General features: G+C 53.8%; 204 protein-coding genes, 5 tRNA genes, 3 rRNA genes, 1 pseudogene and 1 other annotated feature (2 of these 214 running past the window's edge). Of the genes and pseudogenes, 91 read left to right on the top strand and 122 right to left on the bottom strand.

The window, feature by feature from the left end; all coding sequences use genetic code 11:
• From O9K67_RS07305 to betC, 4 genes are all read right to left on the bottom strand, one after another.
• Positions 1-1,650, bottom strand: partial view of a TonB-dependent siderophore receptor gene (locus tag O9K67_RS07305; RefSeq protein WP_082794145.1) — the 5' portion only. The gene continues 561 nt to the left of window position 1, outside the view; 1,650 of the gene's 2,211 nt are visible here — the first part of the coding sequence; it begins with the start codon at positions 1,648-1,650; its stop codon lies off the left edge, out of view.
• A gap of 50 nt (positions 1,651-1,700) precedes the next feature.
• Positions 1,701-2,786 (bottom strand): YncE family protein, encoded by a 1,086-nt coding sequence (locus O9K67_RS07300; RefSeq protein WP_061493834.1) that lies wholly within the window; start codon positions 2,784-2,786, stop codon positions 1,701-1,703.
• Positions 2,787-3,103: 317 nt separating this feature from the next.
• Positions 3,104-4,048: a choline ABC transporter substrate-binding protein gene (choX, locus tag O9K67_RS07295; RefSeq protein WP_061493833.1), complete on the bottom strand. Its 945-nt coding sequence runs from the start codon at positions 4,046-4,048 to the stop codon at positions 3,104-3,106.
• A 2-nt stretch (positions 4,049-4,050) separates the two neighbouring features.
• The gene (betC, locus tag O9K67_RS07290; RefSeq protein ID WP_061493832.1) at positions 4,051-5,592 is read right to left on the bottom strand and encodes a choline-sulfatase; all 1,542 of its coding nucleotides are present in this window, start codon (positions 5,590-5,592) and stop codon (positions 4,051-4,053) included.
• Positions 5,593-5,697: 105 nt separating this feature from the next.
• Here betC and O9K67_RS07285 point away from each other — a divergent pair, with 105 nt between their 5' ends.
• From O9K67_RS07285 to O9K67_RS07275, 3 genes are all read left to right on the top strand, one after another.
• Complete coding sequence (locus O9K67_RS07285) at positions 5,698-6,627, top strand: LysR substrate-binding domain-containing protein (protein WP_061493831.1); 930 nt, start codon at positions 5,698-5,700, stop codon at positions 6,625-6,627.
• A gap of 103 nt (positions 6,628-6,730) precedes the next feature.
• Positions 6,731-7,567, top strand: a complete 837-nt coding sequence (locus tag O9K67_RS07280; RefSeq protein WP_061493830.1) for an ATP-binding cassette domain-containing protein — start codon at positions 6,731-6,733, stop codon at positions 7,565-7,567.
• A gap of 8 nt (positions 7,568-7,575) precedes the next feature.
• Positions 7,576-8,409, top strand: coding sequence for an ABC transporter permease (locus O9K67_RS07275; protein WP_061493829.1), 834 nt, complete (start codon positions 7,576-7,578; stop codon positions 8,407-8,409).
• On the opposite strand, the gene O9K67_RS07270 is transcribed toward O9K67_RS07275, so the two are convergent.
• The 4 genes from O9K67_RS07270 to O9K67_RS07255 all read right to left on the bottom strand — a co-directional run bounded on the left by O9K67_RS07270 (position 8,403) and on the right by O9K67_RS07255 (position 11,674).
• Positions 8,403-8,789 (bottom strand): hypothetical protein, encoded by a 387-nt coding sequence (locus O9K67_RS07270; protein WP_061493828.1) that lies wholly within the window; start codon positions 8,787-8,789, stop codon positions 8,403-8,405. The genes O9K67_RS07275 and O9K67_RS07270 overlap by 7 nt on opposite strands.
• A 175-nt stretch (positions 8,790-8,964) precedes the next feature.
• On the bottom strand, positions 8,965-9,831 hold the full coding sequence (locus O9K67_RS07265; protein ID WP_061493827.1) for an ABC transporter permease: 867 nt from the start codon (positions 9,829-9,831) through the stop codon (positions 8,965-8,967).
• On the bottom strand, positions 9,803-10,645 hold the full coding sequence (locus O9K67_RS07260) for an ABC transporter ATP-binding protein (protein ID WP_061493826.1): 843 nt from the start codon (positions 10,643-10,645) through the stop codon (positions 9,803-9,805). The genes O9K67_RS07265 and O9K67_RS07260 overlap by 29 nt, the downstream gene beginning before the upstream one ends.
• A 21-nt stretch (positions 10,646-10,666) precedes the next feature.
• Entirely contained in the window at positions 10,667-11,674 is a 1,008-nt protein-coding gene (locus tag O9K67_RS07255; protein ID WP_061493825.1) for an ABC transporter substrate-binding protein, read from the bottom strand.
• 131 nt (positions 11,675-11,805) lie between these two features.
• Between O9K67_RS07255 and O9K67_RS07250 the strand changes: the two are divergent.
• The 6 genes and pseudogenes from O9K67_RS07250 (at position 11,806) to O9K67_RS07225 (ending at position 17,760) form a co-directional block, all read left to right on the top strand.
• Positions 11,806-12,923: pseudogene (locus O9K67_RS07250) on the top strand (malate/lactate/ureidoglycolate dehydrogenase).
• Positions 12,924-13,223: 300 nt separating this feature from the next.
• Positions 13,224-14,432: a SpoIIE family protein phosphatase gene (locus O9K67_RS07245; RefSeq protein ID WP_061493824.1), complete on the top strand. Its 1,209-nt coding sequence runs from the start codon at positions 13,224-13,226 to the stop codon at positions 14,430-14,432.
• A gap of 9 nt (positions 14,433-14,441) precedes the next feature.
• Positions 14,442-15,023 (top strand): SiaB family protein kinase, encoded by a 582-nt coding sequence (locus O9K67_RS07240; protein WP_061493823.1) that lies wholly within the window; start codon positions 14,442-14,444, stop codon positions 15,021-15,023.
• Positions 15,016-15,432 (top strand): DUF1987 domain-containing protein, encoded by a 417-nt coding sequence (locus tag O9K67_RS07235; RefSeq protein WP_061493822.1) that lies wholly within the window; start codon positions 15,016-15,018, stop codon positions 15,430-15,432. Before O9K67_RS07240 ends, O9K67_RS07235 begins: the two co-directional genes overlap by 8 nt.
• Positions 15,426-16,169 carry a GGDEF domain-containing protein gene (locus tag O9K67_RS07230; protein ID WP_061493821.1) on the top strand — a complete coding sequence of 248 codons (744 nt, stop codon included), beginning with the start codon at positions 15,426-15,428 and terminating at the stop codon, positions 16,167-16,169. The genes O9K67_RS07235 and O9K67_RS07230 overlap by 7 nt, the downstream gene beginning before the upstream one ends.
• Before the next feature lie 289 nt (positions 16,170-16,458).
• Positions 16,459-17,760, top strand: coding sequence for an ADP-ribosyltransferase domain-containing protein (locus O9K67_RS07225; protein ID WP_061493820.1), 1,302 nt, complete (start codon positions 16,459-16,461; stop codon positions 17,758-17,760).
• A 69-nt stretch (positions 17,761-17,829) separates the two neighbouring features.
• Here O9K67_RS07225 and ushA read toward each other — a convergent pair whose 3' ends face one another.
• Genes ushA through O9K67_RS07190 form a run of 7 tightly spaced genes read right to left on the bottom strand, consistent with a single transcriptional unit; the run spans position 17,830 to position 24,392 of the window.
• Positions 17,830-19,209 (bottom strand): bifunctional UDP-sugar hydrolase/5'-nucleotidase UshA, encoded by a 1,380-nt coding sequence (ushA, locus tag O9K67_RS07220; protein WP_271044648.1) that lies wholly within the window; start codon positions 19,207-19,209, stop codon positions 17,830-17,832.
• Complete coding sequence (locus tag O9K67_RS07215) at positions 19,206-19,391, bottom strand: hypothetical protein (RefSeq protein WP_148654695.1); 186 nt, start codon at positions 19,389-19,391, stop codon at positions 19,206-19,208. Before O9K67_RS07215 ends, ushA begins: the two co-directional genes overlap by 4 nt.
• Before the next feature lie 26 nt (positions 19,392-19,417).
• The gene (locus tag O9K67_RS07210) at positions 19,418-20,551 is read right to left on the bottom strand and encodes an esterase-like activity of phytase family protein (protein WP_071889912.1); all 1,134 of its coding nucleotides are present in this window, start codon (positions 20,549-20,551) and stop codon (positions 19,418-19,420) included.
• Between the two features lie 15 nt (positions 20,552-20,566).
• Positions 20,567-21,481 (bottom strand): carbohydrate kinase family protein, encoded by a 915-nt coding sequence (locus O9K67_RS07205; protein ID WP_061493819.1) that lies wholly within the window; start codon positions 21,479-21,481, stop codon positions 20,567-20,569.
• A 5-nt stretch (positions 21,482-21,486) separates the two neighbouring features.
• Entirely contained in the window at positions 21,487-22,542 is a 1,056-nt protein-coding gene (locus O9K67_RS07200) for an SIS domain-containing protein (protein ID WP_061493818.1), read from the bottom strand.
• An 18-nt stretch (positions 22,543-22,560) separates the two neighbouring features.
• Positions 22,561-23,616 carry an ADP-ribosylglycohydrolase family protein gene (locus O9K67_RS07195; protein WP_061493817.1) on the bottom strand — a complete coding sequence of 352 codons (1,056 nt, stop codon included), beginning with the start codon at positions 23,614-23,616 and terminating at the stop codon, positions 22,561-22,563.
• Positions 23,617-23,627: 11 nt separating this feature from the next.
• On the bottom strand, positions 23,628-24,392 hold the full coding sequence (locus O9K67_RS07190; protein WP_061493816.1) for a GntR family transcriptional regulator: 765 nt from the start codon (positions 24,390-24,392) through the stop codon (positions 23,628-23,630).
• A 454-nt stretch (positions 24,393-24,846) separates the two neighbouring features.
• On the opposite strand from O9K67_RS07190, the gene O9K67_RS07185 reads away from it, so the two are divergent.
• The 4 genes from O9K67_RS07185 to add all read left to right on the top strand — a co-directional run bounded on the left by O9K67_RS07185 (position 24,847) and on the right by add (position 28,213).
• The gene (locus tag O9K67_RS07185; protein WP_061493815.1) at positions 24,847-25,569 is read left to right on the top strand and encodes an oligogalacturonate-specific porin KdgM family protein; all 723 of its coding nucleotides are present in this window, start codon (positions 24,847-24,849) and stop codon (positions 25,567-25,569) included.
• A 59-nt stretch (positions 25,570-25,628) separates the two neighbouring features.
• Positions 25,629-26,957, top strand: a complete 1,329-nt coding sequence (locus O9K67_RS07180; RefSeq protein ID WP_061493814.1) for an MFS transporter — start codon at positions 25,629-25,631, stop codon at positions 26,955-26,957.
• A 2-nt stretch (positions 26,958-26,959) separates the two neighbouring features.
• Positions 26,960-27,124, top strand: coding sequence for a XapX domain-containing protein (locus O9K67_RS07175; protein ID WP_271044647.1), 165 nt, complete (start codon positions 26,960-26,962; stop codon positions 27,122-27,124).
• A 69-nt stretch (positions 27,125-27,193) separates the two neighbouring features.
• Positions 27,194-28,213 (top strand): adenosine deaminase, encoded by a 1,020-nt coding sequence (add, locus tag O9K67_RS07170; RefSeq protein ID WP_061493812.1) that lies wholly within the window; start codon positions 27,194-27,196, stop codon positions 28,211-28,213.
• 71 nt (positions 28,214-28,284) lie between these two features.
• Here the strand turns inward: add and O9K67_RS07165 are convergent, their stop codons facing one another.
• The 4 genes from O9K67_RS07165 to O9K67_RS07150 are packed head-to-tail and all read right to left on the bottom strand — an operon-like array spanning position 28,285 to position 31,255.
• Complete coding sequence (locus tag O9K67_RS07165; RefSeq protein ID WP_061493811.1) at positions 28,285-29,046, bottom strand: amino acid ABC transporter ATP-binding protein; 762 nt, start codon at positions 29,044-29,046, stop codon at positions 28,285-28,287.
• Entirely contained in the window at positions 29,039-29,704 is a 666-nt protein-coding gene (locus tag O9K67_RS07160) for an amino acid ABC transporter permease (RefSeq protein ID WP_061493810.1), read from the bottom strand. Before O9K67_RS07160 ends, O9K67_RS07165 begins: the two co-directional genes overlap by 8 nt.
• Positions 29,705-29,718: 14 nt before the next feature.
• Entirely contained in the window at positions 29,719-30,360 is a 642-nt protein-coding gene (locus O9K67_RS07155) for an amino acid ABC transporter permease (protein WP_061493809.1), read from the bottom strand.
• Positions 30,361-30,406: 46 nt separating this feature from the next.
• Entirely contained in the window at positions 30,407-31,255 is an 849-nt protein-coding gene (locus O9K67_RS07150; protein ID WP_061493808.1) for a transporter substrate-binding domain-containing protein, read from the bottom strand.
• A gap of 232 nt (positions 31,256-31,487) precedes the next feature.
• On the opposite strand from O9K67_RS07150, the gene pdxR reads away from it, so the two are divergent.
• From pdxR to O9K67_RS07120, 6 genes are all read left to right on the top strand, one after another.
• On the top strand, positions 31,488-32,951 hold the full coding sequence (pdxR, locus tag O9K67_RS07145; protein ID WP_061493807.1) for a MocR-like pyridoxine biosynthesis transcription factor PdxR: 1,464 nt from the start codon (positions 31,488-31,490) through the stop codon (positions 32,949-32,951).
• Between the two features lie 269 nt (positions 32,952-33,220).
• Positions 33,221-34,339 (top strand): YbdK family carboxylate-amine ligase, encoded by a 1,119-nt coding sequence (locus O9K67_RS07140; protein ID WP_061493806.1) that lies wholly within the window; start codon positions 33,221-33,223, stop codon positions 34,337-34,339.
• A 223-nt stretch (positions 34,340-34,562) separates the two neighbouring features.
• Positions 34,563-36,470 carry a methyl-accepting chemotaxis protein gene (locus tag O9K67_RS07135; protein WP_061493805.1) on the top strand — a complete coding sequence of 636 codons (1,908 nt, stop codon included), beginning with the start codon at positions 34,563-34,565 and terminating at the stop codon, positions 36,468-36,470.
• Between the two features lie 73 nt (positions 36,471-36,543).
• Positions 36,544-36,786 (top strand): DUF1158 domain-containing protein, encoded by a 243-nt coding sequence (locus tag O9K67_RS07130; RefSeq protein ID WP_061493804.1) that lies wholly within the window; start codon positions 36,544-36,546, stop codon positions 36,784-36,786.
• A 200-nt stretch (positions 36,787-36,986) separates the two neighbouring features.
• Entirely contained in the window at positions 36,987-37,196 is a 210-nt protein-coding gene (locus O9K67_RS07125; protein WP_061493803.1) for a YdgH/BhsA/McbA-like domain containing protein, read from the top strand.
• 131 nt (positions 37,197-37,327) lie between these two features.
• On the top strand, positions 37,328-37,927 hold the full coding sequence (locus O9K67_RS07120) for a nitroreductase family protein (RefSeq protein ID WP_061499831.1): 600 nt from the start codon (positions 37,328-37,330) through the stop codon (positions 37,925-37,927).
• A 144-nt stretch (positions 37,928-38,071) separates the two neighbouring features.
• On the opposite strand, the gene gltX is transcribed toward O9K67_RS07120, so the two are convergent.
• A complete protein-coding gene (gene gltX / locus O9K67_RS07115; RefSeq protein WP_061493802.1) occupies positions 38,072-39,487 on the bottom strand; it encodes a glutamate--tRNA ligase in 1,416 nt (471 codons plus the stop codon).
• Positions 39,488-39,743: 256 nt separating this feature from the next.
• On the opposite strand from gltX, the gene O9K67_RS07110 reads away from it, so the two are divergent.
• The 5 genes from O9K67_RS07110 (at position 39,744) to O9K67_RS07090 (ending at position 40,902) form a co-directional block, all read left to right on the top strand.
• Positions 39,744-39,819 (top strand) — tRNA-Val (locus O9K67_RS07110).
• Positions 39,820-39,860: 41 nt separating this feature from the next.
• Positions 39,861-39,936, top strand: a tRNA-Val gene (locus O9K67_RS07105).
• Between the two features lie 40 nt (positions 39,937-39,976).
• Positions 39,977-40,052: transfer RNA gene (locus O9K67_RS07100), tRNA-Val, on the top strand.
• Between the two features lie 4 nt (positions 40,053-40,056).
• Positions 40,057-40,132: transfer RNA gene (locus O9K67_RS07095), tRNA-Lys, on the top strand.
• Positions 40,133-40,548: 416 nt separating this feature from the next.
• Entirely contained in the window at positions 40,549-40,902 is a 354-nt protein-coding gene (locus O9K67_RS07090) for a FlxA-like family protein (RefSeq protein WP_061493801.1), read from the top strand.
• On the opposite strand, the gene O9K67_RS07085 is transcribed toward O9K67_RS07090, so the two are convergent.
• Entirely contained in the window at positions 40,893-41,822 is a 930-nt protein-coding gene (locus tag O9K67_RS07085) for a LysR family transcriptional regulator (protein ID WP_061493800.1), read from the bottom strand. The two genes, O9K67_RS07090 and O9K67_RS07085, sit on opposite strands and share 10 nt — an antisense overlap.
• Positions 41,823-41,911: 89 nt before the next feature.
• Between O9K67_RS07085 and O9K67_RS07080 the strand changes: the two genes are divergently transcribed.
• The gene (locus O9K67_RS07080; protein ID WP_061493799.1) at positions 41,912-42,901 is read left to right on the top strand and encodes a bile acid:sodium symporter family protein; all 990 of its coding nucleotides are present in this window, start codon (positions 41,912-41,914) and stop codon (positions 42,899-42,901) included.
• Here the strand turns inward: O9K67_RS07080 and O9K67_RS07075 are convergent.
• The 3 genes from O9K67_RS07075 to zipA form a co-directional block, all read right to left on the bottom strand.
• Positions 42,898-43,113 (bottom strand): DUF3820 family protein, encoded by a 216-nt coding sequence (locus O9K67_RS07075; RefSeq protein ID WP_061493798.1) that lies wholly within the window; start codon positions 43,111-43,113, stop codon positions 42,898-42,900. The two genes, O9K67_RS07080 and O9K67_RS07075, sit on opposite strands and share 4 nt — an antisense overlap.
• Positions 43,114-45,132, bottom strand: a complete 2,019-nt coding sequence (gene ligA / locus O9K67_RS07070) for an NAD-dependent DNA ligase LigA (RefSeq protein WP_061493797.1) — start codon at positions 45,130-45,132, stop codon at positions 43,114-43,116.
• 70 nt (positions 45,133-45,202) lie between these two features.
• Positions 45,203-46,216, bottom strand: coding sequence for a cell division protein ZipA (gene zipA / locus O9K67_RS07065; protein WP_061493796.1), 1,014 nt, complete (start codon positions 46,214-46,216; stop codon positions 45,203-45,205).
• A gap of 228 nt (positions 46,217-46,444) precedes the next feature.
• Between zipA and cysZ the strand changes: the two genes are divergently transcribed.
• The 5 genes from cysZ to crr all read left to right on the top strand — a co-directional run bounded on the left by cysZ (position 46,445) and on the right by crr (position 51,286).
• Entirely contained in the window at positions 46,445-47,206 is a 762-nt protein-coding gene (gene cysZ / locus O9K67_RS07060; protein WP_061493795.1) for a sulfate transporter CysZ, read from the top strand.
• A 144-nt stretch (positions 47,207-47,350) separates the two neighbouring features.
• Positions 47,351-48,322, top strand: coding sequence for a cysteine synthase A (gene cysK, locus O9K67_RS07055; RefSeq protein WP_061493794.1), 972 nt, complete (start codon positions 47,351-47,353; stop codon positions 48,320-48,322).
• Between the two features lie 382 nt (positions 48,323-48,704).
• Entirely contained in the window at positions 48,705-48,962 is a 258-nt protein-coding gene (ptsH, locus tag O9K67_RS07050; RefSeq protein ID WP_007370907.1) for a phosphocarrier protein Hpr, read from the top strand.
• Positions 48,963-49,008: 46 nt separating this feature from the next.
• Entirely contained in the window at positions 49,009-50,736 is a 1,728-nt protein-coding gene (gene ptsI / locus O9K67_RS07045; RefSeq protein ID WP_061493793.1) for a phosphoenolpyruvate-protein phosphotransferase PtsI, read from the top strand.
• A gap of 40 nt (positions 50,737-50,776) precedes the next feature.
• A complete protein-coding gene (gene crr / locus O9K67_RS07040; RefSeq protein ID WP_000522253.1) occupies positions 50,777-51,286 on the top strand; it encodes a PTS glucose transporter subunit IIA in 510 nt (169 codons plus the stop codon).
• A gap of 44 nt (positions 51,287-51,330) precedes the next feature.
• Here crr and pdxK read toward each other — a convergent pair whose 3' ends face one another.
• The 10 genes from pdxK to O9K67_RS06990 all read right to left on the bottom strand — a co-directional run bounded on the left by pdxK (position 51,331) and on the right by O9K67_RS06990 (position 59,677).
• Entirely contained in the window at positions 51,331-52,170 is an 840-nt protein-coding gene (gene pdxK, locus O9K67_RS07035; RefSeq protein WP_061493792.1) for a pyridoxine/pyridoxal/pyridoxamine kinase, read from the bottom strand.
• Between the two features lie 17 nt (positions 52,171-52,187).
• Positions 52,188-53,099 carry a cysteine synthase CysM gene (gene cysM / locus O9K67_RS07030; protein WP_061493791.1) on the bottom strand — a complete coding sequence of 304 codons (912 nt, stop codon included), beginning with the start codon at positions 53,097-53,099 and terminating at the stop codon, positions 52,188-52,190.
• Positions 53,100-53,218: 119 nt separating this feature from the next.
• Positions 53,219-54,313 (bottom strand): sulfate/thiosulfate ABC transporter ATP-binding protein CysA, encoded by a 1,095-nt coding sequence (gene cysA / locus O9K67_RS07025; protein ID WP_061493790.1) that lies wholly within the window; start codon positions 54,311-54,313, stop codon positions 53,219-53,221.
• Positions 54,303-55,178: a sulfate/thiosulfate ABC transporter permease CysW gene (gene cysW / locus O9K67_RS07020; protein ID WP_061493789.1), complete on the bottom strand. Its 876-nt coding sequence runs from the start codon at positions 55,176-55,178 to the stop codon at positions 54,303-54,305. Before cysW ends, cysA begins: the two co-directional genes overlap by 11 nt.
• Positions 55,178-56,011, bottom strand: coding sequence for a sulfate/thiosulfate ABC transporter permease CysT (gene cysT, locus O9K67_RS07015; RefSeq protein ID WP_061493788.1), 834 nt, complete (start codon positions 56,009-56,011; stop codon positions 55,178-55,180). Before cysT ends, cysW begins: the two co-directional genes overlap by 1 nt.
• The gene (locus tag O9K67_RS07010) at positions 56,011-57,027 is read right to left on the bottom strand and encodes a sulfate ABC transporter substrate-binding protein (protein ID WP_061493787.1); all 1,017 of its coding nucleotides are present in this window, start codon (positions 57,025-57,027) and stop codon (positions 56,011-56,013) included. The genes cysT and O9K67_RS07010 overlap by 1 nt, the downstream gene beginning before the upstream one ends.
• 159 nt (positions 57,028-57,186) lie before the next feature.
• Positions 57,187-58,086, bottom strand: coding sequence for a Dyp-type peroxidase (locus O9K67_RS07005; RefSeq protein WP_061493786.1), 900 nt, complete (start codon positions 58,084-58,086; stop codon positions 57,187-57,189).
• Positions 58,087-58,178: 92 nt separating this feature from the next.
• Positions 58,179-58,754 (bottom strand): RpoE-regulated lipoprotein, encoded by a 576-nt coding sequence (locus O9K67_RS07000; protein WP_061493785.1) that lies wholly within the window; start codon positions 58,752-58,754, stop codon positions 58,179-58,181.
• Between the two features lie 61 nt (positions 58,755-58,815).
• Positions 58,816-59,265, bottom strand: a complete 450-nt coding sequence (locus O9K67_RS06995; RefSeq protein WP_061493784.1) for a DUF2919 domain-containing protein — start codon at positions 59,263-59,265, stop codon at positions 58,816-58,818.
• A complete protein-coding gene (locus O9K67_RS06990; RefSeq protein WP_061493783.1) occupies positions 59,252-59,677 on the bottom strand; it encodes a GNAT family acetyltransferase in 426 nt (141 codons plus the stop codon). The genes O9K67_RS06995 and O9K67_RS06990 overlap by 14 nt, the downstream gene beginning before the upstream one ends.
• A 213-nt stretch (positions 59,678-59,890) precedes the next feature.
• On the opposite strand from O9K67_RS06990, the gene amiA reads away from it, so the two are divergent.
• Together amiA and hemF are read left to right on the top strand one after the other, a co-directional pair.
• On the top strand, positions 59,891-60,763 hold the full coding sequence (gene amiA / locus O9K67_RS06985; RefSeq protein ID WP_061493782.1) for an N-acetylmuramoyl-L-alanine amidase AmiA: 873 nt from the start codon (positions 59,891-59,893) through the stop codon (positions 60,761-60,763).
• Positions 60,763-61,665, top strand: a complete 903-nt coding sequence (hemF, locus tag O9K67_RS06980) for an oxygen-dependent coproporphyrinogen oxidase (RefSeq protein ID WP_061493781.1) — start codon at positions 60,763-60,765, stop codon at positions 61,663-61,665. Before amiA ends, hemF begins: the two co-directional genes overlap by 1 nt.
• 61 nt (positions 61,666-61,726) lie before the next feature.
• On the opposite strand, the gene maeB is transcribed toward hemF, so the two are convergent.
• Positions 61,727-64,006 carry an NADP-dependent oxaloacetate-decarboxylating malate dehydrogenase gene (gene maeB / locus O9K67_RS06975; RefSeq protein ID WP_061493780.1) on the bottom strand — a complete coding sequence of 760 codons (2,280 nt, stop codon included), beginning with the start codon at positions 64,004-64,006 and terminating at the stop codon, positions 61,727-61,729.
• 280 nt (positions 64,007-64,286) lie between these two features.
• Between maeB and tal the strand changes: the two genes are divergently transcribed.
• Positions 64,287-65,237 carry a transaldolase gene (gene tal, locus O9K67_RS06970; RefSeq protein ID WP_061493779.1) on the top strand — a complete coding sequence of 317 codons (951 nt, stop codon included), beginning with the start codon at positions 64,287-64,289 and terminating at the stop codon, positions 65,235-65,237.
• A gap of 21 nt (positions 65,238-65,258) precedes the next feature.
• On the top strand, positions 65,259-67,253 hold the full coding sequence (gene tkt / locus O9K67_RS06965; RefSeq protein WP_061493778.1) for a transketolase: 1,995 nt from the start codon (positions 65,259-65,261) through the stop codon (positions 67,251-67,253).
• Between the two features lie 43 nt (positions 67,254-67,296).
• Here the strand turns inward: tkt and O9K67_RS06960 are convergent, their stop codons facing one another.
• The 4 genes from O9K67_RS06960 to aegA all read right to left on the bottom strand — a co-directional run bounded on the left by O9K67_RS06960 (position 67,297) and on the right by aegA (position 72,073).
• Positions 67,297-68,235, bottom strand: a complete 939-nt coding sequence (locus O9K67_RS06960; protein ID WP_061493777.1) for a hypothetical protein — start codon at positions 68,233-68,235, stop codon at positions 67,297-67,299.
• Between the two features lie 49 nt (positions 68,236-68,284).
• Positions 68,285-69,328 carry a DUF1176 domain-containing protein gene (locus O9K67_RS06955; RefSeq protein ID WP_061493776.1) on the bottom strand — a complete coding sequence of 348 codons (1,044 nt, stop codon included), beginning with the start codon at positions 69,326-69,328 and terminating at the stop codon, positions 68,285-68,287.
• Positions 69,329-69,449: 121 nt separating this feature from the next.
• Positions 69,450-70,025, bottom strand: a complete 576-nt coding sequence (gene nudK, locus O9K67_RS06950) for a GDP-mannose pyrophosphatase NudK (RefSeq protein ID WP_061493775.1) — start codon at positions 70,023-70,025, stop codon at positions 69,450-69,452.
• Positions 70,026-70,093: 68 nt separating this feature from the next.
• Positions 70,094-72,073: a formate-dependent uric acid utilization protein AegA gene (gene aegA / locus O9K67_RS06945; RefSeq protein WP_061493774.1), complete on the bottom strand. Its 1,980-nt coding sequence runs from the start codon at positions 72,071-72,073 to the stop codon at positions 70,094-70,096.
• Positions 72,074-72,297: 224 nt separating this feature from the next.
• Between aegA and narQ the strand changes: the two genes are divergently transcribed.
• Positions 72,298-73,998: a nitrate/nitrite two-component system sensor histidine kinase NarQ gene (gene narQ / locus O9K67_RS06940; RefSeq protein WP_061493773.1), complete on the top strand. Its 1,701-nt coding sequence runs from the start codon at positions 72,298-72,300 to the stop codon at positions 73,996-73,998.
• Between the two features lie 192 nt (positions 73,999-74,190).
• On the top strand, positions 74,191-77,304 hold the full coding sequence (gene acrD / locus O9K67_RS06935) for a multidrug efflux RND transporter permease AcrD (RefSeq protein ID WP_061493772.1): 3,114 nt from the start codon (positions 74,191-74,193) through the stop codon (positions 77,302-77,304).
• Between the two features lie 136 nt (positions 77,305-77,440).
• Here acrD and ypfM read toward each other — a convergent pair whose 3' ends face one another.
• The gene (gene ypfM, locus O9K67_RS06930; protein ID WP_087867655.1) at positions 77,441-77,500 is read right to left on the bottom strand and encodes a protein YpfM; all 60 of its coding nucleotides are present in this window, start codon (positions 77,498-77,500) and stop codon (positions 77,441-77,443) included.
• A 184-nt stretch (positions 77,501-77,684) separates the two neighbouring features.
• Between ypfM and O9K67_RS06925 the strand changes: the two genes are divergently transcribed.
• From O9K67_RS06925 to O9K67_RS06910, 4 genes are all read left to right on the top strand, one after another.
• Positions 77,685-78,122: a GNAT family N-acetyltransferase gene (locus O9K67_RS06925; RefSeq protein ID WP_061493771.1), complete on the top strand. Its 438-nt coding sequence runs from the start codon at positions 77,685-77,687 to the stop codon at positions 78,120-78,122.
• A gap of 91 nt (positions 78,123-78,213) precedes the next feature.
• Positions 78,214-78,570: an ArsC family reductase gene (locus O9K67_RS06920; RefSeq protein ID WP_061493770.1), complete on the top strand. Its 357-nt coding sequence runs from the start codon at positions 78,214-78,216 to the stop codon at positions 78,568-78,570.
• A gap of 3 nt (positions 78,571-78,573) precedes the next feature.
• On the top strand, positions 78,574-79,701 hold the full coding sequence (gene dapE / locus O9K67_RS06915; protein WP_061493769.1) for a succinyl-diaminopimelate desuccinylase: 1,128 nt from the start codon (positions 78,574-78,576) through the stop codon (positions 79,699-79,701).
• A gap of 17 nt (positions 79,702-79,718) precedes the next feature.
• Complete coding sequence (locus tag O9K67_RS06910; protein ID WP_061493768.1) at positions 79,719-79,919, top strand: YpfN family protein; 201 nt, start codon at positions 79,719-79,721, stop codon at positions 79,917-79,919.
• Positions 79,920-79,954: 35 nt separating this feature from the next.
• Here the strand turns inward: O9K67_RS06910 and ypfH are convergent, their stop codons facing one another.
• The 6 genes from ypfH to dapA all read right to left on the bottom strand — a co-directional run bounded on the left by ypfH (position 79,955) and on the right by dapA (position 86,505).
• The gene (gene ypfH / locus O9K67_RS06905; protein WP_061493767.1) at positions 79,955-80,653 is read right to left on the bottom strand and encodes an esterase; all 699 of its coding nucleotides are present in this window, start codon (positions 80,651-80,653) and stop codon (positions 79,955-79,957) included.
• 77 nt (positions 80,654-80,730) lie between these two features.
• Positions 80,731-82,746 (bottom strand): tRNA(Met) cytidine acetyltransferase TmcA, encoded by a 2,016-nt coding sequence (locus O9K67_RS06900; RefSeq protein ID WP_061493766.1) that lies wholly within the window; start codon positions 82,744-82,746, stop codon positions 80,731-80,733.
• Between the two features lie 9 nt (positions 82,747-82,755).
• Positions 82,756-83,619 carry a KPN_02809 family neutral zinc metallopeptidase gene (gene ypfJ / locus O9K67_RS06895; RefSeq protein ID WP_061493765.1) on the bottom strand — a complete coding sequence of 288 codons (864 nt, stop codon included), beginning with the start codon at positions 83,617-83,619 and terminating at the stop codon, positions 82,756-82,758.
• Positions 83,620-83,752: 133 nt separating this feature from the next.
• Positions 83,753-84,466: a phosphoribosylaminoimidazolesuccinocarboxamide synthase gene (gene purC / locus O9K67_RS06890; protein ID WP_061493764.1), complete on the bottom strand. Its 714-nt coding sequence runs from the start codon at positions 84,464-84,466 to the stop codon at positions 83,753-83,755.
• 109 nt (positions 84,467-84,575) lie between these two features.
• Positions 84,576-85,610, bottom strand: coding sequence for an outer membrane protein assembly factor BamC (bamC, locus tag O9K67_RS06885; protein WP_061493763.1), 1,035 nt, complete (start codon positions 85,608-85,610; stop codon positions 84,576-84,578).
• A 16-nt stretch (positions 85,611-85,626) separates the two neighbouring features.
• Positions 85,627-86,505 carry a 4-hydroxy-tetrahydrodipicolinate synthase gene (dapA, locus tag O9K67_RS06880; RefSeq protein WP_061493762.1) on the bottom strand — a complete coding sequence of 293 codons (879 nt, stop codon included), beginning with the start codon at positions 86,503-86,505 and terminating at the stop codon, positions 85,627-85,629.
• 145 nt (positions 86,506-86,650) lie between these two features.
• Between dapA and O9K67_RS06875 the strand changes: the two genes are divergently transcribed.
• The 14 genes from O9K67_RS06875 to focA all read left to right on the top strand — a co-directional run bounded on the left by O9K67_RS06875 (position 86,651) and on the right by focA (position 101,763).
• Positions 86,651-87,223, top strand: coding sequence for a glycine cleavage system transcriptional repressor (locus O9K67_RS06875; protein WP_061493761.1), 573 nt, complete (start codon positions 86,651-86,653; stop codon positions 87,221-87,223).
• Positions 87,223-87,693 carry a thioredoxin-dependent thiol peroxidase gene (gene bcp / locus O9K67_RS06870; protein ID WP_061493760.1) on the top strand — a complete coding sequence of 157 codons (471 nt, stop codon included), beginning with the start codon at positions 87,223-87,225 and terminating at the stop codon, positions 87,691-87,693. The genes O9K67_RS06875 and bcp overlap by 1 nt, the downstream gene beginning before the upstream one ends.
• Before the next feature lie 257 nt (positions 87,694-87,950).
• Complete coding sequence (locus O9K67_RS06865) at positions 87,951-88,571, top strand: 4Fe-4S dicluster domain-containing protein (protein WP_061493759.1); 621 nt, start codon at positions 87,951-87,953, stop codon at positions 88,569-88,571.
• On the top strand, positions 88,571-90,592 hold the full coding sequence (gene hyfB, locus O9K67_RS06860) for a hydrogenase 4 subunit B (protein WP_061493758.1): 2,022 nt from the start codon (positions 88,571-88,573) through the stop codon (positions 90,590-90,592). Before O9K67_RS06865 ends, hyfB begins: the two co-directional genes overlap by 1 nt.
• 12 nt (positions 90,593-90,604) lie before the next feature.
• A complete protein-coding gene (locus tag O9K67_RS06855; RefSeq protein ID WP_061493757.1) occupies positions 90,605-91,552 on the top strand; it encodes a respiratory chain complex I subunit 1 family protein in 948 nt (315 codons plus the stop codon).
• A gap of 16 nt (positions 91,553-91,568) precedes the next feature.
• Positions 91,569-93,008 carry a hydrogenase 4 subunit D gene (locus tag O9K67_RS06850; protein ID WP_061493756.1) on the top strand — a complete coding sequence of 480 codons (1,440 nt, stop codon included), beginning with the start codon at positions 91,569-91,571 and terminating at the stop codon, positions 93,006-93,008.
• Positions 93,009-93,019: 11 nt separating this feature from the next.
• The gene (hyfE, locus tag O9K67_RS06845; protein ID WP_061493755.1) at positions 93,020-93,670 is read left to right on the top strand and encodes a hydrogenase 4 membrane subunit; all 651 of its coding nucleotides are present in this window, start codon (positions 93,020-93,022) and stop codon (positions 93,668-93,670) included.
• Positions 93,671-93,674: 4 nt separating this feature from the next.
• Positions 93,675-95,258 (top strand): hydrogenase 4 subunit F, encoded by a 1,584-nt coding sequence (hyfF, locus tag O9K67_RS06840; RefSeq protein WP_061493754.1) that lies wholly within the window; start codon positions 93,675-93,677, stop codon positions 95,256-95,258.
• A gap of 20 nt (positions 95,259-95,278) precedes the next feature.
• The gene (locus O9K67_RS06835; RefSeq protein ID WP_088238245.1) at positions 95,279-96,988 is read left to right on the top strand and encodes a hydrogenase large subunit; all 1,710 of its coding nucleotides are present in this window, start codon (positions 95,279-95,281) and stop codon (positions 96,986-96,988) included.
• Positions 96,989-96,999: 11 nt separating this feature from the next.
• Complete coding sequence (gene hyfH, locus O9K67_RS06830; RefSeq protein ID WP_061493752.1) at positions 97,000-97,548, top strand: hydrogenase 4 subunit H; 549 nt, start codon at positions 97,000-97,002, stop codon at positions 97,546-97,548.
• On the top strand, positions 97,545-98,321 hold the full coding sequence (locus O9K67_RS06825; RefSeq protein ID WP_061493751.1) for an NADH-quinone oxidoreductase subunit B family protein: 777 nt from the start codon (positions 97,545-97,547) through the stop codon (positions 98,319-98,321). Before hyfH ends, O9K67_RS06825 begins: the two co-directional genes overlap by 4 nt.
• A complete protein-coding gene (locus O9K67_RS06820) occupies positions 98,314-98,727 on the top strand; it encodes a formate hydrogenlyase maturation HycH family protein (RefSeq protein WP_061493750.1) in 414 nt (137 codons plus the stop codon). Before O9K67_RS06825 ends, O9K67_RS06820 begins: the two co-directional genes overlap by 8 nt.
• A 131-nt stretch (positions 98,728-98,858) precedes the next feature.
• Positions 98,859-100,796: a sigma 54-interacting transcriptional regulator gene (locus O9K67_RS06815; protein ID WP_082794143.1), complete on the top strand. Its 1,938-nt coding sequence runs from the start codon at positions 98,859-98,861 to the stop codon at positions 100,794-100,796.
• A 109-nt stretch (positions 100,797-100,905) separates the two neighbouring features.
• Entirely contained in the window at positions 100,906-101,763 is an 858-nt protein-coding gene (focA, locus tag O9K67_RS06810; RefSeq protein WP_061493748.1) for a formate transporter FocA, read from the top strand.
• Between the two features lie 40 nt (positions 101,764-101,803).
• On the opposite strand, the gene O9K67_RS06805 is transcribed toward focA, so the two are convergent.
• Positions 101,804-102,865 (bottom strand): AI-2E family transporter, encoded by a 1,062-nt coding sequence (locus O9K67_RS06805; RefSeq protein ID WP_061493747.1) that lies wholly within the window; start codon positions 102,863-102,865, stop codon positions 101,804-101,806.
• 222 nt (positions 102,866-103,087) lie between these two features.
• Here O9K67_RS06805 and bepA point away from each other — a divergent pair, with 222 nt between their 5' ends.
• Positions 103,088-104,551 (top strand): beta-barrel assembly-enhancing protease, encoded by a 1,464-nt coding sequence (gene bepA / locus O9K67_RS06800; RefSeq protein ID WP_061493746.1) that lies wholly within the window; start codon positions 103,088-103,090, stop codon positions 104,549-104,551.
• Between the two features lie 12 nt (positions 104,552-104,563).
• Entirely contained in the window at positions 104,564-104,920 is a 357-nt protein-coding gene (gene arsC / locus O9K67_RS06795; RefSeq protein ID WP_061493745.1) for an arsenate reductase (glutaredoxin), read from the top strand.
• Positions 104,921-104,961: 41 nt separating this feature from the next.
• Here arsC and O9K67_RS06790 read toward each other — a convergent pair whose 3' ends face one another.
• The 3 genes from O9K67_RS06790 to upp all read right to left on the bottom strand — a co-directional run bounded on the left by O9K67_RS06790 (position 104,962) and on the right by upp (position 107,786).
• Positions 104,962-105,663, bottom strand: coding sequence for a DnaA inactivator Hda (locus tag O9K67_RS06790; protein WP_071889908.1), 702 nt, complete (start codon positions 105,661-105,663; stop codon positions 104,962-104,964).
• A 99-nt stretch (positions 105,664-105,762) separates the two neighbouring features.
• Entirely contained in the window at positions 105,763-107,049 is a 1,287-nt protein-coding gene (gene uraA / locus O9K67_RS06785; RefSeq protein WP_061493743.1) for a uracil permease, read from the bottom strand.
• Between the two features lie 110 nt (positions 107,050-107,159).
• Positions 107,160-107,786 carry a uracil phosphoribosyltransferase gene (gene upp / locus O9K67_RS06780; protein WP_061493742.1) on the bottom strand — a complete coding sequence of 209 codons (627 nt, stop codon included), beginning with the start codon at positions 107,784-107,786 and terminating at the stop codon, positions 107,160-107,162.
• Positions 107,787-108,020: 234 nt separating this feature from the next.
• Here upp and purM point away from each other — a divergent pair, with 234 nt between their 5' ends.
• The 4 genes from purM to ppx all read left to right on the top strand — a co-directional run bounded on the left by purM (position 108,021) and on the right by ppx (position 113,563).
• Entirely contained in the window at positions 108,021-109,058 is a 1,038-nt protein-coding gene (gene purM, locus O9K67_RS06775) for a phosphoribosylformylglycinamidine cyclo-ligase (RefSeq protein ID WP_061499829.1), read from the top strand.
• Positions 109,055-109,696, top strand: coding sequence for a phosphoribosylglycinamide formyltransferase (purN, locus tag O9K67_RS06770; RefSeq protein ID WP_061493741.1), 642 nt, complete (start codon positions 109,055-109,057; stop codon positions 109,694-109,696). The genes purM and purN overlap by 4 nt, the downstream gene beginning before the upstream one ends.
• A 264-nt stretch (positions 109,697-109,960) precedes the next feature.
• On the top strand, positions 109,961-112,021 hold the full coding sequence (gene ppk1, locus O9K67_RS06765; protein ID WP_061493740.1) for a polyphosphate kinase 1: 2,061 nt from the start codon (positions 109,961-109,963) through the stop codon (positions 112,019-112,021).
• Positions 112,022-112,024: 3 nt separating this feature from the next.
• The gene (gene ppx / locus O9K67_RS06760) at positions 112,025-113,563 is read left to right on the top strand and encodes an exopolyphosphatase (RefSeq protein ID WP_061493739.1); all 1,539 of its coding nucleotides are present in this window, start codon (positions 112,025-112,027) and stop codon (positions 113,561-113,563) included.
• Between the two features lie 17 nt (positions 113,564-113,580).
• Here ppx and O9K67_RS06755 read toward each other — a convergent pair whose 3' ends face one another.
• Positions 113,581-115,809, bottom strand: coding sequence for an EAL domain-containing protein (locus O9K67_RS06755; protein WP_061493738.1), 2,229 nt, complete (start codon positions 115,807-115,809; stop codon positions 113,581-113,583).
• A 346-nt stretch (positions 115,810-116,155) separates the two neighbouring features.
• Between O9K67_RS06755 and O9K67_RS06750 the strand changes: the two genes are divergently transcribed.
• Positions 116,156-116,347 (top strand): YfgG family protein, encoded by a 192-nt coding sequence (locus O9K67_RS06750; RefSeq protein ID WP_071889906.1) that lies wholly within the window; start codon positions 116,156-116,158, stop codon positions 116,345-116,347.
• Between the two features lie 64 nt (positions 116,348-116,411).
• On the opposite strand, the gene O9K67_RS06745 is transcribed toward O9K67_RS06750, so the two are convergent.
• Complete coding sequence (locus O9K67_RS06745) at positions 116,412-118,385, bottom strand: tetratricopeptide repeat protein (RefSeq protein WP_061493737.1); 1,974 nt, start codon at positions 118,383-118,385, stop codon at positions 116,412-116,414.
• A 153-nt stretch (positions 118,386-118,538) separates the two neighbouring features.
• Positions 118,539-118,922: a hypothetical protein gene (locus O9K67_RS06740; protein WP_061493736.1), complete on the bottom strand. Its 384-nt coding sequence runs from the start codon at positions 118,920-118,922 to the stop codon at positions 118,539-118,541.
• A gap of 148 nt (positions 118,923-119,070) precedes the next feature.
• On the opposite strand from O9K67_RS06740, the gene O9K67_RS06735 reads away from it, so the two are divergent.
• Positions 119,071-119,640 carry a hypothetical protein gene (locus O9K67_RS06735; protein WP_061493735.1) on the top strand — a complete coding sequence of 190 codons (570 nt, stop codon included), beginning with the start codon at positions 119,071-119,073 and terminating at the stop codon, positions 119,638-119,640.
• A 13-nt stretch (positions 119,641-119,653) separates the two neighbouring features.
• A complete protein-coding gene (locus tag O9K67_RS06730; protein ID WP_061493734.1) occupies positions 119,654-120,262 on the top strand; it encodes an SMI1/KNR4 family protein in 609 nt (202 codons plus the stop codon).
• A gap of 52 nt (positions 120,263-120,314) precedes the next feature.
• On the opposite strand, the gene O9K67_RS06725 is transcribed toward O9K67_RS06730, so the two are convergent.
• From O9K67_RS06725 to guaB, 5 genes are all read right to left on the bottom strand, one after another.
• The gene (locus O9K67_RS06725; RefSeq protein WP_061493733.1) at positions 120,315-120,563 is read right to left on the bottom strand and encodes a helix-turn-helix domain-containing protein; all 249 of its coding nucleotides are present in this window, start codon (positions 120,561-120,563) and stop codon (positions 120,315-120,317) included.
• A gap of 1,430 nt (positions 120,564-121,993) precedes the next feature.
• Positions 121,994-122,314, bottom strand: coding sequence for a hypothetical protein (locus O9K67_RS06720; protein ID WP_061493731.1), 321 nt, complete (start codon positions 122,312-122,314; stop codon positions 121,994-121,996).
• A 198-nt stretch (positions 122,315-122,512) separates the two neighbouring features.
• Positions 122,513-124,669 carry an ATP-binding protein gene (locus tag O9K67_RS06715; RefSeq protein ID WP_061493730.1) on the bottom strand — a complete coding sequence of 719 codons (2,157 nt, stop codon included), beginning with the start codon at positions 124,667-124,669 and terminating at the stop codon, positions 122,513-122,515.
• Between the two features lie 693 nt (positions 124,670-125,362).
• A complete protein-coding gene (gene guaA / locus O9K67_RS06710) occupies positions 125,363-126,940 on the bottom strand; it encodes a glutamine-hydrolyzing GMP synthase (protein WP_061493729.1) in 1,578 nt (525 codons plus the stop codon).
• 58 nt (positions 126,941-126,998) lie between these two features.
• Positions 126,999-128,465, bottom strand: coding sequence for an IMP dehydrogenase (gene guaB, locus O9K67_RS06705; RefSeq protein ID WP_061493728.1), 1,467 nt, complete (start codon positions 128,463-128,465; stop codon positions 126,999-127,001).
• A gap of 159 nt (positions 128,466-128,624) precedes the next feature.
• On the opposite strand from guaB, the gene xseA reads away from it, so the two are divergent.
• The 3 genes from xseA (at position 128,625) to O9K67_RS06690 (ending at position 131,436) form a co-directional block, all read left to right on the top strand.
• Positions 128,625-129,998 carry an exodeoxyribonuclease VII large subunit gene (xseA, locus tag O9K67_RS06700; protein WP_061493727.1) on the top strand — a complete coding sequence of 458 codons (1,374 nt, stop codon included), beginning with the start codon at positions 128,625-128,627 and terminating at the stop codon, positions 129,996-129,998.
• A gap of 71 nt (positions 129,999-130,069) precedes the next feature.
• On the top strand, positions 130,070-131,095 hold the full coding sequence (locus O9K67_RS06695) for a M4 family metallopeptidase (RefSeq protein ID WP_061493726.1): 1,026 nt from the start codon (positions 130,070-130,072) through the stop codon (positions 131,093-131,095).
• Complete coding sequence (locus tag O9K67_RS06690) at positions 131,095-131,436, top strand: protealysin inhibitor emfourin (RefSeq protein WP_061499826.1); 342 nt, start codon at positions 131,095-131,097, stop codon at positions 131,434-131,436. The genes O9K67_RS06695 and O9K67_RS06690 overlap by 1 nt, the downstream gene beginning before the upstream one ends.
• Here the strand turns inward: O9K67_RS06690 and O9K67_RS06685 are convergent.
• The gene (locus O9K67_RS06685; protein ID WP_061493725.1) at positions 131,433-131,648 is read right to left on the bottom strand and encodes a zinc ribbon domain-containing protein; all 216 of its coding nucleotides are present in this window, start codon (positions 131,646-131,648) and stop codon (positions 131,433-131,435) included. The two genes, O9K67_RS06690 and O9K67_RS06685, sit on opposite strands and share 4 nt — an antisense overlap.
• Positions 131,649-131,827: 179 nt before the next feature.
• Between O9K67_RS06685 and O9K67_RS06680 the strand changes: the two genes are divergently transcribed.
• A complete protein-coding gene (locus O9K67_RS06680) occupies positions 131,828-132,232 on the top strand; it encodes a hypothetical protein (RefSeq protein WP_061493724.1) in 405 nt (134 codons plus the stop codon).
• A gap of 43 nt (positions 132,233-132,275) precedes the next feature.
• Here the strand turns inward: O9K67_RS06680 and der are convergent, their stop codons facing one another.
• The 10 genes from der to O9K67_RS06630 all read right to left on the bottom strand — a co-directional run bounded on the left by der (position 132,276) and on the right by O9K67_RS06630 (position 148,740).
• Positions 132,276-133,751, bottom strand: a complete 1,476-nt coding sequence (der, locus tag O9K67_RS06675) for a ribosome biogenesis GTPase Der (RefSeq protein ID WP_061493723.1) — start codon at positions 133,749-133,751, stop codon at positions 132,276-132,278.
• 120 nt (positions 133,752-133,871) lie between these two features.
• Entirely contained in the window at positions 133,872-135,050 is a 1,179-nt protein-coding gene (gene bamB / locus O9K67_RS06670) for an outer membrane protein assembly factor BamB (protein ID WP_061493722.1), read from the bottom strand.
• A 10-nt stretch (positions 135,051-135,060) separates the two neighbouring features.
• On the bottom strand, positions 135,061-135,681 hold the full coding sequence (locus O9K67_RS06665; protein WP_061493721.1) for a YfgM family protein: 621 nt from the start codon (positions 135,679-135,681) through the stop codon (positions 135,061-135,063).
• Positions 135,682-135,717: 36 nt separating this feature from the next.
• Complete coding sequence (gene hisS / locus O9K67_RS06660) at positions 135,718-136,992, bottom strand: histidine--tRNA ligase (RefSeq protein ID WP_061493720.1); 1,275 nt, start codon at positions 136,990-136,992, stop codon at positions 135,718-135,720.
• Positions 136,993-137,087: 95 nt separating this feature from the next.
• Complete coding sequence (ispG, locus tag O9K67_RS06655; protein WP_061493719.1) at positions 137,088-138,206, bottom strand: flavodoxin-dependent (E)-4-hydroxy-3-methylbut-2-enyl-diphosphate synthase; 1,119 nt, start codon at positions 138,204-138,206, stop codon at positions 137,088-137,090.
• Between the two features lie 26 nt (positions 138,207-138,232).
• On the bottom strand, positions 138,233-139,225 hold the full coding sequence (rodZ, locus tag O9K67_RS06650; protein WP_061493718.1) for a cytoskeleton protein RodZ: 993 nt from the start codon (positions 139,223-139,225) through the stop codon (positions 138,233-138,235).
• A 291-nt stretch (positions 139,226-139,516) separates the two neighbouring features.
• Positions 139,517-140,683, bottom strand: a complete 1,167-nt coding sequence (locus O9K67_RS06645; protein WP_061493717.1) for a bifunctional tRNA (adenosine(37)-C2)-methyltransferase TrmG/ribosomal RNA large subunit methyltransferase RlmN — start codon at positions 140,681-140,683, stop codon at positions 139,517-139,519.
• Positions 140,684-140,865: 182 nt separating this feature from the next.
• Positions 140,866-141,297 carry a nucleoside-diphosphate kinase gene (gene ndk, locus O9K67_RS06640; protein ID WP_061493716.1) on the bottom strand — a complete coding sequence of 144 codons (432 nt, stop codon included), beginning with the start codon at positions 141,295-141,297 and terminating at the stop codon, positions 140,866-140,868.
• Positions 141,298-141,458: 161 nt separating this feature from the next.
• Positions 141,459-143,765, bottom strand: coding sequence for a peptidoglycan glycosyltransferase PbpC (gene pbpC, locus O9K67_RS06635; RefSeq protein ID WP_408612867.1), 2,307 nt, complete (start codon positions 143,763-143,765; stop codon positions 141,459-141,461).
• Between the two features lie 19 nt (positions 143,766-143,784).
• Positions 143,785-148,740, bottom strand: a complete 4,956-nt coding sequence (locus O9K67_RS06630) for an alpha-2-macroglobulin family protein (RefSeq protein WP_061493714.1) — start codon at positions 148,738-148,740, stop codon at positions 143,785-143,787.
• 282 nt (positions 148,741-149,022) lie between these two features.
• Here O9K67_RS06630 and O9K67_RS06625 point away from each other — a divergent pair, with 282 nt between their 5' ends.
• From O9K67_RS06625 to O9K67_RS06610, 4 genes are all read left to right on the top strand, one after another.
• Positions 149,023-150,567 carry a PTS transporter subunit EIIC gene (locus tag O9K67_RS06625; RefSeq protein WP_061493713.1) on the top strand — a complete coding sequence of 515 codons (1,545 nt, stop codon included), beginning with the start codon at positions 149,023-149,025 and terminating at the stop codon, positions 150,565-150,567.
• A 12-nt stretch (positions 150,568-150,579) separates the two neighbouring features.
• Positions 150,580-151,947 (top strand): 6-phospho-alpha-glucosidase, encoded by a 1,368-nt coding sequence (locus O9K67_RS06620; RefSeq protein ID WP_061493712.1) that lies wholly within the window; start codon positions 150,580-150,582, stop codon positions 151,945-151,947.
• A gap of 91 nt (positions 151,948-152,038) precedes the next feature.
• Complete coding sequence (sseA, locus tag O9K67_RS06615) at positions 152,039-152,881, top strand: 3-mercaptopyruvate sulfurtransferase (protein WP_061493711.1); 843 nt, start codon at positions 152,039-152,041, stop codon at positions 152,879-152,881.
• Positions 152,882-153,652, top strand: coding sequence for a MurR/RpiR family transcriptional regulator (locus O9K67_RS06610; protein WP_061493710.1), 771 nt, complete (start codon positions 152,882-152,884; stop codon positions 153,650-153,652).
• Positions 153,653-153,681: 29 nt separating this feature from the next.
• On the opposite strand, the gene O9K67_RS06605 is transcribed toward O9K67_RS06610, so the two are convergent.
• The 12 genes from O9K67_RS06605 to trmJ all read right to left on the bottom strand — a co-directional run bounded on the left by O9K67_RS06605 (position 153,682) and on the right by trmJ (position 164,588).
• Entirely contained in the window at positions 153,682-155,670 is a 1,989-nt protein-coding gene (locus O9K67_RS06605) for a M48 family metallopeptidase (RefSeq protein WP_061499823.1), read from the bottom strand.
• Positions 155,671-155,828: 158 nt separating this feature from the next.
• Positions 155,829-156,605, bottom strand: coding sequence for an enhanced serine sensitivity protein SseB (sseB, locus tag O9K67_RS06600; RefSeq protein ID WP_061493709.1), 777 nt, complete (start codon positions 156,603-156,605; stop codon positions 155,829-155,831).
• A 106-nt stretch (positions 156,606-156,711) separates the two neighbouring features.
• On the bottom strand, positions 156,712-157,998 hold the full coding sequence (gene pepB, locus O9K67_RS06595) for an aminopeptidase PepB (protein ID WP_061493708.1): 1,287 nt from the start codon (positions 157,996-157,998) through the stop codon (positions 156,712-156,714).
• A 62-nt stretch (positions 157,999-158,060) separates the two neighbouring features.
• The gene (iscX, locus tag O9K67_RS06590) at positions 158,061-158,261 is read right to left on the bottom strand and encodes a Fe-S cluster assembly protein IscX (RefSeq protein WP_061493707.1); all 201 of its coding nucleotides are present in this window, start codon (positions 158,259-158,261) and stop codon (positions 158,061-158,063) included.
• A 1-nt stretch (position 158,262) separates the two neighbouring features.
• Positions 158,263-158,598 carry an ISC system 2Fe-2S type ferredoxin gene (gene fdx, locus O9K67_RS06585; protein WP_039079657.1) on the bottom strand — a complete coding sequence of 112 codons (336 nt, stop codon included), beginning with the start codon at positions 158,596-158,598 and terminating at the stop codon, positions 158,263-158,265.
• A gap of 1 nt (position 158,599) precedes the next feature.
• Positions 158,600-160,450, bottom strand: a complete 1,851-nt coding sequence (gene hscA / locus O9K67_RS06580; protein WP_061493706.1) for a Fe-S protein assembly chaperone HscA — start codon at positions 160,448-160,450, stop codon at positions 158,600-158,602.
• A gap of 17 nt (positions 160,451-160,467) precedes the next feature.
• Positions 160,468-160,983 carry a co-chaperone HscB gene (gene hscB, locus O9K67_RS06575; protein WP_061493705.1) on the bottom strand — a complete coding sequence of 172 codons (516 nt, stop codon included), beginning with the start codon at positions 160,981-160,983 and terminating at the stop codon, positions 160,468-160,470.
• A gap of 72 nt (positions 160,984-161,055) precedes the next feature.
• On the bottom strand, positions 161,056-161,379 hold the full coding sequence (gene iscA / locus O9K67_RS06570) for an iron-sulfur cluster assembly protein IscA (RefSeq protein WP_017459009.1): 324 nt from the start codon (positions 161,377-161,379) through the stop codon (positions 161,056-161,058).
• A gap of 17 nt (positions 161,380-161,396) precedes the next feature.
• Positions 161,397-161,783 (bottom strand): Fe-S cluster assembly scaffold IscU, encoded by a 387-nt coding sequence (gene iscU, locus O9K67_RS06565; RefSeq protein ID WP_007370804.1) that lies wholly within the window; start codon positions 161,781-161,783, stop codon positions 161,397-161,399.
• 29 nt (positions 161,784-161,812) lie between these two features.
• Positions 161,813-163,027, bottom strand: coding sequence for a cysteine desulfurase (gene iscS / locus O9K67_RS06560; RefSeq protein ID WP_061493704.1), 1,215 nt, complete (start codon positions 163,025-163,027; stop codon positions 161,813-161,815).
• A 119-nt stretch (positions 163,028-163,146) separates the two neighbouring features.
• A complete protein-coding gene (iscR, locus tag O9K67_RS06555) occupies positions 163,147-163,638 on the bottom strand; it encodes a Fe-S cluster assembly transcriptional regulator IscR (protein ID WP_061493703.1) in 492 nt (163 codons plus the stop codon).
• Between the two features lie 218 nt (positions 163,639-163,856).
• The gene (trmJ, locus tag O9K67_RS06550) at positions 163,857-164,588 is read right to left on the bottom strand and encodes a tRNA (cytosine(32)/uridine(32)-2'-O)-methyltransferase TrmJ (RefSeq protein WP_061493702.1); all 732 of its coding nucleotides are present in this window, start codon (positions 164,586-164,588) and stop codon (positions 163,857-163,859) included.
• Between the two features lie 117 nt (positions 164,589-164,705).
• Here trmJ and suhB point away from each other — a divergent pair, with 117 nt between their 5' ends.
• On the top strand, positions 164,706-165,509 hold the full coding sequence (suhB, locus tag O9K67_RS06545) for an inositol-1-monophosphatase (RefSeq protein WP_061493701.1): 804 nt from the start codon (positions 164,706-164,708) through the stop codon (positions 165,507-165,509).
• Between the two features lie 48 nt (positions 165,510-165,557).
• Here the strand turns inward: suhB and O9K67_RS06540 are convergent, their stop codons facing one another.
• Together O9K67_RS06540 and O9K67_RS06535 are read right to left on the bottom strand one after the other, a co-directional pair.
• A complete protein-coding gene (locus tag O9K67_RS06540) occupies positions 165,558-166,538 on the bottom strand; it encodes a nickel/cobalt transporter (protein ID WP_061493699.1) in 981 nt (326 codons plus the stop codon).
• Entirely contained in the window at positions 166,529-167,167 is a 639-nt protein-coding gene (locus O9K67_RS06535; RefSeq protein WP_061493697.1) for a DUF1007 family protein, read from the bottom strand. The genes O9K67_RS06540 and O9K67_RS06535 overlap by 10 nt, the downstream gene beginning before the upstream one ends.
• A gap of 125 nt (positions 167,168-167,292) precedes the next feature.
• Here O9K67_RS06535 and csiE point away from each other — a divergent pair, with 125 nt between their 5' ends.
• Entirely contained in the window at positions 167,293-168,570 is a 1,278-nt protein-coding gene (gene csiE, locus O9K67_RS06530; RefSeq protein WP_061493695.1) for a stationary phase inducible protein CsiE, read from the top strand.
• Here csiE and O9K67_RS06525 read toward each other — a convergent pair.
• The gene (locus O9K67_RS06525; protein ID WP_061493693.1) at positions 168,567-169,718 is read right to left on the bottom strand and encodes a 3-phenylpropionate MFS transporter; all 1,152 of its coding nucleotides are present in this window, start codon (positions 169,716-169,718) and stop codon (positions 168,567-168,569) included. The genes csiE and O9K67_RS06525 overlap by 4 nt on opposite strands.
• Positions 169,719-169,800: 82 nt before the next feature.
• Positions 169,801-170,073, bottom strand: a complete 273-nt coding sequence (gene rcnR, locus O9K67_RS06520) for a Ni(II)/Co(II)-binding transcriptional repressor RcnR (RefSeq protein WP_061493691.1) — start codon at positions 170,071-170,073, stop codon at positions 169,801-169,803.
• A gap of 183 nt (positions 170,074-170,256) precedes the next feature.
• Between rcnR and O9K67_RS06515 the strand changes: the two genes are divergently transcribed.
• Entirely contained in the window at positions 170,257-171,144 is an 888-nt protein-coding gene (locus O9K67_RS06515) for a nickel/cobalt efflux protein RcnA (RefSeq protein ID WP_061493689.1), read from the top strand.
• A 45-nt stretch (positions 171,145-171,189) separates the two neighbouring features.
• Here the strand turns inward: O9K67_RS06515 and glyA are convergent, their stop codons facing one another.
• Positions 171,190-172,443, bottom strand: a complete 1,254-nt coding sequence (gene glyA / locus O9K67_RS06510; RefSeq protein ID WP_061493687.1) for a serine hydroxymethyltransferase — start codon at positions 172,441-172,443, stop codon at positions 171,190-171,192.
• Positions 172,444-172,758: 315 nt separating this feature from the next.
• Between glyA and hmpA the strand changes: the two genes are divergently transcribed.
• A complete protein-coding gene (gene hmpA, locus O9K67_RS06505; protein ID WP_061493685.1) occupies positions 172,759-173,949 on the top strand; it encodes an NO-inducible flavohemoprotein in 1,191 nt (396 codons plus the stop codon).
• A 38-nt stretch (positions 173,950-173,987) separates the two neighbouring features.
• On the opposite strand, the gene glnB is transcribed toward hmpA, so the two are convergent.
• From glnB to purL, 5 genes are all read right to left on the bottom strand, one after another.
• On the bottom strand, positions 173,988-174,326 hold the full coding sequence (glnB, locus tag O9K67_RS06500; protein ID WP_002438074.1) for a nitrogen regulatory protein P-II: 339 nt from the start codon (positions 174,324-174,326) through the stop codon (positions 173,988-173,990).
• Between the two features lie 74 nt (positions 174,327-174,400).
• Positions 174,401-175,738: a two-component system response regulator GlrR gene (gene glrR, locus O9K67_RS06495; RefSeq protein ID WP_061493682.1), complete on the bottom strand. Its 1,338-nt coding sequence runs from the start codon at positions 175,736-175,738 to the stop codon at positions 174,401-174,403.
• Positions 175,735-176,469, bottom strand: coding sequence for a two-component system QseEF-associated lipoprotein QseG (gene qseG, locus O9K67_RS06490; protein ID WP_061493677.1), 735 nt, complete (start codon positions 176,467-176,469; stop codon positions 175,735-175,737). The genes glrR and qseG overlap by 4 nt, the downstream gene beginning before the upstream one ends.
• The gene (gene qseE / locus O9K67_RS06485; protein ID WP_082794141.1) at positions 176,466-177,902 is read right to left on the bottom strand and encodes a two component system sensor histidine kinase QseE/GlrK; all 1,437 of its coding nucleotides are present in this window, start codon (positions 177,900-177,902) and stop codon (positions 176,466-176,468) included. Before qseE ends, qseG begins: the two co-directional genes overlap by 4 nt.
• Positions 177,903-178,451: 549 nt before the next feature.
• A complete protein-coding gene (gene purL, locus O9K67_RS06480; protein WP_061493673.1) occupies positions 178,452-182,339 on the bottom strand; it encodes a phosphoribosylformylglycinamidine synthase in 3,888 nt (1,295 codons plus the stop codon).
• A 272-nt stretch (positions 182,340-182,611) separates the two neighbouring features.
• Here purL and mltF point away from each other — a divergent pair, with 272 nt between their 5' ends.
• Complete coding sequence (mltF, locus tag O9K67_RS06475; protein WP_061493672.1) at positions 182,612-184,171, top strand: membrane-bound lytic murein transglycosylase MltF; 1,560 nt, start codon at positions 182,612-182,614, stop codon at positions 184,169-184,171.
• Positions 184,172-184,177: 6 nt separating this feature from the next.
• Here the strand turns inward: mltF and tadA are convergent, their stop codons facing one another.
• The gene (tadA, locus tag O9K67_RS06470) at positions 184,178-184,729 is read right to left on the bottom strand and encodes a tRNA adenosine(34) deaminase TadA (protein WP_148654694.1); all 552 of its coding nucleotides are present in this window, start codon (positions 184,727-184,729) and stop codon (positions 184,178-184,180) included.
• 18 nt (positions 184,730-184,747) lie between these two features.
• Positions 184,748-185,383, bottom strand: a complete 636-nt coding sequence (gene yfhb, locus O9K67_RS06465; protein WP_061493670.1) for a phosphatidylglycerophosphatase C — start codon at positions 185,381-185,383, stop codon at positions 184,748-184,750.
• A gap of 185 nt (positions 185,384-185,568) precedes the next feature.
• On the opposite strand from yfhb, the gene O9K67_RS06460 reads away from it, so the two are divergent.
• The 3 genes from O9K67_RS06460 to O9K67_RS06450 all read left to right on the top strand — a co-directional run bounded on the left by O9K67_RS06460 (position 185,569) and on the right by O9K67_RS06450 (position 188,108).
• Positions 185,569-186,819 (top strand): MFS transporter, encoded by a 1,251-nt coding sequence (locus tag O9K67_RS06460; protein WP_061493668.1) that lies wholly within the window; start codon positions 185,569-185,571, stop codon positions 186,817-186,819.
• Positions 186,820-186,942: 123 nt separating this feature from the next.
• Positions 186,943-187,791, top strand: a complete 849-nt coding sequence (locus O9K67_RS06455; RefSeq protein ID WP_061493666.1) for a MurR/RpiR family transcriptional regulator — start codon at positions 186,943-186,945, stop codon at positions 187,789-187,791.
• 56 nt (positions 187,792-187,847) lie between these two features.
• Positions 187,848-188,108 carry a YfhL family 4Fe-4S dicluster ferredoxin gene (locus O9K67_RS06450; RefSeq protein WP_061493664.1) on the top strand — a complete coding sequence of 87 codons (261 nt, stop codon included), beginning with the start codon at positions 187,848-187,850 and terminating at the stop codon, positions 188,106-188,108.
• Here O9K67_RS06450 and acpS read toward each other — a convergent pair.
• The 11 genes from acpS to rpoE form a co-directional block, all read right to left on the bottom strand.
• Positions 188,105-188,485, bottom strand: a complete 381-nt coding sequence (gene acpS / locus O9K67_RS06445; RefSeq protein WP_061493663.1) for a holo-ACP synthase — start codon at positions 188,483-188,485, stop codon at positions 188,105-188,107. The genes O9K67_RS06450 and acpS overlap by 4 nt on opposite strands.
• Positions 188,485-189,216: a pyridoxine 5'-phosphate synthase gene (pdxJ, locus tag O9K67_RS06440; protein ID WP_061493661.1), complete on the bottom strand. Its 732-nt coding sequence runs from the start codon at positions 189,214-189,216 to the stop codon at positions 188,485-188,487. The genes acpS and pdxJ overlap by 1 nt, the downstream gene beginning before the upstream one ends.
• Positions 189,217-189,281: 65 nt before the next feature.
• A complete protein-coding gene (gene recO / locus O9K67_RS06435) occupies positions 189,282-189,989 on the bottom strand; it encodes a DNA repair protein RecO (RefSeq protein ID WP_061493659.1) in 708 nt (235 codons plus the stop codon).
• A 32-nt stretch (positions 189,990-190,021) separates the two neighbouring features.
• Positions 190,022-190,933: a GTPase Era gene (gene era / locus O9K67_RS06430; protein WP_061493657.1), complete on the bottom strand. Its 912-nt coding sequence runs from the start codon at positions 190,931-190,933 to the stop codon at positions 190,022-190,024.
• Positions 190,930-191,610: a ribonuclease III gene (rnc, locus tag O9K67_RS06425; RefSeq protein WP_061499814.1), complete on the bottom strand. Its 681-nt coding sequence runs from the start codon at positions 191,608-191,610 to the stop codon at positions 190,930-190,932. Before rnc ends, era begins: the two co-directional genes overlap by 4 nt.
• A 211-nt stretch (positions 191,611-191,821) precedes the next feature.
• Positions 191,822-192,796: a signal peptidase I gene (gene lepB / locus O9K67_RS06420; RefSeq protein WP_061493655.1), complete on the bottom strand. Its 975-nt coding sequence runs from the start codon at positions 192,794-192,796 to the stop codon at positions 191,822-191,824.
• Positions 192,797-192,811: 15 nt separating this feature from the next.
• On the bottom strand, positions 192,812-194,611 hold the full coding sequence (gene lepA / locus O9K67_RS06415) for a translation elongation factor 4 (protein ID WP_061493654.1): 1,800 nt from the start codon (positions 194,609-194,611) through the stop codon (positions 192,812-192,814).
• 156 nt (positions 194,612-194,767) lie between these two features.
• A complete protein-coding gene (gene rseC, locus O9K67_RS06410) occupies positions 194,768-195,247 on the bottom strand; it encodes a SoxR-reducing system protein RseC (protein ID WP_061493652.1) in 480 nt (159 codons plus the stop codon).
• Positions 195,244-196,197: a sigma-E factor regulatory protein RseB gene (rseB, locus tag O9K67_RS06405; RefSeq protein ID WP_061493651.1), complete on the bottom strand. Its 954-nt coding sequence runs from the start codon at positions 196,195-196,197 to the stop codon at positions 195,244-195,246. Before rseB ends, rseC begins: the two co-directional genes overlap by 4 nt.
• On the bottom strand, positions 196,197-196,847 hold the full coding sequence (rseA, locus tag O9K67_RS06400) for an anti-sigma-E factor RseA (RefSeq protein WP_061493649.1): 651 nt from the start codon (positions 196,845-196,847) through the stop codon (positions 196,197-196,199). Before rseA ends, rseB begins: the two co-directional genes overlap by 1 nt.
• A gap of 31 nt (positions 196,848-196,878) precedes the next feature.
• Complete coding sequence (gene rpoE / locus O9K67_RS06395; RefSeq protein ID WP_061493647.1) at positions 196,879-197,454, bottom strand: RNA polymerase sigma factor RpoE; 576 nt, start codon at positions 197,452-197,454, stop codon at positions 196,879-196,881.
• A 424-nt stretch (positions 197,455-197,878) separates the two neighbouring features.
• Here rpoE and nadB point away from each other — a divergent pair, with 424 nt between their 5' ends.
• The gene (gene nadB, locus O9K67_RS06390) at positions 197,879-199,498 is read left to right on the top strand and encodes an L-aspartate oxidase (RefSeq protein WP_061493644.1); all 1,620 of its coding nucleotides are present in this window, start codon (positions 197,879-197,881) and stop codon (positions 199,496-199,498) included.
• Here the strand turns inward: nadB and trmN are convergent.
• On the bottom strand, positions 199,483-200,220 hold the full coding sequence (gene trmN, locus O9K67_RS06385; RefSeq protein ID WP_061493643.1) for a tRNA(1)(Val) (adenine(37)-N(6))-methyltransferase TrmN: 738 nt from the start codon (positions 200,218-200,220) through the stop codon (positions 199,483-199,485). The genes nadB and trmN overlap by 16 nt on opposite strands.
• Positions 200,221-200,350: 130 nt before the next feature.
• On the opposite strand from trmN, the gene srmB reads away from it, so the two are divergent.
• Positions 200,351-201,685: an ATP-dependent RNA helicase SrmB gene (srmB, locus tag O9K67_RS06380; protein WP_061493641.1), complete on the top strand. Its 1,335-nt coding sequence runs from the start codon at positions 200,351-200,353 to the stop codon at positions 201,683-201,685.
• A 42-nt stretch (positions 201,686-201,727) separates the two neighbouring features.
• Here srmB and grcA read toward each other — a convergent pair whose 3' ends face one another.
• Positions 201,728-202,111 carry an autonomous glycyl radical cofactor GrcA gene (gene grcA / locus O9K67_RS06375; RefSeq protein WP_061493639.1) on the bottom strand — a complete coding sequence of 128 codons (384 nt, stop codon included), beginning with the start codon at positions 202,109-202,111 and terminating at the stop codon, positions 201,728-201,730.
• Between the two features lie 315 nt (positions 202,112-202,426).
• On the opposite strand from grcA, the gene ung reads away from it, so the two are divergent.
• Positions 202,427-203,116 (top strand): uracil-DNA glycosylase, encoded by a 690-nt coding sequence (ung, locus tag O9K67_RS06370; RefSeq protein WP_061493637.1) that lies wholly within the window; start codon positions 202,427-202,429, stop codon positions 203,114-203,116.
• Positions 203,117-203,206: 90 nt separating this feature from the next.
• On the opposite strand, the gene O9K67_RS06365 is transcribed toward ung, so the two are convergent.
• Positions 203,207-204,301, bottom strand: coding sequence for a tRNA/rRNA methyltransferase (locus O9K67_RS06365; RefSeq protein ID WP_061493635.1), 1,095 nt, complete (start codon positions 204,299-204,301; stop codon positions 203,207-203,209).
• Positions 204,302-204,504: 203 nt separating this feature from the next.
• On the opposite strand from O9K67_RS06365, the gene trxC reads away from it, so the two are divergent.
• The 5 genes from trxC to O9K67_RS06340 all read left to right on the top strand — a co-directional run bounded on the left by trxC (position 204,505) and on the right by O9K67_RS06340 (position 210,223).
• On the top strand, positions 204,505-204,924 hold the full coding sequence (trxC, locus tag O9K67_RS06360; protein WP_061493632.1) for a thioredoxin TrxC: 420 nt from the start codon (positions 204,505-204,507) through the stop codon (positions 204,922-204,924).
• 69 nt (positions 204,925-204,993) lie between these two features.
• Positions 204,994-205,692, top strand: coding sequence for a tRNA-uridine aminocarboxypropyltransferase (locus O9K67_RS06355; RefSeq protein WP_061493631.1), 699 nt, complete (start codon positions 204,994-204,996; stop codon positions 205,690-205,692).
• 32 nt (positions 205,693-205,724) lie between these two features.
• Positions 205,725-208,385, top strand: coding sequence for a bifunctional acetate--CoA ligase family protein/GNAT family N-acetyltransferase (locus O9K67_RS06350; RefSeq protein WP_061493630.1), 2,661 nt, complete (start codon positions 205,725-205,727; stop codon positions 208,383-208,385).
• A 113-nt stretch (positions 208,386-208,498) separates the two neighbouring features.
• Positions 208,499-209,854, top strand: coding sequence for a CDP-diacylglycerol--serine O-phosphatidyltransferase (gene pssA / locus O9K67_RS06345; RefSeq protein WP_061493629.1), 1,356 nt, complete (start codon positions 208,499-208,501; stop codon positions 209,852-209,854).
• Between the two features lie 45 nt (positions 209,855-209,899).
• A complete protein-coding gene (locus tag O9K67_RS06340) occupies positions 209,900-210,223 on the top strand; it encodes a YfiM family lipoprotein (protein WP_061493628.1) in 324 nt (107 codons plus the stop codon).
• On the opposite strand, the gene O9K67_RS06335 is transcribed toward O9K67_RS06340, so the two are convergent.
• The 9 genes from O9K67_RS06335 to rluD form a co-directional block, all read right to left on the bottom strand.
• Positions 210,220-211,518 carry an MFS transporter gene (locus O9K67_RS06335; protein WP_061493627.1) on the bottom strand — a complete coding sequence of 433 codons (1,299 nt, stop codon included), beginning with the start codon at positions 211,516-211,518 and terminating at the stop codon, positions 210,220-210,222. The two genes, O9K67_RS06340 and O9K67_RS06335, sit on opposite strands and share 4 nt — an antisense overlap.
• 234 nt (positions 211,519-211,752) lie before the next feature.
• Positions 211,753-211,868, bottom strand: a 5S ribosomal RNA gene (gene rrf / locus O9K67_RS06330).
• 94 nt (positions 211,869-211,962) lie between these two features.
• Positions 211,963-214,870: ribosomal RNA gene (locus tag O9K67_RS06325) — 23S ribosomal RNA — on the bottom strand.
• A gap of 191 nt (positions 214,871-215,061) precedes the next feature.
• Positions 215,062-215,137, bottom strand: a tRNA-Glu gene (locus tag O9K67_RS06320).
• An 85-nt stretch (positions 215,138-215,222) separates the two neighbouring features.
• A 16S ribosomal RNA gene (locus tag O9K67_RS06315) occupies positions 215,223-216,762 on the bottom strand.
• Together the 16S, 23S and 5S rRNA genes with 1 tRNA gene alongside form the textbook arrangement of a ribosomal RNA operon.
• Before the next feature lie 463 nt (positions 216,763-217,225).
• The gene (tnpA, locus tag O9K67_RS06310) at positions 217,226-217,660 is read right to left on the bottom strand and encodes an IS200/IS605 family transposase (RefSeq protein WP_061493626.1); all 435 of its coding nucleotides are present in this window, start codon (positions 217,658-217,660) and stop codon (positions 217,226-217,228) included.
• 163 nt (positions 217,661-217,823) lie between these two features.
• A complete protein-coding gene (gene clpB, locus O9K67_RS06305) occupies positions 217,824-220,397 on the bottom strand; it encodes an ATP-dependent chaperone ClpB (protein ID WP_061493625.1) in 2,574 nt (857 codons plus the stop codon).
• 129 nt (positions 220,398-220,526) lie between these two features.
• Positions 220,527-221,258 carry a purine nucleoside phosphorylase YfiH gene (gene yfiH, locus O9K67_RS06300; protein WP_061493624.1) on the bottom strand — a complete coding sequence of 244 codons (732 nt, stop codon included), beginning with the start codon at positions 221,256-221,258 and terminating at the stop codon, positions 220,527-220,529.
• Positions 221,255-222,235 carry a 23S rRNA pseudouridine(1911/1915/1917) synthase RluD gene (gene rluD, locus O9K67_RS06295; RefSeq protein ID WP_061493623.1) on the bottom strand — a complete coding sequence of 327 codons (981 nt, stop codon included), beginning with the start codon at positions 222,233-222,235 and terminating at the stop codon, positions 221,255-221,257. The genes yfiH and rluD overlap by 4 nt, the downstream gene beginning before the upstream one ends.
• Before the next feature lie 131 nt (positions 222,236-222,366).
• Between rluD and bamD the strand changes: the two genes are divergently transcribed.
• From bamD to pheA, 4 genes are all read left to right on the top strand, one after another.
• Positions 222,367-223,104 carry an outer membrane protein assembly factor BamD gene (gene bamD / locus O9K67_RS06290; protein WP_061493622.1) on the top strand — a complete coding sequence of 246 codons (738 nt, stop codon included), beginning with the start codon at positions 222,367-222,369 and terminating at the stop codon, positions 223,102-223,104.
• Between the two features lie 273 nt (positions 223,105-223,377).
• Complete coding sequence (gene raiA / locus O9K67_RS06285) at positions 223,378-223,713, top strand: ribosome-associated translation inhibitor RaiA (RefSeq protein WP_061493621.1); 336 nt, start codon at positions 223,378-223,380, stop codon at positions 223,711-223,713.
• Between the two features lie 102 nt (positions 223,714-223,815).
• Positions 223,816-223,942: a sequence feature (Phe leader region), on the top strand.
• Positions 223,817-223,864: a pheA operon leader peptide PheL gene (gene pheL / locus O9K67_RS06280; protein ID WP_100250063.1), complete on the top strand. Its 48-nt coding sequence runs from the start codon at positions 223,817-223,819 to the stop codon at positions 223,862-223,864. Its footprint overlaps the feature before it by 48 nt.
• Before the next feature lie 23 nt (positions 223,943-223,965).
• Positions 223,966-225,126, top strand: a complete 1,161-nt coding sequence (pheA, locus tag O9K67_RS06275; protein WP_061493620.1) for a bifunctional chorismate mutase/prephenate dehydratase — start codon at positions 223,966-223,968, stop codon at positions 225,124-225,126.
• Here the strand turns inward: pheA and O9K67_RS06270 are convergent.
• From O9K67_RS06270 to O9K67_RS06245, 6 genes are all read right to left on the bottom strand, one after another.
• Positions 225,123-225,995 (bottom strand): SMP-30/gluconolactonase/LRE family protein, encoded by an 873-nt coding sequence (locus O9K67_RS06270; RefSeq protein ID WP_061493619.1) that lies wholly within the window; start codon positions 225,993-225,995, stop codon positions 225,123-225,125. The genes pheA and O9K67_RS06270 overlap by 4 nt on opposite strands.
• A 67-nt stretch (positions 225,996-226,062) precedes the next feature.
• Positions 226,063-227,184 (bottom strand): bifunctional chorismate mutase/prephenate dehydrogenase, encoded by a 1,122-nt coding sequence (tyrA, locus tag O9K67_RS06265; RefSeq protein ID WP_061493618.1) that lies wholly within the window; start codon positions 227,182-227,184, stop codon positions 226,063-226,065.
• Between the two features lie 9 nt (positions 227,185-227,193).
• On the bottom strand, positions 227,194-228,264 hold the full coding sequence (gene aroF / locus O9K67_RS06260; RefSeq protein WP_061493617.1) for a 3-deoxy-7-phosphoheptulonate synthase AroF: 1,071 nt from the start codon (positions 228,262-228,264) through the stop codon (positions 227,194-227,196).
• Between the two features lie 209 nt (positions 228,265-228,473).
• Positions 228,474-229,838, bottom strand: coding sequence for a PepSY-associated TM helix domain-containing protein (locus O9K67_RS06255; protein WP_061493616.1), 1,365 nt, complete (start codon positions 229,836-229,838; stop codon positions 228,474-228,476).
• Positions 229,839-229,901: 63 nt separating this feature from the next.
• Positions 229,902-230,327 carry a DUF2946 domain-containing protein gene (locus O9K67_RS06250; protein ID WP_408612848.1) on the bottom strand — a complete coding sequence of 142 codons (426 nt, stop codon included), beginning with the start codon at positions 230,325-230,327 and terminating at the stop codon, positions 229,902-229,904.
• Between the two features lie 209 nt (positions 230,328-230,536).
• Positions 230,537-230,686 carry the final stretch of a site-specific integrase gene (locus O9K67_RS06245; protein WP_061493614.1) on the bottom strand. It continues 900 nt past the right edge of the window, so only the last 150 of its 1,050 coding nucleotides appear in the window; the start codon falls outside the window, past its right edge; the stop codon is at positions 230,537-230,539.

The raw sequence follows: 230,686 nt of genomic DNA, 5'->3' as shown, positions 1-230,686 counted from the left end.
TTTTACCCCCACTTCGTTCTGTTTCGAGTGCGCAATGCCAACACTTTCATACTTGTTGGCAGCGGTTTTCGGTGCCACGCCGCCCGGTTGTAGTGCTTCGGTATGGTTGGCGTAGAACGACACCGTTTCCCAGGGTTTATAGACAATCCCGTAAGTTGGCATCCAGCGTTGCTGGGTGTAACGCGCGGTGGTGGTCTCCGCCCCGGTGGCATTGCTGTAGTTACGCACCCACAATTTCTGGTAACGCGTACCCGCCGTAAACAACAGGGTGTCGTCCAGCACGCCCAGCGTATCGCTCAGGGTATAGCCCTGCGAACGGTAGCGTGCGGTGGTGAGTGGATCAAAATAGTTACCGCCAAACGAGGCATTATCCGGCTTTGTCACCGCCGCGCTGTTGTAAAGGTTGACCGTCGGGTTGGTCGCCGAATCAGACATCCGCCAGGCGATGTTTTCGCGTTTAATATTGGCAGAGTAGCCCAGGTTCACTTTATGGGAGATAAAACCGGTGTCAAAGTTACCCCGTACACCGCCCATGCCACTCCAGGAGTCACTGATACGGTTAGTATCGAGACGGCTAAAGGTTGCATCGCCTTGATCGTTATATAACTTTGGTGCGCCATAGGTGCCCATTTCATGGGCATGTTGACCACCGAACGCCGCATACGCGGTCCAGTCATCGGTCAGATCGTATTCCGCGCGAGCCAGGCCATATTCGTTTTCGATATCGCTATAGGCCCACTGCTGACTGTAATTTTTACGCGTGTCAGGAACAGAGGGAATAAAGTCCACCGCGCTGATGTTGACGCCCATTTCGCCACCGTGGAAGGTCTTCTTCTGGTAACCGAGATCCAGCGAACTGCGAAAACGATCGCCACGGTAATCAAGACCGAGCGAGGCGGCGGTGGTACGACGGTGATCATCTTTTACCGTTGCATCGCCTTCGCGGTGCAACAGATTCATGCGCACGCCAAACTGGTTGTTATCACCATAGCGACGACCGAGATCCAGCGATCCCCCCAACTGTGAACGTGTGGAATAATCCACACCAACACGGGTGATCGGTGCGTCTTCCGCATGCTTCGGTTCAAGGTTAATCATCCCGCCCACACCAGATGACGCCGAGCCGTTCATCAGCGCATTCGAGCCTTTAAAGATTTCGACACGTTCCAGCATCTGGGTATCAACCACCTGGCGTGGCACAATCCCTGCCAGACCGCCCATCATCATGTCGTCGCCATCCAGCTCGAACCCACGAATGCGGTAGGTTTCGGCAAAGTTGCCGTATCCCTGTCCGACCTGAACGCCCGCATCGTTGCTCACCACATCGGCAACGGTTTTCGCTTGCTGATCCTGAACCAGCTTCGAGGTATAGCCGATCACGTTAAACGGCACATCCATCGCCTTTTGTTCACCCAGCACGCCAAGACGCCCGCCGTGTGCAACCTGGCCGTCCAGATAGGCCGGAACCAGTTCGCTGCCGCCAGGTTTAAAATCGCTGTTCGCCGACTGAACAACGATGGTCTCTTCCTTCGTTTGGGTGGTGTTGGCCTCGGTGGTTGCGGCCTGCACGGTGTGCGCGGCAGTACCAATGGCCAGCGCAAGCAATGTCTTGCGCAAAGGAGTGTATGTCTTGTTGCTGTTATTCATCATCGACTCATCGTGAAACGTGTGAAAAACGGCCCGTTGCCGGGCCGGGTTAATTACGGATTCAGGGAAATACGGGCAACGCTGTCCGGCCCGTTAGTAGAGTGATCTTTATTGAATGCCTGTTTGACGGTGACATACAGCGACTGTCCGTCGGCAGAGAGCAGCAGGCTGTTCGGGTGCGGCGGCAAATCCCAGCTCTGTTTTACCGCGTAGCTGGTCGCGTCAAGGCTCAGCACTTTGCCGGATTCACGCTGGCTGATGTAAATCTCATGGCGTTTCGGGTTGAACTTCACCGCCAGCGCATCACCATCAATCTGTTTCAGCACCTTGCCGCTGTGGATATCCAGTACCAGCGTGGTTTTCGCTTTGGCATTGTCGGTCACAAACAGGCGCCCCGTTTCGCTATCTTCGGCAATATTCAGCAGCAGAGCCGGTTTCTCACCGAGCGGTTTCCAGCGCTGCTCGATACGGTTATTGCGCAGGTTCACCACGAGGATTTCGCCGCCGCCATTTGCTACATACAGACGCTGGGTTTGATCAGAGAAATGCAGCCCGGTCACCCATTTACCCGCGCTTTTGATGCGCGCCTTGAGCTTCAGGGTTTTCGCGTCAACGACCCACACCAGCGCCGGATCGGCAACAGCGCCAATATACAAGCTGCCGTTATGCAGCAAAATTTCGCGCGCGCCGTACGGCAAACCTTTTTCGTTGCGTTCCGGGAACAGCGTACGAGACAGCACCTTGCCATTGCGGGTATCAATAGCGCTCACACCGCCGTCCAGTGAGTTGGTGACATAGACAGTGTTGCCGTCCGCAGAGATAGCCATACCAAAGTTTTTCAGATCGGTATGGGTCGCGCCGAGGGTTTTCAACGTGGTCGGATCCAGTTTGTAGACCACACCGCCCTGCACATCTTTAAATCCTTCCGCGCTGGATACATACAGCGCATCACCTTGCGGGCTGAGCGCCATTTCGTACAGACCACTCGCCAGGTCGCGTTGTTGCACGTTGACCGCTGACGCAGCAACAGGGGGTTTTGGCGCATCTACCGCTGGTTGTGCAGACGTGGTGCTATGGGCGCTGCAACCGGCAAGTGCCAGCGCCGCCAGCAGTGGCAGCGCAGAAGTTTTTATTTTCATCGGGTGGATCCTTTACCGTTAATGTCATTAAGGCAGGCGAGTCGCGGCGTCGCGCCTGAAGAGCGCGATCGTTATTCATAAAGGCAGGTTTTAGCCCGGCGCAGCTCGCCACTGCTTTTCAGTGTCCCTGTAAGCGCTAACGCCTACTGTTATTGCGGAAAACGCCCTTGCTGTGCCCACAAACACTAAAGAGAATGAGAACTATACGCATTCTTTTATATCAGGCAAGCACTATTGTCTTCTTCGGATGTTGCGGCGGAGTGGGCTCGATGTGAAAGCGCCGGGCAAGATTATTCCCGGCGCGGAATAACGGGGAATTACAGACCCAGCGCTTTTTCAACAGCAGCTTGCCCCGGCTGACCGTCGCGGGTGGTCACGCCATTAAGCCAGCTTTTTAACAGCTCAGGACGCTTAGCCAGCTCCGCTTTCGCTGCCGCCTGCGCCGTTTCCTGCTTGTCCAGCACGCGGCCAATCACCGCATTCTCTATAGCCACATCAAATTTCAGCTGACTGAAGAAGCGGCCGGCATTCGGGCAATCACGGGCAAAATCGTTGCGTGTGACGGTATTCACCGTTGCACTGCCGTAGTTCGCGCCAAAGTACGCATCACCGCCGCTAAGATAGGCCAGTTTGAAGTGCGTGTTCATGGCATGCGGCTCCCAGCCCAAAAAGACGATCCACGCTTTACGCTCGACCGCGCGCGTTACCTGCGCCAGCATGCCGCTCTCGCTGGACTCCACCAGTTGCCAGTTTTGCAGGCCAAAATCCTGTTTCTCGATCATCTTCTTCAGGTTCTGGTTGGCGGGTGCACCAGGGGCGATGCCGTAGATCGTGTGGTTAAATTTCGCCGCGTACTTTTGCAGGTCGGCGAAATCCTTCACCCCCGCAGCAGCAACATAATCCGGTACCGCCAGCGTAAAACGCGCAGCAGGCAGGTTCGCCCCCACCACCTTAATCGCGCCGTCGGCCGTAAATTTGCTGATAACCGGCTCCTGCGCCGGCATCCAGTTGCCGAGGAACACATCCACCTGGCCGGTTTTCAGCCCCTGAAAGGCCAGCGCCACAGAGAGGTTCTGGACTTTTTGCTGGTAACCCAGCGCGTTCAGCACCACGCCGGAAAGCGCGTTGGTGGCGGCGATATCGGTCCAGCCGGGATCGGCCTGGGTAATGGTCGCACAGCGGGCGTCATCTGCGGCGATACTGCTCAGTGAAAATCCGCCAGCCAAAGCCAGCAGTACGAGTTTGCTCACGGTGTTGTTCATTGTTATTTTCCTGCCGGTTGTTTTAAAGGACGCGGATAACGGGCAAAAGCTTCCTGTTCATCCAGCGTTTGATGATTGCGAATGTAGCGTTGCGATGCGGCCTGATGCGGTTGAAAGTCCCATTCCGGAATCGCATGCTGCCCGGCTATACGCGTTAAAAAGAGCCGCCGCTGCTGGCTCGCCAGCACTTGTTCACGCAACCCGGAGACGTCCCAATGAGCATCGGCTTCGGCGGCAAACGCCGCGGCAACCTGCTGGTAAGCCTTCTCCGCCACCAGATTGACGCGTTCATGGGGATCGTTATGCAGATGAAAAAGTTGCGGCGCGTCGCTAAAGGAATAGACATATTTCCACGGCCCACGACGGATCATCAGCATCGGCCCCAGCGCACCTTCAGCCAGGTACTCGCTGTAAACGACATCCGGCCCCGGTTCACCACGCAAATGCGGCATCAGGCTGTGGCCATCCAGCGGGGCAATCGCCCGCACATTACCCTCTTCGCCACTCGCCAGTTCGATAAGCGTCGGCAGTAAGTCCACCAGAGAAACGCTCTGCGCAATACGCCGGGGGGCAAAGCGTGCCGGGTTATGCACAATAAAAGGGATATGTACGGCGTTTTCAAAAAAGGTCATCTTGTACCAGAGATCGCGCTCGCCCAGCATTTCGCCATGATCGGCCACCACCAGCACCACGGTGTTTTCCGCCAGGCCGGTCTCCTGCAACGTCGATATGATCTCGCCAAAGCAATCATCCACATAGGCCAGTGCCCCATAGTAAGCGTGCCGCGCACGGCGGATATGCTCATCGCTGAGCAGCCCCTCTTCCAGTTGATACATGGCCCGCAAGCGCGCGGAATGTGCATCGTCTTCGACATCTTCCCGGCGCGTTTGCGGCAGATCGATATCGGCATCGTTAAAGCGCTCAAGGTAGCGACGAGGAATGGCAAACGGATCGTGCGGATGGGTCAGCGACAGCAGCAACATAAAAGGCTGCTCCTCCGGGCGACGGGCTGCGTCATACAATCGCTGGCGCGCCAGAAACAGCGCTTCATCATCAAAATCGAGCTGATTGGTGCGCACACACTCCCCGGCGTCCAGCACCGAACTCATGTTGTGATACCAGTCAAGGCGGCGCTCCGGACGCTGCCAGTCCGGCGTCCAGCCAAAATCCGCCGGGTAGATATCGGTGGTCAGGCGCTCGTCAAAACCATGCAATTGATCCGGGCCGCAGAAGTGCATCTTGCCGGAGAGCCAGGTGCGATAGCCCTGCTCACGTAGGTAGTGACACAGTGTGGGCGAATCGGCATGAAATTCGGCGGCATTATCATAGACGGCGTTGCGGGAAATAAATTGACCGGTCATCAGCGACGCACGCGACGGTGCGCAAAGCGGGCTATTGCAATACGCAGATTCAAATACCACGCCTTCATCCGCCAATTTATCTATATTCGGTGTCAGACTGACCTTATTACCATACGTTTTTAAGGCGCTGGCGGTTAACTGATCGGCCATCAGAATAACGATATTCGGTTTATTTATAAGCATGCGACGTCCAAAAATAAGATATTCACAAAAAACGTGTTACGTTTATCTCACGCATATTTAGCCCTGTGAAGGGGTTATTTATTTATCATGAAATAAGGTGGATTTATGGCAGACAAATTACAACTTCCGCCTTTACAGGCATTAGTGGTATTTGAAGCGGCGGCGCGCTTAGGCAATTTTACCGCTGCCGGAAATGAGCTTGGACTTTCCCAGCCTGCAGTCAGTCAGCGTATTCAGGCGCTGGAAAACCGGCTCAATGCGCCATTATTTGAGAGGCGGCACCGCGGCGTACAGTTAACCGAAGCAGGCCACAGTCTGTACCTGATTGTCCGCAGCAGTTTGAACGATATCAGCGAGCAACTGGAGCGTACCCGCCGCAAGCGCAATGTGCTGCGTATCGACACCGATATGGGTTTTGCCAGTTACTGGTTGCTGCCACGGATGGAGCGTCTGCAGGCACTGATCCCCGGCGTGGAGGTACAGGTCACCACCTCGCCGAATGACTACAACTTTCGCGACAGCAATGCGGATCTGGCCATCTATTTTGGTCAGGGAAACTGGCCAGCAACCCAGACACAGCGCCTGTTCCCGGAGGTGGTTTTTCCGGTGTGCAATCAGGAGATTAAACAGGCACTGGGTCAGCACAACCGGGCGGAAGCCTTGCTGTCGCACCCGTTATTAAAACTGCCGGAGACCCATCCACAACGCTGGATAACCTGGGAGGACTGGTTTCACCAGCAGCAGATTTATGGCCAGAGCCACAGCGCATCGCGCACCTTTAATGCCTATTCGCTGGTGATCCAGGCGGCACTCGAAGGCCAGGGCATCGCGCTGGGCTGGCAACCGCTGATTACGCCATTTATCCAGAACCAGCAACTGGTCCAGTGTGGCCCGCAGGTGCGTACTGAGCGCGGTTATTATCTTATTTCCGCCAGCAATAAACCGGCATCGGTTCAGCAGGAAAAAATAAAAGCGTGGTTATTAGATGAGGCCTGGGGTTTTCATGAGCAGGCAACGCCCATTAGCGTAATATAAATAAGCTAATGCGTAAAAAGCATATCGGGAAAGTGAAAATTAATTCTCCCCCAGATTCTTTTACGCTAGTGTGTATTAGCACTCCTGAAATAAAGTAAACATTATGCCACAGCCGCTATTTGAATTACGCTCAATTACCAAGCAGTATTATTCCTCAGGCGGAAAGAGCTTTTTCCCCCGCCGGGAAAAAAGCGCCACCGTAACCGCATTGCAAGATATTAATCTGCACATATTTGCCGGTGAAATCTTTGTCATTGTGGGATTATCCGGTTCGGGAAAATCCACGCTGCTGCGCACGTTAAACCACCTAATTCCGGCCAGTTCCGGCGACGTGATCTTTCAAGGTCGCACACTCGCCAGTTTGTCAGATAAGGCGTTAATTGCTCTGCGTCGCGAGCACATGGGGATGGTGTTCCAGTCTTTCGCCTTGTTCGACGAACGCACGGTGCTGGATAACGTTGCCTTCGGTCTGGAAGTGGCCGGTGTGCCCCGCGAAGCACGGGAAAGCCGGGCGCAGGCGATGCTGGAAAAAGTCGGGCTCGGCAACGTGGCAGACCACTACCCACACCAGCTTTCCGGCGGTATGCAACAACGCGTGGGACTGGCGCGTGCGCTGGTGGTGAACCCTTCGGTCTTGCTGATGGATGAGGCTTTTTCCGCGCTGGATCCCATTATCCGCCGTGAGATGCAGTCGCTGCTGCTGATGTTGCAGGCCGAATCGCAGCGCACCATCGTGTTTGTGACCCATGACATGGAAGAGGCACTGCGTCTGGGTTCGCGCATCGCGATAATGGAAAAAGGCAAGCTGGTGCAGGTGGGTAAACCGGAAATGTTGATCAATGCCCCTGCCACACCGTATGTGCGCCGTTTCTTCTCCGGTGTGGATGTCTCCCGCTGGCAAATGGCGGAAAACTACGCCGATATCTGGACGACGCGTTAAGGAATATCATGGCTTACCCACTCGATTTCAGTCGGCAGATCGACAGTGCTATTCACGCCTTGCTGGCAAATGCTGGGGGGTTGTTTGACGGCATTGCCGCCGGTATCGATCTGTTTGCCAGCAGCCTTGAGCTACTGATTAACAGCCTCTCCCCTTGGGGATTGGTGATACTTGCGGTGGTGATTGGCGGCTGGCGCATCGGTAAGGGGTTCGCGCTGTTTGCCCTGCTTGCCACGCTGTACATCATTTACAGCGGTTACAGCGAACATGCTGCCATCACGCTGGCGCTCACTCTCTCTTCAACCTTCTTCAGCCTGTTGTTGGGTATTCCGCTGGGGATCTGGAGCGCACGTCGCGCCGCCGTGGGTAGCGTGGTGCGGACACTACTCGATTTTATGCAGACCATGCCCGCATTTGTCTATCTGATCCCGGCGACGATCCTGTTTGGCCTCGGGCGGCCACCGGGGATCTTCGCCACCATTCTGTTCTCTATGCCGCCGGTAGTGCGCTTGACGGATTTGGGGATTCGTCAGGTGAATCCGGCGCGTATGGAAGCCGGTATCGCGTTTGGTTGCACACCGTGGCAATTGCTGTGGAAGGTACAACTTCCTGCGGCGCAGCCCGCCATTATGGCAGGGGTGAACCAGACCATTATGATGGCCATGTCGATGGTGATTATTGCCTCCATGGTCGGTGCAGGAGGACTGGGTAACGACATTCTCAGCAGTATTCAACAACTGGAGATGGGGCTGGGGCTGCAGAGTGGTTTGGTGGTGGTGCTGATGGCGATTCTGTTAGATCGTTTATCCGCCAGTTTCGCCCGGCGACCTGCCGGTCAATAACTCCGTGATTGTGAACGTTGCCAGGCGCCGTCGACCAGTTCGGCGGCAGCCTGTATTTGATCGCGAAACGGCGCGCCAAAGCTCTCCATCAGCGCAGCATGGCGGGTAAGAAAGTGCATCCCCTCTTCATTACCGGCAATGCTTTCCAGAAACCAGTCCGGTACCCCTTTTTTAAGACTGAGTTCGCACAGCCCGGCGGTGAATTCGGCACGTCGGGAAACGTCCGTGATCCAGGAGGGTTGCTGCTCATCCATTTCCCTGGCAACAGTGGCCTGCAACGCCCGTTGGGAACGGCTGTAATATTCGCGGATCTTCGATGAGCTCCACGCCTTCCCAAAAAACAGCAGTAATATCGGAACCACACACCAGATAATCGTCATTATGCGCTCATTGTCTGTTTTCACCGCACTCCGGATAGTACTGGCTAAAGCGGGCAAAAGCATCATCGCAAAAGTCTGTTTTTTGCCAAATGGCGGCTAAGACGTTACGCATAGCTGGCCCGGTAAGCATAGCGCCACCGGGCAATCAGCAATAGATGTGAGTATAAGGCGGGTACTAGCGATGCATTCCCCAGCGTTTGATGGTCACTTTTTCCAGGCTGGCAAACACCACGCCTTCCACCAGTAAACCGATGGCAATTACCGTGACCAGTCCGGCGAACACGCGATCGGTAAACAGCTCATTGCGATTCTGGAAAATATACCAGCCCAGACCACCTTCCCCACTGGATGCGCCGAACACCAGTTCTGCTGCAATCAGCGTACGCCAGGCAAATGCCCAGCCAATTTTCAGCCCGGCGAGAATGGCGGGCAACGACGCCGGGATAAGAATAGTGACCACATAACGCGGCCCGCTCAGTCCATAATTGCGCCCGGCCATACGCAGTGTTTCCGGCACGCCGCTAAAACCGGACCAGGTATTCAGCGCAATCGGCCACATCACCGAATGCACCAGCACAAAAATCAGGCTCACATTGCCTAACCCGAACCACAACAGCGCCAGCGGCAGCAGAGCAATGGCTGGCAGCGGGTTAAGCATCGCAGTGAGTGTACTGAGCAGGTCACGACCAAATTGCGTGGTGACCGCCAGCGCGCTGGCAAGCAGCGCCAGCAGGCTACCAATCAGATAACCTTTCAATAAAGTACTCAACGAATTGATGATTTTGGCGGGCAATTCACCATTGCGCATATCGTCACTGAACGCATGCCAGGTTTGCAGTACGCCGGGCAGCATCAGGTCATTTTGCTGCACCCGCGCCGCCACCTCCCACAACGCCAGCACCAGCAACACGATCAGTGATTTACGTAACCATGCCTGATTCCACACGCGCTGACTCAGCGGTAACGGCGTCTCGACCGGCACATTACGCAGTGGCGGTAATTCGCGTTCGAATTCAGGACGGATGTACGGTGGCTGCGACATACGCGGTTTCCTCACCAGATGAAGGGGATGGGCTGGCCCCGTTTGTCGGGAACAACAGATCGTGGATATGACGCGCGGCGTGCTGGAACGCCTCGCTGCCGAAATCATTCAGGCCAAACTGATGGCAATTGATCTCCGCTCTGACCCTGCCTGGGTGCGGGGAAAGCACCAGGATGCGGCTTCCGACCACCAGCGCCTCTTCAATTGAGTGGGTGACAAACAGCAGCGTAAAACGCTCCTCTTCCCACAGCGCCAGCAGCTCTTCCTGCATGGTGCGTCGGGTGAGCGCATCCAGCGCCGCGAAAGGCTCATCCATTAACAGCATGCGCGGTTTCATCGCCAGCGCGCGGGCAATGGCGACACGCTGTTTCATACCGCCGGAAAGCATGTGCGGCATTACATCAGCAAACTCCGCCAGCCCCACTTTATGCAGAAAATGCAACGCGGTCTCTTTGGCTTCCGCCCGGCTGGCTTTGCGACTTGCCAGCAGCGGAAACATCACATTTTCCAGTACCGTCTTCCACGGCGGCAGCTGATCGAACTCCTGAAACACCATCATCCGTTCCGGGCCAGGGGACGTGATGACCGAACCGGCCAGCGAAAGTTGCCCACTGCGTGGCGTGAGGAAACCGCCAGCGGCCTTCAGCAGACTCGACTTCCCGCAACCTGACGGCCCAAGCAAGATAAAGCGATCGCCCGGCCAGACATCAAAACTGACATCGTGGGTGGCGCGCACCTGGCGCTCGCGCGTGCGGTATTCAATGTTCACGTTGCTGACCTGCAACAAGGGGCCGTCACTCGGATGCATTGTCATCGGTGTCTCCTGGGTTGCCGCTTAACTGCCTGGTTTTTCCCACGCCTCGTTAAAGAAATAGTCTTTCCATGAACTGGCTCTGTTTTTCAGTACGCCCAATTCATGGAGTTTTTCGGCATACACGCCGGTACGTTCCGGGGAGACGGTGAAGCTTATCTCGGGATCGTTAACAATTTTCTGCACCAGCGGTAACGGCAGACGGGATTTTTCGACGCGAATATAGGTTTCCGCTGCTGCGTTTTTGTCGGCATTAATGATTTTCGCCGCTTCACTCAGTGCGCGATAAAAAGCCTGATAGGTTTTTGGATTCTCGTCGTGGAATTTCTCGGTGGTATAAAGCACATTAAATGTCGCTTGCCCGCCTAAGACATCATAGGAGCTGAGAATTTTATGCACATTATCATGTTCCAGTGCCTGATACTGAAACGGCGGGCTGGAGAAATGGGTGGTAATTTCCGACCCGCCGGCAATTAATGCCGCACTGGCATCCGGATGCGGAAGGCTAACGCTAATGTTATCAAAACGCTTAAAATCATCGTTGCCATATAATTTAGCGGTTTCAATCTGTAAGGTTCGCGACTGAAAACCGACGCCAGCAGCCGGTACCGCAATTCGGTCCTTATCGGTCAAATCTTTAATGCTTTTTACCGCCGGATTATTACTCAATAAATAGTTGGGCATTGAGCCCAACGAGGCGATGGCTTTGATATTTTGCTTCCCTTTCGTGCGGTCCCAGAGCGTAAGCAGCGGCGGCACGCCAGCTGACGCAACATCTAACGCACCAGAGAGCAAGGCTTCATTCATGCCGGTGGCACCGGATATTGTGCGCCAGTCGACGGTGATATCCAGCCCCGCTTTTTTCCCCTCTTTTTCGATCAGGTGCTGGTCGCGCACTACATCAAGAATTAAATAGCCAATACCAAACTGCTGCGCAATGCTGATTTTCCCTTCGGCAAATACCGAATGGCTCACGCCGCATAATGTAAAAAGTGCCAGCGCCCCGGCAAGCGTCCTGTTTAATGTGTTCATGCCTGTCCCCAGAATATCGTTGTTATCAGCAGAAAATGATTGGCTGGTGGGAAAGCAAAAGGAAATGATTTAATCAGCAATGCTTAGTTGAAAATTAAAAATAGCTTTTCCCTCGCGGCATTATTCAATAAATGGCAAAGGATAGTTATTTTTCATGGTTATGTAACAAATATATCGTCGTTATAGTCGAAAACACCTCTTTATTATCCTCTATGAGTACAGGGATTATGCCTCTATTTTCACATCAACATTTACGCGTATTGTTGAAACAGCATCTGGTGCGGGTGAATACCGCACCCGAGATTGCGCAAAAAGTTGCGGATAACCTGGTGGAAGCCTCGTTAAAAGGCCACGATTCCCATGGTGTGACGTTGCTGCCCCGCTATATCCGCGCGATTCTGGCAGGCGATCTTAACGCCAATGCTGAACTGAAAATCGTGCGTGACGCCGGACCAATCCTCTCCTTTGAAGGCGGGCACGGGTTTGGTCAGTTGCTGGGTGAACAGGCGATGACCGCCGGCATCGAGCGCGTCCGGCAATTTGGCGTGGCGATTGTCGGTCTGGCGAACTCACACCATCTTGGGCGAATTGGCGCATGGGCGGAGCAGGTCGCCGACGCCGGGCTGGTATCGATCCACTTTGCCAACGTCGCCGCCCCTGCGGCGGTATTGCCGTTCGAGGGGCTGCGCCCCGGCTTGGCACCAATCCCTTCTGCGTCGGCATACCGTTACACAACCGCCCGCCGGTGGTGCTGGATTTCGCCACCAGCGCCATCGCCGGGAATAAAGCCCGTGTGGCCTGGAATGAAGGTCGGCAAATTCCTGAAGGCTGCGCGGTAGACGCTAACGGACAGCCCACCACCGATCCCGGTGTATTAATGACCGAACCCCGTGGCGCACTGTTGCCCTTTGGCGGTCATAAAGGTGCAGGACTGTCGCTGGTTTGCAGCCTGCTCGGCGCCGCGTTGACCGGCGGTGAAACCGAAAGCCATCACATTCCGCCCCGCGAGGGCATTATCAACAACATGTTGTCGATTCTGTTTGACCCACAACGTTTGGGCGCAGGCGAGCACTATCAACAGGAACTTCTGGCGCAGGTGGACTGGGTGCGTAACGACCAGCAAGGCCGCGATGTGCAGATTCCGGGAGAGCCGGAACGGCGCGCTTATGCCCGTCGTCAGCAAGAAGGCATTCACATTGACGGGGTGAGCTGGCGTGAGTTTATGGCGCTGGAGACATTACGTGCGTGATCCCGTACTTAATGCGGGGTTGATTGTTAAGATGATAAAGATTATCTTTCTCATTACCGAATAGTTGAGTCAAACGCTCAGGTATTCGGTACGACATTGCTCACATTGCTTCCAGTATTTTTGCCCGCCTGACAAGTGCGGGCTTTTTTTTGCCTTTCCCGCTCTGTTACCGCGCATCCGACTGAGATTTGGCTTAAGGAGCCATAATCTCCCGTTATTCATCGGCTTACTTACCTGAAATCAAACCGTCACAAAACCGACTTAACCTAAGAATATTCTCATTACAGGTTCTGTCAGAACATGGATATTCCGCTTTCATCCCGACAGCTTAACGCCGGTATTTTGCGCCTCACCGTACCGCACGTAACACCAGACAACAACAATGCGCAGGTGATGTCGCTGTTTAACGAACATACTGCGTTGATTGGCCTGCCGGTGCTGGAGAACAATCGCCCTATTGGCATGATTAACCGCCATATTTTTTTGTCACAGATGAGCCGCCCCTTTTTCCATGAACTTTACGATCAGAAAAGCTGCATCGCCTTTATGGATAAAAGCCCGCTGATCGTTGATGCCGATGCGGGTCTGGAATACCTGTCGGAACGGGTCATCGAAACCGGTGATAAAGCGGTGACGGAGGGCTTTATTCTCACCCAGCAGGGGCAGTACATCGGTATTGGTCTGGGCATCGACCTGATTCGCACCGTATCGGATTTGCAAGCCAAACAGCATTTGCAAATTATGCAAAGCCTTGATTATGCGCGCATTATTCAGGAATCGATGCTGAGCCGTTCACGCAACACCATTGAACAAACACTGGAAGAGTGGTGTTTATACTGGCACCCGCGCGACTGTGTTGGCGGGGACATTTACGCGTTTCAGCGCAGTGAAAATGGCTGGCTAATGGTGCTGGCGGACTGTACCGGCCACGGTGTTCCCGGTGCCTTTATGACGTTCATTTTCTCTTCGGCGCTGGAAAAAGCGCTGACCATCGCCCGGCCCGATGCGCCAGAACACCTGCTCAGCCTGATCAATCAGCACATTAAACAGACATTAAGCCAGGTACACCCTTCGTCCGATCGCAGCCAGTCCAATGACGGTTGCGACGCTATTGCTCTGTATGTCGATACCCATCACGCCCAGGTAAGCTGGGCCAGCGCCCGTATGCACGCCTTTATGCTCGGCGCACATGCCGACAATGCCATTGTGCTGGACAGCTGTCGCAAAGGCATCGGTTATACCGATACGCCAGTGGGCTACCAGTGGCAGCGTTATCAGGCACCGTTGCAACGGGGCGATACTTTTTTGATTGTTTCTGATGGCGCGACGGACCAGCCCGGCGGCCCGCGCGACATTATGTTTGGTAAGAAACGTATTCAGTCACTGTTAGTACAGAACCGCTCACTGCCCATGTCTGCCCTTTCCGATGCCCTGCTTCAGGCGTTGAAAAGCTGGCAAGGGCAACAGGCATCCCGTGACGACATGACATGGTTTGGTTTTCGCTGGTAGACAAAAAGTATGCAAATAAATGACCTGCAGGGCAAAGAAGCCGTCCTGTTACCCCTTTTTACTCTGCAACGGCAAAATGCCGTTGAGCTGTTTTATACGGGTTATTTTTCTCAGCAGCATATCGTTTCGCTGGGCAACGTCATTCGCACATGGCTGGATAAGCACGAATCTTCCGCCGTTACGCGCCGTAAACTGTTCTCGGTGTTTATCGAAATGGGGCAAAACATTGTGCGTTACTCCTCAGATGAGCGGTTTTTGTGCACCGGTCAGGATGAGCTGCGTTTTGGTTCTGTCTGTTTCCATATGGACACCTCCCATTATTACCTCGAAACCGCAAACCTCGTGGGGCCAGAAGCCTCTTCCCTGTTGCAAACCAACCTTGAAGTCCTGCGTACGATGACGCAGGCGGAAATTCGCGATGCCTGGAAGCAAGGGCTGCGTGCAGAAGCGCCGACGACCAGCAAAGGCGCGAACATCGGTTTGCTGACCATGGCGCGGGATACCAGCGCACCGCTGGAATATCGCATTCATCCACTGGCGGCAGGCAACCTCTCCGCCTTTCACTTAAAGGCAACCTTTTGCCATGACTGATACGACACTGACGCCCCCGATTGAACTGACCGCCACCGCTGCCACGCCAGAGGTGAAGTTCGATTTTGCCGCGCAGCGACTGCTGCTTAAAGGTGAAGCCTACCCGGAAAACGCGGCTGCGTTCTTCCGCCCGCTACTGGACGCAACGGAAAGCTGGCTGCAAACCCGGCCGCAAACATCAACGCCGGTGCAGTTGCACGTCGCATTGCGCTATTTCAACAGTTCCAGTACCAAGCTGCTGTTCACCCTGTTTGAAAGCCTGAACGATCACGCAAAACAGGACGTCCCCTGCGAACTGCACTGGTACTACGACGCCGAAGACGATATCTCCGAAGAGTTTGGTCAGGAGTTGCGTGTCGACTTCCCTTCGCTGGCGGTGTTTCTTATTCCGGACATCAACGCATGCTAGATATCAATGAGCTGTTCCGGGAGGAGTATTCCGTTCTCGAAGATGCCAGGCTGGCCGCCGCCGATCGTCAGCTCTCTGCCGATGCCTGCCGTGAGAAGCTGTGGGGCGTCGCGAAACACTATCAGCGTCTGATCCGCGAATCGTATCGTCTGATTTCCCGCAGCGACCGCGCGGAGCGTGAGCTAAACCGCATGAACGAGCAACTTCAGCAACTGGCGGCGCGTCTGGAGTATGAAGCGACGCACGATCCGCTGACGGCGGTGTTCAACCGTAGCGCGATCATCAACCAGATCAATCAGGGGCTGACTACCGGCAGCGTTGCGCTGATCCTGCTGGATATTGACCATTTCAAACGCATTAACGACGAGTACGGTCACCCGATGGGCGACCGGGTGATCTGCTCACTGGTGTCGCGCGTGCGCCGCGCCGTGCCGCAAAGCGCAGCGATTGGTCGCGTGGGCGGCGAAGAGTTCACCATTGTGCTGCCTGAAGCGCGCATTGAAGAGGCGATGATTATCGCCAGCTATATTCATGCCTCGCTCAATGCCTCACCGCTGGAGGTGCTGCCCCAGCAGTGGGTGACGGCCAGTTTTGGCGTCAGTCTCGGCGCGAAAGAGAGCGACTTCGAAACGCTCTACAGCGCAGCAGACACAGCGCTGTACACGGCTAAAAAACGCGGGCGCAATCAGGTAGCGCTGCATGAGGATTTTTTCCGCCAGCCGGCGAAAGCCTGCTAACCGCCGCGCGGCGGTTAGCAGTGATGCAATACTGAAATATCAATCGTGTCAGGATGATAAAGCGCCTGAGCAATGCGGCAGATATCACACACCCTCACCTCTCCAGAATGAATACTGCCGTACGCGCTACGGACGGCCGTTACGAGATTGCTATAGCGTCACAGGGATAGACGACAGGGAACGTAAGGCGTGTAAATAGTCGTGAGAATTCTGATTTTTTACCCCAGCCTCTGGCACAGATTAAGGGAGAAACCATGCTGCTTATATAGCCATTAAAAGGGGCAGAATCATGTTCAATATCGAAACCATTCTGGCGAAAATTAACCGTGCACTTACGCCTCATGGCGATATCACGCTGACATCTTCATTACTGACGGAATCCCTTCCCGACCTGCACAAACGTTTTAAAAATATCCTTTCACGCGGTGAAATTCTCTATCTGTACCTGGAGTCTTTACGGGCGCAGGAAGATACAACAACACGGGAAAAAATAAAGAAAGCACCTTCAACCTCAAGAATTGAACCTTCCGATCTGGCCCTCGCCATTCGACAAGCGGTAGGGCCTTTGACATTGCAGCGTTATGTGAATGCCACGGATGTCGGCGCGAAAAAATTGCTCCGCTATATCAAGGAGCATCCGGATGCCTTCGTCGATGATGTTGGTATTGAGCCATGGCCGATATCGTCGATGTTGAGGTCACAAATTGAAAAGAATCGCCTCCATCAACACAATCTCCGCTCTGGCAGCGATCCGGTGTATAACAAGGCTTTTAAAAAACGGCAATTCTGGAGTAACGATCAAAAAAGCGAAGGCAATAAAATCTTAAGCGATCAACGTGTTAATCCGTTCGCAAACTCCGTTAGCGAGTTAGCCCGGAAATACCATGAAAGATTGCATTCCTCCTCCGTTGCCAGCGGTGCAGTCAGAAAATTGACCCAGGCTGAGCGCGATATCATCAACCTTTACAGTAAAGAGTCACTCCCTTTCCATACGATAACATTAGGGTTCAGGGATCTGAATGCACAAGAGAAAGCACAGGGTTATCACATGGGCCAGGGGGTTGAACTGATTAACGCCTTATCCCGACTGCCCTCTCACAAAGGGAAAACCTACCGCGGTGCGTTTATCGAAAAGGGATTTACCTATGAAACGTCCGGCGTTCCGGTCACCCGAAGTATGACCGTGACAACCGGGAAAGATGGCAAACGCAGAGCATGGAAGCCAGGCGATTACGTCACAACAAGAACCTTTTTTTCCACCAGCGCAGCCAAAGGCGTTGCTGCCGAATTCATTATGCGTCAGCGTTTTGGATCAGGTTTTCACTCCGACACGGCGATTTTAAATGTGGTGGGAACCAGCGGTCGAAATATCACCCAACTGACCCACATAAAACAGGCAGAAGTCCTTTACCCTGCCTATACCGTTTTTCAGGTTAAACACGTGCAAAAAGGTGAATTTGGTCTTGAGATTGACCTGGAAGAAGTGGATGAAGAGATCTGGAACGATCCTGACGCGGTCATCAGGGATTATCGTTTTGGTAACGTTGTATTAGAAAGGCCAAAACATATGATCCCGCAACGGACCAAATAATACAGAACCGATAAAACGGCCACCGCAACTTCCGGTGGCCGTTGGCTTTATTCCGTTATGCGTCAGGACTTATAACGGGTATTTCCTTGCGATATAAGATTTCAGCACTTCGGCATCAATGTATCCCGTATTAACGTAACCGCTGTGTTGATTGAGTTCCGGGTAGCCATCCCCTCCTGTGGCATTATAACTGGGAAGGCTCATACGGTAAGTTTTATCCATTTCCAGTGGCTTACCGCTTATCGTGACGTGAGCCACTTTGCCATTATCCCGGTCAAACGCGATGTTGTGGAATTGAGCATAAGCCCCCGAGCCCGCAGTCTTAAATGCGACAACATTGAGATAGTCGATAATTTCCTTACCGGTCAGTGCAACATAAGTTACCGAGTTGCCAAACGGCTGGACTTTCAACACATCGCGGTAAGTGACGGGCCCCGCACTGATAGAACTACGAATACTCCCGCTGCTGATAACGCCGAAGTCCGCCTGGGTTTTATCCATCTGCGCGGCAATAATCAGTTGCCCCATATTGGTTTGCTGTGAGCGAACCACATCGCGATCGCCTTCAAATGTTTGCCTGAACATGCCAATCGGCACGCTTAACTGGGTATCGATATGTTTTTTATATCCCTGCAACAGCGTATATAGCGCTTGCACCGCTGGCGTCTCCGCTTCTGTCGAGGCGACGACAGGCAGCAACTGATAACGTTTTAACGTAAGCTGACCTTTTTGCCAGATAAAATCGGCCCGCCCAAGGTAACGTCCGCTGTCGAGCGCCTGCATTATCCAGATCCCATTCTGGCGATCGGGCTTGCAGTCAGCATGTTTACGCCAATCAGCATCCAGTGCTTTGTCGCCAACGCAGACGGCGGTATGGGTATGCCCGCCAATGATCATGTCCACGCTGCCGGGGGGCAGTTCGCGCGCCAGTTCTACATCACCCGGCGCGCTGGAGCCGTGCTTGCCATCGTAATAATACCCAAGATGTGTGAGCGCAATAACCACATCGGGTTTCTCTTTTGCCATTTCCGCTAAGACTTTACGCGCTTCACTGACATGGGGTCGGAAATCGAGATTTGCCAGAATCGCCTTACTGCCAACGATCCTGGTATCCACGCTGGTCAAACCCAGCACACCGATTTTCAGCCCTTTCTTCTCAAAAAATGCATAAGGTGTAAAAGCACGATGCGACGTCTTGTTGTTATAAATATTGGCAGAAAGAAAAGAAAACCCTGCCCAGCCTTGCTGACGCTGAAGAATATCATGTGTGTTATCAAATTCATGATTGCCCACCGTCATCGCATCGTACCCCATCTTCGCCATGGCCTTAAAATCAGGCTCGGCAAGGAGAAGATCCGATTCCGGCGTACCGGTATTGACATCACCGGCATCCAGCAACAACACCGCACCTCCCTGCGCAGCGACTTCATTGCGAATACGCTCAATCATTGCAAACCGGTTAACCAGTCCGTTATTTCCCTCCTTGTCTTGCCAATAGGCCCATGATGATCGTTGGTATGCAACACCGTGAGGAATACTGTCTCATCCCTGGATTGCTGGCTGGCGTACCCTGTCTGAATCAGCAAAAAAGGGAGAGCAAATAAAATGAACAGATAGCGAAAAAATAACATGTTGCCTCCTGCTGTCTGCTGCACTATTAGTTCAGCACACCTTTATCATCGACAAACATAAAAAACTTTGTGGCTTGATAAGGTTGGAAATTGTTATCCGAGACAAAAATTAAAGACTTTTTCCCGTTGATCTGCGGGCCGAACGTTACCGCCTCAATGCAGTCCGGTGCTTTGGTGTAATCGTCGAAATCAATCAATAACTTTTTACTGACGGGTTGAAGCAAATTTTTCTTCTCAACATCTGCAAGACTTTTTTTACCGATAATATTTGTAGCCTGGGAAAGATCGGAAATATAAGTTCGGATATTGAAATCAAAATCATTAAACCCTTCACTGGCATTACGCCCTGCTCGCTCTGTGATCAGTAATTTATCGTTACCAAGAGCAAGAATTTCAGACAGGCCATTATCACTGACACCATATTTCGTTATGCGCGGGATAGGATCGACATTATAAATATATTCTCCTACCAGTTCCCCGACATTGCCATCAGGTTGCAGCGCAAATTTAAGAATACGTACCGGTGAAGAGCTCACGGTGGTGCTGATGCCACCATCCTGCTTCAATGCACTTTCCGCTGCCACGAAGAGGAATTTACCATCAGGCGTGACGCTGGCCCCTTCAAAGGTCGCGCCGTTGCGTAGCCCTTCCGGTGCTTTTTTCAGATCACCACCGGCGTTATAGGAAACGGGGATTTTATCTGCGAAATCCTTCTTCAACTTGCCATCCAGGGAAGAGAGCCTGAGTGGGCTACCCAGTTCAGATGTCCAGAGCACGCTTTTTTTATCAGGTGTCAGCGCAAAACCTTCACCATCAACTTCCTGTTCCTTGAATGATTTCCCATCAGCATCGGTAAGCTGTTGCATATTCTGGATATCAACACGTTGGATGCCTTTGCTGTTGGTTTTAATGTTAAGGGTATAAAAACGCGCCATTCCTTCGGCAGGCGTATTTCGGGCATCAGTAATGGCATAATAGACGCCTTTGGCCGGATCGTAAGCCATTGCGGACAGTCCGCCAAATTTCACATTCTGAAAACTTGTTGCAGTCGGAATAGAATATTCATTTAAAAAAGTCAGTTCAGCTCCGGTAGCTGAAACAGACAGCGCAGACATGCCGACGGTCAACGCGATATATTTAGCTAATAATACTTTTTTCATAATTGCCCCCAAAAGTTATTGATATTGCTCTTTGAATTTATTGACATCATCTACCGTGGACAATTTCCCACGGGCACCAACATGCGAAATATTGATTGCTGCCGCAGCGCTGGCAAAACTTAATGCGTCATTAAGTTCCCGATTGTTGAGGTAACAATAAATAAAGGCACCATTGAAGGTATCTCCCGCACCGGTGGTATCGATAACGGATACGTTATATCCCGGATGGGTGGCGACACCTTTGCGATCGCAGGCGATAACCCCTTCTCCGCCACAGGTTACAACAAGGGCATCCAGATCGTGTTCTTCCACAAGGCGGCGCAAAACTTCGGCATCCGGTTCCTGTTGCAGGCTGGTACGAAATCCTTCTTTGTTAAAAATAGCGACATCACTTAGCGACAGCATCTCCTTAATATTCTGCTGACTGTTTTTAATATGTGATTCAACATCTATAACAACTTTTGTGTTCTTCTCCCTGGCATACCTTGCCAGCGTACGGAATTTATCGAGCTGCCCTGGCATCATATAAACCAGTCGACTACAGTCGATTGCCTGCGGAGCCTGAACCATACACGTTTCCGTTTCATCATTCGGCGCATACACCAGAGCCTTTTCACCTGAATCATCGAGAAAAATAATGGCCATATTTGCAGCCACACCAGGCTTACGTAAAATAAAGCGTGTATCCACACCATTTCTATGAAAATCATCAATAATCGCTTGTGCATAGTAATCATCACCCGCGGTAGATAATGACGTAACACGCAATCCCAGTTTTCCCATTACACATGCGGAGTTTGCGACCGTACCACCGATAAGTTCCGCAACTTTTTTTCCAATGACTTTATCGTCATTTCCGGGCAAACGAGGTACACGAAAGATAAGATCTACGGTTCCACTTCCCACCGCAACAACATCAAACGTTTTCATTTAATTTACTCCTGCGAAATCCTTTCACCTCCGCATGACAGATACTTCTCTGTTGCAGAGATAATAAAACTGAATATGGCAAGCATTGCGTAAAAATGGCAATCCTCGTGGCTGGAAAAAGCGGTGTAATGACCACTAAATATATAACTGAGTAATTGATTATCCACATGTAACACTGTGGCATTCTTTTTTATTAACTGCTGCTTTATATGCCAGGCAAGCACACCAGGGCTACCGGTACAGTTAAATATAATGACCAGATCTTGTGCCCCGGCCTGGTTCAGACGTAAAGCATGTTCATACTCTTCAAGCGCCAGTGCCTGGCTGGCCACTTGCGGGCCACACCACAACAGGTTAGACAGCATCGTTGCCAGGCCGAGGTTCCCTCCACTACCTAAGAGAGTGACCCGTTTCGTAAACAGATGCGATAACATCTGGTCACTTCCTGAAAGTCGCGCAATATCAGGAAGGTATTTCGCATAAAAGCAGAACTTACGAAATTGCGGCCAGTATTGTTTATCATATTCCGGTTGTAATATGCAGATAATCGCCTCAAGAAAAATCGCCATTGCCAGCGTGCTTTGCGTGGGCATGCCTTTCTTTGTTGCCTGCGTTACCAACAATTTTTTCACCTGAGTCGCAAACAGGCTGTCACTATTATTAGTGATACCAACAACCTGTGCATTTGTATGTTGTGCTTTTATCAAGGCATCGACAACAGGCGATGCCCGACCACTGGCACTTAATACAACCACCAACCACGAATCATCAAGATATTCGGTGTGTTCGCTGACAAATTCATATGACTGAAGAGCACGAGCAGGCAGCGATGTTATTCTGTTAATAAGTGCAGCATACAGCAATGCCAGAGCATAGGAGTCACCGGAACCGATTAACAATACCTGACGGATTTTTCCCGCATTAATACACGCAACAGCACCTTCTTCAATAATCTTAATATCGCAATGTTTAATATAGCGTGCAATTGCTGATACTTCTTCTCGTGTGGCAGTCAGCGGCATAATTGCAGATGCCGCGTCCTGCGTTTCGCTGGTTTTCATTCCGATGACTCCTCTTAATTAACAGAGGGTGCTTAATTCTCTGGCAATACGTTCCACATCAAAATCTTTTTTATTTACCTGATAGAAAAATTGATATTTATCGGGCGGAAGAGCAGAAAAGCCTTTATAGGCTCCGGCCATCGCGCCTGCCATTGTTGCAATACTGTCCGTATCATTTCCTGCGTTTGCTGCCGCGTGGATCGTCTGCCACGGATCCCCCTGACAGAACGCAAAGATGGCAATCGCAGAAGGAACGGACTCATGAGCATTGACCGAGTTACCGACAAAACCTTCCAGTTCGCGCAAGAAAGGTTCCAACTGACTGTTGCTTTGCGCGATGTCCAATGCAAGCTGTAGACGTTTTCCAATTTTTGGCCCGGCAACCACTCTGGCGCGTTCTGCTGCCAGCTGTTCGCCATACTCAGCACCATGGAGTGCACTGGCAAGAATGCTATCCACTGTCGCATTTGCCATCATTGCGCTGGATACACCTGACGCAATTGCGCAAGCGCTGGCAATAGCAATATTGGTATCGTGAGAAGGCAGGCAGGTAGCAAACGCCAGCTCACACGCTTTCTCTGGCTGACCCGGCCAAACCAATCCCGCCGGGGCAACGCGCATTGCTGCACCGTTCGTTGTCCCTACGTTAGGTGCCTGCCGCGATGATGTGCCAATCCTTCCGATGGTGTTAGTGGGTTTTCCTTCTTTTAACGCCTTAACAACCTGTTCAGTTGTGGGACCTTTATAGTTTGCATAGGGCTCCATAGAAGCCCAACGCAACAGACATTCGGTCCAGGCCTGAGTGTCAAAGTTTGCTTTTCCTGTTTTAATTAACCCTTCAGCAAAAACGTACATTTGGCTGGCGTCATCGGTAATCAATCCCGACACACCGCCCAGAGAACCGGCAAAAGTGTCCTCCGGCGGTGTCTGAAAATCAGAAATAAACCCCTGATAGTGTTGGATTATCTCATCGATGCTGTACAGTTCTGTCGCCGCGCCAAGCGCATCTCCCATACCCGCACAAGCCAGTGCTCCTAAGACCTTTTGCTCATAATTTTGCCCGTTCTGACGCATTAAATGCTCCTTTAATATTCAAATGTGTCCTTACTCACCTTCAACTGGTAAACGTAACGACTGGTCGGATAAATCATTTCTACATATTCAATGGGCTTTCTGTCACTGGCGTAGGTAATGCGTGAAGAGGTGAGCACCACTTCGTTGCTCCCTATCTCCAGATGCTGCCGTTCGGCTACTGACGGTAATCGGGCGCCGATCGACTCATACGCCTCTACCATTTCGATACCGTATTTCTCTTCCAGTAAATGATAGAGAGACCCCCTTTCTTCCAGCTCTTTCTGCTCAATTTCCTGACCGGGTTTGAGCTTGAGATAAGACGTCTGTATCCCCATTGGGGTGGTATCCGAAAAACGTATTCTTTTAATTTTCAACACGGTTTGTGTTGAAAGCGGCATTTGCAGGTTTGTCCTTATGACTTCGCTGACAGGAACATGGCCAAACTCAAGTACTGCCTGCCCAGGACATCCACCGTTACGCTTAATATCGTCGCTAAAGCTATAAAGCAGATGCGAATCATGACTGCGTGGAGGCAAAACATAGTTCCCTTGTTTCGCCGCGCTGTGCAAATAACCACGCTGCTTCAAATGCGCGATGGCTTTACGAACGGTAATCCTGTTTACGCCAAACACTTCTGCCAATTCGCGTTCGGAGGGGATGACATACTCAGCCGCCCACTGCCCCGAAACAATCTTTTCTATCATTATGTCTATGATTTTCTTGTATTTACTTTGTCCATCTGCGCTGAGATTTTCGGTCTGCTTTTCGTTTTTCATTTTTTTTACCTTTCTGGTCTACACCAATGAATACTACCTGAATGAAATAGTAACAATCTATGGAGTTAAAAAGTGTAATCAATATCACACTTAATTCCTTACATTCCTTTAAATTCAAATGGATATACAAATATCACTAGCATGTCAAGTTGATAACATGATCGTGTTCACAAATTCATCAATTGCCTCTTTGGTCTACACCAGATGTTTGTTAGCTTGGAATCAGAAATAAAGTCAGTCGTCACCCAGTAAGTATTTTTAGATAACCGACAATAAAATCAGTGGCCAAGGAGAAAATACAGAAAAGTATATTGAGAATGTCTATCACTCGTCTCCAAAGTAAAGACAAAAAATGATGACAACATTTTTTGAAGGATTTGTTTTGTCTGAAATAAGCACTGCATTGCGCAATATTTTTCTTTCAGACATCACAGCATAAAACAGGATATTTATTATGAACATGAAAAACATCTATTTATTATCATCTATCGTACTGATGGCTCCTCTGGTGCATGCGGAAGCTCCACATGGCTATATCAACTGGCAGAATGAATATTATGGCAAGTCCCATAACTATAATGACCGCGTGCAGATGGGGATGTTTTTCAAAAATGGCTTCGGCATGATTGGCGAGCTGCGTTATAACTCAAAAGAAGGTGCTAAAAATACCTGGGATCCATCACAATTTAATAACAACGGTCACGGTTTTTCTGTGATGTATCGATTTAACCCATTAGAAGATAAAAAATTCTGGCTCGAACCTATGTTCTGGCTGGATTCCAGCGAATACTGGAGCACCTACGAGTATGGCGTAACAGCGGGTTATAACTTTAGCAAAGTATGGCGTACATCATTCCGTTTCCGCTATGACATGGATAAAGCGACGGCTAAATCCCGCTCTTACGGTAACACCGATCGCAATAATATCCGTTATGACTGGTGGCTGGATTATCGTCCGGAAGGCACTAATTTCCAGTACCAATTGAATGTTACCTACAACGATAACGAGTATCTGACCTGGAATAACGGCAACAAAAACTACCGTGTAACCGCCCGTATTGGTTATCAGTGGGGTTCCTGGTTCCCTTACTTCAGTATTGCTGATGAAAAAGGTCCGGACAAAACCTCCAGTAACCGTCAGGCGCTCTACCGTACCGGCGTAACTTACTCATTCTGAAGCAAACCAACCTGAAACGTGGGTACTGATGTACCCACTGCATTACCACCGAGGTTTTCATGAAACTAACCATTCAAGAAAAAATTGGGTTTGGTGCCGGTGATATGGCAATTTCAATTGTCATGATGTCCATGCAATTGATTGTTGCCTATTTCTATACGGATATTTTTCAGCTAAAAGCAGCAGACGTTGGGCTGCTGTTACTGGCAGTGAGAATTCTGGACGCGATTATCGACCCGATGATTGGCATCATTACCGATAAAACGCAAAGCCGGTGGGGTCGTTACCGACCTTATCTCCTGATTTTCGCCATTCCGTTCGGCATAACGATCCTGTTAATGTTTATTACTCCGGATTTCAGCTATCTCGGAAAATTGATCTGGGCCTATGCCACCTACATTCTGCTCACGCTTGCTTATACGTTTATTGCGATTCCGTACATCTCGGTCATTGGCGTCATTACCGATGACAGTCGGGAACGTCTGAGCGCCAATACGTACCGATTTGTGATGACCAAAATCGGGATGTTCCTCGTCTCAATTATTGTGCCAGTGGCGGCGGTAAAACTGGGACAGGGGAACCTGGCAAACGGATACCAAATCGCAATGGGAGCAATGGGAGCACTTGGCGCATTGTTATGTCTTTACTGTTTCTTCACCATCAAAGAAAGAATCATTCATACGCCAAGTCGCATCCCTTTTTTCCAACAACTTCGCTCACTGCTGAAAAATGATCAGTGGATGATTCTTGGCGTTGTTATTCTGGTGATTATGCTAGGAGGCTCCGTGCGCAGTGCGGTTGCCGCCTATTACGCCAAGTATTACCTGAATGGTGGTGATGCGCTAATTCCCTGGTTCCTGACCACCGGTGTCATTGCTTCTGTGCTTTCTATGTTCGGCGCGAATTTCGCAGCAAAACGAATGAACAAGCTCACCATGTTCAGGCTTTCACAAATTGCGACGTTCGTCTTTAGCGTTATCATGTTTATGGCCGTCGGCAGAGACGCCGTTATCCTGGCGTTCATCTTCTACTTTATTATTACCTTCCTGGCCGATATGCAACTACCGGTATATTGGGCTTCGATTGCTGAAGCTGTAGATTACGGTGAGGTTAAAAATAAAGAACGTGTATCAGGGCTGGCATTTGGCGGGATCTTATTCTTCCAAAAACTGGGAATGGGTGTGGCTGGTGGTCTGGTGGGTTATATTCTGAGTTACGCAAGCTACACACCAGGTGAAACACAACCGGACTCTTCCCTGGCCGCTATTTCTTTAATGATGACAATTATCCCAGGGGTATTTCATTTAGTGGTCGCATTACTTATGCGGAAATTCATTATTGATGATGACTATTACCAAACAATTCGTGAACAGTTAGTTAAGGAGTAATCATGGATGCTTTACTGGCCACCATTGCCGGTATCATTGTGGGGGCTATTTTTACGCTGATTAAATTACCGATCCCGGCACCACCGTATTTACCCGGCGTCATGGGTGTCGTTGGTGTCTATCTTGGTGGTCATATGGGCAATTATGTCATGACATTTTTACGTTAGTTTTCCCGGAGGTGGCAGTGTTAAATCTGCCACTTTTGTTGCATACGATAATTCTAAAAAGGCGTTCAGATGTTGCTAAAAAAATTCCCCTTAGTGGATCTGCACCGGCATCTTGATGGCAATATCGACATCAATACGATCATTATGCTGGCTCAAAAATATGGTGTGGATTTACCCACCTTCGATCCTGAAGAACTTCGCCCTTATGTACAGGTGACGGATAATCAACCCGACCTGCTCTCCTTTTTGGCGAAACTCGATATTGGCGTCAGTGTGTTAGGGTCGCTGGAAGCCTGCCATTTTATCGCCAGGCAAAATGTTTATAGCGCTTTTGCTGAAGGTCTTGACTACGCGGAACTGCGTTTTTCCCCCTACTATATGGCAAAAGCGTTTAATTTACCGCTGGAAGGCGTGGTGCAATCCGTCATTGATGGCGTACGTGAGGGCATGGCCGAATTTTCCGTGGGTATCAACCTTATCGGTATCTTAAGCCGCACCTGGGGAGTGGATAGCTGTATGGCGGAACTGAACGCCCTGCTGACTTACAGAGACGACATTAGCGGTGTGGATTTGGCAGGAGATGAACGTAACTTTCCCTGTCGCTTATTCACCGAACATTTTACCAAAGCCCGGGATAAAGGCTTCCGGGTGACGGTACATGCCGGAGAAGCAGCCGGTCCCGAAAGCATACGGGATGCCATCAAACTGCTGGGAGCCGAACGGATCGGCCATGGCGTGCAGGCAGTTAACGATCCCTGGTTGCTGGAGTATATGGCGAATTGGGGCATTGCTGTTGAATGTTGCCTGACATCAAATCTGCAAACCAATGCCGTTAACGATCTCGCTAACCACCCGGTGAAAACGTTCCTTGATTACGGCATTATTGCCACACTTAATACAGATGATCCTTTTGTCGAAGGTGTCACCCTCCGTTCAGAATATGAACGCGCGGTCAACGATGTGGGTCTGACAAAAGAACATATCTCTCAATTACAGCGTAATGGGTTAAATGCCGCCTTTATAAGCGAAGGGGAGCGGATAAAATTCATTATGCGTAAATTGCAAAACGGAGAACGCTCGCTTCACTGAGCTTGCTGACGACAGCAGCCCGTTACGACTCTCATTGGAGGTCAACGGGCTGCGCCATCCTGAACATTACCTTAGCGGCTGGACTGTAAAAACTTGCGTACCCTATCTGAGTCCGGAGCAGTGAAAAATTTTTCCGGCGGGGCTTTTTCAATCAACAGGCCTTTCTCCAGAAATACCACCTCATCAGAGACCTGGCGGGCAAAATCCATTTCATGCGTGACCACCACCATGGTGTAGCCTTCCGCGGCCAGATCCTTCATCACGCCCAGCACTTCATTAACCAGCTCCGGATCGAGCGCTGAAGTGGGTTCATCAAACAGGATCACCTCTGGCGACATGGCCAGCGAGCGGGCAATCGCCACGCGCTGCTTCTGACCGCCGGAAAGCGTTATCGGGTAGACCGCTTCTTTATGACTCATGCCAACCTTTTCCAGTTGCCGGTGCGCAATTTCGTTCGCCATCGCGCGCTTCATTCCCTTGACGTGCACCAGCGCTTCGGTGACATTTTGCAACACCGTTAAATGCGGCCACAGGTTAAAGCTCTGGAACACCATCCCCACCCGTTCACGAATGTGGGAGAGATCTTTGTGCGACATCGCTTTGCCGGTTTTTTCGTCCACCCCGATGCGCTGACCGCTGATGCGCACTTCCCCGCGATCCGGTTGTTCCAGCCAGTTCATGCAGCGCAACAGCGTCGATTTACCGGAACCGGACGACCCGAGGATGCTGACCACCGTGCCTTTTTCCACCGTCAGGTTGATATCCCGCAGCACTTCGATGTTATCAAACTGCTTGGACAGGTTTTTAATGCTAACCGCGCTTGCTTCAGGCATGGGTCATTCCTCTTTTCGCTCCGTAATGACTTAACCGCTTAATCAGCAACTCCAGCAGAATGCTGATCCCCCAGTACAGCGCAATGGCGACAATAAAGGCGTTAAACGGAATAAAGTAAGTCGACTGCACACTATTCGCGGCGGCGGTGATCTCCTGCACGGTAATAATGCACAGAAATGCTGTGTCTTTCAGGCAAATAATCAGCTGGTTTCCCATCAGCGGCAGCGCAGAGGAAAAAATATTTGGCAATACAATGCGTCGGAATATTTTATAACGCGAGAACCCCTGCGATACCGCGGCTTCAATATAGCCTGCGGAGAAGATCCGCCGCTGGCTACGCAATATTTCGAAGAAATAAGCGCCATGATAAATCACCAGTGATAAGAGTCCCGCCGTCCAGGCCTCCATACTGATCCCCAGTTGCGGCAAACCGTAATAAAGCAAATAGGCCAGAATCAAAAAAGGCACGGCGCGCATCAGGCTGACAAAAGCGATAATCAGGCGATTAATAAAGCGGTTTTGATATTCCATGACGTAACACAGTAATACGCCAATCAATAACCCCACAACGGCGGCAATAATAAACAGTTCAAGTGTTGATAGCAGGCCATTAAAAAAGCTTTCCCGCGCTGCCCAGATAATTCCCCACTGATTCATAACTCCTCCGTCTCTTATCGCGCCAGGCGCTTCGCTTTACGTTCCGCCATCCCCTGCAACTTCAGCAGCAGGCCGATAATAATGACGTACAACAGACCCGCAGCGAGGATCGGCGACAACGGTTCGTACGTCACCGATGAGATACGGTTAGTGACGCGCGTCAGATCCACCACGCCGATAACGGCAATCGCCGGGCTGCCTTTGATCAGAAACGACATCTCGTTTACCAGCGCAGGCAGACTCTCTATCCACATCTGTGGCAGCATAATTTGCCGGAAATAGGTCCAGCGGCGCATACCGACGGATTCAGCGGCTTCCCGCTGTTCGCGGGGAAAATTGCGGAAGGCGTTACGCCAGATTTCGGCGTTAAACGCAGAAGTGTTGAGTGTCAGGGCGACAATCGCCGCCAGCGTTTTATCCAGGTTAATGCCGAGCGTCGGCAGGGATAAAAACAGAAACAGTACCAGCGTAACCAGTGGCGTTGCCCGCGCCAGACTGATGTAAACCACCAGCAACTGGTCAACGAACGGGATTTTCATCATACGGATAAAGGCGATAACCAGACCGATAACCACCCCGAACGCAATCGCCACGCCAGAGATCCAGAGGGTCGTCCATGCGCCTTCAATCAACAGTTGCCATGAAATTAAGTCCATGTTCCCTCCTGTTTAAAACGAGCGGCGGTCGCCCGCCGCGTGACACTTACAGACCGGCTAACTTGTGGAACTGATCGGCGCTGGTGATCGGCTCTTTCGGCAGTTCATAAGTCTCGCCGAACCATTTTTTCTGCAACTCGGCCAGTTTGCCGGTTTCGGTCATATGGTTCATAAACCCGGTCATAAATTTCAGCAGTTCCGGGGCGTTTTTCGGGATGGGCCATGCCATATAACCGGGGCCGGATACCGCCAGACCTTTGGCAAAGACCTTCGGCTTGGCTTTCACCAGATCGTTAACCGAGATAACCACGTTGATCACATAGTCGACGCGTTTATTCGCCAGATCGGCGTAGGCTTCCGGGTAGGATTGATACTCCACCACCGGACCCAATTTACCGCCGACTTTTTCCAGCATCGCTTTCAGTTCCGGTAAACGCGCCAGCAATGCACTGCCCGCCTGCACGCCCACTTTTTTACCGCTCAAATCGGCAATGGTATTTAATGTTTTATCATCAGCGCGCTTAACAAAATAATGCTGCGCAGAGGCCCAGGGCGGCGTGAAATTAAACACATTGAGGCGTTCATCGGTAATGACCGCACCGGTTAAGGCCATATCATACTGGCCGGTTGAAACCGCGGCGAGTAAGCCGGTCCACGGTAAAATACTTTGGTTGATGTTGAATTTCGCGTATTTGCGTAATTCTTCAAGCATGTCTTTGTTAAAACCGTCCGTCTGGCCGTTATTCATAAAGTTAAACGGTGCATAATCATCTTCAGTCGCGACTTTCATGGTGCCGGACTTTTCGATTTCGGGTAAATCTGCTGCCACTGCGTGTAAAGAAAATGCCAGGGCCATCATGGCTGCAAGACAATATTTGCCGAATACTTTTTTCATCTTTCCACCCTTATTTAATGTGCCAGACCGGTATATCCCGGGTGTGCTGGAAGCGTTGCAAGATATATGCCGAAACAGTGAGTCGTCCGGTTTTTGTGACTGCGTTTTTACAATAGGGAGGCTTGCGCTTTTCTGAATAGAGCCAGTTTTTGTGAATGGTTGTGTCAGATGCACCGAAGCTGGTATGGAATTTGCTCGACCCTGTATAGCGATATATCCGGAGGAGCACAGCATGATTCGTCATCTACTGAACGTAAATTTTGACGGCCAACGTGGGTTGCAAGAGCAGGTTCGCGAATCGCTGATTAATGCGATTCTGAGCGGTATTTTCCCGGCAGATACCCCGCTGCCTTCATGCCGACAGCTCGCCAGCCAGCTCAATGTATCGCGTAATACCACTGCGCTGGTGTTCGAAAGCCTGGTGAACGAAGGCTACCTCGTCAGCCGCCCACGCAGCGGATACTACCTGCACCCGGATTACTACAGCTGTGGGCAAAATACTGCACAGCCTGCACCCGAATGCGAAAGCAGTGCACCACACTGGGGCAGCCGCCTGAAAATTACCCCCAGTCAGCAGGAATCAATCCTTAAACCCGCTGGCTGGATGCACTACCGTTACCCGTTTATTTATGGTCAGCCCTATACCCAGCAGTTTCCGCTTGCCACCTGGCGCGCAGCGGCAAACTGGCTACACGGTGGTGTGCGCGATCCGGCATGGGTGATTGATCATATTGATCAGGATGTGCCGATGTTGATTGAGCAGATCCGCACTCGCGTACTGCCCAAACGCGGCATTGTCGCTGCACCCGATGAGATCCTGATTACGCTGGGCTCGCAAAATGCGCTCTATCTGTTGACGCGCCTGTTAATGTCGCGCACCACCCGCGTTGCGGTGGAGAACCCCAGCTTCCGCGAAGCGATTAATACCTTCTTATTAAGCGATACGCAGATTGTGCCGCACCCCGTCGACAGCGAAGGACTGGTGCTCAATGAGACGCCGTGTGATTACTACTACGTCACACCTGGGCACCAGGTGCCGACCGGCGTCACCATGAGTAAAGCCCGTCGCACTGAATTGCTCGATTACGCCACCCGCCACGATGCAGTGGTAATTGAAGATGATTACGACTCAGAAAGTAACTTTATGCAAAACCCGCTGCCCGCGTTAAAAGCCAGCGATCGCAGTGGGCGAGTGATTTATGTCAGCAGCCTGTCAAAAGCACTGTCGCCGGGTTTGCGGCTGGGGTATATGGTTGCCGCCCCGGAAATCATTGATGAGGCGCGCGCCCTGCGCCGGCTGGTCTATCGCCATCCGCCAACCAATATTCAATATCAGATGGCCCATTTTCTGGCGCAAGGCCATTACGAAACCCATCTGCGACGCTACCACGAAGACTCCGCCCGTCGCTGGGATTGCCTGCATAATGCGTTACGCACTTTCCTGCCTGCCTGCGAGATGATGCCAGGCAGTGAACATGCCAACGCCTTCTGGCTACGCACACCGGAGCAGATAAGCACGCAGCAGTTAACCTGGCGCGCGGCCCATGCCGGTGTATTGATTGAGCCTGGCGCGCGCCATTTTCTGCAAGATGCACCACCGGATAACTTCTTCCGTATGGGGTTTCACGCCATCAACCCGGATGCCATCGCCCCTGGCGTGGAAGTCCTTCGCGGGCAACTGGAGCAATTTTGCTGATAAGAAAATCCGGTTACTCCAGAAAAGATGATGCGATGCACGGCTTCGCCGTTATTTCACAGTAACGCGGCATTTTTATAGTGAGTCACGAGTTGATAGCCGACGATATATTTTACCGCCGCGTTTTTATTATCGCTTTTCGTGGTGAGACAAAACGACGTCGCTATTCATCCGATCCCGAACATGTCGAAAAATCACTGACAATCGCAGGAGGAAGGAATGGACATTCACTTCCATAATAAAGAAAACACATTGCGTAAGGGAGTGTTATGCCATTACCCGATTTTCATGTTTCTGATGCATTTACGCTGGGTATTGAACTGGAATTACAGGTGGTTAACCCGCCTGGCTACGATTTAAGCCAGGACTCTTCCCGGCTTATCGCGGCGGTACAAAATCAGATCACTGCAGGCGAAGTGAAACACGATATTACCGAAAGCATGCTGGAAATCGCCACTGGCGTATGCCGGGATATCAGCCAGGCGACGCACCAGTTCTCCGCCATGCAGTCGGTGATTTTGCAGGCAGCGGCGGATCACCATCTGCAAATTTGCGGCGGCGGGACGCACCCTTTCCAGAAATGGCAGCGCCAGGAGGTATGCAACGACGAGCGTTATCACCATACGCTGGAGATGTTCGGTTATCTGGTGCAACAGGCCACGGTCTTTGGTCAACATGTGCATATTGGCTGCCAGAGTGGCGATGACGCCATCTATTTATTGCATGGCCTTTCCCGCTTCGTGCCGCACTTTATTGCGCTTGGTGCCGCCTCGCCTTATATGCAGGGCACGGATACCCGCTTTGCGTCATCACGGCTGAATATCTTTTCCGCCTTCCCGGATAATGGCCATGCGCCGTGGGTCAGCAACTGGCAGGAGTTTGAAGGATTGTTTCGCCGCTTAAGCTACACGTCAATGATTGAAAGCATTAAAGACCTGCATTGGGACATTCGCCCCAGCCCACATTTTGGTACGGTCGAAGTGCGGGTGATGGATACCCCGCTCACGCTTTCACATGCGATCAATGTCGCCGGGTTTATTCAGGCGCTGGCGCACTGGTTGCTGGCCGAGCGACCGTTTAAACATCAGGAGCGGGATTACTTATTGTATAAATTCAATCGCTTTCAGGCTTGCCGCTTTGGTCTGGACGGCATCCTAACCGATGTGCATAGCGGCGAGCAGTGCACCATTGCTGACTCACTGGCACAGTTGCTGGATAAGCTTGTACCCTGGGCCGATAAGCTCCATGCCGGTAGCGCACTGGATGAACTGGCTAATGTGATAAAGCGTGGCAAAAGCGAAGCACAGCAAATGCGCGAGTTTGTCGCTAACGGAGGATCGTTAATGGGTTTAGTGCAAAAACATACGGAAATCTGGGCAGCGGGATAATAATGCTTTAATTTCTCACTGCCAGATTATTCTCTGTGATTAATCAGAGATATAAAGAAAAGCTTATTTTTAATAAGCTTTTCTTTCGCCATAAATAATACCCACAAAGGAGTAAGAACTCATCAGCAGAATTGATAAATATCAACAAGCCTTACGTTAAAATAAAGGCGTCAGCCTCTATTCCGATAACAAATATGAGCAACAGCAAACATGAGGCATATTTATGAATTGGATTTACCGTTTTTCCATGAAAGCAAAATTATTACTGGCGCTACTGCCGCTATTGTTTGCGTTGATCTGGCTGGCAACCAGCGGCATCCTGTCCCGTGTGGAAACGGGTCAACAAATGCGCACCATCATCTCTTTGACGGAGCTGGCGAAAAACGCCGGTAATGTGATTCAGGAATTACAAAAAGAGCGTGGCATGAGTGCCGGTTATTTAGGCAGTAAGGGCCAGCAATTTTCCACTGAATTATCAGCACAGTATCCCTTGTCAGCACAGGCGATTAGCCAGTTTGCGGACGCGCTTAAACAGTCGCAGGTACGCGATGCCAATCGCGATATCCGACACGCGCTGGACCAATTCCAGCAACACCAACAAGGGCTGGAGGCGTTCCGCCAGCAGGTCCGTAGTCAGAGTGTAAGCGGCAGCGAGTCACTGGTGTGGTACAGCACAATCATCAACGATTTACTCAATGTGGTGGGAGGCATCAGCCAGCTCACCGACAATGGCGATATCGTCAACCAGCTGGCGGCGTACTACAGCGTGCTGAACGCCAAAGAACAAACCGGCGTTGAACGTGCACTGATGTCGAACGTCTTTTCTGCCGATCGTTTTAACGATGGGCAGTTCCGCCAGCTTAATGAAGTGGTGGGTAAACAGCAGGCATGGCTGGCTGCTACGCGCGCTTTTAGCACGGCGGAAGTCAATGCTACGCTTGCGACACAACTGCAAACGCCACAGGCAACACATGCGCTGGAACTTCGCCAGCATGCGATTGATCGTGCGACAGAGGGCGGCTTTGGCATTGCGCCAGCCGACTGGTTCAAAGCGCAGACGGAGCGCATTACGGTGCTGAAATCCGTTGAAGATGCCTCTGCCAATACACTGCTGCAAACAGCACAAACGCTGGCGAATAAAGCCTGGCGCGAGGTGACAATCTTTGCCGTTATCAGCGTTGCGGCACTGGTTGTGGCGCTGTTTTTCGCCTTGCTGGTCGCCAGCAGCATTCATCGCCAATTACATACGTCGCTCTCCACCATTAAAGGGATGAATGGTGACCTGACCCAGCGGCTGGAAGTTCCCGGCACCGATGAACTCTCTCTGCTTAACCGCGCTTACAACCAGGCCATTGAGAATATTCAGCATATTGTGAGCGAAATTAAGCACGGGGCGAATGTGCTGCGCGGTGCCAGTTCTGAGATTGCCGGCGGTAATCAGGATTTAGCATCCCGCACAGATGAACAGGCTGCGTCGCTGGTGGAAACGGCGGCCAGCATGGAGCAAATCGCCACCGCGGTGAACCAGACGGCGGATAACGCCAACGAAGCGAAAAAACTGACCGAAGAGATGGAGAAACAGGTGCAGGAAGCAAGTCGCGTAGCGGGTGAAGCGAACCTGAGCATGAGCGCCATCCGCGCCTCCAGCGAGCAGATCTCCAGTATTGTCAGTTCGATTGACGAAATCTCCTTCCAGACCAACCTGCTGGCGTTGAACGCCGCAGTAGAAGCCGCGCGTGCCGGAGAGATGGGCAAAGGTTTTGCAGTGGTGGCAAGCGAAGTGCGTAATCTGTCCCAACGCTGTGCCAACGACGCGCACCAGATCCGCGAACTGGTCACGAAAAATATGGAGCAGATCCAGCAGGGGGTAACGCTGGTGCAGTCCTCCGATCGCGCATTGCAAGCGGCGAAGGCCAATACTGGCCAGATGCTGGCATTTATCAGCGATATTGCCCGTGCGGCCAGTGAACAATCGTTGGGCGTTTCACAAGTGCATCAGGCGCTGAACCAGTTGGAGCAGGTCACGCAGCAAAACGCCGGTCTGGTGGCAAGTGCCGCCAGCGCCAGCCAGATGCTGGATCATCAGTCCGAAACCATGGCGACACTGGTTGACCGCTTCGTGGTGGCCTGATTACCCGTCGGGGAACGTTGCGCTCAGGCCAGCTTTCCCCGACAATGCGGCTTTTCACCACCAACAGACGCTTATGAAACACCCCTTAGAATCGCTGTTCACCCTTGCCGGCATCTTGCTGATGGCTTTTATCTCTGTGTTGCTGCTTCCCGCGCCCACACCGGGGTTGCAACTGGCGCAAAGTCTGGTGCAGCGCTTCCACCTGCTGGATCTCAATCAGCTTTATACCCTGATCTACTGCCTGTGGTTTTTGCTGCTCGGTTGCGTTGAGTTCTTTGTGTTGCGTTTTATCTGGCGGCGCTGGCTCGCTGTCTGAGGACATGTCTCCCTGCCCTCTCCGGTTGGCGGCAGGGTGCTTCCCCGCTTTTTAAGTACATTCCCCTCACCACTCTTGTTCTATTTTTTTGAACTTTATCCGCAAATTGTTCCGCTTTTTATCAGCAATTTGCAGGCTTATGATTTATCACATCAGGGCAACACCGCCCTTCTCAAACAAAACTGAACAGGATTACGACCATGAAATTCGTCAAAACTTTCGTTGCAGTTGCTGCACTTTCTACTCTCTCTTTTGGTTCTTTTGCACAAAGCATCAGCGCCAGCGCTTCCACCCTTAGCGCGGCTGAAGCAAAAATCGCCGCTCAGGCAGAACAGGCGAATGCCTCTTACAAAATCACCAGCGCCCGTAGCGACAACGGCGTGTATATGACCGCAGTACTGAGCAAATAAAAACATCGCCCCGTAAGGGGCGATATCACAACCAGGATCAGGCGAACATGAACCCGTTGCAGAAAATTTTTAGCGCTTTGTTTCCGCAGGCCACCCCGGCCGCGGTTGAACAGTCAACTTCAGGAGCAGCCATGTCAGATAACTTTATCGCGTTGGCGAAACAACGCAGAACCATTTACGCCCTCGGTAAAAACTTGCCGGTTGCAGAAGACGTTGTGATTGAAACCATCAAAGAAGCGATTCGCCAGGCGCCATCTGCATTTAACTCGCAAAGTTCACGCGCGCTGATCCTGCTGGGCAACGAACACGTACAGTTCTGGGAACTGACTCGCGAACAGCTGAGAAAGATCGTGCCGGCAGAGAATTTCCACGCGACCTCTGAAAAAATCGACGGCTTTGCCGCAGCGGCCGGTTCGGTGCTGTTTTTCGAAGATCAGAACGTGGTGAAAGGGTTGCAAGAGCAGTTTGCCGCCTATGCCGATAATTTCCCGGTATGGTCTGAACACAGCACCGGTATTGCCCAGTATGCGGTCTGGCTGGCGCTGACCGAAAAAGGGATTGGCGCGAACTTACAGCATTACAATCCGCTGGTGGACGCCGATGTACAGCGTACCTGGAATATCCCGGAAAACTGGAAACTGCGTGGTCATATGAACTTCGGTTCGATTGTCGCACCGGCAGGCGAAAAAGCCTTTATGGACGACGACAAACGTTTCGTGGTTGCGCGTTAAACCTTCGCAACCTGCACAAGCCCGGTAAGCATTAGCGCTGCCGGGTTTTTTGTTTGCCTGATCGGCCCGTTACTTGTCAGCTATAGCGGGTAATAAAAAAGCCGCCTTCAGGGAGGGCGGCTTTTATTCATTCACACGGCGCGATTACTGCTGGTTTTCGCGCTCAGTAATAAACGCCAGCGCTTTGTTGATTCGCGCCACGCTGCGGGACTGACCAATCGCGTGAACAGTCACGTCCAGTGCAGGAGACTGACCCGCGCCGGTCACAGCAACACGCAGCGGCATACCGACTTTCCCCATGCCTACTTCCAGCTCGTCGGCTGTGCTCTGAATAGCGTGATGAACATTTTCAGCCGTCCATTCGGTAATCGCCGCGAGTTTGTCACGCACCACTTCCAGCGGCTGACGGGCTACCGGACGCAGGTGTTTTTTCGCCGCATCGGCATCAAACTCGTCAAACTCTTCATAGAAGTAGCGACAGCTTGCCGCCATCTCTTTCAGCGTTTTGCAACGTTCGCCCAGCAGTTTCACCAGTTCAAACAGCTGCGGGCCGGTGTGGGTGTCGATGTTTTCCTGCTCAATGTGCCATTGCAGGTGTGTCGCCACATATTCCGGATCGAGCGTGTTGATGTAGTGGTGGTTCAGCCACAGCAATTTGTCGGTGTTAAACGCACTCGCCGATTTGCTGACCGCGCCCAGCGAGAAGAGTTTGATCATCTCTTCACGGGTGAAGATTTCCTGATCGCCGCTCGACCAGCCCAGGCGCACCAGGTAGTTCAGCAGCGCTTCCGGCAGATAGCCATCGTCACGGTACTGCATCACGCTGACCGCGCCGTGGCGTTTAGAGAGTTTTTTACCGTCGTCGCCGTTGATCATCGACACGTGCGCGTACACCGGAACCGGTGCATTCAGCGCTTTCAGGATGTTGATCTGGCGCGGCGTGTTGTTGATATGGTCTTCGCCACGGATCACATGGGTGATCTCCATGTCCCAATCATCCACCACGACACAGAAGTTGTAGGTTGGGGATCCATCGGTACGACGGATAATCAGATCGTCAAGTTCCAGGTTGCTGAACTCAATCGGGCCACGGATCTGATCATCGAACACCACGGAACCGTCCTGCGGGTTGGCAAAACGCACAACGCAAGGCTCATCGTCCGCGTGATGGGAGTGATCGTGGCGGCAGCGGCCGTCGTAACGCGGTTTTTCATTGTTTGCCATCTGCGTTTCGCGCAGTTGCTCAAGACGCTCTTTGGAGCAGTAGCATTTGTATGCGGTGCCAGCTTCCAGCATCTCGTCAATCACGGCGTTATAGCGATCAAAACGTTTGGTCTGGAAGTACGGGCCTTCGTCCCACTCCAGGTTCAGCCAGTTCATACCATCCATGATGGCTTCAATTGCTTCCGGAGTGGAGCGTTCAAGATCGGTGTCTTCGATACGCAGCACAAACTCACCGCCGTGATGACGAGCAAATAGCCAGGAATAGAGAGCTGTACGCGCGCCGCCAACGTGCAGATAGCCGGTGGGGCTTGGCGCGAAGCGAGTTTTGATTTTCATGAATTGGCCTTACGTTGATAAAGATGCCGACCGTCGGCACTACCTAAAATGAAAGTGGGCAATATTCTATCACTGTGGGCTGATTCCTCAATGTTGTTGCCGCAATCGGCAGTGTATCGGACTATTTTGTTTAGAAATCATGCTCTCGCGACGGATTACGCAGCGGTTTGACTAATTTTACGACGAACGAACAATTTCTTTTGAAAATGCGTTGACTCATTTTCAACTCTCCCTATAATGCGACTCCACACAGCGGGGGTGATTAGCTCAGCTGGGAGAGCACCTCCCTTACAAGGAGGGGGTCGGCGGTTCGATCCCGTCATCACCCACCACGATTTTTGTGGTTCCCGCAGTGTAGATAAGAATGAGAAGTGGGTGATTAGCTCAGCTGGGAGAGCACCTCCCTTACAAGGAGGGGGTCGGCGGTTCGATCCCGTCATCACCCACCACTTTCTCACCAGCGAATTCTTATCAGTGAAGTACCGAAGTGGGTGATTAGCTCAGCTGGGAGAGCACCTCCCTTACAAGGAGGGGGTCGGCGGTTCGATCCCGTCATCACCCACCAATTCGGGTCGTTAGCTCAGTTGGTAGAGCAGTTGACTTTTAATCAATTGGTCGCAGGTTCGAATCCTGCACGACCCACCAATGTAAAAAAGCGCCCTAAAGGCGCTTTTTTGCTTTCCGGCATTTGCCAACGTCCCGCCGCATCGTAACGCCACCGCCAGCTTCTGCCTGCAACATCAACAGACGTCTTACGTTCCTGCAATCAACGTTTCATTTCCAAAATAGTTACCGGCATTTTTGCAAGCGTAAAACCGCCTTTCCACCAGATATAAATTCACAGATTTCATTTAAAGAATTTCTTTTAAATGCCTTATCAACAATGACAACAAGAATAAAAATATATATTTTTCAAGAGGTAAGCACGGTAACATCTACCCATAATTTATCCTTAATATCCGGATAAGATGCTCACAGTTCGGCCTTTCCGTGGCCGCGACTCAAGAACTGTTTGATTACGCCGATAATGATGTTTTATGGCAAAAAAGAAGGGGAGCTCAATGACAACTATCTCAGTAACAACTCCGTCAGTACAAGGCAGTAGCAGCAACACCGGTAAGTCATCGCCTGCCAGCAGCGACACCGCTGCGCAGATCACCCGCATCACTCAACAGATCACCAAGTTGACTCAGCAGCTGAAAGATGTGGCCAACGGCAGCGGTAGCGCCAAAGAGAAAAAGAAACAACAAGAGCTGATTCAGGCTCAAATCGAGCAACTGCAGGCACAGCTGGCGCAATTGCAGCGTAAGCAGGCAGAAGAAGCCGAGCAGAAACAAGCTAAACAGCAGCCACAGGCAAAAGTGGAAGGCGTCAACGCCCCTTCCGACGATCATCAGATTGATATCTACGTCTGAGTAAATAACGGATCGTCCTCACGGGCCTGGTTTAAACACCGGGCCTGTTCTTTTACCACTTCCCACAACGCCTGCGCGGCGCCAGATAACGAACGATTTTTACGACGAACCAGCATAATTTTCCGTTGCACATCCGGCACCAGACGTTTTACCACCAGTTGGCTCCCCTGGGGCAGGGGTAGCGCTAATGCAGGCAGCACACTGATGCCAATACCCGCCTCCACCATCGGAAAAAGCGTCGCCGGATGACCAATCTCCTGCACAATCATTGCCTTTACCCCAAAATGCAGCAGTGCGGAATCAATCAGCGGACGGCTTCCCGACGCATAATCCTGTACCACCAGCCGCGCCCCCTCTAACGCTGACCACGGCACAGCAGCACGTTGCGCCCATGGATGATCGTGACGGCACAGCAGAAAAAATGGCTCCTCAAGGATCTCTTCACATTGCAGATCGCTGACCGGCCCCGGATCGATAACAATGCCAAAATCCACCTCGCCCTGGCGAATACTCTCCAGTACCCACTGTTGTGGTCGATCGTGCAACACAAAATCGATTTCCGGATAACGATGATTGCTGCTGGCAATACATTGCGGGATCAGATGTGCAGAAATGGTCTGGCTGGCGGCAACACGCACCGTACCGGTTAATTGCTGCCCTACTCGCCCGGCTTCGCGTAGCGTACTGCTAAGCTCATCTAACAACCGTTCAAGACGTATCGCCAGTTGCTGGCCGGCTTCTGTTAACACCACTTCACGGGTAGTGCGATCCAACAAGCGAACACCGGTCTGACGCTCCAGCTCTTTAACACTGTGACTGACGGCGGACTGACTGAGCCCAATGATGTCCCCTGCCCGGCTAAAACTTCTGGCCTGGGCAACGGTCACGAAGACACGCAACTGACGGAGTGAATAATTCATCTGTTAAATTCATGAATGGATGCAATAAATCAATTTTATTTCTCAAAGCAGAAAAAGCACAATAGCAACACCGTTTTTCAGGAGTGCCTATGAAACTGTTTCGTGTTCTTGATCCTTTCACCCTCACGCTGGTCTGTACGGTTCTGCTGGCCTCGTTTTTCCCCGCACGCGGTAGCTTTGTGCCCTTTTTTGAATGGCTGACGACCGCCGCCATTGCGCTGCTGTTTTTTATGCATGGCGCCAAACTCTCCCGCGAGGCGATTATCGCAGGCGGCAGCCACTGGCGCTTGCACCTGTGGGTCATGTGCAGCACCTTTGTCCTCTTCCCGGCGCTCGGCGTACTGTTTGTCTGGTGGTCACCGGTGAATGTCAGCCAGGAGCTATATACCGGGTTCCTCTATCTGTGCATTCTGCCCGCCACCGTACAGTCGGCGATCGCGTTTACGTCACTGGCGGGCGGCAACGTTGCCGCTGCGGTCTGTTCTGCATCGGCATCCAGTCTGCTTGGCATTTTCCTCTCACCGTTACTGGTCGGCCTGCTAATGAACCTGCACGGCGCGGAAGGCAGTCTCGAACAGGTTGGCAAAATCATGCTGCAACTGTTGCTGCCTTTTGTGTTGGGGCACCTCTCTCGCCCGTGGACTGGTGCATGGGTGGCGAAACATAAAAAGTGGATTTCCAAAACTGACCAGACGTCGATTCTGTTAGTGGTTTATTCAGCATTCAGTGAAGCGGTGGTAAACGGCATCTGGCATAAAGTCGGCGTCGGTTCACTGCTGTTTATCGTCGTGGCGAGTCTGCTATTGCTGGCTATCGTGATCGTGGTAAATATGGTGGTCGCGCGCAAAGGCGGCTTTAACAAAGCGGATGAGATTACCATTGTCTTCTGCGGCTCGAAGAAGAGCCTTGCCAATGGTATTCCGATGGCCAACATCCTGTTCCCGACATCGGCGATCGGTATGATGGTACTGCCGTTGATGATTTTCCATCAGATCCAGTTGATGGTCTGCGCCGTGCTGGCGCGCCGCTACAAACGCCAGGCAGAAAAAAGCCTGGCGCAGGAAGCGGCAAAAGCCTAGCGGCGTTTCAGGGGCTGAACCAGATGGCTCAGCCCTTCCGTTTTGATCAGCAACGTAATTTGCAGCAATTCTCCCAAACGCCCGGCGGGAAACGCCTCTTTGCGGGCGAACCACAACAGGTACTCTTCCGGCAGATCAATTAACCGTCGCCCCTGATATTTCCCGAAAGGCATCACGGTATTGGCGATCTCAACGAGCTGCTCTTTTTCCATTTACTCTCCCAGTAAGCGGATCATCTCCGCCTCGTCAATCACCGGGATACCCAGCTCTTGCGCCTTCGCTAACTTTGAACCCGCCGCTTCGCCCGCAATCACCAGATCGGTTTTCTTCGACACGCTCCCCGCCACTTTCGCGCCCAGCGCCGTTAATCGTGCTTTGGCCTCATCACGGGAGAGCTGACTCAAACTACCGGTCAGCACCACCGTTTTCCCGGCGAACGGGCTGTCGATCTCTTCGGCATTGACCACCACGGGTGCAGGCCAGTGGATCCCCACCTCGCCGACAAGCTGGCGGATAACCTCACGGTTACTCTCTTCGTTGAAGAAGTTATCAACGTGCTTCGCCACGACCACCCCCACATCCGGGACTTTTTGCAGTTCGTCGACGGAGGCGGCCATCAGCGCCTCCAGCGTGCCGAAATAGGCCGCCAGACCGGCTGCCGTGGCTTCACCGACTTCACGAATCCCCAGCGCATAGAGGAAACGGGCAAACGTCGTCTCTTTGGCTTTTTCCAGCGCGTTGACCACATTTTGTGCCGATTTTGGCCCCATGCGATCCAGACCGGTCAGTTTCCCGGCTGTCAGCCGAAATAAGTCAGCGGGCGTGTGTACATACTCTTTTTCCACCAACTGGTCGATAATCTTATCGCCCATGCCGTCTACATCCATCGCACGGCGGGAGACAAAATGCTTCAGGGCTTCTTTACGCTGTGCGCCGCAAATCAGCCCGCCCGTACACCGGGCAACCGCCTCGCCTTCCACACGCTCGACATCAGAGCCACACACCGGGCAGTGCGCCGGGAATACCACTTCACGCGTCTCTGCCGGTCGTTCGGAGAGCACCACATTCACCACCTGCGGGATAACATCCCCGGCGCGGCGGATCACCACTTTATCGCCAATGCGTAACCCCAGACGATCAATCTCATCGGCATTGTGCAGTGTGGCGTTACTCACCAGCACGCCGGCAACATGCACTGGCTCAAGGCGCGCGACCGGCGTGATCGCCCCCGTACGCCCAACCTGAAACTCCACGTCGCGCACAAAGGTCATTTGCTCCTGCGCCGGGAATTTGAATGCCACCGCCCAGCGCGGTGCACGGGCAACAAAGCCAAGTTGCTCCTGCAAATCGAGGGAATCAACCTTGATCACTACGCCATCAATATCAAAACCCAGCGTCGGGCGATCCTCTTCAACCTGATGGTAGAAAGCCAGCACCGCTTCCGGGCTGTCGCACAGACGTATGCGTTCACTCACCGGCAGCCCCCAGGCTTTAAACTGTTGCAAACGCGCCAGATGACTGCGCGGCAGTTCTCCACCTTCAAGAATGCCGACGCCATAACAGAAGAAGGTGAGCGGACGTTTTGCGGTGATACGCGGATCGAGCTGGCGTAAGGACCCCGCCGCTGCGTTACGCGGGTTAGCAAATACTTTTGCCCCGGTGCGACGCGCATCGTCATTGATTTTTTCAAAGCCGGTCTGCGGCAGGAACACCTCACCGCGCACTTCAAGGCGCGCAGGAATATTGTCGCCATGCAGCTTTAATGGGATCGCGCGGATGGTGCGGACGTTCGTTGTGATATCTTCCCCGGTCGTGCCATCGCCACGCGTTGCAGCACGTACCAGTACACCATTTTCGTATAAAATGCTGACCGCCAGGCCATCGAGTTTCAGTTCGCAGCAGTAAATCAGCGCATCAGTGCTTTTCAACCGGTCCTGCACGCGCTTGTTAAACGCCAGAAAGCTCTCTTCATCAAACACGTTGTCGAGCGACAACATCGGGACTTCGTGACGTACCTGGCTGAACGCTGTCAACGGCGCGGCACCAACCCGCTGTGTGGGCGAGTCCGGTGTAATCAGATCAGGATGTTGCGCTTCCAGCTCACGCAGCTCACGCATCAGGCGATCGTATTCCGCATCCGGGATCTCCGGTGCATCCATAACATGGTACAGATATTCATGATGGCGAAGGGAGGTTCGCAGTTCAGTCAGTTGTTGTTCAATTGATTCCATATCGCACCATCAATGATAAAAAACCCCCGACTGGCGGGGGTTCTGGAAGGAAAGTATCTGAGTGGACCCGTTACGCGTTGGCGTCTTTGACCTCGCGAATACGGTCCTGATATTCACGCAGTTTTTGCGGCGTCATCATCCGGCGCTGATCGTCCAGTACCACACCGCCGACTTCATCGGCGATATGCTGTGCAGATTGCAGCATCAGTTTAAAGTTTTGCAGTTCGTCGCCGTAAGAAGGCACCTGCATAAAGATAGTGACACCCGGCGTGGTCATTTCACCCATCATTTCGACGTCAAACGTCCCCGGATTGACCATGTTCGCCAGGCTGAAAAGCGCCGGGCCGCTGCCGTCCGGGCTAAGATGACGATGGAAAATGCTCATATCGCCAAATTTAAAGCCTGCCTGCAGGATGCTGTTTAACAGCACATCACCGTTCAGAGTGCTGCCGTGATGTGCGGCAACGTTCATAATGATGACCGTTTCTTTACGCTGCGGTTTTTCCACCGGCGCTTCCACAACCGGCTCGGGCTCAGGCTGCGGCGCAGGGGTGTGAACCTGCTGCTGCGGCTGATGTTGAGGCTGATGTTGCGGTGCAGCAGGTTGTTGATATTGCGCAGCGGCAGGCTGCGGAGCGTGCTGATGCTGAACCGGTTGGGGTTCAAACACAGGAGCCTGAACAGGACGGCGTTCCGGTTGCGGCGGCTGAACAGAGGGCTGCGGTGCGTGATGTGCGGGTTCTTCCGGCGGTTGCTGCACAGGCGCAGACGGGCGCGGTTGGGCCGACGCGTAAGGCGGCTGATATTGATGCTGCGGATGCTGACGCGGTGCATCCTGCTCGCTTGCAGCTTTTGGCGCTGTGTTCACTTTATGAACCCGAACTTCACCCACGCCTTCGTCGTCGTCTTCGACATCCTCGTCATACAACTCGTCGTCGTCACGTCGCGACTTCATGCGTTTTATTGGGCGATCGCGGAACATTGATGAACGTTCTTTGCGGCTGGTCCAGAACCCGTGAACCAGTAAAGCAATTATGGCGATCGCGCCAACAATGATTAATATCAGACGCAAATCCTGCATCATTATATTCTCTGTTGTTCTAACACCTTGCCACCACGGCAAACCTTTACTCACTAAGAGTATTTGCCCCGTAACTCAAGTGCAAGTGTGTGGGGGGCTTTCGCCGCAGAAAGATACGCTAAATTGTGCTTTTTGCTGTTTTTTCGAACATTTCTGAACGGGTTTCCCCCGTCAGGTGAATATTATAAGCTTCAATTTTTCCTGCTGTCATAAAAGGAGTACAGACAGATTATGATTTCCTCGTCCCCAGGTGCGGTACGCAGTGGTGTCTTTTACTTTTCCCAGGGCTGGAAACTGGTCACGCTGCCGGGCATTCGTCGTTTCGTGATTTTGCCTTTGCTGGTGAACATTATCTTGCTGGGCGGCGCATTCTGGTGGCTGTTTACCCGCCTTGATAGCTGGATCCCGTCGTTGATGAGCCATGTGCCGGACTGGTTACAGTGGCTGAGCTATCTGTTATGGCCAATTGTGGTGATCTCGGTTCTGCTGGTGTTTGGGTATTTCTTTTCGACTATCGCCAACTGGATTGCGGCGCCATTTAATGGCCTGCTGGCTGAGCAACTGGAAGCGCGACTGACCGGCGCCACACCACCCGATGCCGGTATCATGGGCGTGATGAAAGATATCCCGCGTATTATGAAGCGTGAATGGCAGAAACTGGCCTGGTACCTCCCTCGCGCCGCGCTTTTGCTGATCCTCTATTTTATTCCTGGAATTGGGCAAACCGTCGCACCCGTACTGTGGTTTCTGTTCAGCGCGTGGATGCTGGCGATTCAGTATTGTGATTACCCCTTCGACAACCATAAAGTCCCGTTCAAAGAGATGCGTCTCGCGCTGCGTTCGCGTAAGTCCATGAATATGCAGTTCGGCGCGCTGACGAGCTTGTTTACGCTGATTCCGGTGCTGAATCTGGTGGTAATGCCGGTGGCAGTGTGCGGCGCTACGGCGATGTGGGTCGATTGTTACCGCGACAAACATGCAGCCTGGCGTTAAGGAAGGAATTATTCCGTTTCTTATTCCATACTGCTTAGCATTATTTCGGTGCAGCATATAGATATGCGAATTCCTTACTTCCGCATCAACAGTAAGTGCGTATGCTGATGTGGTTCCCAAATTTCATACAGTTAAGGACGGGCTATGAGTAAGATTTTTGAAGACAACTCGTTGACTATTGGTCATACGCCGCTGGTTCGACTGAACCGCATCGGTAACGGACGTATCCTGGCGAAGGTCGAGTCCCGCAACCCAAGCTTCAGCGTGAAATGCCGTATCGGTGCCAATATGATTTGGGATGCCGAAAAACGCGGTGTACTGAAGCCGGGTGTCGAGTTGGTCGAACCAACCAGCGGTAACACCGGTATTGCTCTGGCTTATGTGGCGGCAGCGCGTGGTTACAAACTGACGCTGACAATGCCGGAAACCATGAGCATTGAACGCCGTAAGTTACTGAAAGCCCTGGGTGCCAACCTGGTGTTGACCGAAGGTGCGAAAGGCATGAAAGGCGCGATTCAGAAAGCAGAAGAGATTGTCGCCAGCGATCCGGCTAAATATCTGCTGCTACAGCAATTCAGCAACCCGGCGAACCCGGAAATCCACGAAAAAACCACCGGCCCGGAGATCTGGGAAGATACCGATGGCCAGGTGGATGTGTTTATCTCAGGCGTGGGTACCGGCGGTACGCTGACCGGCGTGACGCGCTATATCAAAAACACCAAAGGCAAAACCGATCTGATCACTGTGGCAGTAGAGCCGACCGATTCGCCGGTCATTTCCCAGGCGCTGGCGGGCGAAGAACTGAAACCAGGTCCGCATAAAATACAGGGCATTGGCGCAGGGTTTATTCCGGGTAACCTGGATTTGAAACTGATCGACAAAGTTGTCAAAATCACGAATGAAGAAGCCATCAGTACCGCACGCCGCCTGATGGAAGAAGAAGGTATCCTGGCGGGTATTTCTTCCGGTGCGGCAGTGGCTGCCGCACTGAAGTTGCAGGAAGATGAAACCTTTACCAACAAGAATATTGTGGTTATCCTTCCCTCTTCCGGCGAGCGTTATTTGAGCACCGCTTTGTTTGCGGATCTGTTCACTGAGAAAGAGCTGCAACAGTGATGCCAGATTGTTAAATTAGCGCAAAAAAGCACCCATCGAGGTGCTTTTTTGTGGCGTACGTCAAATTTTTACCCCTCCTGGCATTGCCTGGATCCTCCGGGTCTGGTATTTAACCATCACATTTATTTTGAAGCGCGAAATTAATCGAAGTCAGATTTCATCTTGCTGAATCGATTTTATGATTTGGTTCAATTCTGGCTTTCGCGGCATAATGTTTAATGACGGACGAAACGTCAGCGATCGGATGCGTCTGTAGCGGATTTTCTCGGCACGACCTCTGTCTCTTGTTCCGTTACGCCGGCGCTAACTATACAGGCTAAAGTCAAACCGCCAGGCTAGACTTTAGTTCCACAACACTAAACCTATAAGTTGGGGAAATACAATGTTCCAGCAAGAAGTTACCATTACCGCTCCGAACGGTCTGCACACCCGCCCTGCTGCTCAGTTTGTTAAAGAAGCGAAAGGCTTCTCTTCTGAGATCACTGTGACTTCCAACGGCAAAAGCGCCAGCGCGAAAAGCCTGTTCAAACTGCAAACTCTGGGCCTGACTCAGGGTACTGTTGTGACTCTGACCGCGGAAGGCGAAGACGAGCAAAAAGCAGTTGAACATCTGGTTAAACTGATGGCTGAACTCGAGTAAGTTTTTCGGGTTCTTTTCAAGATCAGTCACAAGTAAAGGTAGGGTTATGATTTCAGGCATTTTAGCATCCCCGGGTATCGCTTTCGGCAAAGCACTGCTGCTGAAAGAAGACGAGATCGTCATCGACCGGAAGAAAATTTCTGCCGACAAGGTTGACCAGGAAGTTGAGCGTTTCCTGAGCGGTCGTGCCAAAGCATCGGCACAGCTGGAAGCGATCAAAACGAAAGCGGGTGAAACTTTCGGTGAAGAAAAAGAAGCCATCTTCGAAGGGCACATTATGCTGCTGGAAGATGAGGAGCTGGAGCAGGAAATCATAGCCCTGATTAAAGATAAGAGCATGACTGCCGATGCTGCGGCACATGAAGTTATCGAAGGCCAGGCTACGGCCCTGGAAGAGCTGGACGACGAATACCTGAAAGAGCGTGCGGCTGACGTGCGTGACATCGGTAAACGCCTGCTGCGCAACATTCTGGGTATGCCGATTATCGACCTGAGCGCAATCCAGGAAGAAGTTATCCTGGTTGCGGCAGATCTGACCCCGTCAGAAACCGCACAGTTGAACCTGAAAAAAGTGCTCGGTTTTATCACTGATATCGGTGGCCGCACATCTCACACGTCCATCATGGCCCGTTCTCTGGAACTGCCAGCGATTGTGGGTACCGGCAGCGTCACGACGCAAGTGAAAAACGGCGACTACCTGATCCTCGACGCGGTGAACAACAAAGTTTACGTTAACCCAAGCGACGACGAGATCGAAACCCTGCGTGCTGCGCAGGCTCAGGTTGCGGAAGAGAAAGCAGAACTGGCGAAACTGAAAGACCTGCCGGCGATCACCCTTGATGGTCACCAAGTAGAAGTCTGCGCTAACATCGGCACCGTTCGCGACATCGCAGGTGCAGAGCGCAATGGCGCTGAAGGTGTGGGCCTGTACCGTACCGAATTCCTGTTTATGGATCGCGACGCGCTGCCGACCGAAGAAGAGCAGTTCGAGGCGTACAAAGCGGTTGCTGAAGCCTGTGGCTCTCAGGCTGTTATCGTTCGCACCATGGACATTGGCGGTGACAAAGAACTGCCGTACATGAATTTCCCGAAAGAAGAGAACCCGTTCCTTGGCTGGCGCGCTGTGCGTATTGCTATGGATCGCAAAGAGATCCTTCGCGATCAGGTTCGCGCTATCCTGCGCGCCTCTGCTTTCGGCAAACTGCGCATTATGTTCCCGATGATCATCTCTGTTGAAGAAGTGCGTGCGCTGAAAAAAGAGATTGAAATCTACAAACAGGAACTGCGTAGTGAAGGTAAAGCCTTCGACGAGAGCATTGAAATCGGCGTTATGGTGGAAACCCCTGCCGCAGCGACTATCGCTCGTCACCTGGCCAAAGAAGTTGATTTCTTTAGTATCGGTACCAATGATTTAACGCAGTACACCCTGGCAGTTGACCGTGGTAATGATATGATTTCACATCTTTACCAGCCGATGTCACCGTCCGTACTCACTTTGATCAAGCAAGTTATTGATGCTTCTCATGCTGAAGGCAAATGGACTGGCATGTGTGGTGAGCTTGCTGGCGACGAACGTGCTACACTTCTGTTGCTGGGGATGGGTCTGGATGAATTCAGTATGAGTGCCATTTCTATCCCGCGCATTAAGAAGATTATTCGTAACACGAACTTCGAAGATGCGAAGGTGTTAGCAGAGCAGGCTCTTGCTCAACCGACAACGGACGAGTTAATGACGCTGGTTAACAAGTTCATTGAAGAAAAAACAATCTGCTAATCCACGAGATGCGGCCCAAATTACTGCTTAGGAGAAGATCATGGGTTTGTTCGATAAACTGAAATCTCTGGTTTCTGATGATAAAAAAGACACCGGAACCATTGAGATTGTTGCCCCGCTTTCTGGCGAAATCGTCAACATTGAAGATGTACCTGATGTCGTTTTCGCTGAGAAAATCGTTGGTGATGGCATTGCTATTAAACCGACCGGCAACAAAATGGTAGCTCCGGTTGACGGTACTATCGGCAAAATCTTTGAAACCAACCATGCCTTCTCTATCGAATCCGATAGCGGCATTGAGCTGTTCGTTCACTTCGGTATCGACACCGTTGAACTGAAAGGCGAAGGTTTCAAACGCATCGCGGAAGAAGGCCAGCGCGTGAAAGTTGGCGACCCGGTAATCGAATTTGATCTGCCGCTGCTGGAAGAGAAAGCCAAGTCAACCCTGACGCCGGTGGTTATCTCCAACATGGACGAAATCAAAGAGCTGATCAAACTGTCTGGTAGCGTGACCGTGGGTGAAACCCCGGTTATCCGTATCAAAAAGTAAGCTCATCGCATGTAAAAATGGCGCCGTAAGGCGCCATTTTTGTTTTAACACGGCGGTAAAATCAGCTCGTCATACCCTTTGTCCAGCGTATACCCCATTACGTCCACCACCCTGTCACCTGCGGCGCGTACCGCCATATCCAGTGTTTTCCCCTGAATAATGCCGCTCACCAGTTCTGAACAGAACAGATCGCCGGTCCCTTTCAAATCCGTTGCTACACGTGGATAGCCACTCACTGTAACCCCATCGGGCGTGACCAGCACCACGTGGATTTGCCCGTCATCCACCTCCACAGGTGCACTGGTGATGGCAACCCAGTGTAACGAATCAGAGAGCAGCTCCTGCGCCGCGCCAATGACACTTTGCAGATCCCGGCACGGTTTACCACTTAATACTTCCAGCTCAAATACATTCGGCGTGATCCCCTGCGCCAGCGGTAACAGATGCTCACAATACGCCTGGGGTATTTCTGGTTTTACATAGATACCGCTGTCTGTATCACCTATTACCGGATCAACGAGAATCAGCAGTTGCGGATGTTTTTTCCGTAGCGCCTTCAGCCACTGTGCCAACAGCGTTATCTGGCTGGCACTGCCCATATACCCGGTGGTCACCGCTTTCACTTCACGCAGGACATCACGCTCTTCCAGCGCCTGCAAGTAGCCGTTAAACCACTCATCAGGGATTACTCCACCGTAAAAAGTGTCATAGTGCGGCGTATTACTGAACAGCACCGTTGGCACCGCCAGCACATTCAACTGGTGCTGGCGAATATTGGGTACGGCAATACTGTTGCCCACGCTGCCATACACCACCTGTGACTGAACTGCGACAATATCAGCCTGCTGCGCCCGGGTTTTATCCCTGAACAGGATCATCTCCATTATGTCTCCTTAAGGGGTTAAATCCCCGCACCCTGCGAATAACTCTCTTCACCAAACACCCCGGTGGACAGGTAGCGATCGCCGCGATCGCAAATAATGGCCACCACGATCGCGCCAGGGTTTGCTTTTGCTACGCGTAATGCCCCGGCTACCGCGCCGCCGGAACTGACACCGCAGAAGATCCCCTCCTGCACGGCCAGCGCCCGCATGGTATTTTCCGCCTCACGCTGGTGGATATCCAGCACCTCATCAACCAGATCGGCGTTAAAAATGCCCGGCATATACTCAGCAGGCCAGCGGCGGATACCGGGAATACTGCTGCCCTCTTCCGGTTGCAGACCAACAATGGTGACTTTTTTCGGTTGTTCACGTAAAAAGCGCGAGACACCGGTGATGGTGCCAGTAGTGCCCATACTGGAGACAAAATGGGTAAGATGCCCGGCCGTTTGCTGCCAGATTTCCGGGCCTGTAGTGGTGTAATGCGCGTACGGATTATCAGGATTATTGAACTGATCGAGCAACGTGCCCTCACCGCGTGCCGCCATTTCAAGGGCCAGATCGCGTGCACCTTCCATCCCCTGTTCTTTACTGACCAGAATAAGTTCAGCACCGTAAGCGCGCATCGCGGCGCGGCGTTCCTGGCTCATGTTGTCCGGCATCAGCAATTTCATGCGGTACCCCTTTAACGCCGCAATCATCGCCAACGCAATTCCGGTATTTCCGCTGGTCGCTTCAATCAGCACATCACCGGGTTGGATTTCACCGCGTTTTTCCGCCTGCACAATCATTGACAGCGCCGCGCGATCTTTGACTGAGCCTGCCGGGTTGTTACCTTCAAGTTTGACCCAGATTTCACTGCCGTTGTCCGGCGTCAGACGTTGCAATTTGACCAGCGGCGTATTGCCGATGGTGTGTTCTAATGTGTTCACGATTTTCGCTCAATAAAAAAGCCGGGTGGCGCTACGCTGACCCGGCCTACAAAGCTGTGCAGAGATTGTAGGCCCGGTAAGCAAAGCGCCACCGGGCGATAGACATGCTCACTAACCTATCAGGCGGACTCCGCCAGAGCAAGCGCCTGCGGGGCTTCAATCCGTTCATTACCGTTATACAGGCGGGCGTTTTGTAACCCCACGAACAGGCGTTCACCGCGGTGCGGCGCTGGCTCATCACGCATCACAACCGTTAGCGGTTCCGGGCTCCAGCCTAATGGCTGCACAACCAATTGCGTATAGTGCCCTTTCGGGCTGGCTTCCAGCACCTGTACCGGCAACGGAGAATCAAGGCTGGTGCGACGGCTGACGTCCACTTCCCACGGGCGCAGGAACAGATCGACCTCCCCCTGATACGCAGGCGTATAACCCAACGGCCAGCGATGCGCACCCACATGGAACTGCCCACCGCGGACCATTCCTCGCAGGCGGTTCACTTCCCCCATAAACTCCAGCACAAAGCGGGTCGCCGGTTCGCGCCACACCTGATCCGGTGCATCCGCCTGCTCAATATTTCCCTGGCTCATCACCACCACACGATCGGCCACTTCCGTTGCCTCTTCCTGATCATGGGTAACAAACACGCTGGTGAATTTCAGCTCTTCATGTAACTGACGCAGCCAGCGGCGCAACTCTTTACGCACCTGGGCGTCGAGCGCGCCGAAAGGTTCATCCAGCAGCAGGATTTGCGGCTCTACCGCCAGTGCGCGGGCCAGCGCGACGCGCTGTTTCTGACCGCCGGAGAGTTGCGCCGGGTAACGATCCGCCAGATGTGCCAGTTGCACCATTTCCAGCAATTGCGTCACTTTGACTTTGATCGCCGCTGCATTTGGACGCTCGCGCTTAGGCAACACCGTCAGGCCAAACGCGATATTGTCGAAGACCGTCATATGGCGGAACAGCGCATAGTGTTGAAACACAAACCCCACGCGACGCTCGCGGGCGTGCAGACGGCTGACGTCTGTCCCGTGGAAGCGAATGCGGCCGCTGGTCTGGTGCTCCAGCCCGGCGATAATGCGCAGCAAGGTGGTTTTACCGGAACCGGATGGCCCCAACAGTGCAACCATTTGCCCGGAAGGGATATCCAGAGAGATATCATTCAGCACCTGGGTGCGACCAAAAGATTTCTTAATATTGGCAATCTCAATGCTCATGATTTCCCTCCTGTTGCTGGCGTTTTTCCTGGTTGTTCAAACGCCACTGCAACGCACTCTTCAAAAACAACGTCAAAATAGCCATCAGTGTCAGCAGGGCAGCAGCGGTAAAAGACCCCACTGTGTTGTAATCCTGCTCCAGTAATTCAATTTGCAGCGGCAGTGACAGCGTTTCCCCACGAATGGAGCCGGACACCACCGACACCGCGCCAAACTCGCCAATCGCACGAGCATTGGTCAGCACGACACCGTACAGCAGCGCCCAGCGAATATTCGGCAACGTCACGCGCTTAAACATCTGCCAGCCGGAGGCGCCAAGCAGAATGGCCGCCTCATCTTCCTGGCTGCCCTGACTGAGCATCACCGGCACCAGTTCACGCACCACAAACGGACAGGTGACAAACACGCTGACCAGCACCATGCCCGGCCAGGCAAACATAATTTGCAGATTATGCGCATCCAGCCAGCCACCAAGCGGGCCGTTGGAGCCATAAAACAGCAGATACATCAGCCCCGCTACCACCGGCGAAACCGCAAAGGGAATATCCAGCAACGTCAGTAACAACTGACGGCCAGGGAAGTTAAAACGGGTGACCAGCCAGGCCAGCAGTGTACCGAACACCAGATTCACCGGCACGGTGATTAAGGCAATCAGCACTGTCAGCCAGATCGCGTGCAGCATGTCAGCGTTTGCCAGGTTTTCGAGCACCGGAACCAGACCCTGGCTGAACGCCTTCACAAAGATGTAGAGCATCGGCACGACGAGAATGAACGCCGAGAGCAGAACGCCCGCGCCAATCAACAACCATTTCCCCCAGTTCACCTGAGGTTTGTCATAGCGTTTCAATTCGGTTATTTCCGCCATTAGTGACCTACCACACGCTGGCCAAAGCGACTTTGCAGGGTATTGATGGAAAACAGCAACAGCAGTGAAGCCGCGAGGATCACGGAAGCAATCGCGCTGGCAGCGGGGTAATCAAACTCCTGCAAACGGACAAAAATCATCAGCGAGGTCACTTCCGTCTTCCAGGCGATATTCCCGGCGATAAAAATCACCGCACCGAACTCGCCCAGACTGCGGGTAAAAGAGAGAGCCACACCCGCCATCAGCGCCGGAGACAGCTCCGGCAGCACCACTTTGCGGAAGCTCTGCCAGGGCGTTGCGCCGAGGGTTTCCGCCGCTTCTTCATACTCCGGACCAAGCTCTTCCAGTACCGGCTGGATGGTACGCACCACAAACGGAATGCTGGTAAACGCCATTGCCACCGCGATACCCAGCCAGGTATAGGTCACTTTGATATCGAACGTCGCCAGCCATTCACCGTAAAAACCGTTTACCGAAAACAGCGACGCCAGCGTCAGGCCGGCAACCGCCGTCGGCAATGCAAAGGGCAGGTCGATGAGCGCATCCAGCAGCGTGCGCCCGGGGAAACGGTAACGGGTAAGGATCCATGCCATCAGCAGCCCAAACACGCCGTTAAACGCCGAGGCGACAAACGCTGCAAGCAACGTCACTTTGTACGCGGCCACGACTTGCGGGTTGGTGACCACTTCCCAATATTGTGACCAGCTCATTTGCGCCAGTTGCATAACCAGTGCGCTCAACGGCAGCAGTAATACCAGACAAACAAAAAACAGGCTGCTGCCAAGGCTCAAACCAAAGCCCGGCAACACACGCTTAGCCGATCCTGCAAACATCACTTACGCCCCGCCGCCAATAACGTATCCAGCTCGCCACCGCTGGCAAAATGGGTTTTCATGACTTCCGGCCAGCTACCGAACTTGTCTTCGACGCGGAACAACGTAGTCTGCGGGAATTTGTCACTCAGTTTTGCCATCACTTCCGGGTTGTTCACGCGGTAGTAGTAATCGGTGATGATAGTTTGTGCCTGCGGGCTATAGAGCCAGTTCAGATAGGCTTTCGCCGCTTTTTCAGTGCCATTGGCTTGTACGTTTTTATCTACCCAGGCCACCGGAAATTCGGCGAGGATATTCACTTTCGGCACCACCACTTCAAAACCTTGCGCCGCGTACTGCTTGCTGATGTTATTGACTTCCGACTCAAACGAGATCAGTACATCGCCAAGACCGCGTTCAACAAAAGTGGTTGTCGCGCCGCGACCGCCCGTATCAAACACTTCGACGTTTTTCAAAAAACGGGTCATAAACTGCTGCGTTTTGGCTTTATCGCCGCCGTCAGCCTGATCCGCTGCACCCCAGGCCGCCAGATAGGTATAACGCGCATTACCGGAAGTTTTCGGATTCGGGAAAATCAGTTTCACATCATCACGCACCAGATCGTTCCAGTCGTGAATATTCTTCGGGTTGCCTTTACGCACCAGGAAGGCCATGGTGGAGTAGAACGGTGAGCTATTATTCGGCAAACGGCTCTGCCAGTTCGCGGGGATCAGATTGCCTTTGTCATGGAGGATTTGCACATCGGTGACCTGGTTGTAGGTCACAACATCGGCTTTCAGGCCTTGCAGAATAGCCAGCGCCTGCTTGGACGACCCCGCATGCGACTGCTTGATCGTCAGCTTGTCGCCGGCATTATCTTTCGCCCACTGTTGTTCAAATGGCGTATTAAGGGCCGCAAAAAGCTCACGCGATACGTCGTATGAGCTGTTAAGCAATTCCGTCGCCTGCGCCTGCGCAGCAAACAGCGTCAACGCTGTCAGCGTCAGATATCCTTTTTTGAGTAAGTTAACGACCATTGCGCACCCTTATAAGCTGATGACTCTCTGACCTTCAGTTTATTTATAACGAGTGTGAAAACAGTAACGGTTTTATATACCAATTGGTGATTTGGAATCAGAAAAGAATATAAGCAGAAGGGAGTACGCCGGGCGAAATGTCCCCGCCCGGCCTTGCGCTTACAGCGCCAGTAATCTATCCAGAGACGGCGCGAAGTAATACCCCCCGGTTACCGGGCGGGTAAAGCGCAGCATCGCGTCGCGCTTGCCATCAGCATCGCCGAACATGCTCAGCAGTTGCTGTTCGATGTTATAAAGACGGGCGCAGTAGCTGCAGAAATAAAGACCGTGCGTGCCGCTGGCCGTACCGTACGGCAGGCTCTGGCGAACAATTTTCAACCCCTTGCCATTTTCTTTCAGATCGACACGGGTCAAATGAGACGTCACCGGACGCGCATCGCCGTCGATCTCCTCATTGGCCTCTTTGGTACGGCCGATCATCATTTCCTGATCGCCCACGCTCATGCGGTTGAGCTGCTTGAGGTTATGCTCCCAGCGCTGCACCATCACATAGCTGCCACCAGCGTCTACGCCATCCTGAATAATCGCCACTTCACGGCGTTTCTCAACCCCTGACGGGTTTTCCGTACCGTCGACAAAACCGCTCAAGTCGCGATCTTCCACCCAGCGGAAACCGTGCGTCTCTTCTTTCACTTCCAGCGCATCGCCAAACGCGTCCAGCGCAGCCTGTGCCACCGAGAAGTTCACGTCATGACGCAGGGAAAGAATATGAATCAGCACATCGTGCTGCGTTGCTGGCGCCAGACCTTTACCATATGAGGGGTAGTCTTTCAGCTCTGCCGCCCCTTCCCCACCACTCAGTGCACGCCACACCGTGTTGCCGAAGGCAACTACCGCACCAAGGTTAGCGTCCGGGAATGTCATCTGAAATGTCGCCAGCTTATCGGCGAACGCTTTACTGCCCGCGCGCAGGGCATCTGTGTCCCCTTTCACGCTGGCTTCAATCCATATTGCCGCACGGCAATGCTCTGGCAAAATGCCACTCTGAACCTGAGACATCACTCCTCCTGAAAAAATAATGCCACGCATCCGTGGCATTGATAGCGGCATTGTACCTGTTTTTTAGCGCTGACCGACGCGATTCGATCAAATTAACGACGCCAGATAAGCTTACTGACTTTCCAGTTTTTCAGGACATCATCCGCGGGCATCAACCCTTCCGGGCCGCTCCACTCACCGGTGAACACATAGCTAATATGCTGGCTACCCGGTGCCTTGCACTCCACACCAGCACTGTCGTCGCCTGTTGCTTTCACGCAGTTGCCGAAAGCTTTGTCATAGAGATCAGTGAAAGGCGTACCGACTTTCACGCCTTTGTCGCTGGCAATATCGTGGTCCAGCACGTCAATGCGGCTGACTGCGCCATTTTCACCGTTGACCACCAGCGCCAGTTGGTTATCTCTCAGCGCTTCGAAATAACGCACGACCACCCCATTCTCCGTTTTCATGCCGCTGCGCAGACGGTAATCACCCTTTAATGCGTCGCTGATAGCCTGTTCAGTCAGCGGTGTAGCCGCCGTGATGTTACCCACGCCGTTATCGCTCACCTCAACGGAAGAACCAAACCAGTTCCATGGATACGCTGCTGACCAGTTTACGGAGGAGAGGGTCGAACAGCCCGCCAACGCCAGCGGCAGGACGCAAACAACCATACGCAGGGATTTCATACACATTCCTTTCTTGTTCATTTAACGCCTGTTGGAGTCCGGGAACGGCAAAAAGTGCCATTCAATGTGGATCGGCATAAAAACAGGCACGCAGGCGACGGTTTGTCACCAACCATAACAGGGAGACAGCGTCGGCAATCATCAGCGCTATTGCCGGGCCGGATAATGCCTCGCCGGTTAACCAACGCCAGGGTTGCCATAACAACAACGCCAGTTGCGCCAGCAATAATAAGGGATAGATTGTGCGCCAGAGATGGGGAACCTGTTCGCGGCGACCGCTCAGTACAAACGCCAACGCCGCAGGCACGCCGGGGATCAATCCCAGCCAGAAATCATCGTGATCGGGGTAGAAGAGTGTTAACAGCGCATCTCCCTGACCGCGTGACGCGCCAGCCATGACAAACAGCACCCAGGTGCGGGCCTGTAAAAACAGCACGCACCAGAACAGGAAAGGCAGCTTAAGACGACCATGACTGTCGTAATCGGCGGGATGGATTTCAGTACTCTTCATCTTCAATCAAACGCTTACCCAGGCTCACAGAGTCCATGTGTTCATAGCCCAACCGCTCATACATGCCGATCACCATCTCGTTCTCTTCACGCACCATCAGGTTAATTTTCGGGCAACCACGGGCAATCAATTTTTTCTCCAGCCGGTTGAGCAGCGCGTTCGCAATCCCACGCCCGCGAAACTCAGGATGCACGCCCAGGTAATACGCAGAACCGCGATGACCGTCATAGCCGCCCATTACCGTCCCGACGACTTCGCCGCCCACTTCTGCTACCAGAAACAGACTGACGTCGTGATTCACTTTGCGCTCAATATCCATTTCCGGATCGTTCCAGGGCCGCAGCAGACCACAGCGCTCCCACAAGGTGATCACTTCTTCGAAATCTTCCTGGCGAAAAACGCGTATCTCCATGGTATGCCCCATCTTTTCAACTGTGAAAATAGCGATTATGGCCCTAAGCGCCGCCGTAGCCAATATCCAGCGAGATCGCTATTGAAAAATGGCATAATGTCACTCTGTCACGTATTGAAATGAAAAGTAAAACAATAGTTCTTACGGACTGTCGTAACGGCAAACACGATACGATATAACACCAGGGACCACGGATAATACAACTCAGGCTGTATGAGCACTTTTAAACCTTTAAAAACACTCACCTCGCGCCGCCAGCTGCTGAAAGCAGGTCTGGCAGCTCTGACATTGTCGGGTATGTCCCGCGCCATCGCAAAGGATGAGACGCCGCTAAAAACCACCACCGGCCACAGCAAGCCAAAAGCAAAGAAAGCGGGAGCCAGGCGCATCGTTATGCTCGACCCGGGTCACGGTGGGATTGATACCGGTGCCATTGGTCATAATGGCTCCAAAGAGAAACATGTCGTGCTGGCGATCGCCAAAAATGTCCGTGCCCAGCTTCGCGCCCAGGGCATTGACGCAAGGCTGACGCGCACCGGCGATACGTTTATCCCGTTATACGACCGCGTTGAGATCGCCCATCAGCATGGCGCAGACCTGTTTATGTCAATCCACGCCGACGGCTTTACCAACCCCAGCGCAGCGGGCGCATCCGTTTTTGCCCTCTCTAATCGCGGTGCCAGTAGCGCGATGGCGAAATACCTGTCGGACAAAGAGAACGCCGCCGATGAAGTCGCCGGGAAAAAAGCGACGGATAAAGATCATCTGCTGCAACAGGTGCTGTTCGATTTGGTGCAGACCGACACCATTAAAAACAGCCTGACGCTGGGTTCGCATATCCTTAAACAGATTAAACCCGTGCACCGCTTGCACAGCCGCAATACAGAGCAGGCGGCATTTGTGGTGCTAAAATCACCGTCGATCCCTTCCGTACTGGTGGAAACGTCGTTTATCACCAACCCGGCGGAAGAGAAACTGCTGGGTACTGCCGCGTTTCGTCAGAAGATCGCCAACGCGATTGCCGACGGCGTACTCAGTTACTTTAACTGGTTTGATAATCATAAAACTCATACGAAGAAACGCTGATGACCACACCCGACGTACATCCGGTAAAAACCGCCCTGCTGAACTTGCAGGATGAGATCTGCCGCCAGCTCTCGGCGATTGATGGCGCAGCGTTTGTCGAAGACGTCTGGCAGCGCGCGGAAGGCGGCGGTGGGCGCAGCCGCGTATTGCGCGACGGCGGCGTATTTGAACAAGCCGGGGTTAACTTCTCTCATGTGCACGGCGATGCCATGCCCGCTTCTGCCACCGCACACCGCCCTGAACTGGCCGGGCGCAGTTTTGAAGCGATGGGCGTCTCACTGGTGGTGCACCCGCGTAACCCGTACGTTCCCACCAGCCATGCCAATGTGCGCTTTTTTATTGCCGAGAAACCCGGCGCGGAGCCAGTATGGTGGTTTGGTGGCGGTTTCGATCTCACCCCTTATTACGGTTTTGAGGAAGATGCGCAGCACTGGCATCGCACCGCGCGCGACCTCTGCCTGCCGTTTGGTGAAGAAGTCTACCCGCGTTACAAAAAATGGTGTGATGACTATTTCCACCTCAAACATCGCAATGAGCAGCGCGGTATTGGCGGGCTGTTTTTTGACGATCTGAACACGCCGGATTTTGATCGCTGCTTCGCCTTTATGCAGGCCGTGGGCAAAGGCTACACCGACGCCTATTTGCCGATTGTTGAACGCCGCCAGGCCATCCCTTATGGCGAGCGCGAGCGGGATTTCCAGCTCTACCGACGCGGGCGGTATGTGGAGTTTAATCTGGTGTGGGATCGCGGAACGTTGTTCGGTTTGCAAACCGGCGGGCGTACCGAGTCGATCCTGATGTCAATGCCGCCGCTGGTGCGCTGGGAATACAACTATCACCCCGCAGAAGGCAGCCCGGAGGCCGCCCTCAGTGAGTTTATTAAAGTCAGAGAGTGGGTTTAATTTTACCGCCCGGATAAGACGGAATCGCCATCAGGCACGGATTACCTGATGGCGTAACGCATCACAGCGGCTGCGTTTGTGCTTCAACGACCGCCAGCGCGACCATATTGACGATACGGCGAACGGAAGCAATGGGCGTCAGCACATGCACCGGTTTCGCCACCCCCATCAGCACCGGCCCGACGGTGACCCCTTCCGAACTGGAGACGCGCAACAGGTTATAGCTGATACGCGCCGCCTCAACGTTCGGCATAATCAGGATATTCGCCGCCCCTTTCAACGGGCTATCCGGCATACGTTCATGGCGGATAGCCTCATCCAGCGCGGCATCACCGTGCATTTCTCCGTCAATCATCAGCTCCGGCGCACGTTTACGCACCAGCGCAAGCGTATCGCGCATTTTCACCGCCGCCGGGGCATTGGAGGAACCAAACTGTGAGTGAGAGAGCAGCGCCACACGCGGTTCAATCCCGAATCGACGTACCGTTTCCGCCGCCAACAAGGTGATCTCTGCCAGCTGTTCCGCGCTCGGATCTTCGTTGACGTAGGTATCCGTAATAAAGGTGTTGCCACTCGGCAGCAGCAACGCATTCATCGCACCGGCGGTGTGCACGTTATCGCGATAACCGAAGATCTCCTGCACCACGCTAAAGTGCTCGTGGTAATCACCAATGGTGCCGCAAATCAGCGCATCCGCCTCTCCGCGATGAACCATGATGGCGCCAATCACAGTGGTATTGCTGATCACCGCACGTTGCGCCTGCTCCTGGGTGATCCCCCGTCGTTTCATGATCGTGAAGTACTCCATCCAGTACTCTTTAAAACGCGGGTCGGATTCGTTGTTCACAATTTCAAAATCAACACCCGGGCGGATTTGCAAACCCAGCTTCTGGATACGCATCTCGATCACGCCCGGTCGCCCGACAAGGATCGGTTTTGCCAGCCCCAGCGTCACCAGTTCCTGAGTGGCATGCAGTACGCGCGGCTCTTCCCCTTCCGCCAGTACCACACGTTTAGGCGCGTTGCGGGCCTGGGCGAAGATCGGTTTCATAAACAGATTGGTTTTGTAGACAAACTCGGTGAGTTTATCGACATAGGCATCGAAATCAGCAATCGGTCTTGTCGCCACGCCGGACACCATCGCAGCTTTCGCCACTGCCGGTGCGATTTTCACAATCAGGCGCGGATCGAACGGTTTCGGGATCAGGTAATCCGGGCCAAAGCTCAGATCCTGATCGCCATAGGCAGACGCCACCACTTCGCTTTGCTCGGCATGGGCCAGCTCCGCAATCGCGTTGACTGCCGCCAGTTTCATCTCCTCGTTAATCGCCGTAGCGCCCACATCCAGCGCACCGCGGAAGATAAACGGGAAGCACAGCACGTTGTTCACCTGGTTGGGATAGTCAGAACGCCCGGTACAGATAATGGCGTCCGGGCGTACCGCTTTCGCCAGGTCCGGCAAAATTTCCGGTTCCGGATTAGCCAGCGCGAGGATCAACGGCTGGCGCGCCATCTCTTTCACCATTTCCGGTGTCAGCACTTTCGGCCCGGAACAGCCAAGGAAGATGTCCGCACCGGCCACCACATCCGCCAGCGTGCGTTTGCCGTCATCCTCCACCGCGTAGGCGGCTTTGGTTTCCGCCATATTCGGCTCACGCCCTTTGTAAATCACCCCTTTCGAGTCGCAGACCACAATGTTGTGTTTCTGCATGCCAAGCGCCACCAGCAGGTTCATGCAAGCAATAGCGGCTGCGCCTGCGCCGGAAACGACCATGCGGACATCAGAGAGGTTTTTCTCTACCACGCGCAGGCCATTCAGAATAGCGGCGGTGCTGATAATCGCTGTGCCGTGCTGATCGTCATGAAACACGGGGATATTCATGCGTTCGCGTAATTTGGCTTCAATATAGAAGCACTCCGGCGCTTTAATGTCTTCCAGGTTGATGCCGCCGAACGTCGGTTCCAGCGCGGCAACCACATCGATAAGTTTGTCCGGATCCTGCTCGTCGACTTCGATATCAAACACGTCAATACCGGCGAATTTCTTGAACAGCACCCCTTTTCCTTCCATTACCGGTTTACCGGCCAGCGCGCCAATGTTGCCAAGCCCCAGCACGGCGGTACCGTTGGACACGACCGCCACCAGATTACCGCGCGCGGTGTATTTGTAGGCTGCCAGCGGATCTTTTTCGATCTCAAGGCACGGCGCCGCAACACCCGGCGAATACGCCAGCGCCAGGTCGCGCTGGGTGGCCAGAGGCTTGGTCGGGGACACCTGAATTTTCCCCGGACGAGGAAATTCGTGGAAATCGAGGGCACTTTGTTTTAACTGGTCATCCATTTGAGGTTCCTTTCACGTTGCTTTCAGTGTGATAAAGCGTGATTACGATCCCGATGCGCCGCCTAGTATGGCCCCTGAAGCAGCGGCAAACTTTGAACATAGCCAAAATCTCGTCATTCCATAAACAAAGTTGCTATCAATTCATCACATTTTTGTTACCGGTCACTAACGGCAGGTCAGGTGCCCGTCTGCTATGCTTTTTTGTTATGCACCTCTCATCCTCACAAAAGTGCGAACGAAAGCACTCCAGTAACACTTTGCTTTTAAAGGAGTTATTTTCATGAATCATTTAGACGGCCTGAAACAATTCACCACCGTGGTGGCAGACAGTGGCGACATCGAATCTATTCGCCACTATCAGCCGGAAGACGCCACCACCAATCCCTCCCTGCTTTTGAAAGCAGCCGGGCTGGCACACTTCTCCCACCTGATTGACGACGCCATTGCCTACGGTAAAGCGCGCGGTAAAACCCAGGAGCAGCAAGTGGCAGAAGCCAGCGACAAACTGGCGGTTAACTTTGGTGCGGAAATTCTGAAAAGCATACCGGGACGCGTATCGACTGAAGTCGATGCCCGTCTCTCCTACGATAAAGAAAAAAGCATCGCCAAAGCGCGCCGCCTGGTGGAGCTCTATCACGATCAGGGGATCGATAAGTCACGCATCCTGATCAAACTGGCATCCACATGGGAAGGGATCCGCGCAGCAGAAGCGCTGGAAAAAGAGGGTATCAACTGCAACCTGACGCTGCTGTTTTCGTTTGCGCAGGCGCGCGCCTGCGCCGAGGCGGGCGTGTTTCTTATCTCGCCTTTCGTGGGGCGTATTTATGACTGGTATAACGACCGCAAACCGCTTGACCCGTATGTGGTGGACGAAGACCCCGGCGTGAAGTCGGTGCGCAACATCTACGACTACTTCAAACAACATCGCTATACCACCATCGTGATGGGCGCCAGTTTCCGCCGCACCGAGCAGATCCTTGCGCTGGCAGGCTGCGACCGCCTGACCATCTCCCCGGCGCTGCTGAAAGAGTTGCAGGCGCAGGAAGGCACGGTTGAACGCAAGCTGGTGCCGTCGCGGCAAACCTTCCATCGCCCGGAACCGCTTACGGAAGCGGAGTTCCGCTGGGAGCACAACCAGGATCCGATGGCGGTGGAAAAACTGGCGGATGGCATCCGCCAGTTCGCCGTAGACCAACGCAAACTGGAAGATCTGATCGCCGCAAAACTTTAACCCTTTGCCACGGAGTGAACTATGTCCCGTAGAGAGCTAGCTAACGCCATTCGCGCCCTGAGTATGGACGCAGTGCAAAAAGCCAATTCCGGCCACCCTGGTGCGCCAATGGGGATGGCGGATATCGCTGAAGTGCTGTGGAACGACTTTCTGCACCATAACCCGGCGGACCCGACTTGGTACGATCGCGACCGTTTTATTCTCTCCAACGGCCACGCCTCGATGCTGTTGTATAGCCTGCTGCATCTGAGTGGTTACGATTTATCGCTTGATGAGCTGAAAAACTTCCGCCAGTTGCACTCTAAGACGCCGGGACACCCGGAAATTGGTTATACACCGGGCGTAGAAACCACCACCGGCCCACTGGGTCAGGGGCTGGCAAATGCGGTCGGGCTGGCGATTGCCGAACGTACGCTGGCGGCGCAGTTTAACCGTCCCGGCTACGACATTGTCGACCACTACACCTATGTGTTTATGGGGGATGGTTGCCTGATGGAAGGGATCTCTCATGAAGTCAGCTCGCTGGCGGGCACCCTGGGCCTCGGAAAACTGATTGGTTTTTACGATCACAATGGCATCTCTATTGATGGCGAAACCGAAGGCTGGTTTACCGATGACACCGCCAAACGCTTTGAAGCCTATAACTGGCATGTGATTGGCGATATCGACGGCCATTCGCCGGAAGCAGTGAAAAAAGCCATTCTGGAAGCGCAAAGCGTGAAAGATAAACCGTCGCTGATTATCTGCCGTACGGTTATCGGCTTTGGTTCGCCGAATAAAGCAGGGAAAGAGGAGTCGCACGGTGCGGCGCTTGGAGAAGAAGAAGTCGCGTTGACCCGGCAGAAACTGGGCTGGCACTACCCGCCGTTTGAGATCCCGAAAGAGATTTATCAGGCATGGGATGCCCGTGAGCGTGGTGCGAAAACCCAGCAGGTCTGGAATGAAAAACGCGAGGCCTGGGCGAAAGCATACCCGGAGCTGGCCGCTGAGTTTACGCGTCGGATGCGCGGCGAATTGCCGGAAGCCTGGGAAAAAACCACCCAGCAGTGGATTCACGAATTGCAGGCCAATCCGGCAAAAATCGCCACCCGTAAAGCCTCGCAAAATGCCCTCAACACGTATGGCCCATTGTTGCCGGAGCTGCTCGGCGGTTCGGCGGATCTCGCGCCCAGTAATCTTACCATCTGGTCGGGTTCCACCTCCTTGAAAGAGGATCCCGCCGGTAACTATATCCATTACGGCGTACGTGAGTTTGGTATGACGGCGATTGCTAACGGCATTGCCCATCACGGTGGTTTTGTGCCTTACACCGCCACATTCCTGATGTTTGTGGAATATGCCCGTAACGCAGCGCGTATGGCAGCACTGATGAAAGCGCGGCAAATCATGGTCTATACCCATGACTCCATTGGGCTCGGGGAAGATGGTCCGACTCACCAGGCGGTGGAGCAACTGGCCAGCCTGCGCCTGACGCCAAACTTCAGCACCTGGCGTCCCTGCGACCAGGTCGAAGCCGCCGTCGGCTGGAAACTGGCGATCGAGCGGCATACCGGCCCGACCGCGTTGATCCTGTCTCGCCAGAACCTGGCGCAAATGGAGAGAACGCCGGAGCAAGTGGAGGCAATCAGCCGTGGCGGTTATATCCTGAAAGCGTGCCAGGGCACACCGGATCTTATCCTGATCGCCACCGGGTCCGAGGTGGAGATCACCATGAAAGCGGCCGAACAGCTCAGTGCGGAAGGCCATCAGGTGCAGGTGGTGTCCCTGCCTTCAACCGATATTTTCGATGCGCAGGATGACGCCTGGCGCGAATCGGTATTGCCATCAAACGTCAGTGCACGTGTGGCAGTGGAAGCGGGGATAGCCGATTACTGGTACAAATATGTCGGCCTGAAAGGTGCCATCGTCGGCATGACCGGTTACGGTGAATCCGCCCCGGCGGATAAGCTGTTCCCGTACTTCGGCTTTACCGTGGAAAACGTGGTGGCGAAAGCCAAATCGGTTCTGAAAAAATAAGCACAAAGGCGCGCCAGCGTTTACTGTTCGCTGGCGCGTGATCTTATTTCAGCACCTGCAATGCCTCGCTGTTTTGCGGGGTGATGATATCTTCCTGCTTCTCATCCCAGAGCGCTTTTTTCACCAGCACATTGCCGCTGTGCTGCGGGTCGCGCTTCACCAGCGTGGCGGCATCATCCTCTTCCTGCATATTGGTGTTCATCGGAAACGACGGAATGGCTTTAATCCACTGCCCTTGCTGAATGTCGTAGACATACACCACCCGCCAGGCGCTGGTCCACCACTCCGGGAAGATGACCACCCTGTCGCGCCCGCTGTCATCCAGTTGCGAAAGCACCTGCACCCCGCCGCCAATACACTGCGGCAGAATAGCCGGTTGAATAGCGGGGTTGCTGCTCCAGACAGAACACTGGCAGTCGCCATCCATATCGCAACTGCCGCCGTTTTGCGGATCGCGGGCGCTAAGCCAGACGATATCTTTATTGACGCCGTCAAACTTGCCCTTGGCAACACGGCCTTCCACGGCGGTGTCTTTTTGATTCAGCCGGGTGAGTAAATCCGTTTCCCCACTGACGCGCCAGCCACCGGCCTCTTTTTTGAACATTAACTGCGCGGGATAGTTTTTGACCTGTTTGCCATCAACGCCTGCCTGTTTGACAAACTCCACCAGCACCTGTCCTGCCTCATTGTCGACGATATCGAGGGTGCTGATAATGCGCTGGGAAAATTGCGGCGTACGGGTTTGAAAATCGTGCTGTTTGTTCAGTACCGCGTCACTGGCAAGCGGCTGGCCAAACCACTGCACCTGCGCGGCGTAGAGATCGCTACCGGTGGCATTCTGTTCGCCATTAAGATAGTGATTCCACCGTTCAACCTGCCGGGTGATCTCCTGCCGGTCGGCAGCACTGAGCTCCGCCTGCGCAGGCAGGGCAGCGATGAATAGCAGACAGGCGGCAATCCAGTGGGCGTATATGTGCTTCATTCTCTCTTTCCCGGATAAAATATTCGGGAGGATTATAAATAACTTACGCTTATCGCGTCACCCACAGCGTCGGCCAGGCATCGGGGCCGTGCCAGTTATCGCAGGTGGGCTCCTGGGCGTAACGTACCAGGCGAAAACGCTGCCCATCAAAACGCCAGCGGCTCGCTACGCCGCAGTCCGCCAGACCACGCCCTTTTGACAAGGTGGTCAGTTCCCGGGTTTTCTCATCAAACATGGCGTTCATCAGCTCCATTTCGTCATTACCGTTATCCGGTGTGAATGGCAGATGCAAACGTACGGGGCGTGAGGCGAAGGGTTTTTCCCGCGAAACCAGCCATGCCAGCTCGACGGTGTTATACGCACCCGCTTCGCAATCAATCATCAGCAAAGCTTTATCGTCCGTCAGCGCGGTGACACGCACCTCGCGGCGCATAGGATCCAGCGAACACTGGGTGTTATTCATACGCCAGTTGGCATAATCCAGCAGATCATTCAGCTCCTGGTGGGTGAGCGGTACGGGCGTCGTCGTCACCAGCGCCACCTCTTTTAACGCAGGCGCGGGCGGTACACTCAACGGTGGCTCATCGCCTTTCTTGATCCATGCGGTTTCGCTCCCCACACGCTTTTGCTGTGTGTCGATAAACAGCAGTGCGGCTTTAAGACCCAACAACGAAATCTTGCCTTTACTGCCCGCAAGCGTGATGGTCTGCCCTTCCTGAATCGTTTTCAGGAAGTCAGTAATGCCAATGGCGTTATCGGTCATCAAATGCCAGGGGGAGATTTGCCAGTGTGTCGCCGTCAGTTTCAGGGGCTGCTCATCCAGCAATAAGCGATCGGCAATCGGCGGCTCTTTTACCGGCGGCGCTTCTTTACCGCCAAGATCGATACGCAGTGCGGCATCGGTGCGCGCCCCGGCACTGCGGTCAAGCGTCATCACCAGACCGCCATGCATTCCGGTGTTACGGGCAACGCAAAAGTTTTGGTTATTGCAGGTGACCTGCCAGTCGGAGAATGTCTGCTGTGCGGGCGCAGCCTGGAGTAAAGGCGCGGTAAACAGACCGCAGAGCAAGGTGAATAAGCTGCGATAACGCATGAATGGTACAACCCCGGAAGAAGAGAAGCGCGACGTGCGTATCTTCGGTTTCCGGGGGCGCTGGCTCAATCGGATTTGTCGGATAGCTTCATCCGAAAGATGGAACAAAAAACCTTAAAATTCAGTCCATTATTCCTGATGATTGTAAGTATTGCAGTAAAATCACCGCCTTGCCGTCGCGTATCTCACCGTTTGCCATCATGGATAACGCCTGATGGAACGGCAACTCCAGCACTTCAATGTCTTCATCTTCTACGCCACCGCCGTAATTAGCGCGTTGTGCATCGCTGTATTCCGCAATAAAAAAGTGCACAATTTCCGTTACGCCGCCCGGCGACATATAGAGTTCGAAGACTTTACGCACCTCACCAACCTGGTAACCGGTCTCTTCAATGGCCTCTTTGCGAATACAAACTTCCGGCTCATCGTCATCCAGTAAACCAGCGCAAGACTCAATTAAGCGCCCATCTTCATTGCCGTTCACCCATGTGGCAATACGGAACTGACGAATCAGCACCACGCTCTGTTTTTCGCGGTTATACAACAGGATCGTGGCGCCATTACCCCGATCGTAGACTTCGCGCTTATGACGCACGACTTCGCCGTTCTGACGGGTCAGATCGTAGGTAATATTGCGCAGGATAAAGTAATTTTCAGAGAGGAGTTTATCTTTGATAACTTCAATTTTCAGCGACATACAGGCTCCAAAGCGCTAACAATCTGGCGTCATACTACGCCGTGGAGCCTGTTTTGTCGCGAAGAGCGTTAATGTTTACCCGGTGCTTTTACACCCAGCCAGTCCATCATGCCCTGCGCTGCATGGCGACCTTCTGCCATCGCAGTTACCACCAGATCGGCACCGCGTACCGCATCGCCACCGGCGAAAATTTTCGGGTTGCTGGTCTGATAACGGTAGGTGCTGTCGACACTGGCGGAAATCCGCCCCCAGTCGTCCACGCGAACCCCATGGCGTTCCAGCCACGGCATGGCATGCGGGTTAAAGCCAAACGCCATGATCACCGCATCGGCAGGCATCACAAATTCACTGTCAGCAATGGGCACCGGACGGCGACGGCCTTTGGCGTCCGGTTCACCGAGTTGCGTACGCAGTAAACGGATGCCACACACCTTACCTTCGCTATCCAGTTCCAGGTTCACTGGCTGCACATTGAATTCAAACTCTGCCCCTTCCTCGCGGGCGTTTTTCACCTCTTTCTTTGAACCCGGCATGTTGGCTTCGTCGCGGCGATAGGCGCAAGTGACTTTGCTGGCACCATGACGTAGCGAGGTACGCACACAATCCATCGCTGTATCGCCGCCGCCCAGCACCACGACATTCAGTCCTTCAGTGTTGATAAAGGGCTCTTCAACGCTATCCGGCAACCCCATTAAGTGCCTGGTGTTGGCAACCAGGAAGGGCAGCGCATCGTAAACTCCTGGCGCATCTTCATTCGGCAAACCGGCCTTCATTGAACGGTAGGTTCCTACCCCCACAAACACGGCGTCATACTCATCCAGCAGCGTATCGAGGGAGATGTTTTTGCCAATTTCACAGTTCAGTTCAAAACGGATGCCCATTGCGCTGAAGATTTCCCGGCGACGCGCCAGCAGCGATTTATCCAGCTTAAAGGCGGGAATACCGAAGGTCAGCAACCCACCGATTTCCGGGTGGCGATCGAAAACCGTTGCGCTCACGCCATGACGCGCCAGCACATCGGCGCAGGCCAGTCCCGCCGGTCCGGCCCCGATGATCGCCACACGTTTGTTCACCGCCTGCACCTGTTGTAAATCCGGCCGCCAGCCCTGTGCCAATGCCTGATCGGAAATATAGCGTTCGATATTGCCAATGGTGACCGCGCCGTATTCGTCGCGCACTGTGCAAGCCCCTTCGCACAGGCGATCCTGCGGGCAGACGCGGCCGGTGATTTCCGGCAGACAGTTGGTCTGATGGGAAAGCTCGACCGCTGCGGCAATATCGCCCGCTTTTACCCGTTCAATCCACTGCGGAATATGGTTGTGCAGTGGGCAGGTCCATTCGCATATGCTGTGTTCACCGCACGTCAGGCACCGTTCCGCTTCGCGGTGCGCCTGATCTGCATGAAACGGCAGATAGATTTCGTCGAAACCGGTTTTACGCGCCGCCACTGGCAGTTTGTCCGGCTCACCGCGCGGCGGTGTTTTACGCATTTGCCGCACCTTGCGATCGTCGAATGCTGGCACCAGCGCTGCAACGCTGTGCCACGGCTGCGCTTCATGGCTGGCCGCACGCAAACGACGCGCTTTTGATATCTCCGACAATGCATCGCCGTTTACGAGCTGCAATGCATTGGCCGGGCAGTTTTGCGCACAGGCCGGCCCCTCTGCCCGATCGCGGCACAGATCGCATTTATGGGCGGTGGCTTTCACCCTCCCCTCGCCAATGGGCGTTACCAGGACCTGCAGGGTGCCGAACGGGCACGCGACAACGCAGGACTTACAGCCGATGCACTTCTGCTGGTCGACCTGCACGGCATCATCGACACGACCGATCGCACCGTTCGGGCAACTGCGGGCACAGGGTGCAGCTTCACAGTGGCGGCAGGTCACCGCGCTGCGCTGCTGCTGATGTTTAATTACCGTAATGCGCGGATGAAAATGCGCCGGACTGACGACATGCTGCTCTTCATTGTGAGCCATTACGCACGCCACTTCGCAGGCACGACATCCTATACATTGCTGGCTATTCGCCATAATAAAGCGATTCATGGCACCCTTCTTTTCTGGTTTAATAAACCCTGTTTTTTATATGAGCATTGTATTTACCGGGGCAGTTTCACGCTGGCAATGTACAATTGCCCAGATAGGTTATCTATTTGTCACGAACTTGTAGCAGATCAATTTATTTCAGGATTTCTGAACACTAATTTCATTCGATGGGCGTTCGTGCTGCCGTTTGCCGCACGTAACATCAGGAATCGGGAACAGCGACTGTGTCAGTGAAAAGACCTGTGTCATCCAGTCTCGCCAAAGCCTTTTTCTATATTGTCCTGTTGTCGTTACTCTCAACAGGTATCGCATTGATTACCCTTGCCAGCAGCCTGCGCGATGCGGAAGCCATTAACATTGCCGGATCATTGCGTATGCAAAGCTATCGTCTCGGCTACGATCTGCGCGCCGATCCCGACAAGCTGGTCGGGCACCGACAGCGCTATCTACAGACGCTGAATTCGCCGGTGCTGCAACATCTTCATCACTGGTATATCCCGCAGGATGTTCAACAGCGTTATGGGCAATTGCACGATAGCTGGCAACAGATGGATGCGCGGCTGGCGCAGCATGATACGCAGTGGTATCAGCAGAATATTCAGGGTTACGTCGGCAACATCGATCTGTTTGTGCTGGCACTTCAGCACTATGCCGAACGCAAAATGATACTGGTGGTGATCATTTCACTGCTGGGCGCAACGGGGATTTTCCTCCTCGTATTTTTCACTCTGCACCGCATCCGCCAGCACGTGGTGAAACCGCTCCGCCAGTTGATGACCGCCAGCCAGCAAATCCAGAAGGGGCACTTTTCTTACCCGCCACTCAATATTCACCTTGATAACGAACTGGGCCTGCTGGCCTCGACATTCGACCGGATGTCCGGCGAGCTGTTAAAGCTGTATCGCTCGCTGGAAGCCTCCGTCGAGGAAAAAACCCGCGACCTGCATGACGCGCATCGTCGTCTGGAAGTGATGTACCAGTGCTCGCAGGCGCTCAACACCAGCCAGCTTGATGTGCACTCACTGCGCCATGTCCTGCGTATTGTCTATGAACATGAGGCGGCCAGTTATCTGGAGCTGGTGACGGATGATAACTGGTGTCTGCAACAGGGAAAACAGGATCCGCAGCGTCCGCTGGGCAGTTTGCCAGTGAATATGCAGGATAACGTTCTGGGTGAGTTGCGCTGGCAGAGTGCACAGCAGCATGCCTCTATACCGTTAATGCGCAGTATCGCCACCATTCTCGGGCGCGGGCTGTATATCAATCAGGCGCAAAAACAGTATCAGCAATTGATACTGATGGAGGAACGCGCCACGATTGCTCGTGAGCTACACGATTCGCTGGCACAGATGCTCTCGTATTTACGCATCCAGTTAACGTTACTGAAACGCGCCGTGCCGGACGAAAACGCACCGGCACATGTCATCATTGATGATTTTTCTCGCGGGCTGAATAACGCATACCGTCAGTTGCGCGAGCTGTTGACCACCTTCCGTCTGTCACTACAACAGAGTGATTTGACCGCAGCGTTGCGCGAAGCACTGGATCTGCTGCAAAGCCAGACTCAGGCGAAGCTAAGCCTGGATTGCCGCCTGCCAACCCAGGCGCTGGACGCTCAACAGCAGATCAATGTGCTGCAGATTATCCGCGAAGCAGTTATCAACGCCATCAAGCATTCCGGTGCCAGCGACATTAACGTCACTTGCGTCACCGATCCCGATGGGGCGCACTCCATCTATATTCGCGATAATGGCATAGGTATGAGCACCACGGCGGAGCCAGACGGACATTATGGGTTGAGCATCATGCACGAGCGGGCAGAAAGACTGAATGGCACGCTGGATATTGTTTCACCGTCGGGCGGCGGAACGGAAGTGCAGCTTCGCTTTCCGCATGCCGGCCAACCAAAACGTCAACCAATGTAAAGAAAAGCATAGAATTACATGATCTGGCGGAAGGAGTTTTGCTTAAATCGCGTTTTGCATAGTTATGCCTTAACCCGGCATGATAATTTACATTTTATCCTTATTTTCTCCACGATTGATTTCTGCATTGCCGCTACATTGATGCAAGCAATGTCACTATAACGATACGCAGCAATAGAGGTCTGGCTTCTGATGGCGAATTTTTTTATTGATCGCCCCATTTTTGCGTGGGTGCTGGCGATCCTGATCTGTCTCACGGGAACACTTGCCATTATTTCTTTACCGGTCGAACAATATCCTGATTTAGCCCCACCGAACGTCCGTATCACCGCTAATTATCCCGGTGCATCTGCACAAACGCTGGAAAACACCGTGACGCAGGTTATCGAGCAAAACATGACCGGGCTCGATAACCTGATGTACATGTCATCACAAAGCAGCGCAACGGGCCAGGCGACGATCACGCTTAACTTTAAAGCCGGTACCGACCCTGACGAAGCCGTCCAGCAAGTACAGAACCAGTTACAATCGGCACTGCGTAAGTTGCCGCAAAAAGTGCAAAATCAGGGCGTCACCGTGCGTAAAACCGGTGACACCAACATCCTGACTCTCGCCTTTGTCTCAACCGACGGCTCAATGGATAAACAGGATATCGCCGATTATGTCGCCAGTAACATTCAGGATCCTATCAGCCGTGTGAATGGTGTGGGGGATATTGATGCCTACGGCACGCAATACTCGATGCGTATCTGGCTCGATCCGGCGAAGCTCAACAGCTATCAGATGACCGCGTCTGACGTGACAAGTGCTATCTCTTCGCAGAATGCGCAGATTGCCGTTGGTCAGCTTGGCGGAACGCCGTCGGTTGATCGCCAGGCGCTGAACGCCACCATTAATGCCCAATCGTTATTACAAACCCCGGAGCAGTTCCGCAATATTACGTTGCGCGTCAATCAGGACGGCTCGGAAGTCAAACTGGGCGACGTCGCAACGGTGGAACTGGGTGCGGAAAAGTACGACAACCTCAGCCGTTTTAACGGTAAAGCTGCGTCGGGTCTTGGGGTAAAACTGGCTTCCGGGGCTAACGAAATGGCGACGGCGGAACTGGTGCTAAAACGCCTCGATGAGCTGGCGCCCTATTTCCCGCATGGTCTGGAGTATAAAGTCGCTTACGAAACCACGTCGTTCGTTAAAGCCTCCATTATCGACGTGGTGAAAACCCTGCTTGAAGCTATCGCGCTGGTGTTCCTTGTGATGTATCTGTTCTTGCAAAATTTCCGCGCCACGCTTATCCCCACCATTGCCGTGCCAGTGGTGTTACTCGGGACATTTGCTGTGCTCTACGCCTTTGGCTACAGCATTAACACGCTGACCATGTTCGCGGTGGTGCTGGCGATCGGTTTACTGGTCGACGATGCCATCGTCGTTGTGGAAAACGTTGAGCGCATTATGACCGAAGAGGGGTTGTCGCCACGGGAAGCAACGCGTAAATCAATGGGGCAGATCCAGGGGGCGTTGGTGGGGATCGCCATGGTACTGTCGGCAGTCTTTGTCCCGATGGCCTTTTTCGGCGGCACCACCGGTGCCATTTACCGCCAGTTCTCCATCACCATTGTGTCGGCGATGGTGCTGTCAGTGCTGGTGGCAATGATCCTCACGCCAGCTCTGTGCGCCACGCTGCTGAAGCCGCTGCACAAGGGAGAGTTGCACGGGCAAAAAGGGTTCTTCGGGGCCTTTAACCGCATCTTCAACCGTAACGCCGACCGTTATGAAACGGCGGTAGGCCGGGTTCTGCACCGCAGTCTGCGCTGGATTTTGCTCTATGTGTTGCTGATTGGTGCCATGGTGCTGCTGTTTCTGCGTCTGCCTACGTCATTTTTGCCACAGGAAGATCGCGGGATGTTCACCACTTCCGTGCAATTACCCAGTGGCGCAACGCAGCAGCAGACCCTGAAAGTGGTGCAGAAGGTAGAAGACTATTTCTTCACCCATGAAAAAGAGAATGTCTCGTCAGTGTTTGCCACCGTCGGCTCCGGCCCTGGCGGTAACGGGCAAAACGTCGCGCGTTTGTTTATTCGTCTGAAAGACTGGGACGAGCGCGATCCGAACAGCGGCAGCGCCTTCGCCATTATTGAACGCGCCACCAAAGCCTTTAACCGGATTAAAGAGGCCCGCGTTTTCGCCAGTAGCCCTCCGGCTATCAGCGGGTTGGGGAGCTCAGCCGGTTTCGACATGGAGCTACAGGATCACGCCGGAGCAGGCCACGATGCGCTGATGAATGCCCGCGATCGCTTGCTTGAGCTTGCGGCCAAAGAGCCGACATTAACCCGCGTCCGCCATAATGGCCTCGATGACAGCGCGCAGTTGCAGATCGATATCGATCAGCGCAAAGCGCAAGCGCTGGGGGTCTCCATTAATGATATTAACGACACGCTGCAAACCGCATGGGGTTCCAGCTACGTGAACGACTTTATGGATCGCGGTCGCGTGAAGAAGGTCTACGTACAGGCAGCGGCAAAATACCGCATGCTGCCGGATGATATTAATCTGTGGTATGTGCGTAACAGCAGCGGCGGCATGGTACCGTTCTCCGCTTTCGCCACGTCGCACTGGGAAACCGGATCGCCCCGTCTGGAGCGTTACAACGGCTATGCCGCGGTGGAAATTGTGGGTGAGTCTGCCCCTGGCGTCAGTACCGGTACAGCCATGGATGTGATGGAAAAACTGGTCAGCCAGTTACCGGGTGGTTTTGGTCTGGAATGGACAGCCATGTCCTATCAGGAACGCCTCTCCGGTGCACAAGCACCCGCGTTGTATGCGGTATCCCTGCTGGTGGTATTTTTGTGTCTGGCCGCGCTGTATGAGAGCTGGTCAGTGCCCTTCTCGGTGATGCTGGTCGTACCGCTTGGGGTGATCGGCGCACTGTTAGCGACATGGATGCGCGGGCTGGAAAACGATGTCTATTTCCAGGTCGGCTTGTTGACGGTAATCGGGTTATCGGCGAAGAACGCCATTTTGATCGTCGAGTTCGCCAATGATATGAATGCGAAAGGTGAAGATCTGCTGGTATCGACCCTGCATGCTTGCCGCCAGCGTTTACGTCCGATCCTGATGACCTCGCTGGCATTTGTCTTCGGGGTACTGCCGATGGCCACCAGCACCGGCGCGGGCTCCGGTAGTCAGCACGCAGTAGGCACCGGCGTGATGGGCGGTATGATTTCCGCAACATTACTTGCCATCTTCTTTGTGCCTCTGTTCTTTGTGCTGGTGCGCCGCCGCTTCCCGCTCAAAGAACGTGCGCAGTAAGATACTCCCCCTCTCCCCGAAAGGGGAGAATTAAGCGATGAAAACAAAAAAGGCGACCTGCGGGTCGCCTTTTTTCATGTGGATACTTTCACACATTTAGCTATAAGCCGTCACTGCTTAATAATTCTTCTGGATGTTATTTACGAAGCATGTCTTCGATAAAATCTTTCCAGTTCCCCAGTTCATGTTCAATCATAACTACCTCTCTTATTATTGCGATCATTCTACTTAAAACAGCAGCCACTGTGAAGATACTTCAACCAATTGCTTTAATCGTTGTTTGCAGGGTATGTTTAATAACTGGTTTCACTATGCGCCGTTCACCTGTCATTTAATGTGAGTAACGGCAATATTCCGTAAAAACTTTAGGGCCAAATGAAATGACATTCACATTGTGTGATAAACATTCCATTAATGAGGTTGACTGGTTGGAATTAAGTGCCTTGCTCGCCGCAGGCGGGCTCAATCAGCGCCCGCCTGACCTCGTAGAGCAGGCGTGGTGTAACAGCACCTTTTGCTGGTTCGGTTACCATGACGGCGAACTGGTCGCTACAGCCCGCGCCATCAGCGATTTAACATGGGCAAGCTATGTGGCTGATATTGTTGTCGCTCCGCAAATGCAGGGTCGCGGTTATGGTAAACAATTAATGATGGACATCGTTAAAACATTATTACCTCACGGTAAAATCTTTATTTATTCAGTGCCGGAAAAAACGGGATTTTATCAACAATATGGTTTTCGCTTTTTAACAACCGGAATGGTATGCGCAACATCTGAGAGTTTATTCAAGCTGGAGCAGAGTGGCTATATTCGCTGAATTATCATTAACAGGCGAATGATATTCTTTTTAAAATCCGTTATTCTAAATTCTTGTTCAAATAACCAAAAATGAGACAAAAGGATTCACCATGTTCACAATGTACGGTATCAAAAACTGCGACACCATCAAAAAAGCCCGTCGCTGGCTGGAGGAAAACCAGGTGGATTATCGCTTTCACGATTACCGGGCAGACGGCATTGATGCACAACTGCTGCATACTTTTATTGCAGAACTGGGCTGGGAAGCTCTGCTGAACACACGGGGCACTACCTGGCGTAAATTGGATGCCTCCCTGCGCGACACGATCACCCACGCCGATGCTGCCGTTGCACTGATGGTGGAAATGCCAGCAATTATCAAACGACCATTGCTCTGCGCGCCCGGTAAGCCTATGCTGCTGGGTTTCAATGAATCCAGTTATGAGAAGTTTATCAACGAGGTGTAGTTTATGTCGTGCCCGGTTATTGAGCTGACACAGCAGCTTATTCGTCGCCCTTCTCTCAGTCCCGATGACGCGGGATGTCAGGCGTTAATGATTGCGCGCCTGCGTGCTATCGGTTTCACCGTTGAGCCGATGGATTTTGGCGACACGCAAAACTTCTGGGCATGGCGTGGTCAGGGGGAAACGCTGGCCTTCGCCGGTCATACCGACGTGGTTCCGGCCGGTGATGCGGATCGCTGGATCAATCCCCCGTTTGAACCCACCATCCGCGATGGCATGCTGTTTGGCCGTGGCGCGGCGGACATGAAAGGATCACTGGCGGCCATGGTCGTTGCCGCCGAGCGATTCGTCGCTCAGCACCCGCAGCATAAAGGCCGCCTCGCATTTCTGATCACCTCCGATGAAGAAGCCAGCGCCGCGAACGGCACGGTCAAAGTGGTGGAAACGCTGATGGCGCGCAACGAACGCCTGGATTACTGCCTGGTAGGTGAACCGTCGAGCACGGAAGTGGTGGGCGACGTGGTAAAAAATGGCCGCCGCGGTTCCATGACCTGTAACCTGACTATCCATGGCGTACAGGGCCACGTGGCGTATCCGCATCTCGCCGATAACCCGGTGCACCGCGCCGCCCCCATGATCAGCGAACTGGTGGGCATCGAATGGGATAAAGGCAACGACTATTTCCCACCGACCAGTATGCAAATTGCCAATATCAAAGCCGGTACGGGCAGCAACAACGTGATTCCTGGCGATCTGTTTGTGCAGTTTAACTTCCGCTTCAGTACTGAACTGACGGATGAGATGATCAAAGCAAAAGTTATTGCGCTGCTGGAAAAACATCAGCTGCGTTATACCGTGGAGTGGTGGATCTCCGGGCAACCGTTTTTGACCGGGCGCGGCAAACTGGTGGATGCGGTCGTGAACGCCATTGAGCACTATAATGAGATTAAACCGCAGTTGTTAACCACTGGTGGCACCTCGGATGGCCGTTTTATCGCGCAAATGGGTGCGCAAGTGGTTGAACTTGGGCCGGTCAACGCGACCATTCACAAGATTAACGAATGCGTGAACGCTGCGGATTTGCAGATGCTTGCCCGTATGTATCAACGCATTATGGAACAACTCATCGCCTGACGGGTCTGGAGGATTGCATGGACTGGCTTGCTAAATACTGGTGGATCCTGGTGCTGGTGTTTTTACTCGGCGTGATACTGAATGTGATTAAAGATCTGAATCGCGTCGACCATAAAAAATTCCTCGCCAACAAACCGGAGCTTCCTCCCCATCGTGATTTTAACGACAAGTGGGATGATGAAGATGACTGGCCAAAAAAAGACCAGCCGAAAAAGTAACACACCGTACGCCACTCCCGCCGGGAGTGGCTGTTTTATATCAGTTCAATGATATCGTCGTTATCAGGTTTGCCACCGCTTAACGCCTCATCAAAATAGTGCTTCGGCACGGTATAGCGCAGATGGTTCAGCGCCAGCGCCATGCTGCGGTCATCAATGGCATGCTCCAAATCCTCCACGATATCCAGCGTCACATCGCCCCCCAGGCTCTGCAAGGCTTCCTCTGCGGCAACGGCCCAGGCCAGATCGATAACGCGGTCTTCCCCACCGTGGATCAAGTGAATGGTATGTGCAGCAGAAACCGCCTGCGGCAGCGTGGCATAGCGACCATTAAACGCGATCACCCGTGAGGCCAGATCGGGCTGGGCTTTTACCCCTTCCAACGCCATGATTGCGCCCTGGGAAAAACCGATCAGTGCCGTCGCCCGGGCATCAAGCCCGCTCTGTTTCTGCCAGTAACGCACGGTATCGATAAACACCGGCATAATGGCATCCACACGCTGTTGCCGGTTCTCTTCCGTTACGCCATCCACGGAAAACCATTGACGCCCTGGCGCAGGACCGCTGGCTTCGGCGCCGCCGATACTGACCACCAGTGCATCCGGAAATTGCGCGGCGAACCGGCTACCGATTTCGCCCATCCCGACAGGGTTATCGCCGACGCCATGAAACAGCAGCAGCAATTGTTTCGCCGGAGTTTGGGGACTTTGCACGACAAAATGGTCATGTTTCATGGTTCTCTCCTTCATTTGATAGATGCAGTTTACGCCGGGGAGCAATAATGACCATGCCATTTAACTGAAGGAGTTAGTTAAAAAAACTGCAGTTTCTTCACCTGTTCTTTCAGCATTTCTGTGCGTTGCGTATCAAGCGCGCACAAAGCCTGTGCCGCCTCCACGCGCTGCCGTGCCAGCAAGGCTTTACGGCCAGAAAGAGATAAGCACTCGCACAGCGTTTGCTCGCGCTCGCCAGCGGTAAGCTGGCCTCGCAACGCCAGCAGCGGTAACGCGCTACGGTTCAACAAACGGTGTAATGCGCCCATCGCTGCGGATAATGGGCGATGGGCAAAAGCAAACCCCGCCAGCTCACACCAGTCATCATCATTAAAGGTAGCCGTTTGTGCCGACGGAAGGGGTAACGTTTCCTGCCGCCAGTGGGAAAGCCAGGGCAGATCGCGTGCCAGCCGCACTTGCTCACGCGCCGCTAATTCGTGCCCGGCTGTGGTTAATGGCAACAGCGCCATGGCGTTGTAACAGCCGCTGCTGGCTTCCCGGTGACTTCCCAGGCGCACCAGCAAAAAACCGCAGCGCTGCCAGAAACGCCACAGCATGGGCGTGTAACCAAAACTGACAGAGAGATAATCGACACCATAACTGTTCGCCTGCGCCCGGGTGATTAACGCCGAACCGATGCCTTCACGCTGGCTGTAGGGATGAACCGCAATGCGACTAATCCGCAACCCGCGCAGGGTTGCCGCCAGCGGACTGCCACCATGCGCCGCCAGCGATTGCGCCACCAGATTGCCACGCGGGCGACGAAAACCGGCCCACACAGCCTGGCTTAACGCCTCGCTGAGTCCCCCCTCTTCCACCAGCCACAACGCTGCCACGATCGTCTGCGCTTTTTCCGCCAGCCAGAAATGCTGTCCGGGGGCATCCATCATGCGCCGCAAATCGAGTGGAGAAGTACGGTAATGCGCACTCGCCAACAGGCGATAGAGCGCAGCAGGTTGCGCGGGAATGTGCTGCCATGCACGCTGTGCCAGCGGCTGCATCACACATTCGCCTTTCGGAACATCAGCGAGGTGGGCATCGTCAAACAGCAGCAGCGTACTGATAAAGCGCTCCAGCGGGCAGCCTTTCGCCCAGCGCAGTGGCGTGCTCAGTGTGGAATGACGCAAGCGTGGAAAACTCGCACAGAACTTGAGCAGAAATCCCTGACCGGTACCTTCATATCCCTGAACCGTGGTGGTCAGTAACACATGGCTGAATGCGGCCGTCAGGGCATGCAGCAACGGGCCTGGGATCGCCGCGGCTTCATCCACCACCAGCCAGCCGGGCTGCGCACCGGTGCGCTCAATCTGCTGCAATAATGCATCCGGCGCGATAAAGGTAAAGCGTTCTCCGGCATAATGCGCCAGCACATCGGTTGCGGCACGCGCCGGAGCCGTGATCACCACTGGATCGGATAACTGCGCGATATGCATACCCGCCAGCGCCGATTTGCCACGACCGCGCGGGGCCGTCACCACCATCACGCCAGGCGGCATGGTACGTAGTGCGGTAAGGATCTGCGCTTGCTCATGTTCAGGCTCCCCCGTTGCCGGATGCCAGGCCGGGCGGGCAGCAAAGCGGGGAAGCATGAGAGGCTGATTTTCATGCCACTGTACCGTCTCGCCGTCTGCTGCGGCGGTCTGGCAGAAATGTCGAACAAATGTGGGGACGGGGATGGGATCGACAGTGTCGCTCCAGCGGCAACTGTCGGCGTCTGGCAAGTGCGGCCACTGCGCCTGCGGCGGCGTTAACAACACCAGCCAGCTTCCGGCCTTTAACGTTCCGCCCAGTGCAGCAAAAGCAGCAACATCAAAGCCCTGGCGTGCATCAAAAATCGCATGGCGGAATTCTCGCCCGAGCAGGGTTGCGAGCGCGCGCGGCGAACAGTGCGGTGACCAGCCTGCTGGCTCACCGACCCACAGCCAGTCTCCCGGCACGGTTACACGTAACGTCTCAGCGTGCTGTTCGCACCACGCTGCCTGACCGCTTACCACCAGTAACCGACGGATGCCTTCCTGCGCCATCCGCGCGGTCTCTTCAATAAATGCCTGCATCACAAAGAATTACAACTGCCCGCTAAACGTGTCGCACTGCGCCGGATCGCCGCTGTCCATACCGCGCTTGAACCAGCTATAGCGCTGTTCCGACGTACCGTGGGTGAAGCTGTCCGGGAAGACCTGCCCCTGGCTGCGCTGTTGTAAACGGTCGTCACCAATGGCCCGCGCGGCATTCAGCGCCTCTTCCAGATCGCCCGGCTCCAGCACCCCCTGCTGCTGCATGCTGTGCCCCCAGACGCCCGCATAGCAATCCGCCTGTAGCTCCAGCCGTACGGAAAGCGCATTAACCTGCGTCGGCGAGGCATTCTGCTGCAGGCGGCGAACTTTCTCTTCAGTACCCAGCAATTTCTGTACGTGATGCCCGACTTCATGGGCAATGACATAACCCTGCGCAAAATCGCCATCCGCGCCCAGTTTGGTTTTCATTTCGTCGTAAAAAGAGAGGTCGATATAGATCTTGCTGTCCGCCGGACAGTAGAACGGCCCCATAATGGCTTGCCCGATACCGCACCCCGTATTGAAACGATTACGGTACAGCACCAGTTTAGGCTGCTGGTAGTGACGCCCCATTTTTTCAAACAGTTGTCCCCAGGTCTCTTCGGTGGTGGCAAATATCACGCTGGTAAAACGCGCGGATTCATCCTCCTGCGGGTTAATGTGTTGTTGCTGTGAGGGGGGATTGACAGGTTGGCCGGTTAACAGGCCGGTTAAGTCGACACCGTAATAACTGGCTACTATCACCAGAAACAGCAGAATGATCCCGCCTTTACCGCCAGGCAGGCGAAAACCCGGCCCCCGGATGAACGGACCGCCCGACTCATCGCGTCGGTCTTCTACATTGTTGCTTTCTCGACGCCCTTGCCAGCGCATAACAACCTCACTATTCCAATAATGGACTCAGTGTATATATGATCGTAGGCGCTTAGGGAAGGATTACCACAGGAAAAACGGTGCAGAAAACCAGAGGATACCATGACCCTCTGGTTATGACGCAGACAGGCAATCAGTCGAGTTTCACACCCAGGCGGTGCGCAACGGCTTCATATGCTTCGATCAGGCCACCGAGGCTCTGGCGGAAGCGATCTTTGTCCATTTTATCCAGCGTCTCTTTGTCCCACAGGCGGCTACCGTCCGGAGAGAACTCGTCGCCCAGCACCACTTCGCCTTTAAACAGACCGAATTCCAGTTTGAAGTCGACAAGGATCAGACCCGCGCCATCAAACAGTTTTTTCAGTACGTCGTTGGCTTTGTAAGTCAGCTCTTTCATGCGCGCCAGGTTTTCTTTATTCACCCAACCGAAAGTTTCGCAGTATGACTCGTTAATCATGGGATCATGCATGGCGTCATTTTTCAGGAACATATCGAACAATGGCGGATTCAGCTCGATGCCTTCCTCAATACCCAGACGTTTCACCAGCGAACCGGCGGCACGGTTACGGACAACACACTCAACCGGCACCATCTCCAGTTTTTTCACCAGGCATTCGGTATCGGAGAGCAGCGCTTCCATCTGGGTCGGGATACCCGCTTCTTGCAGTTTGCTCATAATGAAATGGTTGAACTTGTTGTTCACCATGCCCTTACGATCGAACTGTTCGATGCGCGCGCCATCCCCTGCTGACGTATCATTGCGGAATTCGAGCACCAACAGATCCGGGTTTTCCGTACTGTAAACGGTCTTCGCTTTGCCACGATACAACTCAGCTTGCTTTTGCATCTTTGTTACTCCAGGTGTGATGATATAAATCGAATTTGGCTATTTTACGCCGACGCACACGTTTGCGTCACCATAATAAAAAAGGCCGGATACGATCCGGCCTTCGGGATTAGTGGTTAAAGGCAGACTGGAATGCGGCTACCAGCGCATCATTCTGCGATTGCGTCAGGGTATGACCTTTCGGATCAATAAACTGGAGGCTGCTGCGGTTGTCTAAATCACCGACCTGCAGTTTATAATCACCGGAAACGAGGCCCGGATCGCGCGCACCAAGATCGCGCCAGCCGCTGTCAGACAGTGGCTTGTAGGTCACCGCCATGCTACCGGTAGAGCGCGTGCTGTCGGTCACTTTCATGCCCACTTTTTCCAGTACGCCAGGCAGACGCTGCCACACGACGTTAAACGGACCACGCACCACCAGCATTGGCAGACCGGTGTCGTCCGCCGCGCTCTGAACATCCAGCGAGGTTACGCTGCGTTTTTCTGCGGCGTTTTGCGCATCGGTCGCGGTTTGATCCAGCCCGGCGGAAATCACGTTCAGCATTTCAGCGCTGTAGCGCTGCAGCGATGCGGCATCCGCTACCGGTTTGCCTGCTTGTTCCAGGTTCACCAGTTTCACCACCACCGCTTGCTGATACCCCTGCGGTTTTACCGAGATTTGATAACGACCACGGTACTGCTGATCTTCATCCAGACGGTTCCAGTCAACCCAGTCGGTTGTCAGGGTCTGCGACGCATCGTCACGTTTGGCAATGGCGTAGTTTTTCGCCTGAAGCACGCTTACCACCTGCGGCCACAGCGTGCTGTTACGGCCCTTTTCAACCATCAGCGTTGCAGTGTCGCCAGTAAACTGGGTGCGCGCACCGCTTACCAGCGCCAGCGGCTGAGCCGGCGGGCGAATATCTAACTGTTTGCCAACAGCGCCGCTGCCATTGGTTACAGGGACGTTGTAATCCCCGTTCTGCACCGGAAGGATCATCCCGGCCGGCGCATGAAGTTCAGCGAGCGGAGCAGCATCCAGATAGGACTCGTCACCGCTAACCTGACGCTTGTAACGTGAATCGGAACTACAGGCGGCGAGCAACATCACAAGTGAAACACCCGCTACCTTCGCCAGGCGCGACTTCTGTACTGAGTAAGCCATCAAATCTCCCTAAACTTTACAGCAAACCGGCATGCTTAAGCGCTGCGCGGACAACCTCACGACCGTGGTCGGTGATAGGCGTCATCGGCAGACGCAGCGTATCGGTTGCTACAAGTCCCAACTCCTTACATGCCCATTTGACCGGGATCGGATTGGGTTCGACAAATAGTTTGTTGTGTAACGGCATCAGACGCTGGTTGATCACGCGCGCTTCGGCATAATGCCCTTGAGCCGCCAGTTTGCACATATCGGCCATATCGCGCGCCGCTACGTTGCTGGTAACGGAAATCACACCGTGACCGCCAAGCTGCATAAAGTCCATCGCAGTGGCATCGTCGCCGCTCAGCAGGATAAAGTCATCTGAAACCAGCTCTTTGATCTGGTGAACGCGACTTAAGTTCCCTGTTGCTTCTTTAATACCGATAATATTTTTAATTTTCGCCAGACGACCCACGGTTTCCGGCAGCATATCGCAGCCGGTGCGCGACGGCACATTATACAGAATTTGCGGCAGGTCAGTATGTTCAGCGATGGCTTTAAAATGCTGGAACAGGCCTTCCTGGGTCGGGCGATTGTAATAAGGGGTAACGGTCAGGCAGCCCACTACGCCGCTGTCGTTAAAACGTTGCGTCAGGCTGATGGCCTCTGCGGTTGCATTTGCACCTGTTCCGGCAATAATCGGGATGCGCCCGTCAGCCAGCTCCAGGGTCAGCATAACCACATCGCCGTGTTCATCGTGGCTCAGCGTGGCGGATTCACCGGTAGTCCCTACCGAAACAATCGCCGAGGTTCCATTGGCGACATGATAATCAATCAGTTTTTTCAGGCTTGACCGGCAGACTTTACCTTGCGAATCCATCGGCGTGACAAGCGCGACAATACTTCCCGTGAACATGGGCCATCCTCTGTGCAAACAAGATTCTCAATGGTACGTGCGGTGCTGTAAGAAAAGCAAGAGACCTGAGGCTCTGTGGCGGTTGTATGCCGGTTTTTTTTATGCTTTCCTTATGATTACCTCATGTTTGACAGGAAGCACAGGTTTGACAGCCTCATCACAACATTTTTTGGTTATCACTGCGCTGGGGGCCGACAGGCCTGGCATTGTGAACACAATCACACGCCACGTCAGTAGCTGCGGCTGTAATATTGAAGACAGCCGTCTGGCCATGCTGGGGGAAGAGTTCACGTTCATTATGCTGCTTTCCGGGTCATGGAACGCCATTACGCTCATTGAATCGACGTTGCCGCTGAAAGGTGCTGAACTGGATTTGCTGATCGTCATGAAACGCACCGAAGCCCGCCCGCGCCCTGAAATGCCAGCCACCGTTTGGGTGCAGGTTGAAGTCCCTGATTCGCCGCATCTGATTGAGCGTTTTACCGCGCTTTTTGATGCACACGCGATGAATATCGCGGAGCTGGTTTCCCGCACACAGCCTGGCAATGACGCGGGCGCACCACAGCTGTTTATTCAGATAACAGCGCATAGTCCGGCGTCGCAAGACGCATCAAATATTGACCAGGCGTTCAAAGCCCTATGTACAGAACTGAACGCACAAGGCAGTATAAACATCGTCAACTATTCACAGCATGATGAACAGGATGGAGTTAAGTAATGAATCCACTGAAAGCCGGTGATATTGCACCGAAATTTAGCTTGCCGGATCAAGACGGAGAACAAGTAAATTTGGCCGACTTCCAGGGACAGCGTGTTCTGGTCTATTTCTACCCGAAAGCCATGACACCAGGCTGTACTGTCCAGGCTTGCGGCCTGCGCGATAACATGGATGAGTTAAAGAAAGCGGGTGTGGAAGTGCTGGGTATCAGCACCGACAAGCCAGAAAAACTCTCCCGTTTCGCCGAAAAAGAGCTGCTCAACTTTACGCTGCTTTCTGATGAAGACCATCAGGTCTGCGAAGCATTTGGCGTCTGGGGTGAAAAGTCGTTTATGGGCAAAACCTATGACGGCATCCACCGTATCAGCTTCCTTATTGATGCTGACGGTAAAGTCGAGCATGTGTTTGATGATTTCAAAACCAGCAATCACCACGATATTGTGCTCGCCTGGCTGAAAGAAAACGCCTGATCGCCACACCTTCCTCTTAGGGCTGCCCGACCGGGTCGCCCTCCACCTTCACTGCAATATTTGAACTCCATCACATTTTGTTTTCCCCGCTCGTCACTCGTGTCGACAGGTTATTTTTCGTTCTGACCTGACCATCACTTTTGTTCGCCCTCACGCCGCAATTAAATACAACTAATTGAAATTTAATCAATTTTAATCCTGGCACATCTTATGCTTAAGCAGGCTCAACGTTTTAGCTTTTCTTTCAAGGAGCCGACATGAACCGCTTTGTGATTGCCAATCCCGAGTGGTGTATAGGATGCAATACCTGCCTTGCTGCGTGTTCGGATGTGCATAAAATTCAGGGGTTGCAGCAGCATCCCCGGTTGACGCTGGTGCGAACGGAAACCCAAACCGCACCGGTTCTCTGCCGCCACTGCGACGATGCCCCCTGCAAACAGGTGTGCCCGGTCAACGCCATTTCGTTTCAGGATGACGCTGTGTATCTCAATGAAACGCTGTGTATTGGCTGCAAATTGTGTGGGTTGGTGTGCCCCTTCGGCGCCATCACTCCGTCCGGCAGTCGTCCACTGAATATTCCCGCCCGCTACGAGCACCACATTCCTGAGGAGCAATTACGGGATGTCCCCGGCAGTGCGCAAACGGATCACCCCTTTTTACGCTGGAACGCAGGTGTGCAAACCATCGCTGTGAAATGCGATCTGTGCCACTTCCTGCCTGAGGGACCTTCCTGCGTGCGCGCCTGCCCAACAAACGCGCTGCATCTGGTGACCGACGTCTCCCTGCATAAACAGCTCAAAACACGCAGAGAGCTGGCCGCCCTCAGTTCGACAGATCTGACTTTTGCTTCCCTTCCCTCATCGTCGGAGCAACGCTAATGGATGCCCTGCAATTACTGATGTGGTCAATTGTGCTATACGTTGCCGGCGGGGTCGCCTCACTGTTGCTTGCCCGCCAACAAGCGCTGGCGATCAAGGTCGCGGGGATTTCCGCGATGATCGGCGGCGCGCTTGGCGTACTCAGCGCGCTGGCAGCGCTCAGCGTTGGAGAACCCTTAAGCTGGCAGGCCGCAGGTCCGTTCAGCTTTGCGCATTTCGTTGTCCGCATGGACAGCCTCAGCGCCTTTATGGTGCTGGTGATCTCCCTGCTGGTCACGTTCTGCGGACTCTACTCCCTCTCTTATGTGCGTGAGTATCTCGGCAAAGGACCTGGGGCGATGGGATTCTTTATGAACCTGTTTATCGCCTCAATGGTCGGGCTGGTGGTGATGGATAACGCCTTCTGGTTCATCGTGCTGTTTGAAATGATGTCCCTCGCGTCGTGGTTCCTGGTGATCACCGACCAGGATGAAGAGTCGATTCACGCCGGGCTGCTTTACTTCTTTATTGCCCATGCCGGTTCCGTGCTGATCATGATCGCCTTCTTCCTGATGTGGCGGCAGAGCGCCAGCCTGGATTTTGCCAGCTTCCGCACCTTATCGCTGACGCCCGGCACGGCATCGGCGGTCTTCCTGCTGGCCTTCTTTGGCTTCGGCGCAAAAGCGGGGATGTTGCCGTTACACAGTTGGTTACCGCGTGCACACCCGGCAGCGCCTTCGCATGCCTCGGCACTGATGTCCGGTGTGATGGTTAAAATCGGTATTTTCGGCATCATCAAAGTCGGCATCGATCTGCTTGGTCATAGCGGCATTCCGTTGTGGTGGGGCGTACTGGTGCTGGCGTTTGGCGCGGTCTCTTCGGTGCTGGGCGTGCTGTACGCCCTGGCGGAACACGATATCAAACGCCTGCTGGCGTGGCACACCGTTGAGAACATCGGCATTATCCTGATGGGCGTGGGTGTCGGTATGGCGGGCATTGCGCTGCACCAGCCGGTGATCGCCGCCGTCGGCTTATTGGGCGCTCTGTTTCACCTGCTTAACCACGCGCTGTTCAAAGGACTGCTGTTTCTCGGTTCCGGGGCCATTATCTATCGTCTGCATACGCGCGATATGGAGAAAATGGGCGCGCTGGCCAAACGCATGCCGTGGACAGCAGGCGCATTTCTGGTGGGGTGTCTCGCCATTTCCGCCATGCCGCCGCTCAACGGGTTTATCAGCGAGTGGTACACCTATCAGTCTCTGTTTTCACTGACCCGCATTGACGCCATCATTCCACGCCTTGCCGGCCCGATTGCCATCGTGATGCTGGCGATCACCGGGGCGCTGGCAGCAATGTGCTTTGTCAAAGTGTACGGTGTCAGTTTTTGCGGCAATCCCCGCAGCGAAAAAGCCGATCAGGCGCGGGAAGTGCCCTGGCCGATGGTCGTCGCTATGTGTGCGCTGGCGCTGCTGTGCGTATTGACCGGCGTCGGCGCAAGCGTTGTTGCGCCGCATCTGATGCAGATTGTCCTTACGTTAACCCCTCCCGCCACGCTGGCGGTGGCCCAGGGCGCAACGCTGATTCCCGGCGATGTGCAGCAAGCCATGCTCACACCATCGACGGTGTTCCTGTTGTTGTTAGTACTGCCACTGCTGCCCGCCGTATTGTGGTATGTCAATCGCCAGACGCGCGGGGCATATCGCCGCAGTGGTGATGCCTGGGCTTGCGGTTACGCGTGGGAAAAAGGCATGGCCCCGTCGGCAGGCAGTTTCACCCAACCATTACGGGTGATGTTCGGCCCGCTCTATCGCCTGCGCCAACAGCTCGATCCGGCGCAACCGCTCCAGCGAAGCCTTGGCGGCATTACCCAGGCGGCAACCCGCACGGAACCGTTCTGGGACGAGAAAATTATCCGCCCGTTGGTGCGTATCACCCGGCGTATTGCACAGGTTGTACAGCATCTGCAAAGCGGAGATTTCCGGCTCTACTGCCTGTATATGATCGCCGCGCTGGTGGCCCTGTTGCTGACGATTGCGCTGTAAGGAGAGAAGACAATGTTAGAACAGACGTCTGCATGGTCAATGGGGGTCTTCGCCCTTTGTCAGGCAATTCTGCTGCTGGCGCTGACCCCGCTATTTACCGGTATTTCCCGCCAGATCCGCGCACGCATGCACTCCCGCCGCGGGCCGGGCATCTTGCAGGATTACCGCGACTTACAAAAACTGCTGAAGCGCCAGGCGGTCGCACCAGCCTCATCCGGGCTGATGTTTCGCGCCATGCCGTGGGTGCTGCTCAGCAGCATGTTGCTGGTGGCGATGACACTGCCGCTGTTTATTCGCACCTCGCCTTTCGCCGGGGCGGGCGATTTGATCACCTTAATTTACCTCTTCGCCCTGTTCCGTTTCTTCTTTGCGCTCTCCGGGCTGGATACCGGCAGCCCCTTCTCCGGGCTTGGCGCCAGCCGCGAACTGACGTTGGGCATTCTGGTTGAACCGATGTTGATCCTCTCGTTACTGGTGCTGGCCCTGCTGGCCGGTTCCACCAACATCAGCACTATCAGCACGACGCTGGCGGCGGGCTGGATCTCCCCGGTAGCGACGTTGCTGGCATTGCTGGCTTGTGGGTTCGCCTGTTTTATCGAGATGGGCAAGATCCCCTTCGATGTGGCGGAAGCCGAACAAGAGTTGCAGGAAGGGCCGCTCACCGAATACTCCGGTGCGGGCCTGGCGCTGGTGAAATGGGGCGTGGGCCTGAAACAAGTGGTGATGGCCTCCCTGTTCCTCGCGCTGTTTTTCCCTTTTGGTAATGCCGTCACCCTGAGCATCGGCGCAATGGTGCTGTCGCTGGTCATCACGCTGCTCAAACTGCTGGTGGTGTTCACGCTGGCGTCGCTGGTGGAAAACGCGCTGGCGCGCGGTCGCTTTTTGCTGACGCATCACCTGACCTGGCTCGGCTTCAGTCTGGCTGCGCTGTCATACGTTCTCTGGCTAACCGGTTTGTAAGGAGCACTGGAACATTATGGAAACTCTCGCTCTGACGACGCTGCTGTTGCCCTTTGTTGGCGCGCTGGTCGTCTCTCTGGCGCCCCGGCAAACCGCTCCGCGACTGGCGACCCTGTTTGCGCTGCTGGCGACCGTTGCAACGCTTTCGCTGGCGCTGAATTTCTACACTGCGGGCAGCGAAACCGTCGACATCCCGCTATTGGCGGCAGGACGGGTGGCGCTGTTCGGTTTGCTGGTTGACCGCATCAGCACGTTGATTCTGTTTGTAGTGGTATTTCTCGGCCTGCTGGTAGCGCTCTACTCCACCGGTTACCTGACCCGCGGCAACCGCGAGCATCCGCATGACGGCAGCAACCGTTACTACGCGTTTTTACTGATTTTTATCGGTGCGATGTCCGGTCTGGTGCTCTCCTCCACGCTGCTGGGGCAATTGCTGTTTTTCGAAATCACCGGCGGATGTTCCTGGGCGCTGATCAGCTACTACCAGAGTGAAAAAGCCCAGCGCTCAGCGATGAAAGCGCTGCTTATCACCCACGTCGGGTCACTGGGTTTGTATCTGGCGGCCGCCACGCTGTTTCTCAATACCGGCACCTTTGCACTGAGCGCCATCAGCCAGTTACAGGGCCCAGCTGCGTATCTGGTGTATGGCGGCATCCTCTTTGCCGCATGGGGTAAATCAGCCCAGTTGCCGTTGCAGGCCTGGCTGCCGGACGCCATGGAAGCGCCAACCCCGGTCAGTGCGTACTTACATGCCGCGTCAATGGTGAAGGTCGGCGTCTATATTTTTGCCCGCGCCATCGCTGAGGGCGGTGAAATTCCTCATGTTATAAGTTGGGTTGGCGTGGGAATGGCGACCCTGACGCTGGTGTACGGCTTTTTAATGTACCTGCCGCAAAAAGACATGAAGCGCTTACTGGCATGGTCGACCATCTCGCAGCTGGCGTGGATGTTCCTTGCCTTGTCGCTTTCTACCTTCGGTTCGAAGATGGCGTTCAACGCGGGGATTGTTTACATCTTCAACCATGCGTTCGCTAAAAGCCTGTTCTTCCTCGTTGCCGGCGCGCTCAGCTACAGCTGTGGCACCCGTCTGCTGCCACGTTTGCGCGGCGTGATGCACACACTGCCGCTGGCGGGCATCGGCTTTTGCGTGGCCGCCCTGGCGATCACCGGCGTTCCGCCTTTCAACGGTTTCTTCAGTAAGTTTCCGCTCTTTGCCGCCGGGTTCTCCCTTTCCAGCCAGTACCCGATTCTGCTGCCGGTGATGATACTGGCGCTGGTGGAATCGGTCGCCAGCTTCGGCTGGTTTATTTACTGGTTCGGGCGTGTGGTACCGGGTGAACCCAGCGAAGAGGTGGCGCAGGCCGCGCCACTGCCCTACGCCATGCAGCTGGTGCTGGTGGTTCTGATTGTGATGTCGCTGTGCTCAAGCGTGATTGCTTCGGCGTGGCTTGGATAAGGGAGTCGATGATGACCGGAACATTGATAGTCAACAATCTGGCGGGGTTGATGATGTTTACCTCGCTGCTGGTCACCAGCGCCAGACGCTATTCCGTCTCCTGCTGGTTGTATGCCCTGCAATCGCTGGTGCTGGTGTCCCTCTTTTTTACCCTCTCGCAGTTACTCCATGCAGAGCAGTTGCTGATGTGGTCGTTTAGCGCCTTTTTCACCAAGGTGCTGCTGGTGCCGCTGATCATGGGTTATGCGTTTCGCAAAATGGCGCCTGATGGCGAAGGCGGCAGACTGTTCGGCCCGGCCGCGTTGGTGCTGATGGCCGCTGCCATCGTACTGCTGTGCTGGTTTGTGGTGCGCCCGGTGCAGTTGCCGATAGTCGCGCAACTGAAACCGGCGCTGGCGGTTGCCCTTGGTCATTTTCTACTGGGGTTACTGTGCATCATTAGCCAGCGCAACATCCTGCGTCAGGTGTTTGGCTACTGCCTGATGGAAAACGGCTCGCATCTGGTGCTGGCACTGCTGGCCTGGCGTGCACCGGAGCTGGTAGAGATTGGCATCGCCACAGATGCCATTTTTGCCGTGATCGTGATGGCGTTGCTGGCGCGCAAAATCTGGCGTACCCACGGCACGCTGGATGTTAACAATCTCACCGCGCTGAAGGGGTAACGCCATGAGTCATGCCTTGATGTTCACGCTGTTGCTGCTGACGCCGCTGGTGGTCTCCGTGCTCTGTTTCACCTGTCGCCTGAGCGGCGCAGCAGCCCGTAATCTGGTGACCACTGTCCACACGTTTGGGATCACTATCCTATTGTTTATTGCCCTGTGGACGGTGGCGGAGGCGGTAGGCGAAGGTGAAATTTTCGCGGCACATCGCTGGCTGCACATTGACAGCCTCAGCGGGTTATTCCTGTCATTGCTGGGCATTATCGGTTTTCTTACCGGTCTCTACTCCATAGGTTATATGCGCCATGAGGTGGATCACGGCGAAATCACCGTTCCCACGCTGTGCAACTATTACGGCTTCTTTCACCTGTTTTTGTTCACCATGTTGCTGGTGGTCACCAGCAATAACCTGATTGTGATGTGGGCGGCCATTGAAGCCACTACCCTCAGTTCGGCGTTTCTGGTGGGAATTTACGGTCAGCGTTCGTCGCTGGAAGCCGCATGGAAATACATCATTATCTGTACCGTTGGCGTTGCGTTTGGCCTGTTCGGCACGGTGCTGGTTTATGCCAACGCTGCCAGTTTTATGGCACAGCCAGATCATGCGATTTTCTGGACCGAAGTGCTGAAAGAGAGCAGCAAACTGGATCCGACGTTAATGGTGCTGGCTTTCGTCTTTGTGCTGATAGGCTTCGGCACCAAAACCGGCCTGTTCCCGATGCATGCCTGGCTGCCGGATGCGCACAGTGAAGCCCCCAGTCCGGTCAGCGCCCTGCTATCGGCGGTGTTGCTGAACTGCGCGCTGCTGGTATTGATCCGTTATTACATCATCATCTGCCATGCGATTGGCGATACCTTCCCGAACAGGCTGCTGCTGATATTTGGCATGCTGTCGGTGGCGGTGGCGGCGTTCTTTATCCTCGTGCAACAGGATATGAAACGCCTGCTGGCCTACTCCAGCGTCGAGAACATGGGGCTGGTGGCGGTGGCGCTGGGTATTGGCGGACCGCTCGGTATTCTGGCGGCGTTGCTGCATACGCTGAACCACAGTCTGGCCAAAACATTGCTGTTCTGCGGTTCAGGCAACGTGCTGTTGAAATACGGCACCCGCAACCTGGATGTGGTGTGCGGCATGCTAAAAGTGATGCCGTTTACGGCGGTACTGCTTGGCGGCGGCGCACTGGCGCTGGGCGGCATGCCCCCCTTTAACATCTTTCTTAGCGAGTTTATGACCGTCACCGCAGGCCTGGCGGCGGAGCACCTGGTCGTCACTATCGTGCTGTTGCTGTTGCTTACGCTGGTGCTCGGTGGGCTGGTGCGCATGGTCGCCAAAGCGCTGTTCGCGACGCCGCCGCAGCAAGTCGCCACCGGTGAACTCGGCTGGCTGACTACCCTGCCAATGGTGATTTTACTGGTGATGATGCTGGTGATGGGAACGCATATTCCGCAGCCAGTCAGCCGCTTACTGGCCAACGCGTCCAGCCTTGTTCTGTCCGGCAACGATCAACCATCCACCCCATTTAGCTGGCTGTGGGCCTCGTTTGAGACCACCGCCGCGCCCGTAACGTCACCGCGTGTTCAGGGAGAGTGAAAGTGAGTTATTTAGCCAGTGTGAATCTGCAACAACCCCGCGGCACAGCCTGTCTTGCTGCATTAAAACAACAGTTCCCCGGCGCGGTGCTGGATGAAGAGCGTCAGACCTTTGAACAGGTCACCATTACGGTGAAACTCAATCTGTTGCCGGATATTGTGCACTATCTTTACTACCAGCATGACGGCTGGCTTCCGGTGCTGTTTGGTAATGATGAACGGACCCTGAACGGCCACTACGCGGTCTATTACGCCCTGTCGATGGAAGGGGCGGAAAAGTGCTGGATCGTCGTCAAAGCGCTGGTGGACGCGCAAACCCGTGAGTTCCCGTCGGTGACGCCACGCGTACCGGCGGCGGTATGGGGCGAGCGCGAAATCCGCGATATGTATGGCCTGATCCCGGTGGGTCTGCCGGATCAACGCAGGTTGGTGCTGCCAGATGACTGGCCGGATGATTTGCATCCGCTGCGCAAAGACACCATGGATTATCGCCTGCGTCCGGAACCCACCAGCGAGACGGAAAACTACTCGTTTGTTAACGATGGCGGCAGCTCGGCGCGCATTGTCCCCATTGGGCCGCTGCACATTACCTCTGATGAACCCGGTCACTTTCGTCTGTTCGTTGACGGGGAACGGATTGTCGATGCCGACTACCGCCTGTTCTATGTGCACCGCGGTATGGAAAAACTGGCGGAAACCCGGATGGGCTATAACGAGGTCACGTTCCTCTCGGACAGGGTGTGCGGGATTTGCGGGTTTGCCCACAGCGTGGCCTATACCACCTCGGTGGAAAATGCCCTCGGCATCGTTGTGCCACAACGTGCGCACACCATCCGCTCAGTGCTACTGGAAGTGGAGCGCCTGCACAGCCATCTGCTGAATATCGGCCTTTCCAGCCACTTTGTCGGCTTCGATACTGGGTTTATGCAGTTTTTCCGCATCCGTGAAAAATCAATGACCATGGCGGAGTTGCTGACCGGCTCGCGTAAAACCTACGGTCTTAACCTGATTGGCGGCATCCGTCGTGACATCCTGAAAGAGCAGCGCGTGAAGACCATTCAATTGGTGAAAGAGATGCGCGCGGAAGTCTCACAACTGGTGGATATGCTGCTCTCCACGCCCAACATGGCGCAGCGCACCCAGGGCGTTGGTGTGCTTGATCGTCAGGTCGCGCGGGATTACAGCCCGGTCGGCCCGCTGATCCGCGGCAGCGGTTTCGCCCGCGATTTACGCTTCGATCATCCCTATGCCGATTACGGTAGCCTGCCCAAAACCCTGTTCACCTGGCCGGATGGCGACGTGTTCTCCCGCGTGATGGTGCGGGTAAAAGAGGTGTTCGACTCGCTTTCGATGATCGAGTTTGCCCTCGATAACCTGCCTGATACCCCGTTGCTCACAGAAGGCTTCAGCTATCAGCCGCATAAGTTCGCCCTCGGCTATGTTGAAGCGCCGCGTGGCGAAGATGTGCACTGGAGCATGCTGGGTGATAACCAGAAGCTGTATCGCTGGCGTTGCCGTGCGGCGACCTACGCTAACTGGCCGGTGCTGCGCTATATGCTGCGCGGCAATACCGTTTCCGATGCGCCATTGATTATCGGCAGTCTCGATCCCTGTTACTCCTGTACCGACCGGGTCACGCTGGTCGACGTGCGCAAACGTAAATCGACCACGGTGCCCTATAAAGAGATCGAACGTTACGGCATTGAACGTCGCCATTCGCCGCTGAAGTAAGGAAAGAAACGATGCTGAAATTGTTGAAAACCATCCTCAGGGCGGGCGAAGTCACGGTGAAATACCCGTTCGCGCCGCTGGAGGTTTGCCCGGGATTTCGCGGTAAACCGGAGCTGGATCCCCAGCAGTGCATCGCCTGTGGGGCCTGCACGACCGCCTGCCCGGCGAATGCGCTAACTATGGAAACCCTCGCCGACGAGAACAGTCGCACCTGGCAACTGTTTATTGGCCGCTGTATTTATTGCGGACGCTGCGAAGAGGTGTGCCCGACACGCGCTATCCACCTCTCTGAAGAGTTTGAACTGGCAGTGACCAACAAAGCGGATTTGTATGTGCGGGCCACTTTTCGCTTGCAGCACTGTAGCAGGTGCGGTGTGCCTTTCGCACCGGAGAAATCCGTTGCGCTGGCGGTGGAGTTGCTGACCCTCAATCAGAATGCCCCTGAACTTGCCGACACACTCCGCGCTCAGGCCTCTATTTGCCCGGCGTGCCGACGTCGCGACGCACTGGAGCACCGCGGCAGTGTCAATGTTCATTACTATCTTGAGGAGCAAGCATGAGTTCCGATCTCAAGGTGCTGACCCAGCATGTCAGCCAGCCGGTTCAGCTTGATGAATCGGCACAGAAAATCAAACAATTGCTACTGCGCGACATCCAGCGCTCCGCCTATGTTTACCGCGTTGACTGCGGTGGCTGTAACGGCTGTGAAATCGAAATCTTCGCCGCTATCACCCCGCTGTTTGATGCGGAGCGTTTTGGTATCAAGGTGGTAGCGTCACCGCGCCATGCCGACATTTTGCTGTTTACCGGCGCAGTCACGCGCGCCATGCGTATGCCAGCCCTGCGCGCCTGGGAGGCGGCTCCAGATCATAAAATCGCCATCTCTTATGGCGCATGCGGCGTGGGCGGCGGGATTTTTCACGATCTTTACTGCGTGTGGGGCGGCAGCGACACCATCGTGCCGATTGACGTGTGGATCCCTGGCTGTCCACCCACCCCGGCGGCGACCATTCATGGTTTTGCGGTTGCATTGGGTTTACTGGAGCAAAAACTGCACGCGGTTGACCACCAGCAAGCAGTCAACGAAGTCGCCAGCGTACGCTGGCCCTCCCTGCCACTGGCGCTACGCGTGACTATGGAGAGAGAAGCGCGGCAACTGGCGGGATACCGTCAGGGGCGTGAAATCGCCGATCGCCTGTTTACACTGTTGAGCAATGGCGATCCGAACCAGAGCACAGCACGCGTTAACGCCTGGCTTCAGCAGGCTGACGATCCGCGACTGACGGCGATTGTGCAGCAACTGATGCAGGTACTGGAGCGCAGCCATGTCTGACAATCCGGCAAAAGTGATGTTCTGGGCACTGCGGCAAAAGTTTGTCGATGACAGCGTGGAGCTGGAAGAGAAGAGTCGCCAGGTCATGTATTACTCGCTGGCGATTGGCCATCACGTCGGGGTGATTGATTGCCTGAATGTTGTGCTGGAGTGTCCGCTCACCGACTACCAGCAGTGGCTGACGCTGCTGGAAGAAGGAACCGCGCGGCGCAAAATGCAGGGACTGCTGACCTTTGGCGAAATCATCATAGATGCCAGCCACATTGACACACTGGCGCCCGCGTTTGCTGCACTGTCGAAAACCGCCCCCGAGCCGTGGCGGGGATGGAGCCTGCAAATAGTGCAACATTTGCAGGATATGGCCCATGAACCGGCACTCTATCTGATGGTGCGGGTGCTCAATTAGGGGTATTCAGGCAATTAATGCCAGGACGATGACTTATACGTGAAGCTTGTAACACTACGAAAATAGGGGATATTGTACTATCCATACTCACTTTGAGGGATAGCGGGTAAATCTGGAAGGGCGACGTATCCATGATCTTACAAGATAATTTGCAGGCTTCACTACTTCGGGCATTTATCCCGCTGCCGCCCCCCTTCAGCCCCATCCAGTACATCGAATTATGTCTCAATAACACGCACTTCTGGCGCTGCTTCGATGATGGCAGCGTCGAGTGCAGCGATCATGCCTACAACGGAAAAATCAGCGACAGTTCAGTGCATATCGCCCTGCTTAATGAGGGCGAGGTTGTGGAGCTGCGTTTTGTGCGCACCGACAATGGCGTATTTAATGACGCCGACAACGCCATGTTCGCATGGCTGGCGCGGCTGGCGACTCAGGCGCTGGAAGAGCAGTGCTCGCGAGCGCAACTGAGCCAGTCGGTGGCACAGCTCCAGGAAGAGCGCGATCACGACCGGGTGTTGGTGGATATCACCAACTCGGTGTTGTCGCACCTTGATCTTGATGAACTGGTTGCTGATGTTTCCCGGGAGATCCATCGTTTTTTCGGTATTGATAATGTCCGTATCGTCCTGCGCGACACCCTGCACGCACGCCAGTTGATTTGCCATGCCACCCACTTTCCCACCTGCCCGCCGGGTACCGAACAGTACCCGCTGCGTAATGAAAGCCCGTTGCTACTGGCGGCGCTAAACGACCATCGCAGCGCTTTACTGCGCCGGGAGCAGGATGAAGCGCTCTGGCAAAACGATCCGGTATTACAGCAACTGGCGGTTCAGGAACTGGACGCTGCGCTGATTTTACCGCTGGCGTTCAGCCATAAATCCACTGGCGTCCTGCTGCTGTCGCATCGGGATAACAGCGTTTTTAATGAGCAAAACTGTCGATTGCTGCAACAGATCGCCGACAGAATTGGCATCGCCGTCGATAATGCCGACGCGTATCGCCAGGTCACGCATCTGAAAGAGAACCTGAACAGTGAAAACCGTAAGCTGAACGAGCAAATTTTCTCCAGCCAGAGCTTCGGCGACATCATTTACCAGAGCGATGCAATGCGCGACGTGCTCCAGCAGGTCAACATTGTGGCGCTGAGCGACAGCACCGTATTGATCCTCGGCGAGACAGGAACAGGCAAAGAGATCATCGCCCGCGCCCTGCATCAGATGAGCCCACGTAAAGACAAACCGCTGGTGAAAATAAACTGCGCCGCCATTCCCGCCAGCCTGCTGGAAAGCGAGCTGTTTGGTCACGACAAAGGGGCGTTTACCGGCGCGATAAATGCCCACCGCGGGCGTTTTGAAATGGCCGATGAAGGGACGCTATTTCTGGATGAAATTGGCGATATGCCCCTCGAACTGCAACCGAAGCTGCTGCGTGTATTACAGGAGCGGGAGATCGAACGCATTGGCGGCACCCGCACCATCCCGGTCAACGTACGGGTGATAGCCGCCACCAACCGCGACCTGCGCCAGATGGTAATTGACCGGGAATTTCGCAACGATCTCTTCTACCGCCTGAATGTGTTCCCGCTGGTGCTGCCCCCCTTGCGTGAGCGACCGGACGACATTCCTCTACTGGCACGCTACTTCACACAAAAACTGGCGCGCCGCTTAAACCGCACTATCGACACCATTCCTCCGGACACGATGCGCCAGTTGATGCGCTATGAGTGGCCCGGCAACGTGCGCGAACTGGAAAATGTGATTGAACGCGCCGTACTGCTGGCGCGCGACAATACCCTGAGTCTGCATTTGCATGCTCAACCGGTAAGCATGGTGCAGCCCGTGGCACACGATCCCTTCCCGTTTACCCTGCCAAAAGTGGCGGAGATGATGCATCCGGAGCCGCCGGAAAATGACGAAGAAGAACGCCAGCGGATCATCCAGGTGCTGCGAGAAACCAACGGTATTGTCGCCGGGCCGCGCGGTGCCGCCTCGAAACTCGGAATGAAACGCACTACCCTGTTATCCCGCATGCAGCGCCTCGGTATTGCCGTGCGCGAAGTGCTGTAACCCTTCCTCCGTTATGTGAAGTCGTTAACGATCTCCCGATTACCGCTGGTATGCGCTATGCATATGACCGCGGGTATCTCACTTATGTGCATTGAATCAGGAGAATCAAATGGATACCGGCAACGCGTTTGACCTGCGACTTCCTGCGGAAATGGCAAAAGTCGCCGAACAATCTGGTCTGTATAAAGTCACTAAAAAGAAAGAGCTGTCGTTTTTTCTCGCGGTCACGGCAGGGGTATTTATCTCGATTGCGTTTGTGTTCTATATCACCGTCACCAGCGGGCCGGCCCCCGCCAGCGCGCTGGCAAAACTGGCGGGCGGACTCTGTTTTTCCCTTGGGTTAATACTGGTGGTGGTCTGTGGCGCCGACCTGTTTACTTCCACTGTGCTGACGGTAATGGCAAAAGCCAGTGGGCTGGTGAGCTGGCGGCAACTGATCGTCAACTGGATCATCGTCTATTTTGGCAACCTGACAGGCGCGCTGTTTTTTGTTGCGCTGATTTGGTTTGCCGGTCAGACCATGAACGGCAACGGGCTATGGGGATTGAATGTGCTGCAAACTGCCGATCATAAAATGCACCACACGTTTATTGAGGCGGTCTGTCTGGGGACGCTGTGCAATTTGATGGTCTGCCTGGCAGTATGGATGAGTTACTCCGGCCATACGCTCACGGATAAAGTGATGGCGATGCTGTTGCCGATCGGCATGTTTGTCGCCAGCGGCTTTGAACACAGTATCGCCAATATGTTTCTGATCCCACTGGCGATCATCATTCGCGATTTTGCGCCAGAGGGCTTCTGGAGCGCCGTACATACCTCGCCGGATAATTTCCCGGCGCTGACCGTCGGCAACTTTATTACCGCCAATCTAATTCCGGTGACGATTGGGAATATTATCGGTGGAGGGCTGCTGGTGGGCATCACCTACTGGATTATCTATCTGCGCAACCAGAACGCTGCACATTAATTCGACTTCCGGGCGGCGCTGCGTGCACCGTCCGGCATCTTTACTCTTCGATAGCCGGTGAGTCCGGCCAGGCGTGGATCACCGCTTTGATCAGCGTGGCGAGAGGAATGGCGAAGAAAACGCCCCAGAATCCCCACAGCCCGCCGAAAATGATCACCGACAGGATGATCACCAACGGGTGCAGGTTGACCGCTTCAGAAAACAGCACCGGCACCAGCAGGTTGCCATCCAGTGCCTGGATAATTAAATAGACCGCGAAACAGCTCCAGAACTCGGTACCCAGGCCAAACTGGAACAGCGCCACGCCAATGACCGGAATGGTCACCACAAACGCACCGATGTAAGGGATCAGTACCGAGAACCCCACCAGCACCGCCAGCAACAAGGAGTAGTTGAGACCAAACAGAATAAAGCCAATCCACGTGGCGACACCGACCACCACCATCTCCAGCGCTTTACCGCGGATATAGTTGGTGATCTGCTGGTTCATCTCCTTCCATACCTGCCCCGCCAACCCGCGATTGCGCGGCAGTATACGGCGCACAGCATTAAGAAGCTGCTCTTTATCCTTAACAAGGAAGAAGACCATCAACGGCACCAGTACCAGGTAAACCGCCAGCGTTAACAGTCCGACCAGCGAGGCAAGGGAGTATTTGACCACGGAGTCGCCCATCGTCAACATACGTGAACGCATATTCTCCGCCATCGCATCGATAATGCCGGCATCCATCAACGCCGGGTAACGACGCGGCAGAGTCGCGGCAAAATCAGAGAGTTTGTTCAACATGCCGGGCATATCACGGATCAGATTGATGCCCTGCTGCCAGGCTACGGGCATGACCACAAACGCCATCACCAGCAGAATGCCGACAAACATCATCAATACCAGCGTGGCAGCAAAGCTGCGCGAACAGCCGATGCGTTGCAGACGCGCGGTGGGCCACTCCAGCAGATAGGCGATGACCAGCGCCACCAACAGGGGCGCAAGCAGGCCGCTAAAAAAGAAGAGGATACAGAAACCCGCAAGGAGAATGACCAGCAGTGCAATTGCCTCCGGATCGCTAAAACGGCGGCGATACCACTGCATCAACATTTCGAGCATAACGTTTTTTCTTGAGCCTCGTTGGCGGGAGTTAAGGAGTGGAATTGTATCGAAATGTCACAAAAAAGACTTCGCTTTTCGTATCCTTTCGGGGAAACATAACATTCTGCTGAATGGGATTTTCTTCACCTGCCAACGCGGCTACACTCGCAAAGCGGGAAAACCGGAACGAAGACCCCGAATACCGGTCATAATACTACCCCCCAAACACAGGAAGAGGTTATGTTCAGGCAGTTGAAACGCACGCTGGTCGCCACCCTTATTGCTGCACTTGCCACAGGCCCGATAACCATGGCGTTTGCAGATTCGGCAGACAGCCTGCCGGATATGGGAACATCCGCCGGAAGCACGCTCTCCATCGGACAGGAGATGCAAATGGGCGACTACTATGTTCGCCAGTTGCGAGGCAGCGCGCCGCTGATTAACGACCCGCTACTGGTTCAGTACATCAACGGGCTGGGGATGCGTCTGGTAGCCCATGCGGACTCGGTAAAAACGCCCTTCCATTTTTATCTCGTCAATAACGACGAAATTAACGCCTTCGCCTTTTTTGGCGGCAATGTCGTGCTGCACTCCGCCCTGTTCCGCTACGCGGACAACGAGAGCCAGCTCGCATCGGTTATGGCACACGAAATTTCTCACGTTACGCAACGCCACCTGGCGCGCGCGATGGAAGACCAAAAACGCAGCGCGCCGTTGACCTGGGCCGGAGCGCTCGGCTCAATTCTGCTGGCAATGGCCAGCCCGCAAGCCGGGATGGCGGCGTTAACCGGTACGCTGGCGGGTACGCAGCAAGGGATGATCAGCTTTACTCAGCAGAACGAACAGGAAGCAGACCGTATTGGGATTCAGGTACTGCAACGCGCCGGTTTCGATCCACAGGCGATGCCTACCTTTCTGGAAAAACTCCTCGACCAGTCGCGTTACTCCACCCGTCCGCCGGAAATTCTGCTGACGCACCCCTTACCGGAAAGCCGTCTCTCGGATGCCCGCAACCGCGCCAACCAGATGCGTCCGGTGGTGGTGCAATCCTCCGAGGCGTTTTATATGGCGAAAGCCAGGGCGTTAGGAATGTACAATTCCGGGCGCAATCAGTTGACCAGCGACCAGCTTGACGCCTGGGCGAAAGGCAATGTGCGTGAGCAGCGCGCCGCACAATATGGCCGGGCGTTGCAGGCGATGGATGCGAAAAACTACGCTGATGCCGCCAAAAACCTGCAACCGCTGCTCAGCGCCGATCCTGACAATGCCTGGTTCCTCGACCTGGCAACCGACATCGATTTAGGCCAGCACAAAAGCGCCGATGCCATTAAGCGTCTGAATGCCGCCCGTGAGGTAAAAACCAACCCGGTATTGCAGCTCAACCTGGCGAATGCCTTGCTCGAAGGCGGTCAGCCCGCAGAAGCGGAGCGCATCCTGAACCGTTATACCTTCAGTAATAAAGAGGATGTGAACGGCTGGGATTTGCTGGCGCAGACCGAAGCCGCGCTGAATCACCGCGATCAGGAACTTGCTGCGCGGGCGGAAGGTCTGGCGCTGGTGGGTAAACTGGATCAGGCGATAAGCTTACTGAGTAACGCCAGCGCGCAGGTGAAACTCGGCAGCCTGCAACAGGCGCGTTACGATGCGCGAATTGATCAGCTACGGCAGATGCAGCAGCGTTTCAAACCGTATCAGAAGATGTAATAAGGAGAAAAGATGTCAGACGGCGTACAAATTTACCATAACCCGCGTTGCTCAAAGAGCCGTGAGACGCTGAACCTGCTGAAAGAAAACGGCGTAGAGCCGGATGTGGTGCTCTATCTGGAAACGCCGCCGGATGCGGCAACCGTGCGTAGGTTATTGCAGATGCTGGGGATGTCCAGCGCACGGGAACTGATGCGAACAAAAGAAGATCTTTATAAAGAATTGAAACTTGGCGACAGTACGCTGTCTGAGGAAGCACTGGTTCAGACGCTGGTGGAGAATCCGAAGCTGATTGAACGCCCGATTGTGATTGCCAACGGTAAAGCGCGGATTGGTCGCCCGCCGGAGCAGGTACTGGCAATTTTATAACGCGCCCAGGCCGGAGGAAGTGGCACGAGTCCGGCCGGGTATTACAGCTTGAGGATCTCTTTCACGAACGGAATGGTCAGCTTGCGCTGCGCGGTAATGGACGCGCGATCCAGCTCGTTCAGCGTATCAAACAGGGTACGCATCTCCCTATCCAGCCGCTTGAGCAGAAAACGGCCCACGTCTTCCGGCAGTTCAAAACCCCGTAAGCGAGCACGCAACTGCAATGCCTGCAATTTATCTTCATCAGAGAGCGGTTGCAGCTTGTAGATTTGCCCCCAATCCAGCCGCGAAGCCAGATCCGGCAACCCAAGGTTAAGCTGGCGCGGAGGACGATCGCCGGTGATCAGCAACCGGGTTTTTCCCGACTCCAGAATGCGGTTATAGAGGTTGAAGATCGCCATCTCCCACAGCTCATCGCCAGCGACGCATTCGATATTGTCGATGCAGACCAACGAAAGTTGCTCCATCCCTTCCAGCACATCCGGCACAAACCAGGTGCGCTTATCCAACGGCACGTAACCCACGGCATCGCCGCGCTGGGAGAGTTCAGCACAAGCAGCATGCAGCAAATGGCTGCGCCCCGCGCCTTCACGCGACCAGATATAGATGTATCCGCTGTGTGCCTGGCGCAGAACATTTTGCAACGCCGCCAGTAAAGAGGGGTTATCACCCGGCCAGAAACTCGCGAAGGTTTCGTCATCGGGTAAATATAATGGCAGGGAGAGCTGTGCCGGTGTGTTCAGAGGGACCTCAACAGGGCTTACAAAAAACGCAGTGAGTTTATCATAAAATCCCGTTCGGTTTGAACCGGGCGTGAAACCCGGCTCAACCCCACGTAAAAATTACTTCGTTACGTCACTGTCTGGCGCATCCAGCACCACTTCTTCCGGGCGCAGCACGCTAATCAGTTTGAAGATCAGGCTCAGGCAGATCCCCACAATGGTCGCCAGCGCCATGCCTTTCAGCTCTGCCGCACCAATGTGCACTTTCGCCCCGCTCACACCGATAATCAGGATAACGGACGTCAGGATCAGGTTTTGCGCTTTGCTGTAATCCACTTTGGATTCGATCAGCACGCGGATACCGGACGCGCCGATAACCCCGTACAGCAGCAGCGAAACGCCGCCCATCACCGGTACCGGAATGATCTGGATAGCCGCCGCCAGTTTACCTACGCATGAGAGCAGAATGGCGATGATCGCCGCACCGCCAATCACCCAGGTGCTGTAGACGCGGGTGATTGCCATCACACCGATGTTCTCACCGTAGGTGGTATTTGGCGTAGAACCGAAGAAGCCGGAAATCACCGTCGACAGGCCGTTAGCAAACATCGAGCGATGCAGGCCCGGATCGCGAATCAGATCTTTTTTGATGATATTCGCTGTGACCACCAGGTGACCAACGTGCTCGGCAATCACCACCAGCGCCGCAGGCAGAATGGTAAAAATTGCAAACCACTCAAAACGCGGGGTGTAGAAGGTCGGCAAAGCGAACCAGTGCGCTTGCGCAATCGGCGTGGTGTCGACAACGCCCATCGCGAACGAGAGCGCATAGCCCGCCAGCACACCGATCAGGATCGGAATAATGGCCATAAAACCGCGGAACAGCACGGAACCAAACACCGTCACGCCCAGTGTTACCAGCGAGATGATCACGGTTTTGGAATCCGCAGACTGCCCTTCTGCAGGCAGCAGACCGGCCATGTTTGCCGCCACGCCCGCCAGCTCCAGACCGATGACCGCAACGATTGCGCCCATCGCAGCAGGCGGGAACATCACGTCCAGCCAGCCGGTACCTGCTTTTTTCACAATAAAGGAGACCAGACAGAACAGCACGCCGCACATGATAAAACCGCCCAGTGCCACTTCGTAACCCAGCGGCAACAGCAGCAACACCGGCGAGATAAAGGCGAAGCTGGAGCCTAAATATGCCGGGATTTTCCCTTTGCAAATAAAGATGTACAGCAGTGTCCCGATACCGTTAAACAGCAGCACGGTGGCCGGGTTAATGTGAAACAGGATTGGCACCAGCACGGTTGCGCCAAACATGGCGAACAAGTGCTGTAGACTAAGCGGGATGGTTTGCAAAAGCGGTGGTCTTTCACTTACCCCGATAGCACGGCGCGTCATAGTGTTTTCCTCTGAGTGTTGTTGTGTATCTCCCCGTCCTTAACGGCGGGCAGTGTTTTGAATCCCAAAAAAAAGCCGACTATCAAAGTCGGCTTTCGATTTTTAAGCAATTACTTCGTACCAAAGATTTTATCGCCGGCATCGCCGAGGCCCGGAATAATGTATCCGTGCTCGTTGAGGCCCTTATCGATCGACGCGGTGTACAGTTCCACGTCCGGGTGCGCTTTTTCCAGCGCCGCCAGACCTTCCGGTGCAGCAACCAGCACCAGCACTTTGATGCTGTGGCAGCCCGCTTTTTTCAGCAGGTCAATCGTGGCGATCATCGAACCGCCGGTTGCCAGCATCGGGTCAACCACCAGCGCCATACGCTCGTCGATATTGGACACCAGTTTCTGGAAATACGGCACCGGCTCCAGCGTCTCTTCGTTACGGTAGATGCCGACCACGCTAATGCGCGCGCTCGGTACATGCTCCAGCACACCTTCCATCATACCCAGACCTGCGCGCAGGATTGGCACAACGGTGATTTTCTTCCCTTTAATTTGCTCAACCTGGACCGGCCCGTTCCAGCCTTCGATGGTCACTTTTTCCGTTTCGAGGTCCGCAGTCGCTTCATACGTCAGCAGGCTGCCCACTTCCGAGGCGAGTTCACGAAAGCGTTTGGTGCTGATGTCGTTCTCTCGCATCAGACCCAGCTTGTGTTTGACGAGTGGGTGTTTTACTTCCACGATCTTCATACTCTTCTCCTTTCCCCAGACAGGTGGCAGCCACAAAAAAAATCGCCGGATTATACCGCTTTTTTTCCGTTGCGCTACAGGCAGGCGCTTGATCACGATCAATCAGACTGGAAAAGAGTATATCGTAAGAATCCTCAGCGCCCTGAAATAATGGACTCGCAAACGTTTGCCTTGGCTGTTAGAATTGCGCCGAATTTTATTTCTACCGCAAGTAAACGCGTGGGGACTGAAGCAGTGACCGATAAAACCTCTCTCAGCTACAAAGATGCCGGTGTTGATATCGACGCGGGCAATGCTCTGGTTGACCGAATCAAAGGCGTGGTGAAGAAAACCCGCCGACCTGAAGTGATGGGCGGTCTGGGTGGCTTCGGCGCGCTGTGCGCTCTGCCGCAAAAATATCGTGAGCCAGTACTGGTTTCCGGCACTGACGGCGTAGGCACCAAGCTGCGTCTGGCGATGGATCTGAAACGTCACGACACCATTGGCGTCGACCTGGTGGCGATGTGCGTGAACGACCTGGTGGTACAGGGTGCAGAGCCGTTGTTCTTCCTGGATTATTACGCAACCGGCAAGCTGGATGTCGATACAGCGGCCAGCGTGATCAACGGCATCGCCGAAGGGTGTCTGCAATCCGGTTGTGCGCTGGTCGGCGGTGAAACAGCAGAAATGCCGGGCATGTATCACGGTGAAGATTACGACGTAGCCGGTTTCTGTGTCGGCGTGGTGGAAAAGTCAGAAATCATCGACGGTTCAAAAGTGATCGACGGTGATGTGCTGGTAGCGCTGGCCTCCAGCGGTCCGCACTCCAACGGTTACTCCCTGGTACGCAAAGTGATCGAAGTGAGCGGTTGCGATCCGCAAACGACACAGCTTGAAGGCAAACCGCTGGCCGATCACCTGCTGGAACCAACGCGCATTTATGTGAAATCCGTGTTGGAGCTGATTGCAAGCGTAGATGTACACGCCATTGCGCACCTGACCGGCGGCGGCTTCTGGGAAAACATCCCGCGCGTACTGCCAGACAACACCCAGGCGGTCATCGACGAGTCATCCTGGCAGTGGCCGGCTGTGTTTAACTGGTTGCAAAGCGCGGGCAACGTCAGCCGCCATGAAATGTATCGTACCTTTAACTGCGGCGTCGGGATGGTGATTGCACTGCCAGCGGCTGAAGCAGATAAAGCCATCGCACTACTGAACGCTAAAGGTGAAAACGCGTGGAAAATCGGTATCATCAAAGCATCCGATTCCAGTGAGCGCGTGGTCATTGAATGAAAAATATCGTGGTGCTGATTTCCGGTAACGGAAGCAATTTGCAGGCAATTATCGACGCCTGCGAACAGAAGAAAATCAACGGCACCCTGCGGGCGGTATTCAGTAATAAGGCCGATGCGTTCGGCCTTGAACGTGCGCGGGAAGCAACAATTCCCGCACATGCCCTCACAGCAGACCAGTTCGCCAGTCGCGATGCTTTCGATCGCGAACTGATGCTGGAAATCGACGCTTATGCGCCGGATCTGGTGGTGCTGGCGGGTTATATGCGTATCCTCAGTCCGGCATTTGTCTCCCACTACGCCGGGCGTCTGTTGAATATCCACCCTTCCCTGCTGCCGAAATATCCCGGTCTGCACACGCACCGTCAGGTACTGGAAAATGGCGATGAAGAGCATGGCACCACCGTGCACTTTGTCACCGATGAGCTGGACGGCGGCCCGGTGATTTTGCAGGCAAAAGTGCCGGTGTTCGATGGCGATACAGAAGAGGAAATCACCGCACGCGTTCAGGCGCAGGAACATGCCATTTACCCGTTGGTGGTGAGCTGGTTTGTCGAGGGTCGCCTGAAGATGGAAAACAACGCCGCCTGGCTGGATGGCGTCTGCTTACCGCCGCAGGGCTATGCGGCTGACGAATAACGTCTCTGCTACATCACTTATGCCGGATAGCGTCTCCGTCTTATCCGGCTTGTTTATCCCTTCCCCGCTGTATTTTCATCACCTTAAGTCAGAAAAAAGAATACTGTCATACTTTTTTGGCACAGTTGGACATCTGGTGGCAAAGCTCGCCATAATAAGTTGTGTCATACGAAGGAACGCCAGCAACGTTCACCTGTAAGCCGGGCGCCGCGAGAGCGAGATGGACTTGCTGTGTCCCGAGATTGAACCGGAGTGTAAACAGGAATGGGTCAGGAAAAGTTATATCTCGAAAAAGAACTAAGCTGGTTGTGTTTCAATGAACGCGTTCTTCAGGAAGCCGCCGACAAGAGTAACCCGCTGATCGAGCGCATGCGTTTTTTGGGGATCTATTCCAACAACCTCGATGAATTCTATAAGGTCCGTTTTGCGGAGTTGAAACGCCGGCTGATCATCAGTGAAGAGCAAGGCCTTCCGACCAATTCACGCCATCTGCTGGGCAAAATTCAGTCCCGCGTACTGAAAGCCGACCAGGAGTTCGACAGCCTGTACAACGATCTGCTGCTGGAAATGGCGCGTAATCAGATCTTCCTGATCAACGAACGCCAGCTTTCGCAAAACCAGCAGAGCTGGCTGCGTAACTACTTTAAACAGTACCTGCGCCAGCACATCACCCCGACGCTTATCAACCGCGAAACCAATCTGGTGCGCTTCCTGAAGGATGATTACACCTATCTGGCAGTGGAAATTATTCGTGGCGACAATATTCGCTATGCATTGCTTGAGATCCCATCGGACAAGGTTCCGCGCTTTGTTAACCTGCCGCCGGAAACCCCGCGCCGCCGTAAGCCGATGATCCTGCTTGATAACATCCTGCGCTACTGCCTGGATGATATTTTCAAAGGCTTCTTTGATTACGACACACTCAACGCCTACTCGATGAAGATGACCCGTGACGCCGAATACGATCTGGTGCACGAAATGGAATCGAGCCTGATGGAGCTGATGTCCTCCAGCCTGAAGCAGCGACTGACCGCCGAACCGGTGCGTTTCGTTTATCAGCGCGACATGCCGGATGCGATGGTGGAAATGCTGCGCGAGAAACTGACCATCTCCCGCTATGACTCAATTATTCCCGGCGGCCGTTACCACAACTTTAAAGACTTTATTGGTTTCCCGAACGTCGGCAAATCCAACCTGGTCAATAAACCGCTGCCGCGCCTGCGTCATCTCTGGTTTGACAAATTCCGCAACGGCTTTGATGCCATTCGCGAACGCGATGTGCTGCTCTATTACCCATATCATACGTTTGAGCACGTGCTGGAGCTGCTGCGTCAAGCGTCGTTCGACCCGAGCGTGCTGGCAATAAAAATCAATATTTACCGTGTGGCAAAAGACTCGCGCATTATTGACTCCATGATCCACGCGGCCCATAACGGCAAGAAAGTAACGGTAGTGGTGGAACTGCAAGCGCGTTTTGATGAAGAGGCGAATATCCACTGGGCAAAACGCCTGACCGAAGCGGGTGTGCAGGTTATCTTCTCGGCGCCGGGCTTAAAAATTCACGCCAAACTGTTCCTGATCTCCCGTATGGAAGGAGAAGAGGTGGTGCGTTATGCCCACATCGGCACCGGCAACTTTAACGAAAAAACCGCGCGACTTTATACCGACTATTCGCTGATCACCGCCGATGCACGTATTACCAATGAAGTACGTCGGGTGTTCAACTTTATTGAAAACCCTTACCGCCCGGTAAGCTTTGATTATTTGCTGGTTTCACCACAGAACTCACGTCGCCTGCTGTATGACATGATCGATACCGAAATTGCCAACGCGCAAGAGGGCAAACCGTCGGGAATCACGTTGAAACTGAATAACCTGGTGGACAAAGGTCTGGTAGACAGACTGTACGCCGCCTCCAGTTCCGGGGTGCCGGTTAACCTGCTGGTGCGCGGGATGTGTTCGCTGATCCCGGATCTCGAAGGCATCAGTGAAAATATTCGCGTAACCAGCATCGTTGACCGTTATCTTGAGCACGATCGCATCTATATTTTTGAGAACGGCGGCGATAAGCAAGTCTATCTTTCTTCCGCTGACTGGATGACGCGTAACATCGATTACCGTATTGAAGTGGCGGCACCGCTGCTCGATCCGCGCCTTAAACAGCGCGTTCTGGATATCATCGATTTGCTTTTAAGTGATACCGTGAAAGCCAGGTATATCGATAAAGAACTGAGTAATCGCTATGTGCCGCGCGGCAATCGACGTAAAGTACGCGCACAACTGGCGATTTACGACTACATCAAATCACTCGAACAGCCCGACTAATCTATGCCGATACAAGAGAAGACACCACGACCAGAAGAGTTTGCTGCGGTCGATTTGGGTTCCAACAGTTTCCACATGGTGATAGCGCGTGTGGTGGACGGCGCCATGCAGATCATTGGCCGCCTCAAGCAACGCGTTCATCTGGCGGATGGACTGGACAGCAATAACATGCTGAGCGAAGAGGCCATAGAGCGCGGGCTGGCCTGCCTGTCGCTTTTTGCCGAGCGCTTGCAGGGTTTCGATCCCTCAAGCGTTTGCATCGTCGGCACGCATACTCTGCGCCAGGCGCTGAATGCCACGGACTTTCTCAAACGCGCCGAGAAAGTGATCCCCTACCCGATTGAGATCATTTCGGGCAATGAAGAAGCCCGTTTGATTTTTATGGGCGTAGAGCACACGCAGCCAGAAAAAGGCCGCAAGCTGGTCATCGATATCGGCGGCGGCTCGACGGAACTGGTGATCGGAGAAGATTTCGAACCGAAACTGGTTGAAAGCCGCCGGATGGGCTGTGTCAGTTTCGCACAACTCTATTTCCCCGGTGGCACCATTAACGGCGAAAACTTCCGTCGTGCGCGCATGGCTGCGACGCAAAAGCTGGAGTCGCTGGCGTGGCAGTTCCGCATTCAGGGTTGGAATGTGGCGCTTGGTGCCTCCGGCAGCATTAAAGCCGCCCATGAAGTGCTGCTGGCCTCCGGTGAGAAAGATGGCATCATCACCCCGGAACGTCTGGAAAAGCTGGTCGCTGAGGTGCTGAAGTATAAAAACTTCGCTGAACTCAGCCTGCCAGGGCTTTCCGAAGAGCGCAAAGTGGTGTTTGTGCCGGGCCTGGCAATCCTGTGCGGCGTATTCGATGCGCTGGCTATCCGCGAGCTGCGCCTGTCCGATGGTGCACTGCGTGAAGGCGTTCTGTATGAGATGGAAGGCCGTTTCCGTCACCAGGACATTCGTAGCCGCACGGCACAGAGCCTTGCCAGCCAGTACAATATTGACCGCGAACAGGCGCGTCGTGTGCTGGATACCACCACCCAGATGTACGATCAGTGGCAAGCGCAAAACCCGAAGCTCGCCAACCCGCAACTGGCGGCATTGTTGAAGTGGGCGGCGATGCTGCATGAGGTGGGGCTGAACATTAACCACAGCGGTATGCATCGTCATTCCGCGTATATTCTGCAAAACAGCGATTTGCCGGGCTTTAACCAGGAGCAACAACTGATGATGGCGACGCTGGTTCGCTGCCATCGTAAAGGGATCAAGCTCGACGATCTGCCGCGGTTTACGCTATTCAAGAAGAAGCAGTATTTGCCGCTGGTGCAAATTTTACGTCTGGGCGTGTTGCTGAATAACCAGCGCCAGGCGACCACCACGCCGCCGACGCTGCGCCTGAAAACGGATGACAATCACTGGACGCTCAGTTTCCCGTATGACTGGTTCAGCCAGAATGCGCTGGTGCTGCTCGATCTGGAAAAAGAGCAGGAATACTGGGAAGCCGTAACCGGCTGGCGGTTGAAAATCGAAGAAGAGCAATCTGACGTGGCGGCCTGATCCGCCACGCAGCCTCATCAAACCTGCGCTGGCGGCGCAATAAGCTGTTCGAGCGGCGCAGGTTTACCAATCACATACCCCTGCAGATAATCGATCCCCAGCGCAACGGCCGCGCTGCGTATCTCTTCCGTTTCGACATATTCCGCCACGACATGCATTTTCTTCATCCGCGCCAGGGTACAAATGGATGACACAATCTGGTAGTCCAGGCTGTTAGAGACAATATTGCGGATAAAACTACCGTCGATTTTCAGGATATCGGCATTCACCGTTTTTAGCCGCGCATAGCTGCCATAACCGGTGCCAAAATCATCAATCGCCACCCGACAGCCCATCAACTGTAATTGCATCAGCGTCTGGTTCGCCTGCATGATGCTACTCAGCGTATTGCTTTCGGTGACTTCAAAAATCAGTTGCCAGGCTTCAATGCCGTATTTGCGCAATAAACGGCGGACTTCCTGGCTGAACTGTTTGCGACATACGGACGCCGGGGAAAGGTTGATGGAAAAACGCTGTGCAGGCAGACGCTCGCGGTTTTGCGCCATAAAGCGCAATACATGCTCAATAACCCACAGATCAATGCGCGACGATAAACCAAACTCATACGCCACCGGCAAAAACACATCCGGGCTGATGCTCTCGCCCCCCTCCTCGGCGAGCCGCAGCAGAATCTCGTAGTAATCGTCACCGCGCACGCCATGGATCCGCTGCGCCATCAGCACAAACCGATCCTGTTCCAGCGCCAGTTGCAGGCGATTCATCATGTCCACTTTCAACCGGAGGCCACGCTGCAGGTTCGTTGCACCGCGGTTTTGCAGATTTTCCGGATGGTTGGTCGCCAGCGACAAATCCGCAATGGTGCTCATCTCACCCAGCAACAGCGATAAGTGCTTCACCGGTGAACGCACATAGCAGTAGCTCAGCCCGACCTGCGGTTGCAGCGGCATATCATCCCAGACAAAGCGGAACTGTTTGATACGCGCATCCAGCTCCTCAATGCGCGTTTGATGCGACTGGGTATTCAGGCGGATCACCAGATCGTGTCCGGAGAGCTGGTACACGCACTCATCCGCCTGCAATAAAGGCTGTAGCCAGTTCGCGATTCGTTGTTTGTACTGAATGCGTAACATCACGCCATAGTTACGCCCTAATAGCTCAAGCTCCGGTATGCGTAAAAAGCAAAGCACCGACCAGGGCGTTTCCGCCAGCGCACGGTTAAGCGCCCGCAGGTTAGGCATATTCGTTACCGGATCGATAAACGCCAGGCGGCGGGCACGGCTGTTCACGGTACGTTGCCGGGTCGCCATCACAGCCATGGCGATAATGATGAACGAGAACACAAGGTAGCTTGAGGAGACGATTGCCAGTTGCACATCGTATGAGGGAAATTTGGGCAGATAGCGGTCAAGGTAGTGAATTGAGACGATCAGTAATGGCGTCCAGACAAACGAGATAAAACGATAGCCGTAACGCATCGCGCCCCACAGCATGACCGGCAACAGTAACGATAATGTGTAGTTGGTGCTAAAAATTGAGCTGTGGATGTTAAGCGGCATCAGCAGTAAAAAGACGATTCCTGCAACAATAACCGACCATATCAGCACCTCCACGCGCGTGACTTTTGGGTCGAACTCATGGCGTAACTGCGAGAACCAGGTGATGACATAACGCGGATGGCGAATAACGCGGATCACCAGATAACTGAAGGGAACGCCAGTGAGTAACCCAACCAGCAACCCCTGATAATTAATCAGCATGGGTACATTGAGCGCCATCGCATTCGCCTCGCTGAGCGGTATATCGTACAGGTTCAGCCAGACGCCCACTTCAAGGATGATCAGATAAAGGGTGGCCGGGCACAGCGCTTGCCAGAAGATGCGCTGGGATACCAGCAACGATGTACCGTACGACACGCGGTGTCGTCGGCTAACAAAAACGCGATAACCGCCCCAGCTCAGTATCACCGGAACCAGTAAACGCATGCTTTGCAGAAACAAAACGAGCGGTTCGAGAGTGCCGTAACGTAAAACGAGCGCCACTATAATACCAGGCAACGCCGCCCAGCCGTAAAACATCATCAGGCTTATCAGCAGCGCCATCGGCAGATAGTAAAGAATGACATGCTGCCCGGAGACTAAAACAAATGCATTAGCCAGACTAAATAATGGAAACAATATCGAGGGGACGATGAGAGGCAGTGCCCACCACTGATCTTTCAGATGATTATATTTTTTTATCAATGTCATAGATGCTCAACGCAAAAACCTGATCCTGGTGGGCATTTCAGGCAGGCATTCAACCTGGCCATGCCGGGCAAGGGGTACAAATGCCCGAAGAAACCGAAAGTTTAGTGCTGAACAATAACTTATAATTGATATATATCAAGAAAATCTCGGCAAGCTATTTTATTCCACAGCTTTTTTACGTTTGGGCAGAAATAATATTCCGCATATAAATATTTAATTTATCTTATATAATTTCTGTTTATTTTTTATCCATGGCATTTTTGCGCCAGGCTGAATTGACCTTCCCCGGAGTCTGTGCCTTAATGTCATTGTCGCCCGTTTATCGGGCTTTCCTAAAGGAACCATTGTGAGTCAGGCACCCAGTATGCGAAAACGACATCGATTTGACAGTCGCATGACCCGTATCGTACTTCTTATCAGCTTTCTCTTTTTCTTCGGCCGCTTCGTCTATTCCACTATTGGCGCCTGGTATCACCATCAGGGTAAAGTCCAGTCGCAACAAGTCAGCCAGACTATCGATTCCACTGCCCAACGTTAAAATCTAACGCCCCTTTACGACACGCTTCACCGCGTGGGTTTACGCATATCTGAACACCAGATGTTCACTTTTCTGCCACCCGCTGTAACCAGTCGCGGTAGGCGGGAGTGGTATCAGCCGGTAAATTCTGCCTGTGCGCGTTGAATTCATCGTCCATGCCGAAGATCTTCCACACCAGCGGCGCAAGCGAGGCTGCCGGGCTGTTGCTCCCCTGAGCATCGCGCAGCATTTCCAGACTGCGTTGTCGGTACTCAGCCAGGATGTCGGAGTGATAATCGAACGCTTTACCCAGTCCGGAGAGATACATTAACTTTGGCACCGCCACCTGCGGCCATTGGAGCGCCATCTGCAGCGGCCAGTCGAGCATCGCCCGTTCTCCCCACATCGCCTCGCGCGGGGTAGTGTTATTCGCCACCAGCGTCAGGGTGAATGCCTGCGCTAATTCCCCCAGGTAAATCGCCATCGCCTCAGCAGACGGGCGCAGATAAAACGCATCCAGCGGCTGCTGGCGAGGCGTGCCTATTTGCGTAAGTAGCCGTTGCTCAAGACTGAGCACCAGTGCGCCCAGATCCGCCTCCACACAACGTTCTGTGATGCTGGCTTTTTTAGCCCGAGTGGTACAGTCCCACAGGCTCAACGAGAGTTGCCACTCACGCTGTTCGCCTTCACCGGTGCAGCCCATCTCCCCGGTGACAAAGAACTTCATCGTCGGCGGGACAATATCGAACAGCACATGGCCATCGATTTCGCCCCCCATCAGCACGGGCCCGCCCCCTTCCACTACCTGCACATAGAAACGGCTGGCGAAGTCGCTCCAGTAGTGTGCGGCTTCGGCAAAATAGAGCGATATCGCCCGCGTCATGCGACCAATATCATCTTCGCGCTGCGACTCCGTGCGTTCAGGACCGCTCTGCATTTTGGACAAGGCAAAAAAGCCGACAGACGGTGCATCTTCCGTTTTGTGCGCAAACAGCCAGTCGGCTTTACACAGGCCGTATTGCCAGATCGGCTGGGTGATCGCCAGCGTGTTGACCTTCAGCTCAGCAGCATCGGCAGGGGTTGAGGTCGCATCGTGCAGGTTCATCTCCTGGAATGCGCGAGCAAACTCATCAAGGTGAGGCTTCAGAGGCGCATAACCCAGCGCATACATCCGCGCCAGCAGTTTTTCGCCCTCTTGCGCATTGCCCAGCGCCTGCCAGGCACGTAGCAAATTGAGACCCGCCATCGGATCATGACGATGCTCGTCATACACGGGGGCCACCAATTCGACAATCAGCGGGATCTGCCCGTTATTCCCCAAATCGCCGGAAATCATCATCAACGCGCCACTGTCGTACCGCCCCCCGGCCAGCACCTCAGCATATAATGCGCGGGCGGCGGCAATATTCTGCTGTTGCAGATAATGGCGCGCCAGCCACAGCTGCGCACGCCAGCTCCCCGACAGCGCCGCAGCGGTTTTCAGCGCTGCGAGCCAGGCCTCATCGCCGCCACGCTCCTGCTGGATAGAGGCCCACCACATCAGGCCATTTTCCTGATTCGGATCGGCCTGCACAGCCTGCCATAGTGTTTCGTCTGCGCGCGCTTCTTCACCGCGCGAAGAAAAGACTTTCGCCAGATTGGTGAGCAGCGTACCGGTCGCCCCTGCTTTCGCGATACCCGCCTGCAACGTGTTCTCTGCCGCTGTAAGCTGGCCGTTATCCATCAGTACAATGCCATGAATGGTATGGCTGCGTTCAGGAAGCGGATCGATCTCCAGCAGGCGCTCGGCTGCCTGCACCAGGTCCGCAGCAAATCCACCGTTCAACCCATCGACGATGGCCTGATAGAGTTCGTCAGCGTTATCACGCTTCTGTTCCAGCGAGGGTAAAAACACCTTCTCGCGCCATTCACTGCGCGGGATCTGCATCTCGCGTCCATAGGCGTCATACGCCACGATTGGCTGCTCGTCTTGTGAAGGTTCCGTGGTGTGCGTATTGGTGGCCGGTGTCGGCTCAGAGGCGTTTTTGCCGCTGATGGCGGAGAGCAGGCGTTTAAACATGGCGGTTGCCTTGTGGGTTGCTGACGTTTTGGACAGTATCAGACTAGACCTTAACTGCCCACTCGTCCAAAAAAAAGCTACTAATTACGAGGGGTTAGTACCCTGCCATAAGGTGAATATGGCGTGATACATACCAGCCAGAATGACAGGCCGCTACCCCTTCGCCCCGCTACGCCGCGCCATGATCTGCTGCGCATACTGCGCAATCCCAATGTGATGATCCCGACTGACACGGGCAATGAGTGTTTGTAGTGCTTCTGGCGAGGCATGGAGTGTCTCTGCGATCAGTTTATCGAAGTCGCTCTGGGTAAAGTTGATACGCACACTCGCGCGCTGGAGCAGCGTATGGGCGACGATCTCCAGCACCGCGCGGCGGTAGTCATCGGCAAGAAGCACATCCAGATCCGGCGGCTGAATTTCAAATGTGAAGTCGAAGCTGACAAACCCGGACTCCACAGGCAGCGAGTAGGTCAGCCGCTCGCCTTCCTGCCATACCTGAGGCTCATATCCCTCACCCATCAAGCGTAATCGTTGCATTGCGCGCTCCGTTCAGCACGTTGACGTATTTTCGATTACATTAACGTTCAGGAAAACACTCAGTAAAGCCATAAGTTATGGTGGCAACCACCGCTGAACGGTTGAAGGATGGCCTCAACTGGCAGCAAAACTGACGCCGGAGTGGATAATGCGCTATGAATTCGTTGAGGTGCTCAACGATCTGATTGATTACTTTTTGCTGGGCGACATCCGCCTGTTGCAGACCTGGAAGGAAGAGCATGCACTTGATGACGATGTGGCATCCGAGTTTATCAGCAATGACAGCGGCGACCAGGCTGTGCAGGAGGGCATTGTCATCCCTCTGGCGGGCATTGAAAATTACCCCTACACCGTGATTTTCACCCTTGCGGATGAGACACCGGAACTGCTCAAGCCGGAAAGCCATTTGCAGCACCAACGTGGCGGCTATGTACTGCGCATCGAAAACCGGCAATTAATGCTGTTCACGTGGCGGATCCTGCAAAACTTCACCGATGCGCAAATCCGCGTGCTTGAGGCGCGTTATCGCCAGCCAGGGCGACCGCAAATAGACCTTGATAACGGCATGTATGAGGTTGAGATCCTCGCCGGAGAAGTGCTGCGCGGCGCGTATTACGAGCCTGCTATTGAGTTCGTGCTGAAGAGAACCGAACGCGAGCACGCAACCGCCGATATGGATATGAACTACCGCTTCACTGTCGACAGCCAGACTTATTAATCGGGACACGATAATGACTTCAGATAACCAGGCTCTGCCACCACTTGCGTGGCCAGCATTTACCGACGAAGCAGAGCGGCTGGCGTGGTGGCGCGCCTGTGCGCAGGCTTACCTCGACTTGTGGAATAACCCGCCGCCCATCACGCCTGTGCCCCTCAAAGAGATCGATGCCCTGGAGCAGCGCCTGAACTGTGCCCTGCCCTCCTTGCTGCGTCGTTATCATGAACAGATTGGTGCGTTGGAACTGGCGGAAAGGCTGTGCAGCGTAACGCCCGAAAAATACGCCAGCATCGAACCGCTGCTGAATGCTTATCCCGGCATTAGCGACATCCTGGAAGATGCACCCGACGCAGAACAACTGTCGGCGCTGGTTGATCAGTTGGTTGCTTTTGGCGACTACCTTGGCAATGGCAATTTGTGGTGCTTCCATCGGGAAACGGGCGAAGTGTGGTATTTCGATCACGACAGTTCGCCGATGCTGACGCAGATCTTCAGCGACGCGGGTCAGTACCTCGACGTGCTGATGTTTAAGTGCCTACTGGCCGCCCACGACGAGGAGGACAATGAGGATCTGCTGCGCGAACACCTCGGCGATGAGATTGTGGAGAAATGGATCTATTGAGAAGGCGGTAATGCCCCTGGCATGGGAGCATTACCGTTTTATGTTTCAGCCTTTATACGCTCTGCTTTTCATATGCACACTGATCGGATTTACACCCCGGATACCGCGACGGCCAGATTACTTCTGGTCGGGTATCTAACGCTTCGGCAATTAACCGCTCCCCTTTCGGCCAGTGTCGGGTTAAGGCATTGGCGAGCGTGGATGAAGCCAGCCCCGACTCACGAGAAAGCGCCGCCAACGATGTCCCTTTTTTCCGTAAACCCGCAATAATATCTGCCGGATGCCAGTCCTGATGTTCCATGGTGATTCTCCTTTTCAATCGGCTGTTAGGGTAAGAGCTAAAGCTAACATCCATTAAGATGGACGTTCTTTAAAGGTACTAAAGAGGAGATAATCTTTCTTTACGTGCTTATCATGTAAAAAAGAACTTCCCTGATGTATCTACTAAGAATAAGGAGCGAACGTGAGAGCTGAGTTATCATAGCCAGAATAAGTACTGGATAATGGTAAATTATTTCAAAAAACGGTATAACAGAAGCATATTGGAGAATAATAATGAGATCTAAAAAGCGAAAAACACCATTGGTGGCCACAAACCATTTCTAAACATTGGATAAATCAAAAAGGTTTCACCAATATACTAAACGTAAAAGGATAAAACACTGAAGTAAAACCCAAATACGTAGCACTAATAAAAACGGGCTTATAATTAAGCCCGACCATAACCCAGAGAAAAAACGATTTTTATCAAAATCTTGAGTGCTTTTTTACAAAGCAGATATAATGTAAACACAATAATAAGTTTTTTATCGGAGATATGTCTCGAGCATTTCAACCATAATGACTGTAACTTTTCCAAATCTAATTCATGCTTACCAGAACAGCGCGAGTTAATAATAGGAATTGTCATTTCCCTGGCAACTAGAAGTCCGCTTTATAGAGACGAATGCATAGCCGTTGCTGAAAAGATTAGGTTAGATATTCCGACCTTAAAGAAAGACAGGTTGATAGCTATAAAAATGAGAGGTGCTCTTGGAAAAATACTCCAGAATATAAAAGACAAACCTTTAACCCTTTTTTTAAGCAAGCTAAAAAAGTTTAGCTTTGGCGATGGCTTTTATTATAATACTCCGGCAAGTACTATACCCAACAGGTCACCAAGAATTGTATGCCCACTAACCCCACATCCATGTATCGTAATTGATACAAAAGAAAGCAACAAAGATAATTAATATCTGCATCATGAGATAATGAAGAAAGAAATGTATGCAACAACACCATTAAAATACATTCTAAAAAATTGAATATTTTATAAAAATGACAAACCAACGCTGTCTGAGCATTTCATGGAAAATCAAAGAAAGGAATCCAATAATACTTTGCTGTAATTAATTAAAAAACCATTACACTTACAATCATCCATATGAATGAGTAAAAAAACATCATAGAGGAAAGCACAGAGGTATTTTGTAGATAATTAAAATTATCTACACTATAGCATCTTTACATTCTCAAAATTGCAAATACCGATTCCTGTTTATGGCGCTTACAGATTATTTTTGAACGAAAATTTAAATTAGCGCCCACAATATAACAGGACCGAGCGACTTATTTTTTACATAATAATAAATGCAAACATTATATATATTATTTGTGGGCTCATTGGAATAGAGATAACAGTAAAGCCGCTAAAAAGCGGCTTCCGGGCAGCGTGAAAGCAGCTAATCAAAGTTAGCTGTATTGTCCCCAATCCCTACCGATTACCCAAGCAGGATTCCATGAAACAAAAGAGCCTGGTTCAAAAGACTCACCTGTATCAATCATATATTGAATACGCTCTTCTCTTAATGGCAGTGTATGGTTAGCTTTATCACTTTCAAAATCCCAAACCCAATATCGTGGAACCCCGTCTTTTATTTTTGTTCCAGCTGCGTAATCCATAGGTGCACATACTCTTTCAATGTAACCACCATCATCTTCTGAATAGAACCGAATTCTCAATTTATTTTTTGTGTGTATAGCATCAATAAAAACATCATGCTGGTTGTGCATAATCACTCCTTTATGTTACTTAAATAAATACGCGAGATATTTGATATCTTACATTAGAACTCCATGTAGAGTAATTTCAGTAAATCATACTATATAACGATAAAATCACTTAGCGCTGTTGAAAAAAAGTGCCTAATGCTAGCGATCTTAGATAACTTCGCCACCACTGAATCATCGTAATAGCACCAGTAAAAACAGTTATTGAAGACTCTTCACGGTTGAATAAAGTGTTTTCAAGTGAGCTATTCCTAGATCAAGAATTGGCTCATACATGAATGAATTTAGATGGATATTCTCAGGTGTCATTAGGTTTACTTGTTCAAGAATCCTAATATCTTGCACACTACCAAGTGCCAATACCTTATACTTCTGAAGAAGTTTGACCGTTTGGTTCTCTGTTATGGAACTTGTAAATGTTGAATCATTGATGGTTTTAATCATATGTCGCTCTGCAATCAACCTAATAGCAATTGAAAGAGTAACTTTTCCTTCAAGTTCTACAGTTTCATCTCGTGCATTAAAAACTGACTCAGCTTCTTCGTTTATTAAATCAATCACAAGCTTCGTTTTTGGGTTCAAAATCAACTGCTGCTTATCAGCAAGAATTTTCTTATATATGGTGCAAAGCTCATCAAGCGTCATCGTGTCAGTATCTGCCTTAACATGGAGTAATGATGTTAGCTTGAGAAACTCAGCATCCAAACCACAGTATTCAGCCAAATTTCTAACAAATGGAATCGACGAAATACAAAATGCCGGTATTGTTAGATTGTCCTTCCAGTGGGTAAACGGATTTTTCTGATATTTTTCTTGAATAAGCTTCAGTTTCCTTCCTGTTTTTGCAGCATGGAGCTTGCAATCGCGCTTAAGCCCAAGCCTGCCACTAATAGTCCTATAGAAGTCAAAATTATGAGATAGAAAGAGGCAAAGAAACTTATCTGAAGATGAAATATCTTTCAGATACTCAATAATTGCATACTTGTTTTTGTAATCAAATGAATCCGCAATATCATCAATTACCAAGATTGTAGTCGTTCCTTGCTTTCTTCTTGTCTCAATTTCAAACAATATATTAAGTATATAAAGCGCTCTTCTTTCACCTTGACTAAGTACTTGCAACAAGGAGTTTCTTGGGACATCACCTTCTCCATCACCATCAGAAAATTTAAATAAAATTGATGGCTGCGAGCCTTTGAGGATCACATCATCTTGGTTTGCTACACTCATTTTGAATGGAACAGTGAAACGTCTGTTAAATGCTTCAACAACAGCCTCCCATTCTGTTCTTTCACTCTTGGCTTGCTCAATAGCCTCTTCAATAGTGACCTTGCTCGTTCTATAGGCTTCCAAAAATTGATCATAGAGCTCTTTTTGATCAACCAGATAGGAAATCCACAGTTCCTTTTGAAGCTTTTTAAAGTCTTTCAAGCACGTAAGAATATGCTGATTGTCAAAGAGATAATCTCTGAATTTCCTCAGTTCTATATTTTGAATCTTCTTATCTATTGCATCAAACTTTGAAGCAAGATCCTTGTCAGTCAGTATTTTTTTTCTTTCATCTTCAATCTTCTCGGCAAGCTCATCAGCAGTAGAAATAGCCTTCATTCCATCTTTTGTTTTTAGATTTACCGTGTGTTCAGCTTCAAAAAAACCATTATCTTTTAGTTGCTTGTTGACAGTTGATGCATTGTAATGATTAAATTTTTTGCTTAAAAGGTCTGACTTTGAAACTAGTTCATTATATTTTTTGATATATTCTTCAAGCTGATCTTTGATTGAGCCTGATTCCAAAAGCCCAACAGTTTTATCATTAAAAACTTCTGCATAAACTACGGTAGAAAGCTGTGATGGAGTTCCAATATTTACTTTTTCTTCTAGGGACTCAATTAATTCAGAAATATTCTTCTTGTCGAAGCATTTTAGAATTTCATATTCAGGAGTAACCGTCCTACCAGTCAAACCTGATAACTGTTTAAGCTTCACAAACAAAGCCGACTGTTTATCTGCAATGTCTTTGAGGGCATCATCATACTTCTGCTTCACGTCGCTATTGACAAGAAGTAACGATGTCTTTGAAGATGAAAAATCCGCATTATAAGGCTCGACAACAAATACTGAATCAGCAGAAATGTCATTACCTGATTCATCCTTAATAATCCGTGTTGATACTCTATCTGGAAAAATCAAATCCTTTGTTTCTTTTCCTTTAGCCAAATCGTCAAAGGTTTTAGAAAACGAGGTTTTCATGAAACCGTTGGGTGCATAAATTGCATAGCCTTTAGTGATATTGAAATCAAACTCATGCATTAATTCACTAATGCCATAACAGTTCCTAAGGTCTACAGTAAGCTTCATCTTCATCCCTTTCTGACGATAAAAAACGCGCCTAATTTAGTGCCTTACCTTCATGAATAGTAATTTAACTAACGAAAAAAAAATCTCAACATACCTATCCTTGAGACAAGGTATAAGGCTATAACATCGAACATTGATACATATGAATGTCGAATGTCATGATTTTGCGATATTGTTAAAAGTCTAATGCCCGCTATTGGCGCACCAACCTATTTTGACATGCTGTATGCACATAAATTAATTACAATATTCATTTTTAGAACCAAATTGACACTCAATTCATACTACCAAGGAGTGTATATAAGTTATCACATGGCGATTAACCAAGACTAAGACAACTCCTATATTATTTTCAATTTAATTTTCATCTCAAAAAAATCAATAACACCTAAACTTTCAGAGATAGGAATTAATTGCCAGTGTTACTTCACAATAAAATAAAATATTACTTAAAGTTTAATGTTATCATTTGGTTATGTTAATTATATATAATATTCTCAAAGAAATCGCCATAACACTACATATATAATCTCTATCTTATAAAATTATCTAGCTCTGACAATCCATAAAAATATTTTCTTGAAGAAAAAAAATCTAATCAACCGAGTCCGACAAAACAAAAAACCCGCTTTCGCGGGCTTTAATATTTAATATTTAATATTTAATATTTAATATATCAGCAGGAATTAAATCTTATTCCCACTCAATGGTAGCTGGCGGTTTGCCGCTGATGTCATACACCACGCGGGAGATGCCATTGACTTCGTTGATGATGCGGTTGGAGACGCGGCCGAGGAAATCGTACGGCAGATGCGCCCAGTGTGCGGTCATAAAGTCGATGGTTTCTACAGCACGCAGGGAGACAACCCAGTCGTATTTACGACCGTCGCCCATCACGCCCACGGAGCGAACCGGCAGGAATACGGTGAAAGCCTGGCTCACTTTGTTGTAGAGATCGGCTTTATGCAGCTCTTCAATAAAGATCGCATCGGCGCGACGCAGCAGGTCACAGTACTCTTTCTTCACTTCGCCCAGTACGCGAACGCCGAGGCCCGGACCCGGGAACGGGTGGCGGTACAGCATGTCGTACGGCAGGCCCAGCTCCAGACCAATTTTACGCACTTCGTCTTTGAACAGCTCACGCAGCGGCTCAACCAGGCCCATCTTCATCTCTTTCGGCAGGCCGCCCACGTTGTGGTGAGACTTAATAACATGCGCTTTACCGGTAGCCGAAGCAGCGGATTCGATCACGTCCGGGTAGATGGTACCCTGCGCCAGCCACTTCACGTCTTCCAGTTTCAGGGCTTCTTCGTCGAACACTTCCACGAATACGCGACCGATGATCTTGCGTTTCGCTTCCGGATCGTTCTCGCCTGCCAGCGCAGACAGGAAACGGGATTCCCCTTCTACGTGAACAATGTTCAGACCGAAGTGGTCGCCGAACATGTCCATTACCTGCTGGGCTTCGTTCAGGCGCAGCAAGCCGTTGTCCACGAAGACGCAGGTCAGGTTTCTGCCGATGGCGCGGTGCAGCAGCATCGCGGTCACGGAAGAGTCCACTCCGCCGGAAAGGCCGAGGATGACTTTGTCGTCGCCCACCTGCTGGCGGATGCGCTCAACGGCGTCATCGATGATTTTTGCCGGCGTCCACAGTGCTTCACATTCGCAGATGTCGCGCACAAAGCGCTCCAGCATACGCAGCCCCTGGCGGGTGTGGGTCACTTCCGGGTGGAACTGCACGCCGTAGAAGCGTTTTTCTTCGTTCGCCATAATTGCGAACGGGCAGCTTTCGGTGCTGGCAACGGTCACAAAGTCAGCCGGGATTGCTGTCACTTTGTCGCCGTGGCTCATCCATACATCCAGCAGCACTTTGCCGTCTGCGGTCAGGGAGTCTTCAATGCCGCGCACCAGTGCGCTGTCGGTCTGTACTTCTACCTGCGCATAACCGAATTCACGTTCATTGGAACCTTCAACGTGGCCGCCCAGTTGCATGGCCATGGTCTGCATGCCGTAGCACACGCCAAGCACCGGCACGCCTGCTTCGAACACATACTGCGGCGCACGCGGACTGTTGTCTTCGGTGGTGCTTTCCGGGCCGCCGGAAAGGATGATGCCGCTTGGATTGAAGTCGCGGATCTGCGCTTCGGTGACATCCCACGCCCACAGTTCGCAGTAAACGCCCAGTTCACGCACGCGGCGCGCAACCAGCTGGGTGTACTGGGAACCGAAGTCGAGGATCAGAATACGATGTTTATGAATGTTGTCCGTCATTGACGCTACTTCCGAGGCAAGTTACGAAAGCGCCCGGTAAAACCGGGCGCGAAAATCATTAAGAACCCATACGGTAGTTCGGGGATTCCTTGGTGATGGTCACGTCGTGAACGTGACTTTCCTGGATGCCCGCACCGCTGATGCGCACAAATTCCGCTTTGGTACGCAGGTCGTCGATAGTACCACAGCCGGTCAGACCCATACAGGAACGCAGGCCGCCCATCTGCTGGTGAATGATCTCTTTCAGGCGGCCTTTATAGGCAACGCGGCCTTCAATGCCTTCCGGCACCAGTTTGTCGGCGGCGTTATCGCTCTGGAAGTAGCGGTCAGAAGAGCCCTTGGACATTGCGCCCAGGGAGCCCATGCCACGGTAAGATTTGTAAGAACGTCCCTGGTAGAGTTCGATTTCGCCCGGGGATTCTTCGGTGCCCGCCAGCATGGAGCCAACCATCACAGCAGCTGCGCCAGCGGCGATAGCTTTAGCGATGTCGCCAGAGAAGCGGATACCACCGTCAGCGATAACCGGAATGCCGGTGCCTTCCAGCGCTTCAACCGCATCGGAAACGGCGGTGATCTGCGGAACGCCCACGCCGGTCACGATACGGGTGGTACAGATGGAGCCTGGGCCGATACCAACTTTCACCGCGCTTACGCCAGCGTCTGCCAGCGCACGTGCGCCTGCGCCAGTTGCAACGTTACCGCCGATGATTTGCAGGTCCGGGTATTTAGCACGGGTTTCGCGAATGCGTTGCAACACGCCTTCGGAATGGCCGTGAGAGGAGTCAATCAGCAGTACGTCAACGCCGGCGGCAACCAGCGCATCGACGCGCTCTTCGTTACCTGCGCCTGCACCGACTGCCGCGCCAACACGCAGGCGACCCTGCTCATCTTTACAGGCGTTCGGTTTACGTTCTGCTTTCTGGAAGTCTTTAACGGTGATCATGCCGCGCAGGTGGAAGCTGTCGTCCACAACCAGCGCTTTCTCAACGCGTTTTTCGTGCATTTTAGCGAAGACCACTTCGCGGGATTCGCCTTCGCGAACGGTCACCAGACGCTCTTTCGGCGTCATATAAACGCTGACCGGCTGAGTCAGGTCGGTCACGAAACGCACATCACGACCGGTGATGATGCCGACCAGTTCGTTATCGCCATTGACAACCGGGTAACCGGCAAAGCCGTTACGTTCGGTCAGCTCTTTGACTTCGCGCAGGGTGGTGGTTGGCAGCACGGTCTGTGGATCTTTAACCACGCCGGATTCATGTTTTTTCACGCGGCGAACTTCTTCTGCCTGGCGCTCAATCGACATGTTTTTGTGAATAAAGCCAATGCCGCCTTCCTGTGCCAGGGCAATCGCCAGGCGCGCTTCGGTCACGGTATCCATCGCCGCAGAGAGCATAGGAATGTTCAGGCGAATGGTTTTGGTGAGCTGCGTGCTCAAGTCGGCAGTATTCGGCAGAACGGTGGAGTGAGCGGGAACGAGGAGGACGTCGTCAAACGTCAGTGCTTCTTTAGCAATACGTAGCATGGGCAATATCTCTGACCTGGGGGGTTAAATATTGCCGTGGCATTATACAGAGCGTAACCGATTGCATCCACACTTTTTTAAGAAAAATACTTGCTATCCCCTCGTATCGGGTTACTATCGACTGAATAACCTGCTGATTTAGAATTTGATCTGGCTCACATGTCATCGTTCCAATCCCCTTCCATTTATACCGTCAGCCGCCTGAATCAATCGGTGCGCTTACTGCTGGAACGCGAACTTGGCCAGGTGTGGATCAGCGGCGAAATCTCCAACTTTACCCAACCTTCTTCAGGCCACTGGTACTTCACGTTAAAAGACGACACCGCCCAGGTGCGCTGCGCGATGTTCCGCAACAGCAATCGTCGTGTCACCTTCCGCCCACAGCACGGCCAGCAAGTGCTGGTGCGCGCCAATATCACGCTGTATGAACCGCGCGGTGAATATCAGGTTGTGGTTGAAAGCATGCAACCGGCGGGCGAAGGTTTACTGCAACAGAAGTACGAGCAGCTTAAAGCGAAGCTTGCTGCCGAAGGGTTGTTTGACCAGCAGTGTAAGCAATCACTTCCCTCACCTGCGCACTGCGTTGGCGTGATTACCTCGAAAACCGGCGCTGCGCTGCACGATATTCTCCATGTGCTGAAACGCCGCGATCCGTCGCTACCGGTGGTGATTTACCCGACGGCAGTTCAGGGCGAAGATGCCCCCGCACAGATTGTACGTGCCATCGAACTGGCGAATGCGCGCCAGGAGTGTGACGTGCTGATTGTCGGGCGCGGTGGCGGTTCGCTGGAAGATTTATGGAGCTTTAATGACGAGCGCGTGGCGCGGGCGATTTTTGCAAGCACCATTCCAGTGGTCAGCGCTGTCGGGCATGAAACTGATGTGACGATTGCCGATTTTGTCGCCGATCTGCGTGCGCCAACGCCGTCTGCAGCGGCGGAAATCGTCAGCCGTAATCAACTGGAACTGTTGCGCCAGGTGCAGGCGATGCAGCAGCGTCTCGAAATGGCGATGGATTATTACCTGGCAGGCCGCAACCGCCGCTTTGCGCAACTGAATCACCGTTTGCAACAACAGCACCCGCAATTAAGGTTGGCACGCCAGCAAACCGTGTTGGACCGTTTACAACAGCGCATGCACAATGCGCTGGATACCCAGTTAAAGCGTGCATCTTTACGCCAGCAACGTGTGATGCAGCGCCTGAACCAGCAAAATCCGCAGCCGCGTATTCACCGGGCGCAAACTCGCGTGCAACAACTGGAGTATCGCCTCAGCCAGACCATTCGCGACCGCTTAAGTCACACGCGTGAACGCTTTGGAACGGCTATCACTCATCTGGAAGCAGTCAGTCCGCTGGCGACACTGGCGCGTGGCTACAGCGTGACCACCGCGACGGATGGCAAAGTGTTGAAACAGACTAAACAGGTGAAAGCGGGCGACAAGCTGACCACGCGGCTAAACGATGGCTGGGTAGAGAGCGAAGTCAGCGCCGTCAAGCCCGTAAAAAAACCGCGCCAGCGTAAATCCTCCTAATTTGTCCGTCCCCCGGATCCTGCGGTCCTATACTTTTTGTTGTTCTTTGTTGTTTTATCAAGGAGATCAACATGCATTCATATCGCCCGTACAGCGTTATCCCGCCTTATATCCTTCGCCGCATTATTGATAATGGTTCCGAGCTGCAACAACGTTGCGCCCGCCAGACGTTAACGCACGTGCAAACGCTGATGGCCCACAGCCATGGCAAAGTCAATGCGCCGCTGGTGACCTCCCCCGGTGAACTGGTGCGCGATATCTATGACGCGCAGCAAAAAGAGACCCTGCCCGGTGAGCAGGTACGGTACGAAGGTCAGCCATCGAATGGCGATGTCGCCGTGGATGAAGCCTACGATTACCTTGGCGTCACGCACGATTTCTTCTGGCAGATTTATCAGCGCAACTCGCTGGATAACCAGGGATTGATCCTCAACGGCACCGTGCATTACGGCAAAGAGTATCAAAACGCCTTCTGGAACGGTCAGCAGATGGTCTTTGGCGATGGCGACGGTGAGATTTTTAACCGCTTTACGATAGCCATTGATGTCGTAGCGCACGAACTCAGCCACGGTGTCACAGAAACAGAAGCGAACTTAATCTACTTTGAACAAGCGGGCGCACTGAATGAGTCGCTATCGGATGTTTTTGGATCGCTGGTGAAGCAGTATCACAAACAACAAACCGCCGCCGAAGCAGACTGGATTATTGGCGAGGGTTTGCTGGCAAAAGGCATTCACGGCCGTGGGCTACGTTCGATGTCTGAGCCTGGCACCGCCTATGATGACCCGTTATTGGGTAAGGATCCGCAGCCCGCGCATATGAAGGACTATGTCAAAACCCGGGAAGATAATGGCGGCGTACACCTGAACTCCGGTATTCCTAACCGCGCGTTTTACCTGGCGGCGACTGCCGTTGGCGGGCATGCCTGGGAACAAACAGGGTACGCCTGGTACGATACCGTCTGCGATAAGTCACTGGCGCAAGACGCGGATTTTGCCGCTTTTGCGAAACTCACCATCAAACACGGCGAAAAACGCTCCGGCAAAAAGGTGTCGGCAGCCATTGAGCAGGCGTGGAAAGATGTCGGAGTATTATGATGAACGAACCGGAATTAACCGACGATGCGGTGGTGGAGTTAGCCCGTGAAGGCGGGCTGGCTTTTATGCCGAAGCTGAGCGGCAAACGGCGAATTGTCATTGCCCAGCTCAGCAACGAGCAGCGCCAGCGCCTGGTTGAGATCCTGCACCAGGCTTTGCCGCTCGGGGAACCGCCCGGGCAGACAGGTTCACCAGGACGCGGCGACCAGCGCTTTTACCGTGTACAGATAACCTGGACCACGCAGCCAACAGATGTGTTGTTGCTGATCCCAGAAAGTAAAGCCCCTCCCTCTTTTGTTGATCTGTGGCGCGAAGGTGAAGGGTGTATCTGCAAGTCTTAACGCAGGGTAAATTCAACGCGTTTTTTGGAAATCAGCCCGTGGCCGTGCTGGCAGAAGAAGTCCACCGCGCCACAGGCTTTTAACACCTCCAGAGGCTGATGACACTCCGGGCAGTTGGCCTGTACTTCAATGTCTGTATCGCAGACGTTGCAGTGGGCGTGCGTTCCCACCTGTTCCAGTGGGTTGTGGCAGGTCGGGCATTTTAAATCCATAACGAGCTCCTTCATGTTTCACTGCAACTATCATACACGGCGGGTAACAAATAATCCGTCGCCTGTTTTATCTTTGGTTTGGTTGGCCAAGGTGTATCTCCGTAAGTGATGAAAAAAATCTCTGCTCGCGAATAACAGCATGTGATAAATAGGGCGTTCACAAATAGCAAGGAGCGGTTATGTCACGGGATTTTAGCGTTTATCTTCATGCTGCAAAGATGCCCGCCCCCCCGGCGTGGAGAGCAGAAATAAAGCAGCAGGGTTTTGCGTGCGATTTGGATGATGATTTTGACCCTCTCACCTTCAGCGGCTTTCTGCCCTGCCCGGTGGAAGAAAAAATATCCGGTTTCGAGTATTACGCGCGCGAACTTGATGATGACGATTTTGCAGAGCTGGATGGCGTGCAACCGTTCCACTACAGCATCACATTTTGTGCCGGAAGCAGACCCGCTGAAACCATGGCGGCATTGGCTGCGGCCAGTTGTCTGACGAAGCTTTCCGGCGGCGTGTTATACGATTTTTATTCCGGGGAGATGATCCTGGCTGAGCACGCTGTGGAGTGGGCAAAATCGCAAACGGCCTGACCATAACAGCAAACCCGCCGGATGGCGGGTTTGGCGTGACGCATTACTTGCTTTTCTTAATGTGTTTAATCAGACGCTTACGTTTACGCATCTGGTTCGGCGTCAGGGTGTTGCGCTTCTCTGCAAACGGGTTTTCCCCTTCCTTGAACTGGATACGGATCGGCGTACCCATCACGTCCAACGATTTACGGAAGTAGTTCATCAGATAGCGTTTGTAGGAATCCGGCAGGTCTTTCACCTGGTTACCGTGGATCACCACAATCGGCGGGTTATACCCCCCGGCGTGCGCGTATTTCAGCTTCACGCGGCGACCGCGCACCAGCGGCGGCTGATGATCTTCCGATGCCATCGTCATAATGCGGGTCAGCATCGCGGTGCTCACGCGACGGGTAGAGCTGTCGTAGGCTTCGCGAACCGACTCAAACAGGTTACCGACGCCACTGCCGTGCAACGCAGAGATAAAGTGCACGCGGGCAAAATCAATAAAGCCAAGGCGATAATCCAGCGTCTCTTTAACCTGTTCTTTCACTTCCTGGGTCAGGCCATCCCACTTGTTGACCACAATCACCAGCGAGCGACCACTGTTAAGGATAAAGCCCAGCAGCGACAGATCCTGATCGGAAATGCCTTCGCGGGCATCAATCACCAACAGCACCACGTTAGCGTCTTCAATCGCCTGCAGGGTTTTGATAACGGAGAACTTCTCCACCACATCAGTGATTTTGCCACGCTTACGCACGCCCGCCGTATCGATAAGTATGTACTCACGTTCATCGCGCTGCATCGGGATGTAGATACTGTCACGCGTGGTCCCCGGCATGTCATACACCACAACACGCTCTTCACCAAGAATACGGTTAGTGAGTGTGGACTTACCGACGTTCGGACGACCGACAATAGCCAGCTTGATCGGCAAATCCTGCGGGTTAAAGTCATCTTCCGGCTCTTCTTCTTCGCCGTTTTCACGGGCTTCGAACTGCGCCCAGTACTCAGCGTCTTCGTCCACCTCTTCCGGCGGATTCAGCTCGTCCATCCACGGCATCAGCACGTGTTCCAGCAGACTGGTCACACCGCGCCCGTGCGATGCGGCAATGGCGTAGATTTCACCGAGGCCCAGCGAGTAAAAATCCGCCGTTGCCTGATCCGGATCCAGACCATCGGTTTTGTTCGCCACCAGGAAGGTCGGTTTTTCACGCGCACGCAGGTGTTTCGCAATAGCGGAGTCAGCAGGCATCAGGCCAGCGCGCGCATCCACCATAAACAGCACCACATCGGCTTCTTCAATCGCCAGCAGCGACTGTTCCGCCATACGGGTTTCCACACCGTCTTCCGTGCCGTCGATACCGCCGGTATCGATGCAGATAAATTCACGGCCTTCCACTTCAGCACGACCGTACTTACGGTCACGAGTCAGACCCGGGAAATCCGCTACCAGCGCATCACGGGTGCGTGTTAAACGGTTAAATAGCGTGGATTTTCCAACGTTAGGGCGCCCGACAAGCGCGACCACAGGTACCATGTTTGAAGCCTCATTACAGAAAATTCATTAGCAAAACGGCGCGGTTTGCGCAGCGTTTTAAAAACAGGAAAACGGCTCCTGCAACAGGAGCCGTTTTCGGGAACGACAACCTCAGCGCGATTAACGCGTGATGGCGTACAGCGTACCGTCTTTTGCCTGGATCAGCAGTTTGCCATCGGCAACGACCGGCTCGGTCAGGAAACCAGAGCTGTCGACTTTCTGCTGTGCCACAAAACGGCCGTCCTCGACATTAATCCAGTGCACATAGCCTTCGCTATCGCCTGTCACAATATAACCATTATACAACGCCGGAGCGGTAAGGTTACGGTGCAGCAGATCGCTTTGTGTCCACAGAGTTACACCACCGTCCGTGGTGAGCGCCAGAATGCGGTCGTTCTGATCGATAAGATAGATACGGTTGCCGTCAACGATGAAATCACTGACTGAACCCAGCTCACGTTTCCACATGATTTGGCCGCTGCGCAGATCCAACGCTGTCATGTTGCCATTGTAAGCCAGCGCGTACACGACACCATTCACCACAACCGGCGTGGTGTCTACATCGCTCAGACGATCGATTTCCGTCGGCCCGTTTGCCTGAGAGATACGTTGCTGCCAAATCAACTGGCCTTGCTGCATCAACACCGCACTCACGCGACCATTATCACCGCCAACAATGGCAGCACCAAAGGCAGCAGTCGGAGCAGACTCACCGCGCAGAGAGAGCGCAGGCATATCCAGGTTAACGGTCCATTTTACTGCACCATCAGTTTCATTTAGCGCTTGCAACTGACCGTTGCTGGTATGGATCAGCACCAGACCATCGCTGATGACCGGGCGAGACAGTGCCTCACCGGCCACTTTCGTTTGCCAGGCGGTAGAGCCATCACTGGTGTTCAGCGCATAAACGCGTGCTTTTTCACTACCGACATACACGTGGCCGCCGGAAACAGTCACACCGCCAGAAAGCTGTGCAGCGCGGGTTGAGAACCAGCCATCTTTTTCGGCCAGATTCACGGACCAGACTTCACGACCATCTTCTGCATGCAGAGCTTTCACCACACCATGGCGATCGGCGGCATATACCACGCCATCCGCAAAGGCCGGATGCAGGTTGGAATAGAAATTGCCGATACCGTTGCCAACGGAGGTGCTCCACGCCGTTGACGGCGTAAACTGGTTTTCAACAACCGGCAACGGGGACATTTTGACAACATCTTCTTCGCCATTGAACAGGGAACAGCCGCTCAATAACGTAACGGAAAGCAGCCCAGGCAGAAGTAATTTACGCAATTGCATCGGGTCCCTCTTAGATGGACAAATTATTAATTTTCATTTGCATCATTTCACTCAGCGCAGGGGAAGCATTGTTTTTAATGCCGTTTTCCCATGCGGTGCGCGCGCCTTGTTTGTCGCCTTTGCTCAGCAGTGCCTCGCCGCGTAAATCAGCCACGATAGCTGCCCAGCTTTCGCCTTTTACGGCATCCAGTGTTTTGAGCGCAACATCCTGCTGTTTCAGTTGCACCTGAACACGCGCCAGACGCACATTGAAAATCGCTTTCAGATTTTCATCGCTGGTCGCCGCGAGCCCTTGATGCAACTGGGCAGCAGCTTTGTCCAGCTCGTTTTTATCAACGTACTGCTGCGCCAGTTCCAGCGACGCTAACGCGCCGTAGGTGTTTTTGTTGTCAGCGGCAAACTTCTCCGCCGCCGCGAACGACTCGGGTTTGTCTGCCTGAAGCGCGGAAACCGCGTTTTCATAAGCTTGCGATGAGGCTTTTGCTGTATCAGCCTGATGATTGGTCCAGTAGCGCCAGCCAACCAGCGCACCAATACCTAAAACAACGCCAACAGCCAGCGCTTTGCCGTTTTCAGCAAAGAAGCGCTTAATCGCGTCTACCTGGTCGTTTTCGTTTTCGTAAATTTCCACGCAGTCCTTCTCCTTAACGATAATTCACCGGGGAGATTAGCCCAGTAGTGTGCGCAAATGCGCCGCAACGCTGTCCTGCGTTACCGTACTCTGCTCACCAGAGCGTAAATCCTTCACCACAACATTACCGTCGGCGATTTCAGATTCGCCGAGCACCAGTGCGACGCGAGCGCCCCACTTGTCTGCACGGGCAAACTGTTTTTTGAAATTGCCGCCGCCGTGGTTCATCATCAGCCGTACGCCAGGTAACGCATCACGCACCTGCTCACCCAACTGCATCGCAGCGGATTGCGTATTGGCGCCAGACGCCACCAGGTATATATCGACAACGGATTCTGCTTTAAATTCCGGATTAACTGCCTGAACTAACAAAACAAGTCGTTCAAGACCCATCGCGAAGCCCACCGCCGGTGTGGCGCGACCACCCAATTGTTCAACCAGACCGTCGTAACGACCGCCAGCACACACGGTGCCCTGCGCGCCCAGACTGGTGGTGACCCACTCAAATACAGTGCGGTTGTAGTAGTCCAGACCGCGCACCAGGCGCTGGTTAACGGTATAGGCAATGCCTGCCGCATCCAGGAATGCACAAAGCCCGGCGAAGTGTTCGCGGGACTCGTCATCCAGGTAATCACCCAGTTTCGGCGCATCGTTCAACAGCGTCTGGATGTCCTGATTTTTGGTGTCCAGCACGCGCAGCGGGTTGGTGTACATGCGACGCAGGCAATCTTCGTCCAGCTTATCTTTATGCTGTTCGAGGAACGCCACCAGCGCATCGCGGTAGGTCGCACGCGCTTCAAGTGAACCGATGGAGTTAAGTTCAAGCGCAACATGGGAAGCAATACCCAGCTCACGCCACCAGCGGGCGGTCAGCATAATCAGCTCGGCGTCGATATCCGGCCCCTGCAGGCCAAACACTTCAACACCCAACTGATGGAACTGGCGGTAGCGTCCTTTTTGTGGCTTCTCGTAGCGGAACATGGGCCCGACATACCACAAGCGTTGTTCCTGATTGTACAGAAGACCATGCTCGATGCCGGCGCGTACACAGCCCGCCGTACCTTCTGGACGCAGCGTCAGACTTAACTCATTGCGATCGTCAAAGGTGTACATCTCTTTTTCAACCACGTCGGTCACTTCACCGATCGCGCGTTTAAATAACGAGGTCTGCTCTACAATCGGCAAACGGATTTCACTGTAACCGTAGCTGCCGAGCACGTTTTTTAAGGTGCCTTCAATGCGCTGCCAGATGGCGGTCTCGCCAGGCAGATAATCGTTCATGCCGCGAATGGCTTGAATATTCTTTGCCACGTTTCTTCTCTTTATGAATACAAAAAATGAACCCTCAGGGCCGGAGCGCCTGGCGGGTTCATCATACACGGGAAGCCAGCCGCTTCCCAGTCACGTTATTTTTCTACCTGTTGCACGTCGATGCGGCGCGCTTCATCCAGAATCGACGCTTTGGCGCGAATGCGGGCTTCAAGCTGGCTGATCATATCGCTGTTATCAAGGCGATCTTTGCGCACGCCATCTTCATACAGGCCGCTTTTCTTATTGCCACCTGTCACGCCCAGTGTAGAGACCAGCGCCTCACCCGGACCGTTCACCACGCAGCCAATAATGGAAACGTCCATGGGCGTGATGATATCTTCCAGACGTTGCTCCAGCGCATTAACCGTACCGATAACATCGAACTCCTGACGGGAACACGTCGGGCAGGCGATAAAGTTGATACCACGGGAGCGGATGCGCAGGGATTTCAGGATATCGAAACCGACTTTGATCTCTTCCACCGGGTCGGCGGCCAGCGAAATACGCAGCGTGTCGCCAATCCCTTCGGAGAGCAGCAGGCCGAGGCCAATCGCCGACTTCACCGCGCCCGCGCGTGCGCCGCCAGCTTCGGTGATACCCAGATGCAGCGGTTGGTCGATCTGCTTCGCCAGCAGGCGATAAGACTCAACGGCGAGGAACACATCAGAGGCTTTGACGCTGACTTTGAACTGATCAAAGTTCAGGCGATCGAGATGATCCACATGGCGCATGGCAGATTCGAGCAGCGCCTGCGGCGTCGGTTCGCCATATTTTTCCTGAAGATCTTTTTCCAGCGATCCGGCGTTCACGCCGATGCGGATAGGAATGTTTTTGTCACGCGCGCAATCAACAACGGTGCGAATACGTTCTTCGTTGCCGATGTTGCCCGGGTTGATACGCAGGCAATCCACTCCGTATTCCGCCACTTTCAGCGCAATGCGGTAGTCAAAATGAATGTCCGCCACCAGCGGAACGCTCACCTGCTGTTTGATCAGTTTAAACGCTTCCGCCGCGTCCATCGTCGGGACGGAAACGCGGACGATATCCGCGCCGACACGCTCAAGGGCTTTGATTTGGTTAACCGTGGCTTCAACATCCGTGGTGCGGGTGTTTGTCATTGACTGCACGGCGATAGGCGCGCCATCGCCGATTGGCACATTACCAACGTAAATCCGTTTCGATTTCCGACGCTGAATCGGAGCCTGGTTATGCATGAAAAATCTCCCGCGTTGCCCGTCTGTTACTGTACTGCTGATTGTTCGGCATTGAGGGTCAGACGCGCAACCTGGTTAGTTCTGATAAAACGACTCAGATCGACAGGTTTACCCTGATACTGGATCTGGACTGCTGACGGCGCACCGATTTTCAGTTTATACGGTGCCTGGCCCGCCAGATTCAACGTTGCATCTTTACGCTGCATGCCGCTGAACAGTTTTTTGCCAGTTGCATCGCTCACTTCCAGCCAGCAATCGGCGTTAAAGGTCATCGCCAGACCATTGCTGTTGGCTGCCGCGCCAGCAACGCCTGCCTGATCGGTCGGCAGTTGCCCGTTGTTCGCCATTGCCGCAGGCGCAGAATCAACGTTAGCCTGAGACGGCGGTACCACTGTGTTCTGGTTAGCGGTGTTTGCCGGGGCTTGCTGTGCAACCGCCGGAGCCTGAGCCGTTGTGGTCGGCGCAGGCTGCTCAACTGACGTCGAGGAGTTATCTACCGGGGCGGAAGAGGAGTCGGTATTCAGTGGAACACTCTGTTCGTTGCTGTTGTTAGCATTGAGTTCAGCAGAGGATTGATCGGCCATGGTGCTGATCTCTTCCTGTTGCGCTTTATGGTTCTGCCACCACCAGGCGCCGGTCAGGCCTACCACCACAAACAGCACCAGCCAGGTGAAACTCATCAGCCAGCCGTCACGTTTTTTACGCGGCTTGCCTAAAGCGAACGTCTGCATCGGGGCCACTTTCGCGGCTCTGACCGGCGCTTGCTTCTCAATCATTGGCAGTAATTCTTCTTCGGGAATATGCACCAACCGGGCATAAGAGCGGATATAACCACGCACAAAGGTAGAGGCCAGGTCAGCGGGTGACCTGTCTTCTTCGATATCGCGTACCGTGGAAACCTTCAGGCACAAGCGCTCTGCAACCGCTTGCTGGCTGAGTCCAAGTTGTTCACGGGCGCTGCGCAGACGTACGCCAGTGGTTTGTGCTTCGTTTTGGTCGTGAGTGGCTTCAGTATTCATTCGCTACAACTACTGGTACGTGAAATTAAACATTCAGGCGCGCGTGACCGCAATGCCTACACGCGCCGCGAAAAAACCGGGTCAATTAAGCCTGGACCCCTAGTATAAGACTGTCAGGCTTTGCATAACAGAACAGCTTTCAGCACTTTTTGCTAAGCCGTTGTTCCATCACTACATACTGCCTCAAAGTCAGGAGAAACGCACCGTAATTATTAATGGCCTGCATACGTACAGGCCAAATATTCGTCATTTTTAGAAAATGCAGCACATTCTTCGTGCTGCGTTTTCGCATTACAGTGACTTCACCGCAATCGGTTCGCCCTGCATACGCTTACGAAGGGTGCGTTTGGTACGGTCGATCACATCGCCTGCGAGCTGACCACAGGCAGCATCGATATCATCGCCACGCGTTTTACGTACAATTGTAGTAAAACCATAGCTCATCAGCACCTTACAGAAGCGATCAATACGGCTGTTGGAGCTGCGGCCATACGGTGCGCCCGGGAACGGGTTCCAGGGGATCAGGTTGATCTTGCACGGTGTATCTTTCAGCAACTCCGCCAGTTGGTGCGCATGCTCAGTGCCGTCATTCACATGATCCAGCATAACGTATTCAATGGTCACGCGACCCTGGTTGGCGTTGGATTTTTCCAGGTAGCGACGCACCGCCGCGAGGAAGGTTTCGATATTGTACTTTTTGTTGATCGGTACAATTTCGTCACGAATTTCATCGTTCGGTGCATGCAGAGAAATCGCCAGTGCGACGTCAATCATGTCACCCAGTTTATCCAGCGCCGGAACCACACCCGAGGTGGACAGCGTTACGCGGCGTTTGGACAGACCAAAACCGAAGTCATCCAGCATGATTTCCATCGCCGGAACGACGTTGGTCAGGTTCAGCAGCGGCTCACCCATGCCCATCATCACCACGTTGGTGATAGGACGGTTGCCGGTCACCTTCGCCGCACCGATAATTTTCGCGGCGCGCCATACCTGACCGATGATTTCTGACACACGCAGGTTGCGGTTAAAGCCCTGCTGCGCGGTTGAGCAGAATTTACACTCCAGCGCACAACCGACCTGTGAAGAGACGCATAAGGTGGCGCGATCATCTTCCGGGATATAGACGGTTTCAACGCGCTGATCGCCTACCGCGATCGCCCATTTGATGGTGCCGTCGGAAGAGCGTTGCTCTTCAACAACTTCCGGTGCGCGGATCTCAGCGACTTCTTTTAACTTGCCGCGCAGAACTTTGTTGATGTCGGTCATTTCATCAAAGTCATCGCTGCAATAGTGATACATCCACTTCATGACCTGATCGGCACGGAAGGGTTTCTCACCTAAGTTTTTGAAAAACTCGCGCATCTGCTGACGGTTTAAATCCAGCAGGTTAATTTTTGCATCTTTATTAGGGATCGTGAGAGCGTCGTTCTCAGGTATGACAATTTGTTCAGACATAATTTATTCCGGCCTCGTTATTACACGTTATGGCCCCTGGAGGGTTAAAAAGAAGCGCCCCAGGTAAGCGTCTGCTCATCCTGGGGCGCAGCATTGTACAAATTCTGACGCACAGATACCACGTTTGCACGCGGCATTTCACAAATTAAAGTGTAAAACTCGTTACACAGTTTAACGGGTGATTAGCGAGTGCGCGGGCACACTTCGCCTTCAGCGAAGAAGTAAGCAATTTCGCGAGCCGCGGATTCAAGGGAATCCGAGCCGTGGGTGCCGTTTTCAGTGAAGCTGTCAGCGTAGTCAGCACGCAGCGTGCCCGCCAGCGCGTTCGCCGGGTTGGTTGCGCCCAGCAGATCACGGTGACGCTGCACCGCGTTTTCGCCTTCCAGAACAGAGACCACAATCGGACCGGAAGTCATGAACTCAACCAGACCGTCAAAGAACGGGCGACCTTCGTGCTCAGCGTAAAAACCGCGAGCCTGTTCAACGGTCAGATGCAGCATTTTGGTGCCGACGATTTTAAATCCTGCCGCTTCAAAGCGAGAGAAGATGCTGCCAATAACGTTTTTTGCCACCGCGTTTGGTTTGATGATGGAAAAAGTACGTTCAATAGCCATGATTACCTCTGTAAGTTGTTCTGTTGTCGTACATACACATGAGTATTACCTGGCGCGGATTATAAAGAGCAACGTGAGCGTTGCCTATGGATTAAGGTAACATTTTTTTAAAATAAGACGAGCTTTAGCAACACCCTTCACTAAACTCACCATTTAACAGGTTATTGCACAGTAAACTGCACCGCAGCGACCTGCCCCGCGTCATCCATCACCAATAACTGATACTCGCCGGTTTTATCAAGTTTCAGGCTAAATAAATTCTCGTGCGGCGACAGGGGTTCACCATTCAGAAACCACCAGCGGCCCCCTTCCCCGCCGCTGCTTTGCACTGGCAACAGCACAAAAGATTGCCCCGGAATACGCTTAATCACCGCGCCCTCACGCACGCCACTGAGTAACAGGGGAGGCGGCGCGTTATCATTACGCGGCGGGCAGTGCTTATCTGCAGGGGGTAAACGCGCCGCCCGCCGTTCTCCTGGCGGTAGCCAGGGTTCAAGCGGCAGTGGCCAGACAATCCATGTTTTCTGTTGCGCATCCGGGCAGTCCGCCGCAACGCGTCGGCCTTCACGGTTTAACCACAGCGGAAAATTGATGCCGTGCATCCCTTCCTGCTCTGGCATCAGCAACGTGGGGGGCTGACTGTCCTCCAGCAACCAGGTTGCCAGACGGCGACGGCAATTACTGTCTCCCTCCGGCAAACTTTGCCCGCCAGGCCAGCAAATCATTCCCTGACTGACGGATTGCGGACGCGGATCGCGCGGTAATTTCCCCTGCTCAAGCGCCGAACGCGCCTGCAGCAGGTTGTTCACCTGGTTAAGCAGCGGTACGGCGCTGGCAAAACCGAACTGCCCGGCGACCGGCGTACCATCTGGCCTGCCGGTCCAGATCCCAATCACGTAGCGGGCATTCACACCGATAGCCCAGGCATCACGGTAGCCATAACTGGTGCCTGTCTTCCAGGCCAGCGGCGCGACCTGCGGCAATACGGCGTCCGGCATCGGTTGCGCTTCCCCGGCCAGAATACGACGAATGATCCACGCCGCTCCCGGCGACATTAACCGTCGTTCCACCAACGGTGCATCCGGCGTCAGGCGCAGTTGCCCGGCTTTACCACCGCGGGCAAAAGTACTGTAAGCGGCGGCAATATCTTCCAGCCGCGCCCCTGCGCCCCCCAGGATCAGCGACAGATTGGGCTCAGCCCCGGTCGGTAAGCTCAGCGGCAATCCGGCATTACGCAAATTACCGGCAAACTTTTTCGGCCCGTAAGCTTCCAGCACCTGTACTGCCGGTAAATTCAGCGAACGCACCAACGCCTCGCTCATGCTGACAGGGCCGTGAAAACCACTGTCAAAATTGCCGGGCCGATAATCCCCGACCCGTCGCGGTACATCCTGCAGTAACGACGCCGGGTGAATTAATCCTTCATCCAGCGCCATACCATAGATAAACGGCTTCAGCACCGATCCGGGCGAGCGCACCGCGCTGACCATATCCACATGGCTGAAGCGACTGTCATCATTGATGTCTACCGAGCCAACCCAGCCGCGCACCTTCATATCAGTATGATCAACGACGATCATTGCCAGCGAACTGCGCAGCGGCAGACGCGTTTTGACGCTCAGCGCCAGCTCTTCAAGCTGCCGTTGCAGCGTGGCGTCCAGCGTCGTGGTGATTTTCAACGCCCGGCTTTCGCCAAGCATACGTCTGGCAAACAGCGGTGCCAGTTGCGGCATTTGCCGGGGTGCCAGCCAGACCGGTTCCTGCCGCGACTCTTTCACCTGCACCTCTGGCCATACTTGTTGTGACGCCATGCGTTCAAGCACTTTGTCACGCGCCGCCTGCGCCCGTTCTGGCCAGCGGTCAGGACGCAGACGGCTTGGCGCTTGCGGCAGAACAGCCAGCAGCGCAGCTTCGGCATAACTGAGTTTTGCGGGGGGTTTGCCAAGGTAAGCCCAGCTTGCCGCGCCCACGCCTTGCAACGTACCGCCAAAGGGTGCGCGGTTCAGGTAGAGCGTGAGAATGTCGCGTTTGGAAAGGTGCCACTCCAGTTGCAGCGCGCGCCAGAGCTGGCGTACCTTGCCGCCGAAAGTCCGTGGATGAGGATCAAGCAGACGGGCAACCTGCATCGTCAATGTACTGCCGCCCGACACCACGCGCCCGGAACTGAGATCCTGCCAGGCGGCACGGAGAATGGAAAACGGGTTAACGCCGGGATGATCCCAGAACCAGCGATCTTCATACTGGATCAGCGCCTGCAAATAACGCGGCGAAACCTCTTCAATGGTCACCGGATAACGCCAGATGCCGTCAGCATCGGCAAAACGCCATAGCGGCGTGCCATCTTCTGCCACCACCACACGCGCGGGATCCACCTCGCTGAGCGGCAGCGGCCAGATTTTATCCGCAGCGATCACCGCCAGCACCAATAACAGGGGCGCCCCCACCAGCCAGCGCCAGCGGGTGCGCATCAGATGCACGATCTTCACGTTACGGCACGATAGTCAGCGAGCCGCTGGTCGCGCCTGTCGCCCGCCACTGCGGTACGTACATGGATTCCACCTGCGGCGCAGGAATCTGGTAATGGCCCGGCGTCACTGCCCGCGCCAGATAGACCAGCGTAACGGGTTGACCTTCGCTTACCGGAACTGCCGCCACAAAGCGATCGTCGCGGAACTCCATATGCTGGATATCCGCCTGCTGCATACGGTTTAGCAGTTCCTGCACTTCACTTCCGCTATCCTGCAAGCTGGCGCTGCTGCTGGCCAGATTCTGGTTTTCCAGCTCCAGACCGGCAGGCAGTAAATCCACCACCAGCGCATCCGGTACATTCTGGCTGGCGCTCACTTCCAGCCATACCAGCACCAAATCGCCGCTTTTCAGCGATGAAAGAGATTTGCTACGGCCATCAGTGCCAAGAATGTTGCGCTCAATGCGCAGCACATTGGCGGAAGGCGTCGGCGCATGATCCGGGTAACCGGCACTGTCCAGGCGTAACCACAACGGGGTTGAACCGCTGTTGGTGACCTGCAATGAAGCCAGCTGATCGGCAGCCAGGTTACGGCTCTGGGCATTCTCGCCACCCAGTGCAGCGGCATCGAGCGAGGTTTGCGCCTGCCAGCTACCAGAGGTGTTTTGCAGATTACGCCCGGCTAAAAACAACGCGTTACTCTCCTGAGTCGACAACCAGCGCTGACCGTACGCTTGTTCAGACAAGGTTGTCAGCAGACGCGTTTGCACTTGCGGCAGCAGATTGTTGTCCTGCAACAGCGCCAGCATCAGCGCGTTATCGCGCAGATCGCTGCCGTAATCCGCCAGCCAGCGGTTGTTCTGCACCCGTGACGTTTTCAGCGCCAGGTTGATGGCCTGTTCGCTGCGTTGCGCATCACCCATCAGTTTTAATGCCACACCCAGTTGCATCAACGGCAGCGCTGCTTTGGCCTGCTCATGGCGCTGCCAGACTTCACGCAGCGCACCCAGCGGGGCTTTTTGCTGACGTGCCAGCACCAGCGCTGCATAGCTTTGTACGGCAAATTTGGTGGCAGGAAGATCGTCGCTGTAGCGGATTGCCATCGTCGCCGGATCCTGCAGGTAGCGCAGCAAGCGGTTGTTGGCGTTATTTAGCGCATTTGTCGGTACGCTGTAGCCCTGGGCGGAGGCGCTGACCAGGAAGTCAGTAACGTAGGCGGTTAACCAGTACTCTTCTGAACCGCTTTTATCCCACAGCGAGAAACCGCCGTCGTCACGCTGCATTTGCAACAGCCGCGAGATACCCAGATCCACCGCAGCACGGCGCTGCTCGTCACTCTCGCCTTTAATGCCCAGCGCTTTAAGCTGTGCGGCGTTGGTGTAGAGCGACGGGAACAGGCCGCTGGCGGTTTGCTCCAGGCACCCGTACGGGTAGGCTTTCAGCTCCTGAATATAGCGCGCAAGGTTCAACGGTGGTTTGCCGCTAAACAGCACGCGACCTTGCAGCGTTGCCGGGGACATTCCGGCAAGGTGCTGCGCTGGGGCATGCCAGCTCTCACCGGGATTCAGCATCGCGCCGCTGTTAACGGTCTGCGCAGCAAATGCCGGACGTACGCCAAGTTTCCACTGTTTCTGCTGTGGCGCAAACGTTTCGCCTGGTAGCGTCAGCCCGCTAATTTGCGCGCTGATCTCACCCTCGCCAAAACCGTCCAGCGCACGCACCGGAATAAACAACGTCTTACGCTGCCCGGCAGCCAGTTTTACCGGTTCAGGCTGACCACTCTCCAGCGTCAGCAATCCACTTGCTGCCAGTGCCACATTCAGGGTTTGCGGCTGATCGGTAAGATTAGTGACATCCAGCGTCAAGCGGGAAGTGTCGCCACTACCGAGGAAGCGCGGCATATTCATGTCGGCAATCACAGGGGCCGCAACAATCACTTTGCCTTCGCTGCTACCAAAGTCTTCCGCCGTCCAGGCTTGCGCCATCACGCGCAACTCACCGTTGAAATCACCAATTGGCAACGTCACCGTGCCTTCACCGTGCTCATCCAGTGTAACGGGCTGTGCTTGCTGGGCAATAATGGTGACATGGTTGACCGGCGGTTTACCGCCACGGTTCATTTCGTCGCCGTCGCCACCAAAACGCAGTGCAGCAAGACGCCCCTGCCCTTCAATGACCTGGCCGTAGATATCGTAAATATCCGCACCGTAGCGTTTCTGGCCGAAGAAGCCCTGCCACGGATCTGGCGTCACGTAATCCGTAATGTTAAGCACACCGCTGTCTACTGCGGAAAGCAACACATTGATCTGTTTAGGTGTGTCGCCATTTTTCACTGCCGCCTTCACTTTCACCGTTAACGGCTGGTTCGGGCGCATTTTTTGCGGGGTATTCAGCGTGACATCAAGACGGCGGTTTTCATCTCCCATCGGCAGATGCAGCAGACCGACCGCGCGTTTCGGCGTCGCGGACTTCGACTTGTCACCGGGGCGAACCACCAGTGTGCTGATATAAAGATCGTGGCGCTGCCATTTCTGATCGATAGGAATAGAGAGATCGAGGCCGTCTGCCGGCACATCAATTTCCTGCCACCACAGCGGGCCTTCAGCCGACTCGATCATTGCATAGCCTTTGCCCGCAGCAGGCGCAGTAACGTGCAACTTGACGGTATCGCCCGGTTTGTAGGCCGGTTTATCCAGTTTCAGGGTGACGCGATCCGGACGAATGGCGCCCGCACCGTCGCTGTTATCCTGCCAGCTGTAACCGGCCCAGAAACGCACGCTGCTGATGGTATCGTCCGGCCCTTTCACCTCCAGACGATAAGCGCCCCACTCCACCGGGAAGGTCACTTTACCGGTTTCATTCGCCACCAGGTTGAGGCTCTGCTCACCTTCAACCAAATCTTTTTGATTGAACTGCGACTGCCAACCCTCACTTTCTGACCAGTTCCAGAAATAATCGCGGCGTTCGCGGATCAACCGTACCTGCAAATCACTGACTGCTTTTTTGTTACCTTCGGCATCCGCATAGACGATGTCGAACGCGGCGTTACTGTCTTCGTCAACGATGGGCTGGTTGACGGTGGTATCGGTGCGATAGTCATAGACCGCTTTTGACGCAAACTGCGGGCGGATACCCGGTAGCGCCTGTGCAGGCCAGATGGCTTGCTGTGCGCGGCGTGTAACCGGGCGACCGCCAGACTCCAGCAGACTGGCCTGTAAAATAACGTCTAACGGCGAATGACTCTCCTGCCACTGGCTTGCGGTGGTGACTTCTCCCTGCCCGTTGTCATCCAGCGTCAGGTGGACTTCATCCAGACTACGACTGAGGTTTTCTTCTGCGATGTCGCCAAACTGGAACCCCGGCAACGCCTGGACAGCTTCGCGCAACGGGCGTAAATAGAGTTGCCCTTGCAACGTGTTGCCGCTCGCTGGCGCACCATAGAGGTAGTGGCCGTTCACGTTAAACACCACGTCATCCGCTGGTGCAATCGGTGATGCCTGCGGGGTGATATTCAGCGCCATGCGCTCCGGCATAAAGTCTTCAACATGGAAGCCCCACTCGCGCGCCTGGTTATCGCCAGTATTGGCGCGGATATGCCACATCCCGGTTTGCGCGCTGGCTTCCAACGGGTAGGTAAAATGATACAGCCCGTTCTGCGGCTGGCTGACCACCGTACGGATCACCTGCCCGTCCGGTTTCACGACTTCCAGTTTCACCGGTTGCGCAGTCAACGGCTTACCGTCGCTGTCGCGCAGCAGTCCGTTGAGGATCACCGTTTCACCCGGACGATAGAGATCGCGTGGGCCAAACATAAAGAACTGTTTGCTGTAGCCCGGTTCGCCGGTAATGGCGAATTCCGCCAGATCCAGTGCCGGTAATTTCAGGTCCAGCAGCGTGGTTTCACCGTCTTTACGCGCCAGGATCAGCGCCGCTTCTTTGTCGGTGGTTAACGTTGCATGACCTTCTTTGTCACTGGTGGCCTGCGCCAGCGTTTGCCCGTTCTCATTGAGCAGCATCACCTCGATACCGGAGAGCGCTGCGCCGTTTTCCAGCCCCTGGGTGAAGATATCCAGACGATTATGGTAACGGTGAGCAGACAGGCCAATATTGCTGAGCGTGAACAGCGTGGCGGCATTGCTGTAGTTGTAATGACCGGCCTGATTCATTACGGCGACATAGACCCCGGTTTGTTGCAACGGCTGAATACTGCTGAGCGGCAACAGTAACTTCTCACGGGTGTTGCGCGCCGGGTTGAGGTCAAAACGGCCGGTATACACCAGGTCGGCCATTTTCAGTAACGTGTCCGACTCCCAGTTTGACAGGGCGTTACGGTATTCCCACTGGCTGATAAACGCCGCCAGCGACTCCGGTTTCACGCGGTAGAAATTCACGTCGACGTTATCGACGTTTAGCGCCATCACCGGCAGCCCTTCCACCACTTTTCCCGGCAGCAACGAACCACGGCTGGCGAAGCCGACACTGGGCTGCACATCGCGGGTGGTAATGGCTTTTTCGTAATCAATGCCGAACGTGGCTTTGTTCAGCGCCGTTAGCCCGCGATCCACCGACACCAGCAATTCGCGGTTTGGCTCCAGATGGCGCAGGCGCAGCTCTTTCAGATTCGGCGCCAGTTCCCAGGCACCATCGACTTTGCCGCTCTTTTTGTCTACCAGGTGGACGGTCGAGGCAAAATCCTGATCGGGATTAAGTGGAACGGAGAAGGTCAGCACCAGCGTGGCGGCGCCATCCAGTTGTACTTCAGAGGCATCCAGCAGCGTGAGCGGCTTACCTTCGCTACGCGCGGCAAGCTGTGCCAGTTTCTCTTTACTTTGCGTGGGGGCTGCCTGGCTTTGCTGCGGCGCGGATGCCGCAGCAGGCGAGCTGCTTGCCTGCGGTTTATCGTTGTTATCACAGCCGGCTAACGTAAACGTAGTGAACAGCGCGACGGTCAGCGCCGCAATGCGTAGCGGTTTCATTCTTTATCCCTGGCCTATAAAGCCTGTTGAACATTGCCACACATTATTATTCGCAACGATAAGAATTACAAAATGTGTCTTTGGTTCTGGAAAGCGCTTCGCAAAGTCCCGTCACGCTTTTCCGATCACCCTGTTACGCGGATCACAGTGCGAAACGTAACATGTTACGTTTCATGTCATTTGTTTTTAAAACAATAAGATAGATGGAAAAACAACGCGACCTGCTGCTACCGTTAAGCTGTCTGTGCACCTTTGTGCGCGGTTCTAATAAGAGAGAACATTATGTCCAGAGCCGTGAATGCCCTACAAAATTTTGGTAAGTCCCTCTTTGGTCCGGTGCTCATTTTGCCGATTGTCGGCTTATTTATTGCCTGTGGAAATATCTTCGGCAACGGCAACCTGGCCGACTATCTGCCTTTTCTTGGTCACCCCCTTATTCAACAAATCGGTCAGTTAATTGCCAAATCCGCTGTATCGGTGTTGGCGAACCTTGCCCTTGTCTTCGCGGTCGGCATTCCGGTGGGCCTGGCCTCACGGGATAAAGGCTATGCGGCGCTGATTGGTCTGGTGACCTTTATCGTCTTTATTAACGCCATGAATGTCATGCTGCAATTTCAGGGAGTACTGGCACCTGCTGCGCAGATGAAAGCCGCAGGCCAGGGTATGGTGTTAGGCGTACAGGTGCTGGAGATGGGCGTTTTCGCCGGGATCCTCACCGGCGCGCTATCAGGTTATCTGTACGATAAATATTCCGGGGTACAGTTTTCCGGGGCGATGGCAATCTACTCGGGTCACTGCTTCGTCGCCATTATCATGCTGCCGGTTGCGATGATATTAGGTGTGATCATGAGCGAACTGTGGCCTTTCGCCCAGCAGGGTATCAGCGCCCTGGCGATGGCTATCAAAGGTGCGGGGCCATTCGGCGTTGCGGTCTACGGTTTCCTTGAGCGCATCCTGGTGCCGACCGGGCTGCACCATCTGGTGTATACGCCGTTTTTGTACACCGAACTCGGCGGTACGGCGGATATTTGCGGTACAACTTATCAGGGTGCACGTAACATCTACTTTGCCGAAATAGCCTGCCCGAGCGTGACGCAACTCAGCAACACCGTCGTCTGGGATGCGCGCGGTATCAGCAAAATGTTCGGTTTGCCCGCTGCTGCGCTGGCGATGTATGTGACAGCGAAACCTGAGCGCAAAGCCGCAGCCAAAGCGATCCTGATCCCTGCTGCGCTCACCTCATTTTTAGTCGGTGTCACCGAGCCTATCGAGTTTGCTTTCCTGTTTGTCGCACCGCTGCTGTTTGTGGTGCATGCCGTGCTCACAGGTATCGGCATGATGCTGTTCTCACTGCTTGGCGTTCATGCTATTGGCGCGAACGGCATTATCGATTTTGTGCTCTACAACCTGCCCCTCGGCACCGAAAAGTCCAACTGGCCGATGTACATCCTCGTTGGGCTCATTATGTTCGCCCTCTACTTTTTTATCTTCCGCTTCCTGATAGTGCACTTCGGTATGAAAACGCCAGGCCGTGAAGATGATGAGCAGGAGACTCGTCTCTACAGCAAACAGGAGTATCAGGCAAAAGGCAGCAATGCTGGCGTCGGCGCAGCGATCATCGAAGGTCTGGGCGGGCGCGCCAATATTGACGTGGTGGACAACTGCTACACCCGCCTGCGCGTGACGGTGATCGATGTGGCGGCGATTGATGAACCGCAACTGAAAGCAACCGGCGCAAAAGGTGTTATCAAACAAGGCAATAACGTTCAGGTGGTCTACGGGCTGCATGTCAAAAAAATGCGAGAAGCTGTTGAGATGTTTCTCTGAAGGAGTCCAGAAATGGTTAAACCCCCGTTTATTTTATCCATCGCCGGTGGCGGCAGCACCTATACCCCCGGCATCGTGAAAAGCCTGATGGTCCAACTGGAGGCGTTCCCGCTGGCGGAAATTCGCCTGTATGACATTGATGAAGCCCGGCAGAGCACCATTGCGCCGGTGGTAGAGAAAGTGATCCGCGACCACAGTCAGAGCATTAAATTTACCGTGACCAGCAATGCCGAAACGGCGCTCAGCGGCGCACATTTTGTTTTTGCTCAGATGCGCGTCGGTCAGTACAAAATGCGCGAGCAGGATGAGAAAATCCCCTTGCGCCATGGTGTGGTGGGTCAGGAGACCTGCGGCCCGGGTGGTCTAGCCTACGGGCTACGCACGATTCTGCCGATGGTGGAACTGATCGATCTGGTGGAGCGTTACGCCGATAAAAAAGCCTGGATCGTCAATTATTCCAACCCGGCAGCCATCGTGGCCGAAGGTGTGCGCCGTCTGCGTCCGAAAGCACGGGTACTGAATATCTGCGATATGCCCGTGGCGGCGATGCGCAATATGGGCGCTATCCTCGGCGTGGATCGCCATAAATTGGAGGTCGATTACTTTGGCCTGAACCACTTTGGCTGGTTTACCCAGGTACGTGTAGATGGTGAGGATCGTCTGCCTGCGTTGCGCGAGCATATTGCCCGTTTTGGTCTGCTGACGGAAGATGCCTCCCAAACGGACCCGCAACATGCCGATCCGTCATGGGTGAAAACCTGGCGCAATATCAAGCCGATCATGGATCACTTTCCGGAATATCTGCCAAACCCCTATTTGCAGTACTACCTGATGCCAAACGAGATCGTTGCCCATCAGGATCCCGACTACACCCGCGCCAATGAAGTGATGGACGGGCGCGAGAAAAAACTGTTTGCCGCCGCCCAGGAGTATAAGCGCAGTGGGATCCTGCCGGATGCTTTTCACGTGGGCGTGCACGGCGCGTTTATTGTTGACGTCGCCTGTTCACTGGCGTTTGACCTGCGCCAGCGCCATCTGGTGATTGTGGAAAACAAAGGCGCGATTGCCAATTTACCCTACGATGCGATGGTCGAAGTGCCAGCCTATATTACCAGCGAAGGCCCGGAGCCAGTGCGTATGGGGGCGGTACCTCTATTTCACCAGACCCTACTGATGCAGCAACTGGCCTCGGAACAACTGCTGGTCGAAGCCACCATTGAGGGCAGCTACGAAAAAGCGTTGCAGGCCTTTACACTGAACAAAACCGTGCCCACCATGCAGCATGCTAAAGCGATCCTTGATGAGATGATCGAAGCCAACCGGGATTACTGGCCTGCACTGCAAAAAACCTGGGAAAACGGCAAAGCCGTGCAAAAATAACGAGATTGCTCGCGACATGAGCGAAGGTAACTTGTCGGGTCAGGAAAAAACGTGAACAATTCAGGTTACTGTTGATGACACGGAGGCAACCATGTCTACCTCGTTTTTTGTCGCGGCCGACTGGCTGATAGAACACAGCGATGATCCTGAAATCCAGCTGATTGACGCCCGTATGGCGCCTCCTGGACAGGAGCATCGAGACCTTAAAGCGGAATACCGCGCCGGGCACCTCCCCGGTGCGGTATTTTTTGATATTGAAGCTCTCTCCGATCACACTTCGTCACTACCACATATGCTCATGCGCCCGGAAGCGTTTGCTGTCGCCATGCGCGAACTGGGCATTAGTCAGGATAAGCACCTTGTGGTCTACGACGAAGGCAACCTCTTCTCCGCCCCGCGCGCCTGGTGGATGCTGCGCAATTACGGCGTAGAAAAGGTGTCAATTCTTGCCGGTGGCCTCGCGGGTTGGCAGCGGGATGCCCTGCCGCTGCAAAAAGGCGATGTGGCGTTGCCGGAGTCTGATTTTAATGCCAACTTTGACCCCTCCGTGGTGAAAAAGCTGACAGATGTCCTGTTAGTCAGTCACGAAGGGACAGCGCAGATTGTCGATGCGCGCCCGGCACCGCGTTTTAATGGCGAAATGGACGAGCCCCGTCCAGGGCTGAAGCGCGGGCATATTCCCGGTGCGAAGAATGTGCCGTGGGGGGATCTGGTGGCGGAAGGTGAGCTGAAAACCACCGATGAACTCGCCGCCATTTTCCGCCGCCAGGGCGTGGATTTGCATAAACCAATTATTGCCAGCTGTGGTTCGGGCGTCACTGCATCGGTGGTTATTCTCGCGCTGACAACCCTGGGTGCGGAAAACGTCACGCTGTATGACGGCTCCTGGAGTGAATGGGGCGCACGCGACGATTTACCCGTAGAACCGGCGTAAATGGATAACCGACTTGCGCCATTACTGACGCGCGGGGAGTCACTGACCCGCGCCGAGTACCGCGTCCTGGCGCACCTGACGGAGCATCCGCTGCTGGTGGGCCACATCACCGTGCGACAACTGGCGCAGGCCACGTATGTCTCCACCGCCACCATTATCCGTCTGTGCCAGAAACTGGGCTTCAGCGGCTTTAGCGAGTTTATCTGGCACTGCAAACAGCTTTTATCCGATACGCCGCATATTGCGGAGCAACGCAGTGAAGGTTCCGTTGAACTCCCGGCGCTGTTTCAACAGTTCATGGCCAATTATCAGCAGACCTTTCAATGGGTGACGGCAGAAAAGCGCAGCCAGTTCGCCGCGCTGCTGCGCGACAAAGAGAGTTTCTTTCTCTACGGCGCAGGTTTCTCATATTTGTTCGCGGAGTATTTAACCAAGAAGCTGCAGGTCTTGGGCAAGACGGCATTTATCTCCGGCCCGGGCGACAGCCGCAATATCTTTCTCAGCAATGCGTCGCGCTATCAGGTATTTATCGCCGTATCGCGCAGTGGTGAAACCGAGCAGGTGCTGGATAAAGTGCGGATCGCACACACCGTCGGCATGACGGTCGTCGCGTTTACCCGCGCCTCCGCAAACTCACTCGCTGCACTGGCAGATATCCACTTCGCACTCTACGACGAAGCGGTGCATTTCGCGGCGGAAGCGGCGGGGATCACCTCGTTTGAATCCAACCTGGTATTGTTGATGGATTTGCTGTTGCTGGAGGCAACATAGGGTGCAAAACACCGGGTCTGCCAGTCCGGTTAGAGATCGTTGAGTGTCTGCCGCGCCCAGGTTGCGCCAATGTATTCGCGGATACGCGTATGTAACTCGCCGAGGGTGATGTTTTCTCGCGCCTCGCCCTGTGTCATCCCGCCAGGGATCGTGATGATGACTTTGCGCTTTTGCGTATCAAAAATGAAATTATGTACAAACCGCCCGACAATACATTCCGGCGGCTGATATCCCTCAGTCCAGTACAGCTCGATGCAGTTCTGCCCACGAAACTTGCTGACATGGGTCGCTTCAATCTTCGACAGCGCCAACGGCGCACTGAGCTGATAACTCTCAATCGCTTGCGGGTGCAGAGTCAACAAGGGTTGCCGTACGCGTTGATACATCGCCCAGGCGCCCAGCGCCAAAATTATCGACATCGCTGCCAGGCCGCCCACCACAGTATCAAACTGCAGAAAAGTCAAACCCCGCAGCCTGTTCAGGATAAACAGTACGCATGCCGGGAAACCCGCTATCATCGCCAGCGCAATGTAGCCCCACACATTGCCTTTTTTCAGTGACACCACGACGGCATCACGGGCCTGTGCAACCATCTCTTGCAACTGCTCCATGTAAGCATGATGGTTGGCATTCAGTTCATCGCTGACTTGTGCGGTGAGCGCCCGGCAAAGTGCCGGGAAGTCAGGCAACAGGTGATGCAGCCCGAGATAGTCGGCTTCATTGACCTGACGTGAAGCCCGCGTCAGTAACACATTATCTGGCGGCACATTCAACTGCTTAAGGCGCTCGCGCACCGTCGGATGATGATCGGTTGGGTGCGATAACTTCCGTCCCAACGCCACCTCGGCGTTCAACGCCCCAAGTTTATAAAGCCCTGAGTAAAGCGTGTTAACCAGATTGGTGGTGCTCAGTTTGCGATCTAAAAAACGCTGCATGGGCGCCGCCAACTCAATATCCAGCGTGGTGCAGCGTAGCAGCGATGAGGCCAGTGCCTGAGGCGTGCTGGTGCGTGCGCCAGCAGCATCCGCCGCCAGCTCTCGCATCCGACTCCAGCCACTGACCGTTACATCGAACCGACGATAAAACCAGACGCCAATATGCACCGGGGGAGACAGCGCGATCCGCTCGAACCAACCACAGAATTTCAGGTTTTGATAAAAATGGTCGAGGCTACTTTTCATGCCGGAATAAAGCCCGGCAAAATGCAGTGTGTATGCGGTGTCCTGGCCGGAAAAATGCCCCAACTCGTGACCAATAACAGCCGCAATTTCGTCTTTATCCAGAAAGGCAGCAAGCGTCACGGGAAAATAGAGTGTGTTACCTGTCAGGCGTTCGCCTTTTTCCAGTTGTACTGGCAACGTCGTGACGTAAAATCCCTGAAACAATCCCACGACAATATTATCCGGCATTATTGCCTGACCACGCTGCGCCAGCTCTCTGACCCACCGCCAGAGTGTGGGTGCATCCTGCTCCGTCATGGCAATGCCAAAAACGTTCCGGTCTTGCGGTTGAATTTTCGCATAGCATCTTTTCAGCAGAAACAGACTACTGAGCACCATAAAAATCAACCAGCCGGTAACCAGTAACAGCACGCCGAACAGCTTAATATTCAGCGGGGTGGTTTGTTTAATCGTTAACAACCACAATAATTCATACAGCAAAACAGACACCAGCGCGAAACCCATTGCCGTCATCAGCGCAGCCATAATCAGCGGCAACATTTTCCGGCAGAGAGTAAAGGCGTGAATTAACTGCCCGGTCGATATTCGGGCTTTGCGTACGCTATAAAGGCTTAATATCACAGCGCAGGTGCTTGCAAACAGTGCGATGACGGAGAGAGTGACGGATACGCCTGCAACATAGCGGCGGGAAAGTGGCATCAGAATGTTGTGCGAAGCGGTGCCCCACTCAATAACAACCCAGGCATCGCTGTCGCTGATTCTGGAATATTGCCAACAGGACCAGATGAATAACAGCAGCGGAATGCCGAAACAATACAGCAGGCTTTTTTTATCCATAAAAATGAACCACAAATCAACGTAGCGTAAACGATAGCACCCGCTTTCCGGCCATGAATGTGTTTATCAGTAAAAAGAAGTCAGGGTGCATAATGAAGAGTAACAATAACCCTTAGCCAGCAAAGAGAATAAGCGGCGCACGCGGCGCCACCTGATCATTAAATAATGCGGTTATTTTTAAAATCGCGCAGGAAGCTGCCCCAGCGGCGCTCATAGAAAGGCGTAATGTGCGCCAGCATAAAATGGCTAATACCTTTCTCGCCTTCGACCACCTGGCAGATATCAATAGGTTCGTCGCCCGGTAAGGTATCCGTCGCTACGCTGCCCGCCGCGTGAATAATCTCTTCGATATCCCCTTCCGCTTCAATACCGATCAACAGGTTCGCCTGCTCCTCTGCGTTCTCTTTGATGGTGCAGATAAACGCACGTTTAACGGTTTTGATGCTTTTAAACAGTGTGGTCAGGGAGTCCACCATCTGCGCTGGCGGTTCCGCCACTTCAGACAGCAACAACGCGCTACCGCCCTCCAGCACTTCCTGCTGGCTTAACGGACTGCCCTCTTTTCCCACTAAGTGGCTGATTTCACGCGGAGTAAACTCTTTACCGGTAGACAGTTTGGCGTTGAGGAACAAGGTTTCCCCCAGCGTCATCTCAAAGAGAGTGCGGGCGGGCATCACCACAAACGCTTGTTCATCGTCAACGGCCTGTTGCAATGCGCCCAGTGAGGTAAAGAACGGGATCACCGAGGTTCCGTCATCTTTTTCCCAGTGCTGCAGATCCAGCGCGCTATCGTCTGCAATCGCGTCACCTTCCGCAGCGCTTCCCGGTACCCACACGGTGGAGTCCAGTAGTGTGCGGAAAAACGCCGGACGATAAGCCGGTTCGGTCGCCGCCTGCGCCAGCAGGGTTTCTAATTCGTTTTTGGTTTCCGACATACAAATTCCGAAAAATTAACCCTCCCCCGGCCCCTCTCCCTGGAAGGGAGAGGACGCGCGTTTCCCCTTACCGGGAGAGCGTCAGGGTGAGGGTAAAGATGAAATATTACTCAGCCGTTAACAGATTCGCGAGCGTGCGCACACCCAGGCCGGTGGCCCCTGCCGCCCACTGCTCCACCGCCGCTTTACGGTAGGTTGCGGAACAGTCGATATGCAACCAACCCTGCTGATAGTTTTCCACAAAGTGCGACAGAAAACCGGCCGCGGTGCTCGCGCCAGCCGGGAAAGCCGCACTGGCAGTATTGTTCAGCTCGGCAAAGTTCGACGGCAGCTGATTACGGTGAAACTCCGCCAGCGGCAAACGCCAGAACGGCTCATTCTCAGCGGCAGCACTGCTCAGCAAGCGGCCAGCCAGCGCGTCATCGAAGCTAAACAGCGCATGGTAGTCATTGCCCAGCGCCGTTTTCGCCGCACCCGTTAGCGTGGCGGCGTCGATGATCAGTTCCGGTTTCTGCGCGGAAGCGTCGATCAGACCATCGGCCAGCACCAGACGCCCTTCAGCATCGGTATTCATGATCTCAACGGTTTTACCGTTGCGGTAGTGGATAATATCGCCCAATTTAAAGGCGTTACCGCTAATCAGGTTGTCGGCGCAGCAGAGCCACAGTTTGACGCGTTTGTTCAGGCCGCGATTAATAGCGAAAGCCAGTGCACCGGTTACCAGTGCCGCGCCCCCCATATCGGATTTCATTGAATCCATAAACGCACTCTGTTTAATGCTGTAACCGCCGGAATCGAAGGTAATACCTTTCCCCACCAGCGCGGCATACACCGGCGCATCCGGATTACCGGTTGGGTTATAGTCCAGTGCCAGCAGCACGGGCGGGCGTTCGGAACCCCGTCCGACAGTATGCAGACCGAGGTAGTTCTGCTCGCGCAGATCCTCACCTTTGGTGATGCGGTAAGCGATTTTATCGCCTCCAACACTGTGCAGCAGATCCACCGCACGCTGCGCCAGTTGTTCCGGGCCCAGTTCTTCCGCCGGGGCGTTAATGGTGTCGCGTACCCAGTCAATGACTTTCAGGCGGCTATCCAGCTCTTTCTGCTCAGCCTCATCAAGCGCCGCCCACTCCACTTTGCGCGTGCCTTTCGGCCCCTTATAACCCGCCCAAAACGCCCAGCTACGATCGGCATTCCAGCCTTCACCGCTCAGTGCAACGTGCTTGATGCCCAGGCCGTCGATTTTACGCGCTGCGCGCTGAATAAGCCCCAAATCATCTTTACCGGTCAGGTGCAGAGCGATGCCGTCATTATTGATGCTGTATGCGGCTTTTTCACCCCAGCGCGCATCGGCAGGTTGCGTGGTTAACGTAATTTTCATGGCTTCTGTCATTTTATTTATCCTTATTAGCGCATTCGTGAAAACGGGCCGCCCGAAGGCAGCCCGTTAGATGATTACGATGCTTCGTCTAACCAGACTAGCAGAATCGCTTCGAGAATTTTTTCATTCGATGCATTCGGATCATCATCAAACTCTTCCAGTTCGCAGATCCACTGATGCATATCGGTGAAACGAACGGTCTTCGGATCGAGATCCGGGCGGCTGTCATACAGCGCCTCGCCGATTTCACGGCTGTCGGTCCACTTCAGCCCCATATCAGTGCTCCCGTGCGTGGTTGATGGTGTAACGCGGGATCTCAACCACCAGATCTTCATCGGTGACGCGCGCCTGGCAGCCTAAACGACTTTCCGGCTCCAGCCCCCAGGCTTTATCCAGCATATCATCTTCGTCTTCACTGCTTTCCGGCAGAGAATCGAAGCCCTCACGCACGACACAGTGACAGGTGGTGCAGGCGCAGGATTTTTCGCAGGCGTGCTCAATCTCGATGCCGCCGCGCAAGGCAACATCAAGAATGGTTTCACCGCTCTTCGCTTCCAGAACTGCGCCATCCGGACAGAGATCCTGATGAGGCAGAAAAACAATTTTAGGCATATTAAACCTCGTCGACGGAATGGCCTTTCAGCGCGGTACGCACGGATTGGTCCATGCGGCGGGCGGCAAATTCCTGGGTTTGTTTATCTACATTTTTAATGGCTTGTTCTATCGCGGCGGTATCATCGCCCTCGGCAACGGAGCGCAGTTGCGCCACCGCCTCGTCGATGACCGCACGCTCTGCGGCGCTTAACAGCGCGGCGTCAGCGGCGAGCGCACCGGACAGACTTTCCAGTACGCGCGCGGCTTCCACTTTCTGTTCCGCCAGCATACGTGCTTTCACGTCCTGCCCGGCAAAACTCATGGAGTCTTTGATCATGTCGGCGATTTCGCCATCGGTGAGACCGTATGACGGTTTCACCTGAATTGAGGCTTCCACCCCGGTGGATTTCTCCATGGCGGTCACACTCAGCAAACCATCGGCATCGACCTGGAAGGTGACGCGAATATGCGCGCCGCCAGCGGGAAGCGCAGGAATGCCCCGCAGCGAGAAACGCGCCAGAGAGCGGCAGTCCTGCACCAGTTCACGCTCGCCCTGCATCACATGGATGGACATCGCAGTTTGACCATCTTTAAAAGTGGTGAACTCCTGTGCGCGCGCGACCGGAATAGTGGTATTACGCGGGATCACTTTCTCCACCAGGCCGCCCATGGTTTCAAGCCCAAGCGACAGCGGGATCACATCCAGCAACAGCATTTCGCTGTCCGGCTTGTTGCCGACCAGAATGTCCGCCTGGATTGCCGCGCCAATGGCGACAACCTTATCCGGATCGATCGATGTCAACGGCGTGCGGCCAAAAAATTCGCCCACACGCTCGCGTACCAACGGCACGCGGGTTGAGCCGCCGACCATTACCACTTCCAGCACCTCATGCGCTTCCACGCCCGCATCTTTCAGCGCGCGACGGCAAGAAAGCAGCGTACGTTTCACCAGGGTTGCGATCAGATCGTCGAACTGTGCTCGCGTGATCACACCCTGCCAGCCCGCCACATCGACAGCTGCGCTGTCGGCATCGCTCAGCGTAATTTTCGCGGCAATGGCCGCATCCAGCAGTTCTCGCTGCAGGCGTGCATCGCTGCGATCGTCAAGCCCCGCCTGCTCGCGAATAAAGTCTGCCAACAGGTGGTCAAAATCATCCCCACCCAGAGCGGAATCACCGCCGGTGGCCAGTACTTCAAACACCCCGCGGCTAAGACGCAGGATGGAGATATCAAAGGTACCGCCGCCAAGATCATACACGGCGATCACGCCCTCTTTGCCCGAGTCCAGACCGTAAGCAATGGCTGCCGCGGTCGGTTCGTTCAGCAGGCGCAGCACGTGCAGCCCCGCCAGCCGCGCGGCATCTTTCGTGCCCTGACGTTGTGCGTCATCAAAATAGGCGGGCACCGTGATCACCACACCGTCGAGATCGCCAGACAGCGTCTGTTGCGCGCGTTCAGCAAGGGCTTTGAGAATATCGGCAGAGACACGAATCGGGTTAACCAGACCGGCCTCGGTGACAATCATCGGCAGACCGTTTTCGCTGGACTGGAACTGCCATGGCAGATGTGGATAGCGCGCCTGGATGTCCGCAAGACTACGGCCCATCAGGCGTTTTACCGAGCTAATAGTGTTGACCGGATCCAGCGCGGCGTTGCGGCGGGCGTCATAACCCACACTGTGGCTGTCCGCCTGGTAATTCACCACGGAAGGGAGTAAATGGCGACCTTCGCTGTCGGCCAGCGTTTCCGCCTGACCGCTGCGCACGGTGGCAACCAGCGAATTGGTGGTGCCAAGGTCGATGCCCGCCCCCAGGCGACGCTGATGCGGTGCGGCGCTCAGGCCGGGCTCACTGATTTGTAATAAGGCCATTGTTTGCTTCCAAAAAATTAAAAACCGAGCAGTTTTTCTTCGAGTTGTTCTGTTGCGCTGCGCAGTTTATCGAGAAAACGCAGTTTACGCACGGTATCCGCCGCTGCGTCCCACGTTTGAGTATCTAACTGTTCTACCATTAACTGATGGCGCGCGTCGTACATCCCTTTCACGCGCGTCTGGAAAGCTTCCAGTCGCGTTGCATCTTTCGCACGCTCAATCTCGTCCAGCTCTTCGCGTAGCTCCAGCTGTTCCATCAAAAAAGCGGTATCCCGCACCGTGTGTTGCTCAGAGGCTAAATCAAATCCGTGTAATGACAACAGGTATTCGGCGCGCGTTAGTGGGTTGCGTAAGGTTTGCCAGGCCTGATTAATGGTGGCAGATTGCTGCACGGCGGCAAGTTGCTCAGCCTGCGGCTGACTGGCAAAGCGGTCAGGATGGAACTGACGCTGTAAATCCTGGAAACGTGTCGCCAGCGCCTGCGTGTCGAGTTGGTAATGGGCTGGTAACCCAAAGAGGGTGAAGTAATCCATAACAGTTCCGGGTGTGCAATCGAAACAAACCCCACGCACAGAGGCCTGCGGTGGGGTCATCAATGATGGCGATTAAACGTTGAAGCTTTCGCCGCAACCGCACTCATCTTTCACGTTCGGGTTGGTGAATTTGAACCCTTCGTTCAGGCCTTCTTTGACAAAGTCCAGTTGAGTACCGTCGAGGAATTGCAGGCTTTTGCCGTCGACCACGACCTTCACGCCTTTGTCTTCAAACACCGTATCTTCTTCGTTCGGCGCATCGACAAATTCCAGTACATAGGCCATACCAGAACAACCGGAGGTTCTGACCCCCAGACGCAGACCAAACCCTTTACCTCGGTTGGCCAGGAAGGTATTGACTCGCGCGGCGGCACTGTCGCTCAGGCTAATGGACATGACAACAACCTCCTGCCTTATTTCGCTTCTTGTTTGCTTTTGTAATCCGCGATGGCGGCTTTAATCGCATCTTCCGCCAGGATGGAGCAGTGAATTTTCACTGGCGGCAGTTCCAGCTCTTCGGCGATATCGGTGTTTTTGATCGCCTGAGCTTCGTCCAGAGACTTGCCCTTCACCCACTCTGTCACCAGGGAACTGGAGGCGATGGCGGAACCGCAACCGTAAGTTTTGAAACGTGCGTCTTCGATAATGCCTTTATCGTTCACTTTGATCTGCAGCTTCATCACGTCGCCGCACGCCGGTGCGCCAACCATACCGCTGCCAACGCTATCGTCGCCGTTGTCAAAAGAGCCCACGTTGCGCGGATTTTCGTAGTGATCGATTACTTTTTCGCTATAAGCCATTCTAAATTCTCCTGTTTGCGCAACCGTTATTAATGATGAGCCCATTCGATCGTGGTTAAATCCACGCCCTGTTTGAACATTTCCCACAGCGGGGAGAGTTCGCGCAGACGACCAATGGATTTACGCACCAGTGCGATGGTGTAGTCGATCTCTTCTTCGGTGGTAAAACGCCCTAAAGAGAAACGGATGGAGCTGTGCGCCAGCTCATCATTCATGCCCAGCGCGCGCAGCACGTAGGACGGTTCCAGGCTTGCAGACGTACAGGCAGAACCAGACGAAACAGCCAGGTCTTTCAGCGCCATGATCAGCGATTCGCCTTCAACGTAGTTAAAGCTGACGTTGAGAATGTTCGGCGCGCCGTGCTCCAGGTCACCGTTCAGGTAAACTTCTTCGATATCGTTGATGCCATTCCACAGACGGCTACGCAGGCCGCGCAGACGCTCCATTTCGGTCGCCATCTCTTCTTTGGCGATGCGGTAGGCTTCACCCATGCCGACGATCTGGTGAACAGGCAGCGTACCGGAACGCATACCGCGCTCATGACCGCCGCCGTGCATTTGCGCTTCAATGCGTACACGTGGTTTACGTTGCACATACAGCGCGCCAATGCCTTTCGGACCGTAGATTTTATGGCCGGAGAAGGACATTAAATCCACTTTCAACTGGCTCAGATCGATAGGCAGTTTACCGACGCTCTGCGTTGCATCAACGTGGTAGATAATACCGCGCGCGCGGCACATTTCGCCGATGGTCGCGATGTCCTGCACTACACCGATTTCGTTATTCACATGCATGATGGACACGAGGATGGTGTCTTCACGCATCGCTGCTTCCAGCTCTTTCAGGTCGATAATACCGTTGCTTTGTGGAGCCAGGTAAGTCACTTCGAAACCTTCGCGCTCTAACTGGCGACAGGTATCCAGCACGGCTTTATGTTCGGTTTTGCTGGTGATGATGTGCTTGCCTTTTTTCTGATAAAAGTTGGCTGCACCTTTAATCGCCAGGTTATCGGATTCGGTTGCACCGGAAGTGAAGACGATCTCACGCGGATCGGCACCAACCAGCTCAGCAATCTGGTTACGGGCGATATCTACCGCCTCTTCAGCTTGCCAGCCAAAACGGTGTGAACGGGAAGCAGGGTTACCAAAGGTCCCGTCCAGGGTCAGAAACTGCATCATTTTCTCGGCAACACGCGGGTCCACCGGCGTGGTTGCGGAGTAGTCGAGATAAATCGGTAATTTCATTGCTCTTTAAACTCCGTACATCGCTCTAATGCAAGGAATCAGGCAACCGGCTGGATGTACGACCGTGTTAACAGGGCACATAACTGTGCCCTGGCCCGATTCTGAATTCTGTTTTTTTATTATGCGCGCAGTTTAACGTCGATAGCGTCTTGTGCGCGGGTCGTGCGATGAGATTCGTGGGAGTGCTGTCTGCCGGAGACGTCGAGGATTTCCTGGTTATTCACCAGTTCGCCCAGCGTAATGTTATTTAAAAAGTCGGTCAGACGGTCACTCAGATCGCGCCACAGCGCGTGGGTCAGGCACTTATCGCCGCCCTGGCAGCCACTTTTCCCCTGGCAACGGGTCGCATCCACGGATTCGTCAACGGCGCTAATCACTTCGCCGACGGCAATGCTGCCCGCTTCTTTACCCAGCAGGTAACCGCCGCCCGGACCACGTACGCTGGCCACCAGGCCATTTTTACGCAGACGGGAGAACAACTGCTCCAGATAGGAGAGTGAAATTCCCTGACGCTCAGAAATATCGGCCAACGGAACCGGGCCTGATTCGGAGTTGAGTGCAACGTCCAGCATTGCGGTCACGGCATAACGCCCTTTAGATGTCAGTCTCATGTCTTACTAGCCTCAGACTCGCCCCTGCCCGGGGATTATTATTAAAATGTTAATGTTGCATAGCAGTCGCAAGTCTGACATTCCTGACTAAATTGGTCAACTATTTAGTTGACTGTTTTAGTCAGGTATTTATCCTTTCGTGCTGTGGTGTTTATGACCCGATGGCGCGCCTGCTTTTCTGGACTACGCGTCAGATAAAGCAAAGCAGCCATCCAGCGCTATTGCTTTTGGTTCTGCTCAATAGACGCCAGAATGCCGCGCAGGATATTCAGTTCCTGGCTTTCCGGACGTGCGCGAGTGAACAGACGGCGCAGTTTATTCATCACCTGACCGGGATGGTTTTCACGGATAAACCCGGTTGCCAGCAGCGTTTGTTCCAGATGCCCATAAAAGCGCTCAAGATCGTCTACCAGCGGGTACGGCGTCTCTTCATGATGAGCGGCCGGGGCATCGCTTGCCTGCGTCGCCAGCCAGGCCATGCGCACTTCATAAGCTATCACCTGCACCGCCATAGCGAGGTTCAGCGAACTGTATTCCGGGTTAGCGGCGATGGCGACGTGGTAGTGGCATTTTTGCAGTTCATCGTTGGTCAGACCTACGCGTTCACGGCCAAAGACCAGCGCAACCGGCGCATGTTCCGCCTCGGCAACGCTTTTCAGACCACATTCGCGTGGATCCAGCATCGGCCATGGCAACGTACGCGAGCGTGCGCTGGTGCCCACCACCAGACTGCAACCGGTCAGTGCTTCGTCCAGCGTATCGACAATGTTTGCATTGCCAATCACATCGCTGGCACCTGCGGCGAGCGCAATAGCCTGAGAGTCCGGTTTAACCAGCGGGTTAACCAGCCACAGATTGGTTAACCCCATTGTTTTCATCGCGCGGGCAACGGAGCCCATATTGCCAGTGTGAGAGGTCTCCACCAGCACAATTCGAATATTTTGCAGCATAGATTTTCAACGGCTAAAGAATATTTGCGCATATTACCATAAAGCGAAGACATAATCCGAATTCGCTGCTATCATACGCGCCGTTTTCCGTTCTTTAACATCCAGTGAGAGAGACCGATGCATCCGATGCTGAACATCGCCGTGCGTGCTGCGCGCAAGGCGGGTAATTTAATTGCCAAAAACTACGAAACCCCTGACACCGTAGAAACCAGCCAGAAAGGCAGCAATGATTTCGTGACTAACGTTGATAAAGCCGCCGAAGCGGTAATTATTGACACCATCCGCAAATCTTACCCGCAACACACCATCATCACCGAAGAGAGTGGTGAGCACGAAGGCGCTGACCAGGATGTACAATGGGTTATCGATCCACTGGATGGCACCACCAACTTTATCAAACGCCTGCCGCACTTCGCGGTATCTATCGCCGTTCGTATTAAAGGCCGCACTGAAGTCGCGGTGGTTTACGATCCGATGCGTAACGAACTGTTCACCGCCACGCGCGGCCAGGGCGCGCAGCTTAACGGTTACCGTCTGCGTGGCAGCACTGCCCGCGATCTGGATGGCACCATCCTGGCGACCGGTTTCCCGTTCAAAGCCAAACAGCACGCCACTACCTATGTAAATATCGTCGGTAAACTGTTTACCGAATGCGCGGACTTCCGTCGTACCGGTTCCGCTGCGCTGGATCTGGCCTACGTTGCAGCAGGCCGCGTTGATGGTTTCTTTGAGATCGCACTGAAGCCATGGGATTTTGCTGCCGGCGAACTGCTGGTGCGTGAAGCGGGCGGTCTGGTGTGTGATTTCACGGGCGGTCATAACTATATGATGACCGGCAACATCGTCGCAGGTAACCCGCGTGTCGTGAAAGCGATGCTGGCGAACATGCGCGAAGAACTGAGCGACGCGCTGAAACGCTAAGTTATTAGTGGATAGCCCGGTGGCACCATGCCTATCGGGCTATCACGCTTAAAACGGCCTTAAGCCGCCGCCCGGCGGTAATGCACTGACCCACATCACTCCCGCCGCACAAACCAACAGTACGCCCCCGGCCAGCGCCAGCGTCGTCCAGCCCACCTGCCGCCACAGCGATGGCGCCTGATTGCCACTGAGTTTTATCGCCAGTTGGCGAAAGCCGTGCACCAGCAATGCCAGCGAACTGATGGTCAGCGACGTACCCGCCGCCATTGCCAGCGCCGATGCGATCCCCCAGGCAAAGACACCGATCACTTTACTGAACAGTAGCACCATAATGGCCCCGGAACAGGGTCGCATACCCATCGACAAGATAATTGCCAGCCGTGCCCGCCAGTCCTCACCACTTTGCAGTTGCGACGGCGACGGGAGATGGTGATGCCCACAGCCACAGCCTTCATGATGCACATGATGCGGAGTAAAAGATCGAAATACCGGCTTTTTCAGCAGCGCGCGCAGTTGCCTGACAGCACGCCAGCACAGCAGCACACCCAGTGCGCCAACCAGCAGATAGCTACCCTTTTCCAGCCAGTAGCCACTCATATGCAACTGACGAGCAGGCAACGCCAGTATGCTTAACACGACGACCACCAGCACAATCGCCACCAGCCCCTGCAACAGCGACGAGGCCAGCGTCAGCCCAATACCGGAACGCAGTTTCGACGGATGGGTCGCCAGCCAGGTGGTGATCACCACTTTGCCATGCCCTGGCCCTAATGCATGCAGCACACCATAGACAAAACTGAACAGCAGCAACGAACCTCCCGTTTTGCCGGGGTTTTCTGCCACGCTTTTTAGCAGGTTGCTCATCTGCATATTCACATCGCGCTGCCAGACCACGCTTTTTACCATCACCTGCGGCCAGGCTTGCCATAGCCAGAACGCACCAGCAACGGCGAACAATACAAAGAGCGCCAGCGGCCACCAGTGCAGCAAACGCCGTTTACGCAGTGTGCTCGCCGGGATTACTGACATGCCAGCGTTACCGTCTGCGCGAATTGTTTACCCAGTTGCATGTCTTCCTCCGGGGCATCTTCTTTATCCAGCGACTGGGCATAATTCAGCACCTCTTCGCCAGGCTTTGGGGTATGAACCGCCACCTTACACGACATTTGCAGCGCGCCGGACAGCGAGGCATCGCTATCATGTTCGTAACTCATGTCCACATAATATGTAGGATCGAAGGTAGCAAAGGTGTATGTCTGGCCGTGAAGAGGCTGCGGTTGCGCGAGAGGCAGAATAAATGTCAACACCGCCTGGTGTCCCTCCCGCGCCATACCATATTCCGTGGGCCGGTTGAGAAACTTCACCTTCTGCCCGTCGTGCCACACTTCGGTAAAATAGTGCTGGCCTAATACGTTAGCCATCACTTCCGCCGCCAGCTTTTTCCAGATTTCCTCACCGGGTTTCGCATTGCCCGCGTCGTACAGCAAATCCGCGGAGGTGATCTCATCCATCGTCCAGCGCATTTTCAAGCCGGTAAACTGCCCGTTCTCTGCTAATACTTGTGTTTTCAGGCGGATAAAACTATGGGGGTGCGCCGCCACTGAGAATGATAAAAGCGCGAGAAAAACGCCCCAGGCGCACTGTTTAACTGCTTGCATGTATTCCTCACGTGAAAAATTCTGTGATGCTCTCCGGCAATCCTGAAGGAAAGAGCAGCGGCTGCGCTATCGCACAGCATAGCTTTAACTACGCTTATCAAACACCCCTAACTGGAATCTGACAGATGACAATTGTAATGACGCCCCCATCTGCGCTCTCCAGTCCGCAGCGACGCTGCCAGGTACTGCTGATGCTCGCGCTGCCAGGGCAATATGTCACTATGGAACATATCAGCGCCATGAATGGTGTGGACGATCATGTGGCACGCCAGGATCTTGCCGAGACCGAAAGCGAGATCCGCCGTTACCATCGTCTTTCCATCGTGCCACAGCATAACGGCGGTTACCGGATTGAAGGCGCAACGCTGGATCAGCGTTTATGCCTGCTGCACTGGCTGCGGCGCTCACTCCGGCTATGTCCGCAATTTATCACGCAGCATTTTACCCCGACATTAAAAACCGCGCTCAGGCAGCAAGGGATCGCCAGGACCCTGTATGACGATACCAATTTGCGTGCGTTAATTAATCTGTGTGCCCGCCGCCTGCAACGCTCTTTTGAGTGCCGGGATATACAATTTTTGCGCCTCTACCTGCAATATTGCTTACTGCAAAATCATCATGGACACACGCCGGAGTTCAACCCGGTGCAGCAGAGCTGGGCGCAGATGCGCGAAGAGTATCAGGTCGCGCAAGATATTGTGCGCCACTGGCGGCGGCGTGTGATCGCGCATCCACAAGAGAATGAGCATCTGTTCCTGTCACTGTTATTTATGATGGTGCGGATCCCCGACCCTCTGCGCGACAGCCACCACCAGGATCGGCGGTTACAGCAGGCCATCAACCGGATGATTGTCCGTTTTCGCGATCTGGCAGGCCTGCGTTTTAGCGATGAGCAAGGACTCAGCGCACAGCTCTATATCCATCTGGCACAGGCGCTGGATCGCAGCTTGTTTGGCATCGGCATCGATAACAGTCTGCCGGAGGAGATCCATCAACTCTATCCGCGTTTGATGCGCACCACCCGCAGCGCATTGCAAGCGTTGGAAGAGGAATACAGCCTGCGTTTCAGCGATGAAGAAGCCGGCCTGGTAGCGGTGATTTTCGGTGCCTGGCTGATGCAGGAGAACGATTTACATGAAAAGCAGGTGGTGTTAATTACCGGCGAAGACAGCGCGCGGGAACAGGAAATAGAACAACAGCTGCGTGAATTAACGCTGCTGCCGCTCACGATTAACTACCTGCCACTGGCTGAGTTTCGCCAGCAAGGCGCGCCGCGCGATGCCACACTGATCGTCACGCCGTACACCACGCCGCTGCCGCTCTTTTCGCCACCGCTGATCCACACCGATGGCCCATTAAGCACACAGCAACAGCAGCATATTCGTGCCATGCTGGAGTGCTAACTGGCAACGGACTGCTGTGCGGAAACTCGCGGTCGCAGGAAGATGGCCGGGATCGCCAGCAGCGCCATCACCCAAAACAGCCCCTGGTGCAGATGCTCGAACAAGAACCCGGCAATCATGGTCATCAACGCAATGCTTCCCCCCATCGCAACGGCGGAGTAGACCGCCTGCAAACGGATCACTTCGCTGCCCTTGCGCGCCGAGATATAACGCATGCCGGCCAGGTGGCAAACGGTGAATGTTCCGCAGTGCAGGATTTGCGCGACAATAAGCCAGGGCAAGTCGGTGGTCCAGCCCATCAGACTCCAACGCACCAGCCCGGAAAACGCGGAAAGCAGCAACAAGTCGCGCGCACTGAAGCGACGGAAGAGACGGTTGCTGAGCGTGAAGATGATGACTTCCGCGACCACCCCCAATGACCAAAGGTAACCCACCGTCGAAGCGGAATACCCGGCAGATTGCCAGTAGATTGCGCTGAAGCCGTAATAGGCGGCATGCGCGCCCTGCAGCAGGGAGACACAGGCGAGAAAACGCCAGTTCTGGACAATCAATTGACGCCATGCCTGCCAGCCAGCACCTTCCTGATGGCGCTGTTCCCCCTGCGGTAAGACGGAAGGCCGTAACAGCATACCCAGCAGCATGGATGCCACGCCAAGCGTCAGCATCGCCAGAATCGCCCGATAATCATACAGGCTCACCAGCTTACCGGTCAGTGCAGAACCAATCACAAAAGCAATGGATCCCCAGACCCTGACGCGGCCATAGTCCATGGTGAATTGTTTTTGCCAGGTACCGGCCAGTGCGTCGGTCAGCGGCACCAGCGGCGAGAAGAAGAGATTAAAGCCCACAATCACCACCGTCAGCCAGGCCACGTGGTTGCCTGCATAAAAGGCAAGCGCAAACAGGCATGTCACCAGCGCCAGCACACGCAATGCAGTGATCAGACGGGACGGATCGCTAACGCGTGGCGCAATAAGCAAACTGCCCAGAAAACGTGCCACCAGGCCTGCGCCCAGCAACATGCCGATAATTTCCGGGGTTAATCCCACGCCTTTGAGCCAGACGCTCCAGAAAGGTAAGAAAATGCCGTAGCTGAAAAAGTAGGTGAAATAAGCGAGCGCCAGCCAGCGCGTGGACTGCAGAACCATGATTTCCTCCTGAATGGAGGCGATAGTCTGGCGGCAAATAGCCGGGCTGGCAAGTAACAATCAGATAACAAGGTGTGGCGGCCTAACGGATGTATGAATCCAGCACGCTTAATACGACATCCAGGTCTGCTTCGCGCTTAATTTCATCGCTTTCATGGACGATATGATCGGTCAGATGCCCTTTAATCACTTCGCGCATTAAGCCATTCACCGCACCACGGATGGCCGCGATTTGCTGCAAAACCTGTGCGCATTCATGCGGTTCGTCGAGCATTTTTTTCAGCGCAACCACCTGCCCTTCTATTTTGCTTGCCCGCGCTTTTAGCTTTCGTTTATCCCGAATGGTGTGCGACATACAGACCTCAGTTTCATCGTGCTTCACAGACGATAGCATACCATGCAACAACTGGGGGGGAGTTTCTTTCTAATGGGGGGCAGTATTTTTTACTGGGGGGGAGTTTCTTTCTACTGGGGGGTAGTATTTTTTACTGGGGGGGAGTAGATTTAAGCGCACAAAATGTTACCGAGAATTATTCTCATGAATGACTTCACCACCCTTTTTCAGCAAGGGAACGCCTGGTTTTTTATTCCCAGCGCAATTCTGCTCGGCGCCCTGCATGGCCTGGAGCCAGGACACTCAAAGACCATGATGGCGGCGTTTATTATCGCGATCAAAGGTACGGTTAAACAGGCCATCATGTTAGGGCTGGCAGCCACGGTCTCTCATACCGCGGTAGTCTGGCTGATCGCATTGGGCGGGATGTTTATCAGCCAGAAATTTACCGCCCAATCGGTGGAACCCTGGCTGCAAATGATCTCCGCCGTGGTGATCCTCGGTACAGCAACGTGGATGTTCTGGCGGACATGGCAAGGGGAAAGCGCCCGACGTGCAGGCCATCATCACCACGATCATCATGACGATCATCACCATCATCATCACGGCCACGCTCCGCAGCCACGCGGGTTAATCTTCCAGCCACAACTCGCTGCGGTGCGTGCACAGCCAAATATCCTCGCCATGCGGAGCGTAGCAAAAGAAGAAGAGGAGTATCAGGATGCGCATGAACGGGCACACGCCCGGGATATTGAGCGACGTTTTAACGGTGGTGACGTCACCAATGGACAAATTCTGCTGTTCGGCCTGACCGGTGGCTTGATCCCATGCCCGGCGGCCATCACCATTCTGCTTATCTGTATTCAGCTTAAGGCGCTGACATTAGGTGCAACGATGGTGGTCTGTTTCAGTATTGGCCTGGCGCTCACGCTGGTCGCCGTTGGCGTAGGTGCGGCAATCAGTGTACAACAGGCGGCAAAACGCTGGTCTGGCTTTAATACACTCGCCCGTAAAGCCCCCTACTTTTCCAGCGTGTTGATCGCTCTGGTCGGTATTTACATGGGCTTTCACGGCTACGCCGGTTTGCAATAAGGCATAAAAAAAGCCCCGAACGGGGCTTTTTTATTTGCCTGAAACTTAAGCGTAAACCGGGAAGCGAGCGCAGATATCCAGCACTTTCTGTTTCGTGCGCTCAATCACCGCTTCGTCATTGATGCTATCCAGCACGTCGCACATCCAGCCAGCCAGCTCTTTCACTTCCGCTTCTTTAAAGCCGCGACGGGTTACCGCCGGGCTACCGATGCGGATACCGGAGGTGACAAACGGGCTTTTCGGATCGTTCGGTACGCTGTTTTTGTTAACGGTGATGTTAGCGCGACCCAGTGCAGCATCGGCTTCTTTACCGGTCAGGTTTTTATCCACCAGATCCAGCAGGAACAGGTGGTTATCTGTACCACCGGATACCACTTTGTAACCACGGTTCAGGAACACTTCCACCATCGCTTTGGCGTTTTTCGCAACCTGCTGCTGATAGGTTTTGAATTCCGGCTCCATCGCTTCTTTCAGCGCCACCGCTTTACCGGCGATCACGTGCATCAGCGGGCCGCCCTGGCCGCCAGGGAACACAGCTGAGTTCAGTTTTTTATACAGCTCTTCGCTGCCGCCTTTCGCCAGGATCAGACCACCGCGCGGGCCAGCCAGCGTTTTGTGGGTTGTGGTGGTCACCACGTGTGCATGCGGAACCGGGTTCGGGTAAACGCCTGCGGCGACCAGACCTGCAACGTGCGCCATATCCACAAACAGGTATGCACCGATGCTGTCAGCGATTTCACGCATTTTTGCCCAGTCAACCACGCCGGAATAAGCCGAGAAACCACCGATGATCATTTTCGGCTTGTGTTTCTGCGCCTGCGCGTTCAGGTCGTTGTAATCAATATGGCCGGTTTCATCGATGCCGTAAGGCACGATGTTATACAGTTTACCGGAGAAGTTAACCGGAGAACCGTGCGTCAGGTGACCCCCGTGCGCCAGGTTCATACCCAGTACGGTATCGCCCGGCTCCAGCAGAGAGGTGTACACAGCGAAGTTCGCCTGTGAACCTGAATGCGGCTGGACGTTGGCATAATCAGCGCCGAATAGCTCTTTTGCACGGTCGATCGCCAGTTGCTCAACAATGTCGACATATTCGCAACCGCCGTAGTAGCGTTTGCCCGGGTAACCTTCGGCGTATTTGTTCGTCAGCTGAGAACCCTGAGCCTGCATTACACGCGGGCTGGTGTAGTTTTCGGAGGCGATCAGTTCAATGTGTTCTTCCTGACGTACTTTTTCCTGCTCCATAGCCTGCCACAGTTCGGCATCATAATCGGCAATGTTCATTTCACGCTTTAACATCCGCATCTCCTGACTCAGCTAACAAAAACAACTCTAAACGAGGGCCCAATTTGGGGAACGGCTCACAGTATAACTGATTAATATCCTGATAACAGGTCTTGACAAAGGTTTTTACGCAAACGATTGGCTCCGCGCCAGTCAAGGGTTTGAGCGATAACGGGCTTCGCCATATAAGCGGATTTCTTTTCAGGTTTGTGATGCAACTTATTCACGATGCAAATCCTTTAGATGGCCCGCTCTTTACAAGGCCGTGCGCTGCGCTATAAGATGCATTTAAAATACAACTTTAAATAATCATCGCTAAAGGAAGCCATAATGCTCGACGCTCAAACCATCGCTACGGTCAAAGCCACCCTTCCCCTGCTGGCCGCCACCGGACCTAAACTCACCGCACATTTTTACGACCGGATGTTCAGCCACAACCCGGAACTAAAAGAGATCTTTAATATGAGCAATCAGCGCAATGGCGACCAGCGTGAAGCGCTGTTCAACGCGATTGCCGCTTATGCCAGTAATATCGATAACCTCGCGGCATTGCTGCCCGCCGTTGAAAAGATCGCACAGAAACACACCAGTTTTCAGATCCAGCCGGAGCAGTACAACATTGTCGGCGCGCACCTTCTGGCAACGCTGGATGAAATGTTCAGCCCCGGACAAGAGGTACTGGATGCCTGGGGTAAAGCCTATGGCGTGCTGGCTGGGGTGTTTATCAATCGTGAAGCGCAGATTTACCGTGAGCACGCGGAAAAACAGGGCGGCTGGCAAGGAACACGCGCGTTCCGCTTGCTGGAGAAAACCCCGCAGAGTGCACTGATCACCAGCTTTGAATTCGCACCGGTAGATGATCAGCCGGTGGCGTCTTACCAGCCGGGACAATATCTTGGCATCTGGCTGAAGCCGGAAGGTTTCGCGAATCAGGAGATCCGTCAGTACTCGCTGACCCGCCAGCCGAACGGGAAAAGCTACCGTATTGCCGTAAAACGCGAAAGCGGTGGCCAGGTTTCAGAGTGGCTGCACGATAAAGCCCAACCCGGTGATGTGGTGCACCTGGCCGCGCCAGCAGGGGATTTCTTTATGGATGTGCCTGCTGCTACTCCGGTTACGTTAATCTCCGCAGGCGTAGGGCTAACCCCGATGCTGGCAATGCTGGACAGCCTTGCCGCCTCTCAGCACAGCGCACAGGTGAACTGGTTTCATGCCGCCGACAATGGCCAGGTTCACGCTTTCGCCGATGAAGTCAGCAAGCTGGGAGCATCACTGGATCGCTTCTATCAACATGTCTGGTATCGCCAACCGGAAGCAGCAGATCGAAGTGCAGGTCGTTTTAACAGCGAAGGGTTAATGGATTTAACGCAACTGGAAGGAAAATTCAGCGACCCGATGATGCAGTTTTACCTCTGCGGGCCGGTTGGATTTATGCAGTTTGCCGCTCAGCAACTGGTGACGCTCGGCGTAGACAAAGCCAATATCCACTACGAATGCTTTGGGCCGCATAAGGTCCTGTAAGCAGACATTCCCTCACCCGGCAGGGTGAGGGAATCACATCAGATTGCCGCGTCGTCTTCTTCGCCGGTACGGATACGCACCACGCGCGCAACGTCAAAGACGAAGATTTTGCCGTCGCCGATCTTACCGGTCTGCGCCGTGCGGATAATGGTATCCACGCAGGTATCAACGATATCGTCGGTGACCACAATTTCAATTTTCACCTTGGGTAGAAAGTCCACCATGTATTCCGCGCCGCGGTAGAGTTCTGTGTGGCCTTTCTGGCGACCAAACCCTTTCACTTCGGTCACCGTCATCCCGGTGATACCGACTTCCGCCAGTGCTTCACGCACATCATCCAGTTTGAAAGGTTTAATAATCGCATCAATCTTTTTCATGGTGGGTCCTTAAACGCTCTTGCCAGTCTGCTGCATCGTAATCGGTTGCTCACAGTATCATACTCACCGCGCCATTACTCCTTAAAGTCGTTGGCGTCCAGCTCATGTCGCGAGAGTAATTTGTAAAATTCAGTCCGATTGCGGCCCGCCATCCGCGCGGCGTGGGTCACATTACCTTTGGTGATTTGCAACAGCTTACGCAGGTAGTTAAGTTCAAACTGATTACGCGCTTCAACAAAGGTAGGCAACGCCGTGTTTTCCCCTTCCAGCGCCTGTTCAACCAGCGCATCGCTGATCACTGGAGAGGATGTCAGCGCCACGCACTGCTCAATCACGTTCACCAGTTGACGCACGTTACCCGGCCAGCTCGCGGTCATCAGCCGTTTCATGGCATCGGTGGAGAAAGCACGCACAAACGGTTTGTGGCGATCCGCTGCCTGACGCAGCAGATGGTTCGCCAGCAGCGGAATATCTTCCGCGCGCTCCGCCAGTGCCGGGATTTTGAGGTTCACAACATTCAGACGGTAGAACAAATCCTCACGAAACTCACCGCGCTCCATCGCTTTCGGCAGGTCGCGGTGGGTGGCGGAAATAATACGCACATTAATATCAATATCGCGGTTGCTGCCCAGCGGGCGGACTTTACGCTCCTGCAGCACACGCAGTAATTTCACCTGCAACGGAATTGGCATATCGCCAATTTCATCAAGAAACAGCGTACCGCCTTCCGCCGCCTGAAACAGCCCTTCGCGGCTACTGACCGCGCCGGTAAACGCCCCGCGCGCATGACCAAACAGTTCCGACTCCAGCAATTGCTCGGGTAATGCACCGCAGTTGATGGCGATAAACGCGCTTTTACTGCGAGGGCTGGCGTTGTGGATCGCCTGCGCGAGGATCTCCTTGCCGGTACCACTTTGCCCGTTGATCAGCACGCTGACATCGGACTGCGCCACCATTCGCGCCTGCTCCAGCAAGCGCAGCATGACCGGGCTACGGGTAACAATGCTTTCGCGCCACTGATCGTCAGCCGCCGGGCCGCTGTGTTCCAGCGCCTCATCAATGGCTTTGTATAACGCGTCTTTATCCACCGGTTTGGTAAGAAAGCTAAAGACGCCCTGCTGCGTGGCGGCTACCGCATCCGGTATTGAGCCATGCGCCGTCAGGATAATCACCGGCATGCCAGGCTGAACGCGCTGAATCTCAGCAAACAGCTGCATGCCATCCATTTCATCCATGCGCAGGTCGCTTATCACCAGATCGACCTTTTCCCGCGCCAGAATGCGCAATCCTTCCTGCCCGCTCTCGGCGGTGACAATGCTGTACCCCTCGCTGGTAAGACGCAACCCCAGCAGCTTCAGCAGGCCAGGGTCGTCATCCACCAGCAGTAAATGGGCAGGTTTGCGGCTTGTCATGGTTTTACATCCTCCTGATTCCCGTCATTTTTCGACGGGCGCGTGCTATCCGGCATATCGGCTGGCGCGGGCTTACGCGTGGAAAGACGCCGTTCAATATCGGTCAGCGTCTCCAGCTTGCGCGTGGTGGTTTCCAGTTGCTCACGTAAAAATTGCTGCTGCTGGCGCAACGTATCCAGCTCGCTATCGGTGGATTGTTGCAGTTTGCTGTAGCGACTGCGCTCTTCTGACAGTTGTAACTGCAACATTTCACTATCGCGCCAGAGCTGGAACAACGGGCGAACCTGCGCCGGGATAGTCGGGCTTACAGCGTCCAGCCGGGTAGTGTAATCACGCCGTTCAAGCGGTGTGATTTTAGCGCTGGAGAGCAAAATGCCACGCCGGAACGTGGCAGCCCAGTTATCATCCGTCCAGGAGCGCGCTTCAGCACGGGCCACTGCCGGGGCCAGACGCTGTGCGCAATCCATCGCTCGCAGCCAGTAAAGCGGGTTGGTGTCGACATGCGGGCCCGACAATAGCCAGATGTCATCACAGTCTGTTGAGAGAAAATCCGCCAGTTGGTGCTCAGGGAGTCGTTCTTCCTGGCCATTATGGATAGCGCTTTGCGGCTTTTGCGCCACGCATCCGGCCAGCAACAGGCAAGGAAACGCACGAAGCCATTTATTGCGCGGTGACACCGCGTTAATTACGCGGGAAAAAACATGCGACATACTTACCAGGTCCAGGTTCATTTAATCTCTTTTACCGGCACATTGAGCGGTAACTCAATACGGAAACAGACATCGGCTTCGCTATCGGTTGCCAGATAGAGTTCGCCCTGCATACGACGAATACAATCTCTGGCAATACTAAGCCCTAACCCACTGCCTTTTACCGCCCCTTTTCGTTGATGGCTGCCCTGAAAAAAGGGCTCGAAGATCATGCTGCGTTCTGCTTCAGGGATAGGCGTACCGGTATTTGTCACGTCTATAAAGAGCCGCGCGCCGGCAATATAGCTGTGCAGATAAATGTTACCGGATTCAGCACCATAGTGCACAGCGTTAGAGTAGAGATTATCCAGCACGCTCATCAGTAACATTGGTTCAGCCTGACAGGTGGCCGCATCGAGCGTGACCCCGGTATGCATCATTTTAGCTCGCGCCGGCAAACTGTGAGCAGAGATAACCATGTCCACCAGCGGTGCGATCTCAACCTCTTCCAGCTCAACCGCGCCGTCGGCAAGCTTGCGGTTATAGTCGAGGAGTTGCTCAATAAGTTTTTGCAGGTTGCGACTGCTGGCATCGAGGATCTCAACCACCTCTTTCTGTTCCGCGGTCAGCGGCCCCACCACTTCATCGGCAAGCAACTCCGTTCCTTCGCGCATACTGGCGAGGGGGGTTTTAAGCTCATGTGACAAATGACGTAAAAACTGATGGCGCTGCGACTCCAGCCACGCCAGCCTTTCACTGAGCCAGATAATGCGTTCGCCCACATAGCGCAGCTCGCGCGGGCCTTTAAACACCACAGTATGGCCAAGCGATCGCCCTTCCCCCAGCCGGTTGATCATCCGTTCAATCCCCTTCACCGGACCGATGATCATTCGGGTAAACAGCAGCACCAGCCCGAGACTGACCATAAACAACACCAGCGCCTGCCAGCCAAAAAACTGGCCGCGTTCGGCGATTTCCAGTTGTAATTGCTGACCACGGGAGAACACGACCGCACGGGTAGATTGCACCATTTCGGTGTTTGCGGCGGCAAAGGCTTCCAGCCGCTCGGAGGCTGAAGCGGAAGGACCGCTGTTTTTACACTGCAATTGGGCAAGGTCGTTCAGATCCTGGCGTAGCGCCTGGTAGAGCTTATCATCCGGCAGCACGCCCGCATGGGCATCCAGCATTTCACTGTAGCGTTTACGCTGATTCTGATACACCCGCGCCAGCGTGGCATCGTCGAGCACGCAATACTGGCGGTAACTGCGCTCCATTTCCAACGCTGCGTTGGTCATGGCTTCGCTGCGACGCGCGTCAATGAGCGTTGTGCGGTTGGTTTGTAGTGCCTGGGCGCTGAGGGCATTCAGGCTTTGCCACGCCTGCCAGGCCAGTACCAGCAGCGGTAATAAAATCAACAGAAACGCCATCATCACCAACTGGCGTAGCGAGCGGGGGAAAACAAGCCAACGTTTCAACGCAATGCTCTCGCAAGAATAGATACAGGGATGCTAACTGAGTAACGCGCCGGGGGAAAGCCAGAAACAACAAAGCCGGGCATAAGCCCGGCTCTGTTATGAAATTAGGCGGTGCCTAACTCGACGTTTCGCCCGAAGCCTGATAAAGCAAAGCAATTATCAGCAGGTGGACGGCAGGCACCTTTAAGTGCGTCATTCGAAGTTTATGTAGCACGTCCCGAAGGGGCTGACATAAGAAAGATGAATGAGCCACTGCTTAGTATTATGCACATATTATGCCAATGCACAAACAAATAATTTAAATCATTGATTATAATTGATTTTATATTTACCACACGCAACGGCAAGATGTTTGTTTTTTCATCTCACTGTCGCTGTTTAACAACACTCTAATAGCGTTTAAAATAATTACTTATAATTCATATAATTAAATGTCGCCATTTAGAGACACAAAAGAAAAGCCATTGTCGGGAAATGCCGACACTTTTCAACAGGTAATAAAAAAGCCTCCGCCAGAAAGGCCGGAGGCTTTATACGCTTCTCGCGAATTTAACCCAACTGTTTACGGGCGTTACGGAAAATACGCATCCACGGGCTATCTTCACCCCAGTTCTCCGGATGCCAGGAGTTAGACACCGTACGGAATACACGCTCCGGATGCGGCATCATGATCGTCACGCGGCCGCTTTCATTCGTGACCGCCGTAATGCCGTTCGGCGAGCCGTTCGGGTTCGCCGGGTAAGTCTGCGTCACCTTGCCGAAGTTATCGACATAACGCAGCGCCACCAGTCCTTTGCTTTCAAGCGCAGCCAGGTGCGCATCATCGCGCACTTCCACACGACCTTCACCGTGAGATACGGCGATGGGCATTTGCGATCCCACCATGCCGCCGAGCAACAATGACGGGCTCTGCGTCACTTCCACCAGGCTGAAACGCGCTTCGAAACGATCGGAGTGGTTACGCACAAAGCGTGGCCACAGTTCGCTACCCGGGATCAGTTCGCGCAGGTTGGACATCATCTGGCAGCCATTGCATACGCCCAGCGCCAGCGTCTGCGGACGGTGGAAGAAGGTTTCGAACTCGTCGCGTACACGGTCGTTAAACAGGATCGATTTCGCCCAGCCTTCGCCCGCGCCCAGCACATCACCGTAAGAGAAGCCGCCACAAGCGACCAGCGCATGGACGTTTTCCAGCCCGGAGCGCCCGGCCAGGAGGTCGCTCATATGCACATCGATTGCATCAAAACCTGCGCGGTGGAACGCGGCCGCCATCTCAACATGTGAGTTGACGCCCTGCTCGCGCAGTACCGCCACTTTCGGGCGCGCGCCAGTGGCAATAAACGGCGCAGCGATATCTTCGTTAATATCGAACGACAGTTTTACATTCAGCCCTGGATCGTTGTCATTGGCTTTCGCGTCATGCTCCTGATCCGCACACTCCGGGTTATCACGCAGGCGCTGCATCTGCCAGGTGGTTTCCGCCCACCACATACGAAGCGTGGTGCGGCTTTCACTGAACACTGCCTGACCATCAGCTTCAATGACAAAGCGATCGCCGGAGACAGCATTTCCCAGATAATGAACACAATCGCCCAGACCGTATGTCGCCAGCACGCTTTCCACCGCTTCGCGGTCGCCCGCACGCACCTGGATAACCGCGCCCAGCTCTTCATTAAACAACGCCGCCAGACGATCGCCTCCCAGGGAAGCGATATTCACATTTACACCGCAGTGCCCCGTAAAGGCCATTTCCGCCAGCGTCACCAGCAGACCGCCGTCGGAACGATCGTGGTAAGCCAGCAATTTGCCCGCCGCAACCAGCGCCTGGATGGCATCATAGAAGCCTTTCAGTTGCTCAACGTTACGTACATCGGCGGGCTTGTCGCCCAGTTGACGATAAACCTGCGCCAACGCCGTTGCGCCCAACGCATTGTTGCCGTTACCCAGATCGATAAGCAACAGGGCGTTATCTTCGGTGGAGAGTTGCGGCGTTACTGTATGACGTACATCTTCAACGCGCGCAAAGGCCGTGATCACCAGCGACAGCGGCGAAGTCATCTCACGCTGTTCATTTCCTTCCTGCCAGCGGGTTTTCATCGACATGGAATCTTTGCCCACCGGAATGGTCAGTCCCAATGCAGGGCAAAGCTCTTCACCCACCGCTTTCACTGCCGCGTACAGGCCTGCGTCTTCGCCAGGATGCCCTGCCGCCGCCATCCAGTTTGCGGACAGCTTAATGCGTTTGATGTCGCCAATCTGCGTTGCCGCGATATTGGTCAATGCTTCCCCCACGGCCAGACGCGCGGAAGCCGCAAAGTCCAGCAGCGCAACCGGCGCACGTTCACCCAGCGCCATCGCTTCACCATAGTAGCTATCGAGGCTGGCAGTAGTCACCGCACAGTTCGCTACCGGGATCTGCCACGGCCCGACCATCTGATCGCGGGCGACCATACCGGTCACCGTGCGGTCGCCAATGGTCACGAGGAAGGTTTTTTCCGCCACGGTCGGCAAATGCAGCACGCGATTCACTGCGTCTGCAACCGAAATGCCCTGTGTCGTAAATGCATCGCCGGTCGCCTGACGGGTCTCAACGTTGCGGGTCATCTTCGGCGTTTTGCCTAACAGCACATCCAGCGGCATGTCGATCGGTTGATCGTTAAAATGGTTGTCGTTCAGCGTCAGGTGCTGCGCTTCGGTCGCTTCGCCAATCATCGCATAAGGCGCGCGTTCGCGGCGACACAGCTCATCAAACAGCGCCAGTTGATCGGCGGCAACCGCCAACACATAGCGTTCCTGCGATTCGTTACACCAGATCTCCAGCGGGCTCATACCCGGCTCATCGCTGAGAATGTCACGCAGTTCAAAACGACCGCCGCGACCACCATCGCTGACCAGCTCAGGCATGGCATTGGACAGACCGCCCGCGCCCACGTCATGAATAAAGAGGATCGGGTTGGCATCGCCCAGTTGCCAGCAACGGTCAATCACCTCCTGGCAACGACGCTCCATTTCCGGGTTGTCGCGCTGAACTGAGGCAAAATCCAGATCCGCATCAGACTGACCAGACGCCATAGAGGATGCTGCGCCGCCCCCCAGGCCGATATTCATCGCCGGGCCACCAAGGACGATCAGTTTCGCACCTACGGTGATCTCGCCTTTTTGTACGTGATCGGCACGAATGTTACCGATCCCGCCCGCCAGCATGATCGGTTTGTGGTAGCCGCGCAGCTCTTCGCCGTTATGGCTATTCACTTTCTCTTCATAGGTACGGAAATAGCCGTTCAGCGCCGGGCGACCAAATTCGTTGTTAAACGCCGCGCCGCCCAGTGGGCCATCGGTCATAATATCCAGCGCGGTAACGATACGCTCAGGCTTACCAAAATCTTCTTCCCACGGTTGTTCAAAGCCCGGAATACGCAGGTTGGAAACGGAGAAACCCACCAGGCCCGCTTTCGGCTTCGCGCCACGACCGGTTGCCCCTTCGTCACGGATCTCACCGCCGGATCCGGTCGCAGCCCCCGGCCACGGAGAGATCGCCGTCGGGTGGTTATGTGTTTCCACCTTCATCAGAATATGCGCCGGTTCTTGATGGTAATCGTAACGGCCTTCACCGCGATCGGCGAAGAAGCGGCCAACAGCTGAACCTTCCATCACGGCGGCGTTGTCTTTATACGCAGACAGGACGAAATCCGGCGTTTTCTCGAAGGTGTTTTTGATCATTTTAAACAATGACTTCGGCTGCGGCTTGCCATCAATCACCCAGTCGGCGTTGAAGATTTTGTGGCGGCAGTGCTCGGAGTTCGCCTGGGCGAACATATAGAGTTCGATATCGTTCGGGTTGCGCCCCAGACGGGTAAAGGCGTCTTGCAGATAGTCGATTTCATCGTCTGCTAATGCCAGGCCAAGACGCAGGTTGGCGTCGATCAGCGCCTGGCGGCCTTCACCCAGTAAGTCGACGCTTTGTACCGGTGCCGGCTGATGGTGTTCAAACAGGCGCTCAGCATCCGCCTGTGAGGTGAATACGCTCTCCATCATGCGATCATGCAGTTCTGCTGCGATCTGAGCCCACTGGGCGTCCGTCAGGCCATCGGCGTCTACATAGTACGCAACGCCGCGTTCAAGGCGGTTGATCTTATTAAGGCCGCAGTTGTGCGCAATATCGGTAGCTTTGGAAGACCAGGGAGAGATGGTGCCAGGACGAGGAGTGACGAGCAGTAAGGTTCCGGTTGGGGTATGGCTGCTCAGGCTCGGGCCATATTTCAACAGGCGCTGGAGCCGGGCGTACTCTTCTTCGGTCAGGGTGTCGTTCAGATCAGCGAAGTGAGCGTACTCGGCGTAAATATTACTGACCGGGAGGTTGGCCGCCTGAAAACGCGCCAGCAGTTTGTTGATACGAAAAGCGGACAATGCAGGCGAACCACGCAGAATTTCCATCATAAGTCTCTCGTCTTCGATTACGAAGCGTCGGGGACGCTTTAAGTGTGCACCAGGGGAAAACGGGCGTCATTATAGAGAATCCTGAGCGCCTACGAAACCGTTTGCGTCGAAATAAAATCAGCCCGGATTTTTGACAATAGCTGCCGCCGACCACTCTAATTAGTTGCCAACTGGCGTTTTGTTGCGCAAAATGCCGCTCAATCACAGACAAACCTTGTTGTTATCATGACGGCCATCTGCTGAGGCAAAGTACGGCGCAGAGAATTAACTGATTGAAAAAATTTAAGATTAATTATCTGCTCATCGGCATTGTCACCCTGCTGCTGGCAGCGGCCCTGTGGCCATCCATTCCCTGGTTCGGCAAAGCCGATAACCGCATCGCGGCAATCAAAGCCCGCGGGGAATTGCGCGTCAGCACCATTGCCACACCGCTCACCTATACCCGTATTGACGGAAAATCCTACGGTCTCGATTACGATCTGGCGCAGCATTTCGCCGACTATCTGGGTGTGAAGCTCAAAGTCACCGTCCGCCAGAATATCAGCCAGCTCTTTGACGATCTCGATCATGATGATGCGGATATGCTCGCTGCAGGACTGGTGTACAACAGCGAACGCATCAAAAACTACCAGACCGGCCCGGTTTACTACTCCGTTTCTCAGCAACTGGTTTACCGGGTTGGCAGCCCTCGCCCGCGCACGCTGCAATCTGTTAACGCCAGCCAATTGACCGTTGCACCGGGGCAGGTGGTGATCGACGATCTTCGCGCCTTAAAAGAGAAAAAATACCCGGATTTAAGCTGGACGGTGGATGAGAAGCTCGGCACCAATGCGTTGATGGAACAGGTGCTGGAAGGCAAATTGAGTTACACCATTGCCGACTCGGTGGCGATAAGCCTGTTCCAGCGGGTGCACCCTGAGCTGGCTGTCGCACTGGATGTGACCGATGAACAGCCGGTCACCTGGTTCAGCAAGCGCGATGACGACAATACCCTTTCAGCCGCCATGCTGGATTTCTTCAATAATATGAATGAAGACGGTACCCTCGCACGGCTGGAGGAGAAGTATCTCGGGCATGGTGAAGACTTTGACTATGTGGATACGCGCACTTTCCTGCGCGCTGTCGATAGCGTACTGCCCGAGCTGCAACCGATGTTTGAGAAATATGCCCAGCAGATCGACTGGCGTCTGCTGGCAGCCATCTCCTATCAGGAGTCACACTGGGACGCCCAGGCCACCTCACCAACCGGGGTGCGCGGCCTGATGATGCTGACAAAAAATACGGCGCAAAGTTTAGGCCTAAGCGATCGTACCGATGCGGAACAGAGCATTAGCGGCGGCGCGCGCTACTTGCAGGATATGATGAGCAAAGTGCCGGACAGCGTACCGCAGGATGAGAAAATCTGGTTTGCGCTGGCGGCCTACAATATGGGCTATGCGCATATGCTGGATGCACGCGCGCTGACGGCAAAAACCAAAGGCAACCCCGATAGCTGGGCCGATGTAAAACAGCGTCTGCCGCTACTGAGCCAGAAACCCTGGTACAGCAAACTGACCTACGGCTACGCACGCGGGCATGAAGCATACGCTTATGTGGAGAACATCCGTAAGTATGAAATCAGCCTGGTCGGTTACCTGCTTGAGAAAGAGAAAGAAGCGGCCAAAGCGCTAAAGCTGGCAAAGAGTTACCCGGCGGTTTCTACGGATGAACTGAACCGCCCCGCCTACGGCATACTGCCTTTTAGCGCCTTTACCACCAGCGATCCTTTTCCGCGCAACCCGCTGCTGACGCCGGATACGTTGGTAAAAAACCCACTGAAAGTGAACCGATAAAGTGCTTTAACCGCCCGACTGCTCTTGTGAATCAGAGAGCGTTTTTTTCAGCGCTTTTTTCTCCTGCCGACGCTGGCGGAAAAAGTCGCTCAGCATTGCCGCACACTCATCGCGCAGCACCCCTTCGGTGATCGCCACCCGGTGGTTCATTCCCGGGTGATGCAGCACATCCATCAGCGAACCCGCCGCACCGGTTTTCGCATCCCGCGCGCCAAACACCAGATGACCAATGCGGCTATGCACCATTGCCCCGGCGCACATCACGCAGGGCTCCAGCGTGACATAGAGCGTGGTGTCGATCAGGCGGTAGTTTTGCAGCACCATCCCCCCCTGACGCAGTGCCATGATCTCCGCATGCGCCGTGGGATCGTGACGGCCAATCGGCCGGTTCCAGCCTTCGCCAATCACCCGTTCGTTATGCACCAGTACCGCGCCAACGGGCACTTCGCCTTCTTCCCATGCACGTTTCGCCAGCGTCAGCGCATAACGCATCCAGTATTCATGGTTCAGTTCAGGATTGGACAAAGGGAAAAACTCCAGTGATTCAGGCGGGCGCATTATACAGCCCTTCGCTGTTTATTCCAGTTGCTGTAACTCACCGCGCGGCGTCACACGCCAGCGGTGCTGGCAAAAATAGAGCAACGGGTTGTCTTGCTTGCTGTCGCTATAACCACTGTACAGACGCAGCGGCGTACCGATTTTCCGCTCCAGTTGCGCCACTTTCTCGTGCCCGAGACAGCGCATCGTTAGCACCCAGCCGCCATAACGACGGTTGATCTGACTGGCAATCACATTCACCTTCGGCAACCAGGGCGTATCAAAATAGACTTGCTCCACCAGCGGTTGCGGCGAGCCCGTGATCAACCAGATATCCGCATCAGAAGCGGTAAGGTACTGGGTTAGTCGCGATTGCACCACCGGAAACGCCGTCACGTGTTCGCGAAACCAGCGGACAAACTGCTGCTCACGCTTTTTCAGTTGGTGTTCACTGTGGCCAAACGTGCAGCCCCAGAGCAGCAGGCTCATAGGCCAGCGGGCTGCACGCCCTTTAATCAATAACGCGCCAGCAATCACCGGCAATAGCGGCAGCACCAACAAGGCATTCAACGGCTGGTGCCGCAACAGATAACGTAAAAACGTACCGAACATATCCTGCTGGTGCAGTGTTCCGTCAAGATCAAAAAATACGACGCGGCGCTCGCTGGTAGCCAAATGTTGTCCCTCTGCCTGGTTAAACGCCGATCGCCATTTATCCTCTTCTGGCGATCGCTATTAGAGATAGCCTAACAGATAGAACCTGACTTTTCCGGTAACAAGACACCTGCAATATAAAGCAGCTATTTCGTTACGCCACAGATGCACTACACTGCCTTATCTTTCCAGGAACCGTAGTGACCATGACTTCGCATACCAAAACGATGCGCGCCTTTAGCTCTGCCTCTTTCCGACATCTGTTCTTTGCCCGTCTGTTCACCGTACTGGGTAACGGCATCGCTCCGATTGCACTGGCCTTTGCGGTACTGGACATCGGCGGTTCCGCCGCCGATTTGGGCCTCGTCGTGGCGGCTCGATCTGTTTTTAATGTCGCCTTCTTGTTGGTCGGCGGTGTATTGGCAGATCGCTATTCACGTAGCCTGGTGCTGGTTTCGTCCTCTGTTGTGGCGGCGATATCGCAAGCGGTCGTCGCATGGTCCGTGCTAAACGGCAGCGCAACGGTCATGGGCCTTGCCCTGTTAGGTACCCTGAATGGTGCCGCCGCAGGCGTTGCGTTACCGGCCTCCTCCGCGCTGGTGCCCCAGACGGTGCCAGCCCATAACCTGCGCGAAGCCAATGCGTTGATCCAGTTAGGTATTTACAGTGGAACCGTGGTTGGTGCTTCGCTGGGCGGGGTCCTGACCAGCGCCGTCGGGCCTGGCTGGGGACTGGCGATTGATGCGCTCGGCTTTGCTGCCTCGGCGCCGCTCTATTACTGGATCCGTACAGGCGTCGCGCCAGTCGCCGCCGCACAAACCAACATTCTGCAGGATCTGCGCGACGGCTGGAAAGAGTTCGCCAGCCGGACATGGGTCTGGTCCATTGTCGTTCAGTTCACCATTATCAATGCCGCATTCAGTGGTGTAGTGATGGTTCTCGGCCCGATCATTGCCGATGCCTCATTTGGCCGCACCCAGTGGGGAATCATGGTTGCGGCGCAAAGCGTTGGGTTGATTGTCGGCTCATTCCTGGCATTGCGCTGGCGCCCGCGTCGCGACCTGTTTATTGGCGTGATGCTGGTGTCGTTGTGTGCGTTGCCTATTTTCCTGCTGGGGCAGATTGCGCCGACACCGTGGCTTATCGCGGCATTTTTTATCGCGGGCGTCACTTTCGGTCTGTTTGGCGTGGCCTGGGCACAGTCGCTGCAAACCCATATACCGCCAGAAAAACTGGCGCGTGTATATGCATACGACGCGCTGGGATCCTTTATTGCGATCCCGGTTGGCGAACTGGCCGCCGGACCGCTGGCCATACATTACGGTAACAGCAATGTATTAATGGCTTCAGCGGGGGCCGTGGTCATCGCAACGTTTGTTGCCAGCCTGATCCCGGCCATTCGTCAGCTCGATAACTCACCGAAGGTGAAAAGACACAGCGCCGAAGGATCCACTTGATCGCTGTCAAATGCCGGGTTGTGATACTTTGTCGTGATAGAATTTTTAATTCATAATAATAATCAATTGCTGGAATATTAAATTCTCTCATTTGTATGCGTTGTTATTGCCTCCGGAGATCCTATGAACTGTTTAATTCGCATCCGTCAGCGCTATTCCGGCCTGGCGCAGAGCGATAAAAAGCTGGCGGAATTTCTGCTTGAAAATCCCGATCGCGCGCGCCATTTAAGTTCGCAACAGTTGGCCGCCGAAGCGGGTGTTAGCCAGTCGAGCGTCGTGAAGTTTGCCCAGAAAATGGATTTCAAAGGATTTCCGGCAATGAAACTGGCCATCAGCGAAGCGCTGGCCAGCAACACCAATCCCTGGTCCGTGCCCGTGCATAACCAGATCCGCGGCGACGATCCGCTACGTGTGGTGGGTGAAAAGCTGATCAAAGAGTACCAGAGCGCCATGCACGCCTCACTGGATGTCAACAGTGAAGAGAAGCTGCTGGAAAGCGTACGACTGCTGCGCGAGGCACGGCGTATTATCCTGACCGGTATTGGCGCTTCCGGGTTGGTTGCCCGTAACTTCGGCTGGAAGTTGATGAAAATTGGTATTAACGCCGCGGTGGAGCAGGATATGCACGCCCTGCTGGCAACCGTGCAGGCAATGGAGCCTGGCGATCTGTTGTTGCCGGTTTCTTATTCCGGCGAACGGCGTGAAATCAATATAGCAGCCGATGAAACCCTGCGCGTGGGCGGCAAGATCCTCGCCATCACCGGCTTTACCCCCAACGCCCTGCAACAACGGGCGACACATTGCCTTTACACTATCGCCGAAGAGCAGGCGACGCGCAGTGCGGCCATCTCCTCCACCAGCGCGCAAATGATGCTGACGGACTTACTGTTTATGGCGCTGGTACAGCAGGATCTGGAGCATGCGCCGGAACGCATTCGTCATAGCGAGGAGCTGGTAAAAAAACTGGTTTGAGCAGGGAATCATCGTATAATGCCCGCCCTGTTAGTGATGTTTCTGAGATTTTCCTGATGGCGCTGTTAATCACCAAAAAATGCATCAATTGCGATATGTGCGAGCCGGAATGCCCGAACGAGGCGATTTCGATGGGTGACAGCATCTATGAGATTAACAGCGATCGGTGCACCGAGTGCATTGGGCACTATGAAACGCCGACCTGCCAGAAAGTGTGCCCGATCCCCAATACCATCCTGAAAGATCCGGCACATATAGAAACAGAAGAACAGCTCTGGGATAAATTCGTCCAGATGCACCACGCCGATAAGATTTAACTTTCAATTATCACCGTTGCGCAGGCGTAATGCCGCTCATCCGCCAGCGTCACGTGAGTGGACTTCACGCCCATCTGCTCCGCCAGCCGCAGCGCCTCATCCCACAAACGCAAGCCTGGCTTACCCAGTTCGTCGTTGAACACTTCGAATTGATTAAATGCCAGACCGTTACGAATACCGGTGCCAAACGCCTTCGCCGCCGCTTCTTTTACCGCAAAACGTTTTGCCAGGAAGCGCACCGGTTGCTGATGCGCCTGGTAGAGCTCCCATTCGTTAGCGCTCAACACCCGCTTCGCCAGGCGATCGCCGCTGCGGGCGATCACCGCTGCGATGCGGTCTATCTCAACGATATCCGTACCCAGTCCGAGGATTGCCATTACGCGCGCGCTTCCTGCATCAGGCGTTTCATCTCGGCGACGGCCTCTTTCAGACCACTCATCACCGCGCGACCAATAATGGCGTGGCCGATGTTCAGCTCGTGCATTTCTGGCAGTGCGGCAATGGCCTTCACGTTGTGATAAGTCAACCCGTGGCCCGCATTCACTTTCAGGCCGAGGCTGGCGGCGTAGGTCGCAGCTTTGGCAATGCGCTCCAGCTCTTTCGCCTGCGCGGCATCGTTTTCTGCATCAGCGTAGCAACCGGTGTGGATTTCGATGTACGGCGCGCCAACGTCCGCAGCGGCTTTGATTTGCTCCGCATCGGCGTCGATAAACAGCGATACCTGAATACCGGCAGCGGCCAGGCGCTGGCAGGCGTCACGCATTTTCTCGCGCTGACCAGCCACATCGAGGCCGCCTTCCGTGGTAACTTCCTGGCGTTTTTCCGGCACCAGGCAGCAGAAATGCGGTTTGGTTTCACAGGCAATTGCCAGCATCTCTTCGGTGACCGCCATTTCCAGGTTCATTCGCGTATCCAGCGTCTGGCGCAAAATACGCACGTCTCTGTCGGTGATGTGGCGACGATCTTCGCGCAGATGCACGGTAATGCCGTCGGCTCCCGCCTGTTCAGCAATAAATGCTGCCTGCACCGGATCCGGGTAAGCCGTGCCACGTGCGTTACGCAATGTTGCGATATGATCGATATTGACGCCCAACAGTAATTCAGCCATGACAATCCTCAGTGTTTTCATTGGTTCCGGCGCGGTCTTCGCCTCGCCTGGCCTGATTTTTTCCGTTATCGCTTCGGCATAAACTGCCGGAACAGTTCCCGGCTTTTTAACGGCTTGCCTCCAAGATACGGCTTTAACGCAATACGGGTAAAGCGCTTTGCAGCGCGCAACGTGTCGGCATCCGGGAATTCACGCTCAGCCAGCGCACGCAGATGCCGGCCAGTAAAGGTGCTGTTATCCATTACTACGCTGGCAATAAACCCTTTCTCTTCCCGGTAGCGATAGGTCATCAGGTCATCCACCGGCTCACCGCTGCCCGCACAGTGCAGGAAATCAACGCCATAACCCAGATGCCCGAGCAGTGCCAGTTCAAAGCGACGCAGCACAGGTTCCGGCGTGCCGGTTACGCCCGCTAACGCCTGGATGCAGTGTAAATAGTCGAAGAAGAGTTCGGAGAAGCGGGTCTCATGCTCCAGCACGCGGGCAATAAGCTCATTAACATAAAGGCCGCTGTAGAGCGTGATACCGCTGAGCGGCAGCGCCAGTGAAACCGCTTCTGCGCTGCGCAGCGTTTTGACTTCGCCACGCCCGCCAAAACGTACCAGCAGGGGAGTAAAAGGCTGTAATGCGCCTTTAAGATTAGAGCGTTTGGAACGTGCGCCTTTTGCAACAAGGCGCACGCGGCCCGACTCTTCCGTGAAGACGTCCAGCATCAGGCTGGTTTCGCTCCACGGACGGGAATGGAGGACGAATGCGCGCTGCCATCCTTCCATCGTGTTCTCGCCGTCTGTCAGGCCATTAACGCTTAAAGATCGTCGACATAACCGAGACTGCGCAGCGCGCGTTCGTCATCGGCCCAGCCGGACTTCACTTTCACCCACAGTTCAAGGTGAACTTTGGCTTCAAACATCTCTTCCATATCTTTACGGGCTTCAATGCCGATGGTTTTGATTTTGGCCCCTTTGTTGCCAATCACCATCTTCTTCTGCCCTTCGCGCTCAACAAGGATCAGCCCGTTGATGTCGTAGCCGCCGCGCTCGTTCGTAATGAAACGTTCGATTTCTACTGTCACCGAATACGGCAGCTCCGCGCCGAGGAAACGCATCAGCTTCTCACGAATGATCTCAGAAGCCATAAAGCGCTGAGAACGGTCGGTCACGTAATCTTCCGGGAAGTGATGAATGGCTTCCGGCAGGTGTTTGCGCACGATGCTGGCGATGGTATCAACATTGGTGCCGGTTTCCGCAGAGAGCGGTACGATGTCGAGGAAATTCATCTGGCTGGCGAGGAACTGCAAGTGCGGCAGCAGATCGGCTTTTTCTTGCACGTTGTCCACTTTATTGACTGCGAGGATCACCGGCGTTTTGCCGTCGCGCAGTTTGTTCAGCACCATTTCGTCATCCGGCGTCCAGCGCGTGCCTTCCACTACGAAGATTACCAGCTCAACATCGCCGATTGAACTGCTTGCTGCTTTGTTCATCAGACGGTTGATGGCGCGCTTCTCTTCCATATGCAGGCCCGGGGTGTCGACGTAAATCGCCTGATACTCCCCTTCGGTATGGATACCGACAATACGGTGGCGCGTGGTCTGTGCTTTACGGGAAGTAATGGAAATCTTCTGCCCGAGCAGTTTGTTCAGTAGCGTGGATTTGCCGACGTTGGGACGTCCAACGATGGCGATAAACCCGCAATAGCTTTTTTCAGTTTCAGTGCTCATTCCAGCTCCAGTTTTTTCAGCGCCTGTTCGGCGGCAGCCTGCTCCGCCTTACGGCGGCTGGAACCTGTGCCGACCACCGGTTCGCTCAGGCCGCTGACCTGGCAGTGGATAGTAAATTCCTGATCATGTGCTTCACCGCGCACCTGCACCACCAGATAGGACGGCAGCGGCAAATGGCGACCCTGCAAAAACTCCTGCAGGCGCGTTTTCGGATCTTTTTGCTTATCGCCCGGACTGATTTCGTCCAGGCGCGTTTGATACCAGCTCAGGATTAATTGTTCGACGGTCTGGATATCGCTATCGAGAAATACCCCGCCAATTAATGCTTCAACGGTGTCCGCGAGAATGGATTCACGGCGAAAACCGCCGCTCTTCAATTCACCCGGCCCTAAGCGCAGACATTCGCCTAATTCGAATTCGCGGGCGATTTCCGCCAACGTATTACCGCGAACCAGCGTGGCGCGCATGCGGCTCATATCACCTTCATCCACGCGAGGAAAACGGTGATAGAGCGCATTAGCAATCACAAAACTTAAAATCGAGTCGCCAAGAAACTCCAGACGCTCATTGTGTTTGCTACTGGCACTGCGGTGGGTTAATGCCTGCTGCAACAGATCCTGATGATGAAAAGTGTAGCCCAGCTTCCGTTGAAGCCGATTAATTACGATGGGGTTCATGCGATACCAATAAATAAATGCGTCAACAATGCAGCACACGAAACCGACCTGAGAAAAACCAACGCGGTTTCGTGTGCTGTGGCGCCCGGAGGAGCCAGCCTCAAACTTCGGGGGAATATTCTATACGCAACGAGGGGGGTTGTCGTTAGTCTAAGGGGAATAATCGCGGAAATAATTCAGGGCGCAACGGGAATAATTGCGCCCTGGTTAATTAATGAATTCCGCCGATACGATTCAGTCGTACACCTGTCGGCCATTCACCTTCTTGTTTTTCGAAACTCATCCAGATTGCCGTCGCACGACCAACGAGATTCGCTTCCGGCACGAAGCCCCAATAACGGCTGTCAGCACTGTTATCGCGGTTATCGCCCATCATGAAATAGTGACCTGGCGGCACAATCCACGTTGCCAGTTGCTGCCCTGGCTGACGGTAATAAATGCCAAGCTGATCCTGGGCGATCGGTACAGTCAGAATACGGTGCGTCACCTCACCCAGAGTCTCTTTGCGCTCCGTCAGACGAATGCCATCTGCCATGGTTTCGCTTTTAGGCAACTGGAAGAAGCCACTGCTTGCTTCACCGCCGGAGCGGCGACCAAAGGTCTGCACAAAGTCACTGGCTTCAACATTGCTGTAGGTGATCGGCAGCGCGTTGTCGCACGCCTGACCGGAGCTGCAGTTTGGCTGCACGGTAACCTGCTTGCTGACCGGGTCGTAACTGACTTTGTCACCCGGTACGCCAACCACACGTTTGATGTAATCCAGGCGCGGATCGTCCGGGTATTTAAACACCGCAATATCACCGCGTTTCGGATGACCGGTTGCGATCAGCGTCTTCTGGTAGATCGGATCTTTAATACCGTAAGCGAATTTTTCCACAAGGATAAAATCGCCGATCAGCAGCGTCGGCATCATTGAACCGGAGGGGATCTGGAACGGCTCAAAAATAAACGAACGCACGATCAGTACAATCGCCAGTACCGGGAAAACAGAAGCACCGGTTTCCAGCCAGCCTGGCTTCGGACCGATTTTCTTCAGCGTTTTTTTATCAAGGGCATCACCTGTCGCAATTTGCGCGGCGGCCTGACGTTCCCGGCGTTTTGGTGCAAAAATAAACTTATCCAGGCACCATAAAAGTCCCGTCACCAGCGTCGCGATCACCAGGATCAGGGCAAACATGTTCGCCATGCCAACTCCTTAAGGTTATTTGCTCTCTTTGCCTACGTGCAGAATGGCAAGGAACGCTTCCTGAGGCAGTTCGACGTTACCGACCTGCTTCATACGTTTCTTACCTTCTTTCTGTTTCTGCAGCAGCTTTTTCTTACGGCTGACGTCACCGCCATAGCATTTCGCCAGTACGTTTTTACGCAGCTGTTTTACCGTCGAGCGGGCAATAATGTGGTTGCCGATAGCCGCCTGAATCGCGATATCAAACTGCTGGCGAGGGATCAGATCTTTCATCTTCTCCACCAGCTCACGGCCACGGTACGGTGCATTTTCATTGTGGGTGATCAACGCCAGCGCATCGACACGCTCGCCGTTGATTAACACATCCACACGTACCATGTTAGACGCTTGGAAACGTTTGAAGTTGTAATCCAACGATGCATAACCACGCGAGGTGGATTTCAGACGGTCGAAGAAGTCCAGCACCACTTCCGCCATCGGGATTTCATAGGTCAGCGCTACCTGGTTGCCGTGGTAAACCATGTTGGTTTGCACCCCACGTTTTTCCACACACAGCGTAATAACGTTACCCAGATACTCCTGCGGCAGCAGCATGTGGCATTCGGCAATCGGCTCGCGTAGCTCTTCAATATTGTTCAACGGTGGCAGTTTGGACGGACTGTCGACATACACCACTTCTTTGTTCGTGGTTTGCACTTCATACACAACAGTCGGCGCAGTGGTGATCAGATCCAGATCGTATTCACGCTCCAGACGTTCCTGAATGATCTCCATATGCAACAGACCGAGGAAGCCACAGCGGAAGCCGAAGCCCAGCGCAGTAGAGCTTTCCGGTTCGTAGAACAGGGATGCATCGTTCAGGCTCAGTTTGCCGAGCGCATCACGGAAGTTTTCGTAGTCGTCAGAGCTAACCGGGAACAGACCCGCATAGACCTGCGGTTTTACCTTTTTGAACCCTGGCAGAGCTTTGTCCGCCGGGTTGCGTGCAGAGGTCAGCGTATCCCCGACCGGTGCGCCGAGAATGTCTTTAATTGCACAGACCAGCCAGCCCACTTCGCCGCACTTAAGCTCGGTACGATCAACCTGTTTCGGCGTAAAGATGCCGAGACGGTCAGCGTTATACACCTGGCCGGTACTCATAACTTTAATTTTGTCGCCTTTGCGCATGGTGCCGTTTTTGATACGCACCAGCGATACCACGCCCAGGTAGTTATCAAACCAGGAGTCGATGATCAGCGCCTGCAGCGGCGCGTCCGGATCGCCTTCCGGCGGCGGAATGTCCCGCACCAGACGTTCCAGCACATCCGGCACGCCAACACCGGTCTTCGCCGAACAGCGCACCGCATCTGTCGCGTCGATGCCGACGATATCTTCAATCTCTTCGGCAACGCGCTCAGGATCGGCGGCTGGCAGGTCGATTTTGTTCAGTACCGGCACCACTTCCAGATCCATTTCGATGGCGGTATAGCAGTTTGCCAGCGTCTGCGCTTCCACGCCCTGACCCGCATCCACCACCAGCAGTGCACCTTCACAGGCGGCCAGCGAGCGGGAAACCTCATAGGAGAAGTCAACGTGCCCGGGAGTATCGATAAAGTTCAGTTGGTAGGTTTCGCCGTTAAGGGCTTTGTAGTCCAGCGTTACGCTCTGGGCTTTGATGGTAATACCGCGTTCGCGCTCAAGATCCATGGAGTCCAGCACCTGGGCTTCCATTTCGCGATCGGAAAGACCACCGCAAATCTGGATGATACGGTCAGACAGCGTCGACTTACCGTGGTCGATGTGAGCGATGATCGAAAAGTTACGAATATTCTTCATATAGTGAGATTTTATGCCTTACGAGTAACTAAGAGGCCTGTTCGCGCCTGACGTCAAATGTACTTAAACGCCGCATTCTACACTACAACCGCAATGCGGGGAAATGCTCATACCAGCAAGAAAAATGCCGCTTTTTTCACCGTTACAAGGGTGAAATTACGGGCGGCTTTCAGTGGAAGCATCGTCGACGCGAACAAGGTTCGGAGGTAAACCTACGCTAATGATGATGGGTTGCCATTCGCTGCGGGAAGCCAGTTTGGGCGAGAGTCCTCGTGCCAGTAAAAAACCGCCAACACCGCCGAGCACCGCACCGCACAGCGCCGCAAGATCGTGACCAAACAGCGCCTGGAAAATGGCGCCCAGGACAAACAACCCAACCAGCGGCGACATATACACCAGCAGAGCCGATCCCAGCAAACTGGCTTCGGCAATACCGAGTTCAACTTTTTGCCCGGCCACCAGCGGCTCTGCGCTGGGTACGGCAATGGTATGGCTGGTTTGCGGACCTAACTTATTCAACACGCGGCTACCGCAGCCCGCGCGGGAGGCGCAACTGCTGCAGGAGGCTTTGACGTCACATTCGACTAATGCTTCACCGTTACGCCATGAAACGACGGTAGCCCACTCTTTAATCATTGTGTGGCCTTGAATTTGAGGCTATCCGCAATGCGTTTTGCGGTTTGTGGAGGGAGTTCGCCTACGATGGTAATTTCGGCATTGTCACGAACCGTGGTGCTAACCGTGCGACGGCCGGTACGCAGGACCTGATCGCTACTGTTCTGGTTTGCGCGGTTCACGTTAATCGAGAAGCTAAATAAGCCGTCTGAATAAAGGCGCGACTCAACGGGAACATCCACCGTTGGCAACTGGCGACGACTGCTGGCCACCTCGCTAAATCCTTCTGGTAACCAGGACGGCCCCCAATTGAAGTCAACTTTATCCCCCGCAGGGACCGAAAGCAGAGGCGGTAAACTGGCTTTTGCCAGCGTTTGCATGCTGTTCGCAACCTGCGTGTTCACGGAAAACGCGATCACGCGGAACTGTTCGAGAGTTTCGCCATCGCGATCGAGTAAGTCGACGCGCATTGGCAGGCGTGTTTCCGAATCCATCCAGACGATGTAACTGTAACGGGTGCCGTCACGGGCAACAACGCGGATAACCTCACACAGTCTGTCGGCAATACGTGTACGTCCTACAGAAATGAAATCATAGTAGGAAGAGAGACGCTTAAAATCGGTATAAACCAGCGTAGGCAGCGAATCGACGATGTAGTTGCCGTTCAGCGTAAACGGCTCAAGACCCGGCTCAAAGTAGCTGATCTCATTACCACGCTGCACCACTTCGCGGCGAGGACCGTCCATTTGCAGCATTTGGGCCAGAGGCTGGTCGTTCAGGCGCGCATGGCGGTAGCGTAACGACTCCACTCCCTGCTTATTGATGCTGATAAAAGACAGTTCGTAGTTGAGCGACTGACTCGCCACGTTCATTTGCTGCAACAACGCCCCGGACGAAACATCAGCCGAGGCGTTAGCAGAGAAGAACAGACCAGCAGCCACAAAAGACATGGCACACCAAAGTTGCTTCATTACTGCGATTGCGTTCCTAAAGTTTGATTTCCTGGCACCTGCACAGCAGCCTGCTGCGTTTGCGCCTGCTCAAACTGAAGCTGTTCTGCATGCAGGCGTCGTTGCAGTTCGTAGTCCTGCAGCATTGCATTGATACGACGGCGCTGCTCCTGCGCTTGCTGTTGCTGACCGGCGGTTGCGGTAGCATCAGACGGAACACCCAGACTTACCGGACTGGCTTTACCCATCATCGGCAGCGTGTTAAACACCGGGCCTTCGGGCTGCTGGGTTGATTCAGCTGAGCCATTATAGTGCTGAACGCCAACAATTACAGCTAACGATACGCATGCAGCCACGCCCATTTGGGTAAGCTGGCTTGCCCACGGGCGAACCTTATGCCAGAACGGCATTTTCTGCCACTGGTGCGGGGCGGGTTGCGCTTCGGGAATCAATGGCGCGGTCGGTTGAACGGCGTCATTCTCAATCGCGGCCATGACTCGGGCTGAGATATCGAAATGGATGACATCGGCGGTATCACCGCGCATTGCATCGCGGATGAGGTGATAGCTTTCCCATGTTTGCTGCAATTGCGGATCCTGAGACAGCTCCGCGAGCAGCTCGTTATCCAGCGTTTCACCATCCATTAAAGCGGAAAGTTTTTCTTTCTGCATGCCTAATACCTTTTTCAGTATCCCGCTATCGTCAACGCCTGATAAGCGGTTGAACTTTATTATCAATAGCTTCCCGCGCTCGGAAGATACGTGAACGTACCGTACCTACCGGGCAATCCATGATGGCCGCAATTTCTTCATAGCTCATGCCATCCAACTCCCGCAACGTAATTGCCATGCGTAAATCTTCCGGGAGCGACTCAATAGTACGGAAAACTATTTGTCTCAGTTCTTCTGACAACATTAAGTTCTCAGGGTTCGAAATTTCTTTCAGTGCACCGCCACTTTCGAAGTTTTCTGCATCAATGGCATCCACATCACTGGATGGCGGCCTGCGCCCTTGGGCAACCAGGTAGTTTTTGGCCGTGTTAACGGCAATACGGTACAGCCAGGTATAAAAAGCACTATCTCCCCTGAACGAATCAAGCGCGCGATAGGCCTTTATAAATGACTCTTGTACGACATCAGGCACATCTCCGGAAGGAACATAACGGGAAACCAGACTCGCCACTTTGTGCTGGTAGCGCACCACCAGTAAGTTGAACGCTTTCTGATCTCCTTTCTGTACCCTTTCGACAAGGACCTGATCCGTTAACTGCTCGCTCATCCGAGGTAAAATCTCCCCAAAACCAATTTCCACGCGTATCCAGAAACGCCACTCCAATACTGCAATCTATGAGCAAGCAGCCAATTAGAGAGCAGGTTCGTGATAAAGTTCCGTTACGCCTTTGTTTTTGTGCATCGTTCTACAGACTTTTCATTATCACTCATTATAAGTCTACAAACCCTGCACACTGTGTTTTCTCAAAGAAAAGACCTTAAGATCGCCAGAGAGTATCGCAATATCGCTTTTTTTTCATCACTAATAAGCGCTTACTAACAATCAGATCCCTGTTTCCCCTTCCCTGACTCTCATCCCGCCTTTTTATACAATGTTTAGTGCTTAATACAAAAATCAAAAAAAACAGTGCCTGGTCACCTTTCATAGTGCTATGCTGGCCGGACCTTGTTTAGTAAATTAAACACGAATTATGAAAACGACGCCTGAATTCTCTTGTGATGTCCTGGTCATTGGCAGCGGTGCCGCAGGGCTCTCCGTGGCATTGCGTCTTGCGGCGCAGCATCGTGTTATCGTCCTCAGCAAAGGGCCAATCAGCGAAGGCTCCACCTTCTATGCGCAAGGGGGCATTGCGGCGGTATTTGATGAAACGGACAGCATTGAATCCCATGTCGAAGATACATTGATTGCCGGTGCCGGTATTGTCGATCGCCAGGCGGCAGAGTTTGTCGCCGGGAATGCGCGCCAGTGTGTACAGTGGCTTATCGATCAGGGTGTGTTATTTGATACCGAGGTAACGGCGAACGGCGAGCCGGGTTACCACCTCACCCGCGAAGGCGGGCATAGTCACCGCAGGATCCTCCACGCGGCCGATGCCACCGGCAAAGAAGTCGAAAATACGCTGGTCAGCCAAGCCCTCAATCACCCCAATATTCGCGTATTGGAACGCTGTAATGCGGTAGATCTGATTATTTCGGACAAAATCGGTCTGCCTGGTGCCCGACGCGTCGTCGGAGCATGGGTGTGGAACCGGAATAAAGAACAAGTCGAAACCTGTCAGGCTAAAGTGGTTGTACTGGCGACCGGCGGCGCATCCAAGGTGTATCAGTACACCACGAACCCGGATATTGCGTCCGGCGATGGCATCGCCATGGCCTGGCGCGCCGGTTGCCGGGTCGCAAACCTGGAGTTTAATCAGTTTCATCCCACTGCCCTCTTCCACCCACAAGCGCGCAATTTCCTGCTAACGGAAGCGTTGCGCGGCGAAGGTGCGTATCTGAAACGCCCGGATGGCTCCCGCTTTATGCCGGATTTTGATGCGCGAGGCGAGTTGGCCCCGCGTGATATTGTGGCGCGCGCTATCGATCATGAAATGAAACGCCTCGGCGTGGACTGCATGTATCTCGATATCAGTCATAAGCCAGAAGCATTTGTCCGTCAGCATTTCCCGATGATTTATGAAAAGCTGCTCGGTCTGGGCCTTGACCTGACGAAAGAACCAATACCGATCGTCCCTGCCGCGCACTATACCTGTGGCGGGGTGATGATAGACGATCGCGGGCGTACCGATGTGGACGGATTATATGCCGTAGGGGAAGTGAGTTATTCCGGGCTGCACGGTGCAAACCGCATGGCATCAAACTCACTGCTTGAATGTCTGGTCTATGGCTGGTCAGCGGCGGAAGATATTTCCCACAGAATGCCGGATATTGATGCTGTGACGGAATTACCGGCATGGGATGAGAGCCGCGTCGACGACGCAGACGAGCGCGTGATCCTGCAACATAACTGGCACGAGCTGCGCCTGTTTATGTGGGATTATGTCGGCATCGTCCGTACCACCAAGCGCCTGGAACGCGCACTGCGCCGCATTACATTACTGCAACAGGAAATTGACGAGTACTACGCTCACTTCCGCGTTTCCAATAATCTGCTGGAACTGCGCAATCTGGTGCAGGTAGCGGAGTTGATTGTACGTTGCGCTATGGCGCGTAAAGAGAGCCGTGGGCTGCATTACACGCTGGACTATCCGGATTTACTGCCCAACTCCGGCCCAACGGTGCTCTCGCCGCGCGGTTACATAAATATGTAGAAAGCCTGCGTCAGCGCGGTATAGCTCTCGGAGTAGCGCTGATCCGGCCCGCGGATCACCAAACGGTCGGCAAAAAACTCCCCCGGACGCGGAGAGTATGCCAGTAACACGCGGTGCGGCAGACGCCCTTCCGTCTCGGCAACATCCGTACGCAAACGCAGATGCCAGCCAATGCTCTGCGCTTTGCGGGTGAACGCATCGCCTGCATCCACTGGCAACACGACGCAGAAAAAGCCTTCTTCGGTAATCAGTGTCGCGGCAATCTCTAGCAGAGCCTGGTGATCCAGTGAGGTGGTGTAGCGTGCACGGTCGCGCTCAGGCGTTGCGCATTTTACGCCTTCCTCAAAATAGGGGGGATTGCTGACGATCAGATCGTAGCGAACCGTATTCTTATTGCTCCACTGACGGATATCGGCGGTATGCACAATAACACGCCCGGACCACGGCGAGGCCTGCACGTTTTCCTGCGCCTGCGCAGCCGCCTGATCGTCCAGCTCGACCGCATCGATCATCACAGTCTGTGGCGTACGCTGAGCGAGCATCAGTGCCAATAAGCCGCTACCCGTGCCGATATCCAGTATATGTCGGGCATTCGATACCGGCGACCATGCGCCTAACATCACGCCATCGGTGCCAACTTTCATGGCGCAACGGTCATGCGCAACAAAGAATTCTTTGAACGTGAAGCCATCACGGCGAAACTGAGCCTTTGGCTGGGACATCTCTACAACCTCAATACGGAAAACAGGTGTAGCATAGGTGAAAGCGAAGCCCCGGAAAAGCGATAAGCAGACAACAGATGAAGATTGCAGCCGTAACGTCTATAATCAGCGCCCCACACAGAGGTAGATCATGACTGTAACGACTTTTTCCGAACTCGAACTTGACGACAGCCTGCTGGACGCGCTCCAGAGTAAAGGTTTTACACGCCCGACCGCCATCCAGGCTGCCGCTATTCCGCCTGCGCTTGAAGGGCGTGATGTCCTCGGTTCCGCGCCTACCGGCACCGGTAAAACGGCGGCATATCTGCTGCCTGCGTTGCAGCACCTTCTGGACTTTCCGCGTAAGAAATCTGGCCCGCCGCGTATTCTGATCCTCACGCCAACCCGTGAACTGGCGATGCAGGTTGCCGATCACGCCCGCGAGCTGGCAGCTAATACGCACCTGGATATCGCGACCATCACCGGTGGCGTGGCGTATATGAACCACGCGGAAGTCTTCAGCGAAAACCAGGATATCGTGGTCGCAACCACTGGCCGCCTGTTGCAGTATATTAAAGAAGAGAACTTTGACTGCCGGGCAGTTGAAACGCTGATCCTTGATGAAGCAGACCGCATGCTGGACATGGGCTTCGCGCAGGATATCGAACATATCGCGGGCGAAACGCGGTGGCGTAAGCAAACCATGCTGTTTTCCGCCACACTGGAAGGCGATGCGATCAAAGATTTCGCTGAACGCTTGCTGGAAGACCCGGTGGAAGTTTCCGCTACGCCGTCCACCCGCGAGCGTAAGAAAATTCACCAGTGGTACTACCGTGCCGACGATGTGGCGCATAAAACCGCGCTGCTGGTACACCTGCTGAAACAGCCTGAAGTAAGCCGCTCTATTGTGTTTGTTCGCAAACGCGAGCGTGTGCATGAGTTGGCAAACTGGCTGCGTGAAGCCGGTATCAATAACTGCTATCTCGAAGGCGAAATGGTGCAAATTAAGCGTAACGAAGCCATCAAACGCCTGACCGATGGTCGCGTCAATGTGCTGGTTGCGACCGATGTTGCAGCTCGCGGGATTGATATTCCGGATGTCAGCCACGTTTTTAACTTCGATATGCCACGCAGCGGCGACATTTATCTGCACCGCATTGGGCGTACTGCCCGCGCCGGACGTAAAGGCACCGCGATTTCGCTGGTCGAAGCGCACGATCACCTGTTACTGGGTAAAATTGGTCGCTACATTGAAGAGCCGTTGAAAGCCCGTGTGATTGATGAGCTGAGGGCAAAAACCCGCACGCCGAGCGAGAAACTGAAAGGCAAACCGTCGAAAAAAGCGCTGGCGAAGCGTGAAGAGAAGAAAAAAGAGAAAGAAAAAGAGAAGCCGCGCGTGAAGCAACGCCATCGCGATACCAAAAACATTGGTAAGCGCCGTAAGCCAAGCGCCACAGCTGCTGAACAGCAGAATACAGAAGAATAAAAAAACGCCGGGGTTTCCCGGCGTTTTTATTACTACCTGAAATTACAGGCTTTCAGTAAAAGTACGAGCAATAACGTCGCGCTGCTGTTCTGGAGTCAAAGAGTTAAAACGCACAGCATAACCTGATACACGGATGGTGAGCTGCGGGTATTTATCCGGGTTTTCAACGGCGTCGAGCAGAGTTTCACGACGCAATACGTTCACATTCAGGTGCTGACCACCTTCCACGCGAACTTCTGGTTTCACTTCCATCGGAATTTCACGGTATTCGATATTGCCGAGCTTGCTAACAGCAACCACTTCATCTTCAGCATAGCCTGCTTTCGCGCATACGCAGCGTGCTTCACCTTTTTCGTTATCGAGCAGCCAGAACGAGTTCAGCAGGTTGTCATTTGCAGCTTTAGTAATCTGGATACCAGTAATCATGAATAGCCTCCCATGGGCACAATATTTGATTTCACCGGAATCTTTCCGGCCAATTGGTAAAACCATTGTTGTCTGATTGTTTATATACCAGTCCAGAAATCCGCATTCTTTGATTAAAATCAATAAAAACCACACTGTGAAAATGGTGATACCAGGAATTTCTTGTTTTATATCAAGTTACGCCACTCACTCCCTCTTAAAATTTTTGTAAATTTTAAAAAAATTTTACAGGCAGGGCACCGGAAGCAGCGGGGAATTTTGTTCCGGGGAAAGAAGCAGTTAAGCTAAAGGGAACGAACTTCGCAGGAGAGCGGGATGACCACTTCTTTAACATGGCATGACGTGCTGGCCGATGAAAAACAGCAACCCTACTTTATCAATACCCTGAGCACCGTCGCGGCTGAGCGCCAGGCCGGGATCACCATCTACCCCCCACAAAAAGACGTGTTTAACGCTTTTCGCTTCACCGAGCTTGGCGATGTCAAAGTGGTGATCCTTGGCCAGGACCCATACCATGGCCCCGGACAAGCACACGGACTCGCATTCTCGGTACGGCCTGGCATCGCGATCCCGCCCTCTCTGCTGAATATGTATAAAGAGTTGGAAAAAACGCTTCCGGGTTTTGTCCGCCCGGAACACGGTTATCTGGAAAGCTGGGCGCGCCAGGGCGTGTTGCTGCTCAACACGGTGCTGACCGTACGCGCGGGCCAGGCGCACTCCCACGCCAGCCTGGGCTGGGAAACCTTCACCGATAAAGTGATCAGTTTGATTAACGAGCATCGTGAAGGCGTTGTCTTTTTACTTTGGGGTTCGCACGCGCAGAAAAAGGGGGCAATTATCGACAGAACACGTCACCATGTATTGAAAGCGCCGCACCCGTCACCGCTCTCCGCGCATCGCGGTTTTTTCGGCTGTAATCATTTTGTGCTGGCGAATCAGTGGCTGGAACAGCGTGGTGAGAAACCGATTGACTGGACGCCGACATTACCGGCGGAAAGTGAGTAAACCAGAATGTAGAAGGCCCGGTAAGCGCAAACGCCACCGGGCCTTTTGCCGGGTGGCGGCGACGCCTTCCCCGGCCAATAACACAACGGGTTACGCTTTGTTCTGACGCCACCATTCGGCCAGCAACACTCCTGTCGCCACAGAAACGTTGAGGCTTTCAACGTTGCCAGTACCGTCAATGGACACGCTAAGATCGGCACGGGACAACGTCGCATCAGACAACCCGTCGCGCTCCTGCCCTAACACCAGCACTATTTTCTTCGGCAATTCAGCCTTAAACAGGGGTGTACCGTTATGGCTGGAGGTCGTCACCAGCGCATAACCGGCCTGGCGGAACGCTTCAAGCGCATCAACAAAACTCTCTCCGGTGATCGCCTGAACGTGCTCCGCACCGCCTTCTGCCGTACGCACAGCCGCGCCGGACTCGATCACTGCCGCATCCTGCAGCACCACACCTTTCACACCAAAGTGCGCGCAACTACGCATAATCGCGCCGAGGTTGTGCGGGTTACCTACTTCTTCCAGTGCCAGGACGCAATCCTCAGCCCCCGCGGTGGCGACCCATTTCTCTACGCTCAAACCATTGCGTTTTTTGATCAGGAAGCACACGCCACCATGATGTTCAGTGCCGGAGGCTTTCGCCAGCTCAGCATCATCAACCACGTGATAAGCTTTGCGGTTTGCAGCCATCCAGCGCAGTGCTTCTTTAAAGCGCGGCGTGACACTCTGCACAAACCAGGCGCGGACGATGGAATCCGGACGGCTGCTGAACAGCGCCTGACAGGCATTTTCACCATATACACGCGTCTCTTCCGCACGCTGGCGACGCAGCACTTCCGGATCGATAAAACTTTTACCGCTGATCCCGCCATGATCCGGTTTCTCCGGCGTTTCATCACCCGGTGCGCGGGAAACGGTGCGCCACGGAGAATCACTCTGACGGCTAAAATCTTCGCGCGATGGACGGCTTCTATCGTCACGCTGTGGTCGACCGCCACGGTCATCACGTTGAGAACGGCTTCTGTCATCACGGGCTGGGCGACGGCCTGCATCTGCACGAGACGATCCCGAACGCGCTGGCCCTTTCCCGGTGCGCGGGTTATAGCCACGTTTATCGGAATCATCATCACTGCGGACATACATCACTTTGACCTTGCCGCTTTTGTTGTTACTTTCGTCGTTCATGCTTTTCTCCACCAGCGCTGCGCGAAGCGCGCAGATTACCTGATGTCCTTGCGCTTAGCCATTACTTCGTACAAAAGCTATCGACTATTGTACTCATTGAATAAATCGCATTGTCGTGTGAAACCTTCTTATTAATAATATGTAACATTGAAGAAACATACCGGTGAAAGCCGCGTTGTACCACCGCTTCCCTGAGGTTAGTTATGAATACCGTATGTGCAAGCTGCCAGGCATTGAACCGCATTCCTGAAGACAGAATGAACGACGGCGCGAAATGCGGGCGCTGTGGACATGAGCTGTTCGACGGCGATGTCATTAATGCCACTGGCGAAACACTGGATAAACTGCTGAAAGACGATCTGCCCGTCGTGGTGGATTTCTGGGCGCCATGGTGCGGCCCGTGCCGTAACTTTGCGCCAATCTTTGAAGACGTTGCGGAAGAGCGCAGCGGTAAAGTGCGTTTTGTCAAAGTGAATACCGAAGCCGAACGTGAGCTAAGCGCGCGTTTCCGCATTCGTAGTATCCCCACCATCATGTTGTTCAAAAAAGGTGAAGTAGTCGACATGCTGAGCGGCGCAATGCCAAAAGCACCGTTTGATAACTGGCTCAACGAATCACTCTGATCCTGCCGGGGCGCATCTTGTGCCCCGTTTTGACCTCTGCGACAATGGCGTTTTTCCTGTGCATTCCTGATGACTGATAACGCCGTTCTTCAACTTCGCGCTGAGCGCCTTGCCCGCGCCACGCGCCCATTTCTGGCGCGAGGTAACCGCATCCGTCGCTGTCAACGCTGCCTGTTGCCACAGCGGCAATGCCTGTGCGATACCCTCAAACCTGCTGCTGCCCGTAGCCGTTTTTGCCTGGTAATGTTTGATACCGAACCCATGAAACCCAGCAATACCGGGCGTCTGATCGCCGATGTTTTACCCGATACTCTGGCGTTTCAGTGGTCGCGTACCGAGCCGCCGCAAGCGCTAATCGATCTCTGCGCCAGTGACGAATATCAGCCCATGGTGGTCTTTCCGTCCTCTTATGCTGGCAGTGAGCGCCAGGTGCTGAGCGCACCGCCACCAGGTAAACCGCCGCTGTTTATTATGCTGGACGGCACCTGGACGGAGGCGCGTAAAATGTTCCGCAAAAGCCCTTACCTGGATGCACTGCCGGTCATTTCTGTGGATTTGTCGCGGGTTTCGGCCTATCGCTTGCGTGAAGCACATGCTGACGATCAATATTGCACCGCAGAAGTGGCGATCGCTTTACTGGATCTGGCGAATGATAATGTCGCCGCGCAAGCGCTGGGGGACCATTTCACCCTGTTTCGCGAACGTTACCTCGCGGGTAAACCGCATCATCCATCCGCCATCACAGCAAACGAAGCAGAAAGCGTTTAATATCATCAGGTCACTCTTTTCAGGAGGCCGGTATGAGCCAACGAGGGCTGGAAGCGTTATTGCGTCCCAAATCGATCGCCGTGGTGGGCGCATCGATGAAACCGGATCGCGCCGGTTTTCTGATGATGCGCAATCTGTTGGCCGGCGGTTTTGCCGGGCCGGTGCTGCCGGTTACCCCTGCATATAAAGCGGTACTCGGTGTTCTTGCCTGGCCGGATGTCGCCAGTCTGCCTTTTACCCCTGACCTGGCAGTACTTTGTACCCATGCCCGGCGCAACCTCGATCTGCTCGATGCGCTCGGGCAAAAAGGGTGTAAAACCTGCATTATTCTTTCTGCGCCTCCTGAGCAGCATGCCGACTTACTCGCCTGCGCCAGCCGCTACCAGATGCGGCTACTTGGTCCAAATAGTCTGGGCCTGCTGGCACCATGGCAAGGATTGAACGCCAGTTTTTCTCCGGTGCCGATTACGCGCGGCAAACTGGCATTTATTTCTCAGTCTGCTGCGGTTTCGAATACCATTCTGGACTGGGCGCAGCAGCGGGAAATGGGGTTCTCCTACTTTATAGCTCTCGGCGACAGTCTGGATATCGATGTCGATGAGCTGCTGGATTTCCTCGCTCGGGACAGTAAAACCAGTGCGATCCTGCTTTATCTGGAGCATCTTAGCGATGCCCGGCGTTTTGTCTCCGCTGCACGTAGCGCATCACGTAATAAGCCTATCCTGGTGATTAAAAGCGGACGCAGTCCGGCTGCGCAACGTTTACTGAACGTGCACGCCGGGCTTGATCCGGCCTGGGATGCCGCTATCCAGCGTGCTGGGTTATTGCGCGTACAGGATACGCATGAGTTGTTTTCCGCCGTCGAGACGCTTAGTCATATGCGTCCGCTGCGGGGTGAGCGTTTGATGATTATCAGTAATGGCGCAGCGCCGGCTGCGCTGGCGCTCGATGAGCTATGGTCACGTAACGGCAAGCTGGCAACGCTGAGTGAAGAAACGCTGGCGCAGCTTCGCGCGGTATTGCCGGAATATGTCAATGTGAGCAACCCGCTGGATTTGCGTGACGACGCCAGTAATGAACGCTATGTCTCTGCGTTGACGGTTTTGCTGGAAAGCCAGGATTACGATGCGCTGATGGTGATCCACTCACCGAGTGCGACAGCGCCGGGTAGCGAAAGCGCGCAGGCGCTGATCGACGCCCTGAAAAAGCACCCGCGCGGAAAGTATGTCACCGTCCTGACCAACTGGTGTGGGGAGTTCTCCTCGCAAGATGCGCGGCGTCTGTTCAGCGAAGCCGGGCTGCCGACCTACCGGACGCCGGAGGGGGCTATCACGGCGTTTATGCATATGGTGGAGTACCGCCGGAACCAGAAGCAATTGCGCGAAACGCCCGCTCTCCCACTCAGCCAGACAGCCGATACCGCCGAGGCATATAAGCTGCTGCGTCAGGCTATTGCCGATGGCGCCACAACGCTCGACACCCATGAAGTACAGCCTATTTTACGCGCCTGGGGTTTACAGACCTTACCGACCTGGATTGCGGGTGACAGCGCGGAAGCAGTGCATATAGCCGAAAAAATCGGTTATCCGGTGGCCTTAAAACTCCGCTCCCCTGATATTCCGCATAAATCGGAAGTTCAGGGGGTGATGCTCTATTTGCGTACCGCCAAAGAGGTGCAACAGGCTGCCGATGCCATTATCGATCGTGTGAAGATGAGCTGGCCACAGGCTCGCATTCACGGTTTGCAGGTGCAGAGCATGGCAAACCGTGCGGGAGCGCAGGAGCTCCGCGTGGTGGTTGAGCAAGATCCGGTGTTTGGTCCGTTAATTATGTTGGGTGAAGGTGGCGTGGAGTGGCGGGCAGAAGATCAGGCGGCTGTCGCATTACCCCCTCTGAATATGAACCTGGCGCGTTATCTGGTGATTCAGGCAATCAAAAATAAGAAGATCCACGGGCGAAGTGCATTACGCGCACTGGACATCGCGGGTCTGAGCCAGTTTTTAGTACAGGTTTCGAACCTGATTGTTGATTGCCCGGAGATTGAGCGCCTTGATATTCACCCGTTGCTGGCGTCCGGCAGCGAGTTTATCGCGCTGGATGTCACCATGACTGTCGCCCCCTTTGAGGGGAATGGCGAAACGCGTCTTGCCATTCGCCCTTATCCACAGCATCTGGAAGAGCAGGTGGAAATGAAAAACGGCGAAAAGTGCCTGTTCCGCCCGATTCTTCCTGAAGATGAGCCGCACTTACAGCAATTTATCGCGCAGGTGACTAAAGAGGATCTCTATTACCGCTATTTCAGCGAGATCAATGAATTTACCCATGATGATTTAGCGAATATGACGCAAATCGACTACGATCGGGAAATGGCATTTGTTGCAGTGCGTCGTACGAATGAAGGCGAAGAGATCCTTGGCGTTACGCGTGCAATCTCCGATCCGGATAACATCGATGCGGAATTCGCCGTGCTGGTACGCTCTGATTTGAAAGGGCTGGGTCTTGGGCGGCGTCTGCTGGAAAAGCTGATCAGTTATACGCGAGATCACGGACTTAAGCGCTTGAATGGTATTACTATGCCGAATAATCGCGGCATGGTAACGCTGGCGCGAAAACTGGGATTTGATGTCGATGTTCAGCTGGAAGATGGGATTGTGGGCTTGTCGCTCCCTCTGACGCAGACGGAAGAATCCTGAGTAAGGTACTGGAAATGTTGACCACTTTAGCGGGCTCGGTGTTATTATTGTCCGCTTATGTCGTCTGCATGGTACAGAAGACCCTTCAATAAACAGAGAAGAAACGCACTGTGATGTTGTCAAAATTTAAGCGTAATAAACATCAACAACACCTTGCCCAACTACCCAAGATTTCTCAGTCAGCGGATGATGTAGCCTTTTTCTACTCGCCTGCGGATTTCAGAGAAACGCTGCTTGCCAGGATAGCCAGCGCAACGCACCGAATCTATATCATTGCCCTGTATCTTGAACAGGATGATGGTGGGAAAGGAATTCTGAACGCACTGTATGAAGCAAAACGCCAACGTCCTGAACTGGATGTGTGTGTGCTCGTTGACTGGCATCGCGCCCAGCGTGGTCGCATCGGTGCCGCAGCGTCAAACACGAATGCCGACTGGTATTGTCGCATGGCGCAAGAAAACGCCGGCGTTTCGGTTCCCGTTTACGGCGTACCGGTAAATACCCGTGAAGCACTTGGCGTTCTCCACTTTAAAGGGTTTATTATTGATGACTGCGTGCTCTACAGTGGCGCCAGCCTCAATGATGTTTACCTGCATCAGCACGATAAATACCGTTACGATCGCTATCAGCTGATCCGCAATCCACAGATGGCCGATGTCATGCAAAACTGGGTCGTTCAGAACCTGGTGCAGGGGCGCGGCGTGAATCGGCTGGACAATCCTCAACGCCCGAAAAGTCCGGAAATCAAAAACGATATTCGCCAGTTTCGCCAGGAGCTGCGCGATGCCTCGTTTCATTTTCAGGGCGATGCCGATAACGAACAGCTCGCGGTAACACCGTTGGTCGGCCTGGGAAAATCCAGCCTGCTGAATAAAACGATCTTTCACCTGATGCCGTGTGCGGAACACAAACTGACTATTTGTACGCCGTACTTCAATCTGCCGGCGGTACTGGTGCGTAATATCATTCAGCTCCTGCGCGAAGGCAAAAAAGTCGAAATTATTGTCGGCGACAAAACTGCCAACGACTTTTTTATTCCAGAAGATCAGCCGTTTAAAATCATCGGTGCACTGCCTTATCTTTATGAGATTAACCTGCGCCGTTTCCTGAGCCGACTGCAGTATTACGTGAATACCGAACAGTTGGTGGTGCGTCTGTGGAAAGATGACGATAACAGTTACCATCTGAAAGGCATGTGGGTTGATGATGAGTGGATTCTGCTGACAGGTAATAACCTGAACCCGCGCGCATGGCGACTCGATCTCGAAAACGCGGTGCTTATCCACGATCCGAAGCACGAGCTGGCAGCGCAGCGCGATAAAGAGCTGGAGCTTATTCGCAGGCATACGACGGTCGTTAACCACTATCGCGATCTGCAAAGCATTGCCGACTACCCGGTAAAAGTGCGTAAGCTGATTCGCCGGTTACGCCGTATCCGTATTGACAAGTTAATCAGTCGTATTCTTTAAACCGAGGCCCCGTTATCGCACGGGGCTTTTTTTCAGGCTTTGCTAATGAAATATATTGTGCTGTTCGGTTCACTGCTGTTGACGGGATGCAGTCATATGGCGAATGACAACTGGAGCGGGCAGGATAAAGCACAGCATTTCCTCGGCTCCGCTATGCTCTCTGCTGCAGGTAATGAAGTCGCACAGCATCAGGGGATCAGCCGCGATCGAAGTGCAATCTTTGGGCTGATGTTTTCTGTTAGCCTGGGAGCATCAAAAGAGTTGTGGGACAGCCGCCCGGCGGGAAGCGGCTGGAGCTGGAAAGATTTTGCCTGGGATGTTGCTGGCGCCACAACGGGTTATACCGTGTGGCAACTGGCCAGACATTAAAGGCGAATGCCTTTTCCTTTACGGTGTAGCATCAAAGAGACCAGAAATGCCAACGCGCCCATCAGAGTAACGTACCAGAAGAAAGCCGTTTCAAACCCAATCGATTTCAGTGACAGCGCGACATATTCCGCCGAACCGCCAAAGAGAGCGTTTGCCACTGCATAGGATAGACCGACGCCAAGTGCACGAACCTGAGCAGGGAACATCTCGGCTTTCAGGATCCCGCTGATTGAGGTATAGAAACTGGCGATCACTAAAGCCAGCATAACCAGTACGAATGCAGCATAGGGGGACGTTACACTGTGCAGTGCACTGAGGATGGGTACCGTGCACACTGTGGCAAGACCACCAAAGATCAGCATCGAGGTACGGCGACCAATCCGATCAGACAGAGCGCCGATAAGCGGTTGGATCAGCATAAAGACAAACAGCGCGACCGTCATAATCACGCTGGCGACATTGGCATGCATCCCGGCAGTGTTCACCAGGTACTTCTGCATATAGGTCGTGAAGGTATAGAACGTGAGCGAGCCCCCAGCCGTAAAACCCAGCACCATAATGAAGGCTTTGCGATTGCGCCATAACCCTTTTAGCGAACCAGCTTCTTTTAGCGCACGCACTTCCTGCTGCGAAGTTTCATCCAACTGACGACGCAACCATAGAGCGACGATAGCCAGAGCAGCTCCGAGAGCAAAGGGAATACGCCAACCCCAGGCGCGAAGCGCTTCTTCCTCCAGAACCTGCTGCAATATCACAACAACCAGCAATGCCAGTAACTGCCCGCCAATCAGAGTGACGTACTGAAACGAGGCGTAAAAGCCTTTCCGCCCTTCAACTGCCACTTCGCTCATGTAAGTTGCACTGGTTCCATATTCTCCCCCCACTGACAATCCCTGAAACAAACGAGCCAGCAACAATAATGCAGGTGCCCAGGTTCCAATGGTCTCATAGCCCGGCAGGCAGGCGATCACCAGCGATCCCAGACACATCATGCACACTGAAATCAGCATGGATGTTTTACGACCGTGCCGGTCAGCGATGCGACCAAACAACCAGCCGCCAATGGGCCTCATCAGAAAGCCAGCGGCAAATACTCCGGCTGTTTGCAGTAACTGAGTGGTAGTGTTTCCGGCAGGGAAAAAAATATGTGCGAAGTAGAGAGAGCAAAAGGAATAAACATAGAAGTCAAACCATTCTACCAGGTTACCTGATGAGGCACCAATGATCGCCCATACCCGACGCCGGGTATCGCTGCTGGTGAGCGATTCATGTGTTGTCATACTGCTGTCAGCCATTGTAATGATACTCCTGCCTGAGCTATTGATGAGATGTGCACGTGGTGAGGTGTACACAGTAAGCATCCTTAACTCACTGATATGCAAAAAATGAAATGTTGCATATTTGTTATAAATAAATAGTGAGTTAAATCACATTTTCGCTTAGCTGGGTAAGGAATTCAGAATATAGCCCGGGTGGGGTGAATAGCAAAAAGGCCCAGTCTTCCGACTGGGCCTTCTGCTTTATTTGATGCCTGGCAGTTCCCTACTCTCGCATGGGGAGACCCCACACTACCATCGGCGCTACGGCGTTTCACTTCTGAGTTCGGCATGGGGTCAGGTGGGACCACCGCGCTAGTGCCGCCAGGCAAATTCTGTCATCAACACACCTTCCGGTCTGTCAATCTAATCTGTATCAGGCTGATTATTGTCTCTCTTCCGCCAAAACATCTTCGGCGTTGTAAGGTTAAGCCTCACGGTTCATTAGTACCGGTTAGCTCAACGCATCGCTGCGCTTACACACCCGGCCTATCAACGTCGTCGTCTTCAACGTTCCTTCAGGAGACTCAAAGTCTCAGGGAGAACTCATCTCGGGGCAAGTTTCGTGCTTAGATGCTTTCAGCACTTATCTCTTCCGCATTTAGCTACCGGGCAGTGCCATTGGCATGACAACCCGAACACCAGTGATGCGTCCACTCCGGTCCTCTCGTACTAGGAGCAGCCCCCCTCAATTCTCCAGCGCCCACGGCAGATAGGGACCGAACTGTCTCACGACGTTCTAAACCCAGCTCGCGTACCACTTTAAATGGCGAACAGCCATACCCTTGGGACCTACTTCAGCCCCAGGATGTGATGAGCCGACATCGAGGTGCCAAACACCGCCGTCGATATGAACTCTTGGGCGGTATCAGCCTGTTATCCCCGGAGTACCTTTTATCCGTTGAGCGATGGCCCTTCCATTCAGAACCACCGGATCACTATGACCTGCTTTCGCACCTGCTCGCGCCGTCACGCTCGCAGTCAAGCCAGCTTATGCCATTGCACTAACCTCCTGATGTCCGACCAGGATTAGCTGACCTTCGTGCTCCTCCGTTACGCTTTAGGAGGAGACCGCCCCAGTCAAACTACCCACCAGACACTGTCCGCAACCCGGTTCACGGGTCCACGTTAGAACATCAAACATTAAAGGGTGGTATTTCAAGGTTGGCTCCACGCAGACTGGCGTCCACGCTTCAAAGCCTCCCACCTATCCTACACATCAAGGCTCAATGTTCAGTGTCAAGCTATAGTAAAGGTTCACGGGGTCTTTCCGTCTTGCCGCGGGTACACTGCATCTTCACAGCGAGTTCAATTTCACTGAGTCTCGGGTGGAGACAGCCTGGCCATCATTACGCCATTCGTGCAGGTCGGAACTTACCCGACAAGGAATTTCGCTACCTTAGGACCGTTATAGTTACGGCCGCCGTTTACCGGGGCTTCGATCAAGAGCTTCTCCTTACGGATAACCCCATCAATTAACCTTCCGGCACCGGGCAGGCGTCACACCGTATACGTCCACTTTCGTGTTTGCACAGTGCTGTGTTTTTAATAAACAGTTGCAGCCAGCTGGTATCTTCGACTGATTTCAGCTCCACGGGTAAACCGCTTCACCTACATATCAGCGTGCCTTCTCCCGAAGTTACGGCACCATTTTGCCTAGTTCCTTCACCCGAGTTCTCTCAAGCGCCTTGGTATTCTCTACCTGACCACCTGTGTCGGTTTGGGGTACGATTTCGTGTTACCTGGAGCTTAGAGGCTTTTCCTGGAAGCAGGGCATTTGTCACTTCAGCACCGTAGTGCCTCGTCATCACGCCTCAGTGTTAAAGTGAACCGGATTTACCTGGAACACACACCTGCACGCTTAAACCGGGACAACCGTCGCCCGGATGACATAGCCTTCTCCGTCCCCCCTTCGCAGTAACACCAAGTACAGGAATATTAACCTGTTTCCCATCGACTACGCCTTTCGGCCTCGCCTTAGGGGTCGACTCACCCTGCCCCGATTAACGTTGGACAGGAACCCTTGGTCTTCCGGCGAGCGGGCTTTTCACCCGCTTTATCGTTACTTATGTCAGCATTCGCACTTCTGATACCTCCAGCATGCCTCACAGCACACCTTCGCAGGCTTACAGAACGCTCCCCTACCCAACAACACATTCGTGTCGCTGCCGCAGCTTCGGTGCATGGTTTAGCCCCGTTACATCTTCCGCGCAGGCCGACTCGACCAGTGAGCTATTACGCTTTCTTTAAATGATGGCTGCTTCTAAGCCAACATCCTGGCTGTCTGGGCCTTCCCACATCGTTTCCCACTTAACCATGACTTTGGGACCTTAGCTGGCGGTCTGGGTTGTTTCCCTCTTCACGACGGACGTTAGCACCCGCCGTGTGTCTCCCGTGATAACATTCTCCGGTATTCGCAGTTTGCATCGGGTTGGTAAGCCGGGATGGCCCCCTAGCCGAAACAGTGCTCTACCCCCGGAGATGAATTCACGAGGCGCTACCTAAATAGCTTTCGGGGAGAACCAGCTATCTCCCGGTTTGATTGGCCTTTCACCCCCAGCCACAAGTCATCCGCTAATTTTTCAACATTAGTCGGTTCGGTCCTCCAGTTAGTGTTACCCAACCTTCAACCTGCCCATGGCTAGATCACCGGGTTTCGGGTCTATACCCTGCAACTTAACGCCCAGTTAAGACTCGGTTTCCCTTCGGCTCCCCTATTCGGTTAACCTTGCTACAGAATATAAGTCGCTGACCCATTATACAAAAGGTACGCAGTCACACCCCAGAGGGTGCTCCCACTGCTTGTACGTACACGGTTTCAGGTTCTTTTTCACTCCCCTCGCCGGGGTTCTTTTCGCCTTTCCCTCACGGTACTGGTTCACTATCGGTCAGTCAGGAGTATTTAGCCTTGGAGGATGGTCCCCCCATATTCAGACAGGATACCACGTGTCCCGCCCTACTCATCGAGCTCACAACCTGTGCGTTTTTGTGTACGGGGCTGTCACCCTGTATCGCGCGACTTTCCAGACGCTTCCACTAACACACAAGCTGATTCTGGCTCTGGGCTCCTCCCCGTTCGCTCGCCGCTACTGGGGGAATCTCGGTTGATTTCTTTTCCTCGGGGTACTTAGATGTTTCAGTTCCCCCGGTTCGCCTCATTAACCTATGGATTCAGTTAATGATAGTGTGACGAATCACACTGGGTTTCCCCATTCGGACATCGCCGGTTATAACGGTTCATATCACCTTACCGGCGCTTTTCGCAGATTAGCACGTCCTTCATCGCCTCTGACTGCCAGGGCATCCACCGTGTACGCTTGGTCGCTTAACCTCACAACCCGAAGATGTTTCGTGAAACATCCTCAGTTGCGAAAATTTGAGAGACTCGCAGAACAGTTTGCACTGCTCTGTGTTTCAATTTTCAGCTTGATCCAGATTTTTAAAGAGCAAATATCTCAAACATGACTCGTGAGTCAGTTTTGAGATACGGTGGCCGGTGACTTTCACTCACAAACCAGCAAGTGGCGTCCCCTAGGGGATTCGAACCCCTGTTACCGCCGTGAAAGGGCGGTGTCCTGGGCCTCTAGACGAAGGGGACACTGAAGTCTCAATCGCAAGACGCCTTGCTTCTTTCTTTTCATCAGACAATCTGTGTGAGCACTGCAAAGGCAGGTTCTTTAAGGTAAGGAGGTGATCCAACCGCAGGTTCCCCTACGGTTACCTTGTTACGACTTCACCCCAGTCATGAATCACAAAGTGGTAAGCGCCCTCCCGAAGGTTAAGCTACCTACTTCTTTTGCAACCCACTCCCATGGTGTGACGGGCGGTGTGTACAAGGCCCGGGAACGTATTCACCGTGGCATTCTGATCCACGATTACTAGCGATTCCGACTTCATGGAGTCGAGTTGCAGACTCCAATCCGGACTACGACGCACTTTATGAGGTCCGCTTGCTCTCGCGAGGTCGCTTCTCTTTGTATGCGCCATTGTAGCACGTGTGTAGCCCTGGTCGTAAGGGCCATGATGACTTGACGTCATCCCCACCTTCCTCCAGTTTATCACTGGCAGTCTCCTTTGAGTTCCCGGCCGGACCGCTGGCAACAAAGGATAAGGGTTGCGCTCGTTGCGGGACTTAACCCAACATTTCACAACACGAGCTGACGACAGCCATGCAGCACCTGTCTCACAGTTCCCGAAGGCACCAAGGCATCTCTGCCAAGTTCTGTGGATGTCAAGACCAGGTAAGGTTCTTCGCGTTGCATCGAATTAAACCACATGCTCCACCGCTTGTGCGGGCCCCCGTCAATTCATTTGAGTTTTAACCTTGCGGCCGTACTCCCCAGGCGGTCGATTTAACGCGTTAGCTCCGGAAGCCACGCCTCAAGGGCACAACCTCCAAATCGACATCGTTTACAGCGTGGACTACCAGGGTATCTAATCCTGTTTGCTCCCCACGCTTTCGCACCTGAGCGTCAGTCTTCGTCCAGGAGGCCGCCTTCGCCACCGGTATTCCTCCAGATCTCTACGCATTTCACCGCTACACCTGGAATTCTACCTCCCTCTACGAGACTCCAGCCTGCCAGTTTCGAATGCAGTTCCCAGGTTGAGCCCGGGGATTTCACATCCGACTTGACAGACCGCCTGCGTGCGCTTTACGCCCAGTAATTCCGATTAACGCTTGCACCCTCCGTATTACCGCGGCTGCTGGCACGGAGTTAGCCGGTGCTTCTTCTGCGGGTAACGTCAATTGCTGTGGTTATTAACCACAACACCTTCCTCCCCGCTGAAAGTACTTTACAACCCGAAGGCCTTCTTCATACACGCGGCATGGCTGCATCAGGCTTGCGCCCATTGTGCAATATTCCCCACTGCTGCCTCCCGTAGGAGTCTGGACCGTGTCTCAGTTCCAGTGTGGCTGGTCATCCTCTCAGACCAGCTAGGGATCGTCGCCTAGGTGAGCCGTTACCCCACCTACTAGCTAATCCCATCTGGGCACATCTGATGGCAAGAGGCCCGAAGGTCCCCCTCTTTGGTCTTGCGACGTTATGCGGTATTAGCTACCGTTTCCAGTAGTTATCCCCCTCCATCAGGCAGTTTCCCAGACATTACTCACCCGTCCGCCACTCGTCACCCGAGAGCAAGCTCTCTGTGCTACCGTTCGACTTGCATGTGTTAGGCCTGCCGCCAGCGTTCAATCTGAGCCATGATCAAACTCTTCAATTTAAAAGTTTGATGCTCATCGAATTAAACTTCGTAATGAATTACGTGTTCACTCGTGAGACTTGGTATTCATTTAGCGTCCGTGGACGTCAAGAATCCATGTCACTTTGAGTGCCCACACAGATTGTCTGATAAATTGTTAAAGAGCAGTGCCGCTGTGTTTTCGCTGCGGCGCGGGGTGTGCATATTACGCTTTCCCGCTGCGAAGTCAACTGAATATTTTCAGAATTCTTCACCTGACAGGCCGGTGTGTTTGCCGTTGTGCCGTGTCAGTGGTGGCGCATTATAGGGAGTTAATTCCGGCTGACAACCCCTAATTTAAAAAAAGTTACCGTTCGCTCACTTTCCAGGCAAAACCACTGAAGAAGGTGAATTTTTGCTTGGTTTTTAAGTAAAAGACCACCTTCTTAGAAGGTGGCTTTTGAGAATGCCCCCTGTAAGGGGGGCTATTGTCACTTTCCGCTTACTACTCTAGCAATTCCATTTGCTGTTCATGTATTTGTTCCGTTTTCTCCTGATGCCTCACATATCGTCTGATAATTTCCTCGTTCACAACGACAGTATCTACAAAGTAGCCACGTGACCAAAAGTGGTTGCCCCATAGCTTCTTTCTTATGTGTGGGAAACGATTGTAGAGTCTGATTGCGCTGCGACCTTTCAGATGCCCCATTAGAGTTGATATCGAGATTTTCGGCGGGACTATTACGACCAGATGTACATGATCTGGCTGAACATTTAGCTCCAGAACCTCACAATCCTTTATTCCGCAGAGAATGTAGATTGTCCTGTAAAGTTCCTTGCCCAACTTATCTTTCAGGATTCTGAAACGGTACTTAGGCGTCCAGACTATGTGGTATTTACAACGCCAATATACATGTGATGAACTCCTGTAAAGCCCCATGTCGGTTTGTCTCCTTTTACTTGTGGTGAGTAAGCAGAGATATTCCGGCATGGGCATTCTTCAGGCTATAGCCTTACAGGATCAATCACCACCTCCCCAGGAGGTGGTTTAGGGGTGACAACAAAAACGAGCCCCGCAGGGCCCGTTTTCTTATATTTGTGACTTACTGCACTGCCACAATACGATTGTTTTTCACTACCAGCTCAACCGTTTTCCCCGGAATCAGCTCACCGGAGAGAATTTGCTGCGCAAGCGGGTTCTCGATTTGCTGCTGGATGGCGCGTTTCAGCGGACGAGCCCCATACACTGGATCGTAACCATTCGCACTCAGCAGTTTCAGCGCTTCTTCAGAAATCGTCACCGTATAGCCACGTTCTTCCAGGCGTTTGTACAAACGTTGCAGTTGGATCTGCGCAATAGAAGCAATATGTTTTTCACCCAGAGGATGAAACACAACCACCTCATCAATACGGTTAATGAATTCAGGGCGGAAATTCTGGCTAACGACACCCAATACCAGTTCTTTCATATGACCATAATCAAGATCGCCAAAACGCTCCTGAATCAGGTCAGAACCCAGGTTAGATGTCATAATGACCACCGTATTACGGAAATCCACGGTTCTGCCTTGCCCATCCGTCAATCGCCCGTCATCCAGTACTTGCAATAAGATGTTGAACACATCCGGGTGCGCTTTTTCCACTTCATCCAGCAGGATGACGGAGTAAGGGCGACGACGCACCGCTTCGGTCAGGTAACCGCCCTCTTCGTAGCCGACATATCCCGGAGGCGCCCCCACCAGACGTGAGACGGAGTGTTTTTCCATAAATTCGGACATATCGATACGCACCATCGCATCGTCACTGTCGAACATAAAATTCGCCAGCGTTTTGCACAACTCGGTTTTCCCCACCCCGGTTGGCCCAAGGAACAGGAACGAGCCAATCGGGCGATTAGGATCTGACAACCCCGCACGGCTGCGGCGGATCGCATTCGATACCGCTTCAACGGCTTCATCCTGACCAATCACCCGATGATGCAGATCATGCTCCATGCGCAGCAATTTTTCGCGTTCGCCTTCCATCATCCGCGCCACCGGAATACCGGTCCAACGCGCCAGTACTTCAGCGATTTCCGCATCGGTTACGCGGTTACGTAACAAACGCATGGTTTTGCCTTCCGCCTGTGTAGCCGCAGCCAGCTGTTTTTCGAGCGCCGGAATTTTACCGTACTGCAATTCCGACATACGCCCCAGGTCACCATTACGGCGCGCCTGTTCCATCGCAATTTTCGCCTGCTCCAGCTCCGATTTGATGGTCTGCGTTCCGGAAAGCGACGCTTTTTCGGCCTTCCACTCTTCTTCTAAAGTTGAGTACTGGCGTTCTTTATCCTCCAGCTCTTCATTAAGCATGTCGAGACGCTTTTTACTGGCTTCATCTGACTCTTTCATCAGCGCCCGCTGTTCCAGCTTGAGCTGAATAATACGGCGATCAAGACGATCCAGCTCTTCCGGTTTCGAGTCAATCTGCATACGGATGCTTGATGCAGCTTCATCAATCAAGTCAATGGCTTTGTCCGGCAACTGGCGATCGGCAATATAACGGTGTGACAGCGTTGCCGCCGCCACAATCGCCGGGTCAGTGATCTGCACGTGATGGTGCAATTCATAACGCTCTTTCAGACCACGCAAGATGGCAATGGTATCTTCCACCGAAGGTTCTGCGACCAACACTTTCTGGAAACGACGTTCCAGCGCAGCATCTTTTTCAATAAACTGACGATATTCATCCAGTGTGGTTGCCCCCACACAATGAAGTTCACCACGCGCCAGCGCAGGTTTCAACATGTTACCGGCGTCCATCGCCCCGTCGGCTTTCCCTGCGCCCACCATCGTGTGAAGTTCGTCAATAAACAGGATGACGTTGCCTTCTTGTTTCGCCAGATCGTTAAGCACGCCTTTTAAACGCTCTTCGAACTCACCGCGGTATTTTGCCCCGGCAACGAGCGCCCCCATGTCCAGCGACAGCACGCGACGCCCTTTCAGCCCTTCCGGTACTTCGCCATTGACGATACGCTGCGCCAAACCTTCAACGATGGCAGTCTTACCAACGCCTGGCTCACCAATCAATACCGGGTTGTTTTTCGTCCGGCGCTGCAGTACCTGAATAGTACGGCGGATCTCTTCATCACGACCGATAACCGGATCGAGCTTGCCTTGTTCGGCGCGCTCGGTCAGATCGACAGTGAATTTTTTCAAGGCCTGACGTTGGTCTTCGGCCCCCTGATCGTTCACGTTTTCTCCCCCACGCATTTGATCTATCGCCTGAGTCACATTGGCGGTTGTTGCACCAGCGGATTTCAGCAAATCAGTTAGCGTGCCACGTGAATCAAGCGCAGCCAGAACAAAAAGTTCTGACGAAATAAAGTTGTCACCCCGCTTTTGCGCCAGTTTGTCGCAAAGATTAAGCATACGAACCAGATCCTGAGAAGGCTGCACATCGCCGCCGGTGCCTTCCACCTGCGGTAAGCGGCTTAACGCCTGTTCAATGGCGGTACGTAACTGGCCAGCGTTCACGCCGGCAGAGGTCAATAAAGGATGAATCGAACCCCCTTCCTGGTTCAGCAAGGCGCTCATTAAATGAAGAGGTTCGATAAATTGGTTGTCTTGCCCCAGTGCGAGCGACTGGGCATCGGCAAGAGCAAGCTGGAATTTATTAGTAAGACGATCCAGACGCATAACTCCTCCCATAACAGGTCAAAATTGCTACTGGAGATTAAATGAGGTCATCCCTCAATTATTCAAGGTGAATGACCTGAATTATGCGAAAGAAAACTTACGCGTACTGGATCGTCTTGATTCGTTAGGTTATATCAGCCAAATGAAACTTGCCATACGCCCGGTGACCTTGTCCCGGCGATAGGAGAAAAAATCCTCCGGTTGGCTAAAAGTACAGCGATCGCCGCCAAACACATGCTCCACGCCTGCGCTTGCCAACCGCTGGCGCGCAAGCTGGTAGATATCCGCAAAAAACTTTTCCCCAACCGGGCGAAAGGCGTCATCAGCACGGGGATCATGGGCCATAAACGCCTCCCTGACTTCCGGGCCAACTTCAAAGGCTTGCGGGCCAATCGCCGGACCAAACCACGCCAGCACATTTTCCGGCTTATCAGCAAAACACGCGACCGTCTCTTCCAGTATACCCGCGCATAAACCACGCCACCCCGCATGCGCAGCGGCAACTTCCGTTCCTTCGCGATTACAAAAGAGAACCGGCAGACAGTCAGCAGTCATCACCGCACAAACGGTACCCGGGGTGTTACTGTAGGAGGCATCCGCCCGCTTCGAGGTATAAGGCTCACCGTTGAGTTTCAGCACATCGGTGCCGTGCACCTGTTCAAGCCACACAGGTTTAGACGGTAAACCACCTTCCGCAAACATGCGCTTACGGTTTTCCTCCACCAGAAGGAGATCGTCACCGCAATGTGCACCGAGATTCAGGGAGTCATAAGGCGGCAGGCTAACGCCACCAATACGTGTCGAGCTACAGGCTGCAACATTCTTGGGTTGCGGCCAGTCCGGGCGGATCAGTTTGGTCATAACCAGGCCACTTCATCCTTATGCAATTCAAAATCAGCGCGCATCGCGTCGATAAGATCGACCATATCCTGCGGGATCGGCGCATGCCACTCCATCTCAATACCGCTGATCGGGTGATAAAGACGCAACATGGTGGCGTGCAAAGCCTGGCGATCGAACTTACGCAGTGCCTCAATAAACGCTTCCGAGGCCCCTTTTGGCGGACGCGGACGACCACCGTACAGTTGATCACCCACCAGCGGATGCGTGATATGCGACATATGCACACGGATCTGGTGCGTACGGCCGGTTTCCAGACGCAAACGCAAGCGTGTATGTATGCGGAAATGCTCCATGATGCGGTAATGCGTGACCGCCGGTTTCCCCATCGGATGCACGGACATATGCGTACGCTTCGTTGGGTGACGGCTGATCGGTTCTTCAACAGTGCCCCCCGAAGTCATGTGACCAATAGCAACCGCTTCATACTCACGTGTGATTTCACGCAGTTGCAAGGACTCCACCAGCCGCGTTTGCGCCGGCACCGTTTTTGCGACCACCATCAAACCGGTGGTGTCTTTGTCCAGACGGTGCACAATCCCTGCACGCGGAACATCGGCGATAGGCGGATAGTAATGCAGCAATGCGTTCAGCACCGTACCGTCAGGGTTACCGGCTCCGGGATGCACCACCAAATCACGAGGCTTGTTGATAACGATAATGTCGTCATCTTCATAAACGATATTTAACGGAATATCTTGCGGTTCAAAACGGGCTTCTTCTTCAATTTCAGCATTGATGGCAATGCTTTCGCCGCCCAACACTTTCTCTTTCGGCTTGTCGCTGACGCTGCCGTTGACCAGCACGCGCTGGTCGAGAATCCATTCTTTTATACGCGAACGTGAATAATCAGGGAACAATTCGGCCAAAGCCTGATCTAAGCGTTGACCGAGCTGGTTCTCGGATACCGTTGCGGTGAGTTGTACTCGTTGTGCCATATACAGCTTCTTCGTTAACGTTGGGTTTTACGGCTTTGCCGTTTAATATAGTGTGCTATTGTAGCTGGTCTTAGTCGGGAGCAGGAATAAAGAATCTCCCGCATTAACATTCTGAGGAAAGTCTAAACGTCATGACGCGCATGAAATATCTGGTGGCAGCCGCCACGTTGAGTCTGGCTTTGGCGGGTTGCTCCGGTTCAAAGGAAGTGGTGCCTGATAATCCACCAAATGAAATCTACGCGACTGCCCAGCAAAAACTGCAAGACGGTAACTGGAAGGCGGCAATAACGCAACTGGAAGCCCTGGATAATCGTTATCCGTTTGGTCCTTACTCTCAGCAAGTGCAACTGGATCTGATCTACGCTTACTACAAAAACGCCGATCTGCCGCTTGCTCAGGCCGCAATTGACCGCTTCATTCGTCTGAACCCAACGCATCCCAACATCGATTATGTGATGTACATGCGCGGGCTGACCAATATGGCGCTGGATGACAGCGCGCTGCAAGGGTTCTTTGGTGTTGATCGTAGCGATCGCGACCCACAACATGCCCGTGACGCATTTAATGACTTCTCTAAATTGGTACGCGGCTATCCGCAAAGCCAGTACGTTACGGATGCCACCAAACGCCTGGTCTTCCTGAAAGATCGCCTGGCAAAATATGACTACTCCGTAGCGGAATATTACACCGACCGCGGTGCCTGGGTTGCTGTTGTCAACCGCGTGGAAGGGATGCTTCGTGACTTCCCGGATGCGAAAGCCACGCGCGATGCGCTGCCGCTGATGGAAAAAGCCTACCGCGAAATGCAAATGAACGCACAGGCTGACAAAGTCGCGAAAATCATTGCGGCGAACAGTAGCGCCAGCTAAGACCAATCGCCTGAAAGACAAAACGGCAGCCCGCAGGCTGCCGTTTTTTTATTCGGTTTCACTTATTGCTGAAGCGGTTTAGCCCCAATCCATCCTATCAACTATGACCGCTATTTACGCGTTCGACAAGGTATATTTGCGCTCTTCCTGTCCTGCCTCACAAAACCTTTCCTTTGACAAAAAGTGACAAAATAATGTGATTTAAATCACACATTTTGACATTCACCACGGTATGCTGAAATCACCAAGACGGAAAGACAAGAGGTAAAATTTATGACAATGAACATTACCAGTAAACAAATGGAAATTACTCCGGCAATCCGCCAGCATGTCGCAGACCGTCTCGCCAAACTGGATAAATGGCAAACCCATCTGATTAATCCACATATCATTCTGTCTAAAGAGCCACAGGGCTTTATTGCGGATGCGACGATCAACACGCCGAACGGGCATCTGGTCGCCAGCGCAAAACACGAAGATATGTATACCGCTATCAATGATTTGATTAACAAGCTGGAACGGCAGCTCAATAAAGTGCAACACAAAGGTGAAGCACGTCGCGCCGCAACGTCGGTGAAAGACCCAAGCTTCGTTGAAGAAGAAGAGTAGTCTCTACATTGAGTCCCTATCCAACGCGCCTTCGGGCGCGTTTTTTATTGACAGAAAGAAAACAGTACGGGTACTGTACTTCAGTCACTCAAAGGAAAACTGCATGAAACTTGTACCGTTCTTCTTCGCATTCTTTTTTACCTTCCCCTGAACCGGGAGGCGATTCGTTTTGTGATAAAGAATGCGAAGACGAACAATAAGGCCTCCCACTCCGGGAGGCTTTTTTTTTTGATAACAATTAAAGGCAACAACATGACGGCTGAAAACCCCTTACTGGATTTACGTGTAAAAATCAGCGCGCTGGATGAACAGTTACTGACGCTGCTCGCCGAACGACGCCAGCTTTCTGTCGAAGTCGGCAAAGCCAAACTGCATTCACACCGTCCGGTGCGCGACATCGATCGCGAGCGCGATCTGTTGGAACGTCTGATTCAACTGGGTAAAGCGCATCATCTGGACGCCCATTACATTACCCGCCTGTTTCAATTAATCATCGAAGACTCAGTCCTGACTCAGCAAGCGTTGCTCCAGCAGCATCTGAATAAGATCAACCCCCATTCCGCGCGCATCGCGTTTCTCGGCCCCAAAGGTTCTTACTCCCATCTGGCGGCCCGCCAGTACGCTGCACGCCACTTTGAAGAGTTTATCGAAAGCGGCTGCCTGAAGTTCCACGATATCTTCAATCAGGTGGAAACCGGCCAGGCGGATTACGCCGTCGTACCGCTGGAAAATACCAGCTCAGGCGCAATCAACGACGTATACGATTTACTGCAACACACCAGTTTGTCGATTGTGGGCGAGCTGACGGTGCCAATTGATCATTGTGTGCTGGTTTCCGGCTCGACCGATCTGGAGCAGATTAAAACTGTTTACAGTCACCCGCAGCCGTTCCAGCAGTGCAGCCAGTTCCTGAACCGCTACCCGCAGTGGAAGATTGAATATTGCGAAAGCACCTCAGCCGCCATGGAGAAAGTGGCGCAGGCGAATTCACCCCATGTTGCAGCGCTGGGCAGCGAAGCGGGTGGAGCGCTGTATGGACTCCAGGTGCTGGAACGCAACCTGGCTAACCAGACGCAAAACATTACACGTTTTGTGGTGCTGGCGCGTAAAGCGATCGATGTTTCCGATCAGGTGCCCGCGAAGACCACACTGCTGATGGCCACCGGCCAGCAGGCTGGCGCACTGGTTGAAGCCCTGCTGGTGCTGCGCAAGCACAACGTCATCATGACGAAACTGGAATCGCGCCCGATTAATGGCAACCCGTGGGAAGAGATGTTTTATCTCGATGTTCAGGCTAACCTGCACTCCGATGGGATGCAAAAAGCGTTGCGCGAACTGAATGATATTACCCGCTCGCTGAAAGTGCTGGGTTGCTACCCGAGCGAAAACGTAGTGCCGGTTGAGCCCGTTTAACGCTCTTTGAACAGCGATTTCTTCATTCCTGCCACGCTAACCGGCAGGGTGAAGATCGCCCCCGAAAGCGGGTATTGCGCCACTTCGTCAGCATCCATATTTTCCCGCGTAGTAGTAATAAAAAGCGTTTTCATATCTTTACCACCAAAACAGACCATCGTCGGGCAACGAACGGGCAGCGAATACTCTTCCAGTCGTTCTCCCTGCGGCGAAAAACGCGCAATACGCCAACCATCAAAAATCGCGCTCCAGTAACAACCTTCCACGTCGACGGCAGCACCATCCGGTATACCTTCACCCGCCTTAAACCGGTGGAAGAGTTCACGTTTACCCGGCTCCCCCTGTTGATCCAAGGGCGTCCGATAGATCACACCGTTGGGCGTATCAGAGGTAAACATCCACTGACCATCCGGACTAAATGCCAGCCCGTTAGCACCATGAATGTCGCACTGCACCACTTTTGGTGTTAAATCATTATCAATACGCAATAGCAGTGCGCCATTGTAGTCACCCGGCCCCCAAAACGTGCCGGCATAAAAACGGCCCAGATGATCGGTGCCACCATCATTAAAGCGCGCCAGTTGCGGATTCGACGGGTTATCACACACTTTTTGCCGCAGCAGACCGCGCGGATCGGTTAACCAGATGGCGTAACGCATCGCCACGATAAAACCGCCCTTTTCCCGCAATGCAAAACAGCCAACCTCCTCCGGAAACGACAACACCGTATGTTCACCCGTCGCCAGATGATAGCGATGGATCTCCCCTTCAAGGATATCGGCCCAGTAGAGCGCCTGCTCCGGTTCACTCCAGGTCGGACATTCCGGCAAATGCCCGGTGTAATCAAACAGCGTTTTCAGCTCAGCCATCGCGCGTCCCTTAAATGAAAAAAGCCAGCGGGTAACCACTGGCTTTTCAGTATAAACGGCTTTCAGATTACTGGCGGCTATCGTTCGCCTGACGCAATAACACGCGGCTTTCACTTTGGAAACGCTGGGCATAATCACCAAACCAATGCTCCACTTTTCGAAAGCTGTCGATAAATGCCTGCTTGTCTCCCTGCTCCAACAAACCAATCGCCTCGCCAAAGCGTTTATAGTACCGTTTGATCAACGCCAGGTTGCTGGACGACGACATAATAATGTCAGCATAAAGCTGCGGATCCTGAGCAAACAGCCGGCCGACCATCGCCAGTTCGAGGCGATAAATTGGCGAAGACAGCGCCAGCAATTGCTCCAACTGAACATTCTCTTCCGCCAGATGCAGCCCATAAGCGAAGGTGGCAAAGTGCCGCAGCGCCTGGATAAACGCCATGTTCTGATCGTGTTCAACGGCGCTGATACGATGCAAGCGCGCGCCCCACACCTGAATCTGCTCCAGGAACCACTGATACGCTTCCGGCTGCCGCCCATCGCACCAGACCACCACCTGTTTAGCAAGACTGCCGCTGTCCGGACCAAACATCGGGTGTAACCCCAGTACGGGCCCTTGATGCGCCGCCAGCATGGCCTGTAGTGGGCCACTTTTTACCGACGCAAGGTCGACAAGAATGCAATCATCCGGCAGCGCGGGTAGCTTCGCGATCACCTGCTCAGTAACATGGATCGGCACGCTGACAATCACCATGCCAGCATCCGCCACCAGTGCCTCGGCCTGCGCCCAGTCATCTTTTTCCAGAATGCGAACCTGATAACCGGAAAGCGTCAGCATTTTGGCAAACAGTTGCCCCATTTGCCCACCGCCGCCGACAATGACCACTGGCCGCAATTCAGGGTAGAGCGTTTTAAAACCTTTATCGTTTTCGCTTGAGTAGGACTCACGCATCACACGGCGCAGCACATCCTCAATCAGATCGGGTGGTACCCCCAGCGATTCAGCTTCTTTCCGGCGCGACGCCAGCATTGCCGCCTCACGTTCAGGGACATAAATGGGCAAGCCATAATGGCTTTTCACTTCGCCAACTTGTGCCACCAGTTCCAGACGGCGCGCCAGTAATCCCAGCAGCGCCTTGTCAACATCATCAATCTGATCGCGCAACGCGGTCAATTCAGCAACCATAACAACCTCTTAAGCAAGACGCGTCGCCAGACTATTGCGCAGGTCTTTATCAATCTCACGCAACAACGCTTCCGTGGTTTCCCAACTGATGCAGGCATCCGTCACGGAAACGCCGTACTTCATTGCACTGCGCGGTTGTTCAGAAGATTGATTGCCTTCGTGAATGTTGCTTTCAATCATCAAACCGGTAATCGACCGGTTGCCATCTTTGATTTGAGCAACGACGGATTCCGCAACGGCAGGCTGGCGACGATAATCTTTATTGGAGTTACCATGACTGCAATCTACCATCAGCGACGGCCTGAGTCCCGCCTGAGCCATCTCTTTTTCGCACTGCGCAACGTCCGCCGGGCTGTAGTTCGGCGCTTTACCGCCGCGCAAAATCACATGCCCGTCCGGGTTACCCTGCGTTTGCAACAGGCAGACCTGACCGGCCTGGTTGATACCGACAAAGCGGTGCGGCATCGCAGCAGCACGCATGGCGTTGATCGCCGTGGCCAGGCTGCCGTCGGTGCCGTTTTTGAACCCCACAGGCATCGACAGACCGGAGGCCATTTCGCGGTGCGTCTGGGATTCCGTGGTACGTGCGCCAATTGCCGACCAGCTGAACAGATCACCCAGGAACTGCGGGCTATTCGGATCCAGCGCTTCCGTCGCCAGCGGCAGTCCCATGCTGACCAGCTCAACCAGCAGACGGCGCGCAATCTTCAGTCCGCCTTCCACATCAAACGAGCCATCCATATGCGGATCGTTAATCAGCCCCTTCCAGCCAACGGTAGTACGGGGTTTTTCAAAATAGACGCGCATCACCAGGTAGAGGCTATCGCTGACCTCTGCGGCAAGGGCTTTAAATCGACGAGCGTACTCAATCGCCGCTTCCGGATCGTGAATAGAGCAAGGACCACAAACCACCAGCAAGCGCGGATCGCGCCCGGCAATGATATCGGAGATGGTCTGGCGAGATTGCGCGATTTGCGCTTCTTGCTCCGTGGTCAGCGGAAATGTCGCTTTTAATTGATCCGGTGTGATCAGAACCTGTTCGTCGGTGATGTGTACGTTGTTCAGCGCGTCTTTTTGCATGATTGCGATCCTGTGTGACTCGTTTGCGATAGTTGTTCCTCTTGCGAGGATGACGTAACCATACCACAAGCGGTAAAGATTTCAATCCACAATTCGTACCGTTTACTTTACACAATCAAATTAAAAGCCATTTTACAGTGCAATTACTGTAACGGTAGCGTTACACAAACAAATGGCGCGGGGTTAGCCGCACCATTTGTCATTAGCCATTAGCCGACCTCGATCTGCGCCTCCTGACGATGACGCCTCCAGCGTATGATATCCATCAGTATAAACACCAACAGGCTGCCCCCCAGTACCGGCAAAGCCAGTCCCAGCAATAATGCCAGCGACGCAGTGATCGTACGCCCCACCACGCTCAGATGCAGCCAGCAGTACAGCAATGTTCCCGCCGGGTTCGTACTTGCCCGAGCCGGACGACGTATCCACCATAGCCGGTAGCCCAGTACGATCGTGACACAGAGTGCGCTGCCAAAGGCGATCAGCAGTAACTGATTCGGCAGACCAAACAGTACGCCCATATGGAAATCGACGCCCCAGCGCGTGAGTTTCGCCATTAACGGGAAATCAGCAAATCGGGTGCGATCGATAACCGCCATGCTGCTGCCGTCAATGGCTACCGCATCAACCTGCGTGGGCCAGCGACGATCGATTTCACTTACCGTCCAGGCTTTATCGGCGCTACGCGGCGGGCGGATTTCCAGCTTAGTGGCGGAAATGCCAGCCTGCTGCGCACTCTGCAGCACCTCATCAAACTGCACCCAATCGAGCTGCATATCAGGCATTTCCATACCGTCATGGTGCGCATGGTGTTCCGCATGTGGATCGCCAATCGTTGCCATGCCATGCAGTTGTGTATTGAGTTGCGGAGTCATCCAGCCAAACGCGGCGCGCAGACGATCAACATTGCCGCCAGCCCATTGTGACCAGGTCAAGCCGGTTGCTGAGAACAGCAACATTCCCGCCAGCAAGATCCAGCCGAGCGAAACATGCCAGCGCCGATGATGTTGCACCGGGTTATTGAGCCGCCGCTTTGGTCGGGTGAAAAACCACAACGCAATGCCACCCAGCGCCGCCACCCACATCCAGGACGCCGCCAGTTCACTGTAAATACGCCCGACATCGCCGAGCAACAATGAACGGTGGGCGTAATCTATCCACTGGCGCAGCGGCAAAATCCCGCTGGTGCCATAAACCGTCATATCGCCCTTCACTTGCAAGGTCATTGGGTCAATAAAAATGGCGCGATTTTCCGACTCGCCAAGCCGCGGATCGGCAAACATCACACGTGTCGTGTCGTTACCGCTCAGACCAGGACGCACCGCATGGAGACGCAGATGCCCGCCGGTCACCTGCTCAGCAATGGCAATCTGTTCCGCCAGCGGCTGGCGTTCCCCCTTCTCCACGCCGTAAAGCGCATCCTGATAGAGCGCGTTTTCGAGCTGCGGCGTCGCCACGTATAAAGTGCCAGTCAGGGCGGCGATAAAGATAAACGGCCCCACAAACAGACCGATGTAAAAATGCAGGCGTCGTAGCAGGTTCAGCCACGCCGCACGCGGGGTGCAGGAAGTCATACTTTTCCTCAGAAATAGCAAAAAGATGCCGTTACGCCAGGGCGTACGGGCAATATTATCGTGTCAGAAAAAGCAGACGCGCGGCGGCGCGCGGGTATCTGGCCAGAGCCAGGGAAAGAAGTGCCAGTGCGAAACCTCTTGCTTTCCGGGGGCCAGGCGCATACGCAATACGCGCCCCAGTAGCAACATGGCGACAAGGAAAATCAGGCCAGGAACATGCGCCAGCAGTACGCAATAGCCACACGCTTGGGCGTGGTCGAGCGGCATGCTCTGTGAGGGTATTTCGTGATGACGCATTTGCGCATGCGACATCTGATGATGGTCAGGCATTGGCATGCTCATCTCATGATGCATGCCCGCCATCGCCTTCATCGAATCGTGTTGCAACGAGACGGAAATCAGCGGGGCGATGAGGATCAGCAGGATCGAAAATAACGCCAGCCAGGCGGCCGCGCGTTTTGCTGCATACTGATGAAAAATACGCTTCACCCCTTCTCCTCCCGATCGAAGCGGCATTGTAAATTAATCATCACCAGAAGGTTAATTTTTTCACCAAAAAGAACGAAAAGCGGTTGGCATCCCTCGAAGAGAGCACGAAAAAACTAGTTAAGACGCTTTTCCCTCGCCTCTCCACAACACGCTCATAACCGTTACCCACCAATGCCTTACCCCCTCTTTCACTGCAATAAATTGCAGCGTTATGCAACTTCTGCCGCCATTTTGCCGCCATTAAAATGCGCCAGCGGGTTCAGGGTTACCGCGTCTTCCAGATGATCGGGCGCGAAGTGGGCGTAACGCAGGGTTTCACGGATATTGGCGTGACCCAGAATACGCTGCAGTACCAGGAT

The organism is Kosakonia oryzendophytica (assembly GCF_027886705.1).
GTDB classification, from domain to species: domain Bacteria; phylum Pseudomonadota; class Gammaproteobacteria; order Enterobacterales; family Enterobacteriaceae; genus Kosakonia; species Kosakonia oryzendophytica.
This window is presented reverse-complemented; position numbering and strand designations above follow the sequence as displayed.

Excerpts from the sequence above, each read along its gene's own strand:
- O9K67_RS07300 (WP_061493834.1), bottom strand. The coding sequence starts at position 2,786 with ATGAAAATAAAAACTTCTGCGCTGCCACTGCTGGCGGCGCTGGCACTT.
- choX (WP_061493833.1), bottom strand. The coding sequence starts at position 4,048 with ATGAACAACACCGTGAGCAAACTCGTACTGCTGGCTTTGGCTGGCGGA.
- betC (WP_061493832.1), bottom strand. The coding sequence starts at position 5,592 with ATGCTTATAAATAAACCGAATATCGTTATTCTGATGGCCGATCAGTTA.
- O9K67_RS07285 (WP_061493831.1), top strand. The coding sequence starts at position 5,698 with ATGGCAGACAAATTACAACTTCCGCCTTTACAGGCATTAGTGGTATTT.
- O9K67_RS07280 (WP_061493830.1), top strand. The coding sequence starts at position 6,731 with ATGCCACAGCCGCTATTTGAATTACGCTCAATTACCAAGCAGTATTAT.
- O9K67_RS07275 (WP_061493829.1), top strand. The coding sequence starts at position 7,576 with ATGGCTTACCCACTCGATTTCAGTCGGCAGATCGACAGTGCTATTCAC.
- O9K67_RS07270 (WP_061493828.1), bottom strand. The coding sequence starts at position 8,789 with ATGACGATTATCTGGTGTGTGGTTCCGATATTACTGCTGTTTTTTGGG.
- O9K67_RS07265 (WP_061493827.1), bottom strand. The coding sequence starts at position 9,831 with ATGTCGCAGCCACCGTACATCCGTCCTGAATTCGAACGCGAATTACCG.
- O9K67_RS07260 (WP_061493826.1), bottom strand. The coding sequence starts at position 10,645 with ATGACAATGCATCCGAGTGACGGCCCCTTGTTGCAGGTCAGCAACGTG.
- O9K67_RS07255 (WP_061493825.1), bottom strand. The coding sequence starts at position 11,674 with ATGAACACATTAAACAGGACGCTTGCCGGGGCGCTGGCACTTTTTACA.
- O9K67_RS07245 (WP_061493824.1), top strand. The coding sequence starts at position 13,224 with ATGGATATTCCGCTTTCATCCCGACAGCTTAACGCCGGTATTTTGCGC.
- O9K67_RS07240 (WP_061493823.1), top strand. The coding sequence starts at position 14,442 with ATGCAAATAAATGACCTGCAGGGCAAAGAAGCCGTCCTGTTACCCCTT.
- O9K67_RS07235 (WP_061493822.1), top strand. The coding sequence starts at position 15,016 with ATGACTGATACGACACTGACGCCCCCGATTGAACTGACCGCCACCGCT.
- O9K67_RS07230 (WP_061493821.1), top strand. The coding sequence starts at position 15,426 with ATGCTAGATATCAATGAGCTGTTCCGGGAGGAGTATTCCGTTCTCGAA.
- O9K67_RS07225 (WP_061493820.1), top strand. The coding sequence starts at position 16,459 with ATGTTCAATATCGAAACCATTCTGGCGAAAATTAACCGTGCACTTACG.
- ushA (WP_271044648.1), bottom strand. The coding sequence starts at position 19,209 with ATGATTGAGCGTATTCGCAATGAAGTCGCTGCGCAGGGAGGTGCGGTG.
- O9K67_RS07215 (WP_148654695.1), bottom strand. The coding sequence starts at position 19,391 with ATGTTATTTTTTCGCTATCTGTTCATTTTATTTGCTCTCCCTTTTTTG.
- O9K67_RS07210 (WP_071889912.1), bottom strand. The coding sequence starts at position 20,551 with ATGAAAAAAGTATTATTAGCTAAATATATCGCGTTGACCGTCGGCATG.
- O9K67_RS07205 (WP_061493819.1), bottom strand. The coding sequence starts at position 21,481 with ATGAAAACGTTTGATGTTGTTGCGGTGGGAAGTGGAACCGTAGATCTT.
- O9K67_RS07200 (WP_061493818.1), bottom strand. The coding sequence starts at position 22,542 with ATGAAAACCAGCGAAACGCAGGACGCGGCATCTGCAATTATGCCGCTG.
- O9K67_RS07195 (WP_061493817.1), bottom strand. The coding sequence starts at position 23,616 with ATGCGTCAGAACGGGCAAAATTATGAGCAAAAGGTCTTAGGAGCACTG.
- O9K67_RS07190 (WP_061493816.1), bottom strand. The coding sequence starts at position 24,392 with ATGAAAAACGAAAAGCAGACCGAAAATCTCAGCGCAGATGGACAAAGT.
- O9K67_RS07185 (WP_061493815.1), top strand. The coding sequence starts at position 24,847 with ATGAACATGAAAAACATCTATTTATTATCATCTATCGTACTGATGGCT.
- O9K67_RS07180 (WP_061493814.1), top strand. The coding sequence starts at position 25,629 with ATGAAACTAACCATTCAAGAAAAAATTGGGTTTGGTGCCGGTGATATG.
- O9K67_RS07175 (WP_271044647.1), top strand. The coding sequence starts at position 26,960 with ATGGATGCTTTACTGGCCACCATTGCCGGTATCATTGTGGGGGCTATT.
- add (WP_061493812.1), top strand. The coding sequence starts at position 27,194 with ATGTTGCTAAAAAAATTCCCCTTAGTGGATCTGCACCGGCATCTTGAT.
- O9K67_RS07165 (WP_061493811.1), bottom strand. The coding sequence starts at position 29,046 with ATGCCTGAAGCAAGCGCGGTTAGCATTAAAAACCTGTCCAAGCAGTTT.
- O9K67_RS07160 (WP_061493810.1), bottom strand. The coding sequence starts at position 29,704 with ATGAATCAGTGGGGAATTATCTGGGCAGCGCGGGAAAGCTTTTTTAAT.
- O9K67_RS07155 (WP_061493809.1), bottom strand. The coding sequence starts at position 30,360 with ATGGACTTAATTTCATGGCAACTGTTGATTGAAGGCGCATGGACGACC.
- O9K67_RS07150 (WP_061493808.1), bottom strand. The coding sequence starts at position 31,255 with ATGAAAAAAGTATTCGGCAAATATTGTCTTGCAGCCATGATGGCCCTG.
- pdxR (WP_061493807.1), top strand. The coding sequence starts at position 31,488 with ATGATTCGTCATCTACTGAACGTAAATTTTGACGGCCAACGTGGGTTG.
- O9K67_RS07140 (WP_061493806.1), top strand. The coding sequence starts at position 33,221 with ATGCCATTACCCGATTTTCATGTTTCTGATGCATTTACGCTGGGTATT.
- O9K67_RS07135 (WP_061493805.1), top strand. The coding sequence starts at position 34,563 with ATGAATTGGATTTACCGTTTTTCCATGAAAGCAAAATTATTACTGGCG.
- O9K67_RS07130 (WP_061493804.1), top strand. The coding sequence starts at position 36,544 with ATGAAACACCCCTTAGAATCGCTGTTCACCCTTGCCGGCATCTTGCTG.
- O9K67_RS07125 (WP_061493803.1), top strand. The coding sequence starts at position 36,987 with ATGAAATTCGTCAAAACTTTCGTTGCAGTTGCTGCACTTTCTACTCTC.
- O9K67_RS07120 (WP_061499831.1), top strand. The coding sequence starts at position 37,328 with ATGTCAGATAACTTTATCGCGTTGGCGAAACAACGCAGAACCATTTAC.
- gltX (WP_061493802.1), bottom strand. The coding sequence starts at position 39,487 with ATGAAAATCAAAACTCGCTTCGCGCCAAGCCCCACCGGCTATCTGCAC.
- O9K67_RS07090 (WP_061493801.1), top strand. The coding sequence starts at position 40,549 with ATGACAACTATCTCAGTAACAACTCCGTCAGTACAAGGCAGTAGCAGC.
- O9K67_RS07085 (WP_061493800.1), bottom strand. The coding sequence starts at position 41,822 with ATGAATTATTCACTCCGTCAGTTGCGTGTCTTCGTGACCGTTGCCCAG.
- O9K67_RS07080 (WP_061493799.1), top strand. The coding sequence starts at position 41,912 with ATGAAACTGTTTCGTGTTCTTGATCCTTTCACCCTCACGCTGGTCTGT.
- O9K67_RS07075 (WP_061493798.1), bottom strand. The coding sequence starts at position 43,113 with ATGGAAAAAGAGCAGCTCGTTGAGATCGCCAATACCGTGATGCCTTTC.
- ligA (WP_061493797.1), bottom strand. The coding sequence starts at position 45,132 with ATGGAATCAATTGAACAACAACTGACTGAACTGCGAACCTCCCTTCGC.
- zipA (WP_061493796.1), bottom strand. The coding sequence starts at position 46,216 with ATGATGCAGGATTTGCGTCTGATATTAATCATTGTTGGCGCGATCGCC.
- cysZ (WP_061493795.1), top strand. The coding sequence starts at position 46,445 with ATGATTTCCTCGTCCCCAGGTGCGGTACGCAGTGGTGTCTTTTACTTT.
- cysK (WP_061493794.1), top strand. The coding sequence starts at position 47,351 with ATGAGTAAGATTTTTGAAGACAACTCGTTGACTATTGGTCATACGCCG.
- ptsH (WP_007370907.1), top strand. The coding sequence starts at position 48,705 with ATGTTCCAGCAAGAAGTTACCATTACCGCTCCGAACGGTCTGCACACC.
- ptsI (WP_061493793.1), top strand. The coding sequence starts at position 49,009 with ATGATTTCAGGCATTTTAGCATCCCCGGGTATCGCTTTCGGCAAAGCA.
- crr (WP_000522253.1), top strand. The coding sequence starts at position 50,777 with ATGGGTTTGTTCGATAAACTGAAATCTCTGGTTTCTGATGATAAAAAA.
- pdxK (WP_061493792.1), bottom strand. The coding sequence starts at position 52,170 with ATGGAGATGATCCTGTTCAGGGATAAAACCCGGGCGCAGCAGGCTGAT.
- cysA (WP_061493790.1), bottom strand. The coding sequence starts at position 54,313 with ATGAGCATTGAGATTGCCAATATTAAGAAATCTTTTGGTCGCACCCAG.
- cysW (WP_061493789.1), bottom strand. The coding sequence starts at position 55,178 with ATGGCGGAAATAACCGAATTGAAACGCTATGACAAACCTCAGGTGAAC.
- cysT (WP_061493788.1), bottom strand. The coding sequence starts at position 56,011 with ATGTTTGCAGGATCGGCTAAGCGTGTGTTGCCGGGCTTTGGTTTGAGC.
- O9K67_RS07010 (WP_061493787.1), bottom strand. The coding sequence starts at position 57,027 with ATGGTCGTTAACTTACTCAAAAAAGGATATCTGACGCTGACAGCGTTG.
- O9K67_RS07005 (WP_061493786.1), bottom strand. The coding sequence starts at position 58,086 with ATGTCTCAGGTTCAGAGTGGCATTTTGCCAGAGCATTGCCGTGCGGCA.
- O9K67_RS07000 (WP_061493785.1), bottom strand. The coding sequence starts at position 58,754 with ATGAAATCCCTGCGTATGGTTGTTTGCGTCCTGCCGCTGGCGTTGGCG.
- O9K67_RS06995 (WP_061493784.1), bottom strand. The coding sequence starts at position 59,265 with ATGAAGAGTACTGAAATCCATCCCGCCGATTACGACAGTCATGGTCGT.
- O9K67_RS06990 (WP_061493783.1), bottom strand. The coding sequence starts at position 59,677 with ATGGAGATACGCGTTTTTCGCCAGGAAGATTTCGAAGAAGTGATCACC.
- amiA (WP_061493782.1), top strand. The coding sequence starts at position 59,891 with ATGAGCACTTTTAAACCTTTAAAAACACTCACCTCGCGCCGCCAGCTG.
- hemF (WP_061493781.1), top strand. The coding sequence starts at position 60,763 with ATGACCACACCCGACGTACATCCGGTAAAAACCGCCCTGCTGAACTTG.
- maeB (WP_061493780.1), bottom strand. The coding sequence starts at position 64,006 with ATGGATGACCAGTTAAAACAAAGTGCCCTCGATTTCCACGAATTTCCT.
- tal (WP_061493779.1), top strand. The coding sequence starts at position 64,287 with ATGAATCATTTAGACGGCCTGAAACAATTCACCACCGTGGTGGCAGAC.
- tkt (WP_061493778.1), top strand. The coding sequence starts at position 65,259 with ATGTCCCGTAGAGAGCTAGCTAACGCCATTCGCGCCCTGAGTATGGAC.
- O9K67_RS06960 (WP_061493777.1), bottom strand. The coding sequence starts at position 68,235 with ATGAAGCACATATACGCCCACTGGATTGCCGCCTGTCTGCTATTCATC.
- O9K67_RS06955 (WP_061493776.1), bottom strand. The coding sequence starts at position 69,328 with ATGCGTTATCGCAGCTTATTCACCTTGCTCTGCGGTCTGTTTACCGCG.
- nudK (WP_061493775.1), bottom strand. The coding sequence starts at position 70,025 with ATGTCGCTGAAAATTGAAGTTATCAAAGATAAACTCCTCTCTGAAAAT.
- aegA (WP_061493774.1), bottom strand. The coding sequence starts at position 72,073 with ATGAATCGCTTTATTATGGCGAATAGCCAGCAATGTATAGGATGTCGT.
- acrD (WP_061493772.1), top strand. The coding sequence starts at position 74,191 with ATGGCGAATTTTTTTATTGATCGCCCCATTTTTGCGTGGGTGCTGGCG.
- O9K67_RS06925 (WP_061493771.1), top strand. The coding sequence starts at position 77,685 with ATGACATTCACATTGTGTGATAAACATTCCATTAATGAGGTTGACTGG.
- O9K67_RS06920 (WP_061493770.1), top strand. The coding sequence starts at position 78,214 with ATGTTCACAATGTACGGTATCAAAAACTGCGACACCATCAAAAAAGCC.
- dapE (WP_061493769.1), top strand. The coding sequence starts at position 78,574 with ATGTCGTGCCCGGTTATTGAGCTGACACAGCAGCTTATTCGTCGCCCT.
- O9K67_RS06910 (WP_061493768.1), top strand. The coding sequence starts at position 79,719 with ATGGACTGGCTTGCTAAATACTGGTGGATCCTGGTGCTGGTGTTTTTA.
- ypfH (WP_061493767.1), bottom strand. The coding sequence starts at position 80,653 with ATGAAACATGACCATTTTGTCGTGCAAAGTCCCCAAACTCCGGCGAAA.
- O9K67_RS06900 (WP_061493766.1), bottom strand. The coding sequence starts at position 82,746 with ATGCAGGCATTTATTGAAGAGACCGCGCGGATGGCGCAGGAAGGCATC.
- ypfJ (WP_061493765.1), bottom strand. The coding sequence starts at position 83,619 with ATGCGCTGGCAAGGGCGTCGAGAAAGCAACAATGTAGAAGACCGACGC.
- purC (WP_061493764.1), bottom strand. The coding sequence starts at position 84,466 with ATGCAAAAGCAAGCTGAGTTGTATCGTGGCAAAGCGAAGACCGTTTAC.
- bamC (WP_061493763.1), bottom strand. The coding sequence starts at position 85,610 with ATGGCTTACTCAGTACAGAAGTCGCGCCTGGCGAAGGTAGCGGGTGTT.
- dapA (WP_061493762.1), bottom strand. The coding sequence starts at position 86,505 with ATGTTCACGGGAAGTATTGTCGCGCTTGTCACGCCGATGGATTCGCAA.
- bcp (WP_061493760.1), top strand. The coding sequence starts at position 87,223 with ATGAATCCACTGAAAGCCGGTGATATTGCACCGAAATTTAGCTTGCCG.
- O9K67_RS06865 (WP_061493759.1), top strand. The coding sequence starts at position 87,951 with ATGAACCGCTTTGTGATTGCCAATCCCGAGTGGTGTATAGGATGCAAT.
- hyfB (WP_061493758.1), top strand. The coding sequence starts at position 88,571 with ATGGATGCCCTGCAATTACTGATGTGGTCAATTGTGCTATACGTTGCC.
- O9K67_RS06855 (WP_061493757.1), top strand. The coding sequence starts at position 90,605 with ATGTTAGAACAGACGTCTGCATGGTCAATGGGGGTCTTCGCCCTTTGT.
- O9K67_RS06850 (WP_061493756.1), top strand. The coding sequence starts at position 91,569 with ATGGAAACTCTCGCTCTGACGACGCTGCTGTTGCCCTTTGTTGGCGCG.
- hyfE (WP_061493755.1), top strand. The coding sequence starts at position 93,020 with ATGACCGGAACATTGATAGTCAACAATCTGGCGGGGTTGATGATGTTT.
- hyfF (WP_061493754.1), top strand. The coding sequence starts at position 93,675 with ATGAGTCATGCCTTGATGTTCACGCTGTTGCTGCTGACGCCGCTGGTG.
- hyfH (WP_061493752.1), top strand. The coding sequence starts at position 97,000 with ATGCTGAAATTGTTGAAAACCATCCTCAGGGCGGGCGAAGTCACGGTG.
- O9K67_RS06825 (WP_061493751.1), top strand. The coding sequence starts at position 97,545 with ATGAGTTCCGATCTCAAGGTGCTGACCCAGCATGTCAGCCAGCCGGTT.
- O9K67_RS06820 (WP_061493750.1), top strand. The coding sequence starts at position 98,314 with ATGTCTGACAATCCGGCAAAAGTGATGTTCTGGGCACTGCGGCAAAAG.
- O9K67_RS06815 (WP_082794143.1), top strand. The coding sequence starts at position 98,859 with ATGATCTTACAAGATAATTTGCAGGCTTCACTACTTCGGGCATTTATC.
- focA (WP_061493748.1), top strand. The coding sequence starts at position 100,906 with ATGGATACCGGCAACGCGTTTGACCTGCGACTTCCTGCGGAAATGGCA.
- O9K67_RS06805 (WP_061493747.1), bottom strand. The coding sequence starts at position 102,865 with ATGCTCGAAATGTTGATGCAGTGGTATCGCCGCCGTTTTAGCGATCCG.
- bepA (WP_061493746.1), top strand. The coding sequence starts at position 103,088 with ATGTTCAGGCAGTTGAAACGCACGCTGGTCGCCACCCTTATTGCTGCA.
- arsC (WP_061493745.1), top strand. The coding sequence starts at position 104,564 with ATGTCAGACGGCGTACAAATTTACCATAACCCGCGTTGCTCAAAGAGC.
- uraA (WP_061493743.1), bottom strand. The coding sequence starts at position 107,049 with ATGACGCGCCGTGCTATCGGGGTAAGTGAAAGACCACCGCTTTTGCAA.
- upp (WP_061493742.1), bottom strand. The coding sequence starts at position 107,786 with ATGAAGATCGTGGAAGTAAAACACCCACTCGTCAAACACAAGCTGGGT.
- purN (WP_061493741.1), top strand. The coding sequence starts at position 109,055 with ATGAAAAATATCGTGGTGCTGATTTCCGGTAACGGAAGCAATTTGCAG.
- ppk1 (WP_061493740.1), top strand. The coding sequence starts at position 109,961 with ATGGGTCAGGAAAAGTTATATCTCGAAAAAGAACTAAGCTGGTTGTGT.
- ppx (WP_061493739.1), top strand. The coding sequence starts at position 112,025 with ATGCCGATACAAGAGAAGACACCACGACCAGAAGAGTTTGCTGCGGTC.
- O9K67_RS06755 (WP_061493738.1), bottom strand. The coding sequence starts at position 115,809 with ATGACATTGATAAAAAAATATAATCATCTGAAAGATCAGTGGTGGGCA.
- O9K67_RS06745 (WP_061493737.1), bottom strand. The coding sequence starts at position 118,385 with ATGTTTAAACGCCTGCTCTCCGCCATCAGCGGCAAAAACGCCTCTGAG.
- O9K67_RS06740 (WP_061493736.1), bottom strand. The coding sequence starts at position 118,922 with ATGCAACGATTACGCTTGATGGGTGAGGGATATGAGCCTCAGGTATGG.
- O9K67_RS06735 (WP_061493735.1), top strand. The coding sequence starts at position 119,071 with ATGCGCTATGAATTCGTTGAGGTGCTCAACGATCTGATTGATTACTTT.
- O9K67_RS06730 (WP_061493734.1), top strand. The coding sequence starts at position 119,654 with ATGACTTCAGATAACCAGGCTCTGCCACCACTTGCGTGGCCAGCATTT.
- O9K67_RS06725 (WP_061493733.1), bottom strand. The coding sequence starts at position 120,563 with ATGGAACATCAGGACTGGCATCCGGCAGATATTATTGCGGGTTTACGG.
- O9K67_RS06720 (WP_061493731.1), bottom strand. The coding sequence starts at position 122,314 with ATGCACAACCAGCATGATGTTTTTATTGATGCTATACACACAAAAAAT.
- O9K67_RS06715 (WP_061493730.1), bottom strand. The coding sequence starts at position 124,669 with ATGAAGCTTACTGTAGACCTTAGGAACTGTTATGGCATTAGTGAATTA.
- guaA (WP_061493729.1), bottom strand. The coding sequence starts at position 126,940 with ATGACGGACAACATTCATAAACATCGTATTCTGATCCTCGACTTCGGT.
- guaB (WP_061493728.1), bottom strand. The coding sequence starts at position 128,465 with ATGCTACGTATTGCTAAAGAAGCACTGACGTTTGACGACGTCCTCCTC.
- xseA (WP_061493727.1), top strand. The coding sequence starts at position 128,625 with ATGTCATCGTTCCAATCCCCTTCCATTTATACCGTCAGCCGCCTGAAT.
- O9K67_RS06695 (WP_061493726.1), top strand. The coding sequence starts at position 130,070 with ATGCATTCATATCGCCCGTACAGCGTTATCCCGCCTTATATCCTTCGC.
- O9K67_RS06690 (WP_061499826.1), top strand. The coding sequence starts at position 131,095 with ATGAACGAACCGGAATTAACCGACGATGCGGTGGTGGAGTTAGCCCGT.
- O9K67_RS06685 (WP_061493725.1), bottom strand. The coding sequence starts at position 131,648 with ATGGATTTAAAATGCCCGACCTGCCACAACCCACTGGAACAGGTGGGA.
- O9K67_RS06680 (WP_061493724.1), top strand. The coding sequence starts at position 131,828 with ATGTCACGGGATTTTAGCGTTTATCTTCATGCTGCAAAGATGCCCGCC.
- der (WP_061493723.1), bottom strand. The coding sequence starts at position 133,751 with ATGGTACCTGTGGTCGCGCTTGTCGGGCGCCCTAACGTTGGAAAATCC.
- bamB (WP_061493722.1), bottom strand. The coding sequence starts at position 135,050 with ATGCAATTGCGTAAATTACTTCTGCCTGGGCTGCTTTCCGTTACGTTA.
- ispG (WP_061493719.1), bottom strand. The coding sequence starts at position 138,206 with ATGCATAACCAGGCTCCGATTCAGCGTCGGAAATCGAAACGGATTTAC.
- rodZ (WP_061493718.1), bottom strand. The coding sequence starts at position 139,225 with ATGAATACTGAAGCCACTCACGACCAAAACGAAGCACAAACCACTGGC.
- O9K67_RS06645 (WP_061493717.1), bottom strand. The coding sequence starts at position 140,683 with ATGTCTGAACAAATTGTCATACCTGAGAACGACGCTCTCACGATCCCT.
- ndk (WP_061493716.1), bottom strand. The coding sequence starts at position 141,297 with ATGGCTATTGAACGTACTTTTTCCATCATCAAACCAAACGCGGTGGCA.
- pbpC (WP_408612867.1), bottom strand. The coding sequence starts at position 143,765 with ATGCGCACCCGCTGGCGCTGGCTGGTGGGGGCGCCCCTGTTATTGGTG.
- O9K67_RS06630 (WP_061493714.1), bottom strand. The coding sequence starts at position 148,740 with ATGAAACCGCTACGCATTGCGGCGCTGACCGTCGCGCTGTTCACTACG.
- O9K67_RS06625 (WP_061493713.1), top strand. The coding sequence starts at position 149,023 with ATGTCCAGAGCCGTGAATGCCCTACAAAATTTTGGTAAGTCCCTCTTT.
- O9K67_RS06620 (WP_061493712.1), top strand. The coding sequence starts at position 150,580 with ATGGTTAAACCCCCGTTTATTTTATCCATCGCCGGTGGCGGCAGCACC.
- sseA (WP_061493711.1), top strand. The coding sequence starts at position 152,039 with ATGTCTACCTCGTTTTTTGTCGCGGCCGACTGGCTGATAGAACACAGC.
- O9K67_RS06610 (WP_061493710.1), top strand. The coding sequence starts at position 152,882 with ATGGATAACCGACTTGCGCCATTACTGACGCGCGGGGAGTCACTGACC.
- O9K67_RS06605 (WP_061499823.1), bottom strand. The coding sequence starts at position 155,670 with ATGGATAAAAAAAGCCTGCTGTATTGTTTCGGCATTCCGCTGCTGTTA.
- sseB (WP_061493709.1), bottom strand. The coding sequence starts at position 156,605 with ATGTCGGAAACCAAAAACGAATTAGAAACCCTGCTGGCGCAGGCGGCG.
- pepB (WP_061493708.1), bottom strand. The coding sequence starts at position 157,998 with ATGACAGAAGCCATGAAAATTACGTTAACCACGCAACCTGCCGATGCG.
- iscX (WP_061493707.1), bottom strand. The coding sequence starts at position 158,261 with ATGGGGCTGAAGTGGACCGACAGCCGTGAAATCGGCGAGGCGCTGTAT.
- fdx (WP_039079657.1), bottom strand. The coding sequence starts at position 158,598 with ATGCCTAAAATTGTTTTTCTGCCTCATCAGGATCTCTGTCCGGATGGC.
- hscA (WP_061493706.1), bottom strand. The coding sequence starts at position 160,450 with ATGGCCTTATTACAAATCAGTGAGCCCGGCCTGAGCGCCGCACCGCAT.
- hscB (WP_061493705.1), bottom strand. The coding sequence starts at position 160,983 with ATGGATTACTTCACCCTCTTTGGGTTACCAGCCCATTACCAACTCGAC.
- iscA (WP_017459009.1), bottom strand. The coding sequence starts at position 161,379 with ATGTCCATTAGCCTGAGCGACAGTGCCGCCGCGCGAGTCAATACCTTC.
- iscU (WP_007370804.1), bottom strand. The coding sequence starts at position 161,783 with ATGGCTTATAGCGAAAAAGTAATCGATCACTACGAAAATCCGCGCAAC.
- iscS (WP_061493704.1), bottom strand. The coding sequence starts at position 163,027 with ATGAAATTACCGATTTATCTCGACTACTCCGCAACCACGCCGGTGGAC.
- iscR (WP_061493703.1), bottom strand. The coding sequence starts at position 163,638 with ATGAGACTGACATCTAAAGGGCGTTATGCCGTGACCGCAATGCTGGAC.
- trmJ (WP_061493702.1), bottom strand. The coding sequence starts at position 164,588 with ATGCTGCAAAATATTCGAATTGTGCTGGTGGAGACCTCTCACACTGGC.
- suhB (WP_061493701.1), top strand. The coding sequence starts at position 164,706 with ATGCATCCGATGCTGAACATCGCCGTGCGTGCTGCGCGCAAGGCGGGT.
- O9K67_RS06540 (WP_061493699.1), bottom strand. The coding sequence starts at position 166,538 with ATGTCAGTAATCCCGGCGAGCACACTGCGTAAACGGCGTTTGCTGCAC.
- O9K67_RS06535 (WP_061493697.1), bottom strand. The coding sequence starts at position 167,167 with ATGCAAGCAGTTAAACAGTGCGCCTGGGGCGTTTTTCTCGCGCTTTTA.
- csiE (WP_061493695.1), top strand. The coding sequence starts at position 167,293 with ATGACAATTGTAATGACGCCCCCATCTGCGCTCTCCAGTCCGCAGCGA.
- O9K67_RS06525 (WP_061493693.1), bottom strand. The coding sequence starts at position 169,718 with ATGGTTCTGCAGTCCACGCGCTGGCTGGCGCTCGCTTATTTCACCTAC.
- rcnR (WP_061493691.1), bottom strand. The coding sequence starts at position 170,073 with ATGTCGCACACCATTCGGGATAAACGAAAGCTAAAAGCGCGGGCAAGC.
- O9K67_RS06515 (WP_061493689.1), top strand. The coding sequence starts at position 170,257 with ATGAATGACTTCACCACCCTTTTTCAGCAAGGGAACGCCTGGTTTTTT.
- glyA (WP_061493687.1), bottom strand. The coding sequence starts at position 172,443 with ATGTTAAAGCGTGAAATGAACATTGCCGATTATGATGCCGAACTGTGG.
- hmpA (WP_061493685.1), top strand. The coding sequence starts at position 172,759 with ATGCTCGACGCTCAAACCATCGCTACGGTCAAAGCCACCCTTCCCCTG.
- glnB (WP_002438074.1), bottom strand. The coding sequence starts at position 174,326 with ATGAAAAAGATTGATGCGATTATTAAACCTTTCAAACTGGATGATGTG.
- glrR (WP_061493682.1), bottom strand. The coding sequence starts at position 175,738 with ATGACAAGCCGCAAACCTGCCCATTTACTGCTGGTGGATGACGACCCT.
- qseG (WP_061493677.1), bottom strand. The coding sequence starts at position 176,469 with ATGAACCTGGACCTGGTAAGTATGTCGCATGTTTTTTCCCGCGTAATT.
- purL (WP_061493673.1), bottom strand. The coding sequence starts at position 182,339 with ATGATGGAAATTCTGCGTGGTTCGCCTGCATTGTCCGCTTTTCGTATC.
- tadA (WP_148654694.1), bottom strand. The coding sequence starts at position 184,729 with ATGCGCCCGCCTGAATCACTGGAGTTTTTCCCTTTGTCCAATCCTGAA.
- O9K67_RS06460 (WP_061493668.1), top strand. The coding sequence starts at position 185,569 with ATGACTTCGCATACCAAAACGATGCGCGCCTTTAGCTCTGCCTCTTTC.
- O9K67_RS06455 (WP_061493666.1), top strand. The coding sequence starts at position 186,943 with ATGAACTGTTTAATTCGCATCCGTCAGCGCTATTCCGGCCTGGCGCAG.
- O9K67_RS06450 (WP_061493664.1), top strand. The coding sequence starts at position 187,848 with ATGGCGCTGTTAATCACCAAAAAATGCATCAATTGCGATATGTGCGAG.
- acpS (WP_061493663.1), bottom strand. The coding sequence starts at position 188,485 with ATGGCAATCCTCGGACTGGGTACGGATATCGTTGAGATAGACCGCATC.
- pdxJ (WP_061493661.1), bottom strand. The coding sequence starts at position 189,216 with ATGGCTGAATTACTGTTGGGCGTCAATATCGATCATATCGCAACATTG.
- recO (WP_061493659.1), bottom strand. The coding sequence starts at position 189,989 with ATGGAAGGATGGCAGCGCGCATTCGTCCTCCATTCCCGTCCGTGGAGC.
- era (WP_061493657.1), bottom strand. The coding sequence starts at position 190,933 with ATGAGCACTGAAACTGAAAAAAGCTATTGCGGGTTTATCGCCATCGTT.
- rnc (WP_061499814.1), bottom strand. The coding sequence starts at position 191,610 with ATGAACCCCATCGTAATTAATCGGCTTCAACGGAAGCTGGGCTACACT.
- lepB (WP_061493655.1), bottom strand. The coding sequence starts at position 192,796 with ATGGCGAACATGTTTGCCCTGATCCTGGTGATCGCGACGCTGGTGACG.
- lepA (WP_061493654.1), bottom strand. The coding sequence starts at position 194,611 with ATGAAGAATATTCGTAACTTTTCGATCATCGCTCACATCGACCACGGT.
- rseC (WP_061493652.1), bottom strand. The coding sequence starts at position 195,247 with ATGATTAAAGAGTGGGCTACCGTCGTTTCATGGCGTAACGGTGAAGCA.
- rseB (WP_061493651.1), bottom strand. The coding sequence starts at position 196,197 with ATGAAGCAACTTTGGTGTGCCATGTCTTTTGTGGCTGCTGGTCTGTTC.
- rseA (WP_061493649.1), bottom strand. The coding sequence starts at position 196,847 with ATGCAGAAAGAAAAACTTTCCGCTTTAATGGATGGTGAAACGCTGGAT.
- rpoE (WP_061493647.1), bottom strand. The coding sequence starts at position 197,454 with ATGAGCGAGCAGTTAACGGATCAGGTCCTTGTCGAAAGGGTACAGAAA.
- nadB (WP_061493644.1), top strand. The coding sequence starts at position 197,879 with ATGAAAACGACGCCTGAATTCTCTTGTGATGTCCTGGTCATTGGCAGC.
- trmN (WP_061493643.1), bottom strand. The coding sequence starts at position 200,220 with ATGTCCCAGCCAAAGGCTCAGTTTCGCCGTGATGGCTTCACGTTCAAA.
- srmB (WP_061493641.1), top strand. The coding sequence starts at position 200,351 with ATGACTGTAACGACTTTTTCCGAACTCGAACTTGACGACAGCCTGCTG.
- grcA (WP_061493639.1), bottom strand. The coding sequence starts at position 202,111 with ATGATTACTGGTATCCAGATTACTAAAGCTGCAAATGACAACCTGCTG.
- ung (WP_061493637.1), top strand. The coding sequence starts at position 202,427 with ATGACCACTTCTTTAACATGGCATGACGTGCTGGCCGATGAAAAACAG.
- O9K67_RS06365 (WP_061493635.1), bottom strand. The coding sequence starts at position 204,301 with ATGAACGACGAAAGTAACAACAAAAGCGGCAAGGTCAAAGTGATGTAT.
- trxC (WP_061493632.1), top strand. The coding sequence starts at position 204,505 with ATGAATACCGTATGTGCAAGCTGCCAGGCATTGAACCGCATTCCTGAA.
- O9K67_RS06355 (WP_061493631.1), top strand. The coding sequence starts at position 204,994 with ATGACTGATAACGCCGTTCTTCAACTTCGCGCTGAGCGCCTTGCCCGC.
- O9K67_RS06350 (WP_061493630.1), top strand. The coding sequence starts at position 205,725 with ATGAGCCAACGAGGGCTGGAAGCGTTATTGCGTCCCAAATCGATCGCC.
- pssA (WP_061493629.1), top strand. The coding sequence starts at position 208,499 with ATGTTGTCAAAATTTAAGCGTAATAAACATCAACAACACCTTGCCCAA.
- O9K67_RS06340 (WP_061493628.1), top strand. The coding sequence starts at position 209,900 with ATGAAATATATTGTGCTGTTCGGTTCACTGCTGTTGACGGGATGCAGT.
- O9K67_RS06335 (WP_061493627.1), bottom strand. The coding sequence starts at position 211,518 with ATGGCTGACAGCAGTATGACAACACATGAATCGCTCACCAGCAGCGAT.
- tnpA (WP_061493626.1), bottom strand. The coding sequence starts at position 217,660 with ATGGGGCTTTACAGGAGTTCATCACATGTATATTGGCGTTGTAAATAC.
- clpB (WP_061493625.1), bottom strand. The coding sequence starts at position 220,397 with ATGCGTCTGGATCGTCTTACTAATAAATTCCAGCTTGCTCTTGCCGAT.
- yfiH (WP_061493624.1), bottom strand. The coding sequence starts at position 221,258 with ATGACCAAACTGATCCGCCCGGACTGGCCGCAACCCAAGAATGTTGCA.
- rluD (WP_061493623.1), bottom strand. The coding sequence starts at position 222,235 with ATGGCACAACGAGTACAACTCACCGCAACGGTATCCGAGAACCAGCTC.
- bamD (WP_061493622.1), top strand. The coding sequence starts at position 222,367 with ATGACGCGCATGAAATATCTGGTGGCAGCCGCCACGTTGAGTCTGGCT.
- raiA (WP_061493621.1), top strand. The coding sequence starts at position 223,378 with ATGACAATGAACATTACCAGTAAACAAATGGAAATTACTCCGGCAATC.
- pheA (WP_061493620.1), top strand. The coding sequence starts at position 223,966 with ATGACGGCTGAAAACCCCTTACTGGATTTACGTGTAAAAATCAGCGCG.
- O9K67_RS06270 (WP_061493619.1), bottom strand. The coding sequence starts at position 225,995 with ATGGCTGAGCTGAAAACGCTGTTTGATTACACCGGGCATTTGCCGGAA.
- tyrA (WP_061493618.1), bottom strand. The coding sequence starts at position 227,184 with ATGGTTGCTGAATTGACCGCGTTGCGCGATCAGATTGATGATGTTGAC.
- aroF (WP_061493617.1), bottom strand. The coding sequence starts at position 228,264 with ATGCAAAAAGACGCGCTGAACAACGTACACATCACCGACGAACAGGTT.
- O9K67_RS06255 (WP_061493616.1), bottom strand. The coding sequence starts at position 229,838 with ATGACTTCCTGCACCCCGCGTGCGGCGTGGCTGAACCTGCTACGACGC.